General features: G+C 72.2%; 197 protein-coding genes, 3 tRNA genes and 9 pseudogenes (1 of these 209 running past the window's edge). 138 read left to right on the top strand and 71 right to left on the bottom strand.

Going from position 1 to position 226722, the window contains the following annotated elements; all coding sequences use genetic code 11:
* Positions 1-67: 67 nt before the first annotated feature.
* Positions 68-928: a carboxypeptidase regulatory-like domain-containing protein gene (locus ACSU53_RS14740; protein ID WP_437027976.1), complete on the top strand. Its 861-nt coding sequence runs from the start codon at positions 68-70 to the stop codon at positions 926-928.
* A gap of 64 nt (positions 929-992) precedes the next feature.
* Here ACSU53_RS14740 and ACSU53_RS14735 read toward each other — a convergent pair whose 3' ends face one another.
* Positions 993-1361 (bottom strand): DUF6479 family protein, encoded by a 369-nt coding sequence (locus ACSU53_RS14735; RefSeq protein WP_437027975.1) that lies wholly within the window; start codon positions 1359-1361, stop codon positions 993-995.
* 742 nt (positions 1362-2103) lie between these two features.
* Between ACSU53_RS14735 and ACSU53_RS14730 the strand changes: the two genes are divergently transcribed.
* Together ACSU53_RS14730 and ACSU53_RS14725 are read left to right on the top strand one after the other, a co-directional pair.
* Positions 2104-2484, top strand: a complete 381-nt coding sequence (locus ACSU53_RS14730; protein ID WP_437027973.1) for a helix-turn-helix domain-containing protein — start codon at positions 2104-2106, stop codon at positions 2482-2484.
* Positions 2485-2725: 241 nt separating this feature from the next.
* The gene (locus ACSU53_RS14725; RefSeq protein WP_004985680.1) at positions 2726-2929 is read left to right on the top strand and encodes a cold-shock protein; all 204 of its coding nucleotides are present in this window, start codon (positions 2726-2728) and stop codon (positions 2927-2929) included.
* Positions 2930-3063: 134 nt separating this feature from the next.
* Here ACSU53_RS14725 and ACSU53_RS14720 read toward each other — a convergent pair whose 3' ends face one another.
* Positions 3064-3390 (bottom strand): antibiotic biosynthesis monooxygenase family protein, encoded by a 327-nt coding sequence (locus tag ACSU53_RS14720; RefSeq protein WP_437027972.1) that lies wholly within the window; start codon positions 3388-3390, stop codon positions 3064-3066.
* A 66-nt stretch (positions 3391-3456) separates the two neighbouring features.
* Complete coding sequence (locus ACSU53_RS14715; RefSeq protein WP_437027970.1) at positions 3457-4434, bottom strand: SCO2400 family protein; 978 nt, start codon at positions 4432-4434, stop codon at positions 3457-3459.
* 406 nt (positions 4435-4840) lie between these two features.
* Between ACSU53_RS14715 and ACSU53_RS14710 the strand changes: the two genes are divergently transcribed.
* A complete protein-coding gene (locus ACSU53_RS14710) occupies positions 4841-6010 on the top strand; it encodes a sugar ABC transporter substrate-binding protein (RefSeq protein ID WP_437027969.1) in 1170 nt (389 codons plus the stop codon).
* Positions 6011-6070: 60 nt separating this feature from the next.
* Here ACSU53_RS14710 and ACSU53_RS14705 read toward each other — a convergent pair whose 3' ends face one another.
* On the bottom strand, positions 6071-6430 hold the full coding sequence (locus ACSU53_RS14705) for a hypothetical protein (protein WP_437027967.1): 360 nt from the start codon (positions 6428-6430) through the stop codon (positions 6071-6073).
* 204 nt (positions 6431-6634) lie between these two features.
* Here ACSU53_RS14705 and ACSU53_RS14700 point away from each other — a divergent pair, with 204 nt between their 5' ends.
* The 12 genes from ACSU53_RS14700 to ACSU53_RS14645 all read left to right on the top strand — a co-directional run bounded on the left by ACSU53_RS14700 (position 6635) and on the right by ACSU53_RS14645 (position 21564).
* Complete coding sequence (locus ACSU53_RS14700) at positions 6635-7582, top strand: RNA polymerase sigma-70 factor (protein WP_437027965.1); 948 nt, start codon at positions 6635-6637, stop codon at positions 7580-7582.
* Positions 7583-7693: 111 nt separating this feature from the next.
* A complete protein-coding gene (locus tag ACSU53_RS14695) occupies positions 7694-8947 on the top strand; it encodes an NAD(P)/FAD-dependent oxidoreductase (RefSeq protein ID WP_437027963.1) in 1254 nt (417 codons plus the stop codon).
* A 192-nt stretch (positions 8948-9139) separates the two neighbouring features.
* Positions 9140-10447 (top strand): sensor histidine kinase, encoded by a 1308-nt coding sequence (locus tag ACSU53_RS14690; RefSeq protein ID WP_437033206.1) that lies wholly within the window; start codon positions 9140-9142, stop codon positions 10445-10447.
* The gene (locus ACSU53_RS14685; RefSeq protein WP_437027961.1) at positions 10444-11109 is read left to right on the top strand and encodes a response regulator; all 666 of its coding nucleotides are present in this window, start codon (positions 10444-10446) and stop codon (positions 11107-11109) included. The genes ACSU53_RS14690 and ACSU53_RS14685 overlap by 4 nt, the downstream gene beginning before the upstream one ends.
* Before the next feature lie 130 nt (positions 11110-11239).
* Complete coding sequence (locus tag ACSU53_RS14680; protein WP_437027960.1) at positions 11240-12349, top strand: ATP-binding cassette domain-containing protein; 1110 nt, start codon at positions 11240-11242, stop codon at positions 12347-12349.
* Complete coding sequence (locus tag ACSU53_RS14675; protein ID WP_437027959.1) at positions 12346-13203, top strand: ABC transporter permease subunit; 858 nt, start codon at positions 12346-12348, stop codon at positions 13201-13203. Before ACSU53_RS14680 ends, ACSU53_RS14675 begins: the two co-directional genes overlap by 4 nt.
* 130 nt (positions 13204-13333) lie before the next feature.
* On the top strand, positions 13334-13918 hold the full coding sequence (locus ACSU53_RS14670) for a TerD family protein (RefSeq protein ID WP_362094322.1): 585 nt from the start codon (positions 13334-13336) through the stop codon (positions 13916-13918).
* Between the two features lie 103 nt (positions 13919-14021).
* On the top strand, positions 14022-15101 hold the full coding sequence (locus ACSU53_RS14665; RefSeq protein ID WP_437027957.1) for a hypothetical protein: 1080 nt from the start codon (positions 14022-14024) through the stop codon (positions 15099-15101).
* Between the two features lie 163 nt (positions 15102-15264).
* Positions 15265-18006: a histidine kinase gene (locus ACSU53_RS14660; RefSeq protein WP_437027955.1), complete on the top strand. Its 2742-nt coding sequence runs from the start codon at positions 15265-15267 to the stop codon at positions 18004-18006.
* A complete protein-coding gene (locus tag ACSU53_RS14655) occupies positions 18003-18683 on the top strand; it encodes a response regulator (protein ID WP_437027953.1) in 681 nt (226 codons plus the stop codon). Before ACSU53_RS14660 ends, ACSU53_RS14655 begins: the two co-directional genes overlap by 4 nt.
* 273 nt (positions 18684-18956) lie before the next feature.
* Positions 18957-19208, top strand: coding sequence for an SCO4225 family membrane protein (locus ACSU53_RS14650; RefSeq protein ID WP_437027951.1), 252 nt, complete (start codon positions 18957-18959; stop codon positions 19206-19208).
* Positions 19209-20253: 1045 nt separating this feature from the next.
* Positions 20254-21564 (top strand): DUF5933 domain-containing protein, encoded by a 1311-nt coding sequence (locus tag ACSU53_RS14645; protein ID WP_437027949.1) that lies wholly within the window; start codon positions 20254-20256, stop codon positions 21562-21564.
* A gap of 28 nt (positions 21565-21592) precedes the next feature.
* Here ACSU53_RS14645 and ACSU53_RS14640 read toward each other — a convergent pair whose 3' ends face one another.
* Positions 21593-21958, bottom strand: a complete 366-nt coding sequence (locus ACSU53_RS14640) for a hypothetical protein (RefSeq protein WP_437027947.1) — start codon at positions 21956-21958, stop codon at positions 21593-21595.
* Positions 21959-22412: 454 nt separating this feature from the next.
* On the opposite strand from ACSU53_RS14640, the gene ACSU53_RS14635 reads away from it, so the two are divergent.
* A complete protein-coding gene (locus tag ACSU53_RS14635) occupies positions 22413-24536 on the top strand; it encodes a TerD family protein (protein WP_437027945.1) in 2124 nt (707 codons plus the stop codon).
* 371 nt (positions 24537-24907) lie between these two features.
* On the opposite strand, the gene ACSU53_RS14630 is transcribed toward ACSU53_RS14635, so the two are convergent.
* Positions 24908-25195: a DUF4190 domain-containing protein gene (locus ACSU53_RS14630; RefSeq protein WP_437027944.1), complete on the bottom strand. Its 288-nt coding sequence runs from the start codon at positions 25193-25195 to the stop codon at positions 24908-24910.
* Positions 25196-25900: 705 nt separating this feature from the next.
* Here ACSU53_RS14630 and ACSU53_RS14625 point away from each other — a divergent pair.
* The 4 genes from ACSU53_RS14625 to ACSU53_RS14610 all read left to right on the top strand — a co-directional run bounded on the left by ACSU53_RS14625 (position 25901) and on the right by ACSU53_RS14610 (position 30979).
* On the top strand, positions 25901-26143 hold the full coding sequence (locus tag ACSU53_RS14625) for a DUF6411 family protein (protein WP_437027942.1): 243 nt from the start codon (positions 25901-25903) through the stop codon (positions 26141-26143).
* A 33-nt stretch (positions 26144-26176) separates the two neighbouring features.
* Positions 26177-27133, top strand: a complete 957-nt coding sequence (gene ppk2, locus ACSU53_RS14620) for a polyphosphate kinase 2 (RefSeq protein WP_437027940.1) — start codon at positions 26177-26179, stop codon at positions 27131-27133.
* A gap of 246 nt (positions 27134-27379) precedes the next feature.
* Positions 27380-28183: a hypothetical protein gene (locus ACSU53_RS14615; protein WP_437027938.1), complete on the top strand. Its 804-nt coding sequence runs from the start codon at positions 27380-27382 to the stop codon at positions 28181-28183.
* Between the two features lie 159 nt (positions 28184-28342).
* Positions 28343-30979, top strand: a complete 2637-nt coding sequence (locus tag ACSU53_RS14610) for an SCO7613 C-terminal domain-containing membrane protein (RefSeq protein WP_437027936.1) — start codon at positions 28343-28345, stop codon at positions 30977-30979.
* A gap of 216 nt (positions 30980-31195) precedes the next feature.
* Here the strand turns inward: ACSU53_RS14610 and ACSU53_RS14605 are convergent, their stop codons facing one another.
* Together ACSU53_RS14605 and ACSU53_RS14600 are read right to left on the bottom strand one after the other, a co-directional pair.
* Positions 31196-32029, bottom strand: coding sequence for a PIG-L family deacetylase (locus tag ACSU53_RS14605; RefSeq protein ID WP_437027934.1), 834 nt, complete (start codon positions 32027-32029; stop codon positions 31196-31198).
* 426 nt (positions 32030-32455) lie between these two features.
* The gene (locus ACSU53_RS14600; RefSeq protein WP_437027932.1) at positions 32456-32671 is read right to left on the bottom strand and encodes a hypothetical protein; all 216 of its coding nucleotides are present in this window, start codon (positions 32669-32671) and stop codon (positions 32456-32458) included.
* Between the two features lie 264 nt (positions 32672-32935).
* Between ACSU53_RS14600 and ACSU53_RS14595 the strand changes: the two genes are divergently transcribed.
* From ACSU53_RS14595 to ACSU53_RS14575, 5 genes and pseudogenes are all read left to right on the top strand, one after another.
* Positions 32936-33109 carry a CsbD family protein gene (locus ACSU53_RS14595; RefSeq protein WP_437027930.1) on the top strand — a complete coding sequence of 58 codons (174 nt, stop codon included), beginning with the start codon at positions 32936-32938 and terminating at the stop codon, positions 33107-33109.
* A 276-nt stretch (positions 33110-33385) separates the two neighbouring features.
* Positions 33386-33822 (top strand): annotated as a pseudogene (locus ACSU53_RS14590) (ATP-binding cassette domain-containing protein); the annotation flags it as partial.
* 83 nt (positions 33823-33905) lie between these two features.
* Positions 33906-34607, top strand: a complete 702-nt coding sequence (locus ACSU53_RS14585; RefSeq protein ID WP_437027928.1) for a response regulator — start codon at positions 33906-33908, stop codon at positions 34605-34607.
* 311 nt (positions 34608-34918) lie between these two features.
* Positions 34919-35185, top strand: coding sequence for a CopG family transcriptional regulator (locus ACSU53_RS14580; RefSeq protein ID WP_437027926.1), 267 nt, complete (start codon positions 34919-34921; stop codon positions 35183-35185).
* Complete coding sequence (locus ACSU53_RS14575) at positions 35182-35625, top strand: PIN domain-containing protein (protein WP_437027924.1); 444 nt, start codon at positions 35182-35184, stop codon at positions 35623-35625. The genes ACSU53_RS14580 and ACSU53_RS14575 overlap by 4 nt, the downstream gene beginning before the upstream one ends.
* Here ACSU53_RS14575 and ACSU53_RS14570 read toward each other — a convergent pair.
* From ACSU53_RS14570 to ACSU53_RS14560, 3 genes and pseudogenes are all read right to left on the bottom strand, one after another.
* Positions 35537-36019 carry a hypothetical protein gene (locus ACSU53_RS14570; protein ID WP_437027922.1) on the bottom strand — a complete coding sequence of 161 codons (483 nt, stop codon included), beginning with the start codon at positions 36017-36019 and terminating at the stop codon, positions 35537-35539. The genes ACSU53_RS14575 and ACSU53_RS14570 overlap by 89 nt on opposite strands.
* On the bottom strand, positions 36016-36690 hold the full coding sequence (locus tag ACSU53_RS14565) for an alpha/beta hydrolase fold domain-containing protein (RefSeq protein ID WP_437027921.1): 675 nt from the start codon (positions 36688-36690) through the stop codon (positions 36016-36018). Before ACSU53_RS14565 ends, ACSU53_RS14570 begins: the two co-directional genes overlap by 4 nt.
* Positions 36691-36896: 206 nt before the next feature.
* A pseudogene (locus ACSU53_RS14560) lies at positions 36897-37352 on the bottom strand (MFS transporter); the annotation flags it as partial.
* Here ACSU53_RS14560 and ACSU53_RS14555 point away from each other — a divergent pair.
* The 3 genes from ACSU53_RS14555 to ACSU53_RS14545 all read left to right on the top strand — a co-directional run bounded on the left by ACSU53_RS14555 (position 37282) and on the right by ACSU53_RS14545 (position 39038).
* A complete protein-coding gene (locus ACSU53_RS14555; protein ID WP_437027919.1) occupies positions 37282-37557 on the top strand; it encodes a hypothetical protein in 276 nt (91 codons plus the stop codon). The pseudogene ACSU53_RS14560 and the gene ACSU53_RS14555 overlap by 71 nt on opposite strands.
* A 734-nt stretch (positions 37558-38291) precedes the next feature.
* Positions 38292-38678: a type II toxin-antitoxin system RelE/ParE family toxin gene (locus ACSU53_RS14550; protein ID WP_437033205.1), complete on the top strand. Its 387-nt coding sequence runs from the start codon at positions 38292-38294 to the stop codon at positions 38676-38678.
* 9 nt (positions 38679-38687) lie between these two features.
* The gene (locus ACSU53_RS14545; protein WP_437027917.1) at positions 38688-39038 is read left to right on the top strand and encodes a helix-turn-helix domain-containing protein; all 351 of its coding nucleotides are present in this window, start codon (positions 38688-38690) and stop codon (positions 39036-39038) included.
* 277 nt (positions 39039-39315) lie between these two features.
* Here the strand turns inward: ACSU53_RS14545 and ACSU53_RS14540 are convergent.
* Positions 39316-39389 (bottom strand) — tRNA-Gly (locus ACSU53_RS14540).
* Between the two features lie 282 nt (positions 39390-39671).
* Between ACSU53_RS14540 and ACSU53_RS14535 the strand changes: the two genes are divergently transcribed.
* The 3 genes from ACSU53_RS14535 to ACSU53_RS14525 all read left to right on the top strand — a co-directional run bounded on the left by ACSU53_RS14535 (position 39672) and on the right by ACSU53_RS14525 (position 41027).
* Positions 39672-39830, top strand: coding sequence for a hypothetical protein (locus ACSU53_RS14535; RefSeq protein ID WP_437027915.1), 159 nt, complete (start codon positions 39672-39674; stop codon positions 39828-39830).
* 91 nt (positions 39831-39921) lie between these two features.
* Positions 39922-40497: a dCTP deaminase gene (gene dcd / locus ACSU53_RS14530; RefSeq protein ID WP_437027913.1), complete on the top strand. Its 576-nt coding sequence runs from the start codon at positions 39922-39924 to the stop codon at positions 40495-40497.
* Positions 40498-40520: 23 nt separating this feature from the next.
* A complete protein-coding gene (locus ACSU53_RS14525) occupies positions 40521-41027 on the top strand; it encodes a phosphoribosyltransferase (protein WP_437027911.1) in 507 nt (168 codons plus the stop codon).
* A 138-nt stretch (positions 41028-41165) separates the two neighbouring features.
* Here ACSU53_RS14525 and ACSU53_RS14520 read toward each other — a convergent pair whose 3' ends face one another.
* Positions 41166-42212 (bottom strand): Yip1 family protein, encoded by a 1047-nt coding sequence (locus ACSU53_RS14520; protein WP_437027909.1) that lies wholly within the window; start codon positions 42210-42212, stop codon positions 41166-41168.
* A 413-nt stretch (positions 42213-42625) separates the two neighbouring features.
* Positions 42626-44908: a (Fe-S)-binding protein gene (locus ACSU53_RS14515; RefSeq protein WP_437027907.1), complete on the bottom strand. Its 2283-nt coding sequence runs from the start codon at positions 44906-44908 to the stop codon at positions 42626-42628.
* 693 nt (positions 44909-45601) lie between these two features.
* On the opposite strand from ACSU53_RS14515, the gene dnaK reads away from it, so the two are divergent.
* From dnaK to ACSU53_RS14485, 6 genes are all read left to right on the top strand, one after another.
* Positions 45602-47455: a molecular chaperone DnaK gene (gene dnaK, locus ACSU53_RS14510; protein WP_437027905.1), complete on the top strand. Its 1854-nt coding sequence runs from the start codon at positions 45602-45604 to the stop codon at positions 47453-47455.
* Positions 47452-48129 carry a nucleotide exchange factor GrpE gene (gene grpE / locus ACSU53_RS14505; RefSeq protein ID WP_437027904.1) on the top strand — a complete coding sequence of 226 codons (678 nt, stop codon included), beginning with the start codon at positions 47452-47454 and terminating at the stop codon, positions 48127-48129. The genes dnaK and grpE overlap by 4 nt, the downstream gene beginning before the upstream one ends.
* Positions 48130-48165: 36 nt before the next feature.
* Positions 48166-49347, top strand: a complete 1182-nt coding sequence (gene dnaJ, locus ACSU53_RS14500) for a molecular chaperone DnaJ (protein ID WP_437027902.1) — start codon at positions 48166-48168, stop codon at positions 49345-49347.
* Between the two features lie 5 nt (positions 49348-49352).
* Positions 49353-49805, top strand: a complete 453-nt coding sequence (locus ACSU53_RS14495) for a heat shock protein transcriptional repressor HspR (protein ID WP_164345840.1) — start codon at positions 49353-49355, stop codon at positions 49803-49805.
* Positions 49806-50160: 355 nt separating this feature from the next.
* Complete coding sequence (locus ACSU53_RS14490; protein ID WP_437027900.1) at positions 50161-51270, top strand: sugar ABC transporter substrate-binding protein; 1110 nt, start codon at positions 50161-50163, stop codon at positions 51268-51270.
* A 531-nt stretch (positions 51271-51801) separates the two neighbouring features.
* Positions 51802-52839, top strand: a complete 1038-nt coding sequence (locus ACSU53_RS14485) for a LuxR C-terminal-related transcriptional regulator (protein ID WP_437027898.1) — start codon at positions 51802-51804, stop codon at positions 52837-52839.
* On the opposite strand, the gene ACSU53_RS14480 is transcribed toward ACSU53_RS14485, so the two are convergent.
* The gene (locus ACSU53_RS14480; RefSeq protein WP_437027896.1) at positions 52802-53791 is read right to left on the bottom strand and encodes a LuxR C-terminal-related transcriptional regulator; all 990 of its coding nucleotides are present in this window, start codon (positions 53789-53791) and stop codon (positions 52802-52804) included. The two genes, ACSU53_RS14485 and ACSU53_RS14480, sit on opposite strands and share 38 nt — an antisense overlap.
* Positions 53788-54780: a helix-turn-helix transcriptional regulator gene (locus tag ACSU53_RS14475; RefSeq protein ID WP_437027894.1), complete on the bottom strand. Its 993-nt coding sequence runs from the start codon at positions 54778-54780 to the stop codon at positions 53788-53790. Before ACSU53_RS14475 ends, ACSU53_RS14480 begins: the two co-directional genes overlap by 4 nt.
* 182 nt (positions 54781-54962) lie before the next feature.
* Here ACSU53_RS14475 and ACSU53_RS14470 point away from each other — a divergent pair, with 182 nt between their 5' ends.
* The 6 genes from ACSU53_RS14470 to ACSU53_RS14445 all read left to right on the top strand — a co-directional run bounded on the left by ACSU53_RS14470 (position 54963) and on the right by ACSU53_RS14445 (position 61367).
* Complete coding sequence (locus ACSU53_RS14470) at positions 54963-55121, top strand: hypothetical protein (RefSeq protein ID WP_437027892.1); 159 nt, start codon at positions 54963-54965, stop codon at positions 55119-55121.
* A gap of 1 nt (position 55122) precedes the next feature.
* Entirely contained in the window at positions 55123-55458 is a 336-nt protein-coding gene (locus ACSU53_RS14465) for a hypothetical protein (RefSeq protein WP_437027890.1), read from the top strand.
* 678 nt (positions 55459-56136) lie between these two features.
* Positions 56137-58746 (top strand): ATP-dependent chaperone ClpB, encoded by a 2610-nt coding sequence (gene clpB, locus ACSU53_RS14460; RefSeq protein WP_437027888.1) that lies wholly within the window; start codon positions 56137-56139, stop codon positions 58744-58746.
* Positions 58747-59001: 255 nt separating this feature from the next.
* Complete coding sequence (locus ACSU53_RS14455; RefSeq protein WP_437027886.1) at positions 59002-59526, top strand: YbjN domain-containing protein; 525 nt, start codon at positions 59002-59004, stop codon at positions 59524-59526.
* A gap of 213 nt (positions 59527-59739) precedes the next feature.
* On the top strand, positions 59740-60357 hold the full coding sequence (locus ACSU53_RS14450; protein ID WP_437027884.1) for a DUF1707 SHOCT-like domain-containing protein: 618 nt from the start codon (positions 59740-59742) through the stop codon (positions 60355-60357).
* 455 nt (positions 60358-60812) lie between these two features.
* Complete coding sequence (locus ACSU53_RS14445; protein WP_437027882.1) at positions 60813-61367, top strand: Uma2 family endonuclease; 555 nt, start codon at positions 60813-60815, stop codon at positions 61365-61367.
* Between the two features lie 272 nt (positions 61368-61639).
* On the opposite strand, the pseudogene ACSU53_RS14440 reads toward ACSU53_RS14445, so the two are convergent.
* The 4 genes and pseudogenes from ACSU53_RS14440 to ACSU53_RS14425 form a co-directional block, all read right to left on the bottom strand.
* Positions 61640-62050: pseudogene (locus ACSU53_RS14440) on the bottom strand (aminotransferase class I/II-fold pyridoxal phosphate-dependent enzyme); the annotation flags it as partial.
* Positions 62051-62093: 43 nt separating this feature from the next.
* Positions 62094-62519: a cytotoxic translational repressor of toxin-antitoxin stability system gene (locus ACSU53_RS14435; RefSeq protein ID WP_437027880.1), complete on the bottom strand. Its 426-nt coding sequence runs from the start codon at positions 62517-62519 to the stop codon at positions 62094-62096.
* Complete coding sequence (locus tag ACSU53_RS14430; RefSeq protein WP_437027878.1) at positions 62516-62932, bottom strand: prevent-host-death protein; 417 nt, start codon at positions 62930-62932, stop codon at positions 62516-62518. The genes ACSU53_RS14435 and ACSU53_RS14430 overlap by 4 nt, the downstream gene beginning before the upstream one ends.
* Before the next feature lie 238 nt (positions 62933-63170).
* The gene (locus tag ACSU53_RS14425; protein WP_437027876.1) at positions 63171-64352 is read right to left on the bottom strand and encodes a pyridoxal phosphate-dependent aminotransferase; all 1182 of its coding nucleotides are present in this window, start codon (positions 64350-64352) and stop codon (positions 63171-63173) included.
* 145 nt (positions 64353-64497) lie between these two features.
* Between ACSU53_RS14425 and ACSU53_RS14420 the strand changes: the two genes are divergently transcribed.
* The 16 genes and pseudogenes from ACSU53_RS14420 (at position 64498) to ACSU53_RS14345 (ending at position 81686) form a co-directional block, all read left to right on the top strand.
* On the top strand, positions 64498-64755 hold the full coding sequence (locus ACSU53_RS14420; protein WP_437027874.1) for a hypothetical protein: 258 nt from the start codon (positions 64498-64500) through the stop codon (positions 64753-64755).
* Positions 64756-65204: 449 nt separating this feature from the next.
* Positions 65205-65723: a DUF2617 family protein gene (locus ACSU53_RS14415; RefSeq protein WP_437027872.1), complete on the top strand. Its 519-nt coding sequence runs from the start codon at positions 65205-65207 to the stop codon at positions 65721-65723.
* A 320-nt stretch (positions 65724-66043) separates the two neighbouring features.
* Positions 66044-67714 carry a polyamine aminopropyltransferase gene (locus ACSU53_RS14410; RefSeq protein WP_437027870.1) on the top strand — a complete coding sequence of 557 codons (1671 nt, stop codon included), beginning with the start codon at positions 66044-66046 and terminating at the stop codon, positions 67712-67714.
* 111 nt (positions 67715-67825) lie between these two features.
* On the top strand, positions 67826-68827 hold the full coding sequence (locus tag ACSU53_RS14405; RefSeq protein ID WP_437027869.1) for an SRPBCC domain-containing protein: 1002 nt from the start codon (positions 67826-67828) through the stop codon (positions 68825-68827).
* A 139-nt stretch (positions 68828-68966) separates the two neighbouring features.
* Positions 68967-69755, top strand: coding sequence for an aldose 1-epimerase (locus ACSU53_RS14400; RefSeq protein WP_437027867.1), 789 nt, complete (start codon positions 68967-68969; stop codon positions 69753-69755).
* 10 nt (positions 69756-69765) lie between these two features.
* Positions 69766-70314 (top strand): orotate phosphoribosyltransferase, encoded by a 549-nt coding sequence (gene pyrE / locus ACSU53_RS14395; RefSeq protein WP_437027865.1) that lies wholly within the window; start codon positions 69766-69768, stop codon positions 70312-70314.
* A gap of 279 nt (positions 70315-70593) precedes the next feature.
* Positions 70594-71625 carry a class II fructose-bisphosphate aldolase gene (fbaA, locus tag ACSU53_RS14390; RefSeq protein WP_437027863.1) on the top strand — a complete coding sequence of 344 codons (1032 nt, stop codon included), beginning with the start codon at positions 70594-70596 and terminating at the stop codon, positions 71623-71625.
* Positions 71626-71718: 93 nt separating this feature from the next.
* Positions 71719-73243 (top strand): annotated as a pseudogene (locus ACSU53_RS14385) (MFS transporter).
* A 199-nt stretch (positions 73244-73442) separates the two neighbouring features.
* On the top strand, positions 73443-73856 hold the full coding sequence (locus tag ACSU53_RS14380; protein ID WP_164332981.1) for a DUF3151 domain-containing protein: 414 nt from the start codon (positions 73443-73445) through the stop codon (positions 73854-73856).
* A 149-nt stretch (positions 73857-74005) separates the two neighbouring features.
* The gene (locus ACSU53_RS14375) at positions 74006-74836 is read left to right on the top strand and encodes a tryptophan 2,3-dioxygenase family protein (protein WP_437027861.1); all 831 of its coding nucleotides are present in this window, start codon (positions 74006-74008) and stop codon (positions 74834-74836) included.
* Complete coding sequence (gene kynU / locus ACSU53_RS14370) at positions 74829-76061, top strand: kynureninase (RefSeq protein ID WP_437027859.1); 1233 nt, start codon at positions 74829-74831, stop codon at positions 76059-76061. The genes ACSU53_RS14375 and kynU overlap by 8 nt, the downstream gene beginning before the upstream one ends.
* 199 nt (positions 76062-76260) lie before the next feature.
* On the top strand, positions 76261-77139 hold the full coding sequence (locus tag ACSU53_RS14365; RefSeq protein ID WP_437027857.1) for an alpha/beta hydrolase: 879 nt from the start codon (positions 76261-76263) through the stop codon (positions 77137-77139).
* 349 nt (positions 77140-77488) lie between these two features.
* Positions 77489-78823, top strand: coding sequence for a sensor histidine kinase (locus tag ACSU53_RS14360; protein WP_437027855.1), 1335 nt, complete (start codon positions 77489-77491; stop codon positions 78821-78823).
* Positions 78820-79482 (top strand): response regulator, encoded by a 663-nt coding sequence (locus ACSU53_RS14355; RefSeq protein ID WP_437027853.1) that lies wholly within the window; start codon positions 78820-78822, stop codon positions 79480-79482. The genes ACSU53_RS14360 and ACSU53_RS14355 overlap by 4 nt, the downstream gene beginning before the upstream one ends.
* Positions 79483-79647: 165 nt before the next feature.
* Positions 79648-81024, top strand: a complete 1377-nt coding sequence (locus ACSU53_RS14350; RefSeq protein ID WP_437027851.1) for a sensor histidine kinase — start codon at positions 79648-79650, stop codon at positions 81022-81024.
* On the top strand, positions 81021-81686 hold the full coding sequence (locus tag ACSU53_RS14345; RefSeq protein ID WP_437027850.1) for a response regulator: 666 nt from the start codon (positions 81021-81023) through the stop codon (positions 81684-81686). The genes ACSU53_RS14350 and ACSU53_RS14345 overlap by 4 nt, the downstream gene beginning before the upstream one ends.
* On the opposite strand, the pseudogene ACSU53_RS14340 reads toward ACSU53_RS14345, so the two are convergent.
* The 3 genes and pseudogenes from ACSU53_RS14340 to ACSU53_RS14330 all read right to left on the bottom strand — a co-directional run.
* A pseudogene (locus ACSU53_RS14340) lies at positions 81656-81921 on the bottom strand (ATP-binding protein); the annotation flags it as partial. The gene ACSU53_RS14345 and the pseudogene ACSU53_RS14340 sit on opposite strands and share 31 nt — an antisense overlap.
* A gap of 294 nt (positions 81922-82215) precedes the next feature.
* Positions 82216-82797, bottom strand: coding sequence for a DUF4276 family protein (locus ACSU53_RS14335; protein WP_437027848.1), 582 nt, complete (start codon positions 82795-82797; stop codon positions 82216-82218).
* A 14-nt stretch (positions 82798-82811) separates the two neighbouring features.
* On the bottom strand, positions 82812-84017 hold the full coding sequence (locus ACSU53_RS14330; protein WP_437027847.1) for an AAA family ATPase: 1206 nt from the start codon (positions 84015-84017) through the stop codon (positions 82812-82814).
* 92 nt (positions 84018-84109) lie between these two features.
* On the opposite strand from ACSU53_RS14330, the gene ACSU53_RS14325 reads away from it, so the two are divergent.
* Positions 84110-85330: a cytochrome P450 gene (locus ACSU53_RS14325; RefSeq protein WP_437027845.1), complete on the top strand. Its 1221-nt coding sequence runs from the start codon at positions 84110-84112 to the stop codon at positions 85328-85330.
* Positions 85331-85532: 202 nt separating this feature from the next.
* On the opposite strand, the gene ACSU53_RS14320 is transcribed toward ACSU53_RS14325, so the two are convergent.
* Both ACSU53_RS14320 and ACSU53_RS14315 read right to left on the bottom strand, forming a co-directional pair.
* Positions 85533-87191: an ABC transporter permease gene (locus ACSU53_RS14320; protein ID WP_437027843.1), complete on the bottom strand. Its 1659-nt coding sequence runs from the start codon at positions 87189-87191 to the stop codon at positions 85533-85535.
* Positions 87188-88156: an ABC transporter ATP-binding protein gene (locus ACSU53_RS14315; RefSeq protein ID WP_437027841.1), complete on the bottom strand. Its 969-nt coding sequence runs from the start codon at positions 88154-88156 to the stop codon at positions 87188-87190. Before ACSU53_RS14315 ends, ACSU53_RS14320 begins: the two co-directional genes overlap by 4 nt.
* Positions 88157-88260: 104 nt before the next feature.
* Here ACSU53_RS14315 and ACSU53_RS14310 point away from each other — a divergent pair, with 104 nt between their 5' ends.
* Positions 88261-88758: a GbsR/MarR family transcriptional regulator gene (locus ACSU53_RS14310; protein WP_437027839.1), complete on the top strand. Its 498-nt coding sequence runs from the start codon at positions 88261-88263 to the stop codon at positions 88756-88758.
* A 30-nt stretch (positions 88759-88788) separates the two neighbouring features.
* Here the strand turns inward: ACSU53_RS14310 and ACSU53_RS14305 are convergent, their stop codons facing one another.
* A complete protein-coding gene (locus tag ACSU53_RS14305; protein ID WP_437027837.1) occupies positions 88789-89667 on the bottom strand; it encodes a diacylglycerol kinase in 879 nt (292 codons plus the stop codon).
* Between the two features lie 186 nt (positions 89668-89853).
* Here ACSU53_RS14305 and ACSU53_RS14300 point away from each other — a divergent pair, with 186 nt between their 5' ends.
* Positions 89854-91137, top strand: coding sequence for an adenylosuccinate synthase (locus ACSU53_RS14300; RefSeq protein WP_164350017.1), 1284 nt, complete (start codon positions 89854-89856; stop codon positions 91135-91137).
* A gap of 307 nt (positions 91138-91444) precedes the next feature.
* Positions 91445-92020, top strand: coding sequence for a cysteine hydrolase family protein (locus tag ACSU53_RS14295; protein WP_437027835.1), 576 nt, complete (start codon positions 91445-91447; stop codon positions 92018-92020).
* Between the two features lie 96 nt (positions 92021-92116).
* Here ACSU53_RS14295 and ACSU53_RS14290 read toward each other — a convergent pair whose 3' ends face one another.
* From ACSU53_RS14290 to ACSU53_RS14280, 3 genes are all read right to left on the bottom strand, one after another.
* Positions 92117-92767, bottom strand: a complete 651-nt coding sequence (locus ACSU53_RS14290) for a hypothetical protein (protein ID WP_437027833.1) — start codon at positions 92765-92767, stop codon at positions 92117-92119.
* A gap of 207 nt (positions 92768-92974) precedes the next feature.
* Entirely contained in the window at positions 92975-93676 is a 702-nt protein-coding gene (locus ACSU53_RS14285; RefSeq protein WP_437027832.1) for a GntR family transcriptional regulator, read from the bottom strand.
* Between the two features lie 357 nt (positions 93677-94033).
* Positions 94034-95389 carry an aspartate aminotransferase family protein gene (locus ACSU53_RS14280; protein WP_437027830.1) on the bottom strand — a complete coding sequence of 452 codons (1356 nt, stop codon included), beginning with the start codon at positions 95387-95389 and terminating at the stop codon, positions 94034-94036.
* A 444-nt stretch (positions 95390-95833) separates the two neighbouring features.
* On the opposite strand from ACSU53_RS14280, the gene ACSU53_RS14275 reads away from it, so the two are divergent.
* Positions 95834-97849, top strand: a complete 2016-nt coding sequence (locus ACSU53_RS14275; RefSeq protein WP_437027828.1) for a serine/threonine-protein kinase — start codon at positions 95834-95836, stop codon at positions 97847-97849.
* 335 nt (positions 97850-98184) lie between these two features.
* Here the strand turns inward: ACSU53_RS14275 and ACSU53_RS14270 are convergent, their stop codons facing one another.
* Positions 98185-98928 carry an SLATT domain-containing protein gene (locus ACSU53_RS14270; RefSeq protein WP_437027826.1) on the bottom strand — a complete coding sequence of 248 codons (744 nt, stop codon included), beginning with the start codon at positions 98926-98928 and terminating at the stop codon, positions 98185-98187.
* Positions 98929-99194: 266 nt separating this feature from the next.
* Here ACSU53_RS14270 and ACSU53_RS14265 point away from each other — a divergent pair, with 266 nt between their 5' ends.
* The 7 genes from ACSU53_RS14265 (at position 99195) to ACSU53_RS14235 (ending at position 106604) form a co-directional block, all read left to right on the top strand.
* Positions 99195-99536 (top strand): YbaB/EbfC family nucleoid-associated protein, encoded by a 342-nt coding sequence (locus ACSU53_RS14265; RefSeq protein ID WP_437027824.1) that lies wholly within the window; start codon positions 99195-99197, stop codon positions 99534-99536.
* Between the two features lie 59 nt (positions 99537-99595).
* Entirely contained in the window at positions 99596-100195 is a 600-nt protein-coding gene (recR, locus tag ACSU53_RS14260) for a recombination mediator RecR (RefSeq protein ID WP_437027822.1), read from the top strand.
* On the top strand, positions 100188-100850 hold the full coding sequence (locus tag ACSU53_RS14255) for a DUF5063 domain-containing protein (RefSeq protein WP_437027820.1): 663 nt from the start codon (positions 100188-100190) through the stop codon (positions 100848-100850). Before recR ends, ACSU53_RS14255 begins: the two co-directional genes overlap by 8 nt.
* Before the next feature lie 573 nt (positions 100851-101423).
* Positions 101424-102701 carry an aspartate kinase gene (locus ACSU53_RS14250; RefSeq protein WP_432054574.1) on the top strand — a complete coding sequence of 426 codons (1278 nt, stop codon included), beginning with the start codon at positions 101424-101426 and terminating at the stop codon, positions 102699-102701.
* On the top strand, positions 102701-103774 hold the full coding sequence (locus tag ACSU53_RS14245) for an aspartate-semialdehyde dehydrogenase (protein ID WP_437027819.1): 1074 nt from the start codon (positions 102701-102703) through the stop codon (positions 103772-103774). Before ACSU53_RS14250 ends, ACSU53_RS14245 begins: the two co-directional genes overlap by 1 nt.
* Before the next feature lie 575 nt (positions 103775-104349).
* Positions 104350-104925 carry a SigE family RNA polymerase sigma factor gene (locus ACSU53_RS14240; RefSeq protein ID WP_362098649.1) on the top strand — a complete coding sequence of 192 codons (576 nt, stop codon included), beginning with the start codon at positions 104350-104352 and terminating at the stop codon, positions 104923-104925.
* A 629-nt stretch (positions 104926-105554) separates the two neighbouring features.
* A complete protein-coding gene (locus ACSU53_RS14235) occupies positions 105555-106604 on the top strand; it encodes a hypothetical protein (RefSeq protein WP_437027817.1) in 1050 nt (349 codons plus the stop codon).
* Between the two features lie 273 nt (positions 106605-106877).
* On the opposite strand, the gene ACSU53_RS14230 is transcribed toward ACSU53_RS14235, so the two are convergent.
* Together ACSU53_RS14230 and ACSU53_RS14225 are read right to left on the bottom strand one after the other, a co-directional pair.
* Entirely contained in the window at positions 106878-107810 is a 933-nt protein-coding gene (locus ACSU53_RS14230; RefSeq protein WP_437027815.1) for an SURF1 family protein, read from the bottom strand.
* Between the two features lie 156 nt (positions 107811-107966).
* On the bottom strand, positions 107967-108122 hold the full coding sequence (locus ACSU53_RS14225; RefSeq protein ID WP_437027814.1) for a hypothetical protein: 156 nt from the start codon (positions 108120-108122) through the stop codon (positions 107967-107969).
* 425 nt (positions 108123-108547) lie between these two features.
* Here ACSU53_RS14225 and ACSU53_RS14220 point away from each other — a divergent pair, with 425 nt between their 5' ends.
* Positions 108548-110392, top strand: a complete 1845-nt coding sequence (locus ACSU53_RS14220) for a prolyl oligopeptidase family serine peptidase (RefSeq protein ID WP_437027812.1) — start codon at positions 108548-108550, stop codon at positions 110390-110392.
* Between the two features lie 422 nt (positions 110393-110814).
* Here the strand turns inward: ACSU53_RS14220 and ACSU53_RS14215 are convergent, their stop codons facing one another.
* Entirely contained in the window at positions 110815-112779 is a 1965-nt protein-coding gene (locus ACSU53_RS14215; RefSeq protein ID WP_437033203.1) for an NAD-binding protein, read from the bottom strand.
* A 554-nt stretch (positions 112780-113333) separates the two neighbouring features.
* Between ACSU53_RS14215 and ACSU53_RS14210 the strand changes: the two genes are divergently transcribed.
* Positions 113334-114431, top strand: coding sequence for a permease (locus tag ACSU53_RS14210; protein WP_437027811.1), 1098 nt, complete (start codon positions 113334-113336; stop codon positions 114429-114431).
* 92 nt (positions 114432-114523) lie between these two features.
* Positions 114524-115420: a TIGR03943 family putative permease subunit gene (locus ACSU53_RS14205; protein WP_437033201.1), complete on the top strand. Its 897-nt coding sequence runs from the start codon at positions 114524-114526 to the stop codon at positions 115418-115420.
* A gap of 134 nt (positions 115421-115554) precedes the next feature.
* Here the strand turns inward: ACSU53_RS14205 and ACSU53_RS14200 are convergent, their stop codons facing one another.
* Positions 115555-115833: a twin-arginine translocase TatA/TatE family subunit gene (locus ACSU53_RS14200; protein ID WP_437027809.1), complete on the bottom strand. Its 279-nt coding sequence runs from the start codon at positions 115831-115833 to the stop codon at positions 115555-115557.
* Between the two features lie 190 nt (positions 115834-116023).
* Here ACSU53_RS14200 and ACSU53_RS14195 point away from each other — a divergent pair, with 190 nt between their 5' ends.
* Positions 116024-116413 carry a BlaI/MecI/CopY family transcriptional regulator gene (locus tag ACSU53_RS14195; RefSeq protein WP_437027808.1) on the top strand — a complete coding sequence of 130 codons (390 nt, stop codon included), beginning with the start codon at positions 116024-116026 and terminating at the stop codon, positions 116411-116413.
* A gap of 6 nt (positions 116414-116419) precedes the next feature.
* Entirely contained in the window at positions 116420-117352 is a 933-nt protein-coding gene (locus tag ACSU53_RS14190; RefSeq protein ID WP_437027806.1) for a M56 family metallopeptidase, read from the top strand.
* A 209-nt stretch (positions 117353-117561) separates the two neighbouring features.
* Here the strand turns inward: ACSU53_RS14190 and ACSU53_RS14185 are convergent, their stop codons facing one another.
* A complete protein-coding gene (locus tag ACSU53_RS14185) occupies positions 117562-117873 on the bottom strand; it encodes a zinc-ribbon domain-containing protein (RefSeq protein ID WP_437027805.1) in 312 nt (103 codons plus the stop codon).
* A gap of 567 nt (positions 117874-118440) precedes the next feature.
* Between ACSU53_RS14185 and ACSU53_RS14180 the strand changes: the two genes are divergently transcribed.
* Positions 118441-120063 carry a PH domain-containing protein gene (locus tag ACSU53_RS14180; protein ID WP_437027803.1) on the top strand — a complete coding sequence of 541 codons (1623 nt, stop codon included), beginning with the start codon at positions 118441-118443 and terminating at the stop codon, positions 120061-120063.
* A 162-nt stretch (positions 120064-120225) separates the two neighbouring features.
* Here the strand turns inward: ACSU53_RS14180 and ACSU53_RS14175 are convergent, their stop codons facing one another.
* Positions 120226-121140: an alpha/beta fold hydrolase gene (locus ACSU53_RS14175; protein ID WP_437027801.1), complete on the bottom strand. Its 915-nt coding sequence runs from the start codon at positions 121138-121140 to the stop codon at positions 120226-120228.
* Positions 121141-121263: 123 nt separating this feature from the next.
* On the opposite strand from ACSU53_RS14175, the gene ACSU53_RS14170 reads away from it, so the two are divergent.
* Complete coding sequence (locus tag ACSU53_RS14170; protein ID WP_437033199.1) at positions 121264-121734, top strand: MarR family winged helix-turn-helix transcriptional regulator; 471 nt, start codon at positions 121264-121266, stop codon at positions 121732-121734.
* Positions 121735-121820: 86 nt separating this feature from the next.
* On the opposite strand, the gene ACSU53_RS14165 is transcribed toward ACSU53_RS14170, so the two are convergent.
* Positions 121821-122750, bottom strand: a complete 930-nt coding sequence (locus ACSU53_RS14165; protein WP_437027800.1) for a dihydrodipicolinate synthase family protein — start codon at positions 122748-122750, stop codon at positions 121821-121823.
* Positions 122751-122820: 70 nt separating this feature from the next.
* Here ACSU53_RS14165 and ACSU53_RS14160 point away from each other — a divergent pair, with 70 nt between their 5' ends.
* The gene (locus ACSU53_RS14160) at positions 122821-123867 is read left to right on the top strand and encodes a LysR family transcriptional regulator (protein WP_437027798.1); all 1047 of its coding nucleotides are present in this window, start codon (positions 122821-122823) and stop codon (positions 123865-123867) included.
* Positions 123868-124668: 801 nt separating this feature from the next.
* Here the strand turns inward: ACSU53_RS14160 and ACSU53_RS14155 are convergent.
* From ACSU53_RS14155 to ACSU53_RS14145, 3 genes and pseudogenes are all read right to left on the bottom strand, one after another.
* Positions 124669-125094, bottom strand: a complete 426-nt coding sequence (locus tag ACSU53_RS14155; RefSeq protein ID WP_316726659.1) for a PIN domain-containing protein — start codon at positions 125092-125094, stop codon at positions 124669-124671.
* Entirely contained in the window at positions 125091-125369 is a 279-nt protein-coding gene (locus ACSU53_RS14150; RefSeq protein ID WP_437027796.1) for a CopG family transcriptional regulator, read from the bottom strand. The genes ACSU53_RS14155 and ACSU53_RS14150 overlap by 4 nt, the downstream gene beginning before the upstream one ends.
* Positions 125370-125433: 64 nt before the next feature.
* Positions 125434-126094 (bottom strand): annotated as a pseudogene (locus ACSU53_RS14145) (phosphorothioated DNA-binding restriction endonuclease); the annotation flags it as partial.
* A gap of 938 nt (positions 126095-127032) precedes the next feature.
* Between ACSU53_RS14145 and ACSU53_RS14140 the strand changes: the two are divergent.
* Entirely contained in the window at positions 127033-127674 is a 642-nt protein-coding gene (locus tag ACSU53_RS14140; protein ID WP_437033197.1) for a restriction endonuclease, read from the top strand.
* Between the two features lie 617 nt (positions 127675-128291).
* Here the strand turns inward: ACSU53_RS14140 and ACSU53_RS14135 are convergent.
* On the bottom strand, positions 128292-128435 hold the full coding sequence (locus ACSU53_RS14135) for a hypothetical protein (RefSeq protein ID WP_437033495.1): 144 nt from the start codon (positions 128433-128435) through the stop codon (positions 128292-128294).
* Positions 128436-128815: 380 nt separating this feature from the next.
* Here ACSU53_RS14135 and ACSU53_RS14130 point away from each other — a divergent pair, with 380 nt between their 5' ends.
* Both ACSU53_RS14130 and ACSU53_RS14125 read left to right on the top strand, forming a co-directional pair.
* Positions 128816-130033, top strand: a complete 1218-nt coding sequence (locus ACSU53_RS14130) for a DNA cytosine methyltransferase (protein ID WP_437027794.1) — start codon at positions 128816-128818, stop codon at positions 130031-130033.
* Positions 130034-130173: 140 nt separating this feature from the next.
* Entirely contained in the window at positions 130174-130893 is a 720-nt protein-coding gene (locus ACSU53_RS14125; protein WP_437027792.1) for a hypothetical protein, read from the top strand.
* A gap of 98 nt (positions 130894-130991) precedes the next feature.
* Here the strand turns inward: ACSU53_RS14125 and ACSU53_RS14120 are convergent, their stop codons facing one another.
* From ACSU53_RS14120 to ACSU53_RS14110, 3 genes are all read right to left on the bottom strand, one after another.
* Complete coding sequence (locus tag ACSU53_RS14120; protein ID WP_437027790.1) at positions 130992-132977, bottom strand: hypothetical protein; 1986 nt, start codon at positions 132975-132977, stop codon at positions 130992-130994.
* A 292-nt stretch (positions 132978-133269) separates the two neighbouring features.
* The gene (locus ACSU53_RS14115) at positions 133270-134517 is read right to left on the bottom strand and encodes an XRE family transcriptional regulator (protein ID WP_437027788.1); all 1248 of its coding nucleotides are present in this window, start codon (positions 134515-134517) and stop codon (positions 133270-133272) included.
* 158 nt (positions 134518-134675) lie between these two features.
* Positions 134676-135068 (bottom strand): GntR family transcriptional regulator, encoded by a 393-nt coding sequence (locus ACSU53_RS14110; protein ID WP_437027786.1) that lies wholly within the window; start codon positions 135066-135068, stop codon positions 134676-134678.
* A gap of 500 nt (positions 135069-135568) precedes the next feature.
* On the opposite strand from ACSU53_RS14110, the gene ACSU53_RS14105 reads away from it, so the two are divergent.
* The 15 genes and pseudogenes from ACSU53_RS14105 (at position 135569) to ACSU53_RS14035 (ending at position 146490) form a co-directional block, all read left to right on the top strand.
* Positions 135569-135862 carry a hypothetical protein gene (locus ACSU53_RS14105; RefSeq protein ID WP_437027784.1) on the top strand — a complete coding sequence of 98 codons (294 nt, stop codon included), beginning with the start codon at positions 135569-135571 and terminating at the stop codon, positions 135860-135862.
* Positions 135859-136818, top strand: coding sequence for a DUF2637 domain-containing protein (locus tag ACSU53_RS14100; protein WP_437027782.1), 960 nt, complete (start codon positions 135859-135861; stop codon positions 136816-136818). The genes ACSU53_RS14105 and ACSU53_RS14100 overlap by 4 nt, the downstream gene beginning before the upstream one ends.
* Positions 136815-137198, top strand: a complete 384-nt coding sequence (locus tag ACSU53_RS14095) for an RRQRL motif-containing zinc-binding protein (protein WP_437027780.1) — start codon at positions 136815-136817, stop codon at positions 137196-137198. The genes ACSU53_RS14100 and ACSU53_RS14095 overlap by 4 nt, the downstream gene beginning before the upstream one ends.
* An 89-nt stretch (positions 137199-137287) precedes the next feature.
* Positions 137288-139516, top strand: coding sequence for a cell division protein FtsK (locus tag ACSU53_RS14090; RefSeq protein WP_437027778.1), 2229 nt, complete (start codon positions 137288-137290; stop codon positions 139514-139516).
* Between the two features lie 141 nt (positions 139517-139657).
* Positions 139658-139933, top strand: a complete 276-nt coding sequence (locus tag ACSU53_RS14085) for a hypothetical protein (RefSeq protein ID WP_359597636.1) — start codon at positions 139658-139660, stop codon at positions 139931-139933.
* Positions 139930-140124, top strand: a complete 195-nt coding sequence (locus tag ACSU53_RS14080) for a hypothetical protein (protein WP_359745653.1) — start codon at positions 139930-139932, stop codon at positions 140122-140124. Before ACSU53_RS14085 ends, ACSU53_RS14080 begins: the two co-directional genes overlap by 4 nt.
* A gap of 13 nt (positions 140125-140137) precedes the next feature.
* On the top strand, positions 140138-140593 hold the full coding sequence (locus tag ACSU53_RS14075) for a hypothetical protein (RefSeq protein ID WP_437027776.1): 456 nt from the start codon (positions 140138-140140) through the stop codon (positions 140591-140593).
* Between the two features lie 86 nt (positions 140594-140679).
* Entirely contained in the window at positions 140680-141438 is a 759-nt protein-coding gene (locus tag ACSU53_RS14070; RefSeq protein WP_437027774.1) for a DNA methylase, read from the top strand.
* Positions 141435-141728, top strand: a pseudogene (locus tag ACSU53_RS14065) (bifunctional DNA primase/polymerase); the annotation flags it as partial. The gene ACSU53_RS14070 and the pseudogene ACSU53_RS14065, both read left to right, overlap by 4 nt.
* A gap of 46 nt (positions 141729-141774) precedes the next feature.
* Positions 141775-142604 (top strand): IS5 family transposase gene (locus tag ACSU53_RS14060; RefSeq protein ID WP_355272912.1). Its coding sequence is split into 2 segments (ribosomal slippage): positions 141775-142114 and positions 142114-142604, totalling 831 coding nucleotides; the frame shifts between segments, so codons are not numbered across the junction.
* A 24-nt stretch (positions 142605-142628) separates the two neighbouring features.
* Positions 142629-143219 (top strand): bifunctional DNA primase/polymerase, encoded by a 591-nt coding sequence (locus tag ACSU53_RS14055; RefSeq protein ID WP_437027772.1) that lies wholly within the window; start codon positions 142629-142631, stop codon positions 143217-143219.
* A gap of 149 nt (positions 143220-143368) precedes the next feature.
* The gene (locus ACSU53_RS14050) at positions 143369-143629 is read left to right on the top strand and encodes a hypothetical protein (RefSeq protein WP_437027771.1); all 261 of its coding nucleotides are present in this window, start codon (positions 143369-143371) and stop codon (positions 143627-143629) included.
* Entirely contained in the window at positions 143626-144774 is a 1149-nt protein-coding gene (locus ACSU53_RS14045) for a DUF3631 domain-containing protein (protein WP_437027769.1), read from the top strand. Before ACSU53_RS14050 ends, ACSU53_RS14045 begins: the two co-directional genes overlap by 4 nt.
* 229 nt (positions 144775-145003) lie before the next feature.
* Positions 145004-145213, top strand: a complete 210-nt coding sequence (locus ACSU53_RS14040) for a helix-turn-helix domain-containing protein (RefSeq protein ID WP_359597642.1) — start codon at positions 145004-145006, stop codon at positions 145211-145213.
* A gap of 74 nt (positions 145214-145287) precedes the next feature.
* A complete protein-coding gene (locus tag ACSU53_RS14035) occupies positions 145288-146490 on the top strand; it encodes a site-specific integrase (RefSeq protein WP_437027768.1) in 1203 nt (400 codons plus the stop codon).
* 83 nt (positions 146491-146573) lie between these two features.
* Here the strand turns inward: ACSU53_RS14035 and ACSU53_RS14030 are convergent.
* The 3 genes from ACSU53_RS14030 to ACSU53_RS14020 all read right to left on the bottom strand — a co-directional run bounded on the left by ACSU53_RS14030 (position 146574) and on the right by ACSU53_RS14020 (position 148539).
* Positions 146574-146647 (bottom strand) — tRNA-Pro (locus tag ACSU53_RS14030).
* A gap of 32 nt (positions 146648-146679) precedes the next feature.
* Entirely contained in the window at positions 146680-147456 is a 777-nt protein-coding gene (locus ACSU53_RS14025; RefSeq protein ID WP_437027766.1) for a Pr6Pr family membrane protein, read from the bottom strand.
* A 159-nt stretch (positions 147457-147615) separates the two neighbouring features.
* Positions 147616-148539, bottom strand: coding sequence for a metallophosphoesterase (locus tag ACSU53_RS14020; RefSeq protein WP_437027764.1), 924 nt, complete (start codon positions 148537-148539; stop codon positions 147616-147618).
* Positions 148540-148764: 225 nt separating this feature from the next.
* On the opposite strand from ACSU53_RS14020, the gene ACSU53_RS14015 reads away from it, so the two are divergent.
* Complete coding sequence (locus ACSU53_RS14015) at positions 148765-149229, top strand: GatB/YqeY domain-containing protein (protein ID WP_437027762.1); 465 nt, start codon at positions 148765-148767, stop codon at positions 149227-149229.
* A 248-nt stretch (positions 149230-149477) separates the two neighbouring features.
* On the opposite strand, the gene ACSU53_RS14010 is transcribed toward ACSU53_RS14015, so the two are convergent.
* The gene (locus ACSU53_RS14010) at positions 149478-151778 is read right to left on the bottom strand and encodes a transglycosylase domain-containing protein (protein ID WP_437027761.1); all 2301 of its coding nucleotides are present in this window, start codon (positions 151776-151778) and stop codon (positions 149478-149480) included.
* A gap of 820 nt (positions 151779-152598) precedes the next feature.
* Here ACSU53_RS14010 and wblA point away from each other — a divergent pair.
* Entirely contained in the window at positions 152599-152937 is a 339-nt protein-coding gene (gene wblA, locus ACSU53_RS14005; RefSeq protein ID WP_437033195.1) for a transcriptional regulator WblA, read from the top strand.
* Between the two features lie 386 nt (positions 152938-153323).
* On the opposite strand, the gene ACSU53_RS14000 is transcribed toward wblA, so the two are convergent.
* Both ACSU53_RS14000 and ACSU53_RS13995 read right to left on the bottom strand, forming a co-directional pair.
* On the bottom strand, positions 153324-154907 hold the full coding sequence (locus ACSU53_RS14000; protein WP_437027759.1) for an ArsA family ATPase: 1584 nt from the start codon (positions 154905-154907) through the stop codon (positions 153324-153326).
* A gap of 547 nt (positions 154908-155454) precedes the next feature.
* On the bottom strand, positions 155455-156432 hold the full coding sequence (locus ACSU53_RS13995; protein ID WP_437027757.1) for an ArsA family ATPase: 978 nt from the start codon (positions 156430-156432) through the stop codon (positions 155455-155457).
* Between the two features lie 294 nt (positions 156433-156726).
* On the opposite strand from ACSU53_RS13995, the gene ACSU53_RS13990 reads away from it, so the two are divergent.
* From ACSU53_RS13990 to ACSU53_RS13975, 4 genes are all read left to right on the top strand, one after another.
* Positions 156727-156888, top strand: coding sequence for a DUF4177 domain-containing protein (locus ACSU53_RS13990; protein ID WP_003975360.1), 162 nt, complete (start codon positions 156727-156729; stop codon positions 156886-156888).
* Positions 156885-157352 (top strand): RidA family protein, encoded by a 468-nt coding sequence (locus tag ACSU53_RS13985; protein ID WP_437027756.1) that lies wholly within the window; start codon positions 156885-156887, stop codon positions 157350-157352. The genes ACSU53_RS13990 and ACSU53_RS13985 overlap by 4 nt, the downstream gene beginning before the upstream one ends.
* 569 nt (positions 157353-157921) lie before the next feature.
* The gene (locus ACSU53_RS13980) at positions 157922-158830 is read left to right on the top strand and encodes an NUDIX hydrolase (RefSeq protein WP_437027754.1); all 909 of its coding nucleotides are present in this window, start codon (positions 157922-157924) and stop codon (positions 158828-158830) included.
* Positions 158827-159657, top strand: a complete 831-nt coding sequence (locus ACSU53_RS13975) for an MBL fold metallo-hydrolase (RefSeq protein ID WP_437027752.1) — start codon at positions 158827-158829, stop codon at positions 159655-159657. The genes ACSU53_RS13980 and ACSU53_RS13975 overlap by 4 nt, the downstream gene beginning before the upstream one ends.
* 301 nt (positions 159658-159958) lie before the next feature.
* Here ACSU53_RS13975 and ACSU53_RS13970 read toward each other — a convergent pair whose 3' ends face one another.
* On the bottom strand, positions 159959-160633 hold the full coding sequence (locus ACSU53_RS13970) for a Crp/Fnr family transcriptional regulator (protein WP_164334673.1): 675 nt from the start codon (positions 160631-160633) through the stop codon (positions 159959-159961).
* Positions 160634-161169: 536 nt separating this feature from the next.
* Between ACSU53_RS13970 and nth the strand changes: the two genes are divergently transcribed.
* The 3 genes from nth (at position 161170) to ACSU53_RS13955 (ending at position 164623) form a co-directional block, all read left to right on the top strand.
* The gene (gene nth / locus ACSU53_RS13965; RefSeq protein WP_437033193.1) at positions 161170-162249 is read left to right on the top strand and encodes an endonuclease III; all 1080 of its coding nucleotides are present in this window, start codon (positions 161170-161172) and stop codon (positions 162247-162249) included.
* A gap of 358 nt (positions 162250-162607) precedes the next feature.
* Positions 162608-163300 carry an NUDIX hydrolase gene (locus ACSU53_RS13960; RefSeq protein ID WP_437033191.1) on the top strand — a complete coding sequence of 231 codons (693 nt, stop codon included), beginning with the start codon at positions 162608-162610 and terminating at the stop codon, positions 163298-163300.
* Between the two features lie 123 nt (positions 163301-163423).
* Entirely contained in the window at positions 163424-164623 is a 1200-nt protein-coding gene (locus tag ACSU53_RS13955) for a MarP family serine protease (protein WP_437027750.1), read from the top strand.
* A gap of 640 nt (positions 164624-165263) precedes the next feature.
* Here ACSU53_RS13955 and ACSU53_RS13950 read toward each other — a convergent pair.
* The 6 genes from ACSU53_RS13950 to ACSU53_RS13925 form a co-directional block, all read right to left on the bottom strand.
* Positions 165264-165464: a hypothetical protein gene (locus ACSU53_RS13950; protein WP_437027748.1), complete on the bottom strand. Its 201-nt coding sequence runs from the start codon at positions 165462-165464 to the stop codon at positions 165264-165266.
* Between the two features lie 148 nt (positions 165465-165612).
* Entirely contained in the window at positions 165613-166578 is a 966-nt protein-coding gene (locus ACSU53_RS13945) for an alpha/beta fold hydrolase (RefSeq protein ID WP_437027745.1), read from the bottom strand.
* Entirely contained in the window at positions 166575-167063 is a 489-nt protein-coding gene (locus ACSU53_RS13940) for a phage holin family protein (protein WP_432054548.1), read from the bottom strand. Before ACSU53_RS13940 ends, ACSU53_RS13945 begins: the two co-directional genes overlap by 4 nt.
* A gap of 329 nt (positions 167064-167392) precedes the next feature.
* Complete coding sequence (gene nhaA / locus ACSU53_RS13935) at positions 167393-168829, bottom strand: Na+/H+ antiporter NhaA (RefSeq protein ID WP_437027743.1); 1437 nt, start codon at positions 168827-168829, stop codon at positions 167393-167395.
* A 604-nt stretch (positions 168830-169433) separates the two neighbouring features.
* A complete protein-coding gene (acs, locus tag ACSU53_RS13930) occupies positions 169434-171389 on the bottom strand; it encodes an acetate--CoA ligase (protein ID WP_437027742.1) in 1956 nt (651 codons plus the stop codon).
* Positions 171390-171575: 186 nt separating this feature from the next.
* A complete protein-coding gene (locus ACSU53_RS13925) occupies positions 171576-174014 on the bottom strand; it encodes a bifunctional SulP family inorganic anion transporter/carbonic anhydrase (RefSeq protein ID WP_437027740.1) in 2439 nt (812 codons plus the stop codon).
* A 359-nt stretch (positions 174015-174373) separates the two neighbouring features.
* Here ACSU53_RS13925 and ACSU53_RS13920 point away from each other — a divergent pair, with 359 nt between their 5' ends.
* A complete protein-coding gene (locus ACSU53_RS13920; protein WP_437027738.1) occupies positions 174374-175639 on the top strand; it encodes a polysaccharide deacetylase family protein in 1266 nt (421 codons plus the stop codon).
* Between the two features lie 160 nt (positions 175640-175799).
* On the opposite strand, the gene ACSU53_RS13915 is transcribed toward ACSU53_RS13920, so the two are convergent.
* Entirely contained in the window at positions 175800-176780 is a 981-nt protein-coding gene (locus ACSU53_RS13915) for an ATP-binding protein (protein ID WP_437027736.1), read from the bottom strand.
* Positions 176781-176881: 101 nt separating this feature from the next.
* Between ACSU53_RS13915 and ACSU53_RS13910 the strand changes: the two genes are divergently transcribed.
* The gene (locus tag ACSU53_RS13910; RefSeq protein WP_437027734.1) at positions 176882-177745 is read left to right on the top strand and encodes an oxidoreductase; all 864 of its coding nucleotides are present in this window, start codon (positions 176882-176884) and stop codon (positions 177743-177745) included.
* A 530-nt stretch (positions 177746-178275) separates the two neighbouring features.
* On the opposite strand, the gene ACSU53_RS13905 is transcribed toward ACSU53_RS13910, so the two are convergent.
* On the bottom strand, positions 178276-179121 hold the full coding sequence (locus ACSU53_RS13905) for an HAD family hydrolase (protein WP_437027733.1): 846 nt from the start codon (positions 179119-179121) through the stop codon (positions 178276-178278).
* A 577-nt stretch (positions 179122-179698) separates the two neighbouring features.
* Between ACSU53_RS13905 and ssd the strand changes: the two genes are divergently transcribed.
* From ssd to ACSU53_RS13870, 7 genes are all read left to right on the top strand, one after another.
* The gene (gene ssd / locus ACSU53_RS13900; RefSeq protein WP_437027731.1) at positions 179699-180805 is read left to right on the top strand and encodes a septum site-determining protein Ssd; all 1107 of its coding nucleotides are present in this window, start codon (positions 179699-179701) and stop codon (positions 180803-180805) included.
* Positions 180806-181371: 566 nt separating this feature from the next.
* Entirely contained in the window at positions 181372-182535 is a 1164-nt protein-coding gene (locus ACSU53_RS13895) for a TadA family conjugal transfer-associated ATPase (RefSeq protein ID WP_437027729.1), read from the top strand.
* Positions 182536-182831: 296 nt separating this feature from the next.
* Positions 182832-183707 (top strand): type II secretion system F family protein, encoded by an 876-nt coding sequence (locus tag ACSU53_RS13890; protein ID WP_437027727.1) that lies wholly within the window; start codon positions 182832-182834, stop codon positions 183705-183707.
* Positions 183704-184495 (top strand): type II secretion system F family protein, encoded by a 792-nt coding sequence (locus ACSU53_RS13885; protein ID WP_437027725.1) that lies wholly within the window; start codon positions 183704-183706, stop codon positions 184493-184495. The genes ACSU53_RS13890 and ACSU53_RS13885 overlap by 4 nt, the downstream gene beginning before the upstream one ends.
* A gap of 291 nt (positions 184496-184786) precedes the next feature.
* On the top strand, positions 184787-184996 hold the full coding sequence (locus tag ACSU53_RS13880) for a DUF4244 domain-containing protein (protein WP_437027723.1): 210 nt from the start codon (positions 184787-184789) through the stop codon (positions 184994-184996).
* Complete coding sequence (locus ACSU53_RS13875) at positions 184983-185366, top strand: TadE family type IV pilus minor pilin (RefSeq protein WP_437027721.1); 384 nt, start codon at positions 184983-184985, stop codon at positions 185364-185366. The genes ACSU53_RS13880 and ACSU53_RS13875 overlap by 14 nt, the downstream gene beginning before the upstream one ends.
* Positions 185367-185694: 328 nt before the next feature.
* Positions 185695-186132, top strand: coding sequence for an Rv3654c family TadE-like protein (locus tag ACSU53_RS13870; protein WP_437027719.1), 438 nt, complete (start codon positions 185695-185697; stop codon positions 186130-186132).
* Here ACSU53_RS13870 and ACSU53_RS13865 read toward each other — a convergent pair.
* Entirely contained in the window at positions 186062-188551 is a 2490-nt protein-coding gene (locus ACSU53_RS13865; RefSeq protein ID WP_437027717.1) for a DEAD/DEAH box helicase, read from the bottom strand. The genes ACSU53_RS13870 and ACSU53_RS13865 overlap by 71 nt on opposite strands.
* A 79-nt stretch (positions 188552-188630) precedes the next feature.
* On the opposite strand from ACSU53_RS13865, the gene bldG reads away from it, so the two are divergent.
* From bldG to ACSU53_RS13810, 11 genes are all read left to right on the top strand, one after another.
* Positions 188631-188972 (top strand): anti-sigma factor antagonist BldG, encoded by a 342-nt coding sequence (gene bldG / locus ACSU53_RS13860; protein ID WP_003991900.1) that lies wholly within the window; start codon positions 188631-188633, stop codon positions 188970-188972.
* 108 nt (positions 188973-189080) lie between these two features.
* Complete coding sequence (locus tag ACSU53_RS13855; protein WP_437027715.1) at positions 189081-189512, top strand: ATP-binding protein; 432 nt, start codon at positions 189081-189083, stop codon at positions 189510-189512.
* 634 nt (positions 189513-190146) lie between these two features.
* On the top strand, positions 190147-192552 hold the full coding sequence (locus ACSU53_RS13850; RefSeq protein ID WP_437027713.1) for a sodium-translocating pyrophosphatase: 2406 nt from the start codon (positions 190147-190149) through the stop codon (positions 192550-192552).
* A gap of 193 nt (positions 192553-192745) precedes the next feature.
* Positions 192746-193330: a small secreted protein gene (locus ACSU53_RS13845; protein WP_437027711.1), complete on the top strand. Its 585-nt coding sequence runs from the start codon at positions 192746-192748 to the stop codon at positions 193328-193330.
* A 687-nt stretch (positions 193331-194017) separates the two neighbouring features.
* Positions 194018-195547: a DUF7059 domain-containing protein gene (locus ACSU53_RS13840; protein ID WP_437027709.1), complete on the top strand. Its 1530-nt coding sequence runs from the start codon at positions 194018-194020 to the stop codon at positions 195545-195547.
* 507 nt (positions 195548-196054) lie between these two features.
* Positions 196055-196252, top strand: coding sequence for a hypothetical protein (locus ACSU53_RS13835; protein WP_437027707.1), 198 nt, complete (start codon positions 196055-196057; stop codon positions 196250-196252).
* A 245-nt stretch (positions 196253-196497) separates the two neighbouring features.
* Positions 196498-199347: a type I DNA topoisomerase gene (topA, locus tag ACSU53_RS13830; RefSeq protein ID WP_437027705.1), complete on the top strand. Its 2850-nt coding sequence runs from the start codon at positions 196498-196500 to the stop codon at positions 199345-199347.
* A 289-nt stretch (positions 199348-199636) separates the two neighbouring features.
* Positions 199637-202894, top strand: coding sequence for a dTMP kinase (gene tmk, locus ACSU53_RS13825; RefSeq protein WP_437027703.1), 3258 nt, complete (start codon positions 199637-199639; stop codon positions 202892-202894).
* Positions 202895-203221: 327 nt separating this feature from the next.
* On the top strand, positions 203222-204427 hold the full coding sequence (locus tag ACSU53_RS13820; protein WP_437033189.1) for a DNA polymerase III subunit delta': 1206 nt from the start codon (positions 203222-203224) through the stop codon (positions 204425-204427).
* 153 nt (positions 204428-204580) lie between these two features.
* A complete protein-coding gene (locus tag ACSU53_RS13815) occupies positions 204581-206284 on the top strand; it encodes an alpha/beta hydrolase (RefSeq protein WP_437027701.1) in 1704 nt (567 codons plus the stop codon).
* A 112-nt stretch (positions 206285-206396) separates the two neighbouring features.
* A tRNA-Thr gene (locus tag ACSU53_RS13810) sits at positions 206397-206473 on the top strand.
* Positions 206474-206787: 314 nt separating this feature from the next.
* Here the strand turns inward: ACSU53_RS13810 and ACSU53_RS13805 are convergent.
* From ACSU53_RS13805 to ACSU53_RS13790, 4 genes are all read right to left on the bottom strand, one after another.
* On the bottom strand, positions 206788-207366 hold the full coding sequence (locus ACSU53_RS13805) for a hypothetical protein (protein ID WP_437027699.1): 579 nt from the start codon (positions 207364-207366) through the stop codon (positions 206788-206790).
* A 230-nt stretch (positions 207367-207596) separates the two neighbouring features.
* The gene (locus ACSU53_RS13800; RefSeq protein WP_437027697.1) at positions 207597-207875 is read right to left on the bottom strand and encodes a hypothetical protein; all 279 of its coding nucleotides are present in this window, start codon (positions 207873-207875) and stop codon (positions 207597-207599) included.
* Positions 207876-208202: 327 nt separating this feature from the next.
* Positions 208203-208733 carry a hypothetical protein gene (locus ACSU53_RS13795; protein WP_432054522.1) on the bottom strand — a complete coding sequence of 177 codons (531 nt, stop codon included), beginning with the start codon at positions 208731-208733 and terminating at the stop codon, positions 208203-208205.
* Positions 208734-208893: 160 nt separating this feature from the next.
* Positions 208894-209370 carry a hypothetical protein gene (locus tag ACSU53_RS13790; RefSeq protein WP_437027695.1) on the bottom strand — a complete coding sequence of 159 codons (477 nt, stop codon included), beginning with the start codon at positions 209368-209370 and terminating at the stop codon, positions 208894-208896.
* Between the two features lie 585 nt (positions 209371-209955).
* Here ACSU53_RS13790 and ACSU53_RS13785 point away from each other — a divergent pair.
* Positions 209956-210321 carry an excalibur calcium-binding domain-containing protein gene (locus tag ACSU53_RS13785; RefSeq protein ID WP_437027693.1) on the top strand — a complete coding sequence of 122 codons (366 nt, stop codon included), beginning with the start codon at positions 209956-209958 and terminating at the stop codon, positions 210319-210321.
* 14 nt (positions 210322-210335) lie between these two features.
* On the opposite strand, the gene ACSU53_RS13780 is transcribed toward ACSU53_RS13785, so the two are convergent.
* Positions 210336-210920 (bottom strand): GNAT family N-acetyltransferase, encoded by a 585-nt coding sequence (locus tag ACSU53_RS13780; RefSeq protein WP_437027692.1) that lies wholly within the window; start codon positions 210918-210920, stop codon positions 210336-210338.
* A 94-nt stretch (positions 210921-211014) separates the two neighbouring features.
* Here ACSU53_RS13780 and ACSU53_RS13775 point away from each other — a divergent pair, with 94 nt between their 5' ends.
* Together ACSU53_RS13775 and ACSU53_RS13770 are read left to right on the top strand one after the other, a co-directional pair.
* Positions 211015-211242, top strand: coding sequence for a hypothetical protein (locus ACSU53_RS13775; protein WP_437027690.1), 228 nt, complete (start codon positions 211015-211017; stop codon positions 211240-211242).
* A 478-nt stretch (positions 211243-211720) separates the two neighbouring features.
* Positions 211721-212533: pseudogene (locus ACSU53_RS13770) on the top strand (AfsR/SARP family transcriptional regulator); the annotation flags it as partial.
* Between the two features lie 101 nt (positions 212534-212634).
* Here ACSU53_RS13770 and ACSU53_RS13765 read toward each other — a convergent pair.
* Positions 212635-212940, bottom strand: coding sequence for a hypothetical protein (locus tag ACSU53_RS13765; RefSeq protein WP_437033494.1), 306 nt, complete (start codon positions 212938-212940; stop codon positions 212635-212637).
* Positions 212941-213409: 469 nt separating this feature from the next.
* Here ACSU53_RS13765 and ACSU53_RS13760 point away from each other — a divergent pair.
* Positions 213410-214702, top strand: a pseudogene (locus ACSU53_RS13760) (NACHT domain-containing protein); the annotation flags it as partial.
* On the opposite strand, the gene ACSU53_RS13755 reads toward ACSU53_RS13760, so the two are convergent.
* Together ACSU53_RS13755 and ACSU53_RS13750 are read right to left on the bottom strand one after the other, a co-directional pair.
* Entirely contained in the window at positions 214703-216394 is a 1692-nt protein-coding gene (locus ACSU53_RS13755; protein WP_437027688.1) for a bifunctional 3'-5' exonuclease/DNA polymerase, read from the bottom strand.
* Between the two features lie 419 nt (positions 216395-216813).
* On the bottom strand, positions 216814-217608 hold the full coding sequence (locus ACSU53_RS13750) for a Clp protease N-terminal domain-containing protein (RefSeq protein ID WP_437027686.1): 795 nt from the start codon (positions 217606-217608) through the stop codon (positions 216814-216816).
* Positions 217609-217656: 48 nt separating this feature from the next.
* Here ACSU53_RS13750 and ACSU53_RS13745 point away from each other — a divergent pair, with 48 nt between their 5' ends.
* Positions 217657-218871: a DUF2786 domain-containing protein gene (locus ACSU53_RS13745; protein ID WP_437027684.1), complete on the top strand. Its 1215-nt coding sequence runs from the start codon at positions 217657-217659 to the stop codon at positions 218869-218871.
* 22 nt (positions 218872-218893) lie between these two features.
* Here the strand turns inward: ACSU53_RS13745 and ACSU53_RS13740 are convergent, their stop codons facing one another.
* Together ACSU53_RS13740 and ACSU53_RS13735 are read right to left on the bottom strand one after the other, a co-directional pair.
* Positions 218894-219427, bottom strand: coding sequence for a DUF4232 domain-containing protein (locus ACSU53_RS13740; protein WP_437027682.1), 534 nt, complete (start codon positions 219425-219427; stop codon positions 218894-218896).
* A 347-nt stretch (positions 219428-219774) separates the two neighbouring features.
* A complete protein-coding gene (locus ACSU53_RS13735) occupies positions 219775-220377 on the bottom strand; it encodes a hypothetical protein (RefSeq protein ID WP_437027680.1) in 603 nt (200 codons plus the stop codon).
* 566 nt (positions 220378-220943) lie between these two features.
* Here ACSU53_RS13735 and ACSU53_RS13730 point away from each other — a divergent pair.
* Positions 220944-221228, top strand: coding sequence for a DUF397 domain-containing protein (locus ACSU53_RS13730; protein WP_192230729.1), 285 nt, complete (start codon positions 220944-220946; stop codon positions 221226-221228).
* A 370-nt stretch (positions 221229-221598) separates the two neighbouring features.
* Here ACSU53_RS13730 and ACSU53_RS13725 read toward each other — a convergent pair whose 3' ends face one another.
* Positions 221599-222120 (bottom strand): ATP-binding protein, encoded by a 522-nt coding sequence (locus ACSU53_RS13725; protein ID WP_437027678.1) that lies wholly within the window; start codon positions 222118-222120, stop codon positions 221599-221601.
* Positions 222121-222463: 343 nt separating this feature from the next.
* Between ACSU53_RS13725 and ACSU53_RS13720 the strand changes: the two genes are divergently transcribed.
* The 5 genes from ACSU53_RS13720 to ACSU53_RS13700 all read left to right on the top strand — a co-directional run.
* Complete coding sequence (locus tag ACSU53_RS13720) at positions 222464-223288, top strand: helix-turn-helix domain-containing protein (RefSeq protein ID WP_437033188.1); 825 nt, start codon at positions 222464-222466, stop codon at positions 223286-223288.
* Between the two features lie 79 nt (positions 223289-223367).
* Positions 223368-224828: an aldehyde dehydrogenase family protein gene (locus ACSU53_RS13715; RefSeq protein WP_437027676.1), complete on the top strand. Its 1461-nt coding sequence runs from the start codon at positions 223368-223370 to the stop codon at positions 224826-224828.
* A 248-nt stretch (positions 224829-225076) separates the two neighbouring features.
* Positions 225077-225628: a DinB family protein gene (locus ACSU53_RS13710; protein WP_437027675.1), complete on the top strand. Its 552-nt coding sequence runs from the start codon at positions 225077-225079 to the stop codon at positions 225626-225628.
* 102 nt (positions 225629-225730) lie between these two features.
* Positions 225731-226372 carry a PadR family transcriptional regulator gene (locus tag ACSU53_RS13705; RefSeq protein ID WP_437027673.1) on the top strand — a complete coding sequence of 214 codons (642 nt, stop codon included), beginning with the start codon at positions 225731-225733 and terminating at the stop codon, positions 226370-226372.
* 184 nt (positions 226373-226556) lie between these two features.
* Positions 226557-226722, top strand: the 5' portion of a protein-coding gene (locus ACSU53_RS13700) for an ATP-binding cassette domain-containing protein (protein ID WP_437033186.1). Its footprint extends 809 nt past the window's final position; 166 of the gene's 975 nt are visible here — the first part of the coding sequence; its start codon is at positions 226557-226559; the stop codon falls past the right edge of the window.

The following is a 226722-nucleotide window of genomic DNA, read 5'->3' as shown; positions in this document are numbered from 1 at the left end:
GACGGCGCACGCGCGACGTCGGCACGAGCACGACGTCCGCAGATGTCCGACAGGGAGCCCGCCGACGATGAACAGGTCCAGCAGGACAGCCGCCGCGGGGCTCGCCGCGGCCGGGATGGTCGCGGGAGCGTGGATGGTCTCCGGGCCGCCCGCCGCGGCCGACGAGGACGCCCGCTCCGCCCGCGGGCGGGTGCTGTGGGGCGCGGTGACCATCCCGCCCGGGCAGGAGGCCGTGATCGAGATCGCCGGCGTCACCGCGACGCCCCCGGGCGACGGCTTCACCCTCACCCTGACCGCACCCGACGGGACCCGGGTGACCGGGCTGCCGCTGGACGGCTCCGGCTACACCGGCATCCTGGCCCCCTCCGGCCGCTCCGCCTCGTACACGGCCGGCAGCGGTGCCGCCGCCGGTGCCGCCCCCGGCGGCGACGCCGCGGCCGGTGCCAGTGCCTCGGCCCCGGTGCCGGCCGAGGGGGCGTCGCAGGAGCGGACGTTCCCCTTCGTCCTCGCGGTGCCCCGGGACGCCCGGCCCGGCAGCACGCCCGGCGGCTGCACCCTGCGGCTCACCGACGCGCGCGGCGTGACCCGGGCGGCGGGCGGCTGCCGGGTCACGGTGGGCCTGGGCGAGCCGACGCTGACCCGGCCGGAGTCCGGCGTACCGCTCGACGCCCGGCCGGAGATCGCCGGCACCGCACATCCGGGCGCGCAGGTCACCGTCCTGGACGGCGACGACACCGAGGTGTGCAGCGCCACCGCCGGACCGGACGGTCTGTGGACGTGCACCCCCGGCCTGCCGCTGGCGCCGGGCGGCCACCGGCTCCAGGCCGCCGCCACGCTCAACGGGGTGAGCGCGGACAGCCAGCAGATCGCCGTCACCGTCGGGGCCGCCGAGACGCAGGCGTCTCCGGCGCCGCCGCCCAGGGGCTGACCGGGACGCGGCGACGCGACGGCGGACGTGCGTCCACCGTGCGCCGACGGTCACACGGGTGCCCTCACACGTGTCCGGGACCTCCGCTGCCGAAGCCGCCGCTGGAGCCGGGGCTCCAGCGCCGTGGGGTCTGGTCCTTGCCCGTTCTCGTCGGGGCGCGGTGGAACTCGTGGGGCATGATGCGTTCGCCGTCCTGCGAGCGGGGGACCTCGTCGGGCTCCCTCATCTCCCGCGTCTCACGGACCGCGCCGCCGTCCGGCAGCCTCGGCTGCTCCTCCGGACGCGGACGGTGCTCCTCCGTGTCCATGACCCGCATGCCCACCCGTACGGCCCAGATCAGCGCACCGGCCACCACCAGCCCGCCGATGAAGGCCGCGACCACGTTCAGTACGTCCTGGCCTGCGGCCAGGACCTCATACGTTGCCGTGCTCATGCTCCGAGTATGGACCGGAACAAGGGATAAAGCGCTCGGAAGCGCTGTTATCGGGCAGAGGGGGCGGCTCGGGACCGGCCCCGGGTGCGCCCGCGCCCGTTCGGCCGCTCCGGCGGGCGGCGGGCCCGGGGTCGTGACAGATTGCGGCCGGAGGAGGCCGGGCCGGGCCGTCGCGTCCCCACGTGTGCAGCTCGGGGCCCGGCCCTGCCTCCCCGCCTGCCTCCCCGCATGCCTCCCCGCATGCCTCCCCGCATGCCTCCCCTCGGGGCGGCCAGGGGCGGCCAGGGGCGGCCACGGGCGGGACGCCGGCGAGCGAGCCGAGCGGGGACGGCCGCACCCTGCCCCTCCCGGCTGGACAGTGCGGCGGGCGTGGCCCCCCGCGGTGAACGACGCCCCTTCCCGCGCCCCCGGCTGCCACGCCGCCCGGTTCCCGCTCGTCCGGGGCCCGCCGTGCTCCCCCGGACCGCCCGGAGCAGGCAAGCCCCGGCAGCTAGCAGCCGGGCCTGCCGGGCTTGCCCCCGACCGGAGCAGTCGGAGCCCCGGCCGGAGCAACGCCGGGCAACCGGCAACGGCCCCGCCCTCGCGCGCGCCGTCGCGTCGGCGGACGTCCGCCGGACCGCTCCCGGGGGTGACACCTGCCTTCGGCGAGACAGATTTTCCTGTCGGGTGACTAGAATTCCGGTGCGGGGAACACGTCCCCGTGGTGGACCGTGGTCTGAGAGCGGTCCGCAGGAAGGTGGGTATGCCCTCGGACAGTCAGCCGTACTCCGACGCGGACCCGTCGGACGCGGGTCGTCTTCCCGTCGCCGACCGGCTCGACGACGATCATTTCCCGGCCTACACCATGGGCAGGGCCGCGGAACTGGTCGGCGCCACCCCGGCGTTCCTTCGCACGCTGGGCGAGGCGGGACTGATCACCCCGACCCGGTCGGAGGGCGGGCACCGGCGCTTCTCGCGCCACCAGCTGAAGCTGGCCGCCCGGGCCCGTGAGCTGGTCGACCGGGGGACGCCGGTCGACGCCGCGTGCCGCATCATCAGCCTGGAGGAGCAGCTGGAGGCGGCGGAGGAGGCCAACGCGCGCCTGCGGCGGACGGACGACAGGACCGTTCACGGCCGCTCCTGAAAATCTGCTTCCGCCGGAACAGAAATACGCCTCCCGCGGGCGCCACCTATTCTCCCAAACGCATCCGGCGCAATTTTTTCCGGTGACTTATATCGCTTGCCGCCGAAATCCCGCGTGCTAGGCTGACGTCAGTTGCAGTTGTGGTTGCCAGTTTGCCACCGGTTCTCCGGGCAGGTGATCATCGCGACGATGAGGGAATTCGTAAAGTGCGTTTTCCCGGCACTGTCTCAGGAGTATTGATATGGCCACCGGTACGGTGAAGTGGTTCAACTCGGAAAAGGGCTTCGGCTTCATCGAGCAGGACGGCGGCGGCGCTGACGTCTTCGCCCACTACTCGAACATCGCCACCTCGGGCTTCCGCGAGCTCCAGGAAGGCCAGAAGGTGACCTTCGACGTCACCCAGGGCCAGAAGGGCCCGCAGGCGGAGAACATCGTTCCTGCCTGATCCGTGACGCGTACTTCGGTACGCACGCACGCAGGGTTTTCGACAGGGGCCCGCACTTCGGTGCGGGCCCCTGTCGCGTTGTCTCCCCGTGAGGGAATGCGGCGTGCGGCGGGCACCGCGCGCCGCGGGGCGGCTCAGTCCTGCTTCGGGGCGGCCTGCTGGACCACTTCGAAGGACCAGAGCGTCGCGTCGGTGGCCGCCGGCTTCGGCCGCTCGGCGGGCGCCCCGTCACCGCCGTGGGCGGACTGACCGCGCCCGGCCATCCAGCGCTGGAAGTCCTCCTCGGTGCGCCAGCGGGTGTAGACGAGGTAGGTGTCGGTGCCCTCGACCGGACGCAGCAGCTCGAACCATTCGAAGCCGTCCGAGCTCTCGACCGCGCCCGCCCGCGCGGCGAACCGCTTCTCGAGCGTCTCCCGCTGGTCCTCCGGGACGGTGAGTACGTTGATTTTGACGATGCTCATGCACCGATTGTTCCGCAGCACCGGTTCCCGTTCACGGACGGGCTGTCCGGGGCGCCGCCCAGGCGGTCAGCCGAGGCAGATCACCAGCAGGCACAGCCGTCCGGAGGAGTCCCGCGCGTCGGACGATCCGGCCCCGGTGCCCGGAGAGGTGCCCTGGGCGCCGTCGCGGTCGGGGGCCGTGCCGCTGCCGCCGCTCTCCCCGCTGCCGCCGGACGCCGTACCGCCCGAGCCCGGTGCGGTCGTGGCGCCGGAGCCGCTGCCCTCCGCCCGCGAGGGGGCGGACGCGGAGCCCGCGGCGGACGGCGGTGAGGACGGGCGGCGTGCCGTGCCGGACGCGTCCGCGCCGGTGCCGCTCGCGGGCGGTGGGAGGGCGCCGTCCGGCGCGTCGGCCGACGGGGTGCCCGGGGTGGTCGCGGAGGTGCGGTCGGTGGTGCCGGTCCGGCGGTTGCCGTCCGAGGCGGAGGCGGAGCCCGACGTCGCGTCCGGGTCGGCGTTCGCGGCCGGGGGTCCCTGCGCCGGGCCGTCCGGCCCGGGGCCCCGGCTGCCGGGGGACGCCGAGGGAGCGGTCCCGTCGGCCGGTCCGTGGGCGCCGCCCATGCCGCTCGGGTCCGGTGCGCCGGCCGCCTGGGCCCGGTCGCCGGTGCCGCGCTCCATCGACGCGACGGTCAGCCCGCCGCCGACGAGCGCGATGGCCGTGGCGATCAGGGCACGGCGCTGGGTCCTCCGCCAGCGGGCCGACTGCCGCCGCCGTGCCGCGCGGCCGGTGGGACGGACGGAGACCGTCCCGGGCAGGCCGGCGTCGGGTGCGTCCCCGGCGGAGGGCGGGGAGGCAGGGGCGCGCGAGATGTGCGGGGGCGGTGCGGCGTGGGGGGACTGCCCCGGCTGGACGGACCGGCCGGCCCGGTGCGGCCCGCCCGCGGTGGCCGCTCCCGGGACGGCGCGGCCGTCGACGAGGCCGGGCGCTATGTCGGGGGCGTAGGCGCCGCAGCCGGGGCACACCAGCGCACCGTTCAGATGGCGGCGGCACGTGGAGCAGTAGTCCATCTGCTTCTTCCTGAATCGGAGCAGGGACCGTCACGCTAACGAGAGGCGGAGGCCGCCGTGTGCAGTCCCCGTGCCTTTCCTGCGCACATACTCCGCACGCGGTGGGGACATTGCGTGGGGGTATTCCGGTAACTCGCGAGTAGCTTTCCTGCCTTGAACAACGTTCAGTGCGGTGGCGGGAGTTGGGGGCCGGAAAACGATGCCGGATGGCCGGAAAAGGGAGGGTGTGCGCATACATCTCGGCCCGCGCGGATCGCCGTTGCGGGGCCGTTACAGTGCTTTCTTGACGCTGCCCGGTCATTCCGCGTCGGCTAGCCACTCACCTGGTCGCCCCGTCCCCCACTCCGCTCGGAAGGCACCTGATGTGAACCCCCGTACCACCCGCACCAGCGGAACCACCCGAACCATGCAGAGCACCGGCACCCGCTCGTCGGACGGCCCCGCCCGCACCGCCGGCAGGTTCGCGGCCGTCCGCCGTACCGTCCCGGTGCTGACGGCCGCCCTGTGCGCGCTGTCCCTGACCGCGTGCGGTGTCCTGGGCGCCGCCGACCCGGACGGCGACGCGGCACCGGCCCAGGACGGCGAGATGACCATCGGTCTGCTGCTGCCCGACAAGGACACCGCCCGGTTCGAGAAGTTCGACCGCCCCCTGATCGAGAAGCGCGTCGCCGAACTCACCGGCGGCCGGGGCGAGGTCGTGCACGCCAACGCAGAGGGCAGTTCCGCCAGGCAGAGCGAACAGTTCGGGAAGCTGATCGCCGACGAGGCCGACGTGATCCTGGTGAACGCGGTGGACGCCGAAGCGGTCGCGTCCGACGTGCGCAAGGCGGCCGACGCGGGCATTCCCGTCATCGCCTACGACCGGCTCGCCCAGGGGCCCGTCGACGCCTACGTCTCGCACGACAACGAACTCGTCGGCGAGGTGCAGGGGCGCGCACTGGCCGAGGCGCTGGGCCCGGGGTCGGAGAACCGCAAGGTCGTCATGATGCACGGTGCCCCCGCCGACCCGAACACGGCCCTGTTCAAGGCGGGCGCGCTCAGCGAACTGGAGGGCGAGGTCGACATCGCCGAGCAGTACGACACCCGCAAGTGGCTGCCGGAGGTCGCCAAGGAGAACATGCGCAAGGCGATCCGGAGCATCGGCGCCGACGGCATCGCCGGCGTCTACTCGGCCAACGACGGGATGGCCGGTGCCGTCATCGAGGCGCTCAAGGAGGCCGGGGTCTCCGAACTGCCCCCGGTGACCGGGCAGGACGCGGACCTCGCGGCGCTGCGGCGGATCGTCGCGGGCGAGCAGCACATGACCGTGTACAAGTCGTTCCGGCTGGAGGCGTACGGAGCCGCCGAGATGGCGGTGGCACGGGTGCGGGAACGGGACATCGAGTTCGACGCGCTGGCCCGGGAACGGGTGGACAGCCCCACCCGCAGGAACATCCCGACGATGCTCGTGCCGGTGGTCGCCGTGACCGAGGACAACATCGAGGACACGGTGGTCCAGGACGGCGTCTACTCCGTCAAGGACATCTGCACGGCGAAGTACGCCCAGGCGTGCGCCGCGGCCGGCCTGACCCCGTGACGGAACCGCCGGCGGCGGACCGCCCGGCGGGGGCGCGGAGGCACCGCGCCCCCGTCCGGCTCACTCGTCGGAGTACCCGATGTCGCCGACCGTCCAGGCGCTGACGTCGGCGAGGGCGACGCGGTACATCCCGCCGGTGTCCGGGATGCCGTAGCTGCCCTGGAGGATGCGGGCGAGGTGGAAGTGCAGGTGTGTGGGCGGGGCGTCCGGCTCGCGGGCCTGGGTGAAGGGGACGGCGAAGTGGCCCAGCCGGTCGGAGTCCCGCAGGACCTCCGCCACGCGCGTCCGCCACAGGGCCTCGGGGGCCAGTCGTCCGGTGATCACGGCCCCGGAGACGACCACGGTGAGGGACATCTGACTGTCCTGATCCGCTTCCACCATCGCAGCGATGCCGGCCAGCAGATCATCAGGGTGCGACATGCTGAAGGACTGTAGCCGAGCCGGGCCCGGACCGGGTACACGTCGTCGCCGGGCGGAGCCGTCCGCCCGGGGCGGGGCCCCAGTTCCGGCGGTTCCGGCGGGCGGCTGCGGCCGTGCCGGGCGGGTGTCCGGCGTCCCGCGCCGGACACCCGGGCGCCGCGGCGGCCGAGGGGTTCGCGCGCCGTCGGCGTTAGGATCCGGGCCATGGGCCTGACCGCGGACGACGTGAACCGGTTCGAGGCCGCCAGGCCCCGCCTGGAGGCCATCGCCTACCGCCTCCTCGGCTCGGCGAGCGAGGCCGAGGACGCCGTGCAGGAGACCTTCCTGCGCTGGCAGGCCGCCGACGTCGAACGGATCAGGATCCCCGAGGCCTGGCTGACCAAGGTTCTCACCCGCCTCTGCCTCAACCAGCTCACCTCCGCCCGCGCCCGGCGCGAGACCTACGTGGGCGCCTGGCTGCCCGAGCCGCTGCTCGCGGGCGACCCCATGCTCGGTCCCGCCGACACCGCGGAACAGCGCGATGCCGTCTCGTACGCGGTGCTCGTCCTGCTGGAACGGCTCTCCCCGAACGAGCGGGCGGTGTACGTGCTGCGCGAGGCGTTCGACTACCCGCATCGCGAGATCGCGGCGATCCTCGACCTCAGCGAGAGCGCCAGCCAGCAGATCCTGCACCGGGCGAAGGAACACGTCGCCGCGGGCAGGCGCCGCACGCCGGTCGACGAGGCGGCGGCCCGGCGGGTCCTCGACGAGTTCCTCGCCGCCGCCACCAGCGGCCGGACCGAACCGCTGGTGCGGCTGCTCACCCAGGACGCCGTCGCGGTCGGCGACGGCGGCGGCAAGGCGCCCGCCCGGGCCAAGGCGTTCGAGGGCGCGCTCGCGGTCGCCAAGCTCCTCAGGGGCCTGTTCGTGCCCTCCCGGGCCAAGCGGGCCGTGGTCGGCGGCTCGCCCGCGCTGTACGCCACGACCGCCAACGGCGAACCGGCCCTCCTGGCGGTCCTCGACGGGCGGGTGATCGGCGTCATGTGCCTGGAGATCACCTCCGAGGGGATCGCGGCCGTCCGCAGCCAGGTCAACCCGGACAAGCTGGAACGGGTGGCCCGGCAGTGGGCGGCCACCGAGCACGGCGAGCCGCTGCTCGCGAAGACCTTCTGACATCCGTCCTGTCGCGTGTGACGCACGTCACACACGCGACCTGTCAGGGAACGGCTCCGCACCCGGTTCAAGGGGCGAACCGACGAGTCCGCTCACGACAGGAGCAGGGATATGCAGCACCGCATCGTCGTCCTCGGAGCCGGATACACCGGAGCCAGCGCCGCCGGGCGCCTCGCGAGGCGACTGCACCGTGACGACGTCACCATCACCCTCGTCAACGCCGAGGCCGACTTCGTCGAACGCGTCCGTCTGCACCAGCTCGCGGCCGGCCAGGACCTCAGGCCCCGGCCGCTGCGCGACATGCTCGCGGGCACCGGGGTCGTCCTGAAGCAGGCGCGGGTCACCGGCATCGACGTCGACCGCAGGACCGTCACCGTCGTCGCGACCGGGTCCGCCGCCGGGTCCGGCACCGGCCTCGGTCCGGTGCCGGTGGACGGGGCCGGTCCCGAGGAGGAGCTGGAGTACGACACCCTCGTCCACGCCCTCGGCAGCGGCTGGGACGACCAGGGCGTCCCCGGCGTCGCCGCGCACGCGCACGAGATCGCGAGCCGCCCGGGCGCGCTGCGGCTGCGCCGGCGCCTGGCCGGGCTGGGGGCCGGGGACTGCGTGGTCGTCGTCGGGGGCGGCCTGACCGGGGTGGAGGCGGCCACCGAGATCGCCGAGGCCCGCCCGGACCTCGACGTCGCCCTCGCCACCCGCGGCACGCTCGGCGACTGGCTGTCCGACAGGGGACGGGCGCACCTGCGGAAGGTGTTCGCCGGGCTCGGCATCACCGTGCACGAGCACGCGTCCGTCACGGCCGTGGGCCCCGACCACGTCACCACCGCCGACGGGACCACCCTCCCGGCCGCGGTCACGGTGTGGACCACCGGCTTCGCCGTCCACCCGATCGCACGGGCCACCTCCCTGGAGGTCGGCGACACCGGCCAGATCGTCGTCGACGGCACCCTGCGCTCGGTCTCCCACCCGGACGTGTACGCCGTCGGCGACTCCGCCCTGGTGAGCGGCCCCGGTGACAAGCCGCTGCGGATGTCGTGCGCGTCCGGTGTCCCCACCGCGTGGCAGGCCGCCGACGCGATCGCCGCCCGCCTGACCGGCGGCAAGCTGCCCCACGTGCCGATGCGCTACTTCAACCAGTGCATCTCGCTGGGCCGCAAGGAGGGCCTCATCCAGTACGTCACCGCCGACGACCGCGCCGTCCGCGCGGCCCTGACCGGGCGGCTCGCCGCCGTCTACAAGGAACTGGTCAACAGGGGCGCCGCCTGGGGCGTCGCCAACCCGCTGCTCGGCATGCCGGTCCGGCGCCGCCGCGTGGTGCGGGACCCGGCGCGCCCGGAGGACCCCGCCCTCCGCGAGGCGGCCTGAAAGTCCCCGCGCTCTCCGTGAGGCGGCCCGAGGACCGCCGGCCCGTGGGGCGGCCCGAGGGCCGTCCCCGGCGGTCCGCCGGCGGGGCGGGACGGGGCGGGAAGGCGGCGTGTACTCCCCGGGTCGTACGCGTTCGCCGCCCCGGGCTCCTACGGTGGCGCCGTGAGCCGTTCTGCCTCCCCGATCTCCCGGATCTCCCGGTACCGGTACCTCCTCCGCCCGGGCCGGCCGCTGCCGCCGCCGGTCGTGGACCTCCTGATCGCGGCGGTCGTCGCCGTGCTCACCGGTTCGGACGCCGCGGTCAACGATCCCGGTTACCGGCAGGCCGACATGGTGACCTGGCTGCTGTTCGCGGTGTCCGTCGGGGCGCTGCTGGTGCGCAGCCGGTATCCGGTCGCGGTCACGGTGGTCACCGGAGCGGCGTGCGCCGGGTGGGCGCTGTACGGGCACATCGGGGAACTGCTCAACCTGCCCGTCATGACCGCCCTGTACGCCGTCGCCGTGCAGGGGGACCGGAGGCGGACCGTGCGGACCGCCGTGGCCGCCGCCCTGGTCTCCGGTGCGGTGTCGCTGGTCGCGGGCATCGACGTGGCGCAGCCGCAGGGGGCACCCCTGCTGGAGATGCTGTGGCCGCTGGTGCCGCTGCTGCTGGGCGAGGCCGTGCGCGGGCGACGGGAGCTGATGCGCGAGTACGAGGACCGGGCCCAGCGGGCGGAGGCGGAACGGGAGCGTGAGGCGCGCCGCCGGGTGGAGCAGGAGCGGGTGCGGATCGCGCGTGAACTGCACGACGTGGTCGCCCACACCGTGTCGGCGATGACCGTGCAGGCCGGGCTGGCCCTGGACGCCTTCGACGCCCGCCCGGAGGTGGCGCGGGCGGCGATGCGGCAGGTGCGGGCGTCCGGGAAGGAGGCGGTGCACGAACTGCGCGCCACCGTCCGCGTGTTGCGGTCGGAGGGCGGAGACCTGACCGGCCCGGCGCCCCGGCTCGCGGAGCTGGCGGAGTTGGCGGAGCGGGTGCGCGGGACGGGTCTCGACGTGACACTGCGGGTGGCGGCCGGACCGCTGCCGCAGGTGGTGGAGCTGGCCGCCTACCGGATCGTGCAGGAGGCACTGACCAACGTGATCCGACACGCGGACGCGCGGCACACGACGGTGTCGGTGACCTCGGACGGGCACCGGCTGAGTGTGGAGGTCACCGACGACGGACGCCCCGCCCCGGCAGACGGCGGGGCCGGGGACGGCGCCGAGGCCGGGGGCGGCCCCCGGGCCGGGTACGGCACGACGCGTGACGACGCGCCGGGGGACGGCTTCGGTCTGATCGGGATGCGGGAACGGGCCGCCTCGGTCGGCGGGCGGCTGCTGGCGGGCCCGCTCCCGGGCGGGGGCTGGCGGGTGACGGCAGAGCTGCCCGTCGGGGCGCCCGCCGGACCGCGGGCCGAGGGCGGCCCCGAGGCTGACGGCGGTGTCGTGGCCGGTCCGGACACCGGGGGTGCCCCGTGATCCGGGTCCTGCTGGCGGACGACCAGACGGTGGTCCGGGCCGGGTTCCGCGCCCTGCTCGACCTGACCGACGACCTGGTCGTTGTCGCCGAGGCCGCGGACGGCGTGCAGGCCGTGGAACTGGCCCGCACGACGCACCCCGACGTGGTGCTCATGGACATCCGCATGCCGCGCGCCGACGGCCTGGAGGCCACCCGCCGCATCGGCGCCGACCGCGCGCTGGACGCCGTACGGGTGCTGGTGCTGACGACGTACGAGGCCGACGAGTACGTCTTCGAGGCGCTGCGCGCCGGGGCGGCCGGCTTCCTGCTGAAGGACATCGACCCCGACGACCTGCGCACCGCCATCCGCACCGTGTCCGCCGGGCGGAGCCTGCTCGCGCCCGCCGTCACCCGCCGGGTGATCGAGGAGTTCGCCCGGCTGAAGGCACCCGAGGTGCAGGCCCGCAGGCGGCTCGACCCGCTGACCGACCGCGAGCGCGAAGTCCTCGCCCTGGTCGGGCGCGGCCTGTCGAACGACGAGATCGGCGGCCGGCTGCTGATGTCCCCGCTGACGGCGAAGACACACGTCAGCAGGGTGATGGGCAAGCTGGGGGCGCGCGACAGGGCCCAGCTGGTGGTGACGGCGTACGAGACGGGACTGGTGCGCGCGGGGGAGGGCTGAGCCGCTCAGGGGCGGGGCCGTCCGGGGAGCGGGGCGGTCCGGGCCGGGCGGCATCCCTACTCCCGGCGGAGTACCCGCCGACTCCCGGTGGCAGATGTCCGGTTCGTCCGCCCTCCGTAGCGTCGGGCACATGATCGAAGCGCGAGAACTCACCAAACGCCATGGTGAGCGGACGGCCGTGGACCGGCTGTCGTTCACCGTCCACCCCGGCCGGGTGACCGGCTTCCTCGGCCCCAACGGCGCGGGCAAGTCGACCACCGTGCGCCTGATCCTCGGCCTCGACGCCCCGACCGCGGGCTCGGCCACCGTCGCGGGCCGCCGCTACGACCGTCTCGCCGCGCCGCTGCGCGAGGTCGGAGCCCTGCTCGACGCCCGCGCGGTGCACGGCGGCCGTACGGTGCGGGGACACCTGCTCGGTCTCGCCCGCTCGCACGGCCTGCCCGCGCGCCGGGTCGACGAGGTGCTGGGCACCGTCGGCCTGGAGGCGGCGGCGGACCGGCGGACCAAGGGGCTGTCGCTCGGCATGGCCCAGCGGCTCGGCATCGCCGCCGCCCTGCTCGGCGACCCCGGCGTGCTGATCCTCGACGAGCCGGTCAACGGCCTGGACACGGAGGGCATCCGCTGGATCCGCGGCCTGCTGACCTCACTGGCCGCCGAGGGCCGCACGGTGTTCCTGTCCAGCCATCTGATGAGCGAACTGGAACTGACCGCCGACCGGCTCGTCGTGATCGGCCGGGGACGGCTGCTGGCCGACACGGACATGCGGGACTTCATCGCGGCGCACTCGCCCGACTGGTCCCTGGTGCGCACGCCGGACGCGGAGTCCGGCCGGCTGCGCGGCCTGCTGGAGTCCCGGGGCGCCACGGTCGTCCCCCACTCCCCGCCGTATCCGACGGGAGGCGCCCCGGGGGAGGCGCACGGCGGCTGGCGGGTGACCGGGATGAGCGCGGCGGCGGTCGGCGAACTGGCCCGCGACCACGGTGTGGCCGTGCACGAACTCACCCCGTTCCGCTCGACGTTGGAGGAGATCTACACGGCGATGACGGGCGAGGCGGTCGAATACCGCGGCTCCGGCACGGGCGGCCCGACCGCTACGGGCGCCGACACCGACACGGACAGCGACACGAACAGCGACACGGACAGCGACACGGACACCGGCACGAACACCGACACGGAAACCGGCACGAACACCGGCACGAACACCGACACGCACAGCGACGCGAAGGAGCCGCGGCGATGAACCCGCACACGGGCACGGAGACGAGTACGGCGACGAGCATGACGACGGGCAGGAACGCGGGGAGTTGGGCGGGCGCGGCCACGAGCACCACCGCCGTCGCGGTCGCCTCCCCGCCCGGCTTCCGGGAGGCCCTGGCCTTCGAGTGGACCAAGTACGCCGGGCTGCGTTCCACGGTGTGGACGACCCTCTCCGTGGCCCTGGTGACCGTGGTCGGCGCGGTGTTCGTGGGGCTGACCGACAGCCTGCAGCCCGACGACACCGTGCTCGGCGGCAGCCTCACGCTCAGCGTGGTCGGGCTGATGATCGCGGGCGTGGTGGGCGCGCTGACGGTGTGCGGGGAGTACAGCAGCGGGTCGATCGCCACGACGCTGGCCGCGGTGCCCCGGCGGGGACGGGTGCTGGCCGCCAAGGCCGTACTGCTCGCCGGGGTGCTGTTCGTCGTCGGGCTGGTCTCGTGCACGGTCGCGTACCTGCTGGGGGACGCCGTCCTCGACGGCTCGCACGCCCAGGGAAAGCCGCTGCCGGCGCTGTTCGGCATCGGGGCGCTGTTCGCGGTGGTGGGCGTGCTGGGCCTGGCCATCGGCACCGTCGTACGGCATGCCGCCGGCGCGGTGACCGCCGTGGTGGGCCTCCTGCTGCTGCCGTCGCTGTTCGGGCCGCTCCTCGGCGACCTCCAGCGGTGGGTCGTCGGGGCCACCCCGACGGCGGCCCTGGAGAAGCTCACGCAGACGTCCGACGCCGGGCCGGAGGTCGTCGGCAGCCTGGGCGCCTGGCCGTCGCTGGCCCTGGTGACCGCCTACACGGCGGTGGCGGTGGCCGGGGCGGCGTGCGTGCTGCGGCGGCGCGACGCCTGACCCGGCCTGATCACGGCCCGGTCACGAGAGGGGAACCGTGGACGTCCGTACGGCACCCGGCGTGGGGAACCGCGGGGGGACCAGGCACACTCTGGCTCAGTAGGACCCATATGCCGGAAGGACGGATGACGTGATCACGCTCACCAAGGAAGACGGTCCCGCGGACCTGGACGGAGTGACCCACCTGTCCCTCGGAGTGTCCTGGGACCCCACGGCCGGCAGCAGCGGCGGAGTGATGGGCGTGCTGCGCCGCAAGGCCGGCACCGACCTCGACCTCATCGCGATCGCCATGCAGGGCGGGGACCCGGTGCGGCTGGCCGGTCTCGACTCGCTGGACCCCATGGGTAACGGTTCCCTCAAGCACAGCGGCGACAACCAGACCGGCCGCGGCGACGGTGACGACGAGACCGTCACCGTGGAGTTCGCCCGTATCCCCGGCAACATCACGTCGATCGTCTTCATCGCCGCCGCCTTCAAGAAGGGCAGCTCCTTCCAGAAGGCCCGCAACATCAGTTTCAAGGTCTACGACGCCTCCGGCGGCAGCTCGCAGCAGGTCGCCGACATCTGGCCCAGCCTGCTCACCAAGGACAACGCCTGCGCGGTCGCCAAGGCGGTCCGGGTCGGCGGCTCGTGGAAGCTGGAAGTGATCAACACGACGGGGAAGGTCAAGCAGGGCGACGAGCACGCCCTGATGAGCTTCGCGGCCAGCAAGTGACGCACGCGGCTCCGCCGGGTGCCGCTCACGGCTCCGCCGGAAGCCGCGGGGAGCGGCGCGCGCGGAGCCGCCGCCCGCGATCACCGGCCGCACGGGGGTGTGGATGAGCCAGGTGCTGTACGGCGAGCAGTCGTGGAATCCGCTGGCGCGGACCGTGGAGCTCGCCGAGGACCGGCTGAGGGTGGGCCGCCGGACGACCCCGCTCGGGGAACTGCACCTCGCGGCCATGGCCGAGGCGTTCCTGAGGGGCCGGTGGCTCGGGGGCGGCGGTGCGGAACGCCCGCTGCACCTGCTGCCGGAGGGCCCCGGCGTTGTACCGGTCACGCGGGTCACCGGCACCACCCGGCCGGTGAGGACCCGGAAGGCCGCCGCGTTCGCCCGCCTGCTGGGTGAGCTGGCGGTACGCCACAGCGGCGGCCCCGCGCAGGTGGCCGCCCTGGCCGACCGCGCCCGCGCGGAGGGCGTGCCGCTGTGGATCGCACGGCGTTTCGCACCCGGCCCCGCCGGCCCGGTCACCGTGGCCGTGGACCGTCGCCTGGTCCGCGCGGACGTGTGGGGGCCCCGGGCACCGGTGGTGCGCCTGCGGGCACCGGGCGGCTACGACTCCCGCGACAGGTCACCGTCGAGGGGCCTGCACGTGACGGTGGGGGAGGCGGCGGCGGAACTCGTCCTCAAGGACGCGATGCGCCGCAGCAGACGGCGGGTGGAGGTCCGGATCCCCGGCCGGGCCTGGGCGGTGACGCGGGAGAGCGCCGTCACGTCGCTCGTGCGGTGCGACGACCGGCCCGTCGCGGTGCTGTCCCGTCCCGCGTCCTCCCGCCCGGTGCCGGACCCCGGCGCGCTCCTGCTGCCGCTGACCCCGGTGCGCCTGGAGGGCGGTGACCCGCTGGACGCCGTGATGGCCCACTTCTTCGCCGTGGCCTTCGGCATCGGAGACACCACCGGCTCGCCCCGCTTCCGCTCCCGCCGCCCGCCCACGGCACCGGCCGTCGCCGGTGAACCGGTCGGCTCCGACCTGGACTGGGGCCGCCCGTGGTTCACCAACCTCGGCAGCGGCAGCGAGGACAACGAGCCGGGCGGGAGCGACGGCTGGGGGTCGGACGGCGGCGACGGCGGCAGCGGGAGCGACGGCGGCACGGACTCCGGTGGCGGCGACGGAGGCGGGGGCGGCGGGGGCGACTAGGGGGCGACTCCCCCCTAGGAGCGGCCCCCCTGCGCGGTCGTCGGGCCGGAGGACGACGGCCGTGTGGGACCAGGGGCAGAGAACCTGTAACCCAGGTAAGAGACGGGAATCCCCCTCCAGCCGGAGTCGCCCCCGGCACCCGCGGCCATAGTTTTGACGGGCCATGAATCCCGAGCCGAAGCCCGCCCGCCCCGCCGCGACGTCAGCGGGTCCGGAGTCCACCGGAACCCCCGACAGCGCCCCGGGCACCGCAGCCGACCCCGCCGTCGGTCCCGTCCCTGACCCGGCCGCCGAGCCGGCCCCCCTCGGTGGCCGGGAGCCCGTCGCCGAGCCCGCCTTCGATCCGTCCACCGGGGAGCCCCGGCCGTCCCTTCCGCCGCCCCTGGTGCCGTCCTTTCTGCCGTCTCTGCTGCCGTCCGTGGTGACGTCCCTGCCGGGCCGGGTCCGCGACCGGCTGCTCCCGGCGCTGCTGTTCTGCGCCCAGGCGGTGGTGTGGCCCGGCGCGGCGCTGCTCGGCGGTACGGTGCCGTCCGCGTCGGCGCTGCTCGTCGCCGTTCTGGCCGGCGGAGTGGTGACGGCCGCGCTCGCCCTGCGCCGCAGCCGGCCGGTGGTCGCGCTCGTCGTGGTCGCCGCCGCCTGTGCCCTCGGCGCCGGGCCGCTGCCCGCCGGGGCGACGGTGGTCCTCGGCAGCGCCGGGGTCGCGCTGGCCCTCTTCGCGGTGGCGGCCGGACGCGACACGTTCACCGCCGTGCTGAGCGTCGTCACGCTCGCCGTCTGGCAACTGCTGTACGGGGTGAGCCTGCACCGCATCAGCGACCGCAACGGCCTCGACCTCGTCCTGACGGCGCTGCTGTACGCCGCCGCCTGCGGTGCCGGCCTGCTGGTACGGCGCAGGCGCCGGGCGCGCCGGGCGGCCGAACGTCGGCTGACCCGCGCCGAAGCCGAACGCCACCGGCTCCCGGCAGCCGAACGGCGCCGTATGGAGCGGGAGTTGCACGACGTCAGCGCGCACCACCTCACGGCCGTGGTGGTCACCGCGGGCGCCGCCCTCGGACTGCGCGAGCGGCGGCCCGAACTCGCCCGGGAAGCACTGGACTTCGCCGCCGAGACCGGACGCGAGGTCACCCGCGCGCTCGGTGCGGTGCGGGCGCCGGCACCGTCCCGTGAGGACGCCCCCTCTCCCGAGGAGCGGCTGCTGGAGCTGGTCGCCGGGTTCCGGCGCCTGGGCCAGGAGGTCGACTGCACGATCGACCCGCTGCCCGACGGTGCCCTCGCGGACGCCGCGTACGGCATCGTGCGCGAGGCGCTGACCAACGTGGCCCGCTACGCCCCCGGCGCGCGGACGACCGTACGGGTCCGCTACGGCGACACCGGTACGGACGTCGTGGTGACGAGTACCGCGCCCCCGGCCGGCGTGACGGCCCACGGTGCGGGGCTCGGCGGCGGTCGCGGCCAGGGGTTCCTGAGGGCGCGGGCGCGGGAGGCGGGCGGCACGCTGTCCACCGGCCCCACGGCGGACGGCGGGTGGGAGGTGCGCGCGGCCCTGCCCGGACGGACCGACGCCGTGGCGGAACGCTCCGTTCCGCGCGAGTACCGGGCGGCGCAGCTCACGGTTGCCGGAGGCCTGCTCGTCCAGCCCCTGCTGCCGGTGCTGGTGATCCGCGCGGAGGACGTGCCGAGCGGGGCGGGGATCTCCGCGGGCCTGCTGTTCGCGCTGCTCGCCGCCGCCCAGTCGGTGGCGCTGCTGTGGCTGCGCCGCGCACCCCGCGCTGCCCTCGGCGCGCTGTCGGCGCTCGCACTGCTCTGGCCGGTGGCGATGGCCACCGGCCACTACACCGGCCCGGTGGTGCTGCCCCTGGCCGTGAGCCTGCTGCCCACCTGCGTGGCGCTCGCCGCGCGGGCGGCGGACGCGGCCCGTGGGGCGGCCGGCGGGGGGACACCCGGGGCGGTGCGGGTCGCGGACACCCCGCTGCCGAGGTCCGCGACGCCTGCCGCGCCCGCCAGGATCGGCGGGAGGACCGGGCGGACGGGCCCGGTGGCGGCCGTGGCCGCGCACACGGCGGCGGTGGCGGCTGTCACCGCGCACACGGCGGCGGCGGTGGTGGCGGTCCTGGACCGGGGCACCGCGCCGGTCCGGGACGCCCTCCCGGTCACCCGGGACCTCCCCGCCCCCGTCCTGGTCGCCCTCGTCGCCCTCGCCGCGGCGGTGCTGGTCGCCCTGCCGGTCACCGGGGCGCTCCGGGCCGGCGCCGCACACGGACGGCGCGACCGGGCCGAGCGCGGCCACCGGGAGGAGCGTCTCGCCGGCTGGACGGAGGAGGCCGTCCGTGACGCGTGGGCCGAACGCAGCCGCATCGCCGCCGGACTGGAGACCACCGTCTTCTCCCGCACCGCCGACATGATCACCGAGGCGGAGGCGGGCCGGCTGGAGGAGACCGTCGAGCGGGCCCGCGAGGCCCTCGCCGCGATGCGCGCCCTGCTCGACACGGTCCGGCAGGACGAGACCGGACGGGACCTTCGCCCCCAGCCGACCCTCCAGGCCCTCGACCTGCTCGCCCAGCAGCTCCGGGCCACCGGTCGCGACGTCGGCATTCGGCTGGCGGAGCGCGTGCCCGCACGCCTGCCCACGGCCGTCGACCTGACCGCCTACCACGTCGCCGAGACCCTGCTCGCGGCCGGCGGGGAGGAGCAGGAGGAACCCGCCCTGCTCGACATCGACGCGGACGAGCACGCGTTGACGCTCACGGCCACGGGCATGCCCGCCGTCGCGGACGCGGCCGTACGGGACCGCCTGTCCCCCCGGGTCTCCGCGCTCGGCGGCACACTGAGCAGCGGCCCGCCGGGGACCGTCCGCGTCCGGCTGCCCCTGACGACCGCGGCGGACGAGGAGAAGGGGGAGCGATGAGCCTCAAGGTGCTGGTCGTCGACGACCAGGGCATCGTGCGGGCGGGGTTCGCCGCCGTCATCGACGCCGAGGACGACATGACGGTCGTCGGAGAGGCCGCCAACGGCGCCGCCGCGGTACGGCTCACCGAGGAACTCGCCCCGGACGTGGTCGTCATGGACGTCCGCATGCCCGAACTGGACGGCATCGCCGCCACCCGCATCATCACCGGACGGGAGAACGCGCCCAAGATCCTCGTCCTGACCACCTTCGACCTCGACGCCTACGTCTTCGACGCCCTGCGCGCCGGCGCCTCGGGATTCCTGCTCAAGGACGTCCACCCCGCCGAACTGCTCCAGGGGATCCGGGTGGTGGCGTCCGGCGAGAGCGTGCTGGCCCCGTCCGCCACCCGCAGACTCATCGGCCACTACGCCTCCGGACCGTCCGCCGCGGCACCGGTGGGCAGCACACCCGACCTCGACCGGCTCACCGGCAGTCAGCGCACCGTCCTGACCCTCGTCGCCTCCGGCCTCACCAACGCGGAGATCGCCGAGCACCTCGGCATCACGGTCGGCACCGTGAAATCGCACGTCAACGCGGTGCTTCGCAAGCTCGGCCTGCGGGACCGCGTGCAGGCCACGATCCTCGCCTACGACCTCGGCCTCACCCGCCCCAACCCACCCGGCGCCCATCTCTGAGCGCCTGATCCGTCCCACCCACCCGGCGCGCACCTCTCGGCGCCGGATCCGTCCCACCCGCGCCCGTCTCCGAGCGCCTGACTCGACCCTCCCGGCGCTCGTCTCCGAGCGCCCGTCCACACCAGGAGCCCTCCCATGAACTTGCCCTCGTCCTCGTCCTCTTCCTCCCCTTCTTCCTCCGCTTCTTCGTCCTCTGCTTCGGCTTCTGCTTCGCCGGCGCCGGGCCGCCCGCCGCTGCACCGCCGATTCGTCGGCCACGTCGGAGTCGTGGGCGTGGCCTACCTCGTGGTCTGTGTCGTCCTGCTGGTGTGGGCGGTCGTGGTGAGCGCGACCGACGACTCGGGCGAGTCCATGGCGGGCGTGATACCGCTCCTCGCCACGGCTCCCGGCAGCTTCGTCGTCCTGTTCCTCCCCGACCACGTGGCCTCGGCCTTCGTCGCCTGCGCCCTCGGCGCGGGAATGAACGCCGCGGTCATCGGCTGGTGCACCCGCGCGCTGCGCCGTGGCAGCGCCGGGCAGCGGTAGGCGTCGACAGGGGATGGCCCGGGCGTGGGTCGGCCGCGGGGCGCTCGGCTGGCCGGATCGGTCGCGGGGTGGTGGTCGGGGGCAGGGGCGGGACGTCGCACCGGCCGCAACGGCCGGGCAGACGCCTGTGGCCTTCCTTCCCCCGACCTCCGAGAGCCGCACCAGCGACCTCCGGGAGCCGCACGAGGTGACGCCGGCCGTCCCGCCCCAGGAAGCGCCCAGAACGGTATTGACCTGCACAGATACCCTGTGCTTCGCTCAGCGCGAGCGGGTGGGGCGACGGAGCCTTCGACGGAGCCTCCGACGGCGGCGCCGACCGCCCGCGGTGGACATCCACGGCACGGACGGCGTGCGGGGGCGGACCGAGGGGGACGAACGTGGGCGGGGCGACGAGAGCCGCACCGGTCGGCAGCGACCGGGACGCGGTGGAACGGCGGGAACCATGAGCACCCCACGCCGGCCGGCCCGCTGCGGAGCGGTGACACCGGCGGAACGGCCTTTACGGCACAGGCGCGCGCCGCTCCCCGCCCGCGGCCACGCCCCCGCTGACACCGGTCCCTAGGGCCCGGCAACCGGCACCGGCACCCGGACGCGGTGCCCGGCAAGCGGCCTCCGCCCCGGGGGTCCGCCCCCGGGTCCGCCGCGGGCCGTCCGACCACCGGCGTCCGAGGCCCGTCCCCGGGCAACCCCGGCCGTCCCGCGCCCGTCTTGTTTCGACGGACCGCCCTCACCCACGCGACGTCACGTCACGTCACGTGACGTGGCAGCACCTGACGTGACGCGGTGACGTGCGGTGACGTCAGGAGGGGACAGGGAGGCGGTTCAGCAGGAGAAGGCGGGAACGGGGCGGCCGGACGGGAAGCGGCTCCGGCCGGCCCGCGCAGGACGCGCTCAGCCCGACACGACCACCACCTACCGAAGCAGCCGTGACGTGACACACATACCACCGCAGGACCCGGTGCCCGGGCCGCGCGCACCCGAGAGACCCACCTCCCCTGCGCGGCGCCGTCCCCTCCGGACGGCACTCTGGGCCGCGGCCGGGGCCGTGACCCTCGGGTTCCTTGTCGCCCTGGAGTTCACCGCGCGCGGCTACGGGGTGCCGGGTCCGCTCACGCACCAGGTCCGGGAAGTCGTCCACGCCCCCAAGTCGGGCGGTCTGCTGTACGCCGCCATGGCGCTGACGATGGTGGTCCTCACGTGGCGGCAGCGGCTGATCGCGATCGCCGCCGCGGTCGGCATCGACCTCACGTTCCTCCTGGTCCGCTGGGCGGCCGGCATCGAAGCGGGCGGCGGGCACCCCTTCGGGAACGGCGCGCTGTGGGTGATCCTCGGCTGCGCGGTCGTCGCGCTGACCCGTCGCACGGGGCCGGAACGCCTGCTGATGCTCAAGGGCGTCGGCCTGGGCCTGCTCCTGGTGGCCGGCCGGAAGACCGGCGACACCTGGCTGCTGATCACCTCCAAGAGCCGCCCGATGGTGCTCGACCAGTACGTGGCGACGGCGGACCACGCGCTGGGGCAGCCGTCGTGGGTGGTGGGCCGCATCGTGGCGGCCACCGGATCCCTCGGCTTCAACGTCCTCGACGTCGTCTACGGCCAACTCGCGGTGGCGGCGGTCCTGGTCGCGCTGTACCAGCTGCGCGGCGTGGCGACGGAACGCCGCTTCCCCCGGCACCACCTGGTGCGCAGCTTCCTGGTCATCGGCCTGCTGGGACCGGCCTTCTACATGGTCTTCCCGGTCGTCGGGCCGCTCTTCGCCTACGGCACCGGCACCGAGTACTGGGCCTCCGTCAGCCTGTGGGCCGAGAGCATCCCGTCCAGCGGGCACCTCGCGGTGGCCCACCTGTGGCCGGAGACGCTGCCTCCGGTCGGCGTCCCGCACCCCATGCCGTTCGACGAGATCACCCCCCGCAACTGCATGCCCAGCCTCCACACGGCCTGGGCCACCGCGATCTTCCTCCACACCCGCAGGGGCCCGCGCCTGCTGCGCCACGCGGGCACGTTCTGGCTCGTGGCCACCCTCACCGCCACCCTGGGCTTCGGCTACCACTACGGCGTGGACCTCCTCGCCGGCGTGGTCTTCGTCCTCACCGTCGAGGCCGCGCTGCGCGCCCACGACACCGGCTGGCAGCGCCCGGGCGTGCACCTGGTCGCCCACGGCGCCACCGTCCTCGCCGCGCTCCTGCTGTCCTACCGCCACCTGGCCCTGCCCATGGCCCAGCACCCCTGGCTGGCGGGCCCGTTGCTGCTCCTGGCGACGGGCTCGGTCGTCATCTGCTTCGTCCGCACCAGCACGGCCTGGGAATCCGCCGGCCCGGCGCCGGTCCCCCGGCCGGAGGCGCAACCGGAACCGGCCTGAGCGGCGGGGGCCGGTCCTGCCGGTGTGGTCAGGCGGGCCGGCGCCCCTTCCCCTCCAGCCGGACGTCGAGGAAGGCGAGCGCGACGACCAGCAGCGGGACGACGGTGCACACGAGGACGAGCCGGAGCGTCCCACCCGTCGTCGTCAGGACCAACGCGACGACGACGGCACTGCCGGCGTAGCCGACAAACTGGCGGTAGGAACGGAACGCGCCCCACGCCACCGCGCTGGGCCCGTTCTCCCCGGGAAGCGGTACGCGTCCGGCGTGTTCCGTGCCCTCGTGCCGGTCCCGCCGTCGGACGAACAGCCGGCGGGCGAGCGCGTAGAGGGCGATGACGCAGACGTAGGCACCCCAGGTCGTGGGGTCGTCGGGGTAGATGTGTGCGAGCGTCATGAACGGCGTGTGCCCGAGGTCTCGGGGAACAGGCGGTTCCGCACGCCGTCCGACGCGGGGTGAGTGACGCGGAGGGCGGCGCCGGGAGTGGCGGCTCGCCGACCTCGGTGGGTGACCGAGGACCCGGGGATGCGGCGCTGCCGGCGCCCGTGCGCGGCCCTGCCCCTGTGCCCGTGCGCGCGTCCTGCCTCTGTGCGTCCCGCGCCCGGTGTCGGTGTCCCGCGCCCGGTGTCCGGCGTCCGGTGCCGGGATCGGTCGGTGGTGCGTCCCGATGTCGGGTGCCGGGAACGGCCGGTGCTGCGTCCCGACGTCGGGTCATTCTGCCAAGTCCGCCCCGGAGTGTGTCGGTTGCGTACTAAGGTGCCATGTGCATCGAGTGTGTGGTGCGTCACAAGGGGCGCCCGAGGGGCGGTGAGACGGCCGCGTGTCCCACGGCGCCATCGGGGTGGGGGATATGTACGAACTGATCAAGGGCGCGAACGTAGGTCTGGCGGCGCTCAGCGACAGCGCCGATTCTGTGATCGTCAGTCTGAGCTGGGCCAGTCCGACGGGCGAGGGGGACGCGGACGTCTCGGTCCTGCTGCTGGACGGGAACGGCAAGGTGCGCAGCGATGCGGACTTCTACTTCTACAACAATCCGGTCGCCGCGGACGGGAGCGTGCAACTCCTGGGCAAGACGCCCACGGGCGACGGCAGCATGGACCGGATCGGGTTCGACCTGACCGCGATCCCCGCCGACATCGAGCGGATCGTGATCGCCGCGAGCCGCTACGGCGGGGCCCATTTCGGGGACCTGGACGACCTGTTGCTGACGCTGGCCGACGGCTCGGGGGAGGGCCTGCTCCGGTTCGCGATCGGGGACACCGGCTCGGTCAGCGCCTTCATCTTCGGTGAGCTGTACCGGCGCCACGGCGACTGGAAGCTGCGAGCGGTCGGCCAGGGTTACGCCACCGGCCTGGCAGGACTGGCCACCGACTTCGGGGTCGACGTCGACGACGACGCGGCCACCGAGGAAGCAGCGGAGGCGGAGCGGCAGGAGGCGCAGGAAGAACAGGAACAGCGGGAGCAGCGGGAACGACAAGAGCGGGAGGGGCGGGAGGGCCCGGCCCCGGCGGACGGTGCCCCGCCGCGGACGTCCCACCCGCCGGCGCCGGTGGCCGATCGCGCGGTGCCCTCGACCCTGGAGGCCATTCCGGCGCCCCGGAAACCGGACGGGCCCACTGCCGCGGCACCCGAGCCGAAGCGCCGTCCCCGTACGGCCAAGAAGAAGGTCACCGTGCCCAAGATGGCCAGGAAGTCCCTGGCGGACAACGATTCGTGGAGGGAGTCCAGGCTCTTCCCGGTGTCCGCGCTCCGCAGCGACCGGGACCGCGAGACCCGGGCCACGTCGGTGCTCCTGTCGGTCATGACCCAGATCCCGGAGTTCGGCCGGCGGCTCACCGCGGCGTTCGGGGCGCCCGCGGGCCGGATGGAGACCTTCACCGAGGTCACGCTGCCGCACGGTGACAGCCCCCGGAGGCCCGACGGGGTGATCCGGGTCGAGCGGGCGGGCAAACTCTGGACGGCTCTGGTCGAGACGAAGACCAACGGGAACGCGCTCAAGGCCGATCAGGTGCAGGCGTACATGGACATCGCCGCCCGCCGCGGCTACGAGGCCGTCATCACCCTGTCGAACGACGTCGCGCTCGAAGGCAGCCCGCTCGTCGACGTCCGGATCGACCGGCGACGCAAGCACAAGGTGGCCCTCTGGCACCTGTCGTGGGCCGAAGTGGCCCACCAGGCCCACATGCTGATCCGGCACGAGGGCGTGGGCAACGCCGCCCACGCCTGGCTGCTGCAGGAACTGCTGCACTACCTGCAGCACGACAACTCGGGGTGCCACGGCTTCCAGAACATGGGCGCCTCCTGGGTCCCCGTACGCAAGGGGATCGACGACGAGACGCTCTGCCAGGGGGACCCGCGTGCGCTCGAAGTGGTGGAGAGCTGGGAAAGACTCATCCGCCAGGTCTGCCTCCGGCTCGGCGGCGAACTCGGACAGAAGGTACTGCCCGTGCAGCGCTCCCGGCGCGGAACCGACCCCGGTGCCCGCCGCGAACTCCTCGCCGACCAGCTCTGCAACGAGGGGCGGCTCCAGGCCGAACTGCGCATCGAGGGCACGCCCGGCGTCCTCGCCCTCACCGCCGACCTGCGCACCGGCAAGCTCCGCACGTCCATCGAGATCCCGGCGCCCGAGGAGGGCTACCCCCTCACCCGGGCGAAGCGGCTCATCCGGCGCCTCGCGGAAGCCCCCGCCGACCTGCACATCGAGACCCTCGTGGACGGTGAGGGAGGAGGACCCCGGGGCACCCTGGAGCGACTGCGTCCGGAGCCGGCGGACCTGCTGCCGCGCAACGGCGCGGTGATCACCGGCTTCCGGCTGTCCCTGTTCAAGGGGATGGGCAGCAGCCGCGGCAACGCCGAGACCGGCTTCATCCGCAGCGTCGACGACGCCGTGCACCGCTTCTACGCCACGGTGGTGGCCCACGTGGACGGCGCGTCACCGCGACGGGCACCCTCCGCGGAACGCGCCACGGCCTGAGCCGGACGGGCCGGAGCCCCGCCCCCGCGACGACGGCGGTGAGCCACGGCGGTCCGCCGGCGGGCGCCTGGGGAGCCCGCAGTCCCGGCCTCGCCCGGAGCTGTCCCCACCTGTTCGCGTCGGCGCGTCGACGTGCGGACGTGCCGACGTGCGGACGTGCGGACGCTTGGACGTGTGGACGTGTGGACGCGTCGGCACCGGTCGGGGACGGGCACGGCCCGTCGGCGTGACCGACGGGCCGTCTGCGTGACCGGTGCTGTGGTGCGTGTGTGTGCGTCGAGTGGCGGGTGCCGAAGGGCGCATGCCCCGTTCCCGATGGCGGTCCGGGCGGCGCTGCGCCGCCCTGGCGCGTCGCGCCCTGATCCCCTGGGTCAGCCGCCCACGTACCAGCTGAAGCCGCCGCTGCTGGCGGCGACGGCCAGGAGCACGAGCCACAGCACCACGGAGACGATACCGAGGATGATGCCCGCCTTCGCCATCCCGGCCCCGCCCTTCGCCCCGGCCTGACGGTGGGCGATGGCGCCGAAGATGATCGCCAGGGGGCCGAGGACGACGTTCAGGATGAAGAGACCGACGATGCCGCAGCAGAGGCTCGCGATCGCCAGGCCGTTGGTGCGCGACCTGGAGGAAGCAGCAGGAGAACCGCCGTAACTCGTCATGATTCGCTCCCGGTTGTCGGTCGTGCGGCTCCAACGAGCCGCACTTCGCGTGTATTTGTTGTGAAACGTCTGCAATCCCCGAATGCCCCGGCTCGGCCTTGCCATGTCTACGACGTGTCAGATGCGGCGCCCCTCGTCGGGAACGCCGGGTTCCGGTTGTCCGCCCCGGCGTCGCCCGATGCCTCGGCCCCGGCCCTCGTCCCCACCGCGGCCCCGGCCCCGGCTCCCGCTCCCTGAGCCGCTCGGCCAGGCCCTCCGCTTCCGGCTCATCCGCTGCTCCGGGGACCTGTTCCGGGGAGGCTCCGGCCGCTTGGTCCTCAGCCGCGGCCCCCCGGTTCAGGGCTCCCGCCCTCGGCTCCGGGCGCCTCGTGTCACGGTTGCCCGGATCTCCGGAGGCCCTGATCACTGGTCCCCGGTTTCCCGGTTTCCCGGTTTCCCGGTTTCCCGGATGCCCGGTTCCCCGGATGCCCCGTTTCCCGGCTCCCTCACCCGTCCTCCCTCCCCGCGGGTGCCGGCCGAGCGTGACCGGGCCACGTCCCGCTCGGCCGGCACCGTGAGGAAGCCCCCACCCTCGGCCCTCCGGACCCGGACCCGGACCCGGACCCGGCCGTCAGCCGCGTCGCCGTCAGCCGCATCGCCGTCGCCCCACATGGTGGGAGCCGGACGGGGCACCTGTAGTCCGTTCACCAGCGAAGGGAGCTGATCATGGTCGTCGTCGCCGTCATCGCCGTATGCGTGGTCCTGGCCGTCCTGGCCTTCCTCGTCCCCCGTCTCTCCCGTCACCCCGAGCGCGGCACCCAGCGCACACTCGGCGCCGGCGCGCGGGCCGGCGGCAAGGCGCCCGGGCCCCTCGGCCGCCTTCTCAGCAAGCCGTTCCACACCAGTTCGCGTGCGGTGAGCCGCAGCGGTTCGGCAGGCCGCCGCTCCCGTGGCCGCATGCCCTTCTGACGGGCCCGTCGGACCGAGCAGAGGAACCGGACGATGAACGCCGAGGACGCGGACAAGCTGCTGGACGGGCTCACGGTCGACAAGCGGCGGCGCGAGCAGCCGATCGTGCTGGACGCCGACGGACGTCCCATCCGGACGTGGCAGGAGAACCACCCGTACGACCGCAAGGTCGGCCGCAAGGAGTACGAACGGACCAAACGCGTCCTGCAGATCGAGCTCCTCAAGCTCCAGCGGTGGGTCAAGGACACGGGCGCCCGCCTGGTCGTGGTGTGCGAGGGACGGGACGCCGCGGGCAAGGGCGGCACCATCCAGCGGCTCACCGAGCGGATGAACCCGCGCGGCGCCCGCGTGGTCGCCCTGGACAAGCCCACCGAGCGCGAACAGGGGCAGTGGTACTTCCAGCGGTACATCGCGCACCTGCCGACGGCCGGGGAGATCGTCTTCTTCGACCGCTCCTGGTACAACCGGGCCGGCGTGGAGCGCGTGATGGGCTACTGCACCAAGGACCAGTACGAACTGTTCCTCGACCAGTGCCCGACCTTCGAACGGATGCTGGTCGACGACGGCATCCTGCTGGTGAAGCTCTGGTTCTCCGTCTCCCGCTCCGAGCAGCGCACCCGCTTCGCCATCCGGCAGGTCGACCCGGTGCGCCAGTGGAAACTGTCGCCGACCGACCTGGCGTCCCTGGACCTCTGGGACGAGTACACCGAGGCCAAGGTCGACATGTTCCGCGCCACGGACACGGTCCACGCCCCGTGGACCGTCGTGAAGAGCAACGACAAGCGGCGGGCCCGCCTGGAAACCATGCGCAGCCTGCTGTCGCGCATCGACTACGCCAGCAAGGACGAGGAGGCGGTCGGCACCCCCGACCCGCTCATCGTGGGGGCCGCCGACACCCTGCTGGAACCGGGCGAGGAGGACACCGAGCTGTCCCCCACGCCGCTGTCGCCCGGCGCCGACGGCCCGGGCAACCACCCGGACACCGACTGACTGACGCCCCCTGCCCCCTCTACGACTCCGGACAGCGCAGGACCGCGAGGACCCGGTGCCCCCGGGGGCAGCGTGACCCGGCGGGGCCAGGGGCCGGACGCGGGGGCCAGGGGTGGGAAGCCGGAAGCGGAGCCGGAAGGGGTGGGGGCGCCACGACAGCCCTCCGCACCGAGACGTACGGTGTGCGCCCGGCTTCCCGGCAGTCAGCCTTCGCCGTGCTCCGAGCAGGGCGTTACCGTTCCGCGCATGCTTCCGTACTCCACCAGACCCACCGCCGAGGCCATCCTCTCCGACGTACCCGCCCTGGCCCCCTACGCCCGTCCGGCGGTGCTGCTGCATCCGACGCCCGGATCCCCGGGCCCTCACGACAGTTCCGTCGCCGGGCCGCTGCTCTGGCCGGCGGACGAGCCGTGGCCGGTCTGCTCGGTGCCGGACGCCCTGAGTACGGACGGGCAGCCGGCGTCGGCGATGATCCCGGTGATCCAGGTCTTCCGCCGGGACGCTCCGGGCGACTGGTGGCCCGAGGACGCGGACGTGTTCCAGGTCCTCTGGTGCCCCAACGAGCACGGGGACCCCCCGGCCCCGCAGGCGGACGCCAACCCGGTCGTCGAGGTCCGCTGGCGGCGGACGGCCGACCTGCCCGCGACGCCGCACGCCCCGCCCCGCCCCACCCGTCAGGCGGACCCGGACGACGGTTTCTCCCCCGCCCCCTGCCTGCTCACCTCGGTGCCGCTGACCGACTTCCCCTACCCGGAATGCCTGCCGGACGACATCGAGCGGGACGTGGCACGACTGGTGGAGGCCACCCGGCACGACGACCACGGCGACCTCATCACGCGGGTGGCGGGCTGCAAGTTCGGCGGCTGGCCCAGCTGGCATCTCACCGGACCCGGGCAGGTCGACTGCCCCGCGTGCGGCATCCCGATGGACCTCCTCTTCACCATCGCCAGCGACGACACCACGAACATCTGCGTCGGCCGATGGGGGGACCTCCGGATCTTCGTCTGCCCCGCGGACGCGGAGCACGGCCACGTCTTCGACGTGCACTGAAGCCGACGCGCCGTCCCCGTACCGGCGGTGCGGCGTGGCCCTCTGCTGCCGCGCCGAACCGGCAGGCAGGCCGTGCCCCGCCGTCCCGTGCGATCTGAGTACGGACCTGAGTACGCCCACTCATGCTGCGTGGTCGTGACGCGCGCCACACTCCACGCCATGACCCATGTACCGCCACCCGCCGAGGAGTTGCGGATCCTCGACGCGGAGCTGTGGCAACTCGACGCCCGCAGAGCGCAGTTGCTGGCCCGTCGGGCCCAGCTGATCCGTCTGCTGCATGCGGCCGTGCCGCCGGTGCCGCCGGCCGCTCCGCCGACGGCGCCCCGGCGGCCCGAGACCACCGCGCCCCGGGTGCAGAACGTGCTCCTCGGCCTCGGCGGCATCCTGCTGACCGTCGCAGCGATCGCGTTCACCCTGGTCAGCTGGGGTGACATGGGCATCGTCGGACGGTCCCTGGTGCTCGCGACGGTCACCATGGCGGCACTCGCCGCCCCCGTGCTCCTGCTGAAGCGCGGGCTGCGTTCGACGGCGGAGACGGTGGCCGGCCTCGGCCTGGCGCTGACCGTGCTCGACGCGTACGCGCTGCACGAGGCCGCGCTGACCACCGTGGACGGCACGGCGTACGCGGCCGTCGCGGCGGCCGTCCTGGCCGGGACGTGGTGGGCGTACGGCCGCGAGGTGGGTCCGCTGCGCCTCCCGTTCGTCGCCGCACTGGCCGCCGCCCAGTTCCCCCTCCTCCTGGGGGCGGTGGCAGTCGACGCCGGTCCGCACGCGTCGACGGCCGCACTGCTGCTCACGGCGGCGTTCGACACGGTCGTCACCCTCCGGACGCCCACGAAGCACCTGCGCGTCGCCGCCTCCGTCGGCGTGTACGGGGCGGGCGGCTGGGGCGTGCCGGCGGCCTGCGTGCTCTCCTGGGAGGCCGCCGGCCCGGGTGCCGTCGCCCGTTCGGCCGCGCTGCTCGCCTTCGCGGCGGCCCTCGCGCTGTACGCGGCGTGGCGCGTCCCGCAGCGGGGCCTCGCCACCGGCGCCGCGGCGGCCGGCGGACTGCTGCTGGTCGCGGCGCTCGGCGGTGTCCTGCGGGCGTCGCTGCCCGGCGTGTGGACGGTCCCCGGCTATCTGGCCTGCGGCTTCGCGCTGCTCGCCGCTCTGCGTGCGCCACTCCCCGACCCCGTGCGGCGCGGCATCCTCGGGGCGTCGGCGGCCGTTCAGGGCCTGGCGGTGCTGTGGACGCTGCCCCTGGTCCTGGTGGCGCTGCTCGGTCCGGTCGGCTGGACCGCGCAGGTCTGGGCCGGGGCGCCGTCGCACCTGCGCGACGCGGTGACGGTCTGGGCGCCCTGGCCGGCCGACGCGGCGTCCGCGCCGCTGGTGCCGGCGGCGGTGGCGGTCGCCGCCGTGCTCCTGGCCGGCGTGACCCGAGCGGCGACGGCGGACACCGGCGCGACCGGTACCCGCGCCGCGGACACCGGTGCGTCGTCCTCCGGGACGCTGTTCTCCGGGACGCTGTTCTCCGGCACGACCGACGCCGGCACGACCGACACCGGCACTGCGGACACGTCCACGACCGACGCCGGCACGACCACCGCTGCGACCGCTGCGACCGCCGCGACCGGCCCCGTCGGCGGCCCCGCGGACACCATGCACACCGCGCACACCACAGGCCCCACCGCCACCACCATGGCCTGGCGTGACCAGGCACCGGCCGTCGCCGTGCACGCGGCCCTGGTGCTGGCCTGGGCGAGCGCGCTCATCATCCCGGCCGCATGGCACCTGCCGTACACCGCCGGCCTCGTCGCGCAGGGGGTGACGGCCGTTGCCGTCCTGGCCGCCGCGGTGTCCACCCGTCGCCCGCAGCCGACCCTCACCGCCGTCCCCCTCTCCCTGGTCACCGCCGGGAGCCTGGCACTCCTCTCGCTCGCCTCCCGGCCCGCGACCCTGACCGTGCTGGCCGCGCTGACGGCCGTCTTCGCGGTGGCCGCCGGTCACCGGCGTCTGACCGCTGTCTGCGCGAGCGCGTCGCTGGCCGGTGCCGCCGGCCTGGCCTGCGCGGTGGGCGCCGCCGCCGAGTGGCCGCCCGCGCACACCGCCCTGCTCGTCCTCACCGTCCCGGCCGCCGCGGCCCTGCTGGCCGCACGGATCCCGCGCGCCGCCGTCCCGGTCGAGGCCACGGGTGCCTGCGCCGGCGTCCTGGCCGTCGGGCTGGCCGTCACCGATCCGCCGGTGCTGGCGCTCGTCCTGGCCCTGTGCGCAGTGATCGCCGCGGGCACCGCCGTGCGCGCGGACCGACGCCAGGCCGGGTACGTGGCCGCCGCGCTGTTCCTGCTGGCCACCTGGGTGCGGCTCGGGGCGTGGGGCGTGAGCACCCCCGAGGCGTACACCCTGCCGGTGACCGTCCCGGCGCTGGTCGTGGGCTTCCTGCGGCGCCGCCGGGACCCGCAAGCCTCCTCGTGGTCGGCCTACGGCCCCGGCCTCTCGGCCACGCTCGTGCCGAGCCTGCTCGCCGCGTGGGCCGACGCGGACTGGCAGCGCCCTCTGCTGCTCGGCACGGCGGCCCTCGCCGTCACCCTGCTCGGCGCTCGTCACCGCCTCCAGGCCCCGCTCGTCCTCGGCAGCGGCGTGCTCGTGCTGGACGCCCTGCACGAACTCGCCCCCTACCTGGTCCAGCTGGCCGGCGTCCTCCCGCGCTGGCTGCCCCCCGCGCTCGCCGGACTGCTGCTGCTCGTCGTGGGGGCGACCTACGAACAGCGCATCCGGGACGCCCGGCGCGCACGGGAGGCACTGGGACGGATGCGCTGAGGACCGGCCACGGCGGCGCAGGCGGCCACGGTGGTGGAGCTGGTCACGGCGCTGGAGCGGGCACGGCGGCGCGGGCGGCCACGGCCGTGGAGCGGTCACGGCGGCCCGGCGGCGCGGGCGGTCACGGCGCATGCGCGGGCCGGTACGGCCGACGGGGCGGGCCGCCCACGAGCCGTCCCGGCCGCACCCCTCGGCGGGGCCGGCCGGTCGGACCGGTCAGCGCAGTCCGGCGAAGAGGTCGTTCTCGGGCACGGGGGCGCCGGTCGGGTCCTGGACCCGTACGAAGGTCTCCACGCCCATCAACTCGGTGAACCGCTCCTTGCCCATCTTGAGGAAGAAGATGTTCTCGCCCTGACTGGCGTGCGCGGCCAGCGCGTCGAATTTCTGACCGCTGAACGCCGTGGTGTCCACCCAGGTGGTGACCTCGTCGTCGGGCAGGCCGATGTCGGCCATGGCGTCCGCCTCGGCGGGATCCGGCTCCGGCAGGTCCTCCTGGAACTCGCGCATCGCCTCGCCGAACCGCCGCAGCCCCGAGTGGGGCATCGTGGTCCAGTAGACCTTCGGCGTCAGCTCGGTCATCTCCAGCGCCGCCATCGTGATGCGGTGGGCCTGGATATGGTCGGGATGACCGTAGAAACCGTTCTCGTCGTAGGTGACGACCACATCGGGCCGGTAGTGCCGCATGAGGTCCGCGAGCCGGGCGGCGCCGTCCTCCACCGGGGTCCGCCAGAAGGATCCGGGGGCGTCGTTGCTCGGCCAGCCCATCATCCCCGAGTCGGCGTACCCCAGCATCTCCAGCTCGCCCACCCCCAGGACGTCGCAGCTCGCCTCCAGTTCCCTACGGCGCATCGCGGCGACCGCCGCCGGATCGTGCCCGGGATCACCCGGCTTCACGCCCCCCGGCCCGTCACCGCACCCCCCGTCGGTACACGTCACCAGAACCGTGCGGACGCCCTCCGCCGCGTACCGGGCGAGGACCCCTCCCGTTCCGGTGGCCTCGTCGTCGGGGTGGGCGTGCACTGCCATGAGCGTCAGGGGCCGGTCAGCCATCAGAACAGTCCTCCAGGGACGTAACGTCGACATCGTCGTGGTGCGCACAGCGCGCGGGCGTACCCGGTGCCGCGCCCCGGACCGGCGGTGCGGACGATCGCTGCTCCCCCGCTCCCGCCCCCCGTTCCGGCGGCTCCGGCACCTCGGTCGGTGCAACAGCGCCACCGGGAGCGGCTGTTCCCGGTGCGGCCGCTCGTCGCCCGTCGGCCTCGCACCGGCGCACACCGGCGCTCCCGCACCAACGGACCACCGGGCCGGCTCACCCGCCCACCCACCACCGCTCGCACCGCACGCGCACTGCACCGCTCGTCCCTCACACACCCGCCGCGCACCTGTCGCACACCGGCCCCCGCCCGGGCGCGCACCTCCTCCCGCCACCCGTCATCCGCCCACCGCGGCCCGTCCTCCTGGTGGCGGGCACCGGCGTCAGGCGGGGCGGAGGGTTGCGTGCTCCCCCGTCGCGTCGAGTGGTGCGGCGGCCTCCTCGTCCCGGCCCCCGTAACGGGCGTGCCGGAGGCGGAGAGCCAGGGCGAGGGTCCGGGCGGTGACGACCGCGAGGGAGGCGAGGCCACCGGCCGCTGCGCAGACGACGAGGGCCGGCCAGGCGTAGGCGGTCTGGGCCAGCGTGCCCGAGCGGCCCATCAGCAGCCCGACGAGGAGGCGAGCGGGGCGACGACACCTCCCCGTCCGAGGACCGCAAGGGACGGAAACCGGCGGCGGACGCCGGGATCCGGGCCGCTGACCCGGCTGTTTCTCCGCCGAACGAGGAGCCGGGAGCCGGGCCGACGCCCTCGGCCCGGGAGCTTCCGGTGCCCTTGATCGCCGGTGACGTCTGGTTTGTCGGTGAAGGCCGCGGGCACGTGTGTGTCACTCGAAGCAGCGATGGCGACCACGAGGAGGCGACCCATGAGTGCCGACGAGAAGGCCAAGGCGAAGATCGAGCAGGCCCGGGGCAAGGCGGAGAAGGCCCTGGGGAAGGCCGTCGGCAACGACCGCATGGCCGCCGAGGGGCAGACCAGGAAGAGCACGGGAGACGCCCGCGAAGCCAAGGAGAAGGGCAAGGACGCCTTCAAGCCCTGACCTGGCCGTAAGCGCAGCAGAGGGGCCGTCCCGGGCCGATCCGGGACGGCCCCTCTCTGGTGGGAACGGACACCGGCGTCCGGGAGCGGCAAGGTGCTGCGGCAGGCACGGGCGCCCTGTCGCTCCTGTAGTCCCGTGAGAGTACGCGGCACCTCTTGTGGAGGGATGCAGGCCGCCGACGGCCGTCAGCATCGTGGTGGACACCAACCACTCATCGGAGGTCTCGTGTCCCCACATCCGGATCCCCCGGTCGTCGATGGGCAGTCCGGGAGCGCGCTGTCGTCCCACGCGGATGACGCTGCGGCCAGGCTCGTCGGCGCCGTCAAGCGGTACGGCTCCGGCCAGTCGGCCGTCGCCGCTCTCGACGACGTCACCCTCGCGTTCCCGGCGGGGAAGTTCACCGCTGTGATGGGCCCGTCGGGTTCGGGAAAGTCGACGATGATGCACTGCGCCGCCGGGCTGGACCGACTGACGTCGGGCCGTGCCTTTCTCGGCGACACCGATCTGTCGACCCTCGGCGACCGCGAACTGACCAGGCTGCGCCGAGAACGGATCGGGTTCGTGTTCCAGGCGTTCAATCTCGTGCGGACCCTCACGGCCGAGGAGAACATCTGCCTGCCGTTGACCCTGTCGGGCCGCCGGCCGAGCGGTGACGTGCTCGATCAGGTCGTGGCCTGGTCGCGATCCGCGAGCGGGCGGAGCTCCTCGGTGGCACCGTCCACGCCGGACCCACCGACGACGGCGGGTTCGCCGTGCACGCGTTCGTGCCGTACCACCTGCCCGGCGGGTAGCAGGCATGACCCCTCGGCTCGACGGGCCTGCCGTGGCGAGGCGCGACATCCGCGTGCTGCTCGCCGACGACCAGGAGTTGGTGCGCCGCGGGTTCGCGGCCCTGCTCACCAACGAACCCGGCATCGAGGTCGTCGGTGAGGTCGGCGACGGCGCACAGGCGATCACCGAGACCTGGCGGACACGCCCCGACGTCGTGCTGATGGACATCCGCATGCCTCGCATGGACGGGCTCGACGCGACGCGAGCGATCTGCGGCGACGAACGGCTCAGCGCCACCAAGGTGATCGTGCTCACCACCTTCGCGCTCGACGAGTACGTCTACGAGGCGCTCAGAGTCGGTGCCTCCGGTTTCCTGCTCAAGGACACCCCGCCGCGACTCCTGCTCGAGGCCATCGCCGCCGCCGCCGACGGTGACGTCCTCATCTCCCCGGCGATGGCCAAGCGGTTGGTCGCCGATGTCGTGCGCCGACCGGTCTTCCGTCCCGGCGACTCCAGTCCTCTCGATCTCCTGAGCGAGCGCGAACGCGAAGTACTCGCCGAGGTCGCACGGGGCAAGACCAACTCCGAGATCGGCGAGTCGCTCTACATGTCGCCGCTCACGGCGAAGACACACGTCAGCCGCATCCTCGGCAAGCTGAACGCCCGCGACCGCGTCCAACTCGTGATCATCGGATACGAGACCGGACTCGTCAGCCCCGGCGACTGAGCACCGCGAGCGTCGGCCCCCGCTGACCGTGCTTCCGGGCCGGGCGGCAGCAGGCGGCCGGGCCTCGCTGATCCACCCGCACTCCAACGAGGAGCGCCAGCAAGAGGTCGTCGCCGGCCTCGACGCGACCGTCCGGAAGGCCCGGGCTGCCGCCCGGGAGGCCGAGTTTTCCTGCACGGATCCGGCACGCGGTGAATGATCACCGTGAACAGCAGAAGGGCCCAGGTCTGTGTCCTGGGCCCTTCTCATGGAGCGGGTGACGAGAGAGGCATCCGCGTGTGTTGAGCAGGTACATGGACTACCCTTGGTACATGTCTATGAAGCGCACGAACGTATACGCCGACCCCGAGGATCTGGCGATCATCAAGGAGGCCGCGAAGCGCCGGGGGATCAGCGAGGCCGAGATCATCCGCCAGGGCATCCACCTCGCGGCCATGGCGAACAGGGTCTGGGACGAGCCGCTGTTCTCGCGCACCTTCGAGGGGACGGGTCGCACCCTCTCCCGGGCGGAGGTCCGTGACGCGGTGGCCGACGCCGTCCGCCGGGAGGCCGACTCGGGTTCCGGAACCGCCGCGTGATCATTGTCATCGCCGACACGTCCGGTCTCCTGGCGGCCCTGGACTCGTCTCACCCGGAACACCAGGCGGCGAACGAGGCGATCATGGCGGCCGGCCTTCTGGTCATGTCTCCGTTGCTGCTGGCCGAGCTGGATCACGTTGCCACGCGTGAGCTCGGCAGGGCGGCCGCCCTCGGCGCGGTCGACGACCTCCGGCGTTGGATGGGTCGGGGGCGTGTCGTCATGCCGGAGATCACGGAGGGCCACCTGGGCACCGCACAGGCCGTCCGTGTGCGCTACCGTGCGCTGGACCTCGACCTCGCCGACGCGGTCAACGTGGCCCTCGCCGCCGACTACGACACGGACGCGATCCTCACCCTCGACCGACGTGACTTCCGGGCCGTACGCCCCTTGGGTCATCACAAGGCGTTCCGGGTACTCCCCGACGACCTCCCGCTCTGATACGACGAGAGCCGACCTTACGGTCCTCGGCCATGACGATCCGGTGGTAATCCATCCACAGCCGCTGCTGATCGAGATCGAACGTGGCCAGTCCCGACCGCGCCGGACGCCAGGACAGCGTCCAGGACGCTGCGAGGCCGGTGTCCCGGGTGCGTCGGACCCCGGCCGCGTCGACCTTGCCCGTGCCGAGGAACAGAGTGGCGTCGAACGCGTCGAGGACCTGCACGGCGTACGGGTGGAGCAGTTCGACGGCCCGTCGGAAGTGCTGCTCCTTGCCGAGGCGGGACACGGTGTCGCCGCCCTCGCCGTGGGTGCCGTCGCGCAGGTCGGCGAAGTGCCGGGCCAGCACCTCGATGTGCGGGAGGCCGGTGGTGTCCGGTGCCTCGGTGGTCATGCTGTCTCCTTCCGTGGCCGCAGCCGGTCGCACAGCGCCGTGCCGAGCCAGTGCCCCAGGGGAGGGTCATGAGGGTGGGAGCCGTCGGCGCTGAGGAAGACGGCGTGCGGGGTACGGGGGAACACCCGCAGACGTACGTCGTTCCCCGCCGCTTGCAGCCGCCGCGCGTACCCCGTGACGTCGTCGGCGACCGGATCGAGATCCCCGACGGCGAGGATGGCCGGGGCCAGCCCGTAGAGTCGCCCGGCCTCCAGCGGGGTGCTGTGCAGCCGCTGGTCGTCTCGTACGACGGTGCCGTTCGCCCCGCGGTACCGCCGCCACGCCTGCCGCAGGTCCTCGGCTGCGGGGAACACTCCCGGCACACGCGTGTAGGAGGGGGCGGCGCAGTCGGGGTCGAGCGGTGGGTAGGCCAGCACCTGGGCGGCGAGCGGTTCACCCCGGTCGCGCCGGGCGAAGGCCGCGCAGGCGGCGATGGTGCCGCCCGCGCTGTCGCCCCCGACCACGACCGGCTCGCCGGGCTCAGCCTGCTGTTCGGCCCACGAGAGCGCGGTCAGCACGTCATCGTGCTGCGCCGGGTGCCGGTGGCGGGGTGCCAGGCGGTATCCGGTGCTGACCACCGTGCAGCCCGACACCCGGGCGAGGTCCGCGACCGGTTCATGCCAGTGCTCCACGGACCCCCCCATGCCAGCTGCCGCCGTGCGCCCAGACCAGCCAGCCGCAGGGGTTCGGGCCGGGCCGGTGGACCCGTAGCGGAATGTGGTGAGTCCCGGCGTCGAGCCACCGGCCTGCCCAGCGGGTCTCCTCGCGCTGCCCGGCGTCGGGGCGCAAGGCGGTGGAGGGCGCCCGGCCGGCGCCCGGCGGCTCGTACCGCCCGCTGTCACTGCGCACTCGACCGCGTGCGCAGGAACAGAGCGCTGGTGAGGGTGCCGAGGAGCACGATGGCGGCGTTCACCGCGATCGCGACCTTCAGACCGCCGAGGATGGCCGAGGCTCCGGCGCCGGTCATGGCGGCGGTGGCGACGGCACTCATGATCGGCGTGCCCATGGTGATGCCGACCTGCTGGGTCATGGTGGCGAGGCCGGTGGCCAGACCCTGTTCGTGTTCGGCGAGTCCCGAGGTGGCGGTGACCATGAAGCCCACGATGACGAGCATGTTTCCGACCCCACCGGCGAAGGTGCTGATCAGCAGCAGCCACATCCACGATCGGTCGTCGCCGAGGCCGAGCAGCGCGGCCGTGAAGACGGTCTGCAGAATGCCGCCGGTGATCAGCGCCGACTTGCTGCCGATCTTCCCGATGACCTTCGGGGCGATGGTGCCGCCGACGACCGTGCCGCAGGAGCCCCGGACAGGGGCGCCCAGTGGCGGAAGCCCGGCCGATGTGCACCTTCGCGTGCTCTCTACTGACCTCGAATGCGTGATGCCGTCATGTGGGGGCTGGCACCCCTTGAGGCGTCACGCTGTGAAGGTCAGTAATGGTGCGGTTGTGATGCGCGCACTGCCGATCGGCCTGGGCAACAAAGAATCCCCGGCCCTATGACCTGGGGGTCCTATGTGGAGCGGGTGACGAGAATCGAACTCGCCCTCTCAGCTTGGAGAGCCATGGCGCTTGCGTGGCTGTATGGCTGCTGACCTGGGCAGATTCGTTGTGCTGCGGTAGGAGTGAGGGACTGGTGGCACCGCTGTTGACCGTAGTTGACCGCTCTGAAGGGCACGCTGTGGGCACGGGTCGCGAGGTGGAGGAGTGTCGTCCCTGCGTCGCCTTCTCTGTGCTCGGGGCTCGTCGGCACGTAGGCCGGCTGAGGGAAGTCGTCACGACTGCACATGGATGCCGATCCTCTGCACTGGCTCGGGAGATCACAAAAAGCCGGTTTTACGCTGCAGACTTCGATCTCCACGGCGGGCAGCCTGGTACCCAAGGTGGCGAGCGCGGCGAGATACCGCGACTCGAGATCGAGAGATTTACCTCTCCAGGTGAAGACTCAGTCCTCAACGTGAGGACCCTGCTGCCCGAGGTGAGGAGGCAGCCCGATGGAGTGGATCACCGCAGGATGCGGCGCCGTCGCGGGACTGTTGGTGATCCGCGTGCTGCTCCACCAAGTGCGAGCACTCCTGATGGACGTGGGTGCCATTGTTCGCGCGTGGCGTGAGCTTCTGAGTGTGGTGAGGATTCAGGACCTCCCACCCGGAGTGGTGGTTCATGAGAGCCCTGTTGGTGGGGTCAACGCCGGAACAGTCGGCTTGCCGCTGTTTAAGGAAAACCTTAAACTCATGATGTCGGTGTCGAGGGGAGCCGTCTTGAGCTGGGCGATCAAGGTCACCGATGAGTACGCGGAATGGTTCAGGCAGCTGATCAAGGAGAATCTCGGTTCTGCCTCCCAGGTCGCCCAGGCCGTTGCCGCTCTGCGTGACGCAGGCCCCACCCTGGGGCGTCCCCTCGTGGACCGGCTGAAGGGATCGGAACTGCATCACCTCAAGGAGCTGAGGCCGGGGTCAGGTGGCCGGTCCGAGATTCGGATCATTTTCGCCTTTGATCCGACTCGTTCAGCCCTGCTACTCCTCGGGGGAGACAAGGCAGGAAACTGGGAGCGCTGGTACCGCGACAACATTCCTCTGGCTGAACAGCTCTACCGCGACTACACCGGTGACACGGAGGACTGAGGAGTAGGCATGCCCAAGAAGACCCCGCAGGACTGGGACACCCTGGAGCAGGAGCTGTACTCGGCCGGTGTGGATCCCGCTGAGGTGGAAGCCGGTTCACGTCGACTGCTGGCGGAAGCCCGTGGTCATCAACTCGCTGAGACGCGCAAGCAGTACGGGCTGGCCCAGAGAGATGTGGCTGCCCGTATGGGTGTGAGCATCGCTCGCGTGTCCCAGATCGAGCACGGCGAGGGCGCCACTCTCGATGTCATCGCACGTTACGTCGAAGCGCTCGGTGGCAGGTTGGACTTGGTTGCCGACTTCGGTGATCACACGCTGCGGATGCCGGCAAGCGGTGATCAGGGCAGTGCGGCGGCGTAGCCGGCCCGAAAGCTTTGTGTGCGGCGCATGCGACGCACCGTCCGGCAGCGTTTTCCGGGGAACATCAGGCTGAGGGCTCTCCCCGTTCGATCTTGCATAGCTTGACGTGAAACCGCAGGTCAGCGGCGTGCACTGGCGCGAGGAGCAGTGGTTGACGGGCCTCAACTGAGCACCCGTTCCCTCCGCGTGCCCAATCTTCGAGTGCACGAGGGTAGGAAAAGCACCGAAGAGTTAGCGACGAAAAACAAACCCCAGGTCGCTGACCTGGGGTTTCTCATGGAGCGGGTGACGAGAATCGAACTCGCGCTCTCAGCTTGGGAAGCTGATGTTCTACCATTAAACTACACCCGCGTAAGCCGCCGAACGCCGTCGAATTGATCGGTGTCCGGACGCTTGCTCACTGTACCCCATGTCAGGCCCCCGGTGTTCGAGCCCCGGGGGCCTGATGGTGTTTCGAGGGATGGATGTGGCTGCGGGGGGCACATGGTGGGGCGTACGGTGGAGGGGTCGGGGAGGCGTCGCAGGGGTGCGGAGTGCCGCCTGGAGGGTGGTCCCTTTGATCCCGTAACGTGGCTTTTGGCGTCCTGAGCAGCAAGCCGGACGCGCCTCTTGGGGAAGGGACTCTGGGACTTGATGGAGCGCACCGTCGTCCGCTGTGCCGATGGGCACGTGTTCACCGCAGCCTCGTTTCCGATGCAGCAGGCCGAGCGACTCGGCCCCGGCCGGCTCCTGCGCTGTCCGCGCTGTGCGCGGCTTCGCAATGTCGTGCCGGTGACGCTGCAGAAGCGGTAGGAACGGTACAAACCGGCTGAGGCGGAGCCGGGGCGTGGGCGCGTGGGACGGCGATTGTGGCCGGTCCGCGCGCCTTGCGTATTCTCGGGGCGTGCTTCTCTCTGACAAGGACCTCCGGGCCGAGATCGACGCCGGGCGGGTGCGCATCGATCCCTTCGACGATTCCATGGTGCAGCCGTCCAGCATCGACGTGCGTCTCGACCGCTTCTTCCGGGTGTTCGAGAATCACCGGTACCCCCACATCGACCCCTCCGTCGAGCAGCCGGACCTGACGCGGCTCGTGGAGCCCGTGGGGGACGAACCGTTCATCCTCCACCCCGGTGAGTTCGTGCTGGCCAGTACGTTCGAGGTCATCTCGCTGCCGGACGACCTCGCCTCGCGGTTGGAGGGCAAGAGCTCGCTCGGACGGCTCGGCCTCGTCACGCACTCCACCGCCGGCTTCATCGACCCCGGGTTCTCCGGCCACGTCACCCTGGAGCTGTCCAACCTGGCCACGCTGCCGATCAAGCTCTGGCCCGGGATGAAGATCGGCCAGCTGTGCATGTTCCGCCTCACCTCGCCCGCCGAGGCGCCGTACGGCAGCGAGCGGTACGGGTCGCGGTATCAGGACCAGCGGGGGCCCACGGCCTCGCGGTCCTTCCTCAACTTCCACCGGACGCAGGTGTGAGCGGCGTGAGTGAGGAGAGCGGCGTGAGCGGTCGCGGCGAGGTACGGGAGAACCTGAGTTACGAGCAGTTCGGGGTGGCCGTGCGCGAGCTCGCGCAGACCATCGCCGACGACGGCTACCGGCCCGACGTGGTGCTGAGCATCGCGCGCGGCGGCGTCTTCGTGGCCGGCGGGCTGGCCTACGCGCTCGACTGCAAGAACATCCACCTGGTCAACGTCGAGTTCTACACCGGGGTCGGCACGACCCTGGAGATGCCGGTCATGCTCGCGCCGGTGCCCAACGCCATCGACTTCACCGACAAGAAGGTGCTGATCGCGGACGACGTCGCCGACACCGGCAAGACGCTCAAACTGGTCCGCGACTTCTGCCTCGACGCGGTCGCGGAGGTGCGCAGCGCCGTGATCTACGAGAAGCCGCAGTCGCTGGTGAAGTGCGAGTACGTGTGGAAGCGCACGGATGACTGGATCAACTTCCCGTGGAGCGTCCAGCCGCCGGTCGTGCAGCGGGAGGGGCAGGTGCTGGACGCCTGAGGGCGGGGCGGGGCGGTACGAGGACGAGGGCCGGGCCGGACAGGGGCGCAGCGTCCGGCGCGAGCATGTGTGAGGGGCTTCTCCCGGTCGGGAGAAGCCCCTCACGTGTGTGCTGCGGGACGCGGACCGCCGCGTGGGCTACAGGGTGCCCAGCTTGATCAGGGACAGCAGGGCGATCAGCTGGATCGCGGACGCGCCCAGGGCCTTCGGCCAGGGCAGGTCGTGGGAGCGGCTCACCATGACGGTGAGCAGCGCGCCGCCCGCCACCCAGGTGGCCCAGCCGACGATCTGGACGAAGGTCGCGTCACCGCCGGCGAACATGGCCAGCAGGAGCCGGGGGGCGTCCGTGATGGATGTGATCAGCATGGACAGGCCGACCGTCGGCTGCCAGGCCCCGTTGCCGCCGAGCTGGCGGGCCATGGTGTGGGTGACCACGCCCAGGATGAAGAAGCTGATGACCATCGCCACGCCCGTCATCAGCACGATCGGGACCGCGCTCGACAGGGTGGCGTTGATCGCCTCCTCACGGGCGCCGTCGAAGCCGAAGACGGCGAGCAGGCCGTAGAGGAAGGTGACGACGAGGGCCGGGCCCCACATCGCGTAGTCGCGCATCTGGTAGAACGTGCGGTTCGGGGCGGTGACGATGCCCTTCAACAGGTCCTTCCAGTGCAGGCGGGGGCCGACCGGGCCGGGGGCCGCGCCCGCCTGGTAGGGGTCGCCCTGCTGGTACGGGTCGCCGACGGCGAACGCCTGGGTGTGACCGGGGTTGTTGGCGGCGTACGGGTCGTACGCGCCCTGGGGGCCGTGGCCGTGCGGGTGGGCGCCGTCACCGAAGTACTCGGGCTCGCCGTGTCCGCCGTAGCCGCCACCGGGGGCACCGCCGGGGTGCCCGCGGCGTCCCGCGTTCGGGTCGGGCCACGGGCTGCCGCCCCCGCCGCCTCTGCCGCCGTGGGACGGCGGCTGCGGGTACGGCGGCTGCGGCGCCGCCTGCGGGTAGCCGTACGACGGCCCCTGCGGCGCCTGCTGTCCGTACGGGGGGTGTTGCGGTCGCGCGTGAGGAGCGCCGTTGTTGTCCCGGCCGCGTCCGATCCTGAATCCAGCCACGCCTTCGAACGTACCTGGTCCCGGCGCGGGGCGTGGCGGGGCCCGGTGTTCCGGGGGGCCTTTGCGGCCGAGCTGTGACATCCCCTAAGGGACGGTCAGTTGCGGTGTCCGTCCTGCGTAGGGGGTGTGCCCGGCGGGGTCCTTCGGGCGACGGACTGCGGGCGGGAGAGCGGCGGAACGGGACGGGGGCGGGGTGGGCGGGGCAGGGCGGGACGCGGGGCGTGCGCGCGGGGCCGGGGACCGGGTGGGGCCAGCTCCGGCTGGGCTACGGCAAACGGGTCACCCGTGAGCCAGGAGAGGCAGGAGAGACAGCAAGGCGCGTGAGACGTGCGGCGGCCGGCCTCGGCAACGAACAACCACCCCTCGCGCCCGCCAAAAAGCCCCCCACTCCCCCCACAGTCCCCACACCCCCATCCCCCCGCACGCCGAAGGGGCCGCCCACGGCAGCGGGCAGCCCCTTCGGGGTGGTGCCGGTCAGCCGGCCGGCACCGGGGTCACTTCACCGGCTCCGGCTCCGGGGCGTCCTCGGTCTCCGCCTCGCCGGCGGGGTCCAGGGGGGTCTTGACGGACTCCAGCAGGAGCTGGGAGACGTCGACGACCTGGATGGACTCCTTGGCCTGGCCGTCGTTCTTCTTGCCGTTCACCGAGTCGGTGAGCATGACGAGGCAGAACGGGCAGGCGGTGGAGACGATGTCCGGGTTGAGGGCGAGGGCCTCGTCGACGCGCTCGTTGTTGATGCGCTTGCCGATCCGCTCCTCCATCCACATCCGGGCGCCGCCGGCGCCGCAGCAGAAGCCGCGCTCCTTGTGGCGGTGCATCTCCTCGTTGCGCAGGCCGGGGACCTTGCCGATGATCTCGCGCGGGGGCGTGTAGATCTTGTTGTGGCGGCCCAGGTAGCACGGGTCGTGGTAGGTGATGAGGCCCTCGACCGGGGTCACCGGGATGAGCTTGCCCTCGTCCACCAGGTGCTGGAGCAGCTGGGTGTGGTGGATGACCTCGTAGTCGCCGCCGAGCTGCGGGTACTCGTTGCCGAGGGTGTTGAGGCAGTGCGGGCAGGTGGCGACGATCTTCTTCGCCGACTTGGGCTTCCTCGACTCCTCGGTGACCTTGCCCTCGTCGTCCATCTCCTCGCCGAACGCCATGTTCAGGGCCATGACGTTCTCCATGCCGAGCTCCTGGAACAGGGGCTCGTTGCCGAGACGGCGGGCGGAGTCACCGGTGCACTTCTCGTCGCCGCCCATGATCGCGAACTTCACGCCCGCGATGTGCAGCAGCTCCGCGAAGGCCTTGGTGGTCTTCTTGGCGCGGTCCTCCAGGGCGCCGGCGCAGCCGACCCAGTACAGGTACTCGACCTCGGTCAGGTCCTCGATGTCCTTGCCGACGACCGGGACCTCGAAGTCGACCTCCTTGAGCCATTCCAGGCGCTGCTTCTTCGCCAGGCCCCAGGGGTTGCCCTTCTTCTCCAGGTTCTTGAGCATCGTGCCCGCCTCGGACGGGAACGCCGACTCGATCATGACCTGGTAGCGGCGCATGTCGACGATGTGGTCGACGTGCTCGATGTCGACCGGGCACTGCTCGACGCAGGCGCCGCAGGTGGTGCAGGACCACAGGACGTCGGGGTCGATGACGCCGTTCTCCTCGGCGGTGCCGACCAGCGGGCGCTCGGCCTCGGCGAGGGCGGCGGCGGGCACGCCGGCCAGCTGCTCCTCGGACGCCTTCTCCTCGCCCTCCATGGTCTTGCCGCCGCCGGCCAGCAGGTAGGGGGCCTTGGCGTGCGCGTGGTCGCGCAGCGACATGATCAGGAGCTTGGGGGAGAGGGGCTTGCCGGTGTTCCAGGCGGGGCACTGCGACTGGCAGCGGCCGCACTCGGTGCAGGTGGAGAAGTCCAGCAGGCCCTTCCAGGAGAACTGCTCGACCTGGGAGACGCCGAAGACGTCGTCCTCACCGGGGTCGGTGAAGTCGATCGGCTTGCCGCCCGAGGTCATCGGCTGCAGGGCACCCAGGGCGGTGCCGCCGTCGGACTCGCGCTTGAACCAGATGTTGGGGAACGCCAGGAAGCGGTGCCAGGCCACACCCATGTCGATGTTGACCGACACCGTGATCATCCAGATCAGCGAGGTGCTGATCTTGATCATGGCGACGAGGTAGACCAGGTTCTGCAGCACGCCCACGGAGAGGCCGTCGAAGGCCAGGACCAGCGGGTACGAGGCGAAGTACGCGGCCTGGTAGCTGTCGACGTCGTGCAGCGCGCCCTCGAGGCCGCGCAGGACGTAGATCGCGAGGCCGATGGTGAGGATGACGTACTCGACGAAGTACGCCTGCCAGGCGGTGGAGCCGGTGAAGCGGGACTTGCGGCCGGCCCGGGAGGGCAGGTTGAGCAGGCGGATCACCATCAGCACGGCGATGCCGATCACCGTCATGACACCGATGAACTCGATGTACATCTCGAACGGCAGGAAGCCGCCGAGGACCGGGAGCACCCAGTCGGCCTCGAAGAGCTGGCCGTAGGCCTGGGCGAGGGTCGGCGGCAGCGTCAGGAAGCCGATCGCGACGAACCAGTGGGCGACACCGACGATGCCCCAGCGGTTCATGCGGGTGTGGCCGAGGAACTCCTTCACCAGGGTCACACTGCGCTGGTAGGGGTTGTCGGTCCGGCTGCCGGCCGGGACCGGCTGGCCCAGCCTGAAGTACCGGACGAACTGGCCGATCGCGCGTGCGAGCAGCGCAACGCCGACCACGGTCAGGACCAGCGACACGATGATCGCGGCGAGTTGCATGGGGGCTCCTCGGGCCTGCGAGGGGTTTGGAGAGGGTCGTCTCGGGGGGCTCCACTACGGCTTCCCCGAGATTACTAAGCGGTAACTTATGCAGTCCGTCTGAGACTACCCCTATCTTCAGCCGCACTGTAGCCGGGTGCGGGGTGATCTGAGTCGCTGAGGCTTGCCTCAGGTGGCGCCCGTGTGCACCGGCGGCCAGATCGTCGCAAAGAGGGACATCGCCGTCTAACCTATCTCCGGAGGACGGCAGGGGGCCTCGCGCGCGCGTACCGTCGTCGGTCGGCCGTCGGAGCTCCGCTCGGGTCACACCCGTCGTCGGGTAGCCGTCGGAGCCGGGTGCGGCACGTGTTCGGATCTCCGCCGTCCGGCCGCCGGGCTCGGCTCCCGGCCCGAGGCGGCCAGGCGGTCCGCAGTCTGCGGCCCGCTATCCGGCGGCCCGCAATCCGGCGGCCCGCGGTCGTCGTCCGCGGCCCCGGCCGCACGGCTCCCGCCCCCGCGGGCGCCCCGCCCGGCGCCCCCGGCGCCCCCGGCGCCCCCGGCGACCGGGCTCCGCCCGCTCGTCGCCCCTCCGGCGGCTGCTTGCGCGTAAGGAACGGATAAGAGTTGAGCCCTCTCGGCTCAGGTCTGTTGATTCTGCGCGCCGTGTCAGGCATGCTTGAGTCTGATCCACTCAAGTCAGCTGGAGGAATCGAAATGGCACGTGCGGTCGGCATCGACCTGGGCACGACTAACTCCGTCGTCAGCGTTCTGGAGGGCGGCGAGCCCACCGTCATCACCAACGCCGAGGGCGCCAGGACCACGCCGTCCGTCGTCGCCTTCGCCAAGAACGGTGAGGTGCTGGTCGGCGAGGTGGCCAAGCGTCAGGCGGTCACGAACGTCGACAGGACCATCCGGTCGGTCAAGCGCCACATGGGCACCGACTGGAAGATCAACCTGGACGGCAAGGACTTCAACCCGCAGCAGATGAGCGCCTTCGTGCTGCAGAAGCTGAAGCGGGACGCCGAGGCGTACCTGGGCGAGAAGGTGACCGACGCGGTCATCACCGTCCCCGCGTACTTCAACGACGCCGAGCGCCAGGCCACCAAGGAGGCCGGTGAGATCGCCGGTCTGAACGTGCTGCGCATCGTCAACGAGCCGACCGCCGCCGCCCTGGCGTACGGCCTGGACAAGGACGAGCAGGTCATCCTGGTCTTCGACCTCGGTGGCGGTACGTTCGACGTCTCGCTGCTGGAGATCGGCGACGGTGTCGTCGAGGTCAAGGCGACGAACGGCGACAACCACCTCGGTGGTGACGACTGGGACCAGCGCGTCGTCGACTACCTGGTGAAGCAGTTCCAGTCGGGCCACGGCGTGGACCTGTCCAAGGACAAGATGGCGCTGCAGCGCCTGCGTGAGGCCGCGGAGAAGGCCAAGATCGAGCTGTCCTCGTCCACCGAGACCACGATCAACCTGCCCTACATCACTGCCTCCGCCGAGGGCCCCCTGCACCTCGACGAGAAGCTCACCCGCGCGCAGTTCCAGCAGCTGACCGCGGACCTGCTGGAGCGCTGCAAGACGCCGTTCAACAACGTCGTCAAGGACGCCGGCATCCAGCTCAGCGAGATCGACCACGTCGTTCTCGTCGGTGGCTCCACGCGTATGCCCGCCGTCGCCGAGCTCGTCAAGGAGATGACCGGCGGCAAGGAGGCCAACAAGGGTGTGAACCCGGACGAGGTCGTCTCGATCGGTGCCGCGCTCCAGGCCGGTGTGCTCAAGGGCGAGGTCAAGGACGTCCTGCTGCTCGACGTCACCCCGCTGTCCCTCGGTATCGAGACCAAGGGCGGCATCATGACCAAGCTGATCGAGCGCAACACCACGATCCCGACCAAGCGCTCCGAGATCTTCACGACGGCCGAGGACAACCAGCCGTCCGTGCAGATCCAGGTCTACCAGGGCGAGCGCGAGATCGCCGCGTACAACAAGAAGCTGGGCATGTTCGAGCTGACCGGTCTGCCGCCGGCGCCCCGTGGCGTCCCGCAGATCGAGGTCTCCTTCGACATCGACGCCAACGGCATCATGCACGTCACGGCGAAGGACCTCGGCACCGGCAAGGAGCAGAAGATGACCGTCACCGGCGGCTCCTCGCTGCCGAAGGACGAGGTCGACCGGATGCGCCAGGAGGCCGAGAAGTACGCGGAGGAGGACCACGCCCGCCGCGAGGCCGCCGAGTCCCGCAACCAGGGCGAGCAGCTCGTCTACCAGACGGAGAAGTTCCTCGCGGACAACGCGGACAAGGTGCCCGGCGAGATCAAGACCGAGGTCGAGTCCGCCGTCGCCGAGCTGAAGGAGAAGCTCAAGGGCGAGGACACCGCCGAGATCCGCACCGCCACCGAGAAGGTCGCGGCCGTCTCGCAGAAGCTGGGCCAGGCCATGTACGCCGACGCCCAGGGTGCGCAGGCCGCGGGTGCCTCCGCCGGAGCCGGTGCGGATGCCGGTGACGCCAAGGCGGACGACGATGTGGTCGATGCCGAGATCGTGGACGACGAACGCAAGGACGGTGCGGCGTGACGGAGGAGACCCCGGGCTTCGACGAGCAGCAGCAGCCGCAGCAGCCCGACGTTCCCGCCTCCTCCGACGACACCGAGCCGACGGCCGCCGCCACTCCCTCCTCCACCGAGGAGGGGGCGGACCAGGTCGGGGACGCGGGTCAGGACGCGGGCCTGGTGGCCCAGCTGGACCAGGTGCGCAGCGCGCTCAACGAGCGCACGGCGGACCTCCAGCGCCTCCAGGCCGAGTACCAGAACTACCGCCGACGGGTCGAGCGGGACCGGGTCGCCGTCAAGGAGACCGCGGTCGCGAACATCCTCGGCGAACTGCTGCCCGTCGTGGACGACATCGGCCGCGCGCGGGACCACGGCGAACTGGTCGGCGGCTTCAAGTCCGTCGCCGAGTCGCTGGAGGGCACGCTCGCGAAGATGGGCCTGCAGCAGTTCGGCAAGGAGGGCGAGCCCTTCGACCCGACGATCCACGAGGCCCTGATGCACTCCTACGCCCCGGACGTCACCGAGACGACGTGCGTGGCGATCCTGCAGCCCGGGTACCGCATCGGCGAGCGCACCATCCGCCCCGCGCGGGTGGCCGTCGCCGAGCCGCAGCCGGGCGCGCAGACGGTCAAGCCGGCCGAGGAGCAGCAGGCCGACGCCGAGGACGACAAGGAGACCGGTGGCCCGGAGGAGGGCTGACGTCACGAAGGGCACACGGAAGGAGGGACGTCGGGGATGAGCACGAAGGACTTCATCGAGAAGGACTACTACAAGGTCCTCGGCGTCCCCAAGGACGCCACCGAGGCCGAGATCAAGAAGGCGTACCGGAAGCTCGCCCGCGAGTTCCACCCGGACGCCAACAAGGGCAACACGAAGGCGGAGGAGCGCTTCAAGGAGATCTCCGAGGCGAACGACGTCCTCGGGGACCCCAAGAAGCGCAAGGAGTACGACGAGGCCCGCGCCCTGTTCGGCAGCGGCGGGTTCCGCCCCGGTCCGGGCGCGGGCGGCGGCGGCTCCTTCAACTTCGACCTGGGCGACCTCTTCGGGGGCGCCCAGGGCGGCCAGGGCGGCGCCGGAGGGTTCGGCGGCGGCCTCGGTGACGTCTTCGGCGGCCTGTTCAACCGGGGCGGCGCGGGCACCACGCGCACCCAGCCGCGGCGCGGGCAGGACATCGAGTCCGAGGTCACCCTCAGCTTCACCGAGGCGATCGAGGGCGCGACGGTCCCGCTGCGCATGTCCTCCCAGCAGCCCTGCAAGGCCTGTTCCGGCACCGGCGACAAGAACGGCACGCCGCGGGTGTGCCCGACCTGCGTCGGCACCGGGCAGGTCGCGCGGGGCAGCGGGGGCGGCTTCTCCCTGACCGACCCGTGCCCGGACTGCAAGGGCCGCGGGCTGATGGCGGAGCACCCCTGCGACGTCTGCAAGGGCAGCGGCCGGGCCAAGTCCTCGCGGACCATGCAGGTGCGCATCCCCGCGGGCGTCAGTGACGGGCAGCGCATCCGGCTGCGCGGCAAGGGCGCCCCGGGCGAGCGCGGCGGTCCGGCGGGCGACCTGTACGTCGTCGTGCACGTCGGCACCCACCCGGTGTTCGGCCGCAAGGGCGACAACCTCACCGTCACCGTGCCCGTCACCTTCGCGGAGGCGGCGCTCGGCGGCGAGGTCCGGGTCCCGACCCTGGGAGGCCCCCCGGTCACGCTGAAGCTGCCGCCGGGCACGCCCAACGGCCGCACCATGCGGGCGCGGGGCAAGGGCGCGGTCCGCAAGGACGGCACCCGCGGTGATCTGCTGGTCACCGTGGAGGTGAGTGTTCCCACGGACCTGTCGGGGAAGGCTCGCGACGCGCTGGAGGCGTATCGCGAGGCGACCGCGGACGAGGATCCGCGGGCGGATCTGTTCCAGGCCGCGAAGGGAGCTTGATGCAGATGGACGGCCGTCGACGCAATCCGTATGAACTGACCCAGGACACTCCGGTCTACGTCATCTCGGTGGCGGCCCAGCTCTCCGGTCTGCACCCGCAGACCCTGCGTCAGTACGACCGTCTGGGGCTGGTGTCCCCGGACCGCACAGCCGGCCGGGGCCGCCGCTACTCGGCCCGCGACATCGAACTGCTCCGTCAGGTGCAGCAGTTGTCGCAGACCGAGGGCATCAACCTGGCCGGTATCAAGCGCATCATCGAACTGGAGAACCAGGTCGCCGCGCTCCAGGCCCGGGTGGCGGAGCTGGAGGACGCCGTGGACGGCGCCGCCGCGGCGATGCGTCAGCGGGAGGCCGCGGTGCACGCCTCCTACCGGCGTGACCTGGTGCCCTACCAGGAGGTCCAGCAGACCAGCGCGCTGGTGGTGTGGCGGCCGAAGCGGCAGCAGCAGGCCGACTGACACCGGCGGCCGGACACCTCGCCCGGCACCGGCGGCCGGTGCTGCGGCCGGTGAAGCCACGTGCGGAGCCCGGAGGTTGACCCGACCTCCGGGCTCCGCCGCGTGTGAAGGGCGCGACGGCGCTTTCCCGACGCTTCGCGCGCATTCCGCTCATCGCTGTGCGGGACGCGTGCAGGACCGTCCGGAGAACCTCCATGAGCCCTTCGCGAGGCCCTTACGAGGTCAGCGGACCGTGATGTGTCCATCTCGTTAAGTGGTTCCACTTGACTGCGGAGGTGGCGGAAGCGTTGGCTTTCAGTCACATGGGTCGCAAAGTTGTGCCCACGTCCCGATCGCACCTGAAGTGAGCTGTCGCATGCGTCGCATCGCCATATCCGTCGTGGCTGTCACCTCGTTGTCCGTCGTGCTCGCCGGCTGCGGCATGCTCGACGCGACGGGCACCAGCGACGAAGCGAGTCCGGCCAAGGGCAACGACATAAAGGTCGGTCTGCTGCTCCCGGAGAAGGCCAACACCCGGTACGAGCAGTTCGACTACCCCATCTTCAAGAAGAAGGTGGACGCGCTCACCGGTGGCGAGGGCAAGGTCGACTACGCCAACGCGGACGCCAGCGCGGACAAGCAGGCCGGGCAGATGCAGCGGATGATCGACGAGAAGGTCGACGTCATCGTGCTCGACGCGGTGGACGCCAACGGGATCGCCGAGAACGTCAAGCGGGCGAAGGAGGCGGGCATCCCCGTCATCGCCTACGACCGGCTGGCCGAGGGCCCGATCGACGCCTACATCTCGTTCGACAACGAGCTGGTCGGCGAGGTGCAGGGCCGCTCCCTGCTGGAGTCGCTCGGCGGGGAGGGCGACCTCACCGACAAGATCGTGATGATGAACGGCTCCTCGACGGACCCCAACGCCAAGCAGTTCAAGGCGGGCGCGCTGTCCGAGCTCAAGGGCAAGGTGACGATCGCCAAGTCCTACGACACCAAGGAGTGGAAGCCGGAGAACGCCGAGGCCAACATGGCCGAGGCGATCAACGCGATCGGCAAGGACAACATCGCCGCGGTCTACTCCGCCAACGACGGCATGGCCGGCGGCATCATCAAGGCCCTGCAGGCCGCCGGGGTGACCGAGATGCCCCCGATCACCGGCCAGGACGCGGAACTCGCCGCGGTGCAGCGGATCATCACCGGCGACCAGTACATGAGCGTGTACAAGTCCTACCCGGCGGAGGCGGAGGCCGCGGCCGAGATGGCGGTGGCGAAGGTCCAGGGCCGGGACATCCAGTTCGACGCCCTGACCCGTGAGCGGGTGGACAGCCCCACGGACAAGAACATCCCGGCCCAGCTGGTGCCGGTGGTCGCGCTGACGCAGGACAACATCGAGGACACCGTCCTCGCCGACGGCATCTACACCAAGTCGGACATCTGCACCGCCAAGATCAAGGAAGCGTGCGACGCGATCGGTCTGAAGTAGCCGCGACCGTGGAGCGCGGCCCCGGTCGGGGGGACGGCCGGGGCCGCGCGGTCACGAGGCGGGGGGCCCGGGTTCGGACGGAGCGTCCGCGCCCAGCAGCCGCAGCCACTGCCGTTCCCGGTCCGTGAGTCGACGCGGACCGGGAGCGGCAGCGGTGTGTCCGGCTCCGTCCGGCTGCGGCGGTCCAGCGGCCGAAGCCGCCGCCCGGTCACCGGGCTGTTCGGTGTCCCACCTGGTCACAGTGGCGCGTCCCTTCCCCCGTCACGCGTCGCGTCCCCCGAGCACGACGCGTCCGGACGCCCGACGGCCGAACAGTCGGTTGCGGGGCCGTTCCCCCGGTCACCGACCCTGGCACCAGGGCCGCGCGCCCACCACCCTCATCTTGTTGCGCCGCGTCAACCCTGGAGGTCGGAATACCGGACGAATCGTCACGTACCCCAACTCCTCGGCGCGGGAGTCGTGTTGCGGATCACGCTGCGTCCGCGCATAGTTGCGCATCGGAAGGTGGCGCAACCGGGGGTGGGACGGGCGATGGCCGGTCACGGGACGGACGGGCACCCGCACGGTGCTGACCGGCTGTGCGAGGCCGGGGACCGCGTGTACACCCGGGCCGTACGCCGCGGGCGCGTGCCGCGCCGGGACGCGGAGCCCGTGCCGTGCCTGCTGGAACTGGCCCTGCTGCACCCGGACCCCGACGACATGGACTGGCTGGTGCCGACCTCCCCGCAGGAGGTCATGACCCGCCTGCTGCGCGGCATGTACGACGAGGTGAACGCGAGCCGGCGCCGGGTCGGGGCGGCCGTCGAGGCGTTCGAGCGCTACGCCGGTCTGGGCCGGTACGTGCCCGCGCCCCCGTCGGCGGAGGGGCCGGCGATCCGGGTGCTGGACGGGCTGGCCCGCATCCAGGCCGCGATGGACGAGGCGACCCAGGCGTGCACCCGGGAGGTGCTGACCGTGCAGCCCGGCGGCATCCGGCGGGAGGCGGAGCTGTCGGAGGGCATGCACCGGGCGATGGCGCTGCGGGGCCGGGGCGTGCGCATGCGGGACCTGTACACACACGTGGCCCGGCACGGCCACGGCCTGCTGTCCTACCTGGAGTTGATGGGCGACGCGGTGGAGGCGCGCACCCTGGACGAGGTGATCGAGCGGCTGATCCTCTTCGACCGCACGGTCGCCTTCATCCCCGCCAACGCCGAGCGCACGATGGCGCTGGAGCTGCGGCACCCGGCGCTGGTGGAGTATCTGGGCACCGTCTTCGAGCGGTTGTGGCGGCTCGCCATCCCGCTGACCGCGCCGCTGCCCGACACCGGCATCGAGGGCATCTCCCACCGCGAGCAGTCCATCGCGGCGCTGCTGGCGGAGGGCCACCAGGACGCCGTCATCGCGGAGCGTCTCGGCATCAGCGTGCGCACCTGCCGCGCCCACATCGCGCGGCTCTCGGAGACCCTGGGCGCGGCCAGCCGGACCCAGTTGGGGGTCCGCATCGCCCAGGCCGGCCTGGACGGCTCACGGAGCCGCCCGGCGGCCCCGCTCACGGTTCCGGGTCGAGGATCCCCGAGCGGGCGATGAGATAGCCGAGCTGCGCCCGGCTGCTGCTGCCCAGGGTCGCGGCCAGCTTGGCGATGTGGACGCGGGCGGTGCGGATGTTCATGCCGAGGCGTTCGGCGATGACCGCGTCGGTGTGGCCCTCGGTGAGGAGTTCGGCGATGGCGCGCTGGCGGGGGGTGACGCCGTTGACGCTGCGCAGGTCGGAGGGGCTCAGGTACAGGGGTGCGGCCAGGCGCCAGAAGCGGTCGAAGGCGGTGCAGAGGTAGCCGACGATGGCCGGGTGACGGGTCTCGACGGCCACGGAACCCTCCTTGTCGGCGGGGAGGAAGGCGACCTCCCGGTCGATGAGGATGAGGCGGTCCATGACCTCGTCCAGCGCGCGGACCTCGACGTCGCCTCGCAGCCGCTCATGACGGGCCGTCACGACGGGGAAGTGGCGCACGGTGGTCTGGTACAGGGTGCGGATGCGGCCGCCGCGGTCGAGCAGGCTCTGGTCGCGGGCGAAGGAGACGGCGTCGGCGACCTCGCCCCGGCGGCCGGTCAGTCCGGCGCGCGGCTGCACGGTCAGCACTTCCCGGGTGGCCTCCTCCATGGCCTCCGTGATGGCCTCGTTGATCCGCGCGGTGCCGCTGAGGACCCGGACGGCCGGGGGCTCGGTGGGCGCCGCCCGGCCGCCGCCCAGGCGCAGCAGCGGCTCGAAGTCCTGGGCCAGCCGCTCCTCCTGCCGCCGCACCCGCGCGAGGCGTTCTCCCGAGGCGCGCAGCAGCCGTTGCAGGGCCACGGCGGGGGCGACGGGCAGCAGGCGCCGCAGGTCGTCGACGGCCGGGTAGAGCAGGCCGAGGTCCACCAGACACGGCGCCGCGGCCGCGTCCGGGGCCGGCACGTGGCCCTCGCGCAGCGCGCGTTCGTACAGGGCCGTACCGGCCGGGCAGAGCTCCTCCGGGCCGTGCCCGGTGTGCGGCGCCGTCGTCACTTGACCGGGGGCTCCTGGTCGAGGATTCCCGACTGGGCGATGAGGTAGCCGAGTTGGGCCCGGCTGCCGCTGCCGAGAGCGGAGGCCAGCTTGGCTATGTGGGCGCGGCAGGTGCGGACGTTCATGCCCAGCCGCCGTGCGATGGCCTCGTCCACGTGCCCCTCCACCAGCAGCTTGGCGATGGAGTGCTGGATCTCGGTGATGCCGTCGGGTGCGGTCTCGTAGGGAGCGCCGACACTCAGGGGGACCGCGCGGCTCCACATGAACTCGAACACCTTGCGGAGGTAGCGCACGAGGCCGGGGTTGCGCAGTTCCAGGGCGACCTGCTGGTCGTCGCGGCTGGGGATGAAGGCGACGGTCTCGTCGCAGATGATCAGGCGCTCGACCAGCTCGTCGATCGTCCGGTGTTCCACCTTGCCGTCGGCGAGCTTCTCTGCGTAGGCCAGTTTCTCGGGGCTGTAACGGGCGGTGTGCTGGTACAGGGTACGGATGCGCACACCGCGTTCGATGAGGGGCCGGTCGCGCTCCAGGCCCTGGATCAGGCTCCGTTCGGGCCGGTTCCCGCTGGGCTGGACCGTGAGCATCTCGGTCCGGCACTCCGCCGTGGCCAGGTTGAGCGCCGCGTTGATCTGCTGGCCGCCTTCCAGGACCGTGATGGAGTCGCTGGGCACCGCCGCCTGGGCACTGAGTGCCATGAACGGTGCGAAGGTCTCCGACAGGTGCAGCGACTGGCGTCGCCGCTCGGCGATCTCGTGCTCCAGCGGATTGAGACGCTGGGCCAGGACCAGGGCCGGCGGGACGGGGCGCAGCCAGTCGGGATCGTCCGCGTCGGGGTGGAGCAGGGCGAACTCGACGAGGCAGGGAGCCGCCTGGACCTCCGCGCGCGCGATGCGACCGGCACGCAGTGCAGCGGTGTAGAGGCGCGCACCTTCCTGACACAACTCGGTCACCGCATGGGGATGTGTCTCGTTAGTCTGATTTGTTGGCAAATCTCCACCCCCCAGGGTCCTGAACGTGCAGGAACATGATGCATCGATCCTGTGGCCATAACGTGCCCGAATGAGCCATCGTCGTATGCGACGGGGGAAGAGGGGACCTTCAAGTGAGGACGAAGCCGACTATGCGTAACAGAATGCTTCGCTCGGTGCTTGGTGCCGCCTTCTCCGCCGTCATGGCTGCCGGGATCCTGGTCGGCCTGTCCGAGGCGAGCGGTGAGGTGCGGGCCGACAGCGCCTGGCCGGCCAGCGTGACGAGTGACGTGCTGCTCGCGGACAGTGCGTGGCCGGCGCCCAAGCCGGTCGCACCGCCGCGCGACGGAGCCGGGAGCTGACGTGACCACTCCACCCGACGACCGCTCCTTCCGCAGGGAGATGGCCACCGCCTACCGGTCCGGCTGGCACTTCATCGACCTGGTCACCGCCATCCCCCACAGTGGTGACTCGTTGATGGTGACGGTGTTCGGCGAGCCGGTGGTCGTCACCCGGGAAGAGGACGGTGACGTGCGGGCGTACCGGTGCCTGCGGCGTCCCCGCGGGGCACCCCAGCCCGTGCGGTGTGCCATCCGGTACGGAATGATCTTTGTGAACCTGGACCAGCGAGACCACCAGCGGGTGGAGTCCGACTCCCCCGCGACCCGGACCATTTCGGCCACCCCCCGCAGTGCCTGACGCGATTCCCCCGTCGTAAAAGATCGCTCAGGTGCTTCCCCCCGCAGCGGCGTCACCGTGACCTGAACACGGTGACGCCGCTGCAGTTTCTGCGGACATGTCCGGCTATCCGGTGGATCGCGTGATGGCCGGGAGTGAGCGGTCGGTGCTCTCCTCCGCTCCCCTCCGGCGCCTTCCATGACCTTCCCGTGCGTTCCGCGCCCTTTCGGCACCTTCCAGCCCCTTTCGTCCGTCCCGTCCCTCCCGTCCCTGCCGTCCCATCCCTTGCGTTCGGTTCCGCCTCCGTCCCCGCCCCTGCCTCACCCCCGCTCTCGCCCCCGCTCCGGCCCGGCCGCCCTGCGCGTGCCGGGCCTTCGTGCTTGCCTGGTCACCGGGGCGTCCCGGTCGGCGGTGAGGGCTCCTGGGCCGGAGGGGAGGCGCAGAGCGGGAAGGGGCTCCGGGTCGCCCTCGGGTCTAAGGGGCAGGTTCCTGAGCCGGAGGCGGGTGTCGCCCCGTAGGGGGCGGAGGAGGCGAGGGCCGCCCTCCGGGCGGTGCGGTGTCGTGCGACGCTCCGGCCGGGGAACTTGCCCCAGGTGCTCCTCGTTGGAGCCTTGAGTGGAATAGACTCAAGTTTATGTACGTTGGCCGAGTCAGCCATGAAGGCCGCTGAAGGGTCACCGCAAGGAGGAGAACGGACACGTGGACGCCGAGCTGACCAACCGGAGCCGGGACGCGATCAACGCCGCCGGCAACCGCGCCGTGACCGAGGGGCACCCCGACCTCACCCCCGCCCACCTGCTGCTCGCGCTGCTCCAGGGGGAAGGCCGCCCGCAGAACAACGAGAACATCACGGACCTGCTCGCCGCGGTCGACGCCGACCAGGCGGCCGTGCGCTCCGGCGCCGAGCGGGTGCTCGCCGGCCTGCCGAGCGTCACCGGGTCCACGGTCGCCCCGCCCCAGCCCAACCGCGAACTGCTCGCCGTCATCGCGGACGCCCAGGCCCGCGCCCGCGACCTCGGCGACGAGTACCTGTCCACCGAGCACCTGCTGATCGGCATCGCCGCCAAGGGCGGGGCCGCCGGTGAGGTGCTGTCCGGGCAGGGCGCCACCGCGAAGAAGCTGCAGGACGCCTTCCAGAAGACGCGGGGGACCCGCCGGGTGACCACCCCCGACCCCGAGGGCCAGTACAAGGCGCTGGAGAAGTTCGGCACCGACCTGACCGCCGCCGCCCGGGAGGGCAGGCTCGACCCCGTGATCGGCCGTGACCAGGAGATCCGGCGCGTCGTGCAGGTGCTGTCCCGCCGCACCAAGAACAACCCGGTCCTCATCGGTGAGCCCGGCGTCGGCAAGACCGCCGTCGTCGAGGGGCTCGCCCAGCGGATCGTCAAGGGAGACGTCCCCGAGTCGCTGAAGGACAAGCGGCTGGTCGCCCTCGACCTCGGGGCCATGGTGGCGGGCGCCAAGTACCGGGGCGAGTTCGAGGAGCGGCTGAAGACCGTCCTGGCGGAGATCAAGGAGTCCGACGGGCAGGTCGTCACCTTCATCGACGAGCTGCACACCGTCGTCGGCGCGGGCGCCGGCGGCGACTCCGCGATGGACGCCGGCAACATGCTCAAGCCGATGCTGGCCCGCGGCGAGCTGCGCATGGTCGGCGCCACCACCCTGGACGAGTACCGCGAGCGGATCGAGAAGGACCCCGCGCTGGAGCGGCGCTTCCAGCAGGTGCTGGTCGCCGAGCCGTCCGTCGAGGACTCCATCGCCATCCTGCGCGGACTCAAGGGACGCTACGAGGCGCACCACAAGGTCCAGATCGCCGACAGCGCCCTGGTCGCCGCCGCGACCCTCTCCGACCGCTACATCACCTCCCGCTTCCTGCCCGACAAGGCCATCGACCTCGTCGACGAGGCCGCCTCCCGGCTGCGCATGGAGATCGACTCCTCGCCCGTCGAGATCGACGAACTCCAGCGCGCCGTCGACCGGCTGAAGATGGAGGAGCTGGCCATCGGCAAGGAGACCGACCCGGCCTCCCGCGAGCGCCTGGAGAAGCTGCGCCGCGACCTCGCCGACAAGGAAGAGGAGCTGCGGGGCCTGAACGCCCGCTGGGAGAAGGAGAAGCAGTCCCTCAACCGGGTCGGTGAGCTGAAGGAGAAGCTGGACGAGCTGCGCGGCCAGGCCGAGCGCGCCCAGCGCGACGGCGACTTCGACACCGCCTCCAAGCTGCTCTACGGCGAGATCCCCTCCCTGGAACGCGACCTGGAGGCCGCCTCGGAGGCCGAGGAGGAGGTGGCCCGGGACACCATGGTCAAGGAGGAGGTCGGCTCCGACGACATCGCCGACGTGGTCGCCTCCTGGACCGGCATCCCCGCCGGCCGCCTGATGGAGGGCGAGACGCAGAAGCTGCTGCGCATGGAGGAGGAGCTGGGCAAGCGCCTCATCGGCCAGACCGAGGCCGTGCGGGCGGTGTCGGACGCGGTCCGGCGCTCCCGGGCCGGCGTCGCCGACCCCGACCGCCCCACCGGCTCCTTCCTCTTCCTCGGCCCGACCGGCGTCGGCAAGACCGAACTGGCCAAGGCGCTCGCCGACTTCCTCTTCGACGACGAGCGGGCCATGGTCCGCGTCGACATGTCCGAGTACAGCGAGAAGCACAGCGTGGCCCGGCTGGTCGGTGCCCCGCCCGGCTACGTCGGCTACGAGGAGGGCGGCCAGCTCACCGAGGCCGTCCGGCGGCGCCCGTACAGCGTGGTGCTGCTGGACGAGGTGGAGAAGGCCCACCCGGAGGTCTTCGACATCCTGCTCCAGGTGCTGGACGACGGCCGCCTCACCGACGGCCAGGGCCGCACCGTCGACTTCCGCAACACCATCCTGGTGCTGACCTCCAACCTGGGCAGCCAGTTCCTGGTGGACCCGCTGACCAGCGAGACGGAGAAGAAGGAGCAGGTGCTGGAGGTGGTGAGGGCCTCCTTCAAGCCGGAGTTCCTCAACCGCCTGGACGACCTGGTGGTCTTCTCGGCGCTCACCAAGCCCGAGCTGGAGCGGATCGCCGCCCTGCAGATCGACCGGCTGGCCCGCCGCCTCGCCGAGCGCCGGCTCACCCTGGAGGTCACCGACGAGGCCCTGGCGTGGCTCGCCGACGAGGGCAACGATCCGGCCTACGGCGCCCGGCCGCTGCGCCGGCTCGTCCAGACCGCGATCGGGGACCGGCTCGCGAAGGAGATCCTCTCCGGCGAGATCCGGGACGGCGACACGGTGCGCGTCGACCGCTTCGGCGACGAACTGATCGTGGGACCGGCCACCGGCAAGACCCTGTAGGGCGCGCGGGGCACCCCGGACGTCCGGGCCCGGCCGTGGCGGGAGCCGTCACGGCCGGGCCCGGGGCGTTTTCCGGCCCGTCGCGGCCCCGGACGGTGGGCCCGCCGTGCGGGGGTACCCGGGGCCGCGGAAGGATCCCTGCCCGGATCATCGACCGGATCGAGTCAGCCGAGGGCTGACAGGCCCCGTCGGGGCTTGCCACGCCCCTCCCCGCATGGGAGAGGATGGCGGGATCCGTACGAAGGGAAAATCACGGTGAGCATCGACCCGTCCTCGATTCCAAGTTTCGGGGGCCAGCCCGAGCCGCAGCCCCAAGGACCGGCGGGCCCCGTCGTCCCGGATCAGGACCTCGTCAAGCAGCTCCTCGACCAGATGGAGCTGAAGTACGTCGTCGACGACGAGGGTGACCTCGCGGCGCCGTGGGAGCAGTTCCGTACCTACTTCATGTTCCGCGGTGAGGAGGATCAGCAGATCTTCTCCGTGCGGACGTTCTACGACCGCCCGCACCAGATCGACGAGAAGCCCCAACTGCTGGAGTCCGTCGACGACTGGAACCGCCGCACCCTGTGGCCGAAGGTCTACACGCACACCCACGACGACGGCACCGTCCGTCTGATCGGTGAGGCGCAGATGCTCATCGGCATGGGCGTCAGCCTGGAGCACTTCGTCTCCTCCACGGTCAGCTGGGTGCGGGCCGCGATCGAGTTCGACAAGTGGCTCGTGGAGCAGCTCGGCCTGGAGCAGGACGTCAACGAGGCGGACAAGCCGGACGACGAGTAGTCCGCCGCCCCCGGCGGCCGGCGGCACCGGCCAGGTGGACGCCGCGCGGGAGCAAGCACAGCACAGCCCGGCCCGGAGGCCGGCCGACCCGGCCGGCTGCGGGGCCGGGCTCTGTCGTGCCGGGACCGCGGTGGCCACGCCGCTCCGTCCTGCTTCGCCTCCCCGCCCGCGAACGCCCGCTCCGGGCGCCCGGAGCCGCCTATTCTTGTGGCCATGACAGCCCAGCCCCCGGAGCACCTGCCGCACTCCGTCCCCCCGGGCGGTCTCCGCGCCTCCCACGACGACCGGGAAGCGGTGGTGGAACGACTGCGCGACGCGGCCGCCGAGGGGCGCATCGGCCTCGACGAGCTGGACGCGCGCCTGGAGCAGGCGCTGACGGCCAAGACGTACGCCGAGCTGGACGTGCTGACCGCCGACCTCCCCCAGCCGCCGTCCCCGGCCGACCAGCCGCCCCTGGTGCTCAAGGGCGGCCTGCACGGGGCGTCCCGGGGCCCCGGGAGCTGGGAGGTCCCCGGGCACGTGATCGCCCGCGGCGGCCTGGGCGGCGTGAAGCTGGACTTCACCCGGGTCGAGTGCCGCCTGCCCGAGGTGACCGTGGAGGCGTACGGGGAGGCGGCCGGCGTCACCGTCGTCATCCCCGACGGCTGGGCCGCGGACACCGGCGCCCTGGACCCGGGCATCGGCGGCCTGAAGGACACCACCACCCCCGACCGCCTCCCCGGCACCCCCCTGATCCGGCTCACCGGTTCCGGCGGCATGGCGGGCGTGGTCGTCCGCCACCCCAACCGCTGGGAGCGGCGCAAGCTGAACAGCAACCCGGTGCGGCGTTAGGGTCCTTCGTTCGGATCAGGCCGGATCAGGCCGCGGTGCCGGGGCCCGCAAGCCCGGCCTGATCCGAACGAGAGGTCCTGGGTTCCACCGGAACGGCCGCCGCCCCGCCGATCTCCGGCACCGGCCGTGAGCGGGCCGCACAACCTGTTCGACCCGAAGCCTTTCCGTGAGCGTCGGGCCGTCGGAAAGTCAGCCGTGCGTCGTCCCTCTTGCAGAAGGCGAAGCGGACGTGGCTGCGGCTGACGCCGGGGTCGTCGTAGAACACGGAGTCGGTGATGGCGACGACGCCGCAGCGTTCCGGGCTGTTCGGGGGATCCGGTGATCCAGCCGACAACTCGCTGGCCTTGCTGTTCCTCAGTCGTGCGACAGGCCGCTGCGTCCGGCGGCCGTACCGACGGGCTCGGTGACGCGGCACTGTCCGTCGTATCCTGACCGCACACGGGAAGGAGCCGTTCATGAGCGTCGACGCGATCGTGCACACCGAGTTCCCCAAGGGGTACACGGTCCTGTTCGGGGCCGACGGAAAGGTGATCATGACCCCGCAGAGCGAAGAGCACTCCAGCACCATCAGGTCGATGCAGATCGACTCCGCTCTTGCCCTCGGCCGTCACGCCAAGGTCACCTCCGACGTCTACATCGACTTCCCCGCCGACGAGAACTCCGCCCCCGATCTGGCGATCCTTCGCGAGGACGCCCGCCGGGAGGGCAAGCGCTACAGCTACGAGGACGTCCTGCTGATCTCCGAGGTCGTCTCGACCTCCTCCGCGCGCAAGGACTACGACGACTGCACCGCGAAGTACGGCCGCTACGGAATCCCGGTCTACCTGGTCGTGGACCCCTACGCCCAGGAAGTCGTCCTCCACACCCAGCCGACCGCCACCGGTTACATCGCCGCGCACACGCACAAGTACGGCACGGGCAAGCTCCCCATTCCCCTGGCCGACGGCCGCACCTTCACCCTCGACCTCGACGAGCTCCCGCGCCCGGAGCCCGAGGCGGAGGGCCGCTGACGAGGGACGTCCCGCCGGTCAGGCCCGTTCCGTGCCGCGAGTGGTGACGAGCGCTCCTGGAGCCGGCACCACCGGTTGCGCGGTGAGCGACGGCGCGGACGGGCCCGCTCCTGGCTGGCCGAGGAGGGGTACTGCCCGCACATCTCGTTGCTGTCCCTGTCCTGCATGATCCGCGCGCTGTCAGCGGGCCTGACGGCAGTCGAATGCGGGTGCGCGGCGGCTCGGAGCGACCAGGCCGTGTGGCCGGGCCACAGGGTGGTACATCCGTTGCGTCAGGCGGCCAGCGTCTTGAGCCGGGAGGCCGCCTCCTTCAGGACGCCTGTCCGCTTGCAGAACGCGAATCGCACGAAGGGCGCGCCGTGCTCGCGGTGGTCGTAGAAGACCGCGATGGGGATCGCGACCACCCCGCAGCGTTCCGGCAGGGCCCGGCAGAAGGCGATGCCGTCGGTCTCGCCCAGGGCGCGGATGTCGGCGGTGATGAAGTAGGTGCCGGACGGGCGGTAGACCGTCAGGCCCGCCTCCTCCAGGCCGGCGGCGAGGAGGTCCCGCTTGCCGCGCAGGTCGTCCCGCAGCCCCGTGAAGTACGACTCCGGCAGCGCGAGCGCCTCCGCGACCGCGTACTGGAACGGGCCCGCGGAGACGTAGGTCAGGTACTGCTTGGCCGAGCGGACGGCGGTGACCAGCGGGCGGCGAGACAGATTCCGCCTTTCGGGCCGAGGCGCGGACTCAGCTCCCGTCAGTCCAGTACTTCTGGAGTCTCACAACCGCCTCCTCCTTGGTCATCCTCGCCACAGCGTCCTCGTCGACGCCCACGCGGTGAATGAGCAGATGCACCAGGTCGGCGGGAAGTGCCTCGCGTGGCGGCTCGGGAGCGCCCCGGTCAGGCAGTTCGCCCTGCTGTGCGCAGGCCCAGAACTCGTCCTCGGTGACGTTCAGTTGGTCTCGCAGGATGTGCCGCCACGTGGCGGGGCCGTACGCCGTGCGATCCACCGGGTGCGAGATTCTCGTACGCAGGATCCTGCCGTCGTGCAAGGTGAGTTCGTAGGTCACATGGTGGGTACCGGTGCGCCCGCGGGAATCCCGGACCCGTTCCCACTTCTCCACGCGGCAGAAACGATCGTGGTTCTCACGGTCGGGCTGGGGCCAGGTCACTGCGGAGCACCCACCAGCCAGTCGCGCAGTTCTCCGTCCTCGCTGAGGGCGATCAGCTGCACCAGACCCCAGTTCTCCGCGTGGTTGGGGGCCACCCGCAGCCTGTCCTGCCAGTCTTCGGCGTACTCGCGCAGGACCTGGACCATCTCCTCTATCGCTTCGTCGAACGTGGCCCCGTCGGCGGCCAGTGGCAGGCCGGGCAGAAAGACGGACCAGCCGCCCGCCTCCGCGACCACCTCAGCCTTCGAGGGGCACACGAGCGACAGAAGATGGCGCAGTCGCTGCACGTCCACGACTGCCGACCGGCGGGAGTCACGGCGTACGGTCGCTACCAGCCCCTCGTCGGCCGCGTCGAGGAGGTCCTTCAGGTGCGCGCGCGCCTGGGTGTAGCTCTCGTAGTGCACCGCGGCCATGACCTGCCTCCTCGATCGTCCAGCCTCTCCAGCGTGTACCCCTCCGCTACGTACGTCAAGTACGCGAAGTACTCCACGTACTCGACGTGCGTTCGCGGTCCCGGCGAACGAACGACCGGCACCGTCCCGGCGCCCCGCCACGGCCGGCACGTCCAGCTCGGCCCGTTCTCCGAACGCCCGCAGACGGCCGCTGGGGTGCTCGCCGTGACCCGGTCCCATTCGGGCACAGGGGGCGAGCTCACGGCGCCATGCGTTGTAGGCGGTTGGCGGCCTCGTCGAGGACGTCGTCCCTCTTGCAGAAGGCGAAGCGGACGTGGCTGCGACTGACGCCGGGGTCGTCGTAGAAGACGGAGTTGGGGATGGCGACGACGCCGCAGCGTTCCGGGAGCGCTCGGCAGAAGGCGTGGGCGTCTTTCTCACCGAGAGGGGTGATGTCGGTGGTGATGAAGTATGTGCCCCGTGGCATGTACGTCTCGAACCCGGCCGCCCGCAGGCCGTCGCCGAGCAGATCGCGCTTGCGTTGCAGGTCGTCCCGCAGCCCCGTGAAGTACGACTCCGGCAGCGCGAGCGCCTCCGCGACCGCGTACTGGAACGGGCCCGCGGAGACGTAGGTCAGGTACTGCTTGGCCGAGCGGACGGCGGTGACCAGTTCGGGGGATCCGGTGACCCAGCCGACCTTCCAGCCGGTGAACGAGAAGGTCTTGCCGGCGCTGGAGATGGTGACCGTGCGCTCCCGCATGCCGGGGAGGGTGGCCAGCGGGACGTGCTCGGCGTCGTCGAAGACAAGGTGCTCGTAGACCTCGTCGGTGACGACCAGCAGGTCCCGCTCCACGGCCAGGGCGGCGATCTGCGCCAGTTCCTCGCGGGTGAGGACGGTGCCGGTGGGGTTGTGCGGGGTGTTGATCAGCAGGAGGCGGGTGCGGTCGGTGACGGCGTCGCGCAGTTCGTCGAGGTCGAGCCGGAAGCGGCCGTCGCCGGGGCGGAGCGTGACGGGGACGCGGGTGCCGCCCGCCATGGCGATGGAGGCGGCGTAGGAGTCGTAGTACGGCTCCAGGGCGATCACCTCGTCCCCGGGCTCCACCAGGGCGAGCAGGGCGGCGGCGATGGCCTCGGTGGCGCCGGCGGTGACCAGCACCTCGGTGTCGGGGTCGACGGACAGGCCGTAGCGGCGCCGCTGGTGGGCGGCGACGGCGGTGCGCAGTTCGGGGATGCCGAGGCCCGGCGGGTACTGGTTGCCGCGGCCGTCCCGCAGCGCGCGCACGGCGGCCTCCCTGACCTCCTCGGGGCCGTCGGTGTCGGGGAAGCCCTGGCCGAGGTTGATCGCCCCGGTGCTCAGGGCCAGGGCGGACATCTCGGCGAAGACCGTGGTCCCGAACTCGGCGAGGCGGCGGTTGAGGAGGGGGCGCGCGCTGGAGGTCATGGGTCATCCTGCGCCGAAGCTCTGGCTTTGCTCAACTCTGCTTTGGGCCGTGCGGGCATCGGGCATCTCCCGCACACACGCGTGAGCGAGGCGCCCACGGGGGGCTGCTTCGGGGGATCACGGGGGAACGGAAGGAGCGGACGTCATGGGGGATTTCCTGTACTGGCTGGTCGTCCTGTTCGTGTTCATCGGGGCCGTCGTGCTGATCGGGGTCATGGTGGGCCGCGGGAGCGGGCGCGCGGTGCCCGCGTCCGGGCGGCGGGGGCGCCGGGAGAGCTGGTGGGCGGCCGGTGACAGCGGCAGCGGTTCCGCCGGCTCGTCCTGCGGCGGTTCCTCGTCGTGCGGCGGCTCGTCGTCGTGCGGGGGCGGCGGCGGGGGCGGTTGCGGCGGCGGAGGGGGCTGAGCCGCCGGGACGGCAGCCGCCGGCTTCCGCTTCCGGGGGAGGGCGGTGGGGTCCGCGCGGGGGGCGGACCCCGCTGTCGCCGGGCGGGACGCCACGACGGACCGGTCGCGGCGTCGCCGTCGTCGTCGGCGCCGTGGCCGGGCGGCCGGTTCCGAAAGGGCGCGTGGCCGGGCGTTCGCACGGGTGCGTGCCGGGCGCGCGGGGTGCGCGGCGCGATTGAACAGTTGAGCTGTGGAGCCCTCTAGGGGATGGAAACCGCCTGAACTTGGGTAAAAACGCTGTATCGGCGCCACGGTTCATGATTCCCTCTCAACCACCAACGCAGCCCTCGGACTTCCAGCGGAGCCCGTCCCGACCGGCCGACCGGGCTGACGGGCCGAACCCGGTACGACCGGGGTGCGCCGGACTCCCCCCATCTCTTCCTCCTTGCGCGCTTGCGGAGCCGATCCATGCTCACGACCCTGAACACCTCCTACACCGACACGTGCGCGGCCGACCTCGCCTGGGCCCTGGGCCGCGAGCCGCTGCCCGCGCTGGCCACGCTCGATCTCGAACTGACCGGCGTGAAGCTCCAGATGCGCCTGCTCGGCGCGTCCCACCAGGTGCTCGTGGAGGAGGAGCGCGGACTGTGCTCGGAGACGGTGGCGTGCATTCCGGGCAGCAGTACGCCCCTTCCCCTGGGCGTCGCCAAGCGGGTGGGCGACTGGGAGTACGAGTTCGCGGCCCGGGTGGAGGTGCTCTCCCCGGGCTCGTTCGCGGGCCGCGCCCAGGAGTTGCTCGCCCTGGTGGCCGACCATCCGCAGGGGCTGGCGGGGGTGTTCCCCGGCAGCCCGCACGCGTTCACCGCCCTGCTGGCCCAGCGCCATGAGGACCAGGTGCACTGGCGCACCTGGCACGCGTACCCGCAGGAGGGGCAGTTGGTGACCACCCGCACCCGAGTGGGGACGCGGGTCCGGGCGGCGGCCTGAGGCGCGGGGACGAGGGGACGAGGGGCCGCCGGGGCTGCGGCCTGAAGGGCTGGGACGAAGGGCCGTCCGGGCGGCGGCCTGCGGTGCGCGGGCGCGGGTTTGGCCCGGCGGCGGCCGGGAGGCGAGCGCACGGGCCCGTCCGGGCGGCGGTCGGCGGCACGAGGCGGGGCACCCGGCGGACCTGGGGCGGACCGGGGCGACGCGCGGGCCGGCGAGCCTGCCCGGGCGGGATTCCGCTCGTCCCAATATCGGTCAGGAGTAAACAAGCACCACACGTGTGGGTGACGATCCGCGCCCGAGGTGTGACGTAACGTCGCAGGGTGATCGAACCGCACGCCCCCGCTCCGCCCCGTTCCACCGCACCCGGGGGCGGGCCGCACGGCTCCGGTGGCGGTCCGGTCGGCGGCCCGCCGCCGCTGCCGGTCCGGCAGGGCACCGGGCGGTTCCTGGTCCTGGCCGGGGTGTTCGTCTGTGCGGCGTGCGGGCTCGTGTACGAGCTCGAACTGCTCGCCCTGGCCACGTACTTGATGGGCGACTCGGTCACCCACGCGTCGGTCGTGCTGTCCGTCATGGTGTTCGCGATGGGCATCGGCTCCCTGGCCGCCAAGCGGCTGCGCGGGAACGCGGCGGCCGGGTTCGGGGCCGTCGAGGCGGCCCTCGCCCTGACCGGCGGGTGCAGCGCGATGGCCCTCTACGCGGTCTACGCCTTCACGGGCGCCTGGGGCGGCGTCTGGGAGAACGGCCCGCGCTGGCTGCTGGTGGGGTTCTCCCTGGCCACCGGTCTGCTCATCGGTGCCGAGGTGCCGCTGCTGATGGAGCTGATCCAGCGGATCCGGCGCCAGGACGCGGGCGGCGCGGTGGCCGACCTGTTTGCCGCCGACTACGTCGGCGCGCTGGTCGGCGGGCTCGCCTTCCCGTTCCTGCTGCTGCCGTTCCTGGGGCAGTTGACCGGGGCGCTGATCACCGGCGCCGTCAACGCGGTGGTGGGCGCGGCGCTGGTGCTCGGGCTGTTCCGGCAGGACCTCGGCCGCCGCGACCGCCGCCTGCTGGTGGTGGCCAACGTCTGCGTGCTCGCCCTGCTCGCCTCCGCCGCGGTCCTGGTCGACGACTTCGAACGGGCCGCCCGGACGGCGATGTACGGCTCGGACGTCCGCGTCGCCCTGCACACCGGCGTGCAGGAGGTGGTGCTCACCGGGGGGCGGGACGGCCGCCCCGCCGACCTGTTCCTCGACGGGCGGCTCCGGGTCAGCGGACAGGACGCGCCCCGCGCCGCCGAGGCGCTGGTGCACCCCGCGATGAACGGGCCGCGCGCCCGGGTGCTGGTCCTCGGCAGCGGGGACGGGCTGGCGGTCCGGGAGGTGCTGCGGTTCGAGGGCGTGCACCGGGTGGACGTGGTCACCCGCGACCCGGGGCTGGTGCGGCTGGCGCGCACCGACCCGGCGCTCACCGCACTGAACGGGCGGGCGTTCGACGACCCCCGGGTGCGGGTCACGGCCGGCGACCCGTTCAGCCGGCTGCGCGGCGGCCCCCGGGCCGCGTACGACGTGGTGGTCTCCGATCTGCCGCACCCCGCGATCACCGAGAGCACGAAGCTGTACTCGCTGGAGTTCTACGGGCTCGCCCGGCGGGTGCTGGCGCCCGGCGGGCGCCTCGTCGTGCACACCGGACCGGTCACCGGCCGCGCCCGGGTCCTGGGGACCGTCGAGTCGACCCTGCGCGCGGCCGGCTTCGGCACCGCCCCGTACCGGCTTCCCGGGCTGCGGTCCGCCGGTGCCGGGCCCGACCGCACGCCCCGGGGCGGGGCGACCGGGAAGGACCGGGGGTTCGTCCTGGCCTCCCGCGCCACGCCCGGGCTCCGCCTCGACCCGTCCGGCCCGCGCCCGCGCACCCTCACCGGTGCCGGCCTCGCCGCCGCCGCGCGCCGCGCCGAGGACAGCCGCCCGCCCGGCCTGCCGCCGTCCACCCTGGTCCACCCGCGCTACGCCCGCTGAGGCCGCGGGGCCCGGCCGTGACCCGGGCGGGGCCCGGGCCGCGCGCCGACGCGCCGTGACTTCGCGCCGACGGGGGTACAGCCCGGTGTCGCCTGGGTAGGCTCGGCAGGCATGGAGCACGAGGTGTTCGTTCCGGTTCCGGCCGATCGGCTCAGAGCAGTGCTGGACGACCCCGCGCGGGTCGCCCGGGCGGTGCCCGGGCTCCAGCACGACGCCGGCGCGGAGCCGGTCGCCGGCCGGCTGAAGGTCCGTATCGGCAGTCACTCCATCACCTACGGCGGCGCCGTGCGCGTCACCGGGCAGGACGACGGCTCCTACGTCGTGGAGGGCGAGGCGGCGGAGACCCGCGGCACCGGCTCGGTGAAGCTGACCCTGCGGCTGGGGCTGCGGGAGGCGGAGGGCGGCACCACGCTCGCCGCCGACGGCACGGCGCGCGCCGACGGCCGGATCACCGGCCTCCCGCCGGACGCGGTGGCCGCGGCGGTCACCCGGCTGCTGACCCGGTTCGCGGAGAACCTGGGGACCGCGGCCCGGCAGGACGACGCCCCGCCGGACGCCGCCCCGGGCCCGGAGGCGCCGTCGGACGCGTCCCCCGGCGCGCCCCGGGCCGCCGAAGCACTGCCGGAGGCGTCCCCGGCCGCCGGGACGCCGTCGGAGACGGTCCAGGAGGCGGCGACCGAGGACTTCGAGCCGGGCGGCACCGGCGACTTCGAGGCCGCGCCGGACGCGGACGACGCCCCGGCCCCGGACCCCGCCCACCGCATCGGCGCCGACGCCTCCCCGTCCGCTCTCGACCCGGTGGCGGCGGGCGAGGACGAAGAGGACGAAGAGGCCGGAGAGGCCGGAGAGGCCGGAGAGGCCGGAGAGGTCCTGGGGGCCGGGGGTCCCGAGGAGGCCGGCGACGCCGTCGCGGAGGCCGCCCACGCACGCCGTACGATGATCGGCCGCAGCGCCGAGGAGGTGGACCACGCCCCACCGCGCGGCCGGTACGCCCCCGTGCCCGCGCCCCAGACCGTCTCGCCGCCCGCCCCGCTGCGCTGGGCCGCCCCGGCCGCGGCCCTCGCCGTGGCTTCCGCCGTCGTCGCCGTGCGGTTCCTGCGCCGCCGCCGGTGACCCCGGGCCGCCGGCGATCCCTGGCCGCCGGTGGCCCCCGGTCGCGGTTCCCCCTGGCCGCTGCGGCCCCCGGCCGCGGTGACACCACCGGCCGGTCGTGCCCCCCGGCCGGTGATGATCAGCGCAGTAGGGTCGTCCCGTGAGCAATGACGACATCACGCTGACCGCGGGCGACGCGGAGGTGACCGTGCGGCCGGGCAACGGCGGGCGGGTCGCAGGGCTGCGGATCGGCGGCACGGAGCTGCTGCGGCAGGGCGAGCGGTTCGGGTGCTTCCCGATGGTCCCCTGGTGCGGACGGATCCGTGACGGCCGGTTCCGGGACGGCGCCACCGTCCACCAGATGCCGCTGAACGCGCCGCCCAACGCCATCCACGGCACCGCCCGGGACGCCGCCTGGCGCACCGCCCGCGTGGACGACGGCGCCGCCGTCCTCACCTTCGACCTCGCCGAGCCGTGGCCCTACCCCGGACGCGTGACCCAGCGGATCGAGCTCGCCGAGGACTCCCTGACGCTGAGCATGGCGGTGGAGACCTACGAGTCGTCCTTCCCGGCGCAGATCGGCTGGCACCCCTGGTTCAACCGCACCCTCGACGGTGCGGAGGCCGTCCTGGACTTCACGCCCGCCTGGCAGGAGGAGCGGGGCGAGGACCACCTGCCCACCGGCCGCCGCATCGATCCCCGGCCCGGCCCGTGGGACGACTGCTTCGGCATGCCCGACGGCGTCGACGTCACCGTGACCTGGCCCGGCCGGCTGAGCCTGCGGATCACCAGCCGCGAGCAGTGGGTGGTGGTCTACGACGAGCAGCGCGAGGCCGTCTGCGTGGAGCCGCAGACCGGCCCGCCCGACGGGCTGAACAGCGCCCCGCGCCTGGTCACCCCGCTGGAGCCGCTGGAGGCCACGACGACCTGGACGTGGACCCGCCTCTAAGCTGGCTGCCATGACGGACACGCGCGGCGCGCTGCTGCAGCAGATCAAGGACAAGGCCGTGGTGCACGGCAAGGTGACGCTCTCCTCGGGGCTGGAGGCCGACTACTACGTCGACCTGCGCCGCGTCACCCTCGACGGCGAGGCCGCGCCGCTGGTCGGTCAGGTGCTGCTCGACCTGACCGAGGACTACGCGTTCGACGCGGTGGGCGGCCTGACCATGGGCGCCGACCCGGTGGCCGCCGCCATGCTGCACGCCGCTGCCGCGCGCGGCCGCAGGCTGGACGCGTTCGTCGTCCGCAAGGCGGCCAAGGCGCACGGTCTGCAGCGCCGGGTGGAGGGGCCGGACATCGCCGGCCGCCGTGTCCTGGTCGTCGAGGACACCTCCACCACCGGCGGTTCGCCGCTCACCGCGGTCGAGGCCGTGCGGGAGGCGGGTGCCGAGGTGGTGGCCGTCGCCACCATCGTCGACCGGGCGACCGGCGCCGCGGAGAAGATCCGGGAGGGCGCGGGCGTGCCGTACCTGTTCGCGTTCGCCAAGGACGAACTCGGGCTCGACTGACCGGCGGCACCGGTCGTACCGGTCGTACGGGCCGCACCGGTCGTAGGGCCCGTACCGGCCCGGCCGGCTGGTCCGGCCGCCGGCCGTCCGTCCGGAGGCTGCCGCGGCACGGTGGCGCGGCATGCTCCGGGATCCCCCCACATCACGACTTGACCTGCGCCGTGGACCTGGCGGACAAGTCTGGGAAGATGGGGCCGACAACGACGTCGCTTCCAAGGTTCCAGGTCAGGGCCGACAGTACGCAGTACGCCAACCCGCACAGCTAAGAGGAGCGGACAGATGCCCATCGCAACTCCCGAGGTCTACAACGAGATGCTGGACCGGGCGAAGGCAGGAAAGTTCGCCTACCCGGCCATCAACGTCACCTCGTCCCAGACCCTGCACGCGGCACTGCGCGGCTTCGCCGAGTCGGAGAGCGACGGCATCGTCCAGATCTCCACCGGCGGTGCCGAGTTCCTGGGCGGCCAGCACAGCAAGGACATGGTGACCGGCGCGGTCGCCCTGGCCGAGTTCGCGCACATCGTGGCCGAGAAGTACGACGTCAACATCGCGCTGCACACCGACCACTGCCCGAAGGACAAGCTGGACGGGTACGTCCGCCCGCTGCTCGCCGTCTCCGAGGAGCGCGTCAAGGCCGGCCGCAACCCGCTGTTCCAGTCCCACATGTGGGACGGCTCCGCGGAGACCCTGTCCGACAACCTGACCATTGCGCAGGAGCTTCTGGAGCGCGCCCGCGCCGCGAAGATCATCCTCGAGGTCGAGATCACCCCGACCGGTGGCGAGGAGGACGGCGTCTCGCACGAGATCAACGACTCCCTCTACACCACCGTCGACGACGCGATCCGCACCGCGGAGGCCCTCGGCCTCGGCGAGAAGGGCCGCTACCTGCTGGCCGCCTCCTTCGGCAACGTGCACGGCGTCTACAAGCCGGGCAACGTCCGCCTGCGCCCGGAGCTGCTGAAGGAGCTCAACGAGGGCGTCGCCGCCAAGTACGGCAAGCCGGCCTCCCCCGGCCCGTTCGACTTCGTCTTCCACGGCGGCTCCGGCTCCAGCGAGCAGGAGATCCTGACCGCCCTGGAGAACGGCGTGGTCAAGATGAACATCGACACCGACACCCAGTACGCCTTCACCCGGCCCGTCGCCGACCACATGTTCAAGAACTACGACGGCGTCCTGAAGGTCGACGGCGAGGTCGGCTCCAAGAAGACCTACGACCCGCGCACCTGGGGCAAGGTCGCCGAGGCGTCGATGGCCGCCCGTGTCGTCGAGGCCTGCCGCCACCTGCGCTCGACCGGCACCCGCATCAAGTAACGGCTCCCCGGGCCCGTCCGCCGGACGGGCCCGCGCCGCTCGCGACGGACCCGGCACCCTCCGCGGTGCCGGGTTCTTCCGTATGCGCCGAAGATGCCCGATGTCCGGCTGGCCTCCCCGCAGGGCAGGTGGATCCTGCTCACCACGGTGCTCGGTTCCGGCATGGCCCTGCTGGACTCCACCGTCGTCAACGTCGCCCTGCCGCGCATCGGCCGGGACCTCGACGCCGACCTCGCCGTGCTGCAATGGACGGTCAACGCGTACATGGTCACGCTGGCCGGGCTGATCCTGCTGGGCGGGGCGCTGGGGGACCGGTTCGGGCGGCGGCGGGTGTTCGTCGTCGGCGTGGTGTGGTTCGCGGCGGCCTCCCTGCTGTGCGGGCTCGCCCCCGGTGCCGGGACGCTGATCGCCGCCCGCGCGCTCCAGGGCGTCGGCGGCGCCCTGCTCACGCCGGGCTCGCTCGCCCTCATCCAGGCGTCGTTCCACCGGGACGACCGGGCACGCGCGGTCGGCCTGTGGTCCGGCTTCGGGGGGATCGGCGCGGCGGTCGGCCCCTTTCTCGGCGGCTGGCTGGTGGACGGGCCCGGCTGGCGCTGGGTGTTCCTGATCAACGTGCCGGTCGCCCTGCTGTGCGTCCCGGTCGCCGTGCGCCACGTGCCGGAGTCCTCCGGCGGCGGCCCGCACGGCCGCTTCGACGTGCTCGGGGCCGGGCTCGGCGCCCTGGCGCTGGCGCTGGTGACGTACGCGCTGATCGGGGCGGAGGAGGCGTCCGGCGCGGTGGTCGTCGCGGGGGCCGCCGGACTGGCCGCCGCGGTGGCCTTCGTGTGGGTGGAGCGCCGGCACCCGGACCCGATGATGCCGCCGGGCATCTTCGCCTCCCGCCAGTTCACCGCGGTCAACCTGCTCACCCTCTGCGTCTACGCGGCCTTCGGCGGCTTCTTCTTCCTCGCCGCGCTCCAGCTCCAGGTCGTCGTCGGCTACTCGGCGCTCGCCGCGGGCGCGGCCCTGCTGCCGACGACCGCGCTGATGCTGCTGCTCTCCGCCCTCCCCCACTCTCGGCTTCGCTCGAGCGGGAGGTACCCCCATCGGCGAGCTCGCCGACCGCATCGGCCCGCGCCTGCCGCTCACGGTGGGGCCGCTGCTGTGCGCGGCGGGCATGCTGCTGATGCTGCGCGTCGGGCCGGGCGCCTCCTACCCGGCCGACGTGCTGCCCGCGCTGCTGGTCCTCGGGTTCGGCATGGTCGCCCTGGTGGCGCCGCTGACGGCGACCGTGCTCGCCTCGGTGGACGTCGGCCGGGCCGGGCTGGCCAGCGGCATCAACAACGCCGCCGCCCGCGCGGCCGGGCTGCTGGCCGTGGCGGCGCTGCCGCTGCTCGCCGGGATGGGGCCGGAGGCGTACCGGCGGCCGGACGCCTTCGACGCCGCGTTCGGCCGGGCGATGCTCTGGTGTGCGGGCCTGCTGGCGGCCGGCGCGGTCCTCGCCTTCGCGACCGTGCGCCGCCCCGCCCCGGACTGCCGCCGCCCCGAGTGCCGCACCCACGGCAGCGTGGCCGTGCCCCCGCTGGAGCCCCGCACCTCCGCCGGGCGGCTGCGGCCCGGGGGCGCCGGGCCGCGCTGAGGTCGCCGGGCGCGCGCCACCGGGGCGCACGGCCAGGGCTGGGGCCCCGGCCGCGGGGACCGACGGGCCGGCGGTCCCGGGCCGCGGGGACCGACGAACCTGTGGTCCAGGGACGCGAGAACCGACGGGCCTGCGGTCCCCTGCCGCGGGGACCGACGGGCCGGCGCGGGGTGCGGGCCCGATGTACCAGACTGGAGCCATGTCGATTCACGAGAACCTTCTCGGGGGCCCGCCCCCCACGCACCTCCCCGACGACCCCGGGCCGCGCGAGCTGCTTGCCTCGGGTGCCACCCCGACCGATGTCGCCGCGCAGTACCCCACCTCGTCGCTGGCCTGGGCCCGGCTGGCCGACGAGGCGTTCGAGCGGGGCGGCGTCGTCGAGTCGTACGCCTACGCCCGTACGGGCTACCACCGCGGGCTGGACGCCCTGCGCCGCAACGGCTGGAAGGGCCACGGGCCGGTGCCGTGGGAGCACGAGCCCAACCGCGGCTTCCTGCGCGCCCTGCACGCCCTCGCCCGGGCCGCCCAGGCCATCGGCGAGAAGGAGGAGTACGAGCGCTGCTCGCAGTTCCTGAAGGACTCCTCCCCGACGGCGGCCGAGGTCCTCGGCTGAGCGGTCGTGACCGCGTCGAGGCCCGCCCGTGAGCGGGCGGGCCTTGCGGATCAGTGGGGCTCGTGCGCAGGATGCGATGGGGACCGGGGCCCCCGTGCCGGTAACGGCAGGGGCGGACCGCTACCCGGAGCACATTTCAGGAGACAGCGATGTCCCACGAGGCTTACGAGCCCGAGACCCCGCATCTCGACTTCCAGGGCACGACCCCGTACGAGGACTACGTCAAGGCCGACGTCCTCACCCACCTCCAGCACACCCTCTCCGACGATCCCGGAGAGATGGTCTTCCTGGTCACCACCCAGGTGATGGAGCTGTGGTTCACCGTGATCGTCCACGAGTGGGAGACGGCCGCGAAGGCGCTGCGGCAGGACGACGTACCGACCGCGACCGACGCGCTGAAGCGGTCCGTGCGCGAACTGGAGGCGCTGAACGCCTCCTGGAAGCCCCTGAGCGGGCTCACCCCGGCGCAGTTCAACTCCTACCGCGGTGCCCTCGGCGAGGGGTCCGGCTTCCAGTCGGCGATGTACCGGCGGATGGAGTTCCTGCTCGGCGACAAGTCCGCGTCCATGCTGGTCCCGCACCGGGGCGCGCCGCGGGTGCACGCCGAGCTGGAGAAGGCCCTGCACGAGCCGAGCCTGTACGACGAGGTGCTGCGCTTCCTCGCGCGGCGCGGTCACGCCATCCCCGACGAGGTGCTCAGCCGCGACGTCTCGCAGCGCTACCAGCCGTCCCCGCAGGTGGAGGCCGTCTGGACGGCCGTGTACGCGGGGGACGAGCGGGACGAGGTGGCCCGCCTGGGCGAGGCGCTGACCGATGTCGCCGAGCTGGTGTGGCGCTGGCGCAACGACCACCTCGTCGCCACCCGCCGGGCGATGGGCGCCAAGACCGGGACGGGCGGCTCCGCCGGGGTGGCCTGGCTGGAGAAGCGGGCGCAGAAGAGCGTGTTCCCCGAGCTGTGGACGGCGCGGTCCTATGTCTGATCAGCGGGTACGGGCCAAGGAACTGGACGACGCCGACGAACTGGCGGCCAAGCGTGCAGAGTTCGTGCTGGACGCCGCCTCCGGGCCGGAAGCCGGCGCTGAGGGCGTCTACCTGGACGGCAACTCGCTCGGCGCGCTGCCCGCCGCCGTGCCCGCCCGGATGGCGGACGTGGTGGGCCGGCAGTGGGGCGAGCTGCGCATCCGGTCCTGGACGGAGGGCGGCTGGTGGACCGCGCCCGAGCGGATCGGCGACCGGATCGCCCCGCTGGTGGGCGCGGCGGCCGGGCAGATCGTCGTCGGCGACTCGACCAGCGTCAACGTGTTCAAGGCCGTCGTCGGCGCGGTGCGCCTGGCGCGGGACGGCGACCCCGCCCGGGACGAGGTCCTGGTGGACGCGACCACCTTCCCCACGGACGGTTACATCGCCGCGTCGGCGGCCCGGATGACCGGCTGCACGCTGCGCCCGGTCACCCCGGCCGAGGTGCCGGGCGTGCTCGGCGAGCGGACGGCCGCCGTGCTGCTCAACCACGTCGACTACCGCTCCGGCCGGCTGCACGACCTGCCCGCGCTCACCGCCGCCGTGCACGCGGCGGGCGCCCGCGTGGTGTGGGACCTGTGCCACAGCGCGGGCGCGCTGCCGGTGGACCTGGACGGGCACGGCGTGGACCTCGCGGTCGGCTGCACCTACAAGTACCTGAACGGCGGCCCCGGTTCACCCGCGTACCTCTACGTCCGCGAGGAGCTCCAGGACCGCTTCGACTCCCCGCTGCCCGGCTGGAACTCCCACGCGGAGCCCTTCGGGATGCGCCCGGACTACGAGCCGGCGCCGGGCGCGCTGCGCGGGCGGGTCGGCACGCCCGACATCCTGTCCATGCTCGCCCTGGAGGCGGCGCTGGACGTCTGGGACGGGGTGTCGGTCGGACAGGTGCGGGCGAAGTCCCTCGCGCTGACGGACTTCTTCCTGGAGTGCGTGACGGCGTACGTCCCGGACGGCCGGGTCGAGTGCCTGACCCCGCTCGCACACGCGGAGCGGGGCAGCCAGATCGCCCTGCGCTGCCCGGACGCCGGTGACGTGATGCGGCGGCTGATCGAGCGCGGGGTGGTGGGCGACTTCCGGCACCCGGACGTGCTGCGCTTCGGCTTCACCCCGCTGTACCTCGGCTTCGCGGACGTGGAGCGGGCGGCGCGGGTGCTCGCCGAGGTGCTGGCGGCCGACGGGGACTGACCCCCGCGCGCCGTGCCGGCCGGCCGCGTTCCGGCCCACCCCGCGCCCGTCGCGGGTGGGCCGGAGCCGGCGGACCCGGAGGGTTCACCGAGCGTGATATCCCCATGTCCACGCGGGTCGTGGTGCTGATACCGTCCCGGCCAAACGGCCGGATCCTTCACCGGTCCGCCATCCACGTCGCACCGCTGAGAGGTCGAGCATGACGGACGCCGCCGCAGCCGCCCGGGCCGCCGCCGAGGAGGAGGCGGCCCTGTCCCACGCGCCCGTCGACCCGGACACGAGCGCGGCCTACGGCGACGGCCCCGACCAGGTCGTCGACTTCTACGCGCCGCGCGCGGCGGCCGGTCCCGGCGGCCCGGCCCCCCTGGTCGCCGTCCTGCACGGCGGGGCCTGGCGGGAGCCCCACGACCGGCGGCACATCAGCCCGTTCGCGGCCTTCCTGGCCCGTCGGGGCTTCGCCGTGGCCAGCGTGGAGTACCGGCGCGGCGCGGGCCGGGACGCGGCCGGCGAGCACCTCGCGGGCCGGTGGCCGGACACCTTCGACGACGTCGCCGCCGCCCTGGACGCCCTCCCGGCCCTGGCCCGGCGGCACCTGCCGCAGGCCGATCCCGGCCGCACGGTCGTCACCGGCCACTCGGCGGGCGGCCACCTCGCCCTGTGGGCCGCCGCCCGGCACCTGCTGCCCGCCGACGCGCCGTGGCGCACCGATCGCCCCGCCCCGCTGCGCGGCGTCGTCGCCCTCGCCCCCGTCGCGGATCTCGAGGTCGCCGACAAGCTGGCCGTGTGCGGGGGCGCCGTGCGCCAACTCCTCGGCGGCGACGAGCGGTTCGCGGAGCGCCTGCCGTACGCCGACCCGGCGGTGCTGCTGCCCACCGGCATCGCCACCACCGTCGTCCAGGGCCGCACCGACGTCGACGTGCCGCAGGCGGTCGTCGAGGCGTACGCCGACGCCGCGGCCAAGGCGGGCGAGGTCGTGGGCCTGACCCTGCTGGAGGACGTCGGCCACTTCCCCCTGATCGACCCGACGGCCGACGCCTGCGCGGTGGTGGCGGAGGAGATCGCCCAACTGGCCTGGTGAGGGGCCGACTTCCGGACCACTGTCCCGCCGTCGGGCCGGCCGCCCGTCGTACCCCTCATACCTGGGAGCTACCCCGCAGGTGAGTCCCGCGGCGGGACGCGGGACGCCCCCGTGACTGCGTAACTTCCTTGCCCAGCGGGCCCGATGGCCGGGCGCCGCACGGGAGGCGGAGGGACGAGGCTGCGGGGGGAGCGTGGCCCGGGCGACGGCGCCGGGGCGGGGCGGGGGCGGGAAGGGGCGCGCCGCGCGCGGGGGAGGGGCCTGCCCGCCGCGCTCGTCGGCCTCTCCGCGACGGCCGTACTCCTCCGGCACCGGACGGCCCGCCGGCCGACCTCGAGAGGAGTACGCCATGTCTAGGCTGAAGCACGTGACGGACACGGGGGGACGACGCGGACTGCGGTTGCTGCTGATGCTGCGGCACGACCTGCTGACGCTGCGGGCCGACCCGATGCCCCCGTCGGTGTGGCTGCGCTGGGTGCCGCACGGACTGGTGTGCCTGGCGGCGGTCGCCCTCCTCGTCGGCGACGCCGACCAGCTCCAGGGGCAGGGAAAGCTGGGCATGGGCACTTCCCTGCTGATCGCGGCCGGACAGTGCGGGGCGGTCGCCCTCGCGCTGCACCGCCCGGTGCCGGCGCTGTGGCTGTCGCTCGCCGCGACGCTCACCGGAGCCGTCCTGCTGCGCCCCCTGCTGATGGGGTACCAGATCTCCGGCTTCCCCTGGCCCTGGAACCCGTGGGGCATCGCCGCCCACCTGCTCGTGCTGCTGCTGCTCGCCCTGCGGGTGCCCACCCGCGCCTCCGCCGCGGCGCTGGCCCTGACCGCACTGCTCACCTTCGCCCTCCAGGGCGTGTGGGAGGCGTGGTACCACTCGCCCACCGGTGAGGCCGCCGTGCTGCTGTCCGCCGTCGCCGTCGTGCTCGGCATCGCGCTGCGCGGCCGCCGCGAGGCCCGCGCCGAACTCGTGGAACAGACCACGCTCACCGCCGAGGAACGCGCCCGCCGCACCCTCCTGGAGGAGCGCAGCCGCATCGCGCGGGAACTGCACGACGTGGTGGCACACCACATGTCGGTGATCTCCATCCAGGCTCAGGTCGCCCCGCACCTCGTCGAGGACCCGCCCGGCGAGCTGAAGGAGAACCTCGCCGGCATCCGGCAGAACGCGGTCGACGCCCTCACCGAACTGCGCCGCGTCCTCGACGTGCTGCGGTCCGAGCATCCCGTCCCCGACGACGGCCCGGAGACCTCCCGGCACGCCCCGCAGCCCACCCTGGACCGGCTGGAGGCGCTGGTGGAGAACACCCGCGCCGCCGGACTCGCCGTCACCACCGAGGTGAGCGGCGGGCGGCGCCCGCTGCCGCCCGGCGTGGAGCTGTCGGCGTACCGGATCGTGCAGGAGGCGCTGAGCAACGTCCTGCGGCACGCGCCCGGAGCGACCGCACGCGTCGCCCTGGCCTACGACCCGGACGGGCTGCGGGTGGAGGTCGTCAACACCAGCCCGTCCCGGGAGGCGCCGCCCTCGGCCGGGGCCGGGCACGGACTGCTCGGCATGCGGGAGCGGGCCGTCATGCTGGGCGGCGGGCTGACGGCCGGCCCCTGGTCGGGAGGCGGCTACCGGGTCGACGCCTACCTCCCCGCGCCCGCGCCGCACGCCTCGGCCCTCCCTCTCCGGAACGGCACCGCATGATCCGTGTACTCGTCGCCGACGACCAGCAGATGGTCCGGCAGGGCTTCACCGTGCTGCTCAACACGCAGCCCGACATCGAGGTGGTGGGGCAGGCGGTCGACGGGCTGGACGCGGTCCGGCAGACCGCCGGCCTCGCCCCGGACGTCGTCCTCATGGACATCCGCATGCCCGAACTCGGCGGCATCGAGGCGACCGCCCGCATCACCGCAGCCACCCCGCAGATCAGGGTCCTCGTCCTGACCACCTTCGACCTCGACGAGTACGTGTACGAGGCGCTGCGCGCCGGGGCGTCCGGCTTCCTGCTGAAGGACGCCTCCGCCGAGCAGCTCGCCGAGGCGGTCCGGATCGTCGCGGCCGGGGACGCCCTGCTCGCGCCGGGCATCACCCGGCGGCTGATCGCGGAGTTCTCCCGGCTGGCTCCCCGGCCCCGGACCCCGCCCGCACAGCGGGTCGCGGAGCTGACCGACCGGGAGACGGAGGTGCTGGTGCTGATCGCTCAGGGCCTGTCCAACGCGGAGATAGCCGTCCGGCTCCTGGTCGCCGAGCAGACCGTGAAGACGCACGTCGGCCGGATCCTGGTGAAGCTCGGCCTGCGGGACCGCACCCAGGCGGCGGTCTTCGCCTACGAGTCGGGACTGGTCCGCCCCACCGGGTACTGAGCGGTGCCGGGTTCCTGAGCGGTGCCGGGTTCCTGAGCGGTGCCGGGGCCGGCGGGGCGCGGTGCCGACGGCTTCCGTGCCCTGCGGGTAGTACCTGAGACGGATCCCGCGGAACCCGTCTCCACGGGGACGACCGCGCTCACCCGGTCGGCCTACCGTGTGAGCGTGACCGAGACGACCCACACGCAGCCCCCGGGCGGCCCGCGCCGCGCCGGGGACGGGGCGGAATCCCGCAGCCCGGAGTACCGGCTGGCCCAGAACGTCCTCCAGGGCCTGCGCCAGGACCTGTTCCACGACCCCTTCGCCTACCGTCCGCTGCCGCCCCGCCGCACCGACGGCCCGTTCGTGCGCCGGCTGCCCGGGCGGCTGCGGTCGGCCGCGCGGCACCTGCCGCACGCCGTGGTGGGCGGCATCGCGCTGTTCGCCCTCTTCGTCGGGGCGGTGTCGGGCGGCATCCCCGGCGGCGACGCCCTGGCCCTGCTGACCGGCATGCTGTGCGCGCTCCCGGTGCTCGCCACGCTGGTACGGCCGGTGGGCGCGTTCTGGCTGTCGCTGGGCGTGACCCCGGTGGTCGCCGTCCTCAGCGGCAGCGGCGCGGGCGACTGGCCGTGGATGCCGGGCGCCTTCCTCAGCCACCTGGCCGTGCTGGTCGTCGTGGCACTGCGCACCCGGCCGCGGACGGCCGCCTGGATGTGGGCGCTGACCGCCCTGTACGCGCTCCTGTCGGACGTGGTCTTCGGCGGCCCGTACTACTACACGAACAGCGGCCCCATGATGGTGACGTCCGCCTTCGCCCTGCTCGTGGTGTCCCTGTGGCACGTCCGCCACGCGGCGCAGCAGGAGGTGACCGCGCAGCAGACGGTCACCGCGCAGGAGCGGTCCCGGCGCACGCTGCTGGAGGAGCGCACCACCATCGCCCGCGAGCTGCACGACGTGGTCGCCCACCACATGTCGGTGGTCGCCATCCAGGCCGAGGCGGCGCCGTACCGCGTGGAGAACCCGCCGCCGGAGCTGGAGCGCGCCTTCGCCACCATCCGGGAGAACGCGGTGGCCGCCCTCACCGAGCTGCGCCGCGTCCTCGGTGTGGTGCGCGCCGAGGACTACGAGGCCCCGGACGCCCCGCAGCCCACGCTGGCCGACCTGGACGCCCTGCTCGCCAACGTCCGCGACACCGGCCTGGACGTGGAGAAGGTCGTGACCGGCGCGGTGCGGGAGCTGCCGCAGGGCGTGGAGCTGTCGGCGTACCGGATCGTGCAGGAGGCGCTGAGCAACAGCCTGCGGCACGCGCCCGGCGCGAGCGCCCGCGTGGAGATCGGCTACGTCCTCGGCGGGCTCGGCGTCCGCGTGGTCAACGGCCCCGCGCCCTCCCCCCACCTGGTCAAGCCCTCGCCCGGCGCCGGACACGGCATCACCGGCATGCGCGAACGGGTCACCATGCTGAACGGTGAGATGACGGCCGGGCCGACCGATGACGGCGGCTACGAGGTGGCGGTGTTCCTGCCGGTCACCGCGGTCCACGAGACGAGCGAGGAAACGGCATGACGATCCGCGTGCTGATCGCGGACGACCAGATGATGGTGCGCGAGGGCTTCTCGGTCCTGCTGAACGCGATGCCGGACATCGAGGTCGTCGGCGAGGCCGTCAACGGGCGGCAGGCGGTGGAGCGGGTGCGGGAGCTGCGTCCCGACGTCGTCCTGATGGACATCCGCATGCCGGAACTCAACGGCATCGAGGCGACCCGGGAGATCGTCGCTGCCGACGGCACCGCGAAGGTGCTGGTGCTCACCACCTTCGACCTGGACGAGTACGTCTACCAGGCCCTGCGGGCGGGAGCCTCGGGCTTCCTCCTGAAGGACGCCTCGGCCCGCCAGCTCGCCGACGGGGTGCGGGTGGTCGCGGCCGGCGAGGCCCTGCTCGCCCCGACGGTCACCCGGCGGCTGATCACCGAGTTCTCCAAGCTGTCCGAGACCCCCCGGCTGATGCCCGCCGCGCACGCGGCGTACGGGGACCTCACCGACCGGGAGACGGAGGTGCTGGTGCTGATCGCGCAGGGCCTGTCCAACGCGGAGATCGCCGGGCGGCTGGTGGTGGCCGAGTCGACGATCAAGACCCACGTCAGCCGCATCCTGGTGAAGCTGGGTCTCAGGGACCGCACCCAGGCGGCCGTCTTCGCCTACGAGGCCCGGCTGGTGACTCCGGGCTGACCGGAGAGCTCGCACCAGTGCCCCGGTTGCGAACCGCGACAGCGGATGCCGGCCCCACAGGTGGGAGCAGGCCCTGACCAGGGCGAGCCCCCGGCCGTCCTCGCAGGTCAGGCTGCCGTCCGGCGCGGCGGGCGGCAGCGGCGGTTCGGGGTCCGCGTCCCACGCGCCGATCCGCAGCACGCCGGCCCGTCCACCGCACCCGCAGCGCGGCGGGCCCTCCGGCGTGCCGCGTCGCGCGCCTGGAGCGCCGGATGCACCGACGCGTGATCCTCAAACAACCCCGACGCCCTATGAAACGGTCATCCATGAATGCACCCTGCGCTCCACGTGGCCGACCGGCAGCGTCACGGACTCAACTCGGCCTCATCCTGGACGGGTTCGAGAAGCGGCATGTCACGGTGCGGATCAACCCCGTCGAAGCCGGGGGCTTCGGAGGTCTCGCGTCCCAGCGTGAGCACTTCGACCCTTGCGGTCCCTCCGGTGCTCTCGTCCGGCCCGGTCGCACGACATCCTCGTCTGTGACGATGCGTCACTCGGTGGCGGGGCTCAGGAGACTCTCGACGGCGTGGATCATTCTGCGGAAGGACCTGCTTCCCTCCTTGGCTGTGTTCAAGTCGATCAACGCGGAGAACTTCGCCTGGTGGAGCGTCTCCTTGTAGGACTCGCACATCATGGATTCCAGTCGGCTCTTGGCCCCCCGCATCGCTTCCGGGTCCGGGGGCGCGCAGGCGTCGTCGCGGACCGCCGGGTGACTGCGTAGCGATTCGGCCGACGCGAGGAACCATGCCTCGTACTCATGGCGGGCGATCACCACCTCGACGGGGACCGGCACCAGGTGGGGTGTCGGGGCCAGCTGACGAGCCAGCTCGACCGGGCACTGGATGTCGTCGTCATCGCCGTCCCGGAGCACGAGGACGCCACCGGCCCCTGTGACGCGTGCTGCCTGGATGCGGACGGCCTTGGCCAGTTCATCGGGCTTGCGCATTCTGCCCGCGTCGAGGCGAAACGGTGGTGCGACCTCGGTCCACAGGCCGCAGAACTCCGCGGCGATGCGGGTGATGAGTTCACGTACCGCTCGGATCTCGCCATGCCCTTCGACGATCGGGGCCACGACAGGAGCGGAGTTCAACGGCGTACTCCCGACGGTGAGTCCTCGGTGACAGCGGGGAGGAGCTGGTCGTTGCGCAGGAGCTCGCCGGGGGTGTAGAGCTGCTCTCGGAGGGCGAGAACGCCTGCTTCGTCCAGTTGACCGATCTTGGTCTCGCCGCCGATGGAGCGCACGGCGCGCAACTCCGAGAGGTCGAAGTCATGACGGTCGAGAAGGTCAGGACTATGACTGGTGACGACGACCTGACGGCGTTCACTGGCATCGCGCAAGGCGTCGAGCAGAACGCCTGCCGCCGCCGGGTGCAGGGCGCTCTCCGGTTCCTCGATGCCGACGGTGCTGAGCGTGCTGCCCGTACCGGCGAAGAGCGCCACGAGCACGCCGAGTGCACGCAGCGTGCCGTCGGAGACGGACTGTGCCTGGAAACGCCAAGGTCTCCTGGCCCCGGGCACATCCTGGGTGAACTCCAGAGTCTCCCAGTTCCCCAGGTCGGAGCGGGCCACCCCGTGCATGCCGGGGACGATCAGTTGCAGATAGCTCTCGATGCGGTCCTTGACCTCCCGGCCGCGGTCGCCGCGCTGAAGACGATGCAGGACGCTGGCGATGTTGGCGCCGTCACGGTGCAGGAACTCCCCCGAATCGGGTGTTTGAGGCTGCCGGATCACGTCCGGGTTGAGACTGAAGACGCTGATGCCGGCGAGACCGTCGTAGACGGGCCGGAACGCGTCGAGGCCCGCGGCGGCCACCAGGTAGAGGCGCTGCTCGCTCACCGGAGGCATCACCGGTTCGGTCGTGGCCGTCAGCTCACCGTTGTCGATGCGGAACTCGGCGTCGCCGGGCTGGGAGCCCCCGTCCTGCCGTCCCTGGTAACGGACGGTGCAGTGCTCACGGGAGATCCGGAAGCCGCCGTCCTTCACCGCCGCGACCTCGAAGCCGTACTCTCCCTGATACTGCGGCCCCCGGAACTCCAGGGCGATGGAGAAGTGGGTCGGATGGCCGGTGGACCGCCGGCGCACCTCGGCCACGCCTCCACGACTTCTCAGAGCCTGGTCGAGAGAGGTCTGCAGCGACTCGGAGAGCAACCGCAGAGCGTCGAGGAAGTTGCTCTTCCCGGACCCGTTGGGCCCGACGAGCAGCAGCAGTCTGCCCAACTCGACGTCGGCTGCGGCGATGCTCCGATAGTGCTTCAGCCGGACCCGGGTGAGCGAGAAGTAGTTGTCCTGCATGCGCTCAGTGTGGCAGCACCACAGCCGGAAACCCGACGCTCGCGGTCGGCCGGGCACTGGCACACGGCAGAGGGGCGTTCTATGGTCCCGGCATGATGGCTCAGCCCGACCTCGCGTTCGACCCGTGGGACCCGGCCTTCGTCGCCGACCCGTACCCCGCCTACGCCGAGCTGCGGGAACGGGGCCGGGTGCACTGGTTCGAGCCGACGAACCAGTGGCTCGTCCCGCATCACGCGGACGTGTCGGCGCTGCTGCGCGACCGCCGCCTGGGCCGGACGTACCTGCACCGCTTCAGCCACGAGGAGTTCGGGCGGACCCCGCCCCCGCCCGAGCACGAGCCGTTCCACACGCTCAACGACCACGGCATGCTCGACCTGGAGCCGCCGGACCACACCCGCATCCGGCGGCTGGTGTCGAAGGCGTTCACCCCGCGCACGGTGGAGCGGCTGAAGCCGTACGTGGAGGGGCTCGCCGCCGACCTGGTGACCGCACTCGTCGACGCGGGCGGCGGGGACCTGCTGCGGGACGTGGCCGAGCCGCTGCCGGTCGCGGTGATCGCCGAGATGCTGGGCATCCCCGAGGCCGACCGGGCGCCGCTGCGTCCCTGGTCGGCGGACATCTGCGGGATGTACGAGCTGAATCCGTCGGAGGAGGCGGCTCAGAAGGCCGTGCGGGCGTCGCTGGAGTTCTCGGACTACCTGCGGGAGCTGATCGCGGAGCGCCGCAAGAACCCCGGTGAGGACCTGATCTCGGGGCTGATCGCGGCCCACGACGAGGACGACCGCCTCACCGAGCAGGAGATGATCTCCACCTGCGTCCTGCTGCTGAACGCGGGCCACGAGGCCACCGTGAACTCCACGGTCAACGGCTGGTGGGCGCTGTTCCGCAACCCCGGCCAGCTCGCCGCCCTGCGCGCGGACCACTCCCTGGTGCCGAGGGCCGTCGAGGAGCTGATGCGCTACGACACCCCGCTTCAGCTGTTCGAACGCTGGGTGCTGGACGAGATCGAGATCGACGGGCAGGTCATCCCCCGGGGCGCCGAGATCGCCATGCTGTTCGGCTCCGCCAACCACGACCCGGCCGTCTTCACCGACCCGGACCGCCTGGACCTGACCCGCGCCGACAACCCCCACATCTCCTTCAGCGCCGGCATCCACTACTGCATCGGTGCCCCGCTGGCCCGCATCGAGCTGGCCGCGTCGATGACGGCCCTGCTGGAGAAGGCCCCCGGTCTCCGCCTCGCGGCGGAGCCGCTGCGGAAGCCGAACTTCGTGATCAGGGGGCTGGAGGGGCTGGTCGTGGAGGTGGGGTGATCACCCGTCCGAGGGTCACCGGCGGCTGATCGACCGTGACCGTCGCTCGGTCCTCGTCCACAGTGACCCGGACCCCGTCGTGGGCTACCGGAACGTCCAGAAGTGCCGGGTGGGCCAGAGGGTGGCGCTTCCCGAGCCCGTCGGCATCGAGTTCGACACCGAGGAGCTCAAGCCGTACATGGACTGACGGCCCTCTCGTGACCTACTTGGTCTCCAGGTCCCGGCGTCGGAAGCCCGCCAGTCCCAGCCACATCAGGCCGGCGGCGACGAGGGTCAGCAGGACCAGCGGGGTCCAGTGCAGGTCGGCCGCGGGGAGCCGGGGGACGTGGCCGAACGGGGACAGGTTGTTCATCCAGCCCGGGAACCGGAGGATCTGGCCGAGGTAGCCGACCACGAAGGCGTACACCGGCACGATCCAGGCGGCCTGCCCGGCCCGGGGGAACCAGCCGAAGAGGACCACGGCCACGCCGGCCGTGACCCACAGGGCGGGTGCGTACACCAGGGCCGCGCCCACCAGGTCGGGCACCAGTCCCGCGTCACCGGTGGAGGCCGCGCCGGCGATGCCGAAGCCCAGCCCGGCCAGCAGCAGGACGGCCGTACCGCCGCCCACGGCCACGGTCAGGTGGCCGCCGGCCCAGCGGGTGCGGGAGAGCCCGGTGGCGAGGAGGGGTTCCGCACGGCCCGCGGTCTCCTCGGACCGGGGCCGCAGCGCCGCCATCACGACGTACACCGCCGCCACGACCGTCAGGACGACCATGACCATCGAGGCGAAGGACTCGGCGACGCTTGCCCCGCCGAGGCGCTCCAGGGCCTCCTCGATCTCGTCGATGCCCGCCAGCATGTCCTCGGCGTCCCCGAGGATCGCCCCGTACACGGCACCCATCAGGAACAGCCCGGCGCCGAAGCCGGTCAGCATGCCGCGGTGCAGCCGCAGGGCGAGGCCGACGGGGGTGGCGAGCGCGGCCGAGCCCGTGGGGCTGCCCAGCTTCTCGGGACGCAGGCCCGCCCCCACGTCCCGCCGGGTGGAGAGCACGAAGCCCGCCGTCGCGCACGCCGCGGCGAGCGCCAGGCAGAGCAGCAGCGGCCACCAGCGGTTGTCGACGTAGGGGTAGCTGCGCTGCACCCAGCCGATCGGGGACAGCCAGGACAGGGTGTCGTTCTCGGCGCTGTCCCCGGCGGCGCGGAGCACGTAGGCCACCCCGATGGCGGCCAGGGCCGTGCCGGAGGCCGCGCGCGCGTGCGCGGTGAACTGGGCGGTGACCGCGGCGACGCCGGCGAAGACGAGGCCGGCGGCGGCGTGGGCGGAGCCGTAGACCAGGGAGTCCGTGGCGTCGACGCCGTCCATGCCGAGGCCGGTCAGGCCGAGGGCCAGCAGCAGGGCGAGGACGACGTTGGCCAGCAGGGCGACGGAGAGGGCGGCGGCGAGCTGGGCGTGGCGGCCGACGACGCCCGAGCGCACCAGCTCGGCGCGGCCGGTCTCCTCCTCCGCGCGGGTGTGCCGGGTGACGACCAGCACGCTCATGAGGCCGACGAGGACGGCGGTGAAGCCCAGCATCTGGTGGCTGAGGATGGAGCCGAAGCCGTCGTCGACGAGGTAGTGGCGGGGGCCGGACATGGCCAGGCCGGCCGGGGTGTCGACGCTCTCGACGGCGTTCGCCCGGTCCTGCGGGTCGCGGTACAACGTCCGGAAGCTGTCGGCCGTCGCGAGGGTGGACAGGAGGAGGGCCAGGATCCATACCGGGAGCCGGACGCGGTCCCGGCGCAGGGCGAACCGGATCAGCGTCCCGGTGCCGGTCAGCGTGGTGCCGCGCGCGGCCGGCCCGGCGGGCGCCGGTGCCCCGGTGGCGGTCGCGGTGGTCATCGCGGCTCTCCGTCCGTGGCGTGCCCCGCCGACGGGGCCTCGGAGTGTGCGTCGCCGTGGCCGTCGGCGGCGAGTTCGTCGCCGTAGTGGCGGAGCATCAGCTCCTCCAGGGTCGGCGGGTGGCTGACGAGGACGCGGATGCCGGACTCGGTGAGCTCGCGGATCGCGGTGCCGATGTGGCCGCCGTCCACGGTGAAGCGGATCCGCCCCGTCGCCTCGTCGAGGGTGCGCAGGTCGTGCACACCGGGCAGGCCGTCCAGGCCGGTGGCCGGCCGTTCGGTCTCCGCCTCGACGGTGGTGCGGGTCAGGTGGCGCAGCTCGTCCAGGCTGCCGGACTGCACGGTGCGGCCGAGCCGGATGATGCTCACCCGGTCGGCGAGCTTCTCCACCTGGGCCAGGATGTGGCTGGAGAGCAGGACGGTGCGGCCGGCCGCCTTGGCCTCGCCGATGACGTCCTGGAAGACGACCTCCATGAGCGGGTCCAGTCCCGCGGTCGGTTCGTCCAGGAGCAGCAGTTCGGCGTCGGAGGCGAGCGCGGCGACGATGGCGACCTTCTGCCGGTTGCCCTTGGAGTAGGCGCGGCCCTTCTTGGTGGGGTCCAGGTCGAAGCGTTCGAGGAGCTCGGCGCGCCGCTTCCCGTTCAGGCCGCCGCGCAGCCGCGCCAGCAGGTCGATGGCCTCGCCGCCGGTGAGGTTCGGCCAGAGTTCCACGTCGCCGGGGACGTAGGCGAGGCGCCGGTGGAGTTCCACGGAGTCCGTCCACGGATCGCGGCCGAGAAGCCGGGCGGTTCCGGAGTCGGCGCGCAGCAGGCCGAGCAGAACGCGGATCGTGGTCGACTTGCCGGAGCCGTTGGGCCCGAGGAAGCCGTGGACCTCGCCGGTCGCGACCTCCAGGTCGAGACCGTCCAGTGCGCGGGTGCGGCCGAACGACTTGCGCAGTCCGGACACGCTGATGGCCTTCGTCATGCTTCGGAACGTACGCGAGATTCAGAAATTTGTGAAGTTAAGGAAACGTATGAATCGTTGACTAGACTGACCCCCGGTGTCTGAGCAGGGGAGATGGTCGGGTCATGGCGGAACCGAACGGACCGGCCCGGGACCCGGAAGCGGTCTCGCGGTTCGTGGAGCACTTCGCGGCGCAACTCGTGGAAGCAGGCCTGCCGCGGATGCCTGCCCGTGTCTTCGCGGCCCTGCTCGCGTCCGACACCGGGGTGCTGACCTCCGCCGAGCTGGGGGAGCTGCTCAGGATCTCCCCGGCCGCGGTGTCCGGTGCGGTGCGCTACCTGGCGCAGCAGCACATGGTCTCCCGCGAGCGGGCTCCGGGCTCCCGCCGGGAGCGGTACCGGGTCCACGGCGACCAGTGGTACGAGGCCCTGACCAACCGTGAGGCGGTCATCAGGCGCTGGGAGGACGCCCTCCGGGAGGGCGTCACCAGCCTCGGCGCCGACACCCCGGCGGGCCGTCGGCTGGCGGAGACCCTCGCCTTCCTCGAGTTCGTCGAAAAGGAGGTCGAGGCGATGATGGAGCGCTGGCGGGTGCAGCGGGAGAAGCGGTTCGGGCGGGCGTGAGCGGCCCGGTTCCGGTGACCCACGACGGGATCAAGGTCCCCTGAAGGGACCCGTCCCCTGCGCCGTCGGCACCGTCAGCCCCCACGCCCCCTCCCGCACCTCCCACGTCCGGGTCCGTACCGGGCCCGAGACGACCGTGTCCGCGCGGTAGCGGAAGTGGGCGCCCGACACGGTGACCGTGCGGCCCTCCGCGAGCAGGGGGGACGCCTCCGCGCCCACCGACAGGGGCCGCACCTCCACGCGGGCCGTGCCCGAGGCCGAGGGGGCGACCCACACGGCCTCCACCGGCTGGCGCAGGTCCACCAGGGTCACCCCGTCCACCTCCACCCGCAGCCGCGCGTGCCGAGCCTCCGGGGCCGGGGCGGCGCGCGTCGGCAGGGCGGGGACGAGGGTCCGCACCAGGGAGTGGCAGGTCCGCAGCCAGGGGTGACCGGCGTCGGCCGCCTCCCGCGCCGACGCTCCGGCCGGCGGGATGCACAGGCTGCCGAGGACCACGCCGTCGCTGTCGTCGACCAGCAGGTCCCGGCGCCGTTCGGCCCCGTCCAGGACGGCCCGCGCCGCGCCCACCGCCCCCGTCGGCACGCCCAGCGACCGGGCGAGGGACAGCGTGCCGCCCACCGGCACCAGGGACAGCACGCATCCGGCCAGTTCCCGGCGGCGGTGCAGCACGCTCACCGCCCGTATCAGGGCCCGGTCGTCGCCGATCACCACCGGCCGCCGGGAGCCGCGCCGGGCCAGGGCCCGGGCGAATTCCTCCGGGCCGTCCGGCAGGCACACCTTCGTGCTCGCCGCACCGCCGCTGAGCACGTCTTTCGCGATCCGGACGGATTCGCCGTCCGTTCGCCGCGCGACCGGATCGATGACCACCAGGAGCTGATCGGACGTCGCGGAAGTCGCCACCTCGGCCATGCCTCGCTTCCTCGGGTAGCATCTTTGTGCAAGAGCCCCTTTGCGCTATTGCGCCAGGGGCTTCGTCTATTCCGGGGCACCCGGTCCGACGGTTGGCGGCCAACGATGGTCGCGGTGCACGCGGCGGAGATCCTCCGCGTACGCCCCTGACCCTGGACATGCCCCGCCCGGAAGGGGTGTACGCGCGTGCCCGCACTTGTGCTGCTCGGTGCTCAGTGGGGTGACGAAGGCAAGGGGAAGGCGACGGACCTGCTCGGTGGCTCCGTCGACTACGTGGTCCGCTACCAGGGCGGCAACAACGCCGGCCACACGGTGGTGGTGGGCGATCAGAAGTACGCCCTGCACCTCCTGCCGTCCGGAATCCTCTCCCCCGGCTGCACGCCGGTGATCGGCAACGGTGTCGTCGTCGACCCCTCGGTCCTGCTCTCCGAGCTGAGCGGGCTGAACGACCGCGGCGTCGACACGTCGAAGCTGCTGATCAGCGGCAACGCCCACATCATCACGCCGTACAACGTGACGGTCGACAAGGTCACCGAGCGCTTCCTCGGCAAGCGCAAGATCGGGACCACCGGCCGCGGCATCGGCCCCACCTACGCCGACAAGATCAACCGGGTCGGCATCCGCGTCCAGGACCTCTACGACGAGTCGATCCTGACGCAGAAGGTCGAGGCGGCCCTCGACGTCAAGAACCAGATGCTCACCAAGCTCTACAACCGGCGCGCGATCGCCGTCGGACAGGTGGTCGAGGAGCTGCTGGGCTACGCGGACAAGCTGGCGCCGTACGTCGCCGACACGGTCCTGGTGCTCAACGAGGCGCTGGAGCAGGACAAGGTGGTCCTCTTCGAGGGCGGCCAGGGCACCCTGCTCGACATCGACCACGGCACGTACCCCTTCGTCACCTCCTCCAACCCGACCGCGGGCGGCGCCTGCACCGGCGCGGGCGTGGGACCGACGAAGATCAGCCGGGTCATCGGCATCCTCAAGGCGTACACCACCCGGGTCGGCGCCGGACCGTTCCCGACGGAGCTGTTCGACGAGGACGGCGAGGCCCTGCGCCGCATCGGCGGCGAGCGCGGTGTCACCACCGGCCGGGACCGCCGCTGCGGCTGGTTCGACGCGGTGATCGCCCGCTACGCCACCCGCGTCAACGGCCTCACCGACTTCTTCCTGACCAAGCTGGACGTCCTCACCGGCTGGGAGCAGATCCCGGTGTGCGTGGCGTACGAGATCGACGGCCGGCGCGTCGAGGAACTGCCGTACTCGCAGACCGACTTCCACCACGCGAAGCCCGTCTACGAGATGCTGCCGGGCTGGTCCGAGGACATCACCGGCGCGAAGTCCTTCTCCGACCTGCCGAAGAACGCGCAGGGCTACGTGAAGGCCCTGGAGGAGATGTCCGGCGCCCCGATCTCCGCGATCGGCGTGGGACCGGGCCGCGACGAGACGATCCAGATCAACTCCTTCCTCTGAGCCGCCGCGCCCCGCGGGCCGGGGCACACGACGGGACGGCCGGTGCGAGCACCTCGCACCGGCCGTCCCGTCGTGCGTCGGTCGGGCCACCGGGGCGGACCGCACACCTTGCGTTCCACGACGTTCATTGCGATCAACGGCATCCCTTGCGATCAACGGCGTTCATTGCGTTCAACGGCATGTAGTGCGTTCACGGGAGGGGGTTCGGTGTGATTACCTGCCCGGGTTCGGTGTTCGACACCGAAGCGCCACCCGGGCGGCAACCGCCCGTCGGCGCTCCTCATTCCCGAGAAGAAAGAGCAGCCGTATGACGACGGCCCTCGTCCTGATGGATCTCCAAGTCGGCCTGCTGACCGGGGAGGGCGCGGTTCCCGAGGCGGATGCCCTGCTGGGCCGGCTGCGCCCGCTCGCCGAGCGCGCGCGGGCCCTCGGCGTCCCGGTGGTGCACATCCAGGACGACGATCTCGGTGACGTCGGCTCCGAGGAGTGGCGGATCGACCCGCGGCTCGGGGCGCGGGACGACGACCTGAGGGTGCGCAAGGCGGAGTGCGACGCCTTCCACGAGACCGACCTGGACGGACTGCTGCGCTCGCGGGGGGTGCGGCACCTGGTCGTCGCCGGTCTCACCACCGAGCTGTGCATCGACTCGACCTGCCGCAAGGCGGTGACCCTCGGCTACCAGGTGACCCTCGTGTCCGACGGGCACTCGACGCCGTCCGACCACCTGCCGGTCGGGGCGATCATCGACCACCACCACCGGATCCTCGACGGCTACGGCGTGTACATCGACCGCCGGCCGTACGAGATCCGGCTCCAGCCGGCCGCCGAGGTCGACTTCGTCGCCCCCGAGGAGCCCGAGCCGCACGCCGTCGGCGCCGCGTGATCCTCGGGCACCGCCCGCCGGGGCCGCCCCCGCACCGGACCCGTCCGGGCGGCGCGGCGGCCGGGGCCGGCGTCGGCGGCCGTCCGCCGGCCCGCCTCAGCTGAAGACGATCATCGAGCCCTGCGCCAGGCTCCGGGTCGCCGCCGCGTGCAGGCCCAGCCAGACGTGGCGCTCGCGGGCGAAGGGGCTCGGGTCGTAGGGCGCGGGGACCGCCGGCTCCTCCAGCTCCGTCGGGCCGTGCGGGGGCTCGGGGGCCGCCGGGGGGTTGGCCGGGTCGATGCCCAGGACCGGCGCCACGGACTCCAGTTCCCGCAGCAGGGCGTGCGAGGAGCCCAGGGGGCCGCCGCCGGCGAGGAGTTCGTCGCTGGACAGGGGGTGCGGGAAGTCGACGGGGACGTAGGCGCCCGCGTGGTCGTAGTGCCAGACCAGGTGGGACTGCTGGGCCGTCGTCTCGAACATCTCCAGCAACTGCTCGTAGTCACTGCCCAGTTCCCCCACCGGGGTGACGGGGAGTCCGGACAGGTGGAGCAGGTGGGCGCGGCGCAGGAAGTGCAGCGCGTCGTAGTCGAAGCCCGCGACCGGGGCGACCTCGCCGGACAGGCCCGGCATGTACTGGTACACCGGCACCGGTGGCAGCCCGCCGTCCGCGAGCACTCTGTTGTACTGCGCGAGTTCCTCGGCGAACGGATTGTCGGGCGTGTGGCACAAGACGTCGACGAGCGGTACCAGCCACAGGTCACAGGCCAAAGAGGGCTCCTCGCGGATAGGACGGCGGTCAGGGCTGTCGGGGTGGTCACAGCGGCCGCAGCGGTCGCGGTGGGCGCGCTCGCGGCGGTCACCGCGAGCACCCCGGTATTCGAAGGGTAGCGGCGCGGTGCGAGGAGACGGTTTCCCCGTGCACCCCCTATACCCAGGCGGGCCCGGACGACGCGGGCCCGCGTCGTCCGGGCCCGCTCACTCGTCCGCCAGGCGCTCGATCAGGGCGAGCGAATGGGCGTTGTAGGAGGTGATGATCGCCCGGGCCGTGCCCGTGTCACGGTGCGACAGGGCGTCGACCAGTTCGGTGTGCCGGGACCACAGGCGGCCCCGCAGGTCGGGCAGCCGCCGCAGGTGCTGCACGATGCCCACCCAGGTCTGGACGCGCAGCCGGTGCAGGAAGTCGGTGAGGTACGGGTTGCCGAAGACCGCCGAGAGCTCCCGCCAGAACCGCAGGTCGTAGCCGATGAGGACGGTCAGGTCCCCGGCCAGTGCGGCGCGCCGGGCCTCCTCGCCGCGCCGCCGGACGCCGGCCAGCGCGGCGGCCGTCCGGGGGTCGTCCGGCAGGTACCGGTCCGATCGCCCGTGGACCAGGGCGTGGAACATGCCGTCGATGACCAGGCTGCGGGCCTCGATCATGCCGCGGAAGTCGGGGAGCGTGAACGCGTGGACCCGGAAGCCGCGGTGGTGGTCGGCGTCGAGCAGGCCCTGCGCGGACAGGTCGACCAGCGCCTCCCGCACGGGGGTCGCGGACACCCCGTACTGCTCGGCGATCTCCTTGACGGTGAACTCCCGCCCCGGCTGGAGCCGCCCGGCCAGCACCTCGTCCCGGAGCGCGTCGGCGATCTGCTGCCGCAGGGTGCTGCGGGTCACCGCGGCGTGGCCGCTGCTGCGGGGCATGGTCGGGGGCGCTCCCTCGTCGCGTTCGCGTGCCGTGCGGACACCTGGGTGTCTGCGGACACCCGTGTGCCGTGCGGACACCTGTGTACTACGGGCACGACACCTTACGCGTTCGGGTGCGGCATACCTGTTCGACCGGGCGCGGGCGGGGAGACGGGGAGGGCGGGAGGAGCGGAGAGCGCGGGCAGGGAGCAGAGGGCGCGGGCAGGGAGCGGGCGGGAGGAGCGGAGGGCGCGCAAAGGGGAGCGGGCGGGAGGAGCGGAGGGCGCGCAAAGGGGAGCGGGCGGGAGGAGCGGAGGGCGTGCGACGGGGCGCGGGCGGGAGGCGGCCGGGCCTCCCGCCCGTCCCGGGGGGCGGCTACGCCACGTACTCGTCCGCCACCGACAGCGCGGAGTCCAGCACCGCCAGGCCCTCCTTCAGCTCGGCCTCGGTGACGGTGCACGGCGGGACCACGTGGGTGCGGTTCATGTTCACGAAGGGCCACACCCCGCCCTCCTTCACCGCGGCGGCGAACGCGGCCATCGGGGCGTTCGCCTCACCGGCCGCGTTGTACGGGACCAGGGGCTCGCGGGTGTCCCGGTCGCGCACCAGCTCCAGGGCCCAGAACATGCCCGTGCCGCGCACGTCGCCGACGCTGGGGTGCCGGGCGGCCAGGTCGCGCAGGGCGGGTTCGAGGACGGTCGAGCCGAGCCGGGCCGCGTTCTCCACGATGCCCTCCTCCGCCATCACGCGGATCGTCGCGACGGCCGCCGCGCAGGCCAGCGGGTGCCCGGAGTAGGTCAGTCCGCCCGGGTAGGGCCGCTTGCCGAAGGTGTCGGCGATCGCCCCGGAGATGGCGACCCCGCCCAGCGGCACGTACCCGGAGTTCACGCCCTTGGCGAAGGTCAGCAGGTCGGGGACGACGTCGTACAGGTCGGCCGCGAACCACTCGCCGGTCCGCCCGAACCCGGCCATCACCTCGTCCAGCACGAAGACGATCCCGTACTTGTCGCACAGCTCCCGCACGCCCGCGAGGTAGCCGGCCGGCGGCATCATGATGCCCGCGGTACCCGGGATCGTCTCCAGGATGATCGCGGCGATCGTCGACGGCCCCTCGAAGGCGATCGTCGTCTCCAGGTGCTCCAGCGCCCGCGCACACTCCTGCTCCTCGGTCTCGGCGTAGAAGCGCGAGCGGTACAGGAAGGGCGCCCAGAAGTGCACGACACCGGCCGTGCCGCTGTCGGAGGCCCAGCGGCGCGGGTCGCCGGTGAGGTTCACGGCCTGCTGGGTGCCACCGTGGTACGAGCGGTACGCGGAGAGCACCTTGGGGCGGCCGGTGTGCAGCCGGGCCATGCGGATGGCGTGCTCGACGGCGTCGGCGCCGCCGTTGGTGAAGAAGATCTTGTCCAGGTCGCCGGGGGTCCGCTCGGCGATCAGCCGCGCCGCCTCCGAGCGGGCCTCGACGGCGAAGGCGGGGGCGAAGGTCGCCAGCCGCCCGGCCTGCTCCTGGATCGCCGCGACCACCTTGGGGTGCTGGTAGCCGATGTTCGTGTAGACGAGCGCGCTGGCGAAGTCGAGATAGCGCCGGCCGTCGTAGTCCCAGAAGTACGACCCCTGCGCCCCGGCGACGGCGAGCGGGTCGATGAGCTCCTGCGCGGACCAGGAGTGGAACACATGGGCACGGTCGGCGGCCTTCACTGCGGCGCCGGCCTCGGGGTTCGGCTGAGCGGTCATGCCGCCGAGGGTAGGCGGCCCGCCGCCCGCGCGACATCGGCGGCCTGTCTGCGGTCGGTGGCTTTCCACGACAGGTTGTCGACTGCTCCCGGCCGAACCGGCGGCTGCCGGCCTTCCCGGCCCTCCCGGCGGTACCGGCCTTCCCGGCCTTCCCGGCCTTCCCGGCCTTCCCGGCCTTCCCGGCCCTCCCGGCGGTACCGGCCGCTTCCGGCTTCCGGTTTTCGGCTGGTGTCGGCAGCTTCCGGCTCCGGATCCCGGCTGGTGCCGGTCGGCTCCCCCTCCCGGCGGGCGTCGGCTGGTCCCTGCTCCCCGCCGCTGTGGACCGCAGGCCGCCCCGACGGACGCGGCTGCTGTTACGGAACCGTAGAGGTCGTCGGCCGGTTCCCGCGTGCGCCCCGGGACTATCCTCATGATGTTGCTCACTGGGGGGAAGGCGGCGCAACGATGGAGAAGCTCGGTCCCGGGGATCCGCCGAGGATCGGCGCGTACCGGCTGCTCGCGCGGCTCGGCGCGGGCGGCATGGGGTTCGTCTACCTGGCCCGTTCCGACCGGGGACGCACCGTCGCCGTGAAGCTGGTGCGCGAGGAACTGGCGCAGCAGGAGGAGTTCCGGGCGCGGTTCCGGCAGGAGGTGCAGGCGGCACGGCAGGTCGGCGGGGCGTGGACCGCTCCGGTGCTCGACGCGGACACCGAGGCGCCGGTGCCCTGGGTCGCCACCGGGTACGTCGCCGGGCCCAGCCTCCAGCAGGTCGTCGGCCACCACCACGGGGCCCTGCCCGAGCGGTCGGTCCGCATCCTCGCGGCCGGACTCGCCCACGCGCTGAAGGACATCCACGCCGCCGGCATCGTGCACCGCGACCTCAAGCCGTCCAACGTGCTGGTCACCATCGACGGGCCGCGGGTCATCGACTTCGGCATCGCGCGGGCCCTGGAGACGGTGACCGACGGCGGGCTCACCCGCACCGGCGCCCTGGTCGGGTCGCCCGGCTTCATGGCGCCCGAGCAGGTGCGCGGCGACCGGATCACCCCCGCCTGCGACGTGTTCTGCCTGGGCTCGGTGCTCGCCTACGCCGCCACCGGTGAGCTGCCGTTCGGCACCGCCAACAGCGGCGTGCACGCCCTGATGTTCCGCATCGCCCAGGAGGAGCCGGACCTCGACGGCGTGCCCGAGGGCGTCGCCGACCTCGTCCGTGACTGCCTGAAGAAGGACCCCGCCGCGCGGCCCACGCTCGACGAGATCCTGCGGCGCACCGGAGCCGGGGACACCGTCACCGACGGCCGGTCCCGCGACCCCTGGCTGCCGAGTGCCCTGGTCGCCCAGCTCGGCCGCCACGCCGTCCAGCTGCTGGACACGGAGAACCCGGAGGGGCCCGAGGGCCAGGACGGTGCGGCCGGACCGGGCGAGGCACCCGGACCAGAGGGACAGGACCGCCCGGCGCAGCCGTCCGGGTCCGCGGCGCGTGCGCTGCCGGCGCCCGCCGCCACCCCGGAGCACGCCCCCGCCGCCGACGGCACGGGCGGCCCCGCGGATCCGGCCGCCGGTGACGCCCCGCCCGCCCCCGGCCGGCCGGGCGACGGCGCTCCGCTGAACCACCTCCCCACCCTCGTCGCGGGACAGCAGGCCGCCCCGCCGCCCGGCCCCGCACCGGGCACCCCGACCCCGGCCGCCGGCCCGCAGAACCCGCAGAGCCCGCAGAGCCCGCAGAGCCCGCAGAACCCGCAGAACCCGACGGGGTACGGCCATCCCCATCCGCACCCGGGCTACGGCTACCCCTACAACGGCTACGGCGGCGGAGCCACCCCGCCCTACGGGCCGCCGCCCTTCACCGGGACCCCGCCGTACGGCCCGCCCCAGGACCCGCGGCGCAACGCCCGGTCCACCGCGCTGCTGGTCGTCGTCGCCCTGGTCGTCGCGCTCGCCGCGGGCGGCACCGTGTACGCGCTGATGAGCAACGGCGACAACAGCGCCGGCGGCGACCCCTCGTCCTCGTCCTCGGCGTCCGCGTCCGGCGACGCCACCACCGAGGGCACCGGGGACAACACCGGGACCACCCCGTCCGACGACAAGCAGCCCGGCACGGACGACCCGGGCACCACGTCCCCGCCCGGCGGCACCATCCCGGCCGAGTACCTGGGCAGCTGGTCCGCGACCATCGACAACGCGAGCGGGGTGCACACCCGCCGGCTGACCCTCCAGCAGGGCGACGTCGGGGAGACGGTCATGTCCCTCCTCGCCGAGGGTCCCACGGGCAACGGCACCTACCGCTGCGTGTTCGAGGCCCGGCTGTCCTCCGACCCCGGCGCCGGCGGGCTGGAACTCGGGCCGTCGAGCGTCACGAGCGGGCGGCCGCGCAGCGCCTGCAGCCCGGGCGCCGCGACGCAGGTCCGGCTGCTGCCCGGCGGCACCCTTCAGCGGGTCAACACCAGCAGCGGCGAAGAGCTCACCTACACCCGGGACTGACCTCCGGGCCCGGGGAGGGGCCGTGAGCGCAGGCGGTCCCGGCCCGGACGGTCGGCGACGCGAACCGGCTCCGGCCTTCTCCGGCCTGCTCCGGCCGGCGGCGACGCGGACCGGCTCCGACCGGCGGCGACGCGCGGAGTACGGAGCCGGGCGGATCTGTGACCTTCGCGGACGACGACGAGGAGGACACGGCCCGGCGGACCCCCGTTTCGCGCGGACGACGACGAGGAGGGCGGCCCGGCGGACCCCCGGTTCCCGCGGGCGGCGCCGCGGACTGCGCGGCCCCGGCACACCCCCGTTCCCCGCGGGCCGAGACGCCCGGTGCCGGCCGTGGCTCACCGCGGCTCGGGCGGACGCTGCCTCGGCATGTTCGGGCGGGCGGAGCCGGGCGGGGCGGCGAACCGGCCGTGCGGCACCACCGGGTCGGGGCGGCTCCCGCCCGGCATGGCCCCCTGGAGGCCCAGCGGGGCGCCCCCGGTGCGGAACTCCACCATCCAGTCGGCCGTCTCCACCCGCACCAGCTCCGCGACGTCCTCGGAGAACCGCCGCAGTACCGACAGACACCGCTCGGCCGCCTCGCTCGCCGTGCCGTCCGCCGGACCGAGCACCTCGCGCACGCACTCCGACGCCCAGTCGAACTGGAGGGCCTGCAGGCGGCGGTGCACCGCCTGCGCCGTCGCCAGGTCCCGCATCCAGCCGGAGGTCACCCCGAAGTACCGGTCCCCGGCCACGCACGCCACCGCCAGCAGCAGGGCCAGGTACCCCCAGGCGGCCACTCCGCCCAGCGCGCCCGCCAGGTCCAGCAGCGGCAGCGCCGCCCCGGTCACCGCGCCCACCGCGGCCCCGCCGCGCAGCGCCTGCCCGCACCTCCGCTTCCACACCCGGTCCGTGAGGTACCAGGCGGCCGTGTCCAGCGCCCCGCGCTCCACCCACCGGTACAACTCGTCCAGCCGGGCCGCCGGTTCACCCCAGTCCCCGAGCGGGAAGACCCGCCCCGTCAGATCATCCGGCCGCGGTGCGGCCCCCTCGCCGTGCCGGTCCTGAGGCCGTCCCTCGGGCTGCATCTCCGGCTGACCCACCCGGTACTCCCTACTGACCGTGACTGATCCGCGACCTGCCGGTCCCCTTCCTACCGCCCAATGGGTGGCCCAGTGGCGGGTTCGGCGCCTTTCCCGCCCGGAAGAGGGCCGTGATCAGGTATAGGCGCCCCGTGGGACTCACTCGAAAGAGTGCTGGGGCGACGGCTGCCCCGACCACGTAGGCTCGTGCCGAACGGCAGGAACGCCCGACCGGCACGTCGAACCGACGGCCCGGCGGCCCGACGCACCGACCAAGGAGCTGAATCGTGATCCCCGGTGGTGGCCAGCCCAACATGCAGCAGCTGCTGCAGCAGGCCCAGAAGATGCAGCAGGACCTGGCCAGGGCCCAGGAGGAACTGGCGCGCACGGAGGTCGAGGGCCAGGCGGGCGGCGGGCTCGTGAAGGCCACCGTCACCGGCTCCGGCGAGCTGCGCGCCCTGCAGATCGACCCGAAGGCGGTGGACCCCGAGGACACCGAGACCCTGGCCGACCTGATCCTCGCGGCCGTCCACGCGGCCAACGAGAACGCCCAGAACCTGCAGCAGCAGAAGCTGGGCCCGCTGGCCCAGGGACTGGGCGGCGGCGGCATCCCCGGACTGCCCTTCTAAGACAGCCCGCGGACCTCTACGGTACCTAGTGACGTGACCCCAGGAAGGACGGCAGTCCGTTGTACGAAGGCGTGGTTCAGGACCTCATCGACGAACTGGGCAGGCTGCCCGGCGTCGGTCCCAAGAGCGCCCAGCGGATCGCCTTCCACATCCTCCAGGCCGAGCCGACCGACGTCCGCCGTCTCGCCCACGCGCTGATGGAGGTCAAGGCGAAGGTCCGCTTCTGCGCGACCTGCGGCAACGTGGCGCAGGAGGACCTCTGCGCCATCTGCCGCGACACCCGCCGCGACCCGGCGGTGATCTGCGTGGTGGAGGAGCCCAAGGACGTCGTGGCCATCGAGCGCACCCGCGAGTTCCGCGGGCGCTACCACGTGCTGGGCGGCGCGATCAGCCCGATCGACGGGGTGGGCCCGGACGATCTGCGGATCAGGGAACTCCTGGCGCGCCTCGCCGACGGCACGGTCACCGAGCTGATCCTCGCCACGGACCCCAACCTGGAGGGCGAGGCCACGGCGACGTACCTCGCCCGCATGATCAAGCCCATGGGCCTGAAGGTCACCCGCCTGGCCAGCGGCCTCCCGGTGGGCGGCGACCTGGAATACGCGGACGAGGTCACCCTCGGACGCGCCTTCGAGGGGAGACGACTCCTAGATGTCTGATGCCACGCTCCACGCCACCGGCCAGGACCCCGACGACTTCGCGGTGCAGATCGCGGATCAGATCGAGAGCTTCCTGGTCGCCGTCACCGAGGTCGCGAAGGGCGACGAGCCGGACTCGGCGGTGCCCTTCCTGCTCCTGGAGGTCTCCCAGCTGATGCTGGCCGGCGGCAGGCTCGGCGCGCACGAGGACATCGTCCCCGACGAGCGCTACGAGCCGGACCCGGGCCCGGAGCCGGACGTGGACGAGCTGCGCGAGAACCTCGCGCGGCTGCTGGAGCCGGTCGACGTCTACTCCGAGGTCTTCGACCCCTACGAGCCCCGCACGGCGCCCGTGCCCGCCCGGATCTCCGACGACCTCACGGACGTCATCACCGACCTGCGCCACGGCATGGTGCACTACCGGGCCGGCCGCACCACCGAGGCCCTGTGGTGGTGGCAGTTCTCCTACTTCTCCAACTGGGGCTCCACGGCGTCCGCCACCCTGCGCGCCCTGCAGTCGGTGGTCGCCCACGTCCGCCTCAACCAGCCCCTCGCCGCGCTCGACGGCCTCGACACCGACCAGGGCATGGGTGACGACACCCTGGAGTTCGAGGCGGGCAAGGTGATGGCGGAGGAGATCGCGGAGCCCCTGGGCCTGCGCTCCCCCGTCACGTAGCCGCGCCCGGATCACCCGCCGGACCGGCCGTCCGCCGACCGGCCGCGCCGGACCCGCCGTTTCCTGCCGGTCGTGGCTGCCGCCCGGTCGTCGCTGCCCGCCCCGGCCGTCGCCGTCCACGGTCGGTGTCCCGCGCCTCGGCCGGCCGTCGCTCCGGAAGGCGACGGGGCCGCGGGGCCGCGGGGCGGCTCACGCCCGCACGGCCGGCCGTTGCCGTCGGCCCGCTCACGCACGGGACCGTCCGGACATCGGTCATCGGTCATCGGGCATCGGTCACCACGAACCCGCGCCCCGCCACCGCCGAGGGTGCCCCCGGACGCGTTCCCGGGTCGCCTCCCGAACGTTCCCGGGTCGCCTCCCGGACGTTCACGGATCCGCCCGCGGATGTGACGCAGGTCGCTTTTCCGAGTGCCCGGCGCCCGGCTGGGCATGAGCCCCTGCGCGAGCGTCCCGGAGGTCTCACCATGCGATATCGCCGAGGGGATTTTCGGACGCTCGATAGAATGAGCCCGCCACGCATCACACACATGTGTGTACATCGTGGGACAACAACGGACTGAGCGAGGAGCGCACGTGGGCCTTGTCGTGCAGAAGTACGGAGGCTCCTCCGTAGCCGATGCCGAAGGCATCAAGCGCGTCGCCAAGAGGGTCGTGGAAGCCAAGCAGAACGGCCACCAGGTGGTCGTCGTGGTTTCCGCGATGGGCGACACGACGGACGAGTTGATCGATCTCGCCGAGCAGGTATCCCCCCTTCCTGCCGGACGCGAGCTCGACATGCTGCTGACCGCCGGAGAGCGGATCTCCATGGCCCTGCTGGCCATGGCGATCAAGAACCTGGGCCACAACGCCCAGAGCTTCACCGGCAGCCAGGCGGGTGTCATCACCGACTCCGTCCACAACAAAGCCCGCATCATCGATGTCACGCCGGGCCGCATCCAGGCCTCGGTGGACGAGGGCAACATCGCCATCGTCGCCGGGTTCCAGGGCGTCAGCCAGCAGGGCAAGAACATCACCACGCTCGGCCGGGGCGGCTCCGACACCACCGCCGTCGCGCTGGCCGCGGCGCTCGACGCCGAGGTGTGCGAGATCTACACCGACGTGGACGGCGTGTTCACCGCCGACCCGCGCGTGGTGACCAAGGCCAAGAAGATCGACTGGATCTCGTTCGAGGACATGCTCGAACTGGCGGCCTCCGGTTCCAAGGTGCTGCTCCACCGCTGCGTGGAGTACGCCCGCCGGTACAACATTCCGATCCACGTCCGCTCGTCGTTCAGCGGACTGCAGGGCACGTGGGTCAGCAGCGAGCCGATCAAGCAAGGGGACAAGAAGGTGGAGCAGGCTCTCATCTCCGGTGTCGCGCACGACACCTCCGAGGCCAAGGTCACGGTCGTCGGTGTGCCGGACAAGCCGGGCGAGGCGGCCTCGATCTTCCGCACGATCGCCGACGCCGAGATCAACATCGACATGGTTGTGCAGAACGTGTCCGCCGCGTCCACGGGCCTGACGGACATCTCCTTCACGCTCCCCGAGAGCGAGGGCCACAAGGCCATCGAAGCCCTGGAGCGCAACAAGGGCGCCATCGGCTTCGAGTCCCTGCGCTACGACGACCAGATCGGCAAGATCTCCCTGGTCGGCGCGGGCATGAAGACCAACCCGGGCGTCACGGCCGACTTCTTCACCGCGCTCAGCGACGCCGGGGTGAACATCGAGCTGATCTCGACCTCCGAGATCCGCATCTCGGTCGTCACCCGCAAGGACGACGTGGACGAGGCCGTGCGCGCCGTGCACTCCGCCTTCGGGCTGGACTCCGACAGCGACGAGGCCGTCGTCTACGGAGGCACCGGCCGCTGATGGCCGCCACCACAGGGTCCGGCCGCTCCGGGCGGCCGACGCTGGCGGTCGTCGGGGCCACCGGCGCCGTCGGCACGGTCCTGCTCCAGATCCTGTCCCAGCGGGCCGACATCTGGGGCGAGATCCGACTGATCGCCTCCCCGCGCTCGGCCGGCCGCAAGCTGGCCGTGCGCGGCGAGGAGGTCGAGGTCGTCGCACTCGCCGAGGAGGCCTTCGACGGCGTCGACATCGCCCTGTTCGACGTCCCCGACGAGGTGTCCGCCCAGTGGGCGCCGCTCGCCGCCGCCCGGGGCGCGGTGGTGATCGACAACTCCGGCGCCTTCCGCATGGACCCCGAGGTGCCGCTGGTCGTCCCCGAGGTCAACGCGCACGCCGCCCGGATGCGGCCGCGCGGCATCATCGCCAACCCCAACTGCACCACCCTGTCGATGATCGTCGCGCTGGGCGCGCTGCACGCCGAGTTCGGGCTGCGGGAACTGGTGGCCTCCTCCTACCAGGCGGTCTCCGGTGCCGGGCACGCGGGCGTGCGGACCCTGCGCGAGCAACTGTCCCTGGTCGCGGGCACGGAGCTGGGCACCCACCCCGGCGACGTGCGCCGGGCCGTCGGGGACAACACCGGGCCGTTCCCGGAACCGGTCGCGCTGAACGTCGTGCCGTGGGCCGGGTCGCTCCGGGAGGACGGCTGGTCGTCGGAGGAGATGAAGGTCCGCGACGAGTCCCGCAAGATCCTCGGTCTGCCCCGGCTGCCGGTCGCCGTGACCTGCGTACGGGTCCCCGTCGTCACCACGCACTCCCTCACCGTGCACGCCCGTTTCGAGGACGAGGTCACCGTGGACCGGGCCCGCGAGATCCTCGCGACCGCGCCCGGCGTGGTGCTCTTCGACAACCCGGCCGCCGGCGAGTTCCCCACGCCGGCGGACGTCGTCGGCACCGACCCGACGTGGGTCGGGCGGGTCCGCCGCGCCCTGGACGATCCCACCGCGCTCGAACTGTTCGTCTGCGGCGACAACCTGCGCAAGGGGGCCGCGCTCAACACGGCACAGATCGCCGAGCTGGTCGCGTCCGAGAGCTGACGGTACGTGAAACCCCCGGTGCCCGGAAGGTTTCGTTTGTAGGATCTGTCCCGGACAAATGGCCCGGGTTGATGATCCGGAGCACTTGAACCGGCCGGTCCGTCAGCCGAGGATGGAACCCAGGATTCACCTCCCCGCCCGCCGCAACCGTGCGGCGGGCGGGGAGCGTCTTTGCGGTCACCCTTTCCGGTGCGTGAGGGCGGGGTCCTGCAGACGTGGGGACGTCTGGAACCGGGCGTGGGGACGCCCGTTCATATGGCACACAGGGGAAGAGCGGGACGCATGAGGTCATGGAGCGCGTGGTCGGACGCGTGGGGTCGCGCCGGCAGAGCCGAGGCGGTGGCAGCCGCGGCGGGATCCGCCGTGCGGGCCTCCCCGCCGCCCACCGCGCCACACCCCGCCACGGCGGCCGGCGCAAACGTGATGCCCGGCGCGTACAACCCTCCCGGGGGGAAGCGTGTCCAACTGGCGTGGCTGAGGTACTCGACTTCACAGCGGCGCGCGGTGCGGCGGCACTCCGTCCCCGTTCCCCCCGCCAGGCTCTCCGACCGCGCATGGCCGGTGTGCCCGGTGGCATGCCGGTGATCGCGCCCATGCCCGCAGCGCGGCCGGTCCGCATACCCGATCAGCGCGACGGCACCGACGACGCCGTCGCGGCCGGTACCACCGTCGACCATCTCACCGAGACCTACCGCGCCCACTACCGTTCCCTGCTGGGCCTCGCCGCGCTCCTCCTCGACGACACCGCCTCCTGCGAGGACGTCGTCCAGGAGGCGTTCATCCGCGTCCACTCGGCCCGCAAACGCGTCCGTGACCCCGAGAAGACCCTGGCCTACCTGCGCCAGACCGTCGTCAACCTCTCCCGCTCGGCGCTGCGCCGCCGCATCCTGGGCCTGAAGCTGCTGTCCAAGCCGATGCCCGACATGGCCAGCGCGGAGGAGGGCGCCTACGACCAGCTGGAGCGCGACTCCCTCATCCAGGCGATGAAGGGCCTGCAGCGCCGCCAGCGCGAGGTGCTGGTGCTGCGCTACTTCGCCGACATGACGGAGGCCCAGGTCGCCGAGTCGCTCGGCATATCGCTGGGCTCCGTGAAGGCGTACGGCTCGCGCGGCATCGCGGCGCTGCGGGTGGCCATGGAGGCGCCGGCATGAGCAACGGTTCAGGGGCGCACGACGACCGCCGGGGCGGCGTGCCCGACCGGGCGGCTCCGGCGGAGGACCCCGCCCGCGCCGAGCAGCCCGACCACCCGGAGCCGTCCGCCCGTACGGAGCGGTCTCCCGGGCAGGAGGCCGCGGACGTGACGGACGCCGAGCCCTCACGGCCCTCCGAGCCTTCACGCACTGCTGATTCCTCACGGCCCTCCGAGCCTTCACGGACCTCCGAGCCTTCACGGACCGCCGATTCCTCACGGCCCGCTGGGGCCGCGCAGTCCGGTGAGCGCTCACGGTCCGCTGAGGCCGTACAGGCAGGCGAGCCCTCCGAGCCCGCGCAGGTCGACGAGCCTTCCGAGCCTTCCGAGCCTTCCGAGCCCGCGTCGGGCCCCGTGCCCGAAGCCGCCGAAGCCGTTGACGCAGCGGGGACCACCGCCGGAGCCACGGACCTGGCACCCGCGGACCGCAGGGCCGCCTCGTCCGCGTCGGCGGACCCGGCCGCTCCCACGGACCCGGCAGACCCCACGGCGGAGGAGCCGTCGTCACCGGACGACGTGGCCGTGCCGCTGCGTGCCCCGGCCGGGCCGGGCGGCCAGGACCCGACCTCCCCGCACGCCAGGAACCGAACGGTGCATCACGACCCCGCCGCCCCCGCAGACCGGGGCCCCGAGGACCTCGATCCGGACGAACGCGCCCTGCGCGCCCTGCTGCACCAGGCGGTGCGCGAGGTGGAGCCGAGCGACGGCACGCTGGAGCACCTGCGCCGGGCCGTGCCGGCCCGCCGGGCCCGCAAACGGCAGGCGCTGGTCGGCATGGCGGCCGCCGCCCTGTTCGTCGGCACCGCCGTCCCCGCCGTCGTCCACGTCTCCACCACCTCGGGCTCCGGTGCCAACCCCTCCGCCGTCGGCCACGCCTCGCAGGCCCAGGGCGGCACCAGCCAGGGCAGGGGCCCCGACAGCGACGCGAGCACCGCGGGCGGTTACGCCGACGAGGTTCCCGGTACCGGCGGGGACGGCCGGAAGGGCGAGGACGAGGGCACCGGCGACAACACCGGCGCCGGCGCCACGGAAGGCGCCGGCCCCTCGTCCAGCGCCGAGGCGGGCGCGCCCGCCTGCACCGCCGCCCAGCTCGGCCCGGCCGCGTCGAGCACCGCGGCACCCGACTCCTCGGGCGCCGTCTACGGCTCGTTCCGGGTCACCAACGTCTCGGGCGACACCTGCACGGTCGGCGCTCCCGGCACCATCGGCGTCACCACGCAGGGCGCGGCCGACCCGGCCAAGGTGGGCACGATGCGGCACGCGGCGGGAGACGCCGCGGCCGGCCTGCCCGACCCGTCGCTGGAGGCCGCTTCGGGGCTGGTGCTCAAGCCGGGCACGGCCTACGAGGTGAAGTTCGCCTGGGTGCCGAGCGAGACCTGTCCGACGACCGGCGGGGGCACCGGCGGCGGAACCGGCGAACCCGCACCCGACCCGACGCCCACCTCGGGCACCGGCACCACCGGGGCCACCACGGGCGGCGACGGCGGCACGGCCCCGCAGACACTGCGGGCGGACGGCACCGGCGAGGGCAGCGTGACGGTGACGTACACGGCGGCGACCGGGGCCGGCGGGAGCAGCGCGACGGTGGCCAATGCCTGCGCGGGCACCGTCTACTGGACGGGCGTGCTGACAGCCTCGTAGGAGGCCGGTGAGGGCGCGGCACGCCGGGGCCCGACGGCGCCCCGGCGGCCCCGGGCTGCCCTTGACGACCCCATGGGGCGCCCCTGTCGGCCTCCGACGGCAGCCGGACCGGCGGTCGGACCCGCGGTCGGCGGCAGCGGGCGGTTCAGGGGGAGGTCGACGGGCGGTGGCCAGGGGCGGTCACCGATCGGTCGGGTCGGTCAGCGGCCGGTCGAGTCGGTCAGCGGCCGGGCGGGTCACGGTGGGCGGGTCGTCACATTCCCCGGACGGCCGTCAGACACCGGAAGGGCTGGGGCGCCCGGCCTCCTGCTCCCGTTCCCGCACCTTTTCCGCGTCCTGTTCCGCGTCCTGGTCCCCGTCCCGGCCCTCGGTCTCGCTGCCGGGCGTGCCGCCGGTTTCGACCCCGGCCCCGGCCCCGGCCTCGACCCCGGCCCCGCTTCCGTTCTCGTCGGGCAGGAGGCCCAGTTCCGCGTCCCGGGCGAACTCCGCCTCCCGGCGCAGCAGGCGGAACCACATGAAGATCACGAAGCCCACGAAGGCGAACCATTCGGCGGTGTAGCCGAGGTTCTGGAACGCCTTGAGGTCCAGCCCGGTGCCGCTCGGCGCGGCCGCCGGCACCGCCTTCATCCCGGAGTCCCCGCGGTTGAGTGTGATCCAGGCGTCGTACACGTCGTACGGCACCAGGTTCACCAGGGAAGCCGCACTGATCGCGCCCGTCCGGCCCTCGGGCAGGCCGCCGAGCGTGGGGACGCCGTTGCTGCCGGGCGTCTCGGACGCCTGGAGCGCGCCGGTCACGGTGACCTCGCCGGACGGCGGCGCGGGCACCGAGGCCGGGTCGGGCGACCCGGGCAGCCATCCCCGCACGACGGGCAGGACCTTGCCGGAGTCGGTGCGCAGCAGCGTCAGCACGTAGGAGCCGTTCCTGCCGTCCAGGTCCCGTTCGGGCACGAGCAACTGCTCGGCGTACTCCCCGCTCGCGGTGGCCTGCCTGCCGGAGGTCGCCTTGGTCACCGGCAGCAGCGCGTCCACCGGCTCGGCGGCCTCGCGCTGCGCGGACTCGGCCTGCCGGCGGGCGTCGTCATGGCTCTCCACCCGGTCCTCGAACCGGCCCAGCTGCCACGAGCCCATGTAGATGCAGAAGGGGATGGAGAGCAGCACGAAGACGTTGATCCCCCACCATCGGGGCGTCAGCAGAAACCGGTACACGCCCCCAACGGTACGGGGCTCGCGGCCCGTCCCCGTGCGCGGGGTGGACCACCGCCGCACCCGGTCGCGGGCCGGAGGAGGGCCGGGCGGCAGGGGGACGGGCCGGGCGGCAGGCGGGTACGGAGCCGGCCTGGCGCGGGTCCCGTCACTCAGCCCTCACTCAGCCCCGCCTCCCGTCACCCACCCCTGTCTCCCGTAGCGCTCGGTCAGGTGCTCGCGGCCCGCCGGCGGGTCGTAGGGTTCCGGCCGGAACTCGGTGATCGCGGATATGCGGCCCGTGTCGTCCCCGGTGAAGAAGGAGAAAGCGGGCATCTCCTCGCCCCCGGCCGTGAACCGCGACCAGGTGACCCCTGGTCCCCCTCGGCGACGAGCCGCTCGACCCGCAGGTGCCGGTCGCCCGGGTATTGCCGGTGGAAGCGGACGTAGCGCTCCCGGCCGCTGATCCGCTCCCGCGTCCGGGGGAGCGTGCAGACGACGTCCTCGGCCGGCGCGGTGGCGCACCCGGCCCGGTCCCGGGCCTCGGCGGCGGCCCGGAACCGCTGGACGTTCCCTCGCAGATCGGTCATGCCGTCATCGCGAGAACTGTGCACCCCGCCACTGACCATGGCCTTCGCAGGCCGTCCCGGGCCGTGGACGGCGGCTGGCCCGGGGGAATCCGGTGAACGTTCCGGTCGGAGTTTTCCACAGGCTGGGGACCTCGGGAGCACGATGACCGCCGGGACGGGCAGTATGGATCCATGACTGAGAGCAACGGGTCCGACGCGCGGAATCGAGCGGACCAGACCGAGCGTGTGCAACGGGGCGAGGACATGCCTGCCTGGGAGAAGCGCTTCCGGGCGCCCCGGGTCTCCCTCCCCGACTGGGCGGAGGACGCACCCGACCGTTCCCTGTTCGTGTCGAACGCGACGGGGACGTACGAGTTGTACGCCTGGGACCGGAAGACCGGCGAGCAACGACAGGTGACCCACCGGCCCAACGGCACGACGGACGGCGTGCTCTCGCCGGACGGTCAGTGGATCTGGTGGTTCGACGACAAGGACGGCGACGAGTTCGGCGTCTGGCGCCGCCAGCGTTTCGAGGGCGGGGAGGACGAGCTCGCGACGCCCGGCCTGGACCCCTCCTACCCCGCGGGCCTCGCCCTGGGCCGGGACGGCCGCACGGCGGTCGTGGGCCGCTCCACGGACGAGGACGGCACCACCATCCACCTGGTGCGCGCCGGTGAACAGCCGGTGGAGATCTACCGGCACCGCGAGTCGGCGGGCGTCGGCGACCTCTCCCACGACGGTTCGCTGATCGCCGTGGAGCACACCGAGCACGGCGACGCGATGCACTCCGCGCTCCGCGTGGTGCGGCCCGACGGCAGCAAGGTCGCGGAGCTCGACGACACCGAGGGCGGCACCCGCGAGCTGGGCCTGGACGTACTGGGCTTCGCCCCCGTCGCCGGTGACACCCGGCTGCTCATCGGCCACCAGCGGCGCGGCCGGTGGGAGCCCCTGGTGTGGGACGTGGCGACGGGGGAGGAGAGCGACCTCGCGCTGGACCTCCCCGGCGACGTCAGCGCCGAGTGGTACCCCGACGGCTCGGGCCTGCTCATCGCGCACGGCTTCGAGGCGCGCGGCGAGCTGTTCCGGTACGACCTGACCGAGCGCCGGCTGGAGAAGATCCCCACCCCGCGCGGCGGGGTGTCGGGCGCCACGGTCCGTCCCGACGGCAGCGTGGAGTACCTGTGGTCGTCGGCGGCCGAACCGCCGGTCGTCCGGTCCACGACGGGCGGGGTCGTGCTGGACCCGCCGGGCATGAAGTCGCCCGGTTCGGTGCCGGTGGAGGACGTGTGGGTGGAGGGCCCGGGCGGCCGCATCCACGCGCTGGTGCAGCGGCCTGAGGGAGCGACCGGTCCGCTTCCCACCGTCTTCGACATCCACGGCGGCCCGACCTGGCACGACAGCGACTCCTTCGCGGCCGGCCCCGCCGCCTGGATCGACCACGGCTACGCGGTGGTCCGGGTCAACTACCGGGGTTCGACCGGGTACGGACGCGCCTGGACCGACGCGTTGAAGCACCGGGTGGGGCTCATCGAGCTGGAGGACATCGCCGCCGTGCGCGAGTGGGCGATCACCTCGGGCCTCGCGGACCCCGCCCGGCTGATCCTCACCGGCGGCTCCTGGGGCGGCTACCTCACGCTGCTCGGCCTGGGCACCCAGCCCGACGCCTGGGCGCTGGGCATCGCGGCGGTCCCGGTCGCGGACTACGTCACGGCGTACCACGACGAGATGGAGGCGTTGAAGGCGATGGACCGCACGCTGTTCGGCGGCACCCCCGAGGAGGTTCCGGACCGCTTCGAGGTGTCCTCGCCGATCACGTACGTCGACGAGGTCAAGGCCCCCGTCTATATCTCCGCCGGCGTCAACGACCCGCGCTGCCCGATCCGCCAGATCGAGAACTACGTCAAGCGCCTGGAGGCCCGCGGGGCGACCCACGAGGTGTACCGCTACGAGGCGGGCCACGGCTCCCTGGTGGTGGACGAACGGATCAAGCAGGTCCGGCTGGAGCTGGACTTCGCGGAGCGCCACATCGGCCGCTGAGGGGGAAGCGGAGCCGGGGGAGGGGGAGGGCCGGGGAAGCGCGAGCCCGGCACGGGCCGGCTGCCCTCTCGCCCTTCTCGCCGCCCCCGGCCGACCGCCCCTGGTCGACGGTCCCGGCCGGAACGCATCCCGGCCGGGGCGTCCCGGGCGCGGGGGCCTTTCCCGGGCAGGGCCGCTCCCGGCGGCCGGGCCTGCGCCGGTCTCGGCGACCTGCCGGGAGGGGCGTCGGCCCGGCGTCCTCGCGGGGAGGACGCCGGTGGGGGCGGTCCCGGCGTTCTCGCGGGGCGCGCATCGATCTCAGCGCCGTCGCCGGGGCGGGCGTCGATTTCGGCGCCGTCGCGGCACGGGCGTCGGCCCCGGCGGCCTGTCGGAGCCCTGAGGCGATCTCGGCGGTCTGGGCGGTCTCGGCGGTCTGGGCGGTCTCAGCGTCCGCCCGGGGTGCCCCTCCGCTCCCGGCCCCGGCGTCCGAGCAGTTCGGCGAGGCCCCGCCGGGTGGCCGCCAGGACGACCCGGTCCTCGCGCCGGAGCACATAGGTGTCGGGCAGGTCCCACACCAGCCCCGAATTGCGGACGGCGGGTGTTCCGGAGGGCTGCCCCGGGCCCGCGCCCGTCGCGGCTCCCGCACCGGGTCCGGTCCCGGTGGCACCCTCGGTGGACGCCGTGTCCAGGGCCAGCACCCGCCAGGCGCCGGCCCGGAACGCCTCCCCGACCGTCTTCCCCTCCAATTGCGGGTGCCCGCCCACCTCGATCGCCGCGAACAGCAGCACCCGCCGCTCCACCGGGATGGCACCGAGGATCTGCCGGCCCATCATCGCCCCCGCGAACGCGGGCGCCGCCAGGTGGGACACGCTGCGACTGCGCGTCACGGCGTCGGGGTGCGCGGCCCGCAGGGTGCGGTACACGGCCTGCGCGAAGTCGTCGTCGTACAGCCGCAGGACCGTCCGCAGGTCGGGCCGCAGGGAGCGCGCGTACAGGGTGGCCTCGAGGTTGGTGGTGTCCACGCTGGTCAGCGCGAGCAGGGCGTCCGCCCGGTGGATCTTCGCGGCCTCCAGCACGCCCTCCTCGGTGACGTCCCCGAGCACCACCGGCACCCTCAGCCGCCGCGCCGTCGCCATGCCCCGGGCCTCGGGGTCCGCCTCCACGCACACCACCGGGATGTGCAGTTCGCGCAGCCGGGTCAGCACCCGGGTGCCGATCTTGCCGAGCCCGAGCAGGACCAGGTGGCCGCTCAGTCCGCGGGGCGGCTTGCGGAGGGAGGAGGCGCTGCGGAACAGTCCCAGTGCTTCGAGGACGGCGGCCAGCAGCACCGGCAGCAGCAGTAACCCGACGAGCCCGGACAGCAGTTGCAGTATCTGCCGGCCCATGGGGGCGTTGTGGGCGGGCTCGTTGATCGCGAAGAGGTCGAGCAGGGTGACGTAGGTGGCGTGCAGCGCGTTGTCCTCGGTCACCAGGGTCAGGGCGACGGCGAGGGCGACGGTGGCCGCGACGAGACCGGCGAGGGACCAGCGCAGCCGCCGGGAGAACAGCGAGGCGAAGGGAGGCACCCGCGCCCGTACCGGCGGCAGCGGCGGGCCGGAGTAGGAGACCTGTTCCAGCACCACCGTGCCGCGTCCCGTGGCCGCCGACACCGCGTCGCTGTCGGGCAGGAGTTGAGGCCCCTGCTCGCCGCTGTCCTCCGAACCTTCCGCACCGGCCGGATCGTTACTGGTCGCGGACAGCAGCGCCAGCGTGCACAGCCCCGGATCGGCCACCTCGCCCGCCGCCGGCGGATGCCGCTCCACCGCGCGCAGCAGCAGGCCGTCCGCGTCGACGACCTTGCTGGTGCCGACGAGTGCGGTGGCGACCAGCGCGGGTGCGGTGGTGTCGGCGTCGGAGAGCACGGTGGTGGAGTTGTCGTCGAGCCTGCCGGGCCGCCCGTGGGTCTGGTTCCCGAGCGCCAACTCGGCGGCCTGGTCCAGGAGTTCCTCGATGTGACGGCCGAGCCGCCGGTTGTACAGGCGCAGCACGAGCCGCAGCCGCGGATTGAGGCGGCGGGCGGTGAGGGCGGCCCGGATGTTGGTCTCGTCGTCGTCGTACACCAGGGCCAGCGCGGCGGCCCGGTCCACGCCGGCCCCGGCGAGCACGCTCTCGGTGGGTTCGGCGGCCTCCACCTCGCGCTCGTGGGAGCCGGGGTCGGAGCCGCCCGCGTTGCCCGCGCTGGCGCTGCGGTTGACGGTGGCGACGACCCGGTCCAGCAGGGCCGCCGAGGCCGCGCGCGCCCGCCCGACGACCGGCTGCCGGGCCTGCGTCTCCGACGGCGGGACGACGAGGGTGACCTGTTCGCCGTACACGCCCCGCAGTTCGGCGGCGAGGCGGTGGGCCAGCCCGTCGTCGCCGCAGACCACCATGTGCGCTGAGGGATCGCCCGGCAGGGCCTGATTCGGAAGGCTCACCACAGGGGATGAGACTGCCTCATTCCGACGACCGGTTCCAGACATGATCACGTCGGGTGTGCCGGTGCCCGGCTGAACGGGACGGCCCCGCGTCGCGTACCCCAGGGGGAAGCGGGTGCGGCGCCCGCGGTCCCGTGCACCCCGAGCGCACCGGAACCCGGCCAGGCGCCCCGGTTTCGCGTCCGCCCGTCCGTCTGTCCCGCCTGTCCGCCCGCTCGGCCTGTCCGCCGGTCCACCTGCTCCACCCGTTCCGCCTGTTCCGTCTTCCGCCTTTTCCGTCTGTTCCGCCTTCTCCATCTGTCGTCTGTCCTTCTGCTCATCCGTCTCCCGACAACCGGCGTGCGCACCGGAGGTACCCGGCCGTGGCCCTCACCGAGTCAGCATCGCGGGACTCCGGCGAGTCCCGTGACGCGGGATCCCCGGAGCCCGTGAAGTCCGTACGACCCGCGGAGTCCGTACCGCTTGCGGACGCCGTGCGACCCGCGGAGTCCGTACGACCCGCAGGGTCCGTGCGGTCCCGGGGGTCCGCGGACCCCGAGGAGGCCTCGGAGACCTCGGAGGCCTCGGCTCCCGGCCGCCGCCCCGCCCCCGCCGTACCGTCCGAGGAGGAGGCCGGCGAACCGGACCGGGCCGCGCGAACACCGGATGCCGACGAGTCCCGCCACCTCAACGCCCCGCTCCTGCTCACCCTGACCCTGCTGACGGCCCTGCTGTTCCAGGACGCGATCCGTGGTGCGCTGGCCGCCCCGGTGATGCAGAGCTGGATGACGGTGTTCGTGGCGGTGATGCTCCAGGCGCTGCCCTTCCTCGTCCTGGGCGTCCTGCTGTCCGCGGCGATCGCGGTGTTCGTCCCGCCGTCCTTCTTCGCCCGGGCCCTGCCGGAGCGCCCCGCCCTGGCGGTGCCGGTCGCGGGTGCCGCCGGAGCGGTGCTGCCCGGCTGCGAGTGCGCGTCCGTACCGGTGGCGGGCGCGCTGGTGCGCAGGGGAGTGGCACCGGCGGCGGCCCTGGCGTTCCTGTTGTCCGCGCCGGCGATCAACCCGATCGTCCTCACGGCGACCGCCGTCGCCTTCCCCGGCAACCCCGAGATGGTCCTCGCCCGGTTCGTGGCGAGCCTCTTCGTCGCGTGCGCGATGGGCTGGCTGTGGCACCGCCTCAGCCGCACCGACTGGCTGCGCCCGCCCGCCCGTTCGGCCTTCGAAGGGCTCGGCAGAGGGGCGGCCTTCTGGGGTTCGGTGCGGCACGACGTGATGCACGCGGGCGGGTTCCTGGTCATCGGCGCGATGGCGGCGGCGACCCTGAAGGCCGTGGTGCCCGCCGAGTGGCTGAGGGCGGCGGCCGACAATCCGGTGCTGTCGGTGCTGGCGCTGGCCGCGCTGGCCGTCCTGCTGTCGATCTGCTCGGAGGCGGACGCGTTCGTGGCGGCGTCGCTGACCCAGTTCTCGCTGACGGCCCGGCTGACCTTCCTGGTCGTCGGCCCGATGATCGACCTCAAGCTGTTCGCCATGCAGGCGGGCACCTTCGGCCGTGCCTTCGCGCTGCGTTTCGCCCCGGCGACCTTCGCCCTCGCGGTGCTCGCCTCGGTCCTGACGGGAGTGGTGTTGCTGTGACGGACCGGAACGACGGGCGGAACGCGGGCCCGGCCCGGAACGCCGCCACGTCCCGCAGTCTCGCCGACCTCAACGGCCACGCGCAGGCGGCCCTGTTGTTCCTGCTCGGCGCGACCGTGCTGCACGCGGGCCTCACCGACCTGCACCTGCGCTACGTCAAGGCGGGTCTGCGCCCGCTGCTCCTGCTGGCCGGTGCCGTACTGATCGCGACGGCGGCGGCCACCCTCCGGTACGAGCGCCGCCGCACCCGGCCGGGGAGCCGTCCGACGACCCCGGGCGAAGACCCGCAGGACGGCAACGGTGCACCCCGTGACCCGGAACCGGATGACCCGGCACCCCGGGAGGACCCGGCACCCCGTGACCTGGCACGCCGTGACCCGGCACCGGACGATGCGGAGTCACGACCTCCGGGCGCACGGGACGACGCGCCGGTCCCCGGCCGGCCGGACGAACCGGCCGTCGGCACGGCGCGACACCACCGAGAGCCCCGTGTGGTCTGGCTGCTGGCGCTCCCGCTCGTCGCCCTGATCCTGGTCGCCCCGCCCGCCCTCGGTTCGTACACCGCCGCGCACACCGGCACCGCCCTGCAGAAGCCCTTCGGCTTCCCGGACGTCCCCGAGGGCCGGGGCCCGCTCCGGCTCAGCGTGGGCGAGTACGCGGCCCGCGCCGTCTACGACGACGGGCGTCACCTGCGCGACCGCCCGCTGCGCATCACCGGTTTCGTGACCCTGGACCGTGACGGCGCTCCCCACCTGGTCCGCATGACCCTCAACTGCTGCGCCGCCGACGCCCAGCCGGTCAAGATCGCGCTCACCGGGAACGTCCCGCCGGTGCTCCGCCCGGACAGCTGGCTGGAGATCACCGGCACCTACACGCCCCGCCGGACCAAGGACCCCGTCAACGACGGCCCGGTCCCGTACGTGGAGGTCACCGCCTCCCGTCCGGTGCAGCCGCCGGCCGACCCGTACGACGACGCCTGGAACGGCTGATCCCGCCCGCGAGCGGCAGTGAGCCGGAGTCCCGGCAGTGAGTCGGAGACCCGGCACAGAGCCGGAGACCCGGCAGTGAGCCGGGGACCCCGACGGCCTCCGGTGCGGGTGGCGGGTGGACGGTGGCGGGAGGATCAGGCCCGCTGCCCGCCGTTCTCGCCGCCACCGCCGGTGGTGTCCCGTGCCACGGCCTCACCCCGGATCACCCGGGGCGCAGGGGCTTCTCCGCTGCCCTCGCCCCTCCCGGCGCCCGTGGCCTTCCCGGCGTTCTCGGCCTCCTTGATGGCGCGGGCCTCGGCCTTGAGGATGTGGGCCGACTTGCCGGCGGAACGGGCCAGGTCCGGCAGCTTCTTCGCGGCGAGGACGGCGATGAGGACGATGAGGATGATCGCGAGCTCGCTCAGTCCGAACATGGGGGTCCGTTCCTCTCGTGGGCCGGTGCCGGACGGCTGCCGGTGCGGGGATGCGGGGTCGGTCGCGCGGGAGCGGCGGGGTGGCCGCGGGGACCCGTAGAATCTACAGCAATGTAGATAATTTGACGGCGTCCGCTCATCTATACGATGTCCGCCGGGAGAACGGAAAGCGGCGGAAGGGAGACAGGCCGTGTCGGAGCACGGGCAGCGTCCCCGGCGGCGGGGGCAGGGCGAACTGGAGTCGCTGGTGCTGTCGGCCCTGCGGGAGGCGGAGGGCCCGGCGACGGCGGGCTGGGTGCAGCAGCGACTCGGCGAGGACCTCGCGTACACCACCGTCATCACGATCCTGACCAGGCTGCTGGCGAAGGGCGCGGTCACCCGGGAGCGGGCCGGCCGGTCGTTCGTCTGGACGCCCGCCTCGGACCACGCCGGGCTCGCCGCGCACAAGATGCGCAAGGTGCTGGACGCCGAGAGCGACCGGGAGGCCGTCCTGGCCAGCTTCGTCACCGGACTCGCTCCGGACGACGAGCGGCTGCTGCGCGAACTGCTGGGTCAGCCGCGGAGCGACGGGGAAGACTGAAACCTCATGGGGGTGTTCGTCTTCCTGCCGCTCGTGCTGCCGCTGACCGCGTGGCCGATCGCGCGCCTGGCCGAACAGCATCTGCATCCGCGCACCGCGACCCGCATGCTGACCGGGGTCGCGGCGGTCATGGCGGTGTGCAGCACGGTCTGCCTCGCGCTGGTGATGGTCGTCGGCACGGCGCAACTGCCCGGCAACCCGCTGCCCGACGGCTGGTCGGACCCGGAGGTGCGGGCGGCGGTCCCCTACGACGAGGTCGTGGGGAAGGCGGCCATCCCCGCCCTCTGCGCCGTGCTGCTGGCCTGCACGCAGACCCTCTGGCGGCACGTCCGCACCCGCCGCCGTGCCCACCGTGCCCTGGCCGGGCTGCCGGACACCGAGGTGGCGGTGCTTCCCGACGGCACCCCGTACGCGTACGCGCTGCCGGGCACCGGGCGGCGCCGCGGCCGGGTGGTGGTCACCACCGAACTGCTGGACCGTCTCACCCCGGCCGAGCGCCGTGCCCTGTTCGCGCACGAGCGGGCCCATCTGTCCGACGGCCACCACCGGCTCCTGCTGGCCGTGCGGCTGGCGGCGCGGGCCAACCCGTTCCTGCGCCCCTTGCAGACCGCGGTGTCCTACACGACCGAACGCTGGGCCGACGAGGTGGCCGCCCAGCGCGTCGGCAGCCGGCGTACCGTCGCCACCGCCATCGGCAAAGCGGCCCTCGCGTCCACGCCGGCCCCACCGCTGCCGGCGTTCGCCGCCCCCGGTCCGGTACCCCGCCGGGTGGCCGCCCTGCTGGCACCGCCCCCGGCCCCGGCCCGCTGGCCGGCGACGTTCACCTCCGCGGGCCTGGCCACCTGGGGCGCAGCCGCCGGGACCGCGCTGTCGGCGATGTCCTCCGCCAACGCGGCCCTGATCCTCTTCTCCCTGCTGCGCGCGGCGACGCCGCTGTGACCGGCCGTCGCGACCGGGCAGCCGTTCACCGGGCAGCCGTTGACCTGCAGTGATTGACGGGGCAGCCGTTGACCGGCAGTGATTGACCGGGCAGCCGTTGACCTGGCAGTTCCGCTCGGCGATCCGCCGTCGGCCAACGGTGCTCCACACCCGACGTCCGGCGTGGCGCGCCCCGTGCGGCTGTGGCGCCCAAGGGTGGTGCGGCGGGATCAGCCCTGGTAGCGCTGCTGCTGCGGCTGCCCGTAGCCCTGTCCACCCGGACCGCCCGGCCCGCCCTGGCCGCCGTTGAGCGCCTGCGCCTGCAACTGCTCCGCCTGCTCGGCGGAGACCCGCTGCTCGGCCCCGCAGAACGTGCACTGGGTCGCGTACTTCGTCGAGACGGGGAACAGCGGGACGAAGAACAGGCTGAACTTCGTGACCCGCTTCCTGAGCGTGTGCGCGGAGGGGTTGCCGCACTGCCCGCACACCAGCGTCAGTATCGCGAGCTGGTAGAGGTATCCCTTGGTGCCGAAAATGATCATCTGACCGCTCCTTCGCTCGCCCTTGCCCGTACCCCGATGCTGCCACTGCCACGGCTGTGGACACCGTGAAGGCGCCGAAGCAGTCGCGCGGGGGCGTGTCCGTCGGCAGTCCCCCGGCCGGGACGGGACGCCGCCCCGGACCTCCCGGCATGCCGACACCGAGTCCGCCTCCGAGTACCCCGGGATGCCCGGCACCTCGGGTGTCCGGCACCTCACGTGTCCGGCACCTCGGGTGTGGCACCTCCGGTATTCCGGACGGACGTCCCGGGTGCACGGCTGTTCTGGGTACCCCCGCTGTCCCGCTGCATTGGGTGTTCTGGGCGTCCTGGGCGTCCGGATGACCCGCTGCGTACCTCCCCGCCCCCCGCCCCGGCCCCGGCCCCGGGGTTCTCCTGCTCCCTTCCCGCGCCCCTCCCGCGTCCTCTCCTCTCCGTCGTGCCGCCCGCCTCGTCGCCGGCCTCCCCTCCCGACCGCCCGTTCCTGTGGTCACCACGGCAATTCCGCGGGCCGGAACACTGCCGTACCGCACTCCGGTACCGATCGACAGGCCCCTGACAAAATCGGCGCATGAGTGGGTCCGAAGGAGTCGTCTGCCGTTCGCGCTGGGCGGGTACGTCCTGGTTCCTGGCCGGCCTGGGGGCGGCCGGGGCCGTGGCGGCCATGGTCCTGGCGGTGGTCACCGCCACCGTCGTCGTCCCGTGGCTGGTCGCGGCGCTGCTCTGCGCGGCAGGGGCCGTGACGGCGCTGCACCGGGCCACCGGTCAGGTCCGCGCCGACGCCCACGGCCTGTACATCGGCAGCGTGTTGCGGGGCCGGACCGTCCCGTGGAGCGACGTGGCCGACCTGCAGGTCCGCCTGAAGTACGCCAACACCCCCCGCATACAGGACGTGCGGCGCACCGTCCTCGTCCACCAGGACGGCCGCAAGCGGGTCCTCCCCCTCCCGATCGGGGTGACGGAGCACGACCCGTACTTCGACGACACCCTGGAAGCCCTCCGCGCCCTGCACCGCCGTCACGGCACGCCCGGTTCCGACCACCTGCCCGTCCTCTCCCACCGCACCGCGGGCCGCAACTGGGCCGGCTCCCTCTTCTTCTGCGTCCTGCTGCTGGCGGGGGCCGGAGTGGCGGGGTGGGCCGTGCCGCAGGCCCGGTCGCACCACGCCGACTGGCGGTCGGCCGCTCCCTGCCCGGCCTCCGCGGGCGCGCCCCGCGACGGCGACGACTGCCTGCACACGCTCACCGCCCGCATCGAGCGCACCGACCCCAACCACCCCCGGAAGGGCAGCCATCTCTATTTCGCCGATGACCGGCCGACGGACCGGATCAGGGTGTCGGAGACGGCCGCCGAGGAGTTCCGGGCCGGGGACCGGGTCGAACTGACGCTGTGGCGCGGCACGGTGATGAAGGTCGCCGGCGAGCGCCACGTGTGGCAGAGCCATGTGACCGGCGGCGGCGATGTCGCGGTCCTCGCGGCCGCACTCGCCCTGGCCGCCGGCTACCCCGCCGCCCGGATCGTCCTCCGCGTGCGCGCCCGGCACCGTCCCGACGACGAGGTGCTCCCTTCGGCCACCCCGTTCGTCGTCGCTCTGCTGGTGACGGCCGTGTGGCTCCTCCCGCTCAGTTACGTCCGCACCACGGCGGCGATCACCCCTCCCACTGCGCTCGCCCGGGCCGGGGCGGGCGGCCTGGCCTCACTGGCCCTCCTCGCCTGGGCGTGGCGATCCACCCGGGCCCGGGCCCGGAACCGTACTCCCGGGGACCCCGTGACGTCGGACGCCGGCCGGGAGGAGTTCGTCAGGGCCCGCTTCCTGGAGGCCACCGACTACAACCCCCACCACTTCGGCACCCATGTCGTCGTCGGTGGCGGTGAACCCCCGGCCGTCGTCCCGCACCCCGGGCCCGGCCGCTTCGCGGCGCGCCCCATCCCGGTCCACCGCCTCACCGTGAAGACCGTCCGCAGGGCCCGCGGCGGCGACGGCGAGACCGTGCCCCACGACTGGCACGTCGCCGAACTCGACGACGCGGGCGCCCCCGTCCACCTGACGGCGGCCCCGGCCGACCTGCCCCGCATCCTCCGCCACCTGACCCCGGCCGAGGCCCCGGCGGCGACCCCGCCCGACGGCCCCACTGCCCCGGCTGCGACCGCCGCCGGCCCCGACGCTGCGGGCGAGACCCCGGGCCGGACGTAGGCCTGTCGTCCGGTTCACGCCGCGGACGCGGGGCCGGGCACGCGCTCCTCCACGGGCCGCGTCCGCCGAGGCGGCGGTGGCCCTGATTCTCGACCGCCTGCCTCCCGGTCGCGGCCCCGCCGTCCTGGGGAACCGAGGGAATCCCTGGAACCCAGAAGAACCTCAGGAACCCGCGGACTCCGAGGAATCCGGGGGATCCAAGGAGCCCAGGGAGTCCAAGGAGCCCAGGGAGTCGGAGCCCAGGGAGTCGGAGGAGCCCAGGTAGTCCAGGAACGCAGTCAACGCGGCGTTGAATCCCTGCGGATCCTCCATGTTGGGGTAGTGGCCGCCGCCGACCGTCGTGACACGGCCTCCGGGGACCCCGTTCACCAGGCGTTCGGCCATCCGCAGGTGATCCGGCGAGTCCGCCTCGCCGTTGACCGCGAAGACCGGGACGCGGATGTCCCGGGCGCGCTCCCAGGTGTTCCGGACCGGAACGAGGTGGTTCGGCTCCTCCGCGGTGTGCTTGGAGAGGGTCCGCAGCGCCATGTCGCGCAGTCGGCGGATCACGTCCGGATCGACGTCGTCGGCTGTCCGCCGGGGCCCCACGGTGAACCGGGCGAAGGCGGCGAGCCACCCCTCGACGTCACCGGCGGCCAGTGCCCGTTGCTGCGCGGCGAACGCGTCGAGGGTCCACGGATCCTCGAACACCGGCTCACTGGTGCCCACGCCGCTCACCACCACCGCCCGGACCACCTCCGGGTGCTCCAGCACGGTGTCGACGGCGATCGCGCCGCCCATGGACAGTCCGACGAGGATCGCGGGCGTGGCGTCCAGATGACGCAGCAGCGCGGCGAGATCGTCGGCGGACCGGAACGGCCGTGTCGCGTTGGCGGACGCCCCGTGCCCGCGTGCGTCGGGCGCGATCACCCGGTAGCCGCGGGCGAACACGGGGATCTGGGCGTCCCACATGGTGTGGTCGACGAAGCCGCCGTGCAGGAAGACCAGAGGCGGTCCGCTGCCCTGTTCGACGTAGGCGAGCGGGCCGTCGGCCGACCGGAAGGACAGCGTCGCGGGTGTGTCCGTGGATTCCGACATGACAACCAAGGTGTCATGTCGGGGAGGCTATGGCAACCAAGGTGTCATCCTGGAGCGGTGACGACACCCGACAGTCCCTCCCCGTCCGGCACCGGGCCGGCCCCCGTACCGCCTTCCGCCCCCTTGCCGCCGGACCAGCTGGCCGGGCGGCTGACCGAGGTGTTCGACCTGGTGGGCCCGCTGTACCGGCGGGTGCACCGCAAGGTGGAACTGACCGCACCGCTGGAGGGGCTGTCGGTGGGGGTGCGGGCGGTGCTCGACCTGCTGTACAAGCACGGCCCGATGACGGTGCCCCAGCTGGGGCGCGCCCAGGACCTGAGCCGGCAGTTCGTGCAGCGCATGGTCAACGACGCGGCGGCACAGGACCTCGTGGACACGGCGCCCAACCCCGCCCACCGCAGGTCCCGGCTGATCCGGCTCACCGCGACCGGCACGGCCGCCATCGAGGCGGTGCACGCCCGGGAACACGCCGTGCTCCGCGGGGTGGGCGGCGACCTCACCGCCGAGGACGTCGACGCCTGCCTGCGCGTCCTCGCCCGGATGCTCGCCCTCTTCGACGACGTCGACGTCAACCGGGGAGTCCCGCCCGCGTAGGTTCCGGCGGACCGGCGATGCAGAGCACGCGGGGCGCCGCGGGCGAGGAGAGGACTCGATCCCGTGTCGGCACGGGGTCTCCTGGTTCAGGCTGCCGCGGCCCCGTGAGCGGTGCCCCCCATGCGGACGGCGGCCAGGTCCACCGCTCGCCGGACCGACTCGGCGGAGGCAGCCAGCAGGGGCAGCCGGACGGCGGGGCTGGGAATGCGGCCCTGGGCGTGCAGCACGCCCTTGATCACGGTCGGGTTCGGTTCGGCGAACAGCGCGGCGGACATCCGGGCCAGCTCGGCTCCCAGCCGGCGCGCCGGTCCGGCGGCGTCGCGCCGCCACAGCGAGATGAGCTCGGCGTAGTCGCCGGTGCGGATGTTGGCCGACGCCAGGATGCCGCCGTCGGCACCGGCCGCGAGCAACGGGGAGATGACGGCGTCGTCACCGCCGAGCACCGCGAAGCCGGGGGTCGGCGAGCCGAGCAGTTCCATCGCCGCCGCGTCGATCGCACCGGTCGCGTACTTGACCCCGACGACCTGCGGCAGGCGCCTGAGGGCGTTCATCAGGCCGGTACCGATCGGCTGACCTGTCCGGTACGGGATGTCGTAGACCACCAGCGGCAGCCCGCCGTGCTCGGCGAGCGCCGTGAAGTGCGCCAGAGTCCCCGCCTCGCCCGGCCGGGTGTAGGGCGGCGCGGGCACCAGCGCCGCGGTGACGTCGCCCCGCCCGGCCAGCTCCCGCACCGTGGCCAGCGCGGCATGGGTGTCGTTCGTGCCGACGCCGACGATCAGCGGGGCCCCGTGCGTCCGGCAGGCCGCCGCGCAGACGCGGACCACGGTCTGCCGCTCCTCGGCGGTCAGCGTCGCTGCCTCCGCCGTCGTACCCAGGGCAACGAGGCCGCGAGCCCCGCCGGCCGTCAGCGCCTCGTCGGCGAGGCGGGCCAGGGCGTCCGGGGCGAGACGCAGGTCGTCGGTGAACGGGGTGACCAGGGGGACGAACAGGCCGCTGAGGCTCACATCGGGCTTCATGCCTCCACCTTGGTCGACCACACCCGGTAGATCCAGTTCACGTTTCTTCCCTCTTGCGTAAGCTCAGCTTATGCTCGATCTCCGACGCCTCCGCCTGCTGCGCGAACTGCACCGCCGGGGCACCATCGCGGCCGTCGCCGAAGCCCTGACCTTCACCGCCTCGGCCGTCTCCCAGCAGCTCAGCGTGCTGGAGCGGGAGGCGGGCGTCCCCCTGCTGGAGCGCAGCGGCAGGCGGGTGACGCTCACCCCCGCGGGGCGCACCCTCGTCACCCACGCCGACGCCGTCCTCGAACGCCTCGAACTGGCCGTCTCCGAACTGGCCGGCGCACGCGAGGGCATCGGCGGCCCCCTGCGCATCGGCACCTTCCCCTCGGGCGGCCCGGCGATCGTCCCCGCCACGCTGGCCGAACTGGCCCGGCAGCACCCCGCCCTGGAGCCGATGGTGCAGGAGATCGACTCGGCGCGGGTCTCCGACGGCCTGCGCGCCGGCGAGCTCGACGTGGCCCTCGTCCACGACTACGACTTCGTGCCGGCGGCCCCCGACACCACGGTCGACCAGGTCCCCCTGCTGGAGGAACCCGTGTACCTGGCCACGGCCGCCACCCGTCCCACTGGCAGCGACACCGGAACCCCCACCGGCAGCGACACCACGCCCACCGCGCCCACCGCGCCCGCCGCCCCCGATTCCGCTCCCGATTCCGCTCCCGCAGGAGGCGCCACCGCCCGCGGCAACACACTCGCCGACCTGCTCGGCCCCTGGGCCACGACCCCGTGGATCACGGCCCGGGACGGCACCACCGGCCACGCCATGGCCGTACGGGCCTGCCAGGCGGCCGGCTTCCAGCCGCACATCCGCCACCAGGTCAACGACTTCCGCACCGTCCTGGCCCTGGCCGCCCACGGACAGGGCGCCGGCTTCGTCCCCGAGATGGCCACCGCACAGCCCCCCGAGGGCGTGGTCCTGACCCAACTCCCCCTCTACCGCCGCTCGAAGGTCGCCTTCCGCGCCGGCGGCGGCACCCACCCGGCCATCGCAGCCTTCGTCGCAGCGGCCCGAACGGCGGTGGGGGCAACGGCAGCCCGGCCGGCGACATCGACTCCGGGGACTGGCCACTGACCGGCGAGCGTGCGGCACCGCAGCCGACCGGTTCCCGTGGCGGCCGGCCCAGCCCCGGACGGGCCCCCTCCGCCAACAGGACTCTCCCAGCACGTCGTTGCACAGGCCGGCCGAGTACGCAGTGGCCCGGACAACTTCATCTGCCCCTCTGACGGCGCCTCATCCTCCGACCAGCGTCGGGCGGACACCCGACCTGGGCCGCGGTGCCTCTCACCCGCGGCGGTGATCCGCTGGCGTTCGCGGCCGTGCGCTGTTGTTCGCCGGCGTTGTCCCGCAGTTGGACACTCACCCCGCCGGAACCGGTGGATGACCTGCTGTGCCTGCAGGACGACGCGAGATCGTGGACCAAAGCCTGCAGGCGCCGTCATCTGAGCGTGCCCAGAAGCGGGAGGGCGGGCCGGTGGGTTGCTGACCAGGTGATGTGGGTGCCGCCCTGGGATGCTCGAGCCAGGTCCGGCCCGTGATCCATACCGGCGCCGTGGTCATGGACGGCCTCTTCAGGCGCGCACGGGAGAGGTAGTCATGCAGATGGGCGCGCAACTGAAACAGGTCGGCAGCCTACTCACGTTAGTAGGCTGCCGACCTGGTGTTTCACTGTCGGGGCGGCGGAATTGGGGTGCTGCTGCCTGGATGGTCCTGGAGAGTCAGCCCTGCGCCTGGAAGGCAATCAACCGGCCACCAGTGCCAGGAAGTCGAGTCGGCCACTCCAATCGCCGTCCGCTGTCTGGCGTCGGAGACTGCCGATGTGGTCCGGACCGAGTATGCGATGGCTTCGCGGGCGCTGGAGAGGCGCCGGTCGGGTCACACCTTCTTGACGACGATCGTGTCCGGGACCAGCTTCTCCAGGTCGTCGACGTCCGAGGTGAAGACGGTGACCTGTCCCCTCTGCTGTCGCGCGATGACGGCGAGCACGGCATCGATCGCGTACTTGTGGCCGTGCAACTTGGCGTCGGCCAGAAGTCGCCGCGCCTGGCGGGCCTCGTCCTTCCCGATGTCGACGACCTGGAGCCGGGACAGTGCCCAGTCCCAGCGCTGCTCGGTCGTTCTGCCGTCGTACGCCTCGACCAGTGTCATCGGGGACGTCACCACTTCGGCCTCGCCGCGTGCCGCGAGGTCGAGCCAGGCGATCATCTTCCGATCGCCGCGTACCGCAAGGGACAGCGCTTCACAGTCCAGTACGAAGACGCGCAGGGGGCGCTGTCCGTGCTCACCGGCTCGCTTCTTCACGCAGCCTCTTCGGCGTTGTGCTTTCCGGCGAGTCGACGCCGCTCGTGTTCGGTGTCGAGTTCGTCCAGCTCGACGAGTGCTGCCGCATGCTCGTCCTCGGTGATGGGGCCGTGCTCTTCCTGCAACCAGTCGACCAGTTCCAGGAGCCGGTCCCGGTCACGCTTGAAGCGCAGCGCCTCGGTGACATACGCCGACAGGCCCCGCTCTGCCGCGTCCGCGCGGATCTCGTCCAGGAGATCCTCGGGAATCGTCACGGTTACCTTCTTCGTCGCCATACAAGAGACCATACTCCCGGTATCACACTCCTTACCAGCGGGCCACGTGATAGGCGCTCGGCGATCAGGCGGCCGGGGCGGGGCGTGGGCTGCCGTGGAAGACCTGACTGGTGTGCCAGGAGCGGTGGACCGCCGCGACGGGACTGGCACCCGGTTGAGGTCCGATGAGCGGGCGGCCGGCGAGCGCTATGACGTGCTCGCGGGCGGCGGGGCTGTGGCCGACGAAGCGCTGCGAGACCAGGATGCGGTGGCTGTCACCGATGCCGAGGGCGCCCTTGTCGAAGAGGTCGAAGAGCTTGTGGTGCAGCGAGCACAGGCACAGGCCGCTGTCGACGTCGTCAGGGCCGTCGAACGCCCACCAGCGCACATGCGCGGCCTCCACCGACCGGCACCGTGCCGATCCTGCCGTCGTAGCCGCAGAAGGCGCACTGGTACTCGTACGCAGTCTGGACCTGCTCCCGCATCCGGGGATCCCGCCGCCCGCGCACGGCCGAGAACTGTTCGCTCTCCGTCGGCTCCAGTTCCAGGCCGACGGCTTCGCACAGGTCGCCGTGGAGCGAGGGCGGGAAGTTCAGGTCGAGCAAGACCCGTGCCATCCGGCCGAGCAACGACGGCTCGCGCCGCAGCGCCGCCCGTAGTTCCGGCGTCAGTCGCCCTGCGGCTCCGATCTCCCGCAGCTCCCGCTCTACGCTCCAGCCACTCGATCTTGGACTGCGCCGAGCTCGCCCCGGACTTGCAGCCCTGCTCGTATCCTTCACTCCACCCGCGACGATGCGCCGCTGCGACTGCGCGGTCCTCGTCGGTCGCGTGCGTGCCGCATGCCACATCCGACCCGTAGATGCGCACCCGGGCACGGCTGGCCTGAACGAGTCGGTCGACCGCACGTCCGTTGTTCCTGCGTGCTCACCGCACTGCTCCCCTCAGTCGGTTGGTGCGAGGAAACTACCGTTCGCCCAGGCCGGCCGCGGTTCGATCACGTCAACTGAGTCCACAACTGAGAACAGAGGTGGTCACGGTGCCCCTGATCGGCGCCGGTCCCGACGCGGTATGGGGGTCGCATTGGCAACGGGCCCGCGCGCGTAGATCAACTGGTGTTCTCTTCATCGTCCAGGAGCTGCATCGCGTAGACGTGCTCCTCCGGGTGACGTGCCAGCCGCGCCATCGCCCAGGCGGTGCGAGCGTCCATGCTTGGCCCGAACTCGGCGGCCAGGCGGCGGGCCTGCCACGTCGTCCGAGGTGCAAGCACCCAGCGCACGAGGGGGAACCGCACGCGGCCGGTGCCGACCGGGGTCCTTCCCATCGGCGTGGGTCCGTTTTCCGGGGACGGGTTGGGGCCGCCCGGTGCGTGTGGTGTCGAGTCGGCCACCCGGCGAGTGTCCCGACGCAATCGGCCTCAACGGAGTCGATCAGCCCGGTGACCACCGGAAAGAGCGGCGGACGTCGCTGTCGTTGACGTCCGAGGTGGTCGTGTCGTTCACCAGCACCAGTCCCATGCTGGCCCGCTTGGCAATCAGGATTCGGACATGGCCAACTTGCGCCCTTCTCGCGTCGCCTCGGCCTGCTCAGACTGCCGTACACGGACCTGTGGGGGAGGGCTTCGATCGTGGCTGGGCGTAGACGGGGTGCGGCTGCCCGCAGGAGGCGGTCGGCGCGGTTGAAGGCGGTGGCGGCCGGCGGTGGCCTGGTGTTGGTCCTGCTGGTGGTGTTCTGGTCGGCCGTGTGGCCGTACGTCACGGGCGCGTTGGTCCTTGGCGGCGTCGGTGCGGCGGGTTGGTGGCTGTGGCGTACGGACCGGCTCGCGCGTGGGCGGGATCGTCTGTGGCGGCAGGAAGAGGCGGTGAAGGCTGGTCACCGGACTCTCGCCGAGGCGGACGCGATGACCGGCACTGAGTTCGAGGACCTGGTCGCGAGCCTGTGCCGACGGGACGGGTGCACAGAGGTCCGGCGGGTGGGCGGTGCGAACGACAACGGCGCCGACGTCATCGGTCGGCTTCCGGACGGGCGGACCATAGTGATCCAGTGCAAGCGCTATGCGCCGAGCAGTACGATCGCGAGCCGTGAGCTGCGCGATTTGTTGGGTGCCAAGGTGCACTTCGGGGCCGACCTGGCGGTGTTCGTGACGACCACGCGCTTCAGCCATCCTTCCGAGAGGTTCGCGGTGCAGCACGGCATCCTCGCGGTGCACCGCGATCACCTCGGTCTGTGGAACAACGGGGCCTCCCTGCTGTCCCTGACCGAGGTGAACGGCCGTGGCCAGGGTGACTCCCGCCACCGGGCGCGCTGGAAGCGGGCGTACGGGAGATGACCGGCCCCGCGGGTGCGCGAGGCCGGATCTTGCATCGTGTTTCGGTGGCCACGTAGCGCGGATCGCGCGGAGTGGTAACGGCTGGCGACGTCCACGCCGATGAAGGGGGCCCCGCACACGAGCACCGTGCCGACCGAAAGGGTCCCGGCCAGCAATTCGTCGGTGCGCGCGATCGACTTCCAGTGCCCGAACCCGGCTTCCACACAGGTGCTGGCACGGCGGACCCGTGGTGCTTTGAGGGCCTCCTCTCCCATCCCGTGGTGCACGCCGCCGCAGTCGCACGATTTTTCGGCGCGGCCAACGCACAGCTCGGCGAGTCGCAGAAGGTCGTGTCGCCGTCGCCGGGGTGTTGCTGGCAGAGCACGGACCAGCAGGGAGTCCGCAGGTACCAGTCGAGGCATCCGACCGCACCGGTCAGCTCACGATCGAGGACCGCCAGCATGACGGGAATGGTGTCCTCCACCTTGGTGACGGTGCTCCAGTAGGACATCGGTGGCGCGTTTCCGAAGATGGCTTCTCGGTAGCCGGCGGCGAAGGTGCGCACCATCGCGTGGTCGCTCACAGCACAGAGGTCTGTACTCAGGCCGAGGTCATGTCCCTTGTTGTGGTGTAGGCGATCAGTCGTTTGACGCGGCCGGCAGGACGATTGTGTCGTCGGGATAGAGGAGGGCGTCCATGCTTTCGTTGGAGAGGTAGCGGCGGGGGAAGGCGATCCACTCGTCGTGGAGTTCGGCGAGAACCGCGCCCAGCGTGAGCGGCAAAGAGCGGGCTGGACTGCGGACGGCCGCTCGCTGAGAGCCGCCGGGAGCCGGTTTCTGGAAGTTGACTCCCAAACGGCTCCCGAAACGGGGCCACACAGCAAATCAGGCCCGGTGCTGATCACTCAGCACCGGGCCTGACCTGGTGTTTCACTGTCGGGGTGGCGGGATTTGAACCCACGACCTCTTCGTCCCGAACGCGATCAGGCCCCTGATGACCTCTTGGACGTGGTGTGGACCAGTCTGTGTATCTCCAGCGGCGTCCACTACGGTCCGGGACCGTCTCGCTGCGGCTGCCCCGTTTGGCCCCCTGTTTGGCCCCCATCAGAGCTTGCCGAGCACTCCGGCATGCTCTGTCACACCCGTATGACAGGATCTCCATCGTGAGTCATGAGGTAGACGTGAGCCAAAAGCCCCTACGAGTCGCGGGCCTCTTCGCGGGCGTAGGTGGCCTTGAGCTCGGTCTGAAGCAAGCCGGGCTTGAGGCAGCCCTGCTCTGCGAGGTATGGGCTCCCGCTCAAGCCGTGCTCACCCACCGCTTCCCCGACGTCCCGCTAGCCCCGGACGTCCAGCACCTTGAAGCCTTGCCTGGTGACGTCGACGTCGTCACCGCGGGCTTCCCCTGCCAAGACCTCTCACAGGCTGGCCGTACGGCTGGCATCGCGGGCGAGCAGTCCGGCCTCGTCTCCCACGTCTTTCGGCTCCTTGAGAAGCACCACCCGCGGTGGCTCGTGCTGGAAAACGTGCGGAACATGTTGGTGCTCGACAAGGGCAAAGCCATGCTCCACCTAGTGCAGGAGCTCGAGGCCCTTGGGTACTCGTGGGCCTACCGACTCGTGGATTCGCGTTTCACCGGCGTACCGCAGCGCCGGCAGCGCGTGCTCTTCGTAGCAAGTCTCACCGAAGATCCCCGCGCCGTCCTCTTTGCCGACGACGCCGGCGAGCCGAGCGAGGATCGTTTCGCCATGGACGCTCACGGTTTCTACTGGACGGAGGGCCTGCGCGGTCTGGGATGGGCACGAGACGCCGTGCCCACAGTCAAGGGCGGCTCCGGTCTGAGCATCCCCTCGCCTCCGGCAATCTGGATTCCCAGCAATCCGGAAGGCCACCGGATCGTGACTCCGTCGATCACGGACGCCGAGCAGCTGCAGGGGTTCGACAAGGGGTGGACGCTGACCGAAGCCACGGCTGAAGGGAAGGCCGGCCGCGACCGTTGGAAGCTGGTCGGTAACGCGGTCACTGTCGGTGTTTCGAAGTGGCTGGGGAAGCGCCTCCTCAACCCGGGGCACTACGACGAAGCCGAGTCCGACCTGATGTCGGACAGTGCTCGATGGCCCACGGCAGCGTGGGGCCACAAGGGCAAGAGGTGGCGTTCCTACGTCAGCATGTGGCCGGAGCACCAGGAGTACACGCACCTCCTGGACCTAGTGGACCGGGGTGGCCTGACGCCTCTGAGCTACCGCGCCGCGGCCGGGTTCTACTCGCGGACCCAGAGGGCGAAGCTGAAGTTCGACGAGTCGTTCCTCGTCGACATGAAGGAGCACGTCGAGCTGATGGACCCTGCTAACAAAGCGTCAGCGGCTGTCGGTGTAGCCCGATAGGGTGCCCCCGAAAGGGGTGTGCCTTGGACGCGGTAGACATTCTCGTCAGGACTCTGAGCAAGCCTGTGAAGAGGCTGAACGACGAGGTTCAGTACCACCCTCGGAGCGATCGTCACTCGAAGGTTGCTTGCTGGGGGATCATGTTCGACCTGCTTCAGACCAGCGGGCTCTTGAGGGCTCATGTCGAGGCAGGCAAGGTTGCCTTCGGCATCAACCACCAGATGGTCGACTTCGTCAACGACAAGAGGAAGGACCTCGACCTCGTCCTGTGTCGCCCAGGCTCTGGCACAAGTTCCAAGCGCAAGCCGTACACTTTGGCTTCACTGGCGAAGAAGTGGGCCATCGAGCTGACACTGGATCAGCAGGCACGTCTTGAAGCTCTCCCCGAGCTGAAGGAAGCCCCCGTAGGCCACGTTCTCGCAGCCTTTGAGGCGAAGGCTTGCATGACGGAGCACGGCAAGGCTGGTCCGCGGTTGTACGACGAGCTCAACTCAAGTCATCAGATCGTCCATGGTGCGTCGAGTCAGGCTCTCGCAGTCGGGTTTTGCATGGTGAATGCGGCCGACAAGTTCTATAGCCCGACCAATCGGCACAACGGGCCGGACGCCAACGTGCACAACCAGCCCCTCGCCGCGCAAAAGGCCATTGAGGCCGTTAGCCGGCTGCCGCGGCGCAGCGGCAGCCACGATCGTGGTTACGATGGTCTTGGCATCGTTGTGGTTGATCTGCTCAATGACGGGGGAACGCCAGCGAAGTTGGTGTCGGGACCTCCTGCCCCTCCGGTAGGCAGCATTTTCCATTACGACTCCATGCTCCACCGTGTAGCGCACGAGTACGATACGAGATTTGCGAGTATCTGACTCTTTTCCCGGCCGCTTAAGCCAATTAGCGGCCGGGACATCGCACGATTATTCTTATCCCTTGATGGGGTCCGTCAGATGGCTAGGCGGAGGGCGAATCAGTCGCCGTGCGCAGAATTGCCGAGCGTTGTGATATCTTTAATGATATAGCCACGAATCAAGTCGCCACTGGGGGCTAGTAGCGGGTCCACAATGGCCCGAGCGTCATGTACGTGCAGAAGGTTGATGAACCGATCAAATCGTTCGTCCGTCTCAAGGATCGATACCGTAAAATCGGGGAGCTCAATGCCGGCCATTTCCCAATTCGCGGTATATTTTTCCAGGTTGAGCGGGTTTGTGAGCAACGATACTACGCCTGCGATGATGATTGGGTCGCCGGTCTCTGCGTTGGACAGAAATGCGAGTGGCGCGTAGAAATTCTCGGCTACTGAGTATGAGTCTGCGATAGATCGCGTATAGGGGACAGCTTTTGCCTCCAGGCATGCGACCGGCGTTTGCCCCATTGCAATCAGGCGAGAATAACTTCCGTAGTACTCGCCGACGACTCCTTCCTCATTCTTCGAGTAGCAGTTGGGATCCTTTCGCTCCCGTGCTTCACGTATTGCTGAGTTGAATGCAGCCGCATTGCTGATCGCGGCTGCTTCTGACTGGCGCACGACACGAGCTCGTTCTGAGATATACCGAGAACTCCCGTCCTCAAGATCCATTCGGATGCACCACTTACCCGTGGAAAAGTCATCGTAGTAAGGATCCCAAGCAATGTGAATCACGGGATCGCTTACTTCACCTCGGAAGAGTGACTGCCCGCGCTGAATCTGCCTATACCACATTTCGTAGTCGAAGTCTTTGAGAAGGGCGTGTTCTTTGAAAAGTTCGCTGCTTATGCTGCCCAAAATTCGATGCGCTGGACGCAGGCAGCGTTGATGCGCGAAGCCGACTTCGAATGGGAGTCCATCCTCATCAACTTCGATGAACGGTGCCATGTCCTCAGAGATGAACTCGCCACAGCCCAGGCACGCGAATGGTTTGGGGTTTTGTTGGAATGCCTCACGACACAGGGCTGCATGCGCTAGGGCGTACGGAGTAGCGTCGTAGTTTTCGTCTGAATTTATCGGGATGATCGCAACCTTTTTGTCGGCGAGCGCTTCGGCGTTCTCTTCCACGTAACGCTCAACGCCCGCCTGTGTCGCGAAACGGCGTATGAGGTTCCAGCGAATCCCGCTTGCCAAGTGAACTTTGTTGCCAGCGAAGGTAGATCTTCTGTTGCCATCTTCGGCGAACCTTTTCAGCTCAGTGATCAGAAGGTCTGCACCTTCGTAGGGAGATTCGGTTAGGAGGACCTCACGGCCCGATGCCACTTCATCGGTAATGTGCGTTAGTTCAAGGAGCGTCTCGCGGGTGATTGGAGCTGTCGATTCGCCATCGATACTAAAATATTTCCCCATTCGCTCACGAAGCGCCTTTTCGTCGATGGACAGGCGATCGCGCGCCAGATTTAGTCCGAGTGCGACCAGGCCGCCCCACAGAAGCTGCGGCGGCACCTTAGAGTGTCCCGCAAGGAGGAAAAACATTGCTTGCTCTAGGGCGCCGCCTTCTTCGATGTCAAGGACCGCCACATGGATCCTCTTCATGACTTGAAGAAGGTCGTTGTCTTCCATCTCTTTGGTTGCTTGCTCTTTATAGTGATGTCTGATCAGCTTCTTAGTCTTTTCTAGGGCATCGCTCTCGTTCTTGGTTAGTGGGTTCTTGGTCCAGTTTTCATTCAGTCGCGCAGCGGTGGTTATCTTGCGTAGGTCTTTCGTGATACGCGATGAGGAGGATGGCGAAGTGGCGAGGATGTATCGCTGTTGCGTCTTAGTCCTGGAGACGTACTGGCTTACGAATTGACTGATTACGGAAGAGTATTCGGAGTCTTCAAGCTCTGAGAGGCTGATTGTCCGTTTCGCTTGAACGAAAAATTGGAACTCATGGCCTGAAATGGTCAGGTCGTCGATAGCATCCCCGGTCTCGAACGCAATTTCATGGATGCGACTGTTCAATTCGAGAGCCCGGACACTCTCTTGGTTGCACAGAATGTGCGCCATGACGAGAGCGGCAACGCGTTGTTGAAAGTCAATTCCGGAATTTGTTGCCGATCCTCCGCCGCTCCCAGTCACTTCGCCTTACCTCCGCAACTCATGCTGGTCTCAGAAGGTCAGAATAGCGGGGGATCGGCGTTTTCAGGAGGGGTTACATGATGCAGACCTCATCACACCTTCAGACCGGCGGACGAAGCGGCGCGCGTTGGTTAGCTTTTGAGCGGCTGCCGCGTAGCCACCGGTCCCTTTGTCTTGGTCTCAGGCGGAGAGGCACCCTGCCCCTGTAGGCGGCGTGACGTCACTGAGGCAGGAAACCGGGCGTCTCATGTCCCAGAGCATGCAGCCGAGCAAGATAGCTTTGTGCCGCAGGTTCCTTGGAGTATCGGCGTTTCATCTCTGCCGCAAGCTCCCGGCTGGTCATGATCAGCGAAGGCACCGACTGACGGTCTCCTTCGAGTGCTCGTTCCCCCATGGTGAGTGCCTGCTCCAAGTCGCCCTCGCGCGCCGCCGTGACCCCGAGAGTGACCCGTGCTTCCGCGTTGCGCATCGGTGAACGCTCGGTGCCGTCGAAGTCTGTTCCCGCCCTCAGTACCTCTTCAGCGAGCGTGCGAGCGATCTTGTCTTCACCGACCAGGCGGTAGCAATCCATCGCGTAGAAGTCGAACTTGGCCGGGTCCACCACGAAGTGGTTGTCCAGGTTCTCGGGGTACGGCATCCCTTCCAGCATCCGCCGGCCCTTGTCTAGGGCGACCTCGACTTGTCGGCGGTCTCCGAGCCGCGCCCATGCCTTGGCTTCCTGTGCCGCGAGTTGAACGGCCACTCCGTGATGTGGCGCGGCTGCAAGCCCGCTCTGTGCTGCCGCGATGGCGCCGCGGTAATCGCCGGTCGTGAGGGCGAACCAAGCACGCATCTCGTGGGCCCACCCGGCTACCTCAGCGTGGTCAGCCTCGGTCGCGAGGGATAGAGCGGCACGCCGCGTCGACTCGGCCGCGTGACGGTCCCCCGTGTCGTACTCCACGCAACCGACTAGCAGCGCGAGCCAACCGGACAGGGCGAGCACTTCACGGTGCTGGGCGAGCGTGAGGCTCTTCGTGTGGAGTTCTACGACCCGGCGGAGCCACTGACGCCCCTCAATGAGGAGCTGCTCGCTGGGCATGAACGGGTACTCGGAGGCGAGCCGGTCGGCTGTGATGCGCAGCGCGTCAAGGGTGGCATTGTCGACGTCGGAGCGGCTGAGGCGGCTCACGATCTCCAGCGTCTCCATGCCGCTCGCGGCCAGGATCTCCTTGTCCCCGTCCCGGCGCGACGGCGCGGGGAAGAGAGCGCGTGTCACCGTGCCGAATGTGGCCGCGATGATCGGTTGGTAGAAGTCGTTCGGCATCTGGCCTGACTCCCAGCGCTTCCACTGGCGAATCATGCTGTCCTCTGCCGGCAGTTCCGTGGGAGCGTGCGCCCGCAGTGCCCTTACTGCCTCACGCTGCGACCAGTCGCGCGCCGCTCGTTCGGCAGCGATGCGCCGTGCCCATGCGGGCCTGTCGTCGGTCATGTGCCCTCCTCCGAGTGCCTACTCCGAGTCTCACCCGCGCGATAGGGGGACAGGGAAGGGGACAAGGGGGTGTCACTGGACATGTCCCCACCTCCGCTACGCCGCCCCCAGGCTGTCACTTACCTCATACCCTCCGTTACTCCCATGCTGGTTGCAGATCACGCACCACCCGGCGCGGAGCGGTCTTCGAGCGCTTCGAGCCGTTCGACTCTGCCGCGCAGATCTGAGACTTGGGAGGTGAGATGTTCGAGCCGGCGCAGGACTTCGGGGAGGTCAACGCCTGCGTTCGCTTCGCGGCTTTCGGCCGGCTGCTGCGGGTCCCGGGCGTAGCTTCCGCGCGATGTGGTCGTGATGAGCCCATCCTCACGCAGGATCGTAAGAGCACGCTGCACGGTCATCCCGGAGATCTTGAACCGTGCGGCCAAGTCCCGGACGGACCCCACATGGGCCCCGGGCTTGATGTCGCCACGAAGGATCTCTTGGCGCAGGATGTCGGCCGCTTGCTCGGACTCCGTACGGGGGTCGTCTTTCGAGATTTCAGCGCTGGTCACGCCATCGAGCGTACTGGCCGTTAGTACGCCCTAGCACGAGATTCGCGCGGACCTCTTGCGCGGTAGCACGTGCTAGTACATCCTGTTACGTGCCAGGCCGGCGAGCCCGAAGGGTTCCGTCGGCTGTGTCTGCAAGTGCTTGACCTGCAAAAACCGCATCACCCAATGGGGGCCACGTCCATGGACGCGGTCTCAAGGGGCCCGGGACAGAGCGGGCCGAGGGCGCACCCGACCCTGGTCATTCGGGAGGGCTTAGACCGAGAGGTCACGTCTCCATACGCCTACAACGGGGTCATGCCGCGCTACCTGATACGGGCGCGGCACCCCCGAAGGAGACAGTTCACCGCCCCGGCATCCTGCCGCGAGGGCGCCGGATCGACTCCGGCCCGGGGCACTGACCCACGCCGCGCTGCGGCTCGGGTGCTTCCCGGACAGTCGCCGTCTCACCAACACGCCTGCGATTGCTCCGGCTTCCTGTCCCTCCCACTTCAGGAGCTGCCATGCGTACGTATGTCGGCCGTCACCAGGCCTTATCCGCAGAGGACTTCGCGGAACTGGCGCTCGGCACCCCGGTTGAGCTGTGGCTCGGGGTCGAGGACGAGACGGACGAAGAGCGCGCGGCCCGTCTGGACGCGGCGCGCGACATCCTCGCCGACCCGGAGTACAGCGACCTCCCCGACCACCTGATCCGCCTGGCCGCGGGGGTCATCGAGGACCACCCGGACCTGTTCGACGTGGTCCCGCTGGCCCACCCCGCCCGGCGCCGCACGGCACGTCGGGGGGTGGCGGCATGACCACCGCGACGCCCACCGCCGGGGCACCGTCGTCCGGGGTGCCACCGCTGACCAAACCCGAGATGGGCCTTGCCGGAGTCGGCGCGGTTGCTGCGGCCGGCGTCGGTGCGCTCGGTCTCATCTCCTCGTTCGACGCCGTATCGGCCGCGGCGGCCCGCTGGGGGTTCGGTGAGCCGTGGATGCTGCCGGTCGGTATCGACGTGGCCATTCCCGTGTTCACCGTGGCCAACCTGTTGTTGATCCGGCTGGACATGGCGCTCGCGTGGGTGCGGTTCGTCCCGTGGGTGCTAACGCTGGTCACCTGCGGGCTGAACATCGCGGCAGGGCACGGCATGTGGGCCAAAGTGGCACACGGCACGATGCCTCTGCTGTGGGTCGTGTTCTCCGAGATCGGCGCGCACGTCTACGCCGTCCGCATCGGCGCGGCCACCGGCCGACGGATGGAGAAGATCCGGTGGTCCCGCTGGATGCTCGCTCCACTGTCGACGTTCGCGCTGTGGCGGCGCATGACGCTGTGGGAGGTCACCTCCTACAGCACGGCACTCACCTGCGAGCGGAAGCGACTGTTGGCCCGCGCGGACCTACGGGAGCGCTTCGGCCCGCTGTGGCGCTGGAAGACCCCGCGGCGCGAGCGCGTGATGCTGCGCATGGGGGAACTCGCCCCGGCCGCCGAGCAGCAGCACACGCCGCCCCCGACGATCCCTCCGGTTGACCCCAAACCGCGTCCGCGCCGTCGAGGAGCGAACAAGAGCAAGGCCAAGGCACAACGCACCTTCGACGATGCGCTGACCGAGGCACGCACGCTCACCGCGGGGTGGACGGACGCGGAACTGACCGCGGACCGGCTTCGCACTGCCGTGCGCGTGTCACAGGCCAACGCTCGGAAGCTGCGCGACCTGCTCAAGGCTGAGCGCGCCGAGCAGCCCACCGGGGAGACCGAGGCGGTGGCCGCGTGAAACGGCTGACGTTCACCGACTGCTTCGACCCGACCGGCGAGCGGTTCGGCGTCCCCACCTACCCCTGGAAGTACGCCCCCGGCGGGCTCGCGACGCGGCGCCAACTACGTGCCCGTGGCCTGCGGCCCGGAGGGCAGGACATCGCTGCACAGATCTTGCGTCCGCGCCGTCGACGCGAGCCGCTGACCGCGTACCTGTACCGCGTCGACCGCGCCAAGCCGGTCCGACCGATGACGCTCGCCAAGCGGCGCGCGCTCGCCAAGGCCAACCGTGCTCGTCGCACCTGCCCCGAGTGCCGCCGGGATGCCGGATACGTCATCCCGTCCTCGCTCGGCATGTGCGCCACCTGCGCCCACAACCAGGAACAGCGCGCCGCCTGACATCCCCACTCCATCCCGGCGGGGTCCGACCGCTCACCTCCTACAGCGCCGGCCGGACCCCGCCTTCCTCCCACTGGAAGGGACCCTCAGTGAAACATCCCGACGACGAGAACGAACTCTTCAACCGACTCGAAGCCGAGATGGCAGCCGACTCCGGGGGAGAGGTGGTCGACCTCGACAAGGCACGGTCGGTCCGTGCCGAGTCGGCCGATCCGACCGTCCGATCCGACGCCGACCCGTCGGCCGACTCCGAGGCGGGTCGGTCGGGTGCCGAGTCGGGCGCCCCGACCGTCCGCATGATGGTCGACCGGCCGACGCCGACCACGACCGGTCCGGGCTACCTCGGTCGGCTCGCCGGAGCGCAGCGCCGTGCGGTCGTACCCGTGTGGCTGCGGTCCCTCGCAGAATTGCGGACCGCATCGGCATGGGTGGCTCGCCACTACGCCCACGCGGCCGGCTATCACGCGCTCCGGACCCCGGTCTACGCCGCTCGCCTTATCCTTCAGGCGCCGTCCGGGTTCGCCCGGTTCGTGGGCGGCACGATGCGGTGGGTGGCCGACCGCGAGGGCGAGCCGGTCCGACTCGCCGCGGTCCGCCGCGAGGACGCGGCCGAGTACCTGAAGCTGTCGCGGCAGCGCGACGGCCGGGTCCGGCTGCGCACCCTCGTGATGGTGCTCGCGATGTTCACCGGACTGGGCACCGCACTCGCCATCTACGTACTCGCCCCCGAATGGCTTCAGGCCGTCTCGGTGAGCGCGGTTCTGCTCGCGCTCGGGTACGCCGGCCGCAAGGCGGATGACCCGGTCATCCACCGGGCGGTGGAACTGCCCAAGGCGACGAAGCTCACCAGTGACATCGTGCTGCGCGCGCTCGGCTCACTCGGCATCCCGGCCATCAACCAGGCGCAGAGCAAGGGACGGGACGGGTTCACCTTCACCGCTCCGATCACGCGCGACGGTCCGGGGTGGCGTGCCGAGGGCGACCTCCCGTACGGCGTCACGGTGACGGACATCATCGAGCGGCGCGAACGGCTCGCATCCGGCCTGCGGCGTCCGCTCGGCTGCGTGTGGCCGGAGGCCGTTCCCGACCAGCACACCGGGCACCTGGTGCTGTGGGTCGGCGATCAGGACATGTCCAAGGCCAAGAAGCCCGCGTGGCCCCTGCTCAAGTCCGGATCGGTGGACCTGTTCAAGCCGGTCGCGTTCGGCACCGACCAGCGCGGACGCTGGATCGAGATCACGCTCATGTACATCGCGGCCGTCATCGGCGCGATCCCGCGCATGGGTAAGACCTTCCTCCTGCGTCTGCTGCTGCTCATCGCCGCCCTTGACCCGCGGGCGGAGCTGCACACCTACGACCTGAAGGGCACCGGCGACCTTGACCCGGTCGGCGAGCGCGTCGCCCATCGGCACCGTGCCGGCGACGAAGAGGACGACATCGAGTACGCGGTGCGGGACCTGCACGCGGTGCGCGAGGAGCTGCGCCGCAGGGCAAAGATGATCCGTTCTCTGCCGCGGGACGTCTGCCCGGAGTCCAAGGTGACGTCGGAGCTGGCGAACAAGCGGTCACTGGGACTGCACCCGATCGTGATCGGGGTGGACGAGTGCCAGGTCTGGTTCGAGCACGAGAAGTACGGCAAGGAACTCGAAGAGATCTGCACTGACCTGGTCAAACGCGGTCCGGCCACCGGCATCGTGCTCATCGTCGCCACGCAGCGCCCGGACGCGAAGGCACTGCCCACAGGCATCAGCGCGAACGCATCGGCCCGGTTCTGCCTGAAGGTCATGGGTCAACTCGAAAACGACATGGTGCTCGGCACGTCCGCCTACAAGCGGGGCGTGCGCGCCACCATGTTCAGCTGGGCTGACAAGGGCATCCACTACTTCGTCGGCGAAGGGGCGGACGCCCGGATCGTGTCGTCGGTGTACGTGGACGCTCCGGCTGCCGAGAGCATCGCGGCCCGCGCCCGCAAACTTCGGGAAGCCGCGGGCACCCTGTCCGGCCACGCGCTCGGGGAAGAGCCAGAGCCGGATGAGAGCGCGGCGTACGACCTGCTGCGCGACATCCTCGCGGTCGTCCCCGCCGACGAGCCCAAGGTGTGGTCCGAGACCGTCGTGTCCCGGCTCGCCGACCTGCGGGCGGAGGTCTACGACGGCTGGACGCCGGACGCGCTCGCCGCGGCTCTGAAGCCCTACGGCGTTTCCACCATCCAGGTGGGGCGCCGGGTGGGCGGCAAGGTCGTCAACCGGCGCGGTATCGACCGCTCCCACATCGCGGCGACGATCGCGGAGCGTGACGGAAAGCGGGACACGGGCTGACCGTCCGGGGCTGCTAGCGCTAGCGGCACACCCCGCTAACGTTAGCGGCCCCGCTAGCGCCCCAAACCCGCTCTGATCAGGCCGCTAGCGGATAGCGGCCCACCTGTGGAAACCCCTGATACCCGCCTGGAAGGGCCCACCATGACCCCTGTCCTGCTCGCTATCACCTTACTTCTCGGTGTCACGCTGTGTTATGTCGCAGTGTGCACCGCGTCCCCGTTCGGCAACTGCCGCAAGTGCAACGGATGGGGCTTCGCGATGAAGACCGACCGCAAGGGTCGGATGAAGCGCGGCAAGGACTGCCGTCGCTGCAAGGCCACCGGCAAGCGCATCCGCGTCGGCCGCTGGCTCTACAACCGCTGGGCGCGCATCTATCGCGCTGGCACCGACAAGCCGCGGCCGGGGGTGGCGCGATGACCTTCGACATCTCCGCCGTCCTGCTCTTCGGCGTCGCTTCCGTCTTCGCCGTCAAGACCAGGTCGGCCGGCGCCGGTGCTGCCGTCGTGCTGTTCCTCTTCGGGTTTTTCGCCGCTGGTACGGGCGCGTACGAGCCCATTCGCGACCTGGTCAAGTCCTTCGCCGACTTCACCACCGAACTCGGCAACTGAGGGGGAGGACCCCATGAACAACCCCACCAAGCACACCGTGGCCCACCACGAAGCAGCCGTGGAGGTCCACCACCCCACCCCGATCACGCTCACGGCTCCGTTGGTGCCGGTGCAGCCGGGCACCGTTCCGGCGGTGGCGAGCGTCATCCTGCCGGACGGTCGAGTCGTCACCGGCTACGCCATCGAGCAGGCCAAGCCCGAGCCGGTCGAGCCCAAGCCGGCCATCTCGCGCACCGCGGTGAACATCGCCTTCGGAGGCGTCGGGTTCCTCGCGGTGTGCGGCGGGCTGCTGCTGCTCACCTCGTTCATCGCCGCGCTGACCGCGCTGGTCACCCAGCTCATGATCCTCGCCGCCGTCATCTTCGGCGGCTGGATCGCTGTGCAGGTGCTCAGGCCGAGCAGCCACCGCGACGGGACCACGGTCAACATTCGCAAGGCCGTCTTCAAGCGCAACCACTTCCACAGCTAGCTACGCCGGGGCGGGCGCCGTCTCACCACAAGCCTGCGCCCGCCCCGGTTCTCCGTGTCCCTCCAAGAGAACAGGAGACCCTCAGCATGACCCAACGTCGTGCGTTCGGCGAGGGCCGTCCGGCCCCTGCCACCCAGAAGAGGTGCTATGGCCCCCGGCCGCGCCTTCTGGACCTCTTCTCGTGCGCCGGCGGCGCTGCCGTCGGCTATGCCCGCGCCGGGTTCGTCGTGGACGGTGTCGACATCGCCGACCGGCCGAACTACCCCTTCCCGTACCACCGGGGTGACGCGCTCGAACGGCTCGCCGCGCTGATCCTCTCCGGAGAGATCGAGCGATACGCGTTCGTGCATGCGTCCCCGCCCTGCCAGCACGGTTGCTCCTTGACCGTGGGGACCAACGCTTCCCAGGGTTGGGGCGGCACCCACGAAGACCTCGTGGCGCCCACCCGCGACCTGCTCGACAAGACCGGCTTGCCGTACGTCATCGAGCAGCCCAACGGTCGTGCAGAGATCCGCAAGGACCTGACTCTGTGCGGCGAGATGTTCAGGCTCGGGGTCATCCGCCACCGAAACTTCGAATTGGGTGGCTGGAGCATCGAGCAGCCGCCGCACGTCCGGCACCGCGGGCGGGTGCGTGGCTATCGGCACGGCCGGTTCTACGACGGCCCGTACGTGGCCGCCTACGGCAACGGTGGGGGCAAGCCGTCCATCCCGGAGCTTCAGGCCGCGATGGGCATTACGTGGACCGAGGTGCGTGAAGAGCTGACCGAGGCCATCCCGCCCGCCTACACCGAGTGGATCGGCCGCGCCTTCCTCACCTCCAACGCACTGAGGGAGGCGGCATGAACCGTCACCTCCTGTACGCCGCCCTCGACGCTGCTGAGCGGGGGTGGGCGGTGCTGCCGCTCCGTCCCGGCGACAAGCGGCCTGCCCTGCATGGTGAGGACGTGTGCCCCGGCATCGGGGACTGCGCCGGCGGTCACCGCAAGTGGGAAGAGCGGGCCACCGTCGACCAGGACCGCATCCGCCGGGCATGGGGCGACCTGCCGTTCAACGTCGGCATCGCGACCGGCCCGTCCGGGCTGGTCGTGGTCGACCTTGACGTGCCCAAGCGGAAGAGCAGTGCGGACACGCCTAGGGTCTGTCGTCAAATGATCTTCGATCGGGGATCATGGTCGGGTGATACGTCGCCATGAACTGTCCGATGCCGAGTGGGCCTTCGTGCAGCCGCTGCTGCCCCGGTCCGAGCGGGGCCGCAGACGGCTGGACGACCGGACGGTCCTCAACGGGATCGTGTGGAAGTTCCGGACCGGAACGGCCTGGCGGGACGTGCCCGAGCGGTATGGCTCCTGGGCGACGCTGCACACCCGCTTCCGCCGGTGGGCCAAGGACGGCACCTTCGAGCGGATGCTCCGGGCCGCCCAGGCCAGGGCTGACGCGGCCGGGGACATCGAGTGGCTGGTGTCGGTCGACTCCACGATCGTCCGAGCCCACCAGCACGCGGCCGGAGCGCGAAAAGGGGGCTCCACTCCCCGGGACTCGGCCGGTCCAGAGGCGGTCTGACCAGCAAGATCCACCTGGCCTGCGATGGCGTCGGCCGCCCGCTCGCCTTTACCGTCACCGGCGGGAACACCAACGACTGCACGCAGTTCACCGCCGTGATGGAGGCGATTCGGGTGCCCCGGCCGGGTCCGGGACGGCCCCGGGTCCGACCCGACCACGTCATCGGCGACAAGGGCTACAGCTCCAAGGCCATACGCACCTGGCTGCGGCGACGGAACATCCGGCACACCATTCCGGAACGGTCCGACCAGGTTCGCAACCGGATCCGGCGCGGCAGCCAGGGCGGACGTCCGCCGGCCTTCGACAAGCAGGTCTACAAGCGGCGCAACGTCGTCGAACGGTGCTTCAACCGCCTCAAGCAATGGCGTGGCATCGCCACCCGCTACGACAAGACCGCCGAGTCCTACCAAGCAGCCGTCACCCTCGCATCGCTGCTGATGTGGGCGTGACATTTGACGACAACTCCTAGCGGCGTGGCGACCTTCAAGGCGCTCTGCGAGCGCACCGGGCACGCCGTGCCTACGACCCGCACGGTCCGGACCGCGAGCGGGGGATTCCACCTGTACTTCACCGCTCCGTCCGGCGTCCGGCTCGGTAACACGGCCGGACGGCTCGGCAAGCGCATCGACACCCGCGCGTGGGGTGGCTACGTCGTCGCTCCCGGCAGCGTGACCTATGCCGGGGCCTACGCCGTCGTTGTCGACGTGCCGCCCGTCCCTCTGCCGGATTGGCTGTACGCCCGTCTGATGTTGCGTCAGTCGTCACGGGGGCGGATGGCCCCACCGTCGTCAGTCCGGGCGTCCAGCTACGCCACAGCGGGCTTCAACGCGGAAATCACGAGTGTGCGGGCGGCTCCGGAGGGCGAGCGCAACGCCACGTTGCTCCGGGCGGCGCGAGCCCTCGGACGGTTCATCGCGTGGGGCGACCTCCCCAGGAACCAGGTTGAGGAGGCTCTTCAGTTGGCGGGGGAGGACGTGGGACTCTCGCCGCGGTCCTGCGCGGCAACGATCCGGAGCGGTCTCAACTGGTCCATCGCGCGTAACGGACAGCGGAGGGCAGCATGAGCACCCGCTCCCGGCCTTCACTGAGGTTGATCCACTCCACGGAGCAGCCGGCAGACGGCCCGGCGACCCGCTCTCGCCCCTCACTGAAGAGCCTTCCCGGAACCGTGTCCGGCCCGCGCGCCGTCGACAACGGCGCGTTCGCTCCGGCCGTGGGCGAGCCGAAAGGCGTCGCCCGCAAGGGCGTCCCTTCTGCTCTTCGTTCTGACCCGCACGCGGTCACCGTGACCGGCATCATGCCGGGCTTCCAGGTCCGCACGACCGGCGTGCCGATGGCCGACTGGCTGTGCTCCTGCGGACACCACGAACGAGCCCGCGGGGCTGCCGCCGTCCTAGAACTCACCGAACGCGTACGCGTCGGCGTCTGCCCGCACCGCTCCGTCTCTCTACAGGAAAGGAGGACCTTCGCATGACTTCCACCAACGGCGCGGTCCTGCTCGATGAGGTGGAAGCCTTCCACCGCCGCTTCAACATCTTCCCCCTCGACGCCGCATACGTCGCGGTGACGTTGTGGGACGCGCACGCCCACCTGCTCGACTGCTTCGACTCCACACCGCGGCTCGCGTTCCTTTCCCCGGAGCCGGGCTCTGGCAAGTCCCGTGCGCTGGAGATCGTGGAAACCCTCGTGCCGCAACCGATGGTCGCGGTCAACGCCTCCGCGTCCGCGCTCTTCCGTGCGGTCTCCGGCATGGACGGGCGACCGACGATCCTGTTCGACGAGATCGACACGGTCTTCGGTCCCAAGGCTGGAGAGAACGAACAGCTCCGAGGGTTTCTGAATGCGGGTCATCGCCGTTCCGGCGTCATGTGGCGTTGCGTGGGCGACGGCGCCAACCAGCAGGTGCAGGAGTTCCCGTCGTTCTGCGCCGTAGCGGTCGCCGGTCTCGGCTCGCTGCCGGACACGATCCTGACCCGCTCGGTCATCGTGCGCATGCGGCGGCGCGCACCGAACGAGCAGGTCGAGCCCTTCCGTCAGCGCATCCACGAGAAGGAGGGTCACGCGCTGCGCGACCGGCTCGCCAACTGGGCACAGTCCGTTCGGCACTTGGTCGACGGAGTGTTCCCGGAGTTGCCCGAGGGCGTCACCGACCGGCCCGCGGACGTGTGGGAACCCCTGCTCGCCGTGGCGGACGCGGCCGGCGGCGCATGGCCGGATCGGGCCCGCGCCGCCTGCATCGAGCTGGTCAACGCGGCGAAGACCAGCGACAAGGGCAGCATCGGCATCCGGCTGCTGACCGACCTGCGCGACTACGTGTTCAACGGCATCGACCGTCTGCCCACCGTCGCCATCCTGGACAGGCTCCACAGCCTCGAAGAGGCGCCGTGGGCGGACATGAGCGGCAAGCCGCTCGATGCACGCGGACTGTCGCGGATGCTGCGGGAGTACATGACCGCGGACAACACCCCGATCGCGGCCCGCAACATCAAGGCCGGCGGAAGCGTCATGAAGGGCTACTACGCGACGGACCTTCACGACGCATGGCAGCGCTACTGCCCGCCCCCCACAGAAAGTGCGCTACTTCCGCTACCTCCGCTACCGGGCAGGTCAGAGCCCTGAAATCGGTAGCGGATCGCGACTCCGCATCCGCTACCGCGACGCTCTATCCGCTACCCGCCCCGTGGCCGCCACTGTCCCGGGGCCGGTAGCGGCTCCATCCGCTACCGCTACCCCTATCCGCTACCGCGATCATGCCTCTGAGCAGGGCGGTAGCGGAGGTAGCGGAAGTAGCGGACCTGACAGGAAGGGGGCCACCGCCCCCGGAACCCTGCCGAGGAGGCACCGCCGCATGAGCACCGTCGCTGAACCCGCCGAACAGCTTCTCTACCGGCCGGAAGAGGCCGCCAAGGCTCTCAGGATCGGACGTTCGACGGTTTACGAGGAGATCCGCCTCGGACGCCTTCAGACCGTCCGCATCGGCCGTCGCCGCCTCGTGCCGCCGGAGTACATCGCGCAGTACGTCGAACTCCTCAAGCGCGAGGCGGAGACCACCGCCTGAACTTCCCATCACACCCGTTCGACAGGGCCGCGTCCTTCAAGGCGCGGCCCTGTTCCATGGAGGCACAACGCAGCATGAGCGACACCCCGAAGCGTGCCCGCAGAGCCGGCCACGGTGAGGACACGATCTATTGGGACCAGGCCAAGAAACGCTACGTCGGGGCCGTCTCCCTGGGCTATGCCCCGAACGGCAAGCGCCGTCGACCCAAGGTGTACGGCAGGACGAAAACGGAGGTCCGCCAGAAGATCAGGGACCTGAAGAAGGAGGTGCAGACCGGCGTCAAGTCGCCGGCCAACTACACCGTGGCCAATGCGGTCAACGACTGGTTGGAGCGCGGCTTGAAGGGTCGCGACGAGAAGACCGTCAGCAAAAACCGCACGATGGCGAACAAGCACTTGATCCCGTTCATCGGAAAGGCCAAGCTGAAGGATCTCAGCGCGGACGACGTGGACGACTGGTTGGACGACAGGGCCGAAGTGCTCGCGACCCGCAGCCTGCGGGACCTGCTCGCCATCCTGCGCCGCTCCATTGCCCATGCTCAGCGCAGGGACAAGGCCGCACGGAACGTCGCTCTACTCGTCACCGTTCCAGAGGGACGCCCCGGCCGGCCGAGCAAGGCGCTCAACCTGGAGCAGGCGAAAGCCGTGCTTGCCGCGGCCCGGCCATCGCGGCTGTGCGCCTACCTCGTGCTCTCACTCCTGAGCGGGGTCCGTACGGAAGAGGCACGCCCCCTCACCTGGGACCACGTCTTCCTGGAGACGAAGGAGGGAGTGCCGCCGCACGTCGCGGTGTGGCGCTCTGTGCGCAAGCACGGCGACACGAAGACCAGGAAGAGCCGGCGGACCATCGCTCTGCCGAAGCAGGTGGTCGACGTACTCGAAGAGCACAAGCGATGGCAGCAGCAGGAGCGGGCATCGAGAGGGATGGAGTGGAGTCCGAGCGGCCGTGTCTTCACGACTCGGAGCGGCGAACCGCTCGACGCGGCGAACGTCCGGCGTGACTTCAAGGCCATCGTGAAAAAGGCCGGTCTGAAGCCGGAGTGGACCCCGCGGGAACTCCGGCACAGCTTCGTGTCGCTGCTCTCCGACCACGGCATCCCGCTGGAGACCATCGCTCTCTTGGTCGGTCACAGCAGTCAGGCCACCACAGAGGCGGTCTACCGGAAGCAGCTCCGGCCCGTGATCACGAAGGGTGCCGAAGCGATGGACGACATCTTCGCCGAAGATCAGGAAGGGGAGGCCACGGCAAGCCAGGAAGAGGGGGACGCGGTGGTCTGATCAACTTCGTTTGGCCCCCTGTTTGGCCCCCGAGCATGACAGAGGGCCTGGCGTCACTTGCACACCAGGCCCTCTGACCAGCGTCGGGGTGGCGGGATTTGAACCCACGACCTCTTCGTCCCGAACGAAGCGCGCTGCCAAGCTGCGCCACACCCCGATGTCGCTGCTGTCGCGGCGACGACGTTTACTTTAGCCCACTGGTGCCCGGAGGCGAAATCCGGTTTTGGGGCGGCGGCGGACCGGGTTCGGGCGGGTGTGGTCCACGACGACGAGGAGGACGGCCAGGGCGTAGAAGGCGAGGCCGAGGAGGAGGGCGTTGCCGAGGGTGCCCTTGTAGCCGTGCCGGGTGATGTCGAGGAAGGGGTAGAGGTAGCGGGCCGGGTGGGTGGGGAGGAGTTCGCCCCGGGCCAGGGAGAAGGTGAGGTAGGCCAGGGGGTAGAGCATCCAGGTGGCCGTCTGGCGGAGGTGGGTGCGGGCCGGCGGGGTCAGGACCAGCCAGTCGAGCAGGGCCGCCACGGGGAGGGCGGTGTGCAGGGTGTGGGCGGCGATCGCGGCCGGTGGGGAGGTGCCGTCGGACAGGGCGAAGGCGGGGCTCGTGTCCGCCAGGAGCAGGTGGTGGACCAGCCCCGTGATCAGGACGTAGAGCAGGGCCGCGCCGGTGACCGCGCCCGGCAGGGGTTGGCGGCCGGTCCAGGAGCGGCGGGCCGAGGCCAGGCTGACCAGGGCCAGCAGGACCGCGCTCTGGACCGCGAAGTGGCTGAGCACCAGGGCGGGGCTGCCGAGGAGGAGCAGCGCGGTCACCGCCGAGATGGCCGCCAGCGCCAGGGCCAGGCGGTATGCCGCCGCCCACGGGCGGCGGACCGGGGCCATGACGGCGCGTGCCGGGACCGGGGAGGGGAGGAGCGCGGGCCTCTTCACGGGGACGGCGGGGAGGCCCGGTATCTCCCGGGGTATCGGTGCGGTCATGCACCCAGCGTGGGTATGTCGCCCGGTCCGGGCGATATGGGGTGGACCGGTCGGGTTACGGGCGGGCGCGGGTGCGGGGCGCGACCGGTCAGGGGGTGAGCGGCGCCCTGGCGTCGCCACGCGCCCCGGCGGGCGCGTGGGGACGCCGCGCTCCCGGCGTCAGCGGGCGACCAGCGTCATCAGCGTCGCTTCCGGCGGGCAGGCGACGCGGACCGGCGTGTAGCGGTTGGTGCCGCAGCCGGCCGAGACGTGGAGGTAGGAGGTGTGGCCGCCGGAGGTGTGCGTGGAGAGGCCCTTGACGCGGTCGGTGTCCAGGTCGCAGTTGGTGACCAGGGCGCCGTAGAAGGGGATGCAGAGCTGGCCGCCGTGGGTGTGGCCGGCCAGGATCAGGGGGTAGCCGTCGGCGGTGAAGGAGTCAAGGACGCGCAGGTAGGGGGCGTGGACGACGCCCATCGAGAAGTCCACGCCGGCCGACGGGCCGCCCGCGACCTCGTCGTAGCGGTCCCGCTTGATGTGGGGGTCGTCCAGGCCGGTCAGCTCGATCGACATGCCCTCGATCTTCAGCGTGCCCCGGGTGTTCGTGAGGTTGAGCCAGCCCGCGGCGTCGAAGCCGTCCCGCAGGTCCTCCCACGGGTTGTGGATGGCGCCGACGGTGGGGGCGTTGCCGTTGAGGCCGTGGCGTCCCTGGACCCTCTCGATGAGGTAGCGGGCGGGGTTGCGCAGCTTGGGGCCGTAGTAGTCGTTGGAGCCGAAGACGTAGGCGCCCGGGAACTCCATCAGCGGCCCGAGGGCGTCCAGGACCTCCGGTACGCCCTCCGTGTCGGAGAGGTTGTCGCCGGTGTTGATCACGAAGTCGGGGCGCAGGCCCGCCAGGGACCGCAGCCACCGCTGCTTCTTGCGCTGGCCGCTGACCAGGTGGATGTCGGAGACCTGCAGTACGCGCAGCGGACGCATCCCGGACGGCAGGACGGGGATCGTCACCCGCCGCAGGCGGAACGAGCGGGCCTCGAAGCCCGCCGCGTACACCAGCCCGGCGGCACCGGCCGCCGTGATTCCCAGGGGGATTCCGTATCGCGCGCGCATGCCTCCCATCGTGTCAGACGCCGGATGCCGCCCGTCCGCCCGGTCGTCCCGGCCTGCCCCGCCAACTCCGGGGCCCCGCAGCCGACTCCGCTGCTCCGCGACGCTGGAGGACGACCGGTCCCGTGCCGGGCGGCACGGTCCGATCGAGCGGCCGGTGGCCGAGGCTCCGGTCGGCGTGCCGAAATCGGGGAGCGGGTGCCCTCGGGTACCTGCGAGAATCAGGTCATGACCACGCTCAAGTCGAAGCTGCAGGATGACCTCAACGCCGCGATCAGGGGGCGCGACGAGCTGCGCTCCTCGACGCTCCGGCTGACGCTCGCCGCGATCACCAAGGAAGAGGTCGCGGGCAAGGAGAAGCGCGAGCTCTCCGACGACGAGGTGCAGAAGGTGATCACCCGCGAGGCGAAGAAGCGCCGCGAGGCGGCCGAGGCCTTCGCGCAGGGTGGTCGCGCCGAGCAGGCCGAGCGGGAGCGGGCGGAGGGCGAGGTGCTGGCCCAGTACCTGCCCAAGCAGCTGTCCGACGACGAGCTGAACGCGATCGTCGCCCAGGCCGTCGAGGAGGCCAGGGCGGCGGGTGCCGAGGGGCCGCGGGCCATGGGCGCGGTCATGAAGATCGTGAACCCGAAGGTGGCCGGGCAGGCCGAGGGCGGACGGGTCGCGGCCGCGGTGAAGAAGCTGCTCGCCGGCTGACCGGGCGTTCCCCTCCCTCTCCCGCCGCCTCCCGCCGGGCGCCCGCCCGGTGACCGGGCGCATCCCTCTCACCCGCGCCCGGTGCCCTTCGGCTCGGCGGGGTGAGCCGCCCCCGCGCGGGAGGGAGGCCGCCGGCAGTCGGCCGGCACCGGCTCTGACCACCGCTGTCCCAGCACCGCGGCCCGCCGCGCTCGAGCGCGACGGGCCGCACAGGTCCGCACCGGATCCGTTGTCCGGTCACGGCAGGGTCAGCGCCGGCCTCCCGGGCCCTGGCCGGGACCCTGGATGAAGCCCTCCGGGATGGAGAAGGTCGGGTCCGGCTCGCCGCCGCGGCCGCCGGGGCCACCGTTCCCGCCGCCGTTGCCACCGTTGCCGCCGCCGATCAGGCCGCCGATGAAGCCGCCGTTGTCACCGTTGTTGCCGTCCTCACGGTCCTCACGGTCGTCCTCGTCGCGGTCCCGGTCGCGGTCGTCCTTGCGGTCGTCCGGGATGTGGACGACGTTGAAGTCGGGGGCTTCCTTGCCCTCCAGGGCGCCGTTCATCATGTCGCGCCAGATCGGGCCGGGGACCTGGCCACCGAACACCTTGCTGTGCCAGGTGCCGCCGATGGAGATGTTGACCATCCTGCGCTTGTGGGCCGGGTCGCCGACCCAGACGGCGCCGGCCATGTTCGGGGTGTATCCCACGAACCAGGCGGCGTAGCGGAAGTCCGTGGTACCGGTCTTGCCCGCACTGGGACGGCTGCCGAGGCCGGCCTGCGTACCCGTACCGTCCTCGACCACGCCGCGCAGCAGCGTGTTGATGGTGTCGGCCGTCTTCTCGGACATCGCGCGCGAGCAGGTCGACTTCGGGACCGGCAGCGACTTGTTCTTCTCACCGACCCGCTGGCTGATCGACTCGATGGCGATCGGCGTGCAGTGCATGCCGCGCGCGGCGAAGGTGGCGTAGCCGTTCGCCATGGTCAGCGGGGACATCTCCTGGGTGCCGAGGGCGATCGACGGCGCCTGCTGCATCTTTCCGCCGTCGGCGCGCTCGACGCCCATCTTCTCGGCCATCTTGGTCACCGGGCAGATGCCGATCTCGCTGATCAACTCGATGTAGTACGTGTTGACCGACTTGGCGGTGGCCTCCTTCATGCTGTAGGGGCCGACCTCCGACTCGTTCTCGTTCTCGACCGGGACGCCCTTCTCGTTCCACGTCCGGCCGTCGCACGCCGCGACCGGCGTCGGGTAGTCCATCTTGTACGGCGAGGCGTACGACTTGGTCGGGGCCATCCCGCCCTCGATCGCGGCCGCGGCCACGATCGGCTTGAACGTCGAACCGGGCTGGTAGCCCGCGCCGCCGCCCATGGCGTCGTCCACCGACAGGTTGATCGTCGTCTCGTTCTTCTTGACGTCGATGCCGTACGGCCGGGACTGCCCCATCGCCAGGATCTTGCCGGTGCCGGGCTCGACGATCGTGGCGGCGGTCGCCACCTCGTCCTTCTGGTTGACGTGGTTCTTGACCGACGCCTGGACGGACTCCTGGGCCTGCGGGTCCAACGTGGTGCGGATGGTCAGGCCGCCGCGGTTCCAGATCTTGGCCCGGTCCTCCTTGGTCTTGCCGAAGACCGGGTCGTTGAGGAACACCTCGCGCACGTAGTCGCAGAAGAAGCCGGCGCCCTTGGCCGCGGTGATGCAGCCGTTGTTCGGCTTGCTGACCTTGAGTCCCAGCGGGGCCTCGGCAGCCTTGTCCGCCTGCTCCTGGGAGACGTCGCCGACCTCGGCCATCCGCTGCAGGACGATGTTGCGCCGCTTCGTGGCCTCCGCCTCGTCGTTGACCGGGTCGTAGCGGCTCGGCGACTGGACGATGCCGGCCAGCAGGGCCGCCTCGTGCAGTTCCAGGTCCTTGGCGGACTTCGAGAAGTACCGCTGGCTGGCGGCCTCCACGCCGTAGGCCTGCTGGCCGAAGAAGGTGATGTTCAGGTAGTTCTCGAGGATCTTCTTCTTGCCCAGCTCCTCCTCGACCTGGATCGCGAACTTCAGCTCGCGGATCTTGCGGCCCAGGGTCTGCTGGGTGGCCTGCGCGACCTTCGTCGGGTCGTCGCCGGCCTCCTCGACGAACACGTTCTTCACGTACTGCTGCGTCAGCGTGGACGCACCCTCGGCGACACCGCCGGTCTGCGCGTTGCGGTTGAGCGCGCGCAGCACGCCCTTCAGGTCGACCGCGCCGTGCTCGTAGAAGCGGGAGTCCTCGATCGCGATGATCGCCTTCTGCATGTACGGCGAGATGTCCTTGAGGTCGACCACCGTGCGGTCGCGCTCGAAGACGGTCGCGATCTGTCCGCCCTTGGCGTCGAGGATCGTGGTGCGCTGGCTGAGCGGTGGTGTCTTCAGGTTGGCCGGGAGCTCGTCGAAGCTCTCGACCGATCCCTTGGCGGCGAGGCCGAGCGCGCCGACGGCGGGCAGCGCGAGGCCGGCCAGGACCGCTCCTGCGAGGACACTGACACCGACGAACTTGGCGGCCTGCTGTGTGGGTGACAGACCACCGCCCGAGCGCTTCTTTGGCATGAGTGCAGCCTAATCCGTAGTGATAAGCATTCCGCAGGAGCTGGGGTCCGTCGGAGCGTTCGCGTACCGGACCGTGACATCCGGGCGGGGCAACCGGGCCCGCGCGACCTGGTGCGGGGCCGGCGGACGGAGGGGCAGCGGGGTGCGGTCGTGGTGTGTGCGCCCGGTATGGCGAAGTTGTGAGGAATGCGTGAGGGGTGGCGGGGGTGGTGCGCTGGTACGCCTTGCGCCAGGTGGGGGTGGGTGCGCGTGCGGCGGCGGGCGGGGGGCCCTGCGGGTTCGACGGCGGCACGCCGGCCGGTGGTGTTCGAGGGCGGCACGCTGAGCCGGTGGTGCGTGTCGGAACCGTCGCGGGAAAGCGGTGCTCGGTGCTCGGCGACGGCTGGATCGACGGCATGACGACGTCAGGCGTCTACGTTCTCATTCGCCGGACAACCGGACAGGCGTTGGCCTAAGCTGCTCTCAACTGTCACAGCAGTGAGGCCAGGTATCAATACGTCCGGCGACCCCGAATCGTTCCGGATCTGCTCGACTTTCTTGTCGGGGCGTGTTGGGCGTGGGTCCGGATCCGCCTCGTGTGTCACTTGGTGCCCGTTGTGACGCCCCACAACCGCCCTGGATTGCCTGGAATGCCGCGCATGTCGCCAGCTCACTCCCCCGGGTGATCTGCCGTTTACCCATAGTCCGTTCGGACCATTCAAGATTGGGCCCGCTGGGGGTGTTGCGCTGTGCTCGCCTTCCGTAACGTCCTCAACTGGCGGCGGTGAATATGCCGCTGCCGCCGTGGGGGAGCCTCGATTCGGGAGAGGACGGCGCCGGTATGGGCTGGGTTACCGACTGGAGTGCGCAGGCCGCCTGCCGCACTACTGATCCGGATGAACTGTTCGTTCAGGGAGCAGCGCAGAACAGGGCCAAGGCAGTGTGCACCGGATGTCCGGTACGCACGGAGTGCCTCGCCGACGCGCTGGACAACCGCGTCGAGTTCGGCGTGTGGGGAGGCATGACGGAACGTGAGCGCCGCGCACTGCTGCGCCGGCGGCCGACCGTGACCTCCTGGCGCCGCCTGCTGGAGACCGCGCGCATGGAGTACGAGCGCGGCGCAGGTGTCGTGGCGCTCGGTGAGGACGAGGTGTACGAGAACTACGCGGCGGTGGGCTGACGGCCGAGGACCCTCGGGGGGTCCTCGGCCCGGGTTCCATCCGGTGGCACCCGCCTGCGCCTGCGCCTGTCGCATGGTCCACAGGTGTGGGCCGCCGTTGACGTCCGTCACGGTCCAGCGTCGTCCGTCGTGTCCGTGGGGCCGGGAGCGGTGTGTGGGTGCGGCGTTCGCCCGGCGTGCGTGACCGTGGCACCCGGTGGAGCGACCCGGCCCGCCCGGCCGCGTAGCAGGCCGTCAGTCAGGTGCCGCCCTCCTGGCATGCCGTCGGACCGGGGCTTTCAGCCGGACGGCGGGCAGTGGCGGCGGACGGCGGGCGGTACGCGTCTCGTCGGCCGCGCACCGCCCCAGCCGGTTCCCGGTTCCTTCACGTGTCGGGCGCACGAGGGTCAGGCGGGCGTCCCGGGCAGCTCCGGCCGGACGGCCGCGAGGCGGTCACCGATGTCCCGCAGCCCCGCGAGGTCGTGCACGTCGCCGGGCAGCGCGGCCACCTCCGTCACCGCCACCTCCGGGTGGAGCGCGGTGAAGCGGTCACGCGTCCGCTGCTCACGCGAGAGCAGCTGCATGCGCTCGGCGTGCAGCCTCAGCAGCCCGGCGGCGAGCCGGTCGACGGACCGCTCGTCAGAGGTCTGCGGGTCAGGAGCATGCCCGCCGGAAGCCTGCCCGTCAGAAATCCGTTCCTCGGTCGTCTGCTCCTCGGTGGTCTGCTCGTCGGAGGCCCCGTGCGCGGGGGTGTCCTCACCGTCGGCACGGCTGCCCTCGTCGTCGGCGATCGCGGCGTCGTCCGTGGTGTCGTCCGCGACGGCGGGGGAGCCTGGGGCGCGGTCGGCATCCACTGTTGCGGCTCCGGTAGCGGGAGAGGAAACCGGAGCCCCTGGACTGGCCGAATGGTCTGGGTGTGCTGAACTGTCGTACGGGTCGGGGGAGTTACGAAGAGAGGCTTTCCCGTCCTCCTGATCCACAATGCCGGAGTCCACAAGATTTTCCGCGGCGGCCAGCGCCCGCTCCGCGGACAGTGAGTCGGCGCCGCTGCCGTGCACCCGGTTGAGGACCAGACCGGCGAGCGGCATGTCCTCCGCCGCGAGCCGTTCGACGAAGTACGCGGCCTCCCGCAACGCGTCCCGCTCCGGCGCGGCCACCACCAGGAACGCCGTGCCGGGCGCCTGGAGCAGCTTGTACGTGGCGTCCGCCCGCGTCCGGAACCCGCCGAACATGGAGTCCATGGCCGCGATGAACGTCTGGACGTCCTTCAGCAGCTGACCGCCGAGCAGCTTGCCCAGGACGCCGGTCATCATCGACATGCCGACGTTGAGGAACTTCATGCCCGCCCGGCCGCCGACCTTCGCCGGGGCCAGCAGGACCCGGATGAGCCTGCCGTCGAGGAAGGACCCGAGCCGCTTGGGCGCGTCCAGGAAGTCCAGTGCGGAGCGGGAGGGCGGAGTGTCGACGATGATCAGGTCCCACTCGTCGCGCGACCGCAGCTGCCCCAGTTTCTCCATCGCCATGTACTCCTGGGTGCCGGCGAAGCCCGCGGAGAGCGACTGGTAGAAGGGGTTGCCCAGGATCGCGGCGGCCCGCTCGGGATCCGCGTGCGCCTCGACGATCTCGTCGAAGGTGCGCTTCATGTCGAGCATCATCGCGTGCAGTTCGCCGCCGGCGGAGTCGTCGATGCCCTTGACCCGGCGCGGGGTGTTGTCGAGCGAGTCGATGCCCATGGACTGGGCGAGGCGACGGGCCGGGTCGATCGTGAGGACGACGACCTTGCGTCCCCGCTCCGCGGCACGCAGCCCGAGCGCGGCAGCCGTCGTCGTCTTGCCGACACCGCCCGAACCGCAGCAGACCACGATCCGCGTGCCCGGGTCCTCGAGCAGGGGGTCGACGTCCAGCGTGCGCGTGGGCGACAGGTGACGACGGGCCGCATCGGGCGCGTGCGCGTCCGCGCGGCCGGGCTGCGGCTCCGGACTACGGCTCATGACATCCCCTGCTTCTGCTTCCGGTAACTACGGCTGACTGCGGTCCCGGCCTCGGTCCCCGTCCCGGACCGGCTGCCGATTCCGGCTCCGGACCGGCCGCCGACTTCGGGGCCGATTCCGGCCCTGGACCGGCCGCCGACTTCGCTGCGGGCCCCGGCCCCGGGTCCGGGCCCGGTCCCGCTTCTCTTCCCGCTCCTGTTCGCGTTCCCGTTCCTGTTCGCGTTCCGGTTCCCGTTCTCGTTCCCGTTCTTGCGCTCGGCCCTGCTCGTGGTCGTGGCCGTGCTCCCCGGTCCGGCTCCGGTCACCGGGCCGTGACCCGGGCCGTTGCCGGTGGCGCCGTACCCGGTGCCGACGGCTCGGGCGACCAGGCCGGCCAGGGCTCCCAGGTGGTCCAGGGCGCCGAGGTCAGGGGCGTCCAGGGGGTCCGGGGCGCACGGAGCCGGCCAGGCGCCCCTCGAGCGCCGGGTACCCCGGGTGCCCCACGTGCTGGCTGGGCCGGCGTACGGGTGCCCGTCACCGGCCGGGCTCGCGTAGCCGAGGGCACGCGTCATGACACGCCCTGCCCGCGCAGGGTCCGGGCCAGCTGGTACAGGCCCGCCAGGTCCATCCCCTCCGCGAACAGCGGCAGTTCGTGCAGCGGCAGGCCGAGGTCCGCCAGGACGGCGCGCTGCTCCGTCTCCAGCGCGAACCGCTCGGCGTACTCCTCCGCCTGGGCGACCAGGGGGTCCACCAGCCGCTCGGCGTGCCCTCCGCGCCGCGCACCGCCGAGGCCGGCGGACGACAAGGACCGGGCGAGGGAAGAACGCGGGACCGTCTCGATGAGTTCCAGGTCCGCTTCCTGAAGCACCCTCGGCCGGACCATGTTCACGATGACCCGCCCCACGGGCAGCCGCGCCGCGCGCAGTTCGGCGATGCCGTCCGCGGTCTCCTGGACCGGCATCTCCTCCAGCAGCGTCACCAGGTGCACGGCCGTCTCGGGAGATTTCAGGACCCGCATCACGGCCTGTGCCTGATGGTGTATCGGCCCGATCTTGGCGAGTCCGGCCACCTCGTCGTTGACGTTGAGGAAGCGGGTGATGCGACCGGTCGGCGGAGCGTCCATCACGACGTAGTCGTAGACGAACCGTCCGGCACGGTCCTTGCGCCGCACCGCCTCACAGGCCTTGCCGGTCAGCAGGACGTCACGCACACCGGGCGCGATGGTGGTCGCGAAGTCGATCGCGCCGAGCTTCTTCAGGGCTCTCCCGGCGCTGCCCATCTTGTAGAACATCTGGAGGTAGTCCAGAAGGGCCCGTTCCGCATCGATGGCGAGTGCGTACACCTCCCCGCCCCCGGGTGCGACGGCGATCTTCCGCTCCTCGTACGGCAACGCCTCCGTTTCGAAGAGCTGTGCGATGCCCTGGCGGCCCTCGACCTCGACGAGGAGCGTCCGCTTCCCCTCCGTGGCCAGGGCCAGCGCGAGGGCCGCGGCCACCGTGGTCTTGCCGGTACCGCCCTTGCCACTGACGACCTGGAGCCTGCTCACGCCTTCGAGCCTAAATGCTCCGCGCGCGCCCCGGCGGCTCCGGGTGGCAGTTGCCACACCACGCGTCCCCCTCCCCTCCCCGGTCCCCGGACACCCGGGCGGCGAGCCACGACCCGTGTGCGGCGTGCGCCGTGCCGCCGCTCGGTCCCGCCCGCGACGGGCGCCCGGCGCAGGCGCCGGGACGGTGCCGTCCCCGCCGTCCGGGGGCCGGCTGCCCCTGGCCGTGCCCTCCCTCGGCCTCCCTCGCGCTCCCGTCGCGTGAGGGCGCACACGGCAGGGGCTAGAGTCGGCGCCATGACCAAGTGGGAATACGCGACTGTGCCGCTGCTCGTCCACGCCACGAAGCAGATCCTGGACACCTGGGGCGAGGACGGCTGGGAGCTCGTCCAGGTCGTGCCCGGGCCGAACAACCCCGAGCAGCTGGTGGCCTATCTGAAGCGGGAGAAGCAGGCATGAGCGCGGTCGAGGCGAAGCTCGCCGAGCTCGGCCTGAGCCTGCCGGAGGTCGTCCCTCCGCTCGCCGCGTACCAGCCTGCCGTGGTGTCCGGACGGTACGTCTTCACGTCCGGCCAGCTCCCCATCGTGGACGGCGAGCTGCCGCTCACCGGCAAGGTCGGCGGAGAGGTGACGCCGGAGGAGGCGAAGGGCCTGGCCCGCACGTGTGCGCTGAACGCCCTCGCCGCCGTCAAGTCCGTCGCCGGTGACCTGGACCGCGTCGCCCGTGTGGTCAAGCTGGTGGGCTTCGTGGCCTCCGCGCCGGACTTCACGGGCCAGCCCGGTGTCATCAACGGCGCCAGCGAGCTGCTGGCCGAGGTCCTCGGCGACAAGGGCGTCCACGCCCGCAGCGCGGTGGGTGTCGCGGTCCTGCCGCTGGACGCACCCGTCGAGGTCGAGGTCCAGGTGGAGCTGACGGAGGCGTAGGCCCCCCGTTCCCGCTCTCGGAAACCCGGTTCCGCGTCGGCCGGGGCACCGGGCCGCGTCGCCCGCACAGCGGTGAGGGCGCGGGGCCCGGCGCCGCCGAGCGCGGGACCGGAGCCGGGCCCGCAGCCCGTTCGACCGGGACCCGGCCGTCCGTGCCGTCCCCGCCGCCGCCCATGCCTCCGCGCCTCCACGGCGCCCGGGCAGCCCACGGCGCGGACGCCCGTCGTCCCGGTAGCCGCACGGCCGCGCCCTCGCCGCGCCCTCGCCGCGGCCTCGCCGTCCCGCATCCGGCCGACGCGTCGCCCCCGGGGGCGTGCCGGGCAAGCGACTCCGCCGTTCCGCTCCCTTCTCTTCTCCTCCTCCTCTCTTCCCTCCCCTTCCCTCTTCCCTCCCGCTTTCCGTTCCCGTTCGCCCTGGGACCGCGCCCGGGCAGGGCCCCTGGCGCACCCTCGCCCTCCCGCGCAGCCGGCCGCCCTCCCGCGCAGCCGGCCGGAGCCGCCCGAGGCCCCAGGTCACCCCCGACCCGAGGGGCACTCGAACATCCGCCCGCCACGGGATAGCCTCCGCCCATGGCGAATGTGCAGGCCGACGGGCAGTGGTACCCCCCTGAGTGGCCGGACCGGATCCGTGCGCTCACGGACGGCAGTCTCACGCCGGTCGTGCCCAAGCGGGCGGCCACCGTCATGCTCCTGAAGGACACCGGCACCGGCCCGGTGGTCCACATGCTGCGCCGACGCGCCTCCATGGCGTTCGCGGGCGGTGCCTACGCCTACCCCGGCGGCGGGGTCGACCCCCGGGACGACGACCGTCAGGTGCGCTGGGCGGGGCCTTCACGGGCCTGGTGGGCCGAGCGGCTCGGCGTCGACGAGACGGCGGCCCAGGCGATCGTGTGCGCGGCCGTGCGGGAGACGTACGAGGAGGCCGGGGTGCTGCTCGCCGGCCCCACACCGGACTCCGTGGTCGGGGACACCACCGGCGACGACTGGGAGGCGGACCGGGCGGCGCTGGTCGCGCGGGAGACCTCCTTCGCCGAGTTCCTGGACCGCCGCGGGCTGGTGCTCCGCTCGGACCTGCTCGGCGCATGGACGCGCTGGATCACGCCCGAGTTCGAGTCGCGCCGTTACGACACCTGGTTCTTCGTCGCCGCGCTCCCGGAGGGCCAGCGCACCCGCAATGCCTCGACCGAGGCCGACCGCACGGTGTGGATCACCCCGCGGGAGGCGGCCGCCGGCTACGACCGGGGCGAGCTGCTGATGATGCCGCCCACCATCGCCACCCTGCGCCAGCTCATGGAGTACGACACGGTCGCGCAGGCGCTCGCCGGAGCGCCCGAACGGGATCTCACGCCGGTGCTGGCCACCGCGCGCCTGGAGGAGGGGCGGATCGTGCTCTCCTGGCCCGGGCACGACGAGTTCACCAAGCTGATCCCGAGCGCTCCGGCCGCCCCGGACGTTCCGAACGGTGGAGCCGCCGTATGACGGACGCCGCAGCCCTCCCCGGCCAGCCGCGCGGCGGAGTCCTCTCCGGACCGGCCACCGACCGCGCCGTCAACGTCCTGGCCCCCAACGCCTCGGCCATGACGCTCGACGGCACCAACACCTGGATCCTGTCCGAACCCGACTCCGACCTGGCGGTCGTGGTCGACCCGGGCCCGCTGGACGAGGGCCACCTGCGGCACGTCGTCGGGACGGCCGAGCGGGCCGGCAAGCGCGTCGCGCTCACCCTGCTGACGCACGGCCACCCCGACCACGCCGAGGGTGCCGCCCGCTTCGCCGAGCTGACCGGCACGAACGTGCGGGCGCTGGATCCGGCGCTGCGGCTGGGTGACGAGGGTCTGGCCGCCGGGGACGTCGTCACGGTGGGGGGCCTGGAACTGCGCGTGGTCCCCACACCGGGGCACACCTCGGACTCCCTCTGCTTCCACGTGCCCGCCGACCGCGCGGTGCTGACCGGCGACACGGTCCTGGGCCGCGGCACGACCGTCGTGGCACACCCCGACGGCCGCCTCGGCGACTACCTGGACTCGCTGCGCCGACTGCGCTCACTGACCGTGGACGACGGCGTCCACACGGTCCTGCCGGGGCACGGACCCGTCCTGGAGGACGCCCAGGGAGCCGTGGAGTTCTACCTGGCACACCGCGCCAACCGCCTGGCTCAGGTGGAGACGGCCGTCGAGAACGGCCACCGCACCCCGTCCGAGGTCGTCGCCCACGTGTACGCCGACGTGGACCGCTCGCTGTGGCCCGCGGCGGAGCTGTCCGTACGGGCGCAGCTGGAGTACCTCCAGGAGCACGGTCTGATCTGAACCGTCCGGCCTGGGCGGAACGGCCGGTCGCTCCCGGGCGCACAGTTACGGGCCCCGCGACGGCAGGCGCGCCGTCCGACCGCGGGTGGTCGGCCTGCGCGCGCAGGAGTCGGGGGCCCGTAGGCCGGACGGGTGAGGTGCCGGTGACGGCACGGCCCCGTCGACGGCATGCGAGGCATCAGCAGCAGCCACCGGCATCACGCAGGAACCGCCGGGAGCAGCGGGAGAGCTGCCGCGAGAGCTGTCGGGAGCGGCAGGAGTCGCTGGAGCAGCAGGGGAGCTGCCCACCGCCCCGGGAACGTCAGCGCGAGCGCTTGGCGAGGCGCTCGACGTCCAGGAGGATCACCGCACGGGCCTCCAGGCGGAGCCAGCCGCGCTGGGCGAAGTCCGCCAGCGCCTTGTTGACCGTCTCGCGCGAGGCGCCGACCAGCTGGGCCAGCTCCTCCTGCGTCAGGTCGTGCACGACGTGGATGCCCTCCTCGGACTGCACGCCGAAGCGGCGGGAGAGGTCCAGCAGGGCGCGCGCCACGCGGCCCGGGACGTCCGAGAAGACCAGGTCCGACATGGCGTCGTTGGTCTTGCGCAGGCGGCGGGCGACGGCCCGCAGCAGTGCCGTGGCGACCTCGGGGCGGGCGCTCAGCCAGGGCGTCAGGTCGTTGTGGCCGAGACCGAGCAGCTTGACCTCGGTCAGTGCCGTCGCCGTCGCGGTGCGGGGACCCGGGTCGAACAGCGACAGCTCGCCGATCAGCTCACCGGGGCCGACGACGGCCAGCATGTTCTCGCGGCCGTCGGGCGAGGTGCGGTGGAGCTTGACCTTGCCCTCGGTGACCACGTAGAGCCGGTCACCCGGGTCGCCTTCGTGGAACAGTGAGTCGCCCCTTGCCAGGGTCACCTCACTCATGGAGGCGCGAAGCTCCGCGGCCTGCTCGTCATCGAGCGCCGCGAAGAGCGGGTTCCGCCGCAGAACGTCGTCCACGAGTTCTCTCCTTGTCGACCTGCTCAGGGGATCATGTTCCCCCTTGTACCAGGGGACCGTGGTGCCCATTTTGCCGGACAGTCCAAACAGTGTGATCTGTCACAAGGATGCCGCACCGTGCTGCCGGGGTACGCGGCAGGGGTCCAATTGGGCGCCGATCTTCGGGGTCCGGGGCGGATGTCGGTGTCGGGCCGTAGGCTGGCCGGGTGTCCAAATCGCCGGTGAGAGCACAGGCCGAGGGGGCTGCGCGGGTGGAGGTACGTCGTGATTCCGCTGTGGGCGAACAGGGCCCCGATGGCGGAAGGAAAACCGCGGAACCGGCCGAAGCGGCCACGCAGGAGCGGGTGAAGAAGACCGCTGCGAACAAGGCCACCGCGAAGAAGACCGGTGCGAAGAAGGCCACCGCGAAGAAGACCGGTGCGAAGAAGGCCACCGCGAAGAAGACCGGTGCGAAGAAGGCCACCGCGAAGAAGACCGGTGCGAAGAAGGCCACCGCGAAGAAGACCGGTGCGAAGAAGGCCACCGCGGAGAAGGCCGTGGCGAAGAAGACCGCTGCGAAGAAGCCCGCTGCGACGAGGCCGGCCGCGAAGAAGACCGCAGCCGAGTCACCGGCGAAGAAGGCACCGGCGAAGAAGGCACCTGCGCCCAAGAAGGCACCTGCGCCCAAGAAGGCGCCCGCGGCGAAGAAGGCGCCCGCCGGGAAGGCCCCGAAGGCTCCCACTGCCAGGAAGGCGCCGCCGGTGAAGAAGGCGCCGGCCGCCAAGAAGCCGGTGGTGGCGCCGAAGAAGGCGGCCGTCGCCGTCGAGGGCGCGGAGACCAGGACGGTCGTCGCCCCGCCCCGGGGCGAGTCCCGCACCGCGCTGGTGCGACGTGCCCGGCGGATCAACCGCGAGCTCGCCGAGGTCTACCCGTACGCCCACCCGGAGCTGGACTTCGAGAACCCCTTCCAACTCGTCGTCGCCACGGTGCTGTCGGCGCAGACCACCGACCTGCGCGTCAACCAGACCACCCCGGCGCTCTTCGCGAAGTACCCCACCCCCGAGGACCTGGCCGCGGCCAATCCGGAGGAGGTGGAGGAGATCCTGCGCCCCACCGGCTTCTTCCGCGCCAAGACCAAGTCGGTCATAGGACTGTCGAAGGCTCTGGCGGAGGACTTCGGCGGTGAGGTGCCGGGCCGGCTGGAGGACCTGGTCAAGCTGCCCGGCGTCGGCCGCAAGACCGCCTTCGTCGTGCTCGGCAACGCCTTCGGACGCCCCGGCATCACCGTGGACACGCACTTCCAGCGCCTGGTGCGCCGTTGGCGCTGGACCGACGAGACCGACCCGGACAAGATCGAAGCGGCCGTCGGCGCGCTTTTCCCCAAGAGCGACTGGACGGACCTCTCGCACCACGTGATCTGGCACGGCCGCCGGATCTGCCATGCCCGCAAGCCCGCCTGCGGTGCCTGTCCGATCGCACCGCTCTGCCCGGCGTACGGCGAGGGCGAGACGGACCCGGAGAAGGCTCGGAAGCTGCTGAAGTACGAGAAGGCCGGTCTGCCGGGCCAGCGCCTGAACCCACCGCAGTCGTACCTGGACGCGGGAGGCCGTCCCGCTCCGCCACTGGGTGCCGGGTGACGCGGCATCCGTGCCGGCGGCCCGCGGAACGAAAGCGGGTGTGCCGGGCGTTGACCCTGGCGGAGGCGGCCACGGCCGCTCAACCGGACGCGGGCATCGGTGCGGAGGTGGACGTGGGCGATGTGAGCGACGTGGCCCAGGTGAGCGGCGACGGGCGTCCCCGAGGGCACGGACCAGGGGCCGGGGCGGCGCGGCAGCCCGATGCGCCGGGTGCCGTACTCCGGCACGCCCCGCGGCGGTCACCGCACGACGGTCGGCCGCACCCGAGAGGGTGCCCACCGCTGTACGCCCACGGGGACGCGCAGGCGGAGGGGCGCCCGGACCGGAACGGCGGACCCGGACGACGGGGGTGGCGAAGATGCAGGTGAGCGGGGCCCGGGACGACCGGGTGGGGCTCCGTAAGGAGGGGCTGCCCTCTTGGCTGGACCCGGTGGCGCAGGCGGCCGAGACGGTCGCGCCGAGGCAGCTCAGCCGGTTCCTGCCCCCGGAGGACGGCGCAGGCCGCCAGTCCGCCGTGCTGGTCCTGTTCGGCGAGGGACGACGCGGGCCCGAGCTGCTGCTGATGGAGCGCGCAAGTTCCCTGCGGTCGCACGCGGGCCAGCCGGCCTTCCCCGGTGGTGCCCTCGACCCCGAGGACGGTGATCCGCAGGCCGACGGGCCGCTGCGGGCCGCGCTCCGTGAGGCCGAGGAGGAGACCGGGCTGGACCCGACGGGTGTGCAGCTGTTCGGGGCCCTGCCGAAGCTGTACATCCCCGTCAGCGGCTTCGTCGTCACGCCCGTGCTGGGCTGGTGGCGTGCCCCGAGCCCGGTGGGGGTGGTGGACCCGAACGAGACGGCGCGCGTCTTCACGGTCCCCGTGGCGGATCTCACGGATCCGGACAACCGGGCCACCACGGTCCACCCCAGCGGCTATCGCGGTCCGGCATTCCTGGTCGAATCCGCCCTGGTGTGGGGCTTCACGGCCGGAATCATCGACCGGCTGCTGCACTTCGCCGGGTGGGAGCGCCCGTGGAACCGGGACAAGCAGGTCCCGCTGGACTGGCGGTCATGACAGGCTGTTCGCCGTGCCGTGCTCTTCGGGGGCCTGCGACGACGGTGGTGAGTCCGCCCCGCCCTCGCTTCCGGATTCCGGCCGTGGGCAAGCGACCGGAATGACGAGGCGAGGCTTGAATCGGTGAACGTGCTGGACATCCTGCTGCTGGTCGCCGCCGTGTGGTTCGCCGTCGTCGGCTACCGCCAGGGGTTCGTCGTCGGCATCCTCTCGGTGATCGGGTTCCTGGGCGGCGGTCTCGTCGCCGTCTACGCCCTGCCGGTCATCTGGGACGCGCTCACGGACAACGCCGAGGTCAGCACCACCGCCGCCGTCGTGGCGATCGTCGTCGTCATCGTCTGCGCCTCCGTCGGCCAGGCCCTGACCACCCATCTCGGCAACAAACTGCGCCGCCACATCACCTGGTCCCCGGCCCGCGCGCTGGATGCCACCGGCGGCGCCCTGGTCAACGTGGTCGCGATGCTGCTGGTGGCCTGGCTGATCGGTTCGGCTCTCGCGGGGACCACGCTGCCGACGCTCGGCAAGGAGGTCCGCAGTTCCAAGGTGCTGCTCGGCGTCTCACGGGCGCTGCCCGACCAGGCCGACACCTGGTTCGCCGACTTCTCCTCCGTCCTCGCGCAGAACGGCTTCCCGCAGGTCTTCAGCCCCTTCGCCAACGAGCCGATCAAGAACGTCCGCCCGCCCGACCCGGCGCTCGCGGGCAGCCCGGTGGCCCTGCGTGCGCAGCGGTCCATCGTGAAGGTCATGGGCACCGCCGAGCGCTGCGGCAAAGTGCTGGAGGGCACCGGCTTCGTCTTCGACGAGCGCCGTGTCATGACCAACGCGCACGTCGTCGGGGGAGTCGAGGAACCCACCGTCCAGATAGGCGGCGAGGGCCGGAGGTACGACGCGACGGTCGTCCTCTACGACTGGGAGCGCGACATCGCCGTCCTCGACGTGCCCGATCTGAAGGCGCCCGCGCTGCGGTTCACGACCGAGGACGCGAGCAGCGGCGACAGCGCGATCGTCGCCGGGTTCCCCGAGAACGGTGCGTACGACGTCCGGTCGGCCCGGGTGCGCGGCCGGATCACGGCCAACGGCCCGGACATCTATCACCGGGGCACCGTGCGCCGTGACGTCTACTCGCTGTACGCGACCGTGCGGCAGGGCAACTCCGGCGGTCCCCTGCTGACGCCCGAGGGCGAGGTCTACGGCGTGATCTTCGCGAAGTCGCTGGACGACGCCGAGACGGGGTACGCGCTGACGGTGGACGAGATCGAGGAGGACATCGCCAAGGGGCGCACCGCGAACCAGCAGGTCGACAGCGACAACTGCGCGCTGTAGCCGACACGGAGAAGGCCGATCCGACGGCCGGGCGATCTGACGACCGGGCGGCCGCGCGGCCGGACGGCCGGACGTTCCGGCAACCGTGCGGCCAGACGTTCCGGCCACTGTACGACCGGGCCTTCCGGCGACCGGCGACCGGCGACCGAAGGTCCGGAGCTCGTGTCGCAGGCGCCCGGATGTCCTGCGCGTTCCCGGAGCGGAATCCGCGCCAGGGCACAGAAACTGGCCAGGCATTGGGCCCTGCCGGGGAGACACGAAAGCCACCGCACCGCGTGACGCGTGCCCACGGAGCGGCGCCCATCTTCGAACTCCAGGAAGCCTGCTGACGCCCCCTCGGACACCCTGACCCTTGCCGCCTCAGGCTGCGGCGGCAGAGGTGACACGATCACCGGCAGGTCCAGCAGGTCCAGCACGCCTGGCAGGTCCGGCAGGTCCGGCAGGACCCCGCCGCCGTGCGTTCTAGCGAGCCCTCCGTGAGGCGTTCCGTTTGCGGCGCACGATCAGCGCGTTGTGCTGCTGCACGGCAGTGCGCGGGAACAGGCCCGGAGGGGGCCGGCCGCGTCGGTCGTGCGTGTGCGCGGGGCCTTACGGGGGTGCGGAGGGGGGCGTCGGGACGCCCGGGTGATCGAGCGGGCGGTCAGCCGCGTGGTTGGCGCAGACGGACGGAGACCCAGCGCGCCCGGCGGCGCAGGATGCGTGGAATGCCCACCCGGGGGTCCGTACCTGCCACACCCGCCACACCTGCCATCTGCGGTGCACCGCCTCGCTGGTGAGAGCCCACACCGCTCGCCGAACGGCGATTGCGGCCTGCGTCACTGTAGTCGTGCGTCCAGCCCATACCCGGACGTCTGCCCCCGCCCCATGGTCGATAACCGCTTCCTGCGCGCCCAATTGGCCTATGCGCCGGGCAAGTGGCCGTTCGTGGAGCAGGTGTTCAGGGGAACGTGCGAGAAGTGCGGTAGAACGTGCCGGGAGTGTCGGTGCGGTTACCGATCGGGTTCCGGATCCTTCAGCCAATTGATCAGTTCGGTGGAGAAGGCGACCGGATCCTCCTCGTGCGGGAAGTGCCCGAGCCCGTCGAACAGCCGCCAGCGATACGGAGCTTCGACGTACTGCCCGGAACCGGCCGCGCTCCTGGTGCGCACCACCGGGTCGAGCGAGCCGTGGAGATGCAGGGTGGGCACCCGGACCGGGCGCTTCATCCTGCGGTTGAACTGGATGCCGTCCGGGCGGGCCAGCGAGCGCACCATCCAGCGGTACGGCTCGATGGAGCAGTGGGCCGTGGAGGGGATGCACATGGCGCGGCGGTAGACGTCCAGCGCCTCCTCGTCGGCCGGGCGCGGCCCGGACCACTCGCGGATGAGCCGGGCGACGAGGGCCCCGTCGTCGGCGGTGAGCTGCCGTTCGGGGACCCAGGGCCGCTGGAACCCCCAGATGTGGGAGAGCGCGGCCGACTGGCGGACATCGGCCACCAGGGCCGAGCGCCACCGACGCGGATGCGGCATGGACGCGACCGTCAGCCGCCGGACGAGCTTGGGCCGCATCGCGGCCGCCGTCCACGCCAGGAACCCGCCCAGGTCGTGCCCGACCAGGGCGGCGTCCGGCTCGCCCAGGGAGCGGATCACTCCGGTGATGTCGAGCGCCAGGTTGGCCGGGTCGTAGCCGCGCGGTGTGCGGTCGCTGCCGCCGACGCCCCGCAGGTCCATGGCGACGGCTCGGAAGCCGGCGTCGGCGAGCGCCGTCATCTGGTGCCGCCAGGTCCACCAGAACTGCGGGAAGCCGTGCAGCAGGAGCACCAGCGGGCCGTCGCCGGCTTCCGCGATGTGGAAGCGTGCGCCGTTGGCCGCGACGTCCCGGTGGGTCACCCGGGCACCGCCGGGCAGGTCGATGCGCACGACCGAGGCGGGTTGCGTCGAGGGGGACTGCGCCGGTGGCGTGGAGGGGCCCGTCATGAGGACGAGCGTGCCACAGCCTCGATGGCTTCGGGGCCCCGGTTCTCGGGCAGGGCGGGCCGCGGGTGCGGCTTCGCCTTCTGCAGCACGCCCGCCGTCTCCTTCATCGAGGCGGCGACCTTCTGCGGTCCGCGGCCCTTCTTCGCCTTCTTCGCGAAGACCACGCCGATCAGGACGAGCACCAGCGCGACGAGCACGTTCGCGGCGAAGGACAGCAGGAAGCAGAGGGCGAGGTTCCACTTGCTCCAGGTGTGGATGCCGTACGCCAGTGCGAAATTCAGCATCGGCAGGGAGAACACGAGGATCAACCCGGCCAGCGACATCGCCCCGCCGCTGGCCGCTCCCCGCTTCACGTCCTGCTTGAGCTGCGCCTTCGCCAGCGCGATCTCGTCGTGCACCAGCGCCGACATTTCCGCCGTCGCCGAGGCGAACAGCTGGCCGACGCTGCGTTCGGCGCCGACCGGGCTGCCGTCGGGTGCGCTCATCGCGGTCTCCCTCTCCTGCGTACGTACTGCGTGCCGTGGCCACGGTGCAGTCTGCCGTCCGACGGTCCGTGTCGGGTGAAGCCGGGCCGGTCGGCCGTCCGTCCGGTCCTTCCGGCCCGCCTCCGCGAGCCGGTTGTCCGTCCGGTCCGTCCGGCCGCGACGTCCCGGTGGGGCCGTCCCGGGCGTACGCACCGGTGGGTCCGTCCGGTCCGCCGTTCGGCGTCCGTCGCACTCCGACCGTTCCTGCCTGGCTGCGAGCATTCGTGCCCGAGGGCGGACCGCTTGCTGCCGGACCGGTGTGCTCCCGACGTTTGTACCGTCTCGTCAGATCATGCCGGACCGTCGTGCTCCTCGCCTGCCCCGCCCGCCACTTCGGCAAGCCCGTGGCGCGCCGCGGCCTTCTCCTCGGCGAGTCGCCGGTGCTCCTCGGCCTTCCGTTCGTGGATCTCCGCCATGCGCACGTGGTACGCCGGGTCGTCCTCCTCGTAGATGTCCGGCACGCCGCTCTGGTCCTCGTCGCGGTTCTCCGCCTCCTCCAGCCTGCGGTACTTGGCGTTGCGCAGCTTCAGCAGCACGGTGGCGATGACGGTCGCGATGAGCGAGCCGGTCAGGACGGCGGCCTTGACCCCGTCCGTCATGGACGCGTCGCCGGAGAAGGCGAGTTCGCCGATGAGCAGGGAGACGGTGAAGCCGATGCCGGCCAGGGTGGCCACGGCGAAGATGTCCGGCCAGGCGAGGTCGTCGCTGAGGGAGGCCCGGGTGAAGCGGGCCGTCAGCCACGTCCCGCCGAAGATGCCGAACGTCTTGCCGACGACGAGGCCGAGCACCACGCCGAGGGTCTCCGGAGTGGTGAACACGTCGGCGAGTGCCCCGCCGGAGACCGTCACCCCGGCGCTGAACAGGGCGAACAGCGGCACCGCCAGACCCGCCGACACGGGCCGGACCAGGTGCTCCACCCGCTCGCCCGGGGAGGCCTCCTCACCCTCGCGGCGGTGACAGCGCAGCATCAGGCCCATGGCGACACCGGCGATGGTCGCGTGGATGCCGCTGTTGTACATCAGCCCCCAGACGACCAGCGCGAGGGGAACGTACACGTACCACCCGCGGACGCCCTTGCGGAGCAGGAACCAGAAGAGGGCCAGGCTCAGGGCGGCGCCGCCGAGCGCGGCGAAGTTCAGGCTTTCGGTGAAGAAGACCGCGATGATCAGGATCGCGAACAGGTCGTCCACGACAGCGAGCGTGAGCAGGAAGGCGCGCAGGGCGCTCGGCAGGGACGTGCCGATGACCGCGAGGACGGCGAGCGCGAAGGCGATGTCCGTGGCGGTGGGCACCGCCCAGCCGGCGAGGGATCCGCCGCCGGCCGAGCTGGTGATCGTGTAGACGATCGCCGGTGCGGCCATGCCGCACAGGGCGGCGACGACCGGGAGCGCGGCGGCCCGGGGGTCGCGCAGGTCACCCGCGACCAGTTCCCGCTTGAGTTCGACGCCGGCGACGAAGAAGAAGATCGCGAGCAGCCCGTCGGCGGCCCAGTGGGCGACGGAGAGGTCGAGACCGAGCGCTTCCGGGCCGAAGTGGAAGTCGCTCACACTCGTGTAGCTGTCGCTCAGTCCGGGAACGTTCGCCCAGACCAGGGCGGCGACGGCGGCGAGCAGCAGCAGGACCCCGCCGACGGTCTCGGTCCGCAGCGCGTCCGTGATGAAGGTCCGCTCGGGCAGGGAGAGGCGTCCGAAGGCCTTGCCGGGGCGGGGGGTGCGGGGTGCGGTCACGGGGTGGTCCTCTGATCGGTGGGCAGCACGATTCGTGTGCCGACCAGACTTCCCGGCGCTCCATGAAACCGCTGCGAGCGCGGTTTTTGGCTACTGTAACCAACGCGCCGATCGGGTGCACCGGTGGGTGGCGGAGCACACTGCCGGACGCCTCACGCGTCCACGCTCGGGTCGCGCCGCAGGCAGCGCGCTCTTCACCCGGCCCACACCCGGTTCCCCGGCCCGGTGGCCGGGCCCTCGCGGGGCGATGCCGGCCGGCGCGGTCCGGCGGGCGCGAGTCATCGGCCCGCCCTCCCGTCCGTCCTCCCGTCCTCCCGTTCTCCCGTCCGGGCGCCGGTGCCTGACGCCCGGACGGCCCGTGCGCGTAGCGCGGCGTCCGTGTGCGGTCCGTACGCGTCGGGCGGCACCCGCTCCCACAGCGCCCCGCTGCAGCAATTCCTCGACGCAGGAATAGGCAGGACGGAACGCGCGACGACAGCCCCGACACCGCAGCCTCCCGGCTGAACGCGACAGGGGCACCCGGTGCGGTGAGTTCCGGGTGCCCCTGCCGGTCGTGCCGGTTGTGCTGATCGTGCCGGTCGTGCCGTCGCGCCGGGCGGGTGTGTCAGTCCTCGCTGGGCGACTGCGGCAGCTTCGCCTGGATGAGGTCCATGACGGTGGAGTCGGTGAGCGTGGTGACGTCACCGAGCTGACGGTTCTCCGCGACGTCCCTGAGGAGCCGGCGCATGATCTTGCCCGAGCGGGTCTTCGGCAGCTCCGCCACCGGCAGGATCCGCTTGGGCTTGGCGATCGGGCCGAGGGTGGCGCCGACGTGGTTGCGCAGCTCGCCGACCAGGTCCTCGGTCTCCGCCGCGGTGCCGCGCAGGATGACGAACGCGACGATCGCCTGACCGGTCGTCTCGTCCGCGGCACCGACCACGGCCGCCTCGGCGACCGACGGGTGGGAGACGAGCGCCGACTCGACCTCGGTGGTGGAGATGTTGTGCCCCGACACGAGCATCACGTCGTCCACCCGGCCCAGCAGCCAGATGTCGCCGTCGTCGTCCCGCTTGGCACCGTCACCCGCGAAGTACTTGCCCTCGAAGCGGGACCAGTAGGTGTCGATGAACCGCTGGTCGTCGCCCCAGACGGTGCGCAGCATCGACGGCCACGGCTCGGTGACCACGAGGTAGCCACCACCGCCGCTGGGCACCTCGTTGCCCTCGTCGTCGACGACGGTCGCCGCGATGCCGGGCAGCGCAGTCTGGGCGGAGCCGGGCTTCGCCTCGGTCACGCCGGGCAGCGGCGAGATCATGATGCCGCCGGTCTCCGTCTGCCACCAGGTGTCCACCACCGGGGTGCGGTCCCCGCCGATGTTCTTGCGGTACCAGATCCACGCCTCGGGGTTGATCGGCTCACCCACGGAGCCGAGCAGCCGGAGCGACGACAGGTCGAACTTGGCGGGGATGTCGTCGCCCCACTTCATGAACGTCCGGATCGCGGTGGGCGCGGTGTAGAGGATGGTGACGCCGTACTTCTGGACGATCTCCCAGAAGCGGCCCTGGTGCGGCGTGTCGGGGGTGCCCTCGTACATGACCTGGGTCGCGCCGTTGGCGAGCGGGCCGTAGACGATGTAGGAGTGGCCGGTCACCCAGCCGATGTCGGCCGTGCACCAGAACACGTCCGTCTCCGGCTTGAGGTCGAAGACCGACCAGTGGGTGTACGCCGTCTGCGTGAGGAAGCCGCCGGAGGTGTGCAGGATGCCCTTCGGCTTACCCGTGGTGCCGGACGTATAGAGGATGAACAGCGGGTGCTCCGCGCCGAACGCCTCCGGCGTGTGCTCGCGGCTCTGCCGGCCGACGAGGTCGTGCCACCACACGTCGCGGCCTTCGGTCCAGGCGACGTCCTGGCCGGTGCGGCGGACGACGAGGACGTGCTCCACGACGTCGGCCCGGCCGACGGCCTCGTCCACCGCCGGCTTGAGGGCCGAGGGCTTGCCGCGCCGGTACCCGCCGTCGGCCGTGATGACCACTCGGGCGTCCGCGTCCTGGATACGGGTGGCCAGGGCGTCCGCCGAGAAGCCGCCGAAGACCACGGAGTGGGCCGCGCCGATGCGGGCACAGGCCAGCATCGCCACCACGGCCTCGGGGATCATCGGCAGGTAGACGGCGACCCGGTCGCCCTTCTGCACGCCCAGCTCCCGCAGGGCGTTGGCGGCCTGGGACACCTCGTCCTTGAGCTGGGCGTAGGTGATCGTGCGGCTGTCGCCGGGCTCGCCCTCGAAGTGGATGGCGACCCGGTCGCCGTGTCCGGCCTCGACATGCCGGTCGACGCAGTTGTAGGCGACGTTGAGCTCGCCGTCCTGGAACCACTTGGCGAACGGGGGGTTGGACCAGTCGAGCGTCTCGGTGGGCTCCTTGGCCCAGGTCAGCCGGCGGGCCTGCTCGGCCCAGAAGCCGAGCCTGTCAGCCTTGGCACTCTCGTACGCCTCGGCCGTGACGTTGGCGTTGGCGGCCAGGTCAGCGGGCGGCGCGAAGCGACGCTCCTCCTTCAAAAGGTTGGCCAGGCTTTCGTTGCTCACGGCATCTGCCTTTCCCAGGTGTGTCCGTTGTGTCCCAGGCCACAGCTCATCAGAACCGGGGGTGCGGTGACAAGGGGTGACGGCAAAGTGGTTTAGACCTTTTACGGTGTCGGTTGCTTGCGCGGCCGGGGGGTCATCGGTACCCACGGACGCCGACAGCTCCTGGTTCAGATCGTGTAACGCCTCTCACACCGGAAGAGATCCCTCACCTGGGAGATCGGCGGTCGGCCGCTCCTGCGCGCGGACGCGGTCGAAGCTCCGTTCCTCGTCCGTCTCCGTCAGGAGGTACGCCTGCGCCTCGGCCACGTCGAAGTACATCCCGTGCAGGTCCAGCCGCCCCTCCCGCACGGCGCGGTCGACCGACCCGTGGGCTCTCAGGTGCTCCAGCTGCTGGACCACGTTGCTCAGGCAGAGCCGCTCGACGGAGTCGCGGGGCGGGCCCCCGGCGAGTCGCTCGACCGGCCCGGCCGCACCTCCCAGACGCTCCAGACTGGGCCGGCCGTGGCGCAGCCACCGGCTCAGCGGAGTGCGGGCGTCCGGCGGTGTCGCGTCGAGCAGCGCCTGCATCGCACCGCAGCCCGAATGGCCGCACACGGTGATGGACCGGACCGCCAGCACCTCCACGGCGTACTCGAGGGCGGCCGCCACGGAGTCGTCGCCGCTCTCCTCGCCCGGAGGCGGGACGAGGTTGCCGACGTTGCGCACCACGAACAGGTCTCCCGGACCACTGGACGTGATCATCGAGGTGACCAGCCGTGAATCGGCGCAGGTCAGGAACAGTTGCGACGGCCGCTGTCCCTCGCGCGCCAGCCGGGCCAGCTCCTCGCGCACCAGCGGGGCGGTGTCCCGCTGGAACGCGCTGACGCCCTGCACGAGCTCCAGCCCGACGGCGCGCGGCCGTTCCCCGCGTGCTGTCCCGGCGTCCCGGGGCGGAGTGTCGGCCGCGGGCGGTGCGGAGGGACGCTCGCACTGGTGGTTGCGCCAGGCGGTCCAGGGCTTGCAGCGGCAGCCGCCGGCCCGCGCGCCGCCCTCCTCGGTGCCGTCGGCCGGGGTGTGCCCGGTGAGGCGCCCCGGCTCGGCGATCCGGAGGCCGGCGCGACGGCCGGTGATCTCCACCGTGCCGCCCCGGGCCCGATGGGTGCTCTGCCAGTCGTGCAGCGCCTCGTACGCGGCGTGGTCCATGAACGACCCGTCCAGCGTCACGACGGCGTCGGCGCCCGGGGGCACCAGGTGCAGGGTCCGGCTGAGGCGTGGTACGGCGAGGAACGTCAACTGCCCTCGGACGTGGACGTGATGGGTGCCTCCTTTCTCCGTGTGCGTGATGCGGGTGCGGGTGAGACGGTGCAGGGCCACGGCGACGGCCACGGCGATGCCGAGGACGACGCCCTCCAGGACGCCCAGGGAGACCACGCCGAGGGTGGTGACGGCGTAGACGAGGACCTCACGGTGGCGGGTCACCGTGCGGATGTGGTGCAGGGACACCATCTGGATGCCGACGGCCATCACCAGGGCGGCGAGCGAGGCGAGCGGGATGAGCTCCAGGAGAGGGACCATCAGCAGCGCGGCGATCACTACGAGAACGCCGTGCAGCATCGTGGAGTTCCGGCTCACGGCACCCGCGCGCACATTCGCGGAACTGCGTACGGCGACCCCGGCGACGGGCAGGCCGCCGAGGCCGCCGGAGACGATGTTGGCGGCGCCCTGGCCGAGCAGCTCACGGTCCAGGTCGGAGCGGGTGACGTGCTGGGGGCCGGGGCGGGCCGACGCCAGTTTGTCGACCGCGACCGCACCGAGCAGGGACTGCACGCTGCACACCAGCGTGGTGGTGAGCACGGCGGCGACGAGTCCGAGCACGGGGCCTTCGGGCAGCCCGGCCAGGGCGTGACTGCGCCAGGACGGCAGGTCGACCTGGGCCAGGGCGAGGCCCGCGGCGGACGCCACGGCGGTGGCCCCGGTGACGGCGACGAGTGCGGCTGGGACCCTGCGCAGGAACCGGCCGATCCGGCCGGGGAGCCGTGGCCAGAACATCAGGAGCACCAGGGTCAGCAGGCTCGCGGCCACCGCTGCCGGGTCGAAGTCGGCCAACTGGGCGGGCAGGGCCCGCAGGTTGTCGGGCACCGAGCTCTGCGGGGTGCCCCCGAGGACGATGTGCACCTGGGCGACGGCGATGGTGACTCCGATGCCGGCGAGCATGCCGTGCACGATGGCGGGGCTGACGGCGAGTGCGCCGCGGGCCACCCGCAGACAGCCCAGGCCGAGCTGGGCGAGACCGGCGAGGACGGTGATGGCGCAGGTCGTCCGCCATCCGTAGCGCTGGATGAGGTCGGCGGTGACCACGGTGAGTCCGGCGGCAGGGCCGCTGACCTGGAGGGGGGAGCCGCCGAGCATTCCGGCGACGAGACCGCCGACGGCGGCGGCCACCAGACCGGCCTGGAGCGGCGCGCCGGTGGCGAGGGCGATGCCCAGGGACAGGGGGAGGGCGATCAGGAAGACGGCGATGGAGGCCGACACGTCGGCGCCCGCGATGCGAGGACGCCACGGTCCGGCTGGCGGCGGGCTGTGGGGCGGATGGGCGCGCTCGGTCCGGTTCAGGTCGGCGGCGCGGGCGGGGACGCAGGCTGACATGTTTCCCGTCTCCTCCGGGTCTGCGCGGTCGCGGAACGGGTGGGGCTCCGCGCTGCGGCGGGGCTGGTCGCGGCGGTGGGCGCCGGGCCGGCGCGGCGTCACCTCGGCGGGACACGTGCGCACGCACTCCCAACTGGCGGTAAACGAATCGTAATTCGGAGTAAAAGGCAGATCGGTGCTTTCCCGGCATACAGCTCAAGGAATCACCCAGGGGGGTGAAGTGCCCATTCCATCGGCTTGTCGTACTAATTCCTTCTTCCGGGCCGTGCGACGTTGGCGGCGCTGTCGGCCTGCCGCGGCAGCACCTGACATCGCCCTCGCCAGGGTTCGTCCGAGAGAAGGAAGAAGGTGGGCGGAAGATGGCCGCCACCCACAGGATCGCAGCGGGCGCCGTGATCGTCGCGGTCTGCGCCGCCTCACTGACCGCGTGCGGGACCGACACCGAGAATGCCGCCGAAAAGCGGGAGAAGGCCAAGCCGGCCCCGGCGCCCAAGAATGTGGTGCGCCTGATCGGCGACGGTTCGACCGCCTACACCGGGGCCCAGCCGCACCTGCGGAAGCCCGAGCGGCTGAAGCCGGGCGAGAAGCCCCCGCAGTTCGTCGTCTTCTCGTGGGACGGAGCGGGAGAGGACAGCCAGAAGCTGTTCTCCCACTTCCGCAAGGTCGCCAAGGAGAACAACGCGACCATGACGTACTTCCTCAGCGGCGTGTACATGCTTCCGGAGGAGAAGCGCGACCTCTACCGTCCGCCGCAGCACTCCCCGGGCCGCTCCGACATCGGCTTCAACGACCGCCAGGGCATCACCGACACCGTCAAGCAACTGCGGCTCGCCTGGCTCGAGGGCAACGAGATCGGAACCCACTTCAACGGCCACTTCTGCGGCAGCGGCGGCGGGGTCGGCGAGTGGTCGGCCGAGGAGTGGAAGGACGAGATCTCCCAGGCGAAGTGGTTCGTCAAGACCTGGAAGACCAACACCGGCGTGAAGAACGCGGCCCCGCTCCCCTTCGACTACGACAAGGAGCTCATCGGCGCCCGGACCCCGTGTCTGGAGGGTCAGGAGAACTTCATGAAGGCGGCCCGGGACCTGGGCTTCCGCTACGACACCAGCGGCGTCGCCAACCAGGTCTGGCCGAAGAAGAAGAACGGCCTGTGGGACCTCTCGCTCCAGCTGGTGCCCTTCCCGGGGCGGTCCTTCGAGACGCTGAGCATGGACTACAACTACATGGTCAACCAGTCCGGCACGACCACCCAGGGCGACCCCGCCAAGCACGAGCAGTGGGGTGACGAGATGCGGGACTCCCTGCTGCAGGGCTTCGACCGCGCCTACAACGGCAACCGCGCCCCGCTGATCATCGGCAACCACTTCGAGTCCTGGAACGGCGGCACCTACATGCGGGCCGTCGAGGAGGTCGTCGAGACGGTGTGCACCAAGTCCGAGGTGCGCTGCGTCTCCTTCCGCCAGCTCGTGGACTGGCTGGACGCGCAGGACCCGAAGACGCTGGAGAAGCTGCGCGGCCTCGGGGTCGGAGAGGCGCCCAAGAAGGACTGGAAGTCCTACCTGGCCGCGGCCGCCCCGGCCCCGGCACCGAAGGGCGTTCCCGGCGCACCGGCCGCGAAGGACTGACCTCCGGCGGTGGTCCGCCCCGCCGCCCGCCCCGCCCCGCCCCGCCGCCCGTCCCGCGCCGACGCGGCGGCAGGGCGGGCGGCGGGGCGGTGGACCGACGGACCCGCGAACGGTCGTGGCGCCCGTCAGGCACCGCCCGGCGCGCCCGGGGGCGCCCCGCTCATGCCGTCGCCGCGACGCTCTCGCCGAGGACGAAGGCGGGGTCGACCTGCGCCGCGAGGTCGGCGCCCGTGCGCTCGTTGCCCCACGCCTGGGCGTTCTTGAGGTGGAAGTGCACCATCTGGCGCATGTACCGCTCCCGGTCCCGCTGTCCGTACGCCGCGTCGACGGTCTCCCGCAGCAGGCGCAGGGCCCCGCGGTTGGACTCCTCCAGGAGCTCGAACCGGGGCGGGCGGCCCTTCTCCAGCGCGCGCACCCAGTCGGAGTGCCCGACGGTCACCAGCAGGTCGTCCCCGGTCTCGGCGCGCAGGAAGTCGAGGTCGTCCGGGCCCTGGACCTTGTTGCCGACGACCTTCAGGGCCACGCCGAAGTCGCGGGCGTACTCCTTGTACTGGCGGTAGACGGAGACTCCCTTCCGGGTCGGCTCGGCCACGAGGAACGTGAGGTCGAAACGGGTGAACATGCCGGAGGCGAAGGAGTCCGAGCCGGCCGTCATGTCGACCACGACGTACTCGTCCGGGCCGTCGACCAGGTGGTTCAGGCACAGCTCCACCGCTCCGGTCTTGGAGTGGTAGCAGGCGACCCCCAGGTCGGCGTCGGTGAAGGGGCCGGTGGCCATCAGGCGGACGGCACCCTTGTCGAGTTGCACCGGGCGGGCACAGGCGTCGTAGACGGGGTTGTCCTCCCGGACGCGCAGCAGCCGGGAGCCCTCACCGGGGGGCGTCGTCTTGATCATCGCGGCCGCCGACGCGATGCGCGGGTTGGTGCCCCGCAGGTAGTCCTTGATGAGCGGCAGGTGCTCGCCCATCGCGGGCAGTGCCGCGGCCTCGTCCTCGGCCATGCCGAGGGCGGCCCCCAGATGCTGGTTGATGTCCGCGTCGACCGCCAGGACCGGGGCTCCCTCGGCCGCGAGGTGGCGGATGAACAGGGAGGACAGCGTCGTCTTGCCGCTGCCGCCCTTCCCAACGAAAGCAATTTTCATGTTCACCAAGCGTAGTGGTGCGATAGCTGTATGTGGCAATCCGACGTGAAGAAGACCACTCCCGCGTGGGGGGCGCCATCGAGGTGCGTAGGGTCGTACCCATGAGTACGACTGGTGCGTCCGAAGGCCCTCCGTCCGGCCCCCGCCCCGCGCCGAGTGGTGGAGATCCCCTGGCGGCCCTGGGCTCACTGCCCGGCGTGGCGGACTCCGTGGAGTCGGTGCGCAAGGCCGTGGACCGGGTCTACGGACACCGGGTCATGCGTCGGCGCAGCAACGAGATCACGTCCGAGGCGGCCCTGCGCGGTGCGCGTGGTTCGGCGGCGCTCGGCGGTGCCGACTGGGCGCTGGAGGAGGTGCGGCGGCGTACCGACTTCAGCGGTGACGACGAGGCGCGCACCGTGGGCGCGGCCCTCAGACTGACCGCGGAGGCGGGGCAGTTGCTGTCCATCTGGCGGCAATCACCCCTTCGGGTGCTGGCCCGGCTGCACCTCGTCGCCGCGGCGGACAAGGCGGAGTCCGTCGGCCGTCCGCGTCAGCAGGGCGAACAGGTCGACGAGCCGGAGATCGGGCTGCCCGTGCCCGGCGCCGCGGAGGCGCACGGGCGCCTGGAGGGGCTGTCCGACGTGATCATCGCGGGCGGGACCGCGCCGGCGCTGGTCACCGCCGCCGTGGTGCACGGCGAACTCCTCGCGCTGCGCCCGTTCGTCTCGCACAACGGCCTGGTCGCACGCACCGCCGCACGCATCGTCCTGGTCGGCAGCGGACTGGACCCGAAGTCGGTGTGTCCGGCCGAGGTGGGACATGCCGAGCTGGGGCGCGAGGCGTATCTGGCGGCGCTGGAGGGGTACATGTCCGGCACCCCGGAGGGTGTGGCCGCCTGGATCGTCCACTGCGGGCGGGCGATCGAACTGGGGGCGCGTGAGTCCACGGCGGTGTGCGAGGCCCTGCAGCGCGGAGCGGCCTGACGCCGGCGCGACCGTGCGGCCCCTCGGGTGAGGGCGGCCGGGCCGGCGGCGGCCCGATCGCGTCCGGAGCCGGTGCGGCAGCGGCCCGATCGCGTCCGGGGCGGGTGCGGCTGCGGCCCGATCGCGTCCGGGGCGGGTGCGGTGGTGGTGGCACAGAAATGCGGCGGTACGAGAACTCGTACCGCCGCTGGCATGCCCACCCGGTTACCAAGCGTCCTCGATGTGTACCCATCAGGTCGGGGACTTTGCCCGTCACCTGGTGTGGCTGGCCCGTAATCGACGGGTCGACGTCGCGTGGGTGCCTGGTGGCCATGCTCGGTCCGTGGGGCCTCAATGCGTCTGTTGGGTGATCCTCTCGGATGTCCCTGGTCTCGCGGGCCGTAAATCCTTTGTACTCCAGCTCCGATGGAAGCGGAAGCCCTGACCGGGCTTCTTTACTTTTGGGTTCAAAGGTGCACCAAACGGGCATGAATCGCCGGATGGGGGCGGGTGTTCCGGTCCGCGATCAGGCCACGGATGTCCGTCGTCGATCAAGCCACGGATGTCCGTCGTCGGCTGGCGTACCAGACCAGGCCGGCGGTGGCGGCAGCCGCCCCGATGGCCGCGGCCGCCACGAGTGCGGGGCGGGGTGGCACGGACAGGGTGGGCAGACGCTGCTTCAGGCGGACGGGGCGGTGGAAGTCCAGGATGGGCCACTCGCGGGCGAGGGCCTCGCGGCGCAGGGCCCTGTCGGGGTTCACGGCGTGGGGGTGGCCCACGGACTCCAGCATCGGCACGTCGGTCACCGAGTCGCTGTAGGCGTAGCAGCGGTCGAGGTCGTAGCCCTCGGACTCGGCCAGCTCCCGGATGGCCTCCGCCTTCGTGGGGCCGTAGGCGTAGTACTCCACCTCCCCGGTGAAGCACCCGTCGTCGCCGACGACCATGCGGGTGGCCACGACCCGGTCCGCGCCGAGCATCTCCCCGATCGGCTCGACGACCTCGGCGCCCGACGTGGACACGATCACGACGTCCCGGCCAGCGGTGTGGTGCTGCTCGATGAGCGTGGCGGCCTCGTCGTAGATGATCGGGTCGATGAGATCGTGCAGCGTCTCCGCGACGATCTCCTTGACCTGCTGCACGTTCCAGCCGCGGCACAGCGCGGACAGGTACTTGCGCATGCGTTCCATCTGGTCGTGATCGGCGCCGCCGGCCAGGAAGACGAACTGGGCATATGCGGTGCGCAAGACCGCCCGGCGGTTGATCAGGCCGCCTTGGTAGAAGGACTTGCTGAAGGTGAGCGTGCTCGACTTCGCAATGACCGTCTTGTCCAGATCAAAGAAGGCCGCTGTGCGGGGCAAGGAGTGGTTTTCCACGCCCCGAGCATAGGCGCAGCCCATTCGGCGTAAGGTGCGGCGCGTGGGTTTGCTCGAGAGGGCCCTCGGGTACACCATGGAAGTCACGGATCGTTCGCGACCGTGCTAACCCGGCCCGACTCCTCCCCCCCCGAGTCGGCCGTGGGGACGACCCCCGCTCTCCCCCCCGGCGGGGGTCGTCGCATGTCCGGATACTTTTCCGCCCTTTCCTCCCGGCGGGGCACTTTTGCGTGCCGTGGAGCGGGAACTGCTTGTCATGGCTATGACTCAATACGCTGTGTAGTCATCAGACTGCTCTGTGGAAAGTCGCACAGTCGGTGCCCGCCGCTCGCCGCTTCTCACTGGTTCGGGTGACGGCTGTATTCACAGCCTCCGTTTTGTCCACAGTTTTCAAGCAAGATCCACTTTATTTTCCGCGGCGCTGCACCGTGATTCCGACGCGACCCGTCCGAGGCGAGTTGAAGGCTCGACGGGTAAGCCGGGTCGCGTTTGGCCGGATTCCGTCGGATCTCCGCATGAGAGGGCGCTTTCCGGCACTCCACACGTTCGGACATCGCGCAGCCGGAAGGGCCGCGCGACCTGTGCAGCAAGGGGGACCACGATGGCTGGAACCGTCGCACACGACCCGCCGCCCAAGACCGGGGGAGACCGGCAGGGCGGCCCGCTGATCGTCACCGAGGACGCCGGTCTTCTGGACGACCTGCTGCGCCTGTGCGCGGCGGCAGGCGCCACTCCCGAGGTCCACCACGGTCTGCCGGAACGCCGGGGCCGCTGGGAGGCGGCTCCCCTGGTCATCGTCGGGGACGACGCCGCGCCGAGGGTGCGCGGTGCCGCGCGTCGCCGCGGGGTGGTGCTGGTCGGGCGGGACCAGGACGACTCGGGCGTCTGGCGGCGCGCCGTCGAGATCGGCGCCGACCACGTGCTGATGCTGCCCGACGGGGAACAGTGGCTGGTCGACCGCATCGCCGACGTCGCCGAAGGCGTCGGCCGGCCCGCACTGACCGTGGGCGTCATCGGCGGCCGGGGCGGAGCCGGCGCCTCCACCCTCGCGTGCGCCCTCGCGGTCACCGCCGCCCGGGAAGGGCTGCGCACGCTGCTCGTCGACGCGGATCCGCTGGGCGGCGGGCTTGACGTGGTCCTGGGCGGCGAGTCGGCCGACGGTCTGCGCTGGCCCGCGTTCGCCGCCTCGCGCGGGCGGGTCGGCGGTGGCGCCCTGGAGGAGTCGCTGCCGGAACTCCACTCGTTGCGCGTCCTCAGCTGGGACCGGGGCGACTGCGTGGCCGTACCGCCGCAGGCGGTCCGCGCGGTGCTCGCCGCCGCGCGCCGCGGCGGGGGCACGGTGGTGGTCGACCTGCCGCGACGCGTCGACGACGGGGCCGCCGAAGCCCTCGCCCAGGTCGACCTCGGGGTGCTCGTGGTCCCGGCCGAACTGCGCGCCGTGGCCGCGGCGGGGCGGGTGGCCTCCGCCGTGGGCATGGTGGTGCGCGACCTCCGCGTGGCGGTGCGCGGACCGTACGCACCCGGCCTGAACGACCGCGAGGTGGCCCGGCTGCTCGGGCTGCCCCTGGCGGGGGACGTCCCCGTCGACCCGGACCTGCGGCACGGGCACGCCGCGGGCCGGCCCCCTGCGGCGTCGGCCCGCGGCCCGCTGGCCCGCTTCTGCAAGGAGTTCTGGGAGCGGGCGCTGGTGGAGGCGAGGGCGTCGTGACGGGCCGGGAGAAGGGCGCCGAGGCGTACGGCGAGAGGGCGGCGGGGCCCGGTGAGCAGGGCAGCGGTGAGCAGGCGTGGGGAGCGGGCGGCGGGCAGGGGAACGACGTGGAGGGGTGGGGGCCGCGCGGGCAGGCGGGTGGCGTGGGGGCTTCGGGCGCGGCGGACCGTGCGGCACCGGTTCCGGTCGAACCCGCCGCGCCGGCCGGGGCGGCACAGGCGTGTCGAGCGGTTGGTGCGGTGTCCGTGACGACGTTGGCCCGGGGCGTGGGGTCCGCGGCGGCATCCGGCCCGGCCGGTCCGGTTCCGCAGGGCCACCGGCTCACCGGGCCGGTTCCACACGGCCACCGGCCCGACGGACGGGGCGAGCGGCCCTCCGGACCGGGGGCGTGGTCCGCCTGGTTCGCGTCCGGCCGGTCGCCGGAGCCCCAGGCGCCGCCCCCGCAGCCTCCCCCACCACAGGCGCCGCCCCCGCAGCCCCCGGAGCAGCCGCGGCAGCAGCCCGGACCACCGGGTGGCGGGCGACGGGCAGGCCACCGGTCCGACGACGGGCGGGACGGGGACACGGTGGTGCTCCCCGGACTGCTCGACGGGGTCCGGCGGTGGCTGGCCGAGCGCGGCGCCGAACCGACGCCCGCGCGGGTGGCGCAGGCGCTGCGGGAACAGGGGCGGGTGCTGGGCGATGCCGAAGTGCTGTGGACCGCCCAGCAGTTGCGGTCGGAGCTGGTCGGCAGTGGACCGCTGGACCCGCTGCTCGCCGATCCGTCGGTGACCGACGTGCTGGTGTCGGCACCGGACCGGGTCTGGGTGGACCGGGGCGGGGGACTGGAGCTGACCGGCGTTCGCTTCCCCGACCCGACGGCCGTACGGCGCCTGGCCCAACGGCTCGCCGCCGTGGCCGGCCGCCGCCTGGACGACGCCCGTCCCTGGGTCGACGCCCGGCTGCCCGACGGCACGCGCCTGCACGCCGTGCTGCCTCCCGTCGCCGTGGACTGCGCTTGCCTGTCCCTGCGGGTGGTGCGTCCGCGGGCGTTCACACTCGACGAACTGGTGGCGGCGGGGACGGTTCCGCCCGGCGGCGACCGGGTCCTGCGGGCACTGCTGGAGGCCCGGCTGTCGTTCCTGGTCAGCGGCGGTACGGGCTCGGGGAAGACAACGCTGCTCAGTGCCCTGCTCGGGCTCACGGGACCGGACGAGCGGATCGTCCTGGCCGAGGACTCGGCGGAACTGCGGCCTGACCATCCGCACGTGGTCCGCCTGGAGACCAGACCCGCCAACCAGGAGGGCGCGGGCCTCGTCACCCTTGAGGACCTGGTGCGGCAGGCACTGCGGATGCGGCCGGACCGGCTGGTCGTGGGCGAGGTGCGCGGCCCGGAAGTGGTCCATCTGCTGGCCGCCCTGAACACCGGTCACGACGGCTCGGGCACGGTGCACGCCAACGCCGCGGCCGACGTGCCGGCCCGCCTGGAAGCCCTCGGCACGGCGGCCGGGCTCGACCGGCTGGCGCTGCACAGCCAGGTGGCCGCCGCGCTCTCGGTGGTCCTGCACCTCGTACGAGACCGCTCCGGGCGGCGGCGGATCGCGGAAGTGCACGTGCTGCAGCGGGATCCGTCGGGGCTGGTCCGGACGGTTCCCGCACTGCGGTGGGGACCGGAGGCATTCATCCGCGAGGAGGGCTGGGAGCGGCTGCGGGGCCTGCTCCGCGCCGCCTACGCCGACCTCGGGCCTTGAGGCGGGCGGCCGGGACGGGCCGGGCGCCCGCGCCCGGGATCCGCCAGGAGGAGGCCGAGGGAGAAGCGGTGGGCGGAGGCCGAGGGAGGAAGCGGTGGGCGGAGGCCGTGTGACGGGGGCCGTGTGACGGGGGCGCACGGGTTCGTCGAACCCTCCGGGCCGGGTCAGTTCTTCCGCGACGGCTGGTCGGGCAACCGCCCGCGCGGGCCGGGCCGCTGGCCCCGGGTCTCGTCGCGGCGGCCCGGTCCTCGGAGCCCACTGGGCGGCAAGCGAACACGGGAGTGAGGAGGAGCGAGATGTACGACTCGACCGGGGTCGCGGCGGGTGCCGTCACCGCGTGTCTGAGCACCGCGCTGTGGTTGCTGGGCACCGGACGGAGACGGAACAGGCGCGCGTGGCTGCTGCCCGGCGGGGCCGCACCGACGGGGTGCCGGCCACCGGGGTGGTCATGGGCCGCCGGTGAGTTCCGGCGCATCCGTGGGCAACTGCGCCACGAGTGGTGGTCCTTGGCCGCCGGTCTGGTGGTGGCGGCGCTCGGCGCGTCCGTGGTCCCGGCCGTGGCGGGGGCGGCCGGGGTGCCACTGCTGCGCCGGATGCGGCTGGCCGCGGAACAGCGCCGGGAGCACGAGCGGCGCGGGGACGCGGTGATCGCACTGTGCGGGGCGCTCGCGGGGGAGGTCCGTGCCGGGCGCCAGCCGGGTGAGGCACTGCTGTGGGCCGCGCGTGACTCGTGCGGGCTCGGTGAGGCCCAGGCCGCGGTGCTCGCGGCCGCCCGTTTCGGCGGCGACGTACCGGATGCGCTGGCGGCGGCCGCCCGCCGGCCCGGAGCCGAAGGGCTGCGTGGGCTGGCCGCCTGCTGGCGGGTGGCCGTCGACCAGGGGGCGGGGCTCGCGGCGGGACTCGACCGGCTGGAGGCCGCGCTGCGGAACGAGCGGGACCAGTGTGCCGACCTGCGCGCCCAGTTGGCCGGGGCCCGTGCCACAGCGGTGATGCTGGCCGGGCTCCCGGTGCTCGGCCTGGGCCTGGGAGCGGCCCTCGGGGCGGACCCGCTGCACGTCCTGCTGCACACCGCGTCCGGACTGGGCTGCCTGGTGGCGGGCGCGCTCCTGGAGGCTGCGGGTCTGTGGTGGGTGCTGCGGATCATGCGCGGAGCCGAGGAGGCGGTGACGTGAGCGGCGACGTCGTCCACAGGCTGGGGACGGCCCTGGGGGTCGTCACGGTCCTCGGCTGCTGGGTGGGGTTCCTGGGGCGCGCCCGGTCCGCACGCAGGATGCGCAGGCGCCTGCCCGGGGTTCTGCTGGTCACCGAAGTGTCGCCGGGCCGCAGAGGGTTCACCGTGCCGAAGCGGGCACCGGCGTGGCTCCACTGCGTCGCGGTCGCGGGGGCCGGTTGGGCGCTGGTGGGTGGCCTCGCCGGGGTTGGCGCCGGGCTGGTGGGTGGTTGTGCGCTCTGGTGGTGGCAGCGGCGTCGGGCGGCCTCCCCCGACCCGTCGATGGCGCGCGAAACGGCGGCTGCGACACGGCAACTCCCGCTGGCCGCCGACCTGCTGGCGGCCTGCATCGAGGCGGGTGCCGGACCGGTGACGGCCGCACAGGCGGTCGGGGAAACCCTGGGCGGCCCGGTGGGCGACGCTCTCGCCCGCGGCGCGGCGGAGATGCGGCTGGGCGGGGAACCGGGCGTGGCCTGGCAAGGGCTGGCCGCTCTGCCGGGGGCCGGGGCGCTGGCCCGGCTCCTGGAACGGGCCGACGTCTCGGGGCTCCCCATGGCCGGGCCGGTCGCCCGCATCGCCGCCGGGACCCGCGCGGAGTGGGCCCGTGCCGGCACGGCGCGGGCGCGGCGGGCGGCCGTCATGGTCACCGCACCGGTGGGGCTGTGCTTCCTGCCCGCGTTCGTGGCCGTGGGCGTTCTCCCCGTGGTGATCGGACTCGCGGGCGGAGTGCTGGGCGGAGGCGGCACATAGCGGACCGTGCGAGCGGATGGCGGACCGCGGACTGCGAATCGCGGACTGCGAATCGCGGTCCCAGGCAGCGGAGTCCCGGCGGCGGCCACGGCGACGACGGGATCGGCGGCGTCAGCGTGGCCGGCCGGGGCAGCGGGGTCGGCGCCGTCGGCGGCGTCAGCGGCCGGAGACGGCACAGCCGCGCGGTGGCCGGCAGGAACGGCCGGCGGACGAGAAGAACCAACACATCCAGACCAGACCCACATGCAGACCCATATGCAGACCCACATTCAGACCCAAGAAGGAGTTGACATGTATCAGGTGGTGAAGGCGCGGCTGCGTGCCTTGGCGCGCAGGATCCGCGCAGTGCGCAAGGACGCAGGGATGGTGACGTCCGAGTATGCGATGGGCATCGTCGCAGCGGTGGCGTTCGCCGTGGTGCTCTACAAGGTGGTCACCAGCGGGCCGGTGGCTGCGGCGTTGTCGAAGATCGTGAAGCAGGCGCTCGATGGCCGGATGTGAGCGGTGGAAGGACCGCGGGTTCGTGACGGCGGAGGCGGCCGTGGTGCTGCCGGTGCTGGTGCTGTTCGTGACGGCGCTGGTCTGGGCGTTGCTGGTGGTCGTGGACCAGATCAAGTGCGTCGACGCGGCGCGGGCGGGTGCCCGCGCCGCTGCCCGGCAGGATCCGCCCGGACAGGTCGTTGAAGTGGCGCGCGAGGCGGCACCGGCCGACGCGAAGGTCACGGTCAGCCGGGAGTCGGAGCACGTCCGGGTGGTCGTGGAGGCTCGGCCACCGCTGTTGCACGGGCTGCCCTTCGACCTCCGCGAGGAGGCCGTGGCGGCCGTGGAGGAGGCGGTGGGGAGGGAACGTGAGGTCGCGTCTGCGGGGTGAGCAGCACGGGGCGCCGGCTCGGTGGGGCGGGGCCGCGAGCGGGGTCGCGCAGGGAGGAGTGAAGCAGCGGCCGTCCCGCGGGAGAAGGGACGAAGGGCGGCCGTGGGCCGCCAGGTGGGGAGGCAGAGCCAGACAGACGACGGGCGGAAGGAGGGTTCGACGGGCGCCCTCGACCGGCGGCGATGGCAAGGTCATCGGGCGGGATGGTCGCGGGGCCGGCGGCAGTGCTTACGCGTCCGGGCGGGGTGGTCGCGGGGCCGGCGGCAGTTCCTACGCGTTCCGGTGGGGTGGTCGCCGGGCGGGTGACGGTGACCGTGGTTCCGCGACGGTGTGGAGCGTGGGGGCCATCGCCGTGCTGTGTGTGGTGTCCGGGGTCGTCCTCGGACTCGGCGAAGCCGTCGCGGTGCGGCACAGGGCAGCGGCAGGGGCCGACCTCGCGGCCCTCGCCGCGGCCGACCACTGGACGGACGGCACCGCCGGGGCGTGTGCCCGGGCGGGCCGGGTGGCCCGGGCCCAGAGCACCCGGCTGACGCGCTGTGCGCTCGTCGGCGACGTCGCCGACGTGACGGTGGCGTCGGGTCGGGGGCCGTTCACGGCGCAGGTCAGGGCGCGCGCGGGGCCACCTGCCGATCCGGCGGTACCGGAGCACCCTTCCTCTCGTCGGCTTGCCGATGCTCCTCAGGCACTCGCTCGCACTACTCCTCCTCAAACACTCGCCCGCGCTGCTCGCCGCCCGGCCCCGGCTCCTCCGCCAGCAGGACGGTGAGGAGGCGCACCGCGCCGCGTTTGTGCAGGGGATCGTTGCCGTTGCCGCACTTGGGGGACTGGATGCAGGACGGGCACCCGGCGTCGCACTCGCAGGAGGCGATGGCCTGCCGGGTGGCCGTCAGCCAGGAGCGGGCGGTGTGGAAGGCCCGCTCGGCGAAGCCGGCACCGCCGGGGTGACCGTCGTAGACGAAGACGGTCGGCAACAGGGTGTCGGGGTGGAGGGGCACCGACACCCCGCCGATGTCCCAGCGGTCGCAGGTGGCGAAGAGCGGCAGCATGCCGATGGAGGCGTGCTCGGCGGCGTGCAGGGCACCGCCGAGGATCTCCGGGCTGATGCGGGCCCGGTCCAGCTGGTCCTCGGTGACGGTCCACCACACCGCCCGGGTGCGCAGCGTCCGGGGAGGCAGATCCAGTTTCGTCTCGCCCAGGACCTCCCCGGTCATGACCCGCCGACGCAGGAAGGAGACCACTTGGTTGGTGACCTCGACCGAGCCGAAGCAGAGGCGTCCCTCGCCCCAGGGGACCTCGGTGTCGGTCTCCAGGACGGAGATCGACGTCGTGTCCCGGGCGACCGTGGTGTACGGGGGGCTCGCCTGCTCCACCAGGGCGACGGAGTCGTCCAGGTCCAGGGAGCGGACCAGATAGGTCCGGCCCTGGTGGAGGTGGACCGCGCCCTCGTGCACCGTGGTGTGCGCGGCACCCGCGTCAACGGTGCCAAGCAGGCGGCCGGTACCGGCCTCGACGACCTGGACCGGGCGGCCGCCCGCCCCGCGGATGTCGGTCAGGTCGGCGGCCCGCTCCCGGCGGGTCCAGTGCCAGGCCCGGGTCCGGCGGCGGAGCAGCTTCGCGGCTTCCAGTTGCGGCAGCAGGTCCGTGGTGGCCGGGCCGAACAGGTCGATGTCCTCGTCCGTCAGGGGGTGTTCCTCGGCCGCGGCGCACAGGTGCGGGGCCAGCACGTAGGGGTTGTCGGGGTCGAGGACGGTGGACTCCACCGGCTGGTCGAACAGCGCCTCGGGGTGGTGCACCAGGAAGGTGTCCAGGGGATCGTCGCGGGCGACGAGCACGGCGAGGGCGCCCTGTCCGGACCGTCCCGCCCGTCCCGCCTGCTGCCACAAGGACGCCCGGGTGCCGGGGTATCCGGCGATGACGACGGCGTCCAGGCCGGAGATGTCGACGCCCAGTTCCAGGGCGTTGGTGGCGGCGAGACCGAGGAGTTCGCCCGAGTGCAGGGCGCGCTCCAGGGCACGGCGTTCCTCCGGGAGGTAGCCGCCCCGGTAGGCCGCGACCCGCCCGGTCAGGGAGCGGTCGACCTCGGCGAGGCGTTCCTGAGCGATCACGCTGATCAGCTCCGCGCCGCGCCGGGACCGCACGAAGGTGACCGAGCGGATGCCCTGCACCGTCAGGTCGGTCAGCAGGTCGGCGGCCTCCGCGGTGGCCGTGCGGCGGACGGGGGCGCCCTTCTCACCGTGCAGATCGGTCAGCGGGGGTTCCCAGAGCGCGAACACCAGTTCACCACGCGGTGAGGCGTCGTCGGCCACCTCGATCACCGGCAGGCCGGTGAGACGGCGGGCCGCGACCGCGGGTTCGGCGGCGGTCGCGGAGGCGAGCAGGAACACCGGCTCGGCGCCGTAGCGGGCGCACAGGCGACGCAGCCGGCGCAGCACCTGGGCCACGTGCGACCCGAAGACACCGCGGTAGGTGTGGCACTCGTCGATGACGACGTACTTCAGGGCCTTCAGGAAAGAGGACCAGCGGGAGTGGGACGGGAGGATGCTGCGGTGCAGCATGTCCGGGTTGGTCAGGACGTAGTTCGCGTACTGGCGGATCCACTCGCGTTCCTCGAACGGCGTGTCGCCGTCGTGCACCGCGGCGCGCACCGAATGGCCCAGCGGACGTGAAAGTTCCTTCACAGCCCGGCACTGGTCGGCCGCGAGCGCCTTCGTCGGGGCCAGGTACAGGGCGGTGGCGCCACGGCCGTTCGGCGCCTCGGCGCCGTCCAGCAGGGTCGACAGGACCGGGGTGAGGTAGGCGAGCGACTTGCCGGAGGCCGTGCCGGTGGCGACCACGACCGACTCGCCGTCCAGGGCGTGCTCGGCGGCCCGTGCCTGGTGGGCCCAGGGGTGCTCGATGCCCGCGGCCTGCACGGCGGCGACGACCTCCGCGCGGATCCGGTCCGGCCAGACGGCATGGCGACCCTTCCGCGGGGGCAAGTGCTCCGTATGAGTAATGCGCGAAGCCCGGCTCGGACCGGACGCGAGCCGGTCGAGGACCGCGTCCGGTGCGGGCCGGGACGCGGCGTCCACAGGGGGTCGATCGGATCGGTGATTCTTGGCCATCGGCACCGAGTGTGTCACTGGCGTGACGGACAATGGGGCCAAGGCGTCGTGCACGCCTGCCGGTAAGTGATTGAATGCCATCGCGGCTGGCGAACCGTCCCGGGGGCTGAGCCGAGATGCCCCAAGGGCGACCGCTCGATAGCTAGGTGCTGGAGGATCCGTGGACCTGTCCCTGTCGACCGAGACCATGGGCGATCGCACGATCGTCAGGGTCGGTGGCGAAATCGACGTATATACCGCGCCAAAGCTGCGCGAGCAGCTGGTCGAGCTGGTGAACGACGGCAGTTTCCACCTTGTCGTCGACATGGAGGGCGTGGACTTCCTCGACTCCACCGGACTCGGCGTGCTGGTCGGCGGCCTGAAGCGTGTGCGTGCCCACGAGGGCTCGCTGCGCCTGGTCTGCAACCAGGAGCGCATTCTCAAGATCTTCCGCATCACCGGTCTCACCAAGGTGTTCCCCATCCACACCTCGGTCGAGGAAGCGGTGGCGGCGACCGACTGACCGTCCGCCCGGGCCCCGTGCCCGGGCGGCAGGAGTGAAGTTCGAGGGGACCGGGCTCTTCGGCGGTCCGGTCTCTCCACAGCACGCCCGAAGTTGCGAGGGGGATGCATGGCCACCGTTGAGCTCCGCTTCAGCGCGCTGCCCGAGCACGTCAGGACCGCCCGTCTGGTGGCCGCGGCGGTGGCGCGCAGGGCCGGGGTGGACGAGGCCGTCCTCGACGAGGTGCGTCTGGCCGTCGGCGAGGCGTGCTCACGAGCTGTGGGACTGCACCGGAACGGGGGCGTCTCCGCCCCCGTGAAGGTCCTGCTGATCGAGGAGGAGAAGCAGTTCTCCATCGAGGTCGGCGACGAGATCCCCCATGCCGCGCCCGGCGAGGAGCTCGCCGCCGGCGGTGACGGGGGCGTGGAGACCGGGGAGGACGAAATGGGCCTCGCGGTCATCAGCGGTCTCGTCGACGACGTCGAGGTCAGCGCCGGGGAACACGGCGGGTCGATCCGCATGAGGTGGCCCACCACGCCGCCGGCCACCTACCTCGGCTGACCACCGCGGGTCGTTGACGGGGCCCACGCCCCGACGGGGCCCATGCCCCGGCCCAGTGCCCGCCGGGCCGCTGCCACCGGGCCCAGTGCCCGCCGGGCCGCTGCCACCGGGCCCAGTGCCCGCCGGGCCGCTGCCACCGGGCCCAGTGCCCGCCGGGCCGCTGCCACCGGGCCCAGTGCCCGCCGGGCCGTTGCCACGGGCCACTGCCCGCCGGCCGCCGCCGACGGGCGCACCGCCACCCCTGGCCCCACCGCCGCCCCTGGCCCCACTGCCACCCCTGGCCCACCGTCTCCGCAGCCCCGCTGCATCACTCGTACGGGTGACCGTTGTCCCTGAAGGGCCCCCTCGTGGGGCCCTTCAGCGTGTGCGGGTGGAGGTGCCCGCGCCTACAGTGATCCCTGGGCCGTTGATCGCGTGAATTCCTTCACGCCCGACGGCTGAACAGGCTGAAATGCAAAAACGATCGACCGAATGCCTCAAAGGCATTACCGATTTCGGGTCCCGGGCCGCTCCTTGATCTTCGGTGGAGAGTGCGCACCGGACATTTACATTTAACGCGCTCTGTTTTGATCAGGTTCCGGTACCTAGAATCCCGTCCACATCTTGAGCTCAGCCCAAGCGTCAAGGAGGACGAATGGCGGGGCTTTCCATCTCACATCAGTCGGGCCAACCCACATCCCTCGCGGCCGCCGTGCTGACCGACGACAACCGTGTGCTCGTGGTCGTCATCGGGCTCGTGGCCCTGGCGGCGCTGGTGGTCGCGGGCGTCCTGGTGCGCCAGGTACTCGCGGCCGGCGAGGGCACCGACAGCATGAAGAAGATCGCGGCAGCGGTCCAGGAGGGCGCGAACGCCTATCTGGGCCGACAGTTGCGCACGCTCGGCGTATTCGCCGTGGTCGTGTTCTTCCTGCTCATGCTGCTGCCCGCGGACGACTGGAATCAGCGTGCCGGACGGTCGGTGTTCTTCTTGATCGGAGCGGCGTTCTCGGCGGCCACCGGATACATCGGCATGTGGCTCGCCGTACGCAGCAATGTGCGGGTCGCCGCGGCGGCCCGCGAGGCGACACCGGCGGAGGGCGAGCCGGAAAAGGATCTCACCGCCGTCTCCCACAAAGCGATGAAGATCGCTTTTCGCACGGGTGGCGTCGTCGGCATGTTCACCGTCGGACTCGGCCTGCTGGGCGCGTCCTGCGTGGTGCTGGTGTACGCGGCCGACGCGCCGAAGGTGCTCGAGGGGTTCGGCCTCGGCGCCGCCCTCATCGCCATGTTCATGAGGGTGGGCGGTGGCATCTTCACCAAGGCCGCCGACGTCGGCGCCGACCTGGTCGGCAAGGTCGAGCAGGGCATTCCGGAGGACGATCCGCGCAATGCCGCGACCATCGCCGACAACGTGGGCGACAACGTCGGCGACTGCGCGGGCATGGCGGCCGACCTCTTCGAGTCCTACGCCGTCACCCTCGTCGCCGCGCTGATCCTCGGCTCGGCCGCGTTCGGCGACGCCGGGCTCGCCTTCCCGCTCATGGTCCCGGCGATCGGTGTGCTCACCGCGATGATCGGTGTCTTCGCGGTGGCTCCCCGGAGGTCTGACCGCAGCGGCATGAGCGCGATCAACCGCGGCTTCTTCATCTCCGCGGTGATCTCCCTCGTGCTCGTCGCCATCGCGGTGTTCAGCTACCTCCCGTCGTCGTACGCCGACCTCGACGGCGTCACCGACGCCGCGATCCAGGGCAAGGACGGCGACCCCCGGGTGCTCGCCCTGGTCGCCGTGGCGATCGGCATCGTCCTCGCCGCCCTGATCCAGCAGCTGACCGGGTACTTCACGGAAACCACCCGGCGACCCGTGCGGGACATCGGCAAGACCTCGCTCACCGGCCCGGCCACCGTCGTGCTCGCCGGCATCTCCCTGGGGCTGGAGTCCGCCGTCTACACCGGACTGCTGATCGGCCTCGGGGTGTACGGGGCGTTCCTGCTGGGCGGTACGTCGATCATGCTGGCGCTGTTCGCGGTGGCGCTCGCCGGCACCGGCCTGCTCACCACGGTCGGTGTGATCGTCGCGATGGACACCTTCGGCCCGGTCTCGGACAACGCCCAGGGCATCGCCGAGATGTCCGGCGACGTCCAGGGCGCCGGTGCCCAGGTCCTCACCGACCTGGACGCGGTCGGCAACACCACCAAGGCCATCACCAAGGGCATCGCCATCGCCACGGCCGTGCTCGCGGCGGCGGCCCTGTTCGGCTCCTACCGGGACGCCATCACCACAGGCGCCCGGGACGTGGGCGAGAGACTCAGCGGCGAGGGCGCGCCGATGAGTCTGATGATGGACATCTCGCAGCCCAACAACCTCGTCGGCCTGATCGTCGGCGCGGCGGTCGTCTTCCTCTTCTCCGGACTGGCGATCAACGCGGTCTCGCGGTCGGCGGGTTCGGTGGTCTTCGAGGTGCGGCGGCAGTTCCGCGAGAAGCCCGGGATCATGGACTACACCGAGAAACCGGAATACGGCAAGGTCGTCGACATCTGCACCAAGGACGCCCTGAGGGAACTCGCCACACCCGGTCTGCTGGCCGTGATGGCGCCGATCCTCGTCGGCTTCACCCTCGGTGTCGGGGCCCTCGGCGCCTTCCTCGCGGGCGCCATCGGCACGGGCACGCTGATGGCCGTGTTCCTCGCCAACTCCGGTGGCGCGTGGGACAACGCGAAGAAGCTCGTCGAGGACGGGCACCACGGAGGGAAGGGCAGCGAGGCGCACGAGGCCACGGTCATCGGTGACACCGTCGGCGACCCCTTCAAGGACACCGCGGGTCCCGCGATCAACCCCCTGCTGAAGGTGATGAACCTCGTCGCGCTGCTCATCGCGCCCGCGGTCATCAAGTTCTCCTACGGAGCCGACCGGAGCGTCGGCGTGCGGGTGCTGATCGCGGTCCTCGCGGCAGCCGTGATCGTCGGCGCGGTCTACGTGTCGAAGCGGCGCGGTATCGCCGTGGGCGACGGGGACGGTTCCGAACCGGAACCCAAGTCGGCCGATCCGGCGGTGGTTTCGTAGGGGCTGCTGTCGGGTCCCGGTCCAAGGTGCGGGCGGGCGGCGCGCGTTGGCGCGCCGCCCGCCCGCGCCGTGCGGAGCGTGCCCGGTTCGTGAGCCTTCTCTCGCTTGGTGCAAACGGCTTCAAAAGTGTCGTACCGGTCGTCCCGCGGGTGGGTGTCGTCCATATGGCGTGTATGTTCCGGGGCCGAGAGCCATGGAAGGGACCAATCCGGTGAACAAGAAGCTCGCGGCCGCACTGTCCGGCGGTGCGGTACTGGTACTGGCGCTGACGGGATGCGGCGGCGACGACGGCAACGAGAAGCTGGACGCCTGGGCGAAAGAGGTCTGCGACGCCGTGCAGCCGCAGGCCAAGAAGATCGAGTCCGCCAATGCCGCGATCCAGAAGGAGACCTCGGACAACAGCACGCCGGAGAAGGTCCAGAAGACCGACTCCAAGGCGTTCCAGGACATGTCCGACGCCTACAAGGCCATCGGCTCCGCCGTGAACAAGGCCGGTGCTCCGGATGTGGAGAACGGCGAGAAGAAGCAGAAGGACGCGGTCAAGGAGCTGAACGGCATCTCCACCTCCTACGCCGACCTGAAGAAGCAGGTGGACGGGCTCGACACCGACGACCAGGCCAAGTTCGCCGACGGCCTGAAGGACATCGCCACCGAACTGGACAAGCTCAGCAAGAGCGGCAACGACGCCCTGCGGACGCTGGAGGAGGGCGAGGTCGGCGAGGCCATGTCCCGCCAGCCCAGCTGCAAGACGGCCACCGCGCCGGCAGCGGAGAGCTGACCGGCGGACGGCTCGGCCCGGTTCGGTGGCTGACGGCCGGGCCCGGCTTGGTTCGGTGGTGGACGGCTCGGCCCGGCCCCGTTTGTGCGCGTGACCGGGTGACCGGGTGACCGCGTGACCGGGGCACTGGGTGCTTCGTGGCGGTGTGACCGTGCGCCTGTGCGGCCGCGTTGAGTGTGCGGCAGGGTGATGGTGTGCCTCTTCCGCGGCACGGAGGGCCGGCCGTACGACTCCGCCGGTGCCGGGTGAGTCGACGACCGCGACCGTGCCGTCCCTTCCCCGGCTGTGGGCTGATCGGTTGCGGTGGGCCCTGCCCGGGGACGTGCCGACGCTCACACCGAGGACGAACCGACGATCACACGGGCCCCGCCACGGCGAGCCGGGCGGTAGGTGGTTCGCTTCCGGCGTGCCCGGGGCCGGTCGACTCGCGACCGGCCCGGCGACCGTGCGACGCCGCCGTCGTGCAGGCGAGCAGGCGCGGTTGCCGCATCCGGTGGCGTGGGACACCGAGGGCGCGCGGCCGGTGCGGGACGGCGTGCGGCGCGGCCGATGCGCCCGACCGTGACGCGTCTCTCGCGGCCCACCTCCGTCCCCGCGACGCGGAATCGCGTGGTCCGCGTCCCTCCGCAGCCGCGCGGGGGCGCGCTGGTGCCGGGCGGCGGTGACACGGCCGGGGCGGCGGCCACAATGGGGGGCGTGAATAGCGCCGGACTGCCGCCCCTGCCCTCGCCCGACCGACCCGACGCCGCCGCGCGGCTGCGGGACGCCCTCCTCGGTGCCTCCTTCACCGCGGACGGCCTGCTCGAACTGCTCGGCGCCCCCGCCTACGCCGCGCTGGCCCGCAGCGAGACCGTCCCCGCCCTCCGGGCGACCCGCGGGGACACGCCTCTGGAGACCCTTGTCCGGCTGTTCCTGCTGCAACAGCCCGTGCCGCACGCGCGCGTGGCCCCCGTACTGCCCGTCGACCTGTGCCTGGAGCACGGCTGGCTGCGGCGGACGGACCCGGACGCGCTGGCCGCGACCGTCGACATCAGGCCGTACGGCGGGCCGGACGGGGAGGACTGGTTCATCGTGTCCGACCTCGGCTGCGCGGTCGGCGGCGCCGGTGGCGTCGGCAGCGGGGACGAGGGCGTCGTCCTCGGCGTCGGCGGCGCGTCGACGACCCTGGCCGGCATCACCGTCCGCACGCCGGTCGGCTCCGCACTCGACGTCGGCACCGGATCCGGCATCCAGGCGCTGCACACCGCCCGCCACGCCACCCGGGTGACGGCCACCGACGTCAACCCGCGGGCGCTGCACATCACCGCCCTCACCCTGGCCCTGTCCGGCGTCCCGGCGGCGGATCTGCGGGAAGGGTCGCTGTTCACGCCGGTCCGTGACGACGAGCGGTACGACCTGATCGTCTCCAACCCGCCGTTCGTCATCTCGCCCGGCGCCCGGCTGACGTACCGGGACGGCGGGATGGGCGGGGACGATCTGTGCCGCACGCTCGTTCAGCAGGCGGGGGAACGGCTCAACGAGGGCGGGTTCGCGCAGTTCCTCGCCAACTGGCAGCACGTCGAGGGGGAGGACTGGCAGGACAGACTCAGGTCATGGGTGCCCCGCGGGTGCGACGCCTGGATCGTGCAGCGCGAGGTGCAGGACATCACCCAGTACGCGGAGCTGTGGCTCCGGGACGCGGGCGACCACTGGGGCGACCCGGCGGAGTACCGGGCGCGGTACGACGCGTGGCTGGACGAGTTCGAGGCGCGCAAGGTGAAGGCTGTCGGCTTCGGCTGGATCACCCTGCGCAAGTCGGACGCCGCGGTGCCCTCGATCACGGTGGAGGAGTGGCCGCACCCGGTCGAACAGCCGCTCGGCGACACGGTCCGGGCCCATTTCGACCGGCTCGACTACCTGCGGTCGCACGACGACGCGGCGCTGCTGGAGGCCCGCTTCCGGCTGGCCGCCGAGGTCGTGCAGGAGCAGGTGGGCCTGCCCGGCGCCGAGGACCCCGAGCACGTCGTGCTGCGCCAGAACCGGGGCATGCGCCGCGCCACCCGGGTGGACACGATCGGCGCGGGCTTCGCGGGGGTGTGCGACGGCACGATGAGCGCGGGCCGCATCCTGGACGCCATCGCCCAGCTGCTGGGGGAGGACCCCGTCGTCCTCCGGGACCGCACGCCGGCCCAGATCCGGCTGCTGGTCGAACAGGGCTTCCTGGAGCCGGTGGTCTAGGAGGCTGCGGCAGGCGCGTCCGGCCGACATGTCCGGCAGGCGCCTCCGGTACGCGCCTTCGGCAGGCGCCTCAGGCGGGGGGCGGCCCCGGGGGACACCCGGCCGAACGCCCCGGCCGCCCTGGCCGAAGCTCCCGCGTGCCTCGTCCGTCCTGCCGAACGTCCCGCCCGTCCGCCCTGCCGAACGCCCCGCCCGCCCGTCCGCCCTGCTGAGTGCCCCGGCCGGCCCGGCCCCGACTTCCCATGGCCTCCCCTCGGCTGCCCGGTGGGCCCGCTGTGGGGAGCGGCACGGCCTCGCGCCCCGTCGGAGTTGTCTGCGTCACCCGCGGCTCCCGCCTCGTCCGGCGAATTCCGCGGGGGCCGGCCGGTCGAGAACCGGCCCCGGGACCGTCGGCGTCGCCCGGCCTCGGCCGCGCGTTCACCTCGGGTTCGTCTGCCCGCCGCCCGTGCCTGTCAGCCTCCACCCGAGGCCGGCTTCGGCGGACGCGGACGAGGGACTCGGGGAAACATGGAGAGCGGACCGGCGATCTTCGCGGGATTGGTGTTCTGCCTGTTCGGAGCCGCACTGCTGGTGTGGACGGCGACCCGCGCCCGGCAGCACCGGCCGGTGGTCCACGGGGCCGGGCCGCTCGCCTCGGTCACCGTCGCCGCCGCCGTCGCGCTGGTCTGCCTGGCCCTCGGCGCCTGGTGCCTCACGCGCCTCTGAGGGCCGGAACCGGTCGTCTCCGCACGTAACTGAGAGATTGCGCTCCGCATAGGGAGCGGCGGGCTCTGAACGGTCCGGGCGGCAGGAACGGTGGTAGTCGGGTTACCGTTCGAGTGGCCGTTGCGGGCTTTTCCCGTTTGACACGGGGGCGGGATGTACCGTCACACTCCGCAGCGTCACCATGACCAGAACCCCCGGGAGACCGCCTGGGGCAGGCTGAGCGTCGACCGGAGAGAAGAGCGAAGTTGTCCCCGACCAGCGAGACCGCGAACGGCGGCCGCCGACTCGTCATCGTCGAGTCGCCTGCCAAGGCGAAGACGATCAAGAGCTATCTCGGCCCTGGCTACACCGTCGAGGCGAGCGTCGGGCACATCCGTGACCTTCCCAACGGCGCTGCCGAGGTGCCCGAGAAGTACACCGGTGAAGTCCGCCGGCTCGGTGTGGACGTCGAACACGACTTTCAGCCGATCTATGTGGTCAACGCCGACAAGCGTGCCCAGGTCAAGAAGCTGAAGGACCTGCTGAAGGAGTCCGACGAACTGTTCCTCGCCACCGATGAGGACCGCGAGGGCGAGGCCATCGCCTGGCACCTGCAGGAAGTGCTGAAGCCGAAGATCCCGGTCAAGCGCATGGTGTTCCACGAGATCACCAAGGACGCGATCCGGGCCGCCGTGGCCAACCCGCGCCAGCTCAACCAGCGGCTGGTCGACGCCCAGGAGACCCGGCGCATCCTCGACCGTCTCTACGGCTACGAGGTCTCGCCGGTCCTGTGGAAGAAGGTCATGCCCCGGCTTTCGGCCGGCCGCGTGCAGTCCGTCGCCACCCGGCTCGTGGTCGAGCGGGAGCGCGAGCGCATCGCGTTCCGCTCCGCCGAGTACTGGGACCTGACCGGCACCTTCTCCCCGGCGGGGGCCGGCCCGGCCGGCCGCGTGGGCGACGTCTTGGACCCGTCGTCGCTGGTCGCACGCCTGCAGAGCGTCGACGGACGGCGTGTCGCGCAGGGCCGTGACTTCGACTCGCTGGGGCAGCTGAAGAACGCGAGCACGCTCCACCTCGACGAGGCGAACGCCCGCGCGCTGGCCGCCGCCCTGGAGAACACGCGGTTCGCCGTGCGCTCCGTCGAGTCCAAGCCGTACCGCCGCTCGCCGTACGCGCCGTTCCGTACGACGACGCTGCAGCAGGAGGCGAGCCGCAAGCTGGGCTTCGGTGCGAAGGCCACCATGCAGATCGCGCAGAAGCTGTACGAGAACGGCTACATCACCTACATGCGTACGGACTCGACGACGCTGAGCGAGACGGCGGTCGCCGCCGCCCGCGCCCAGGTCACGCAGCTGTACGGTGCCGACTACCTGCCCCCGCAGCCCCGCACCTACGCGGGCAAGGTCAAGAACGCGCAGGAGGCGCACGAGGCGATCCGCCCGTCGGGCGACCGTTTCCGTACGCCCGCCGAGACCGGGCTGACCGGTGACCAGTTCCGGCTGTACGAGCTGATCTGGAAGCGGACCGTCGCCTCCCAGATGAAGGACGCGACAGGCAACTCCGTCACGGTGAAGATCGGCGGCACGGCGGCCGACGGACGCGACGCCGAGTTCAGCGCGTCCGGCAAGACGATCACGTTCCACGGCTTCCTCAAGGCGTACGTCGAGGGCGCTGACGACCCGAACGCCGAGCTGGACGACCGCGAGCGCCGCCTGCCCGAGGTGCGCGAGGGCGACGCCCTGACCGCCGAGCAGATCACGGTCGACGGCCACGCCACCAAGCCCCCGGCCCGCTACACCGAGGCGTCGCTGGTCAAGGAGCTGGAGGAGCGGGAGATCGGCCGCCCGTCGACGTACGCGTCGATCATCGGCACGATCCTCGACCGCGGCTACGTGTTCAAGAAGGGCACGGCGCTCGTGCCGTCCTTCCTGTCCTTCGCCGTGGTCAACCTGCTGGAGAAGCACTTCGGCCGGCTCGTCGACTACGACTTCACCGCCCGGATGGAGGACGACCTCGACCGCATCGCACGCGGTGAGGCGCAGGCGGTGCCGTGGCTGAAGCGCTTCTACTTCGGCGAGGGCAGCGGCGGGGGCGGCGCGGCCGACGCCGGCAACGGCGACGGAGACCACCTCGGCGGTCTCAAGGAGCTGGTGACCGACCTGGGCGCGATCGATGCCCGCGAGGTGTCCTCGTTCCCGGTGGGCAACGGCATCGTGCTGCGGGTCGGACGCTACGGCCCGTACATCGAGCGCGGGGAGAAGGACAGCGAGCAGCACCAGCGCGCCGACATCCCCGAGGACCTGGCGCCCGACGAGCTGACCGTCGAGCTGGCCGAGGAACTGCTCGCCAAGCCGAGCGGAGACTTCGAGCTGGGCACCGACCCGGCGACCGGCCACCCGATCGTCGCCAAGGACGGCCGCTACGGCCCGTACGTCACGGAGGTCCTGCCCGAGGGCACCCCGAAGACCGGCAAGAACGCGGTCAAGCCGCGTACCGCCTCCCTCTTCAAGTCGATGTCGCTGGACACGGTGACCCTCGACGACGCCCTCAAGCTGATGTCGCTGCCCCGCGTGGTCGGCACGGACCCGGAGGGCCAGGAGATCACCGCGCAGAACGGCCGCTACGGGCCGTACCTGAAGAAGGGCACGGACTCGCGGTCGCTGCAGAGCGAGGAGCAGATCTTCACGATCACGCTGGAGGAGGCGCTGGCGATCTACGCCCAGCCCAAGCAGCGTGGCCGGGCGGCCGCCAAGCCGCCGCTGAAGGAGCTCGGCACCGACCCCGTCAGCGAGAAGCCGGTCGTGGTCAAGGACGGCCGCTTCGGCCCCTACGTCACCGACGGGGAGACCAACGCGACCCTGCGCTCCGGCGACAGCGTCGAGGAGATCACCCCCGAGCGCGGCTTCGAACTGCTCGCCGAGAAGCGGGCCAAGGGCCCCGCCAAGAAGGCGGCGAAGAAGACCACCAAGAAGGCGGCGGCCAAGAAGGCGCCGGCGAAGAAGGCCACGGCCGCCAAGAAGACCGCGGCGAAGAAGACCACCGCCACCGCCAAGAAGACCGCGGCGAAGAAGACGACCGCCAGGACGGCGGCGGCGAAGAAGACGACGGAGGACTGACCCGCCGCGTGGGAGAACCGGTGCGAGCGCCGCACCGGCCCGCGGGGACCGTGACCCCCGGAAACACCGGTGCGCACGGATCGCGGCCCCCGGGTCACACCGGCGCTCATGGACCGATGCCTCCCGGTGTCGCCCGAGGCCGTTCACGGGTCCGGCGCGCGGTCCCGCCCGGCCGGAACCCCCTCCGCGGAGTTCGGAATGCGAACGCCCCGGCGTCACCTCGATGCCGGGGCGTGCGCATGTCACGAGGGCCCTCCGGGCTGTGGGTGCGGGCCGATAGGCTGAACGCATGACGCGAGCCGAGCAGCCCACGGCCCCTCAACCGGCCCCCGACGACGCCCTGGTCGCGGACTCCCGCGAGCGCGCCGTCCGTGCCCTGCTGCGCCGACCGCAGTTGAAGCGCCTCTGGAGCGCGCAACTCGTGGGCGGTGTCGGCGACACCCTCGCCCTCCTGGTGCTGGTGCTCCTCGCCGTCCAAGCGGGCGTGGCCGAGGGCTCCTTCGGGGGCGGCTACCGCGGTGTGGCGTTCGCAGTGGCGACCGTTTTCGGCGTGCGGATCCTCGCGACCGTGCTGTTCGGCGCCGTCCTGCTCGGCCCGCTGACGTCGCTCACCGCGCCGGACGGTCCGCTGGACCGCCGGTGGACCATGGTCGGCGCGGACGGACTGCGGGCCCTGGCCCTCATCGTCGCGCCCCTGTGGATCGACTGGACGCCCGACGAAGCGCTGGCCGCCCTCCTCGTCACCGTCTTCGTGACCGGGGTCGCCGAGCGGTTCTGGACCGTGTGCCGGGAGAGCGCCGCGCCCTCCCTGCTGCCCGCCCCGCCCCCCGAGGGCGCGTCGATACGACCGCTCCCCGACCACCTGGACGCCCTGCGCCGGCTGTCGCTGCGCACGGGCTTCCTCGCGGTGCCGCTCGCGGCCGTCGCGCTCGTCGTCGCCGGTCTGTTCAACAACCTGCTGGGCACCGGCATCGCCTGGTTCGACACCCACCAGGCGGCCCTCGCCTCGTACGTCGCGGCCGGCCTGTTCGCCGCGTCGCTGTCCGTGCTGACCTTCCTGGAACTGCCCGCGACCCGCACGCCGCGCCCCCGGTCGCCGCTCGAAGGACTCCGCCGGCCCAAGAGCGCCGCGGGCCCGGAGAAGGGCCGCACGGGCGCGATGCCCCTGCTCGTGCTCGCGTCCGCTTCCGTCGCCGCGGCCGTGTCGGCCGCCGTCGCCGTGGCCGTCCTGCACGCCACCGACCTGGGCGGCGGCCCCGTGCTCTTCGGCCTGATGGTGGCCGCGCTGACCGGCGGCGTGGTGGCCGGCATCCGCACGGCGCCGTCGCTGCTGCCGTCGCTGTCCCGGCGCCGGCTGCTCGCCCTGGCCCTCGCCTTCACCGGCCTGGCGCTGCTGGCCGCGGGACTCGTGCCGGACGTCACCACCGTGCTGCTCGTCCTCGTCCTCGCCGGTGCCGGCGCGGGCACCGCGGCCAACGTCGGGCACACCCTGCTCGACCAGGAGACCGAGGACCAGCGCCGCACCCGCACGACGGAACACCTGCACGCGGTGGTCCGGGTGTTCGTGGCGCTCGGCGTGCTCGTCGCCCCGGTGACGGCCGCCCTCATCGGCCCCCACCGGCTGGAGAACGGCCGCTTCGTCTTCGCCCACGGCGGAGCCGCGTTCACCCTCATGCTGGTGGGCGCGCTGCTGCTGCCGGTGGCCGCGCTCGTCCTGGCCAAGGTCGACGACCGTTCCGGCGTGCCGCTGCGGCAGGACCTGCGCGACGCGCTCCTCGGCGGCGACGACCCCGTCCCGGCCCCCGCCCCGGCCGGCTTCTTCATCGCCCTGGAGGGCGGCGACGGCGCCGGGAAGTCGACGCAGGCCGAAGCCCTCGCCGACTGGATCAGGAGCAAGGGCCACGAGGTCGTCCTCACCCGTGAACCGGGCGCGACGCCGGTCGGCAAGCGGCTGCGGTCGATCCTGCTGGACGTCTCCAGCGCCGGACTCTCCCACCGCGCGGAGGCGCTGCTGTACGCGGCGGACCGCGCCGAGCACATCGACACCGTCGTCCGGCCCGCTCTGGAACGCGGTGCGGTCGTCATCTCGGACCGCTACATCGACTCGTCGGTGGCCTACCAGGGCGCCGGACGGGACCTGTCCCCGACCGAGATCGCCCGCATCAACCGCTGGGCGACCAACGGGCTCGTCCCCCACCTGACGGTCCTGCTGGACGTGGCTCCGGAGACCGCGCGCGAGCGGTTCACGGAGGCCCCGGACCGGCTGGAGTCCGAGCCCGCCGAGTTCCACGCCCGGGTCCGTGCCGGGTTCCTCACCCTGGCCGCCGCCGACCCCGGCCGCTACCTGGTGGTCGACGCCGGCCAGGAGCCGGAGGCGGTCACCACGGTCGTCCGGCACCGGCTGGACCAGGTGCTGCCGCTGTCCGAGGCCGAGATCCGGGCCCGCGAGGAGGCCCGCCGCAAGGCCGAGGAGGAAGCCCGCCGCAAGGCGGAGGAAGAGGCGGCGCGCAAGGCCGAGGAGGAGCGCCTGGAGCGTGAGCGCCAGGAGCAGCTCGCCCGGCTGCGTGCCGAGGAGGAGGAGCGCAAGCGGCGCGAGCTCGAGGAGGCCCAGCGGCGCGAGGCCGAACGGCAGGCCGAGGAGGCCCGGCGGCGGGCCGAGGAAGCCGCTCGCCGCGCCGAGGAGGAACGGCAGCGGCTCCTCGCGGAGGAGAAGGCGCGCGCCGAGGAGGAGGCCCGCCGCAAGACGGAGGAGGAACGCCGCCGCAAGCAGGCCGAGGAGGAGGCCCGGCTGCGCGCCGAGGCCGAGGCCCTGCGCCTGGAGAAGCAGCTCAAGGCCGAGGAGGCACTGCGCCGCGCCGAGGAGGCCCGGCGGCTCGCCGAGCAGGCGGCTGCGGCGGCGGAGGCGGGCCCGAGGAAGGGGACGCCCGGCGCGGCCGCGGATCCGCAGGCCCCCGGCGCGGGGCCGCGCGACGCGGCATCGGACGCGATGACCGTGCCGACGCCGGTGGTCGCACCGACGGCACCGGCGCACCCCTCGGCCGGACCGGTGGACGAGACGGCGGTGCTGCCCCGGGTGCGGGACGACAAGGGTTCTGGCGCCGGAGTGCGGGACGCCGAGGTGACGACCGAACTGCCGAAGCCTCCGGTCCCGCCGGGCGCCGGCGACGAGACGGAGGTCCTGCCCGCCGTACCGCCCGGTGCCGCGGACGAGACGGCCGTGCTGCCGCCGGTGAGCGGCGACGGCCCGGCGGCGCGGGGCGGCGACCGGAACGACCGGGCCGGCGGGGACGACCGGCTGCCTCCGGGTCACTTCCGCGACGAGCGCGCCCAGGGCGGCCCCGACGCGTCCGCGGGCGCCGTGGACAGCACGCGCGAACTGCCGCAGGTGGAGGCTGCCGGGGAGGCGCCCCGGCGGCGCCGGAAGCGTTCCGACTGGGCCGAGGAGACCCCGCTGGACGACCTCCCCACGCTGGCCGACGAACTGCTCGGCCCGCACGAGGACGGCCCCGGTGGCGAGGACGGCACAGGGCGCGGACGACGCCGCTGAGCGCGCGGGGTCGTCCGCTGCCGGGCACCCGTCGCGACGCGGAGACCCGTGTCGCGACGGGCGAGGAACCGCCGCCGAACGCGGGCGGCGGTTCCTCGCCCGTGCCCTCGCTGTCGGTGCCGCCCCCCACAATGGATCCCGCGGGCCGCGCGCCCGGCACGGCGCAGCAGCCGTACGGGCGGCCAGGGTCCCGCAGTGGACAGTGGATGCAGCGGACAGTGGGTGCAGGGGGCGCAGGGGGTGCGGTGGGCGCAGGGATGGCAAGGGGCGCAGGAGTTGCAGGGGACGCGGTGTGACGCGTCGGAACGGAAGGACGGCGTGACCCCCATGACCGTGTGGGACGACCTCGTCGGGCAGGAACGGGTCAGCGCACAGCTCGACGCGGCCGCCCGTGACGCCGACGCGCTCGTCACCGCTGCCGCGGCCGACGCCCCGCCCCCCGAGGCGTCGAAGATGACGCACGCCTGGCTGTTCACGGGCCCTCCCGGCGCCGGACGCAACCAGGCGGCGCGGGCCTTCGCCGCCGCCCTGCAGTGCGTCAGCCCCGACCGCGCGCTCGGCGGGGCTCCCGGCTGCGGCTTCTGCGACGGCTGCCACACCGCCCTGATCGGCACCCACGCCGACGTCAGCACGGTGGCCGCCGTCGGCTCGGAGATCCTGGTCAGGGACATGCGCGACACCGTGCGGAAGTCCTTCACCGCCCCGGCCAACGGCCGCTGGCAGGTCATCCTCGTCGAGGACGCCGAGCGGCTGAACGAGAAGTCCGCCAACGCCGTCCTGAAGGCGGTCGAGGAGCCGGCGCCCCGCACGGTCTGGCTGCTCTGCGCCCCCTCCGTCGAGGACGTCCTGCCGACCATCCGCTCCCGCTGCCGCCACCTCAACCTCACCACCCCCTCCGTCGACGCGGTCGCCGACATGCTCGTACGCCGTGAGGGCGTCGAACCGGAGGTCGCCGCGGCGGCGGCCCGGGCCACCCAGGGACACGTCGACCGGGCCCGTCGCCTGGCGACCGACCCCGCGGCCCGCGCGCGCCGCGCCGCCGTGCTGAAACTGCCGCTGCGCGTGGAGGACGTCGGCGGCGCGCTGCGGGCGGCCCAGGAACTCGTGGACGCCGCCGCGGAGGACGCCAAGCAGCTCGCCGAGGAGATGGACACCAAGGAGACGGACGAGCTGAAGGCCGCCCTCGGCGCGGCCCAGGGCGGCCGGCTCCCGCGGGGCACGGCCGGTGTCGTCAAGGAACTGGAGGACATGCAGAAGCGCCGCAGAACGCGGACGCAGCGCGACAGCCTCGACCTCGCCCTGACCGACCTGACGAGCTTCTACCGCGACGTGCTCGCCCTGCAGCTCGGCTCGCGTGTCGCCCTCGCCAACACCGACAGCGAGGACGCGCTGGAACGCCTCGCCCGCTCCAGCACCCCGGAGGCCACCCTGCGCCGCATCGAGGCGATCGCCGCCTGCGGCGACGCACTCGACCGCAACGTCGCGCCGCTGCTGGCGGTGGAGGCGATGACCATGGCCCTCAGAGCCGGCTGACGAGGCAGCGCCCCCCGCGCACGCACCGCACAGCGCCCCCCGGGGCCCTCCGCGTACGCACCGCACACCACAGGGGAGGGCAGACGGTAACTCGTACGAGGCACGACGTGCACACACGGCACTCACGTCGTCGCACACGGTTACCCTCGCGACATGGACCCACGGCGCACCCCCCGCACGACCGGCCCGACCCCCAGCACCAGCGGCGACACCGGAAGGACCGGCCGCCGCGGCCCCGGCCCCCGCACGGGGAGGACCGGCAGGGCCCCCGGCGACCGGCGCACCGGCGGAGCCCGCCTGCGCACCGGGGCGACCGTGCTCGCGGCCGTCGCCCTGCTGCTGGCCGGCTGTTCCGCCGGGGCGACGTCGACGAGCGCCGGCGCGTCGGCGGCGGAGGACGCGCCCACCCTGGCCCCGCTGCCGCGCAGCGTTCCCGCCTCGCTCACCCGGTACTACGCGCAGAAACCGGCCTGGCGTGACTGCGGCGTCCCCGGCTTCCAGTGCGCCACCGTCCGGGCCCCGCGGGACTACGCCGAACCGGCCGACGGTGACATCCGCCTCGCCGTCGCCCGCAAGAAGGCCACCGGACCGGGGGAGCGGCTCGGCTCCCTCCTGGTGAACCCCGGCGGACCGGGCGGTTCGGCGATCGGCTACCTCCAGGCGTACGCGGGCATCGGCTACCCGGCCGAGGTCCGCGCCCGCTACGACATGGTCGCCGTCGACCCCCGGGGCGTCGCCCGCAGCGGGCCCGTCGAGTGCCTCGACGGGCCCGGCATGGACGCGTACACGCAGACCGACCTGACCCCAGACGACGACCAGGAGACGGAGGCCCTGGTCACGGCCTTCAAGAAGTTCGCCGAGGGCTGCGGCGCGGACGCCCCGAAGCTGCTGCGTCACCTCTCCACCGTGGAGGCGGCCCGCGACATGGACATCGTCCGGGCCGCGCTGGGCGACGAGAAGCTGAACTACGTGGGCGCCTCGTACGGAACCTTCCTCGGCGCGACGTACGCCGGGCTGTACCCGCACCGGACGGGCCGCCTGGTCCTCGACGGCGCGATGGACCCGTCCCTGCCCGCCCGGCAGCTCAACAAGGAGCAGACGGCCGGCTTCGACACCGCCTTCACCGCCTTCGCCGAGGACTGCGTACGGCAGACCGACTGCCCGCTCGGCGACCGGGGCACCACCCCCGAGCAGGCCGGCAAGAACCTCAAGGCGTTCTTCGACGACCTGGACGCGAAGCCGCTCCCCACCGGCGACGCCGACGGACGCGAGCTCACCGAGTCGCTGGCCACCATGGGCGTGATCGCCGCGATGTACGACGAGGGCGCCTGGCAGCAGCTGCGCGAGTCGCTGACCTCGGCCATGAAGGAGAAGGACGGCGCGGGACTCCTCTTCCTGTCCGACAGCTACTACGAGCGTGACGCCGACGGAAAATACTCCAACCTGATGTTCGCCAACGCGGCCGTGAACTGCCTCGACCTCCCGCCCGCCTTCGAGACCCCGGAGCAGGTGCGCGAGGCCGTGCCCGACTTCGAGAAGGCGTCCCCGGTCTTCGGCGAGGGCTTCGCCTGGGCCGCCCTGAACTGCGCCTACTGGCCGGTGGCGCCGACCGGGCAGCCGCAGCGGATCGAGGCCAAGGGGGCCGCCCCCATCGTCGTCGTCGGCACCACCCGCGACCCGGCCACTCCCTACCGCTGGTCCGAGGCCCTGGCCGCCCAGCTCGACACCGCCCGCCTCCTCACCTACGACGGCGACGGCCACACCGCCTACGGCCGGGGCAGCACCTGCATCGACTCCGCGATCAACGCCCACCTCGTCGAGGGCACCCCGCCGGCCGACGGCAAGCGCTGCCGGTAGCCGCGCCTGCGCCCTGGGGGCCCTGACCCCGCCCCCAGGGCGTGTGCGAAGCACCCCTCGGAACTGTGTAGACTTACCGTCGTTGTCGATCGCACCATGGTGCGGACAGCGCGCCGCCTTAGCTCAGATGGCCAGAGCAACGCACTCGTAATGCGTAGGTCTCGGGTTCGAATCCCGAAGGCGGCTCCATCGGAAGCCCGGCTCGGACTATCTCTGAGCTGGGCTTCTTCGTTGAGGGGAGCGGGGAACGCCATCCTGACCGGGTGCACGGTACGCGCCCCCTTCTCGGCGGGGAGAGTCTGAGGCGTGAGCCACGGCTGGCGCTCCCGGTACAGGTTGCTCGTGTTGTCGGCCGACCAGTGCCTGCCGATGCCGTGTCGTTCAGACCACCGACAGGGCGTCGGGCGGATGCAGAAGCTGAGCCGGACAGCAGGGAGGGGCGGCGTCGATCGTCGTCCCAAACTGCGTGAAACTCGGCCGACGAGTCGTTATTGGCTGTGCATTCACAGCGTGCATCCCGCTTTCTTCATTCCTTCCGGTAGATACGACTTGGCGAAGTCTTCGAGTTCCTGATGCTTTGGCTCGTCCGTTTTCACGCTCAAGATCACATCCAGGATGTAGTAATCCTGCTTTCCGTATCCGGTGCAGGCGTTCATGGAGATGAGCCAGTCATCGGTGGTTACGGTGTCGTCGCCGACCGCAGCCTTCTTGGGGTTTTTTGCGCTGTCGGGATCGTCATCGACAACGAAATCCCAGACGTCGAATCGATTCTGGCGTCGGTGCTCCTGGAGTATGAGAGATGTATCGTTGTCCACGGATATGCGGCACATGGACTGCACGTGATCGTCATTTCCGGCTACGGCCTCGAATTGCTGACCGGAAGGCAACAATGGTTGCAGTGCGACAGGATCAATTTTTCTGCCGCAGATATCATGGGGGAGTTCGTATGCGGTAGAGTTGCTGCATCCGGCTATGGAAAGGAGCGACAACGCGAAAGTCGGCGACAGTAGAAAAGCGGAACGTCGGGATCTGGTGTGCGTTCTGACGTGACTCCGCTGGTCTGCTTGCCGCGTCTTTTTCATGCTGTACCCCCGTGGGTGGGCGCCCCCCCACGTCATTGTGCTGGGCCAGTGAATGTGTGAAATGTGTGCCGCCGTCGGAGAATGTCATTTCGTGCATCCCATATTCCGCATTCCTTCCGGCAGGTAGGCCTTGGCGAATCGCTCCAGTTCGCGAGTTTTCGCTTCGTCGACTGCACCAGCGGATATGATGACGTCCAGAATGTGATACTTTCCCCGCCTGGGGCAGGGGTTCATCGCAATGAGCCAGTCGCGCGAGCCCATTCCGCGCCGAGCTCGTTGAGTTGTTCTACGCGTACGCTGAAGTTGCTCCTATTGTCCAGTTCCCGATTGCCTTCGATGCGTTCTTCTTCGTCTTGTTGCCAGGCGTAGGCCGCCGCATCCACTCCTCGCTGCACGGCGTCACCGACCACCGGGATGAAGTTGGCCGCGCCCCCGAAGCCGTGATAGGCCCATTTCGCCGGCCAGAACGGATCCTCCTTGTCTGTTTCCTTCGTTGGTGTCCGCGTCACTGGCGGTCTGGTGCACGTCTGCGGCAAGGGCTACGACTGGAACCCCCAACCGCGCTGAACTCCGCAGTCGCCCGGCCCCGCCGCTTATCTCCCGCAAGGCCCACCGAACATCAAGGGCCTGGGCAAGCGCCGGTGCGTGGTGGAGCAGACCTCCGCCCTGCTCCACCAGCTCACACGCCTCGCTGGCCGCTGGAACGAACGCTGCACCGAACTGCACGCCGCGTTTGTCTCCCTGCCTGCGGTCTGATCTGTCGGCGATGCCTCAAGAAGGCCCGATCATGATGGTGTTACGAGCTCCTAGTAGGGTGACCGGTCAGATGTTCTGGCTCACTCCGTGCAACCCATCTTTTTCATGCCTTCAGGAAGGTATGAACGAATGAACTGCTCAAGGTGCCTTGACGTTTCCTCGCCGGCCTTTGTTGCCAAGGTCACGTCCACGACGTAGTAGTCCATTTTTCCATGCCCCGTGCATGCGTTCATCGATATCAGCCAGTCATCGGAAGTTACGGTATCGTCCCCCACGGCTGACTTTCTGGGGTTCTTGAAAAGACGGGCATCCGCCATAACAAATTCCATGACGTCGAATCTGTTCTGGTTGCGAAGCTCGCTGATGGCGAGTGTGTCGGCCTTGTCCACGAAGATGTGGCACGCAGACTCAAGATCGTCATCTATCGTGTGCTCCGCCTCAAATTCCGCCCCCGAAGGCAGCAAAGGCTCGAGTGAAGAGGGGTCGATCTTCCGGCCGCAGATCTCGGAAGGGATTTCGTACCCAGCTGCACTGCACCCGGAGATGGTGAGTGACAAGAGAGCGAGGCTCGATGTCAGAATGAGTGCCGAATTGGCCGTCTTGTGCTTCATTCCGGTGTGATTCCTGCTACTCCGTTTGCAGTGAGGTTGCCGCTGAAAGCGCTGCTGCCGATTTCGTGCTTCCAGATCTTTTTGTTTCCTTGCGACACCTTAACGCATTGGGTGAGGAATGGTGCCGCGTGAACCCCGATCACGAATTTAGCCGAGAATTTCAGGCCTCCGCGGACTTGGGGGCGTAGTACTCGTTGATCCGCGACACCGTCATCAGGTCACCCGTGGCGTTCCGCATGCCGGTGACGACGTGTTCCTCGTCCTTGGCGTGCTGGGCCCGGGTGAAGTCCAGGTGGTTGGAGATGTGGGCGCACGCTTCCTTGAGGGTGCCCGACTTGGTGTTCCAGGCGTCGTGCAGTGCGGTGAGCGCGGAGCCCATGTCCAAGCCGTCGTTGAAGAGATCGATGGAGGCCTTGAACGTGCTCGGCCGCGCGAGGTCGCCGTCGACCGTCAACCTCTCGCGCAGGTCGTAGGCCATGTTGCCCAGTTTGCCCAACTGGTCGTCGTGCACCACGAGATCGGGTGCTGCGCCCCCGCCGCCCTGGCCCGGATCGGGAGCGACCCGGTTCAACTGCATGGACGTCGCCTGCTTCTGGGCGACCTCGGCCTTGATCTGCTCCCATTCGTCCCACGCCATGCGGACGAACCCCCTCCCCGTGCGTGTCCACTCCATCGGGTGAGGGCCTGCGCGCCCCCAGCCGGCTTCGAACACTCTGTCATGTGGCGCGGAGGGTCACCTGTTCGCGGTCTTCGGTCACGGCATCTTCACAGCTCGGAGGGGTCAGTCGGTCCGGGAGACGGTCGTTCCGGGCGGGAGGCGCGGCACGTCGGCGGGAGAGGGTCCGGGAGTCCGGCGGAGGAGGACTCACGGGGTCCGTTGAGGATGGGAAGCCATGTCGTGGGGCTGAGTCGATGCGTGTGACCTCCGGGGGCTGCCGCGCCGGACGTGCGGCTTGGAGTGGGCGGTGCTGCACTGAGGAGCAAGGCTGGTCGATCCCTTGAGGTGATGTCCATGACCGACGGCAGAAGACGGCGCGGGCTTGTGTGGCGGGTGCGGCGGTGGTGGGCGGGAGCGGGGTGTGCGGCGCGTGCGGGGGCGTTGCTGGTAGGGGTGCTGGGGGTGTTCTTGCTCTTCGGTCTGGTGGGCGCAGTGCTGGAAACCGTGGGGCCCGGTGGGGGTGAGAGGGAGCCGGATCGGGCACCGTCGCAGAGCCGTGAGCCGGTGCGTGAGACCGGCAAGGGCGGCAAGTCCTCCGAGCCCGCACGGTCCGCACCTGCCGCGGTGAGCAACGACCCGGCCTCCGAGTCACCCGGCAGCTCGGTGCGGCCGACGGCCGAGGTCCGGGTGACGGAGGCTCCCTCGGTGACGGCCACGGAGACCGTGGAGGTCACCGAGACGAGGACGCGTACCAGGGGCGAGACGACGGCGCCGGCCCCGGAGGACGACGCCTCCGGGGTGTACTACGAGAACTGCGACGCGGCACGGGATGCCGGGGCGGCCCCCGTGCATGCGGGGGAGCCGGGCTACGGCTCGCATCTCGACCGGGACGGGGACGGCGTGGGGTGCGAGCCGTACGCGGGACCGTGACAGGGGGGGCCGGCTCAGGACCGCAGGTCCCGGCGCATCAGGATGCGGGGGTGGCCGGCGAGGACGGAGGTGGTGTCGGCGGTGTGGACGAAGCCGGCGCGTTCGAAGTTCCTGCGGAGGCCGGCGTAGGCCATGGTCAGGTCGACCCGGGCGTCGCCGTTGTCCAGGGGGTACGCCTCGACGACGGGGGCCCCGTGGGCGCGGGCGAACTCCACGGCGCCGTCGATGAGGGCGTGGGAGATGCCCTGCTTGCGGTGACCGGGGCGGACCCGGATGCACCACAGCGACCACACGGGCAGGTCGTCGACGTGCGGGATCTTGCGGTTGCGGGCGAAGGAGGTGTCGGCGCGCGGAGCGACCGCCGCCCAGCCGACCGGCTCGTCACCTGAGTAGGCGATGACTCCGGGCGGGGGATCGGCGCGGCACAGGTCGGCCACGTAGGCGCCGCGGTCCGGGCCGCGCAGGCCGTTGTTGAGTCTGGACGGGATGCGGTAGCTCAGGCACCAGCAGACGCTGGCCGTCGGCGACTTGGGGCCGAGTACGGCCCGCACGTCCTCGAACACCGATGCCGGGCGCACCTCGATCGTCTCGGTGGTCATGGCACCAGCTTGGCACGGCAAGGCTGCGGCGGCAGGTGGTTCCGTCGCGGGCGTCCCACGTGCGCACCCGTTGATCACGCCGCACTCTGGTCCCATGGCCGATGCACCGACGATCGTGATCTACCCCCCGGCCTCCGACGGCGGGCGGCGGGTCCGCGCGGGCGGGCAATTCCTGGGCATGGCGTACGGGCTCCTGGACGTCGTCGAGTTCCTGCGCCTCGCGGGGCTGGAGAACGTGGACGACGACTGGGTGCGGCAGACGGCCTTGATCGAGTGGCGGGGCGGGGGCGCCGGGAGTTGGGGGGAGCCCTCTGGCGCGTGACCGGCTGCGCGCGCCGGGAGGCGGCACGGATGGCGTGGCCGAGATCCGCGTAGGGGTGCGGGGTGGGGTGGCTGGAACCGTGCGGTGAGAGGGGCGTGTCACGCGTCGCGCGTCGCCGTGGGTCGGTGGCCGGTGGGCCGGTGGGCGGGGGTGCCAGGGAGACGGCCGACGTGCGCGGAGAGCGGTGAGGGGCCGGGGACGAGGGGCCCGGCCGTTCACCTCTGCCGACCGGGAACCCTCGCGACCGGACCGGGCCGCAGCGGCGACACTCCCCCGAGTTGCGCGTGCGACGCGCGCACCCCTGGGCCGGGTCCGATGATGTGATCACATCAGATCTTGCCAACGGATCGCTAACATGGGGCCGATGGTTCAGCGTCGGTCCCCCGTTGCGCCGTCCCGCGCCGGTCGGCCGGCACGGAACGACGGGGTGGGCGAACGGGCCCCGGCTGCCGGGGCGGAAAGGCAGCGGTGCGACGGGGTGGTGCGGTGTGAACTCCGGTTCGGGCTCCTGGGGACGCCGGTGCTCCACCGTCCGGCGCCCGGTACGACCGGGCACTCGGTGCAGGAGGTCGGCAGCCCCAAGCTGCGGATCCTGCTCGCCGCGCTGTTGCTCGGCGCCGGCCGGGTCGTGTCCGTCGGCGCACTGAAGGACGCCCTCTGGGGCGGGGCCCCGCCGCCTTCCGCCCACCCCTCCCTCCACAACCACGTGGCCCGGCTGCGCCGGATGCTGGACGCGCCGGACCGCCTGGTCACCGGGCCGACCGGTTACCTGCTGCGGGTCGGTCAGGGCGAACTGGACGTCCACGTCTTCGACGCCCTCACGGACACCGCCCGCGCCGCCCACACGGCGGGGGACGGGGAACGGGTCGTGCGCGCGTGCACGGACGCCCTCGCGCTGTGGCGAGGCGCGCCCCTGGCCGGACTGCCGCCCGAGGTGGGCGGCCACGCCCTGGCCCGGCGGCTGAGGGAGGCGCGGCTGCTGCTCCTGGAGTGGCGCTACGACGCCGAGTTGGGCTTCGGGGGCGATCAGGGCCGGCTGTCCGACCTCGTACCGGAGTTGACCGCGCTGGCCGCCGAGCACCCGTTGCGCGAGGCGTACCACCGTCAGCTCATGCTCGCCCTGCACCGCACCGGCCGCCGGGCGGAGGCGCTGGCCGTGCACCGGGACCTGCGTGCCCGTCTGGTGGAGGAGCTGGGCATCGAGCCGGGGCCGGAGGTGCGGCGGGCCCATGTGGAGGTGCTGCAGGGGACGGACACCGTCCGGAGCGAAGCGTGGCCCGGTGCCGCTCGGGTTCCGGCTTCGCCGGGGGTGGGGGCGGGGGCGGGGGTGGCCCTGCGGTCCCGGATGTCTTCGGGGGGAGGACCACCCCCGTCCGGTCCCGGCGGCGGGGATCAGCCGAGGGCCGGTGACCGGGCGCGGACGGGCAGCACCGACGGCGGGGGCCGGCAGGCGTCCGCGGGGGTGGTGCCGGTGAGGGATTCCCGGCCCCGGTCGTCGCTTGCTCCGCTGATCGCCTCCTTCCTGGCCTCGTCCCCGGCCGCCGTGCGTGCTCCGGCCGTGCCGGCCGCCGCCGGCTCCACGACCGCCTTGGCCGCCGCGGTTTCGTCGGCCTCGTCGGCCTCCACCGCCGCGGAGGTGCCGGCCTCCACCGCCGCGGCCTTCTCGGCCTCCACCGCCGCGGCTTTCTCGGCCTCCACCGGTGCAGCTGCCTCATCCTTCCCGGGCGCCTCGGCATCTCCGCCCACGTCAGCGGATGTGCCTGCGTCTGCGGGTCTGCCTGCGTCAGCGGCTGTGCCGACGTCAGCGGCTGTGCCTGCGTCAGCAGGTCTGCCCACGTCAGCGGATCTGCCTGGGGACGCACACCCCGCTGCGGCAGGGGGCGGCCCCTGGTCCCGGTCCGCCGGCCGGGGCGGTTCCGTTGTGCAGTCGTCGGCCTCGACGCTCCCGGCGGCGTCGCCTGCGGTCCCGTGCCCGGTCGCCTCCTCCCCGGCCGAGGACACACGCCGCTGCGCCGCCGACTCCGGGGCGGCACCCGTGACGCGGCCCGCGCAGCTCCCGCCGGCTCCCGTGCCGTTCGTCGGGCGCGCGAAGGTGCGGGACGAGGTGTGCCGGGTCCTTGCCTCTCCGACAAGGCGGAGCGGGGGTTCGGTGTCCTCGAACGCATCCCCGGTGGCGGTCATCAGCGGGACGGCGGGGGTGGGGAAGAGTGCGCTCGCGTGGTGGGTGGCGCAGGAGCTGGCGAAACGTTTTTCCGATGGGCAGCTGTACATCGACCTGCACGGGTCCACCCCGGGGGTGACGCCGCTCGCCCCGGCCCAGGCGCTCACCGCCCTGCTGCGCGATCTCGGGTGCGCTCCCTGCGACATCCCCGACCAGCCGGAAGCCGCCGCCGCGTTGCTGCGTTCGCTGCTCGCACCGACCCGCACGCTGCTGGTCCTCGATGGTGCCGCGCACGCCGCCCAGGTCCGGCCCCTGCTGCCCGCGGGCCCCGGGTGTGCGGTGATCGTCACGAGCCGAACGCCGCTCACGGCGCTCGACGGTGCCGCCCGCTTCCCCCTCGGCCCGCTGTCGGACGAGGACAGTGCCGCCCTGCTGCGTGAGGTCTCCGGCCGGGACGTGCTCGACGCCGGGCACCCGCTCGTGCCCCTCACCGGGCGGCTGCCGCTGGCACTGCGGATCGTCGCGGCCAGGCTGAGGGCCCGCCGGGCGCTCACACCGGAAACCCTGGCGGACCAACTGGCGGAAGGTGCGAGCCGGTTGCCGCACCTGGAGTACGACGACCTGAGTGTCCGCGGGTCCCTTGCGGTCACCCACGACGCACTCGCGGCCTCCGAGCGGGAGACCGACCGGGACGCGGCGCTCGCCCTGCGCCGCATCGGGGCGCTCGACCTGCCCGATTACGGGGTGCCCCTGGTGGCCCGTCTTCTCGGAACCGACGACCTGCGCGCCGAGGCCGCGCTGGCCCGGCTCGTCGACGTGGCGCTGCTGGAGGAGACCGCGTACGGCCGGTACGTTCCGCACGACCTGGTCCGCGACTACGCCCGGGAACTGGCCGACGAGGCGGCCCGTCGCGACCGCGAGCGCCGCCGTGCGGACCATTCCGACCGTGCCCGCGACCCTGCCCACAGTGATCCCGACCGTGCCGGTGACCAGGGCCATGGCAGGGGGCACGGCCAGGACCACCAAAACCATGACCGACGTCGCGACCGTGATCCGGACCGCGGCCATGACCAGGGCCGCGGCCATGATCAGGCCCGCGGTCACGACCGGGACCGTGACCATGGGCCCGATGGCGGACGCGTGCCCGGGGCGACGGGGGAGCGGGCCGGAGGACGTACCCGTGTCCATCCCCGCTCGCCCAGGGGGCGCCGGGCGCCGGCCCGGCCCCTCACCGACCGGGCGACGGGCGGCGCGTCCGGCGCCGAGGGCGGGGACGTGGACCGGTCCCGCTCCCGCTGATCACTTGGCGTCGGCGTAGCACTCGACCACGGCCGTAGTGAAGGGGAACCGTACCGGTGTGTCCCCGAAGGTCAGCCGGCCGGCCAGATCGGCTGCCTCCCGGATGGCGGCCACCACCGCCTCCGCCTCCTCCGCCGGGCAGTGGACGATCACCTCGTCGTGCTGGAAGAAGACCAGCTCGGCCGCCTTGTCCGCCAGGGCTTGCCGCAGCGCGGCGAGGAGCAGCAGGGCCCAGTCGGCGGCACTGCCCTGGACGACGAAGTTGCGGGTGAAGCGGCCCCGGGCGCGGGCGTCGGTCGAGGCGTAGCCCGGCACCCAGGGGCGGGCCTCGGACGTCGCTTCGTCCTCCCCGAGCGGGATGCCGGCCTCCTCCACCGCGTCGTCGGACGTACGGGCCGCGGGCGGGCAGGTGCGGCCCAGCCAGGTCCGTACGAGTCTGCCCTCCTCACCGGCGCGGGCCGCCTCGTCGACATAGGCGACGGCCCGCGGGAAGCGGCGTCTGAGGGCGGCGAGGTTCTTCAGGCCGTCGCCGGACGTCTGGCCGTACACCGCACCGAGGACGGCCAGCTTGGCATGGTCCCGGTTGCCGGAGAAGGCCCGGTCGGACACCTCCTGGTACAGGTCGCTCGCGCGGCCGGCGACGTCCATCAGCCCGGGGTCGCGGGAGATCGCGGCGAGGACGCGCGGCTCCATCTGGGCGGCGTCGGCGACCACGAGCCGCCACCCGGGGTCGGCGACGACGGCGCGGCGGATGACCTTGGGGATCTGGAGGCCGCCCCCGCCGTTGGTCACCCAGCGTCCGCTGACGGTGCCGCCGGCGAGGAACTCGGGCCGGAACCGGCCGTCCCGGACCCAGTCCTGCAGCCAGGACCAGCCGTGCGCGACCCAGATGCGGTACAGCTTCTTGTAGGCGATCAGGGGCTTCACCGCCGGGTGGTCGACGGACTGCAGCTCCCACCGCCGGGTGGAGGTGACCTTGATGCCGGCGCGGGAGAACGCCTTGATCACGTCGGCCGGCAGGTCGGGGCGGACCCGGTGGCCGAAGGCGTCGGACACCTCCTGGGCCAGTTCGGCGAGCCGGCGGGGCTCGCCGCCGCCCGCGTACCGCTCGCCGAGCAGGTCGTGCAGCAGGGCGCGGTGCACGTCCGCCCGCCAGGGCAGACCGGCCTGGTTCATCTCGGCCGCGACGAGGGTCCCCGCCGATTCGGCGGCCACCAGCAGGCGCATCCGGTCCGGGTGCGCCGTCGCCCCGGCGCGGCGCAGCTGCTCCGCGTGCACCGCGAGCAGGTCGGTCAGCGGGACGTGGACCCCGTGCGGCTCGAACAGCGTGGACTGCGCCCCCGGCTCGGCCGTGCGCTGCGGCGGGTCGGGCGGTACGGGGCCCCCGCGCAGCCGGGCCAGGGCGGCCGCGGCCGAGCGGGGTTCCCCGTACCGGCCCTCGTGACCGAGCAACAGCGTCTCGGCGACCTCGATGTCGTAGCACCGCTCCACTCGCACCCCCGTGGCGAGCAGGCGCGGGTAGACCTCGGCGGTGGACCGCCACACCCACCGCGTGACACCGGGACGCTTCCGCACGGCCTCGGCGGGATCGGCCTCCCGCCGCACCGGGCCGTCGGGCAGCCCGTCCGGACCGAGGGAGGCGACGTCGACGCCACCGTCCTCGGCCGGAGCGAGCGCCCAGTGGCCGGTCATGCTGTGAGTGTGGCAGGGGGGTCTGACATCGCCCGCCGAGGCGCTGCTGAGGCGCTGCTGAGATGCGGGCGCGGCCGAGGCGCTTTCGGGACTACGGTGCCGGGCCCACGTTCCTGGCCCACGTGCCGGGCCCACGTTCCGGGCCCAACGGTTCCCTCCCCACCCCCCCCCGGGCCCACGTTCCGGGCCGCCGGTTCTGGGTTCACCCTCCGGCCCCCTGTTCCGTGCCCGGCCCATGACCGCCGGGGCTGGTCCGTGACGCCGGCCGGGCGGTGCCCAACCGCTTCGGACCGGCGTCGCCCGGCCGGCGTCACCGGTGCCGGAGGGGTCCGCCCCCGGTCGTGGCCGCCTGGTCGGGGGCCCCTGCGACCGGTGCCGCCAGCCGGCGGGACAGCCGGCCGCCGGGACCGGACCGCCTCCTACTTCCCCTCCCCCTGCTCCTTCTCTTCGCCCGCTTCTCCTGCTCCCCCTGCTCCCGTTGCCCCTTCTTCCTCGTGCGTCTCGATGAACTGCGCGAGCAGCTCGGTGATGTACCGCTCGGTGGCCGCCTTCTCGATGCCGAGGCCGCTGAGGAGGCCCGTCCCGTTCTCGTGTTCCAGCAGGGCCAGCAGGAGGTGCTCGGTACCGACGTAGTTGTGGCCCAGCCGCAGGGCCTCACGGAAGGTGAGCTCCAGGACCTTCTTGGCCGCCGGACCGTACGGGACCAGCTCGGGCCCCTGCCCGGCGGCGGGCGGGAGCGCCGCCCGGGCGGCCTCGCGGACCGTGTTCAGGGTGACGCCCTGCTCGGTGATCGCCTTGGCAGCCAGTCCCTCGGGCTCGGCGAGCAGGCCGAGGACCAGGTGCTCGGGCAGGCTCTCCGCGTGGTGCGCCGCCTTGGCCTCCTCGTGCGCCGCCACGACGGTCTGACGGGCGCGCGGGGTGAAGCGGCTGAAGCCCTGGTTCGGGTCGAGGTCGATGCCCTCCTTCGGCACGAAGCGCTTCTGCGCCGCCTGCCGGGTGACGCCCATGCTCCTGCCGATGTCGGTCCAGGAGGCACCCGACCGACGAGCCTGGTCCACGAAGTGCCCGATCAGGTGGTCGGCCACTTCACCGAGGTGCTCGCCCGCGAGCACCGCGTCCTGGAGCTGCTGGAGGGGCTCTTCGTGCACCTTCTTGATGGCCGCGATGAGGTCGTCGAGCCGCACGGATGACTTGATGGTGGGGTTCGTCGTCATGTGTCAACCGTAAGTTGACAGTGCCGAGGTGTCAACCATCGGTTGACAATGGGGGGGGCGGTGTGCGGGGCGTGGCACGATCGGACCGTGAGTACGTCCAGCACCGTCGACCGCGCCTTCCGCGCCGCCCTCTACGACCCGGCCGACACCGCCCTCGACACCGGCGCCTCGCTCCTCGCCGCCGATCCCGCGGTGGACGCCGAACTCGCGCGGCGCGGCGAGGAGTTCGTGGCGGCGGCCTGGCGCCGGGGCTGGCAGCCCGCCGATGTCGTACGGATCGTGCGGCGCGAACTGGACGAGACGTGTGTGCGGCTGGTGTCGGCCCTCATCCGTGGGCAGGCGCCGCAGGACCGGGCTCGTGGCCCCCGCTGGCGGGCCCAGCTCGACGACCTGACCACCGAGCCCGCGCCCCGCACGGACCGTTTCTCGCACGCCACGGCCGTGCTGGAGCTCTACCGACTGCTGCTGCGGCTTCCGGCCCTGGAGGCGCTCGACGAGCCCCCGGCCGGCTCGGGCCCGTCGCGGGGCGGCGCATCACGGGGTCGCGCATCGCGAGGGCACTCGTCGCGAGGTGACGCGGAAGGAACGGCGCCGGAGTCGCGCATGCTCACGCGCATCCGCGCGCTGCTGGCCAAGGCGGAGGCGACCGGGTTCCCGGAGGAGGCGGAGGCCCTGAGCGCCAAGGCGCAGGAGCTGATGGCCCGGCACAGCGTCGACGAGGCGCTGCTCGCGGCCGGTGCGCCGACGGCGGAGGCGCCGGTGGGCTGCCGCATCGGGGTGGACGCACCCTACGAGCAGACCAAGGCGGTCCTGCTGGACGCGGTGGCCGCCGCCAACCACTGCCGGGCGGTGTGGAACGAGGCTCTCGGGTTCAGCACCGTGGTCGGCTTCGCCTCCGACCTGGAGGTCGTCGAACTCCTCTACACCTCCCTGCTCGTGCAGGCCACCACGGCCCTGACGAAGGCCGAGGCGGCCCAGCGTGCGGGCGGGCGGAAGCGGACCAAGACCTTCCGGCAGTCCTTCCTCGCCGCCTACGCCCACCGCGTGGGCGCTCGCCTGACGGAGGCCGCCGGCACCCAGGTCACCGACGACCTGCTGCCGGTGCTGGCCTCCCGGGAGGCGGCGGTCACCGAGCGGCTGGACGACCTCTTTCCCGAGACCACGACGACCCGGCTGCGCGGGGTGAGCGACGCCGCGGGCTGGGAGGAGGGCGTGCGGGCGGCGGACGACGCCCGGGTCGGGGCGCGCCCGCGGCTTCCCTGAAACCGCCGCTCGCGGGCGGCCGTCAGTCGCCCGTCTGCTGGTAGGCGCTCACCGAGACCTGGTGCTCGCCGTCGTCGGTGATCGCGATCCTGCCGTAGGTCCAGCGGATCCGCCGGGTGTCGGTCCCGGGGGACAGGCGGAAGTGCAGGTGGCCGGGGTTGAAGGAGGGTCCGCGCACGTAGGTGACGACGAAGGACGTCGTCTCGCCGTGGGCCAGGGTGACATCCCGGGGCTTCGCCCCCTCGACCAACGGCACGTCGGCCGTCTCGGAGTCGCTGACGCCTGCCAGGACGACCTCGGGGGTGCTGGGCAGGACGCAGGGGTCCCCCTGGTTCAGGACCGTGAAGGGAACCTCACCGGTGTCGCCGTCGGCCGGAGCGACGCTCGCGGCACCGGCCTCCACGCGCACCTGGCCGATCGTGCACGCGGCGGCCGCCCGGTCCGTGCTCTTGCCGTCGCCGTCGCCGCCGTCGGCCCCGCCGCCGCTGTCGCAGGCGGACAGCAGCAGGAGGGAAGCAGCCGCGAAGGCGGTGGCGGTGACGGGCAAGGCGCGCATGAGGGTCCCCCCGGGGATCGGTGGCGGTGAGCACCGATCATCACGCACACGGACCGCGGCGCGCCGCCCGGCCCGGCGAAGTCCACCCCATCGGCGTCCCGCCCGCGCGTGAGGAGCCGGCGCGCGGGGAGCCGGACTCGGCTGCCCCGGAAACCCGCTCGGCCTGCGGGCCCCAGGAACCGGCCCTTCCGTCGGGGTGCGGCTGGCAGGGCGTGTCTTAGCTGGCAGGGCGTGTCTTAGGGGAGCGGCCCTTGCGTCGGGGGCCGGCCGGCAGGGCGTGCCCCAGGAACCCGCCATCCCTCCCGAAGCTCCGTCGCCAGGACGTGCCGCACCCTAGGAGCCGCGCCCTAGGAGCCCAGCCCTTCCGTCGGCAGTCCCGTCGGCAGGCTGCCGCCCTCGGCCTTGGTGTACGTCTCGGTGCCGAGGGGCCCGTCCCACGTGATCTTGAGGGTGGACCCGGTCACGGAGTCGACCGTCCCCTGGGCCCGGTCGTCGTTGCCGTCGCCGCAGTCCAGGGAGACGGTGTGCGATCCGTCGGCCTGCCGCGCGGTGCCGCTGCAGACGGTGCCGCCGGTGGCGAAGAGTCCGGCCTGTTCCCCGGTGACGACCAGGGCGACGGCCTTGCCCCCGGTCGTGGCGAGCCAACTGCCCTCCAGCTCGCCGGCCGGGGCGCCGCTCGCGTCGCCCGAACCGTCCGGCGCGCCCGAACCCCCCGTTCCGCCACCGGAGCCGGCGGTCGCGGTCACGGACGGAGTGGCGTCGGACCCGGCGTCGTCACCGGAGTCCCCGTCGGAGCTGCACGCGGTGAGGAGGAGCGCGGCCACCAGGCCGGAGCCGGCCACCGCGAGGCGCATCCGCCGCCGGGCGGTGACGGTGGCGGTGGTGCGGCCGGTGCCGGCGGGGGCGCGGCTGCCTGCCGCGCGGGAGACGGCCCCGGGCCCCGGTGCCACCGACGACGCCGCCTGTGTCGATGCCCCGGTCGACGCCGCTGTCGACGCCCCGGTCGAGGCGGGCGCCGGTCCTGGTGCCGCCGACGTTGACGCTGCCACTGGTGCCACCGACGTCACTGCGAGCCCCCTAGCGGTAGTGGCCTGAGGTGGAGTGGCCTGGTGCGGCCGAAAACGACGCAGCCAGCTAACAGGACCCGCCCCGGAGCCCACCAGGGGCAGTGACGCAGGTCGCATTCCGGGGGTGGGAAGCGTCACGCGCCACGGGGGTCGCGAATGCGCGGAAAGGAAAACTGGGCACGTTCACAGGCATAAGAACGGCACATAAGGAAACACGAGGGAACACGTGGGCCCGTGCCTGCGTCTCATAGGGGGCGGGGATGCCGCGCGGTGGGTCCGCCGGGAGCAGGAGACGCTCGGACCGGGCCCGTCGCGCCTGTAACCGCAGGAACACCCGCCGTGCACGTGCATCTGCCCATGCACCTGCACGTGAAACAGAGCTATGATCCGGGTCAGTTGACCAATGCATCAATGGCCACTTCAGCCAGTGCACCACCGGGGAGCGACCTGTGGACCACGACGTGTACGACGGTGACGTGTACGACGGTGCCGACGCGTCCGGCGTGTACAACGGCATGGCGGCCACCACGCTGGACGGCGTGGCCTGGCAGAAGAGCCGGCACAGCAACTCGCAGGGTTCCTGCGTGGAGTTCGCCCGGTTGCCGGGCGGGGACGTGGCGGTGCGCAACTCCCGTTTCCCCGACGGCCCCGCGCTCGTCTACACCCGCGCGGAGATCGAGGCGATGCTGCTGGGCGTGAAGGACGGCGAGTTCGATCACCTGGTCGTGGGCTGACCCGCGGCGGGCCGTTCGGCCGGTCGGACCGAACCGCCCGGACGGCCGCACGGCCACGCGCGCGTCCGGTCCACGGTCCCGGCTCGAACAGCCGAACCCCCGCACCCGCACCAGCACCCGCACCCCACCCCCACAGCCGGATGCGGGCGCACCCGCCGGCGCGACGCTCTCCCGCCACCGCATCGAACCCCGCCCTCAGCCGCCCGACGGCCGCCCCGCCCGCGGTGCCTGATGCCCCGGTCGGCCCCGCTGCGCCTGAGGCTCCCGCCTCTCCCGCTGCTCCCGCCTCTTCCGGTGTCCCCGTTGCTTCCGCTGCTCAGGGGGGCGGTGACGCGCGTAGAAGCGCGGCGCCATGATGCGGGGCCGTTCATCATCCGGGGATGGGGTGCGCGCCGTCGCCCGGACAGGACAGCCGGAACAGTGCCCAGACGACCTTGCCGTGGAGCGCGCCCGCCATGGGGTGCCAGCCCCAGCCGTCGCTGAACGACTCGACGAGGAAGAGTCCGCGCCCCGATTCGGCGGCGAAGTCGTCCGAGTCGCGGGCCACCGGGCTGTCGTGGCTGGGATCGCGCACCGCGCACACCAGGCGTTCGGTCCACCGCATCAGGTGCAGCCGGACCGGCGGCTCCTGGCCGCACAGTCGTGACGCGTCGGCCGGCAGGGCGTGCCGCAGGGCGTTGGTGACCAGTTCGGACACCACGAGGCACACGTCGTCGAACCGGTGGCCGAGCTCCCACTGGTCCAGGGTCGTCCGCGTGAACCTCCGGGCGTCGCCCACCGCTTCGTAGCGAGCGGGGAGGGCGCAGGAGGCGGCGTCGGACACGGCCGCGGGGTCCAGCGGCGGAAGGCCCTGCCGTAACGGCTCGAGCATGGTCGATCCATTCGTCCCCATGCGAGGCACTCCCGGAAATTCGCGGTCCAAGCGAGGCGGCGGTGGTGCGGGACCATGGTTTCGGATGCGAACAGCAGATGCAAGGGCAGATGCACGTGCAGCTGACCGAAATGGCCCTGCCCGTACCGCTTGTTGGTCAATTTTTCCGTCATCTCGCTGTCCACTTCCGGCTGTCCTCTTGCCTCCGGGTTGATCCTTCCTGAACGGATTCCTTGGCTTGAATCCATTTCCGTAACCGGGCGAGTACAGCTCGGAGTGTTTTAGTGGCAGACTGCGGCGTCTGAAGACGTTGGGGAGGCTGGCGAACGTGAGCGCGGGAGAGCCGGGATCGGTGGTGCGGCGCATGCTGCTCGGATCACAACTCAGGCGACTGCGTGAGGCTCGGGGGATCACGCGTGAGGCGGCGGGCTACTCGATCCGCGCCTCCGAATCGAAGATCAGCCGGATGGAGTTGGGCCGGGTGAGCTTCAAGACCAGGGATGTCGAAGACCTGTTGACGCTGTACGGCATCACGGACGAGCAGGAGCGCACCTCGCTCCTCTCCCTCGCCAAGGAGGCCAACGTCGCGGGCTGGTGGCACAGTTACTCGGACGTGCTGCCGACCTGGTTCCCGACCTACGTGGGCCTGGAGGGCGCGGCGTCGCTGATCCGGGCGTACGAGGTGCAGTTCGTCCACGGCCTGCTGCAGACGGAGCAGTACGCCCGCGCCGTCGTCCGGCGGGGGATGAAGGGGGCGAGTGAGGCCGACGTGGAGCGCCGGGTGGCGCTGCGGCTGGAGCGGCAGAAGTACCTGGTCTCCGAGAACGCCCCGGACTTCCACGTGATCCTCGACGAGGCCGCCCTGCGCCGGCCGTACGGCGACCGCGAGGTGATGCGCGGCCAGCTCCAGCATCTGATCGACGTGTCCGAGCACCCCAACGTGCGGTTGCAGGTCATGCCGTTCAGCATGGGCGGCCACTCCGGGGAGTCCGGCGCCTTCACGATCCTCAGCTTCCCCGAGTCCGACCTGTCGGACGTGGTGTACCTGGAGCAGCTGACCAGCGCCCTCTACCTGGACAAGGCCGAGGACGTCGCGCAGTACGAGACGGCGCTCAAGGAGCTCCAGCACGACTGTCCGGGCCCGTCGGAGAGCCGGGACCTTCTCCGTGGACTCCTCCAACTCTCTTGAAACATAAGTACGATGACGTGCGATCAGACCAGCGGGTCGGTCCGGTGCCGGCTCCGGCAGCGAGGGATTGAGGGATCACATGTCGTCGTACTTCACCGACCTGGCCCAGCAGTACATTGACGGTGAGTGGCGCCCGGGCACGGGCTCCTGGGACATCATCGACTTCAATCCGTACGACGACGAGAAGCTGGCGTCGATCACGATAGCCACGGTCGACGAGGTGGATCAGGCGTACCGGTCGGCGGCCCGTGCCCAGAAGGAGTGGGCGGCCACCAACCCGTACGCCCGCCGGGCGGTGTTCGAGAAGGCGCTGAGGCTGGTCGAGGAGCGCGAGGAGGAGATCTCCGAGGCGATCGTCGCCGAGCTCGGCGGCACGCGGCTGAAGGCCGCGTTCGAGCTGCACCTGGCCAAGGAGTTCCTGCGGGAGGCGGTGCACCTGGCGCTGCGTCCCGAGGGCCGGATCATCCCCTCGCCCGTGGACGGCAAGGAGAACCGCGTCTACCGGGTGCCGGTCGGCGTGGTCGGTGTGATCAGCCCCTTCAACTTCCCCTTCCTGCTGTCGCTGAAGTCGGTCGCCCCGGCCCTGGCCCTCGGCAACGGCGTGGTCCTCAAGCCGCACCAGAACACCCCGATCGTGGGCGGGTCCCTGATCGCGAAGATCTTCGAGGATGCCGGACTGCCCGGCGGGCTGCTGAACGTCGTCATCACGGACATCGCGGAGATCGGCGACGCCTTCCTGGAGCATCCGATACCGAAGGTCATCTCCTTCACCGGCTCCGACACGGTCGGCCGTCACGTCGCCACCGTCTGCGCCTCCCTCTTCAAGCGCTCGGTGCTCGAACTGGGCGGCAACAGCGCCCTGGTGGTCCTCGACGACGCCGACGTGGACTACGCCGTGGACGCGGCCGTCTTCAGCCGTTACGTGCACCAGGGGCAGGTCTGCATGGCCGCGAACCGGGTGCTGGTGGACCGTGCGGTGGCCGACGAGTTCACCGAGAAGTTCGTCGCCAAGGTCAAGTCCCTGAAGGCCGGCGACCCCAGCGATCCCGCGACCGTCATCGGCCCGGTGATCAACTCCCAGCAGGCGGACGCCCTGTCGGGCGTGGTCGAGCAGGCGCTCGCCGAGGGCGCGACGGCGCTCGTGCGGGGCGGGCGGACCGCCAACCTGGTCGAGCCGTCCGTGCTCACCGACGTCCCGGCCGACTCGGCGCTGCTGCGGCAGGAGGTGTTCGGCCCGGTGGTCTTCCTCGTCCCCTTCGACGGCGAGGAGGAGGCCGTGCGCCTGGTCAACGACTCCCCGTACGGCCTGAGCGGTGCCGTGCACACCGGGGACACCGAGCGGGGTGTGAACTTCGCCAAGCGGATCGACACCGGCATGTTCCACGTGAACGACGGCACCGTGCACGACGAGCCGATCGTCCCCTTCGGCGGCGAGAAGCACTCGGGCATCGGCCGCCTCAACGGCGACAGCATGCTGGACGCCTTCACCACCATGAAGTGGATCTCGGTGCAGCACGGCCGGAGCGGCTTCCCGTTCTGACGGTCGGACGGGCCGTTCCGGAGTCCCCGGACACCGGCTGCCCGACACCGAACCCCGAAGACCGAACCCCGAACCCGGAAGACCGAACCCGGAAGACCGAATGCCGGATACCGGTGCCCGGGCAACCGGGCCGGACCGGGTCTCCCGCACGGGCCATCGAGGACAGAAGCTGACCTCGATGGCCCGTAGCGTCCTTCGTGTCAGGCGGCAGGGAACTCCTGCACCCCAGCGACGGAAGGCGGACGGTCATGGTCACGCATGTGGGACCCGAGGAGCCCGGTGACGAGCGAGGGGCGCTGCTGGCCTTCGTCGCCGAGCAGCGCGGCGCGATCCGGCGCGCCCTGCTGGGGCTGACCGACGAGCAGGCGTCCTCCCGGCCCAGCGCGAGCGAGCTGTCCCTGGCGGGGCTGCTCAAGCACGTCGCCGAGGTCGAGCAGGGGTGGATCGCCCGGGCGAAGGGTGAGCCGCCGGCGGTCCACCGGGACGAGTCGAACTGGCACGAGTGCTTCCGGCTGACCGGCGACGAGACGGTGGCGGACCAGCTCGCGTACTACGAGAAGGTGGCCGCGGAGACGGAGGCGTTCATCCGCGCGGTCCCGAGTCTCGACGACACGTTCCTGGTCGCGAAGACGTCGTGGAACCCGAGGGACGAGTGGCTGTCGATGCGGTGGCTGTGTCTGCACCTGATCCGCGAGACCGCCCGGCACGCCGGCCACGCCGACATCATCCGGGAGTCCCTGGACGGCGCGACGGCCTTCGAGCTGGTGGCGCGGGAGCAGGGCGGTGACGACCGGGGGTGAGCCCCGGCGGCGGGCCCGGCAGCCCCGTGCCGGTCCCCGGGCCGGCGGCGCGGGGGCCGGGGCAGCGGCCGGGAGCACACCCGGGCGTCCTACGCTGGGCGCATGTCAGCGATCCGTCTCCTCGTGCTGGGCGCGGTGCGCCAGCACGGGAGGGCCCACGGCTACCAGGTCCGCAACGACCTCGAGTACTGGGGCGCGCACGAGTGGTCCAACGCCAAGCCGGGCTCGATCTACCACGCCCTCAAGCAGATGGCGAAGCAGGGACTGCTGTACGCGCACGAGATCGCCCCGTCGACGGCCGGCGGCCCGCCGCGCACCGAGTACGAGATCACCGAGGCGGGCAACGAGGAGTTCTACGCGCTGCTGCGCGCGGCCTTGGTCGACTACGACCTGCGGATGGACGTGAAGTCGGCGGCGGTCGGCTTCATCGTCGACCTGCCGCGCCAGGAGGCGGTGGAGCTGCTCCGGGAGCGGATCCGGAAGATCGAGGAGTGGCGGGCCACGGTCAGCGGGGAGTACCTGCCGGCGGGCGGCCCCGACGAGCTCGGGCACATCGGCCAGATCATGCGGCTGTGGGACAGCTCGGCCGAGGCCGAGGCGGTGTGGGCCCGTGAGCTGATCGAGAAGATCGAGTCCGGCGCCTACACCTTCAGCGGCGAGGGCGAGCCGTTCGTCGCGGTCCTGGCCGAGGGTCAGGAGAACCCGTACGGGCCGGGCGAGCCCCACCCCGGAGACGCCCGCTGACGGACCCCCACCCCGGAGACGCCCGCTGACGGGCCCCCGGCCCGGTGCCCGGTGGGACGGCCGGGGCATCGAGCGAGTAATCAAGTTTGACGAGTGGAGCGGACGGGCACTACCGTCCCGGGCTAGTAGTCAACCTTGACTAGTGGAGCGGTTTTGACCGGCAAGGAAGGGAGTCGCAGTGTCAGTGGCCGACACGGTGATCACCGTGGAACAGGCACGCAAGACGTACGGCGGCAAGGGCGCAAGGGATGCCACCCCCGCCCTGGACGGCCTCGACCTCACGGTGGCGCGGGGCACCGTGCACGGCGTGCTGGGACCGAACGGCGCGGGCAAGACCACCCTGGTCCGCA

The organism is Streptomyces sp. enrichment culture (assembly GCF_964273255.1).
GTDB lineage: Bacteria > Actinomycetota > Actinomycetes > Streptomycetales > Streptomycetaceae > Streptomyces.
The sequence above is the reverse complement of the archived record's forward strand: the minus strand, read 5'-3'. Positions and strand labels throughout refer to the sequence as shown.

Bases quoted from the DNA above. Each gene is read 5' to 3' on its own strand.
- ACSU53_RS14740 (WP_437027976.1), top strand. From the start codon at position 68: ATGAACAGGTCCAGCAGGACAGCCGCCGCGGGGCTCGCCGCGGCCGGG.
- ACSU53_RS14735 (WP_437027975.1), bottom strand. From the start codon at position 1,361: ATGAGCACGGCAACGTATGAGGTCCTGGCCGCAGGCCAGGACGTACTG.
- ACSU53_RS14730 (WP_437027973.1), top strand. From the start codon at position 2,104: ATGCCCTCGGACAGTCAGCCGTACTCCGACGCGGACCCGTCGGACGCG.
- ACSU53_RS14725 (WP_004985680.1), top strand. From the start codon at position 2,726: ATGGCCACCGGTACGGTGAAGTGGTTCAACTCGGAAAAGGGCTTCGGC.
- ACSU53_RS14720 (WP_437027972.1), bottom strand. From the start codon at position 3,390: ATGAGCATCGTCAAAATCAACGTACTCACCGTCCCGGAGGACCAGCGG.
- ACSU53_RS14715 (WP_437027970.1), bottom strand. From the start codon at position 4,434: ATGGACTACTGCTCCACGTGCCGCCGCCATCTGAACGGTGCGCTGGTG.
- ACSU53_RS14710 (WP_437027969.1), top strand. From the start codon at position 4,841: ATGCAGAGCACCGGCACCCGCTCGTCGGACGGCCCCGCCCGCACCGCC.
- ACSU53_RS14705 (WP_437027967.1), bottom strand. From the start codon at position 6,430: ATGTCGCACCCTGATGATCTGCTGGCCGGCATCGCTGCGATGGTGGAA.
- ACSU53_RS14700 (WP_437027965.1), top strand. From the start codon at position 6,635: ATGGGCCTGACCGCGGACGACGTGAACCGGTTCGAGGCCGCCAGGCCC.
- ACSU53_RS14695 (WP_437027963.1), top strand. From the start codon at position 7,694: ATGCAGCACCGCATCGTCGTCCTCGGAGCCGGATACACCGGAGCCAGC.
- ACSU53_RS14680 (WP_437027960.1), top strand. From the start codon at position 11,240: ATGATCGAAGCGCGAGAACTCACCAAACGCCATGGTGAGCGGACGGCC.
- ACSU53_RS14675 (WP_437027959.1), top strand. From the start codon at position 12,346: ATGAACCCGCACACGGGCACGGAGACGAGTACGGCGACGAGCATGACG.
- ACSU53_RS14665 (WP_437027957.1), top strand. From the start codon at position 14,022: ATGAGCCAGGTGCTGTACGGCGAGCAGTCGTGGAATCCGCTGGCGCGG.
- ACSU53_RS14660 (WP_437027955.1), top strand. From the start codon at position 15,265: ATGAATCCCGAGCCGAAGCCCGCCCGCCCCGCCGCGACGTCAGCGGGT.
- ACSU53_RS14655 (WP_437027953.1), top strand. From the start codon at position 18,003: ATGAGCCTCAAGGTGCTGGTCGTCGACGACCAGGGCATCGTGCGGGCG.
- ACSU53_RS14640 (WP_437027947.1), bottom strand. From the start codon at position 21,958: ATGACGCTCGCACACATCTACCCCGACGACCCCACGACCTGGGGTGCC.
- ACSU53_RS14635 (WP_437027945.1), top strand. From the start codon at position 22,413: ATGTACGAACTGATCAAGGGCGCGAACGTAGGTCTGGCGGCGCTCAGC.
- ACSU53_RS14630 (WP_437027944.1), bottom strand. From the start codon at position 25,195: ATGACGAGTTACGGCGGTTCTCCTGCTGCTTCCTCCAGGTCGCGCACC.
- ACSU53_RS14625 (WP_437027942.1), top strand. From the start codon at position 25,901: ATGGTCGTCGTCGCCGTCATCGCCGTATGCGTGGTCCTGGCCGTCCTG.
- ppk2 (WP_437027940.1), top strand. From the start codon at position 26,177: ATGAACGCCGAGGACGCGGACAAGCTGCTGGACGGGCTCACGGTCGAC.
- ACSU53_RS14615 (WP_437027938.1), top strand. From the start codon at position 27,380: ATGCTTCCGTACTCCACCAGACCCACCGCCGAGGCCATCCTCTCCGAC.
- ACSU53_RS14610 (WP_437027936.1), top strand. From the start codon at position 28,343: ATGACCCATGTACCGCCACCCGCCGAGGAGTTGCGGATCCTCGACGCG.
- ACSU53_RS14605 (WP_437027934.1), bottom strand. From the start codon at position 32,029: ATGGCTGACCGGCCCCTGACGCTCATGGCAGTGCACGCCCACCCCGAC.
- ACSU53_RS14600 (WP_437027932.1), bottom strand. From the start codon at position 32,671: ATGGGCCGCTCGGGCACGCTGGCCCAGACCGCCTACGCCTGGCCGGCC.
- ACSU53_RS14595 (WP_437027930.1), top strand. From the start codon at position 32,936: ATGAGTGCCGACGAGAAGGCCAAGGCGAAGATCGAGCAGGCCCGGGGC.
- ACSU53_RS14585 (WP_437027928.1), top strand. From the start codon at position 33,906: ATGACCCCTCGGCTCGACGGGCCTGCCGTGGCGAGGCGCGACATCCGC.
- ACSU53_RS14580 (WP_437027926.1), top strand. From the start codon at position 34,919: ATGTCTATGAAGCGCACGAACGTATACGCCGACCCCGAGGATCTGGCG.
- ACSU53_RS14570 (WP_437027922.1), bottom strand. From the start codon at position 36,019: ATGACCACCGAGGCACCGGACACCACCGGCCTCCCGCACATCGAGGTG.
- ACSU53_RS14550 (WP_437033205.1), top strand. From the start codon at position 38,292: ATGTCGGTGTCGAGGGGAGCCGTCTTGAGCTGGGCGATCAAGGTCACC.
- ACSU53_RS14545 (WP_437027917.1), top strand. From the start codon at position 38,688: ATGCCCAAGAAGACCCCGCAGGACTGGGACACCCTGGAGCAGGAGCTG.
- ACSU53_RS14535 (WP_437027915.1), top strand. From the start codon at position 39,672: ATGGAGCGCACCGTCGTCCGCTGTGCCGATGGGCACGTGTTCACCGCA.
- ACSU53_RS14520 (WP_437027909.1), bottom strand. From the start codon at position 42,212: ATGTCACAGCTCGGCCGCAAAGGCCCCCCGGAACACCGGGCCCCGCCA.
- ACSU53_RS14515 (WP_437027907.1), bottom strand. From the start codon at position 44,908: ATGCAACTCGCCGCGATCATCGTGTCGCTGGTCCTGACCGTGGTCGGC.
- dnaK (WP_437027905.1), top strand. From the start codon at position 45,602: ATGGCACGTGCGGTCGGCATCGACCTGGGCACGACTAACTCCGTCGTC.
- dnaJ (WP_437027902.1), top strand. From the start codon at position 48,166: ATGAGCACGAAGGACTTCATCGAGAAGGACTACTACAAGGTCCTCGGC.
- ACSU53_RS14495 (WP_164345840.1), top strand. From the start codon at position 49,353: ATGGACGGCCGTCGACGCAATCCGTATGAACTGACCCAGGACACTCCG.
- ACSU53_RS14490 (WP_437027900.1), top strand. From the start codon at position 50,161: ATGCGTCGCATCGCCATATCCGTCGTGGCTGTCACCTCGTTGTCCGTC.
- ACSU53_RS14485 (WP_437027898.1), top strand. From the start codon at position 51,802: ATGGCCGGTCACGGGACGGACGGGCACCCGCACGGTGCTGACCGGCTG.
- ACSU53_RS14470 (WP_437027892.1), top strand. From the start codon at position 54,963: ATGGCTGCCGGGATCCTGGTCGGCCTGTCCGAGGCGAGCGGTGAGGTG.
- ACSU53_RS14450 (WP_437027884.1), top strand. From the start codon at position 59,740: ATGACAGCCCAGCCCCCGGAGCACCTGCCGCACTCCGTCCCCCCGGGC.
- ACSU53_RS14445 (WP_437027882.1), top strand. From the start codon at position 60,813: ATGAGCGTCGACGCGATCGTGCACACCGAGTTCCCCAAGGGGTACACG.
- ACSU53_RS14430 (WP_437027878.1), bottom strand. From the start codon at position 62,932: ATGGCCGCGGTGCACTACGAGAGCTACACCCAGGCGCGCGCGCACCTG.
- ACSU53_RS14425 (WP_437027876.1), bottom strand. From the start codon at position 64,352: ATGACCTCCAGCGCGCGCCCCCTCCTCAACCGCCGCCTCGCCGAGTTC.
- ACSU53_RS14420 (WP_437027874.1), top strand. From the start codon at position 64,498: ATGGGGGATTTCCTGTACTGGCTGGTCGTCCTGTTCGTGTTCATCGGG.
- ACSU53_RS14415 (WP_437027872.1), top strand. From the start codon at position 65,205: ATGCTCACGACCCTGAACACCTCCTACACCGACACGTGCGCGGCCGAC.
- ACSU53_RS14405 (WP_437027869.1), top strand. From the start codon at position 67,826: ATGGAGCACGAGGTGTTCGTTCCGGTTCCGGCCGATCGGCTCAGAGCA.
- pyrE (WP_437027865.1), top strand. From the start codon at position 69,766: ATGACGGACACGCGCGGCGCGCTGCTGCAGCAGATCAAGGACAAGGCC.
- fbaA (WP_437027863.1), top strand. From the start codon at position 70,594: ATGCCCATCGCAACTCCCGAGGTCTACAACGAGATGCTGGACCGGGCG.
- ACSU53_RS14380 (WP_164332981.1), top strand. From the start codon at position 73,443: ATGTCGATTCACGAGAACCTTCTCGGGGGCCCGCCCCCCACGCACCTC.
- ACSU53_RS14375 (WP_437027861.1), top strand. From the start codon at position 74,006: ATGTCCCACGAGGCTTACGAGCCCGAGACCCCGCATCTCGACTTCCAG.
- kynU (WP_437027859.1), top strand. From the start codon at position 74,829: ATGTCTGATCAGCGGGTACGGGCCAAGGAACTGGACGACGCCGACGAA.
- ACSU53_RS14365 (WP_437027857.1), top strand. From the start codon at position 76,261: ATGACGGACGCCGCCGCAGCCGCCCGGGCCGCCGCCGAGGAGGAGGCG.
- ACSU53_RS14360 (WP_437027855.1), top strand. From the start codon at position 77,489: ATGTCTAGGCTGAAGCACGTGACGGACACGGGGGGACGACGCGGACTG.
- ACSU53_RS14355 (WP_437027853.1), top strand. From the start codon at position 78,820: ATGATCCGTGTACTCGTCGCCGACGACCAGCAGATGGTCCGGCAGGGC.
- ACSU53_RS14345 (WP_437027850.1), top strand. From the start codon at position 81,021: ATGACGATCCGCGTGCTGATCGCGGACGACCAGATGATGGTGCGCGAG.
- ACSU53_RS14330 (WP_437027847.1), bottom strand. From the start codon at position 84,017: ATGCAGGACAACTACTTCTCGCTCACCCGGGTCCGGCTGAAGCACTAT.
- ACSU53_RS14325 (WP_437027845.1), top strand. From the start codon at position 84,110: ATGATGGCTCAGCCCGACCTCGCGTTCGACCCGTGGGACCCGGCCTTC.
- ACSU53_RS14320 (WP_437027843.1), bottom strand. From the start codon at position 87,191: ATGACCACCGCGACCGCCACCGGGGCACCGGCGCCCGCCGGGCCGGCC.
- ACSU53_RS14315 (WP_437027841.1), bottom strand. From the start codon at position 88,156: ATGACGAAGGCCATCAGCGTGTCCGGACTGCGCAAGTCGTTCGGCCGC.
- ACSU53_RS14310 (WP_437027839.1), top strand. From the start codon at position 88,261: ATGGCGGAACCGAACGGACCGGCCCGGGACCCGGAAGCGGTCTCGCGG.
- ACSU53_RS14305 (WP_437027837.1), bottom strand. From the start codon at position 89,667: ATGGCCGAGGTGGCGACTTCCGCGACGTCCGATCAGCTCCTGGTGGTC.
- ACSU53_RS14295 (WP_437027835.1), top strand. From the start codon at position 91,445: ATGACGACGGCCCTCGTCCTGATGGATCTCCAAGTCGGCCTGCTGACC.
- ACSU53_RS14285 (WP_437027832.1), bottom strand. From the start codon at position 93,676: ATGCCCCGCAGCAGCGGCCACGCCGCGGTGACCCGCAGCACCCTGCGG.
- ACSU53_RS14280 (WP_437027830.1), bottom strand. From the start codon at position 95,389: ATGACCGCTCAGCCGAACCCCGAGGCCGGCGCCGCAGTGAAGGCCGCC.
- ACSU53_RS14275 (WP_437027828.1), top strand. From the start codon at position 95,834: ATGGAGAAGCTCGGTCCCGGGGATCCGCCGAGGATCGGCGCGTACCGG.
- ACSU53_RS14255 (WP_437027820.1), top strand. From the start codon at position 100,188: ATGTCTGATGCCACGCTCCACGCCACCGGCCAGGACCCCGACGACTTC.
- ACSU53_RS14245 (WP_437027819.1), top strand. From the start codon at position 102,701: ATGGCCGCCACCACAGGGTCCGGCCGCTCCGGGCGGCCGACGCTGGCG.
- ACSU53_RS14240 (WP_362098649.1), top strand. From the start codon at position 104,350: ATGCCGGTGATCGCGCCCATGCCCGCAGCGCGGCCGGTCCGCATACCC.
- ACSU53_RS14225 (WP_437027814.1), bottom strand. From the start codon at position 108,122: ATGCCCGCTTTCTCCTTCTTCACCGGGGACGACACGGGCCGCATATCC.
- ACSU53_RS14220 (WP_437027812.1), top strand. From the start codon at position 108,548: ATGACTGAGAGCAACGGGTCCGACGCGCGGAATCGAGCGGACCAGACC.
- ACSU53_RS14215 (WP_437033203.1), bottom strand. From the start codon at position 112,779: ATGGTGGTCTGCGGCGACGACGGGCTGGCCCACCGCCTCGCCGCCGAA.
- ACSU53_RS14200 (WP_437027809.1), bottom strand. From the start codon at position 115,833: ATGTTCGGACTGAGCGAGCTCGCGATCATCCTCATCGTCCTCATCGCC.
- ACSU53_RS14190 (WP_437027806.1), top strand. From the start codon at position 116,420: ATGGGGGTGTTCGTCTTCCTGCCGCTCGTGCTGCCGCTGACCGCGTGG.
- ACSU53_RS14185 (WP_437027805.1), bottom strand. From the start codon at position 117,873: ATGATCATTTTCGGCACCAAGGGATACCTCTACCAGCTCGCGATACTG.
- ACSU53_RS14180 (WP_437027803.1), top strand. From the start codon at position 118,441: ATGAGTGGGTCCGAAGGAGTCGTCTGCCGTTCGCGCTGGGCGGGTACG.
- ACSU53_RS14175 (WP_437027801.1), bottom strand. From the start codon at position 121,140: ATGTCGGAATCCACGGACACACCCGCGACGCTGTCCTTCCGGTCGGCC.
- ACSU53_RS14165 (WP_437027800.1), bottom strand. From the start codon at position 122,750: ATGAAGCCCGATGTGAGCCTCAGCGGCCTGTTCGTCCCCCTGGTCACC.
- ACSU53_RS14160 (WP_437027798.1), top strand. From the start codon at position 122,821: ATGCTCGATCTCCGACGCCTCCGCCTGCTGCGCGAACTGCACCGCCGG.
- ACSU53_RS14150 (WP_437027796.1), bottom strand. From the start codon at position 125,369: ATGGCGACGAAGAAGGTAACCGTGACGATTCCCGAGGATCTCCTGGAC.
- ACSU53_RS14125 (WP_437027792.1), top strand. From the start codon at position 130,174: ATGTTCGACCTGCTTCAGACCAGCGGGCTCTTGAGGGCTCATGTCGAG.
- ACSU53_RS14120 (WP_437027790.1), bottom strand. From the start codon at position 132,977: ATGGCGCACATTCTGTGCAACCAAGAGAGTGTCCGGGCTCTCGAATTG.
- ACSU53_RS14115 (WP_437027788.1), bottom strand. From the start codon at position 134,517: ATGACCGACGACAGGCCCGCATGGGCACGGCGCATCGCTGCCGAACGA.
- ACSU53_RS14105 (WP_437027784.1), top strand. From the start codon at position 135,569: ATGCGTACGTATGTCGGCCGTCACCAGGCCTTATCCGCAGAGGACTTC.
- ACSU53_RS14100 (WP_437027782.1), top strand. From the start codon at position 135,859: ATGACCACCGCGACGCCCACCGCCGGGGCACCGTCGTCCGGGGTGCCA.
- ACSU53_RS14085 (WP_359597636.1), top strand. From the start codon at position 139,658: ATGACCCCTGTCCTGCTCGCTATCACCTTACTTCTCGGTGTCACGCTG.
- ACSU53_RS14080 (WP_359745653.1), top strand. From the start codon at position 139,930: ATGACCTTCGACATCTCCGCCGTCCTGCTCTTCGGCGTCGCTTCCGTC.
- ACSU53_RS14075 (WP_437027776.1), top strand. From the start codon at position 140,138: ATGAACAACCCCACCAAGCACACCGTGGCCCACCACGAAGCAGCCGTG.
- ACSU53_RS14070 (WP_437027774.1), top strand. From the start codon at position 140,680: ATGACCCAACGTCGTGCGTTCGGCGAGGGCCGTCCGGCCCCTGCCACC.
- ACSU53_RS14045 (WP_437027769.1), top strand. From the start codon at position 143,626: ATGACTTCCACCAACGGCGCGGTCCTGCTCGATGAGGTGGAAGCCTTC.
- ACSU53_RS14040 (WP_359597642.1), top strand. From the start codon at position 145,004: ATGAGCACCGTCGCTGAACCCGCCGAACAGCTTCTCTACCGGCCGGAA.
- ACSU53_RS14035 (WP_437027768.1), top strand. From the start codon at position 145,288: ATGAGCGACACCCCGAAGCGTGCCCGCAGAGCCGGCCACGGTGAGGAC.
- ACSU53_RS14025 (WP_437027766.1), bottom strand. From the start codon at position 147,456: ATGACCGCACCGATACCCCGGGAGATACCGGGCCTCCCCGCCGTCCCC.
- ACSU53_RS14020 (WP_437027764.1), bottom strand. From the start codon at position 148,539: ATGCGCGCGCGATACGGAATCCCCCTGGGAATCACGGCGGCCGGTGCC.
- ACSU53_RS14015 (WP_437027762.1), top strand. From the start codon at position 148,765: ATGACCACGCTCAAGTCGAAGCTGCAGGATGACCTCAACGCCGCGATC.
- ACSU53_RS14010 (WP_437027761.1), bottom strand. From the start codon at position 151,778: ATGCCAAAGAAGCGCTCGGGCGGTGGTCTGTCACCCACACAGCAGGCC.
- wblA (WP_437033195.1), top strand. From the start codon at position 152,599: ATGGGCTGGGTTACCGACTGGAGTGCGCAGGCCGCCTGCCGCACTACT.
- ACSU53_RS14000 (WP_437027759.1), bottom strand. From the start codon at position 154,907: ATGAGCCGTAGTCCGGAGCCGCAGCCCGGCCGCGCGGACGCGCACGCG.
- ACSU53_RS13990 (WP_003975360.1), top strand. From the start codon at position 156,727: ATGACCAAGTGGGAATACGCGACTGTGCCGCTGCTCGTCCACGCCACG.
- ACSU53_RS13985 (WP_437027756.1), top strand. From the start codon at position 156,885: ATGAGCGCGGTCGAGGCGAAGCTCGCCGAGCTCGGCCTGAGCCTGCCG.
- ACSU53_RS13980 (WP_437027754.1), top strand. From the start codon at position 157,922: ATGGCGAATGTGCAGGCCGACGGGCAGTGGTACCCCCCTGAGTGGCCG.
- ACSU53_RS13975 (WP_437027752.1), top strand. From the start codon at position 158,827: ATGACGGACGCCGCAGCCCTCCCCGGCCAGCCGCGCGGCGGAGTCCTC.
- ACSU53_RS13960 (WP_437033191.1), top strand. From the start codon at position 162,608: ATGCAGGTGAGCGGGGCCCGGGACGACCGGGTGGGGCTCCGTAAGGAG.
- ACSU53_RS13950 (WP_437027748.1), bottom strand. From the start codon at position 165,464: ATGGGCTGGACGCACGACTACAGTGACGCAGGCCGCAATCGCCGTTCG.
- ACSU53_RS13945 (WP_437027745.1), bottom strand. From the start codon at position 166,578: ATGACGGGCCCCTCCACGCCACCGGCGCAGTCCCCCTCGACGCAACCC.
- ACSU53_RS13940 (WP_432054548.1), bottom strand. From the start codon at position 167,063: ATGAGCGCACCCGACGGCAGCCCGGTCGGCGCCGAACGCAGCGTCGGC.
- ACSU53_RS13925 (WP_437027740.1), bottom strand. From the start codon at position 174,014: ATGTCAGCCTGCGTCCCCGCCCGCGCCGCCGACCTGAACCGGACCGAG.
- ACSU53_RS13920 (WP_437027738.1), top strand. From the start codon at position 174,374: ATGGCCGCCACCCACAGGATCGCAGCGGGCGCCGTGATCGTCGCGGTC.
- ACSU53_RS13915 (WP_437027736.1), bottom strand. From the start codon at position 176,780: ATGAAAATTGCTTTCGTTGGGAAGGGCGGCAGCGGCAAGACGACGCTG.
- ACSU53_RS13910 (WP_437027734.1), top strand. From the start codon at position 176,882: ATGAGTACGACTGGTGCGTCCGAAGGCCCTCCGTCCGGCCCCCGCCCC.
- ACSU53_RS13905 (WP_437027733.1), bottom strand. From the start codon at position 179,121: ATGGGCTGCGCCTATGCTCGGGGCGTGGAAAACCACTCCTTGCCCCGC.
- ssd (WP_437027731.1), top strand. From the start codon at position 179,699: ATGGCTGGAACCGTCGCACACGACCCGCCGCCCAAGACCGGGGGAGAC.
- ACSU53_RS13890 (WP_437027727.1), top strand. From the start codon at position 182,832: ATGTACGACTCGACCGGGGTCGCGGCGGGTGCCGTCACCGCGTGTCTG.
- ACSU53_RS13880 (WP_437027723.1), top strand. From the start codon at position 184,787: ATGTATCAGGTGGTGAAGGCGCGGCTGCGTGCCTTGGCGCGCAGGATC.
- ACSU53_RS13875 (WP_437027721.1), top strand. From the start codon at position 184,983: ATGGCCGGATGTGAGCGGTGGAAGGACCGCGGGTTCGTGACGGCGGAG.
- ACSU53_RS13865 (WP_437027717.1), bottom strand. From the start codon at position 188,551: ATGGCATTCAATCACTTACCGGCAGGCGTGCACGACGCCTTGGCCCCA.
- ACSU53_RS13855 (WP_437027715.1), top strand. From the start codon at position 189,081: ATGGCCACCGTTGAGCTCCGCTTCAGCGCGCTGCCCGAGCACGTCAGG.
- ACSU53_RS13850 (WP_437027713.1), top strand. From the start codon at position 190,147: ATGGCGGGGCTTTCCATCTCACATCAGTCGGGCCAACCCACATCCCTC.
- ACSU53_RS13845 (WP_437027711.1), top strand. From the start codon at position 192,746: ATGGAAGGGACCAATCCGGTGAACAAGAAGCTCGCGGCCGCACTGTCC.
- ACSU53_RS13840 (WP_437027709.1), top strand. From the start codon at position 194,018: ATGGGGGGCGTGAATAGCGCCGGACTGCCGCCCCTGCCCTCGCCCGAC.
- ACSU53_RS13835 (WP_437027707.1), top strand. From the start codon at position 196,055: ATGGAGAGCGGACCGGCGATCTTCGCGGGATTGGTGTTCTGCCTGTTC.
- tmk (WP_437027703.1), top strand. From the start codon at position 199,637: ATGACGCGAGCCGAGCAGCCCACGGCCCCTCAACCGGCCCCCGACGAC.
- ACSU53_RS13820 (WP_437033189.1), top strand. From the start codon at position 203,222: ATGACCGTGTGGGACGACCTCGTCGGGCAGGAACGGGTCAGCGCACAG.
- ACSU53_RS13815 (WP_437027701.1), top strand. From the start codon at position 204,581: ATGGACCCACGGCGCACCCCCCGCACGACCGGCCCGACCCCCAGCACC.
- ACSU53_RS13805 (WP_437027699.1), bottom strand. From the start codon at position 207,366: ATGAAAAAGACGCGGCAAGCAGACCAGCGGAGTCACGTCAGAACGCAC.
- ACSU53_RS13795 (WP_432054522.1), bottom strand. From the start codon at position 208,733: ATGAAGCACAAGACGGCCAATTCGGCACTCATTCTGACATCGAGCCTC.
- ACSU53_RS13790 (WP_437027695.1), bottom strand. From the start codon at position 209,370: ATGGCGTGGGACGAATGGGAGCAGATCAAGGCCGAGGTCGCCCAGAAG.
- ACSU53_RS13780 (WP_437027692.1), bottom strand. From the start codon at position 210,920: ATGACCACCGAGACGATCGAGGTGCGCCCGGCATCGGTGTTCGAGGAC.
- ACSU53_RS13775 (WP_437027690.1), top strand. From the start codon at position 211,015: ATGGCCGATGCACCGACGATCGTGATCTACCCCCCGGCCTCCGACGGC.
- ACSU53_RS13755 (WP_437027688.1), bottom strand. From the start codon at position 216,394: ATGACCGGCCACTGGGCGCTCGCTCCGGCCGAGGACGGTGGCGTCGAC.
- ACSU53_RS13750 (WP_437027686.1), bottom strand. From the start codon at position 217,608: ATGACGACGAACCCCACCATCAAGTCATCCGTGCGGCTCGACGACCTC.
- ACSU53_RS13745 (WP_437027684.1), top strand. From the start codon at position 217,657: ATGGGGGGGGCGGTGTGCGGGGCGTGGCACGATCGGACCGTGAGTACG.
- ACSU53_RS13740 (WP_437027682.1), bottom strand. From the start codon at position 219,427: ATGCGCGCCTTGCCCGTCACCGCCACCGCCTTCGCGGCTGCTTCCCTC.
- ACSU53_RS13725 (WP_437027678.1), bottom strand. From the start codon at position 222,120: ATGGGGACGAATGGATCGACCATGCTCGAGCCGTTACGGCAGGGCCTT.
- ACSU53_RS13720 (WP_437033188.1), top strand. From the start codon at position 222,464: ATGCTGCTCGGATCACAACTCAGGCGACTGCGTGAGGCTCGGGGGATC.
- ACSU53_RS13715 (WP_437027676.1), top strand. From the start codon at position 223,368: ATGTCGTCGTACTTCACCGACCTGGCCCAGCAGTACATTGACGGTGAG.
- ACSU53_RS13710 (WP_437027675.1), top strand. From the start codon at position 225,077: ATGGTCACGCATGTGGGACCCGAGGAGCCCGGTGACGAGCGAGGGGCG.
- ACSU53_RS13705 (WP_437027673.1), top strand. From the start codon at position 225,731: ATGTCAGCGATCCGTCTCCTCGTGCTGGGCGCGGTGCGCCAGCACGGG.